Source organism: Shewanella sp. NKUCC06_TVS (genome assembly GCF_019345515.1).
In the GTDB taxonomy this organism is placed as follows: Bacteria; Pseudomonadota; Gammaproteobacteria; order Enterobacterales; family Shewanellaceae; genus Shewanella; species Shewanella oncorhynchi.
The window spans coordinates 1-223,290 of sequence record NZ_JAHKQX010000008.1 but is presented as its reverse complement, the minus strand read 5'-3'; the positions used below and the strand labels follow the sequence as shown (position 1 = coordinate 223,290).

Genomic DNA, 223,290 nt, shown 5'->3' with positions numbered 1-223,290 from the left:
TTATTCCAAGCGTCCATACAAACCTCCTCAGGTTGTGATGAATAGACACTTAAATTTTAGGAAATGGTGCGCTTAATTGGACACATATGGATTATAAAATCTCATGGATAAGTGAATTTGAAGCGGTGTCAAAAATGAAGCGCCGAATTGCTTTGGGGCAATAGCTTTTTAGCTAAACGAACAGCAGAAGTGTTAATTAAGATTGGCATTGTTGCAACTGTGACCGTTGGCGGAATGGATGCCGTCGTCGAGCCCTCAGGGACGAGTTTATGGCGAGTCACAGGGGAAACAATAACAATTCATGCTGCAAACTGACAACAAAGTTATCTTGCTTTGGGGCAGAAGTAAGTTAAATCAACCTATCGGTTCTAATTGCATCCTGATGTGAATCTTGACAGGTTCAGTCTAGGCTAATCAACCTTTTGTCATCTGCATGTCATCTAAACTTCATCATTCGGTCAAAGCCCCCCACTAAGCTCATATTCGTTAACAGCCTAATAGGGTGAATACGAGATGACAGGATTTAATTTCAGGAAACTTGAGAGGTCTACGCGGGAAGAGATAAATGACCCCAGCCTTTCTCCTCCCATCTTTAATCGCTCAACACAAACGCCAACATTAGCACCAACATCCTCAAATCAATTCAATTGTGCCGCTATTACCCCATCCGCATTAACTTCAGCCCATACAGCAAGCATCACAGTTAACGCCCTCTGGCTATCGGATATCCATTTAGGCTGTAAGGATTGCAAGGCTGACTACCTGCTCAGCTTGCTTGAAACCGTGCGTTGTCAGCACTTGTATCTGGTCGGTGACATAGTCGATTTATGGGCGTTGAAACGTAAGCTGCACTGGCCAGATAGCCACAATAAGGTGCTGCAAAAATTCATTGAACTGGCACAAAACGGCACCCTAGTGATTTATCTGCCGGGCAACCACGACGAACTGATTAAACCCTACGCCGAGCTAAGCCTGTGGAATATTAAAATTGCCCGCCAACATATTCACCACGGAATTGGCGGTCATAAACTCTTGATGCTCCACGGGGATCAGTTTGATGCCGATGTGTGTGTCGGCCGTTTCTACGCCATATTGGGCGACCATTTATATGACCTATTATTGTTCCTCAATCGCAATCTCCATAGCTTGCGGGAACGCTTAGGTTACCCCTATTGGTCACTGGCAAGTTATATCAAGTCCAAAGTGGGTAAGGCTCAAGCCGCTATTGGACATTACCGTCAAGCGGTACTCAACTATGCCCAGCACTTTGATGTTGACGGTGTGATCTGCGGTCATATCCATCAGCCCGAACTCTCGACTCACCCCAGAGCAGCCCAATATTACTCACCACTCAGTCCCCCTGAAAAGAGGCAGATCATCTACGCCAACGACGGTGACTGGGTCGAAAACTGCAGTTTAATCACAGAAACCTTAAGCGGCGAATTACAACTTTGCCGCTGGAACGAGCAAACGCTCAAGCTCGATATTCTCAACAGTATAGCGCTGGTACAACAGCCACCAGAGACGCACAAAGACAAGCAACAAAAAACGGCAGCGCAGCAAATGCCAAACATAAATACCGGCGAAACTCGCCCAAGGGATGTTGCCTAACACTATGAACCAATTACGTAACGCTATGAAATACAATGAAAAAATGCTAAACAGCAACCTTAGCCACAAAAAGCATGCAGTGCCGTTTAAGGCGAATAACATGATTTTTACCGTTGATAATGTGGTTGAACAAAATCTACCAGCGATCAATGACAAACCTTGGCTCGCTAAACCTGCCAAGGCCATGCTGCGTTACCTGCTCAATGAAAAACAGTGCAACGATATCGCCAGTCAATATACCTATTTACAGGGCGTAGACTTTGTCGAACAAATGCTGGCGAGTTTTGACTTTAGTTTTACCGTGCCCGCCAACGAGATAGAAAACATTCCCTGTGAAGGCCGAGTGGTCATATTCGCGAACCATCCTATAGGTTCACTCGATGCATTAGCGCTCATCAAACTCATCAGTGAAGTTCGCCCTGATATTAAAGTCGTCGCGAATGAACTCTTGATGGCGCTGGAACCGCTGCACTCAATCCTACTGCCAGTGCGCAATATGACTGGTGGCACACCGAAACAACATTTAGAAAAAATCCACCAGCACCTGCGTAACGAAGGCGCAGTGCTGATTTTTCCGTCGGGCGAAGTCTCGCGTCTGCGCCCTAACGGCGTGCGTGATACCCAATGGCACTCAGGCTTTTTAAAGATGGCGATTTCCTGCAATGCGCCCCTACTGCCAATATTTTTAGATGCCAAAAACTCTGCCACTTTCTACGGCGCATCTATGATTTACAAGCCACTCGCGACACTGCTGCTAGTGAAGGAAATGTTCAAGCAGGCTAAACGTAATATGCCGATCCGCATTGGCGAGCTCATTCCCAATGAAGCCGTACGCTCAATGGACTTTCCACTCAAGACCAAGATAAAACTGCTTAAAAATCACTTGTATCGTATCGGCAAAGATAAAGATCCACTGTTTATCACCCAGAGCGCTATCGCCCACCCCGAATCGCGCCGTGAACTGCAAGCGGCACTGCAACAATGTGAACTTCTAGGGGAAACGCAAGATAACAAGTTGATTTATCTCTACCAACACCACGACAGTAATCCCATCATGCGGGAAATTGGCCGCCTGAGGGAAATCGCCTTTCGCGCCGTAGGCGAAGGTTCGGGCAAGCGCCGCGATATCGATAAATACGATTCCTACTACCAACACTTAGTGTTGTGGGATAAAGAGCAGTTTGAAATTATCGGCGCCTATCGTTTTGCCAGTGGTGAGCAAGTCTTAGCAAAATATGGCGACAACGCACTCTACAGCCAATCCCTATTCCAATACGCCGACAGCTTTATGCCCTTTGTGAAGCAAGGGTTAGAACTCGGTCGCAGCTTTGTGCAGCCTAAATATTGGGGTAAACGCAGTTTAGATTATCTATGGTTTGGCATTGGGGCTTATCTCGCCAAGCATCCTGAATATCGTTATCTATTTGGCCCTGTGTCCATCAGTAATCAACTGCCTGGAAGTGCTAGGGAAATGCTAGTGCACTTCTATGCGCGGGAATTTGCACCTGCGCAGCAGATGGCAGTTTCCATGTCACCCTTTGGCTTATCTAAATCCCAAAAAGCTAAGTTAGATGACTTGTATTTCTCCGAGGATTATCAGAGTAACTTTAAGCAACTCAAACAAGTGCTCGCGAGTATGGGGGCGGCCGTACCTACGCTCTACAAACAATATGGTGAACTGTGTAAAGCCGATGGGGTTAAGTTTCTCGCCTTTGGTATCGACGCCGACTTTGGCGATTGTATCGATGGCTTAGTGCTGGTGGACACCCACAAACTGAAAGGCAAAAAGTATCAACGCTACATAGGCGCACACTTGCCCGAATCGGAGCGGATGCCAATCACAGCGGATGATGAGCCAGAGGTCCAAGATCTTTGAGTTAAAACTTTGTAATGGGTGTTGGCTAAACTTGCACCACTCTGTTATAAGTAACTGTAATGCAGCGCATTAACAGAGCGCATCCTAGGATGCGCAAGCATAACAGGGGATCATCATGCCGATCATTATCGCCGATATTATGAGTACCCGAGTCGTCACGGTTGAAATGGACGATCGATTAACTGTGGCGAAGGAAATCTTCGACCAAGCGAGCTTTCATCACTTATTGGTCGTCGATGAGTACCAACTTGAAGGCGTGTTATCGGAGCGGGATCTATTGCGCGCGATTAGCCCGAACTTGGGCAGTAGCGCCGAAACCGCAAGAGACTTAGAAACCCTACAAAAACGTGTGCATCAAGTGATGACGCGTAATCCGGTTACCGTCGCACCTCACATCAATTTAGACACGGCCACCCGCATGTTATTAGATAACAATATAGGCTGCTTACCCGTGTTAGAGGACGGTAAATTGGTTGGGATTGTTACTTGGAAAGACTTATTACGTGCCTATTGTGAATACAGAGCACAAAATCAAAGCGAGTGCTAATCCTAAGACTGCACTCGCTTCTGTTCTCAATAACTCAGTTCAAATCACTCAGTTTGCCGAACTTAAATCGCCCAACCACCCATATAAAACACCACTAAACCTAAGGTGATGGCGAGCACGCCTAACTTCAGTTTACGCCATTCGCCACTGCAAATACGGCCTACCACCAGTGTCACAAAACCCAGCATAATACCGGTAACGATATTACAGCTTAAGATGATAAACACAGCGCAGGTTAAGCCCGACATGGCATCAACTTTATCGTCAAAGTCGAGTTTCGCCACATTACTCAACATCAACAAACCCACATACATCAAAGCAGGTGCTGTCGCATAGGCTGGCACTAAATAGCTTAATGGCGCTAAAAACATCACCAACAAAAACAGTACGCCAACTATGGTAGCCGTTAAACCTGTCTTACCGCCCGCTGCAGTCCCCGCCGCCGACTCGATATACACAGCCGCTGGTGCACCGCCGACTAAACCTGCCACCATACTGCTGACTGAGTCTGAGGTTAAGGCTTTACCACCGCCGACAATATTGTCGTCTTTATCGAGTAAATTCGCTTGCCCAGCCACAGCACGGATAGTGCCGGTCGCATCAAAAATCGCCGTCATCACTAACGCTAATACGATAGGCAATACCACAGGATTAAAGGCACCCATAATATCGAGCTGTCCAATCAGTGAATGCTCTGAGGTAAAATCAGGCAAGGCGAACAAACCTTGGTATTTAACGCTCGGATCGAACACTAAACCAAATACCGATAGCGCGATAATCACCAACAAAATACCGCCTGGTACACCGCGGCGCTCTAAACCAATTGTCGCCGCTAAACCTATAACGGTAGCGATAACAGGTAAGCTGTTAATGTCGCCTAACTTCACCGGTAAGCCTGCGCTATTGGCCACAATCAACTGCACACTGTTAGTCGCAATCAAAAGTAAAAACAAGCCGATACCTATGCCTGTACCGTGGGCTATGCCCTTTGGTAAATTCGCCAGCACCCACTGGCGAATACCTGTCACACTCACAAGTGTGAACGTCACACCCATTAGGAAAATAGCGCCTAAGGTGACTGGAATCGACATTCCCTGACCTAGTACTAAGCTAAACGCAGTAAAGGCCGTGAGCGAAATAGCGCAGCCAATCGCCATAGGTAAGTTAGCCCATAAACCCATGAGCAAAGAACCAAATGAAGCAATTAAACAGGTGGCGATAAACACGGCGCCGGGATCAAATCCCGCTTGGCCTAACATGTTAGGCACCACAATCACTGAGTAGACCATAGCGAGGAAAGTCGTTAATCCCGCAATCACTTCTTGGCGAACTGTGCTGCCACGTTGTTGAATAGAAAAATAACGGTCCAGAAACGAACCAGAGGGTACGGCTGTTGAACTCAATTGCTCAGACATAATGTTGTTATACCTTGTGATCTCTTAAAATGGGGTCGGTACCAATTACCTAAAACGCAATTGGCGACGCTGGCTGCGGCAGATTAGAGCCCCAAATCCATCGGACTTGGGTGAGAGATCCACATCATTTTCCTACTGTGGGAAAAATCCATGATCTGCAAGCAGTGATGCTTCGCGATGATTAACAAGCCATTAATCATGTAGACGCAGCCGTTGTTGGCCGCGGATGATACTGGAATCTCCCAAAGATAGCTAAGACATCGCCTACACTTCGATAAAAAATTAGCGGCAAAAACTGAAATCTGTTGTTTAAAAAAACACCTAAACCTATGTAATAACTGCTACTTAATATCACATTAATCACGATAAGAGTCTGCCAGTGCCGCGTAAACGTACGCTAACTTCACCCCTCCTTCATCTCCCAATATTAGAATATGGCAAGTCAACCAAGCCTTAATACTGTGTATTGATACTTGGCGTATTAACGTTTCAGGGGTTGTTGTACAAGGAGCCACACTTACGCTTTATGTAACGAACACCTCGTCATTCACACCGCCTGCGTAAATATGCGATCTTGGTAGCTTTATTGAACAAAAAATTACTCTGCTTTTACAGCCACATCAATATGACTTATGCTTAGAGGCACTGATGGGACTACACTTAGCTGACTATGAAAGAAAAAGGATTGGGTATGGACGAAAGGCGTAAGTTTTCGCGGATTCTATTTGCCACGAGCGCACATCTACAACAAGGTGGTGCACAGTGGGAGACGACCATTCTCGATTTGAGTCTAAATGGCGCCTTGGTTGAAGAACCGCAAAATTTTATTAATTCGGGTGATGCTATTACCCTCAGTTTTGCCTTACCAGAATCTGACATTGAGATCCGTATGGAAACTGAGTTGGTCCATCAAAAAAATACCCAATTAGGTTTGAAGTGTAACTTTATCGATGTTGATAGTATCAGCCACCTAAAACGTATGGTGGAACTGAATCTAGGTGATGCTTCTTTGCTAAATCGTGAACTTATGTTGTTTATCGAAAAACACAATATCACAGATTAAGACACTCGCTCACAAACACAAACAGCGCCTCATGGCGCTGTTTTGCTTGCTGGTGTTAACTCACTGAGCATTTGATGCTAAATCGCTTCTAGCGCTTCGGATAACTTAGAAACACCCACCACTTCCATACCAGCTGGAGGCTTTTTCGGCACATTGGCCTTGGGCACTATTGCTCGTTTAAAACCATGCTTAGCGGCTTCGATTAATCGCTCTTGCCCATTAGGCACAGGCCGAATTTCGCCGGACAGCCCGACCTCACCAAAGGCAACTAAATCGCTAGGCAAAATATCACCGCGAAAACTCGATACCATTGCAAGCAGCAAGGTTAAGTCGGCACTGGTTTCCGTTACTTTCACGCCGCCCACCACGTTAACAAACACATCCTGATCCGACATCTGCAAACCACCATGGCGGTGCATTACGGCAAGCAACATGGCCAAACGGTTTGCATCCATACCCACAGCCACGCGGCGCGGGTTAGACATGGCCGAGTTATCCACCAGCACTTGCAGCTCCACCAACAAGGGCCGCGTGCCTTCCCAAACCACCATGACAAGCGAACCAGATGATTCTTCTTCACCACGAGAAAGGAAGATTGCCGAAGGATTGGCGACTTCCTTTAAGCCGCGCTCTGTCATGGCAAATACGCCTAATTCATTGATCGCGCCAAAACGATTTTTATGGGAGCGCAAGGTGCGGTAACGACTATCGCTATCCCCTTCAAACATCACAGAGCAGTCGATACAATGTTCCAATACCTTGGGCCCAGCCAAACTGCCATCTTTGGTCACATGGCCGACCATAATCACGGCAATGCCATTTTCTTTCGCAAAACGGGTTAAATAAGAAGCTGATTCACGCACCTGCGACACACTGCCAGGGCTCGATGCCACATCACTCATGTGCATCACTTGAATCGAGTCAACAACGATGACTTTAGGCAATTCTTTAAGAGCAACTTCGCAAATTTGCTCGACGCTGGTTTCAGACAACATCCGCAATTTATTGGTTGGTAAACCAAGGCGATGGGCGCGCATCGCTACCTGCTGCAACGATTCTTCACCCGTGACATACAGTGCAGGCATTTGCTCGGCTAGATGACACAGAGTTTGCAATAAAAGCGTACTCTTACCTGCGCCTGGATGTCCGCCTATCAAAATGGCAGAACCTGGTACAATCCCACCACCGAGTACTCGGTCTAATTCGCCAAAATGACTCAAGATCCGCGGTAAGGCATTGAGATCGATTTGATCTAATGTCTTCACTTCATTGCTGCTTGCTCCGGCATAACCGACAAACTTAGTGCTGCGCCCAGGCGAAGCTGCACCGAGCCTCACCTCAGTGATCGTATTCCATTCCTGACAAGCGCTACACTGCCCTTGCCAACGAGGAAAGTCTTGTCCACACTCATTACATACGTACGCCGTTTTATTCTTTGCCATAACTCATTAAAATCTGTATAAAATCAATTTAAGTAACTGCGAATAATGCCGACATAAGACTAACAGCCCAATACAAAATAAGCATTAAAAAGAACCCTACATGAGTCTAGATAACCATAGTGCACTCATCGAACAGCTCAAGCCATTGCTCATGGAACCTAACTTCCAAGAGATTTTCCAGCAGCTGACGATAGATGAAACCAATTCGACCCGTTTTCTAGTGAAAATGGAACTCAGTCGTTTGGCTTCACCATGCACACGAATTATCGATCTCAGGGATAAATCTGAGCTTCCTTGTGTTGAAGTGATGTTAGGTCAACAGCGACATTTTTTAGATGAACCCGCCAAAAACAGTATGCATGAGGCAATGTCACTGTTTCGCAATCAATATACCTTGGGAGTATACGAGTATGTGCTCAATGCTCACCAACAACGTCGGTTAAAGTTGCGCCAAAATGTCACGCAAGTGGAAGCCGCTGAATCAGAGCCTTTTATGGTGCCCGGCGTGGTATTAGGCAGTTATTTCAACCGCACAGAAGAGCGGATGAATTACAGTATTCGCATCGCAGCATCGCAAACCAGCCGTGGTGAAGTACAAGGGATAACTGCAGATTTATCCGTAGGTGGTGCCCGTATTCGCCTTGCAGCTAACCATCCCTTCGATCTCGACCATCCCCTAAAAATAAAGTTACTGGAACTCAGTGAAGAGTTTTACTATCCCGATCTCCAGCTCGGTGTTGACTATGAGGTTGTCGATAGCCAAACCAATGGCGAATACATTTGGTTAAGACTCAAGCGTATTGGGGGCAGCGAAGCCTTAAGTGAAATGCTTGGCAATTTAATCCGCGGCTACAAACTGCGTTACAAGGTAGATGTAAATGATGTGATAGTGACTGCATCTGGACTCGGATTTGAGCGTCATTACTTACCCCATCTGCCGCACTTACCTTTATATTTCAATACTCAAACGCAAGGTTTGAGCCACATGCTACTCAGCCGAGACAACCAGCAGATAGTGAATTATTTTCAAGATGAAAATGATGTGAGCCAGTTACCAGCCATGCTGACACCAAGCCGTTTATCTGCTCTACTTAATCATCCTGAAAATCCCGACCATGGGCTATTTTTTAGCTTTACCTATAATGCCCAAGGTTGCTTATATTTTTACTCTGCCACCTTAGCAGAGCTTAAAGCTAAGGGCATGATGCCTTTATTTTTAGGCTTTGCATCGACCAAGCCCAGCTGGCGGATCTTCAAAGTCACCCAAGATAAAATTTATCATGATAAGGGTTATCGACGTGCGACCCTCCCAGGAGATGAAGCAAAATTTAGCCCATTGGTCGAACAACAATTATCACAATTTAGTCATTTGCTTCAGCTCATCGAAATCAGCAACGAAGATACCAGAGGCCATTACAAAGCTTGGCAAGACGATAGCAATGCCAACGCCCTAAAAACCTTTGGTCAACAAAGACTGACCACCAATCAAATTAAGTTAGTTTCCATGCAGTTTAGCGAGCGACGCCAAGAAGCGCGTTTCGCCTTTAAAACCTTAGTCAATGTGACTCAAGACAAGCACAAAGCCACGGGCATTACTTTAGATATTTCTAGCCGAGGCATGCAATTAACCTTGGATAATCCTGCAGATTTTTCATCAAATAAACCACTACTGTTAAGCTTCCCAAAGCTCCAAACCATTGCAGGCAAAACACAGCTAGATAACCTCCCCTACCGCTTAGTGCGTACCCGCAAGAATGGTGTAACCTTACATTTAACCGCCGTTATGGGTCATACGCCCCATGTTGGGGTCGAATTTTTAAATAAACTTATCGCCCATAACAAAGAAAAATTAGAGCAACTCACCGAAAACAATAGTGAAATCAAAGAACTTGCAGATGGTTTAAAAAATATTTTGATGCATGATTTACATTCTGTGCCCTATTTTGTTGAAAAAACGACAAAATCTGCCCAAGTCGCTTGTTTAGGCGTTGGTACACAACAGGATGAGATCAGCGATATTTTTGCCGCGGGCACCTCAGATACTCTGCAATATAATTTAGCGCCGCTGCTAAAAGACGGTTTTTTTAAGCGAGATATTCTCGAACCTATCCGTCAAATGAAACCTCAACAGGACATGGATTTTATTGAAGTGTTTATTCAGTTAATTCGTCAATCTCGCGGAAAAATCTTTTTAAAGTGCACTCTTGCAACTGAAATCGGTGGTGTCGAAGCACAGATAACCTTTATCAATCAGAGCAAAGCATTAGGCAGATTCCTCGCCCTACGGATTTATCGCGGCGCGACAGAGAAGCCTGACATGAACTACCTACGCCGTGAATTGGAATACATTAATATTCATGCAAACCATAAAGCTAAACAGTTAGAAGAACAGTTATGGCGTGTGATTGGTGTCGGCGAACTGTTAGATATTACCCAAGAAGTCGAATTAAGATACCCAGTACTTCATAAAAAGCAGTCTTAATTGTTCAATACCGCCAGATCAAAACTTAAATACCAATCCCTTATCTTAGGAAAATGATCACTGGTGGCATCTAAATGCGTCAGCATATCTGCATGGCCATAGTCATGCTTAAAGCCATTCTCCTTAGCGAGAAGCGTCGATTTAACCCGTTTAAAGCCACACTCTACGACCATATCCGCCACATCTTCTGGATGCCCCAACACAGTATCGTTTTGCCCTGAGATAAACCAAGCTGGTGGCCAATGAGCGCGCTTTGCCGCTTTCGCATAATCAAACCCATCATCGTGATCGATCCAATCGCCCCGCACCCAATCGATACTTTGAACTAATGAGGCACGGCTCTCATTGTCCATACCAATGCGCAGCTTATCGGCGGCGAGGTAACCTTGGCCCATCGCTAAACCTGGCGCTAAACGATTCCAAAAAACATCAACCATTAACCACTTTTTGAAGGACTTAACCCGAATTGTCCGTTTGCTACCGAAAGTAAGCAGTGAACGAACGCTTTGCTGCAAATCAGGATATCGGGCCAAACTACTCGCCATCAACACGCCGCCCCATGAATGGGCACACCAATGCACCTGCGAAGGCGCCACGGCTTTATGAGTCGTCTGCTCTTGGCAGACTTTTTGATGTAAATCGAGAATAGCCTGCTGCACTAAAGGTAACTGCTCGCGGATCACTTCCCCCTGCCCTAAGGTAAAATCACGATCGATTTTAGGCAAGCTGAGCCCTCTTCCTGCAGTATCCAGCACATACACCACAAATCCCGCCTTCGCTAAATAACAACCAAGACCACGGCCACTCTGGCTATAAAACACCCGACCGTTAGACATAGCGCCATGGAGCATGAGGATAGGCGTCTTAGAAAAATCAGGCGCAGCCGGTAATAACTGGCGTAGATGCAGTTGACCATCGCGGTACGGCAGATAGATTGAAGACTGTGAAATGGTCGAAATTGAGCCTTGGGCGAGCTGAGTCAAAATAAGTCACTGGTAGTTTATCAATATCCCTAAACTACCAGCTCATCAATAAAAGACAAGAGTCCTTACTCTAACTCAGTCTCTATCCAGACTTATATTTAAATAAATGAATAATCTAGATTTGTAGCAGGTAAGGTAGAACTCGCAGGTCGAGGTGATGAATATTGGCATCCGCCGCCGCTGCCAGCTTAGGTTTGGCATGGAAAGCGATACCAAAATCCGCTGCCATCACCATAGGAATATCATTCGCGCCATCGCCGATCGCGACTCTTTGGCCTTTTGGAATTTGCCACTGCTCACTGCAACGCTCAACCACATCCGCCTTAAACTGCGCATCCACAACTTTACCTGTTACTTCACCCGCAAGTTTACCGTCAGTGATCACTAACTCATTAGCAAAGGCCGCATCTAAGTTTAAAAGCTGCCTTAAATGGCCAACAAAAGGCGTAAAGCCGCCAGATGCAACCACTAAACGCCAGCCATGGGATTTAAGCTCTAAAAGCATAAGCTCAAGCCCAGGCATCAAAGGCAAGTTGTCGCACAAGGTCGTGATAATACTGGCATCAGCGCCCTTAAGCTGCGCCACACGCTGACGCAAACTCTGCTCAAAATCTAGCTCACCTTGCATAGCACGTTCAGTAATCGCCGCCACGCGCTCGCCAACGCCCGCCATAGCCGCTAATTCATCAATACATTCAATCTGAATCGCCGTTGAATCCATGTCCATCACTAATAAACCGGGATGATTCAAGCAAGGCAAATCAAAATTGATGACATGCAATTCAGCTAAAGACTGCGGGAATGCCGCTAACTGCGCCTGAGAAGGCAAATTTACCAGTGCCAACTCGATACAATGTAAACCAACTTGGCGTTCGATATGGGCGATACCGATAACGTTAGACTGAGGCAATTGCGCTATCCAGGCCGATATTGTCGCCTCTACCGCGGCATCTTGATAAATAATTCGCACACGTGAAACACCAGCGGGGTTTGCTGACTCTTGATAACGTTCAAACACTTGCCCTTGGCGTTCAAACCTTGGGGAATGGTCAGAGACTAACCACAAAAAAAGCGCATCTTGGTTCAAGCTTTCCATCGGACTTAAATTCTCCAACTATCGGGCTCACTCAGAATCAATTATGATTAGGCAAGCGCTCTACATTTTAAGGGTCAAAGTGTTATATCTTAAAGGGCTAAAGAAAAGCCATAAAATCAGTAGACTGATCCAAATTGCCGCCGCCTTCGCCTTAATATTCGGCTTAGTGCAATTGTGGCAAACAAGCCTACTACAAGGTCAGCTGCTTCTAAAGTCCCAAACTCAAAAGATGGCCAGATTACTGGTACAGCAAACCGCTTATGGTGCCGCGCCCGCGCTACAACTGCAAAATGATGAGCAGTTGCAATGGCTCGCCAGCGCTTTAGTGGAAGATCCTAAGGTGATGTCCGCCGCCATCTTCAGTGACCAAGGCATGCGGCTATCCTTCGCTCAAAGCATCACTAAGGATGTAGTTGATCCTGACTCGGAAGAAATGAATTTGCTGCTAAGCAAATATCCTCCCTATGTAGAGCCCGTGATCCAAGAAGGGAAAAATCTAGGTTATGTCGAAGTCAGGCTTGATACCAAGTTATTTTTCAACGAAATCAAAGAAGCCCATAATTTAAACATGGAGCAACAACAAATCATGCTGCTGGTTGCAGGCTTGATTGGTATGTTGCTTTCACGCTCTTTGTCTTTCAAACGTGCCGACTTCGACCGCCGTCGCTTTCGGGTTAAGTTGCGTCAAGCGCCGAAAAAACCTGAGAAACGATACTCAACTGAAGAGCCATCAGAAAGTGTTAATGATGGTTTGGCGCAAGAGCTAACCGAAGATAAACCGGTGGCTACCACTGATAACCCACAAGAGAAAGCGACTAAGCCCACTAAAACACCAAAAGCAGTGACAGAGGCAAATACCGATAAGCTCACTCAGACCAGCGTGCGAACTAAGGCCGAAAAAACGTCAGAAAAATCATTGGAATTACAGGATAATACAACAGTTGAAAACGCGACAAACAATGCGGAACAAGCGGCACCTGTTAAGGTTAAACCTAAAGTGAAAAGTGTCCGCCGAGTAAAACACGCGACTAAAACAACAGCCGCTGCGGCCGAAACCTCGACGCCAAAAACACCCAGTGAACCAAGTGATCTCGACACAGATTCAACAGGTTAATATCTATTTCGATAGATAAGGTAAATCACTAATCTATTGATAGCTAAGCTCTAGATAAGCCATAAACAAGCAATTTCTAATAACCAAACCATTAATAACAAAGTCGAATAGAACAGCCGCTAAAAATTGGCATAAAAAAGGTTCGCATTGCGAACCCTTTTTCAGTAGCACACTCTTACAGCGTAACAGTTACAGTGTAATCGCCGCTTCTAATGTCATGATGATCATGTCATTGAATGTGGTTTGACGTTCTTCTGCAGAAGTCTTTTCACCGGTGCGGATATGATCAGATACAGTCACAACGCACAGGGCACGCGCACCAAACTCATGGGCAACGCCGTACAAACCAGCCGCTTCCATTTCTACGCCTAATACGCCCATCTTCTCCATCACGTCAAACATTTGTGGATCAGGAGTGTAGAACAGGTCCGCAGAGAAAATGTTACCTACGCGAACTTTAGTACCACGAACTTTCGCAGATTCGATAACCGCATTCATCAGCTCATAGTTAGCGATAGCGGCAAAATCTTGGCCTTTAAAACGTAAACGGTTAACCGCTGAGTCAGTACATGCACCCATACCGATGATCACGTCACGTACTTTAACGTCAGTGCTGATCGCACCACAAGTACCCACACGGATCAGGTTCTTAACGCCGTAATCACGAATTAATTCAGTTGCGTAGATAGAGCATGAAGGAATACCCATGCCAGAACCCATTACTGAAATACGCTTACCTTTGTAAGTACCAGTAAAACCTAGCATGTTTCGAACATCAGTCACTTGCTCAACATTTTCTAAGAATGTTTCAGCAATATATTTTGCACGTAATGGATCGCCTGGAAACAGCATTGTCTCAGCGAATGCGCCCTCTACAGCATTAATGTGTGGTGTTGCCATCGAAATAACCCCTGTTTATTTTATTAAGACTTAAGTCTTTGTTTACTGGCGGCAAATGTCAGCCGCCAAATCGAAATAAATGCTAATTTGCCTAAAGGAACGATTCGCCATAGGCCATAGGTTCAAGCTTAAAGTGGCTCGCAATAGATTGGCCGATATCGGCAAAGCTATTACGACGACCCAGCGATCCCGCTTTCAATCCAGCGCCAAAGGCTAATACTGGCACATATTCACGGGTATGATCCGTGCCTTGCCATGTTGGATCGCAACCGTGATCCGCCGTTAAAATCAGCAGATCTTCTTCACCTAATAATGCGAGCATTTCAGGCAAACGGGCATCGAAATATTCCAGCCCTTTGGCGTAGCCAGCAACATCACGGCGATGACCGTAGTGAGAGTCGAAATCAACGAAGTTAGTAAACACTATAGTGTTATCACCCGCAGATTTCACTTCGGCTAAGGTCGCATCGAAAAGTGCTTCTAAGCCGTTCGCCTTCACTTTTTTAGTGATACCACAGTAAGCATAAATGTCGGCAATCTTGCCCACACTCACTACTTCACCGCCAGCCTCTTTCAGCTTATCGAGTACAGTTTTTGCAGGTGGCGCGAGAGAATAATCCTTACGATTACCAGTACGGGCAAAATCACTTGGACCAGTACCATCAAATGGACGAGCAATGACGCGACCTATGTTGTAAGGCTCTAACTCTTCACGGGTTATTTCGCAAAGACGATAGAGATTGTCTAAACCGAAGGTTTCTTCATGACAAGCGATTTGGAATACTGAATCAGCAGAGGTGTAGAAAATAGGCTTGCCAGAGCGCATGTGCTCTTCGCCTAACTCTTCTAAAATGGTTGTACCTGAGGCATGGCAATTACCTAAGAATCCATCCAGACCTGCACGGGCTAAGATCTTATCCGTCAGTTCTTTAGGAAAAGAATTTTGATGCTCGCTGAAATAACCCCACTCGAATAGTACGGGCACGCCCGCCATCTCCCAGTGACCGCTCGGCGTATCTTTACCCGAACTTAACTCTTGTGCATGACCATAAGCACCAATCAGCTCAACATTATCGCCAAAACCGGGTGCAAAGGCGCCAGTACTTTCCATCGCTGCATGGCCTAAACCTAAGCGCGCTAAGTTAGGTAATTTCAGCGGGCCTTCACGGCCAATATCGGCTTTGCCTTCGGCGCATGCTTTAGCAATATGACCAAAGGTATCAGAACCGACATCACCAAAGCTTGCTGCATCAGCAGAAGCACCGACTCCAAAGGAGTCCAACATCATAATAATGGTACGTTTCATAATTCTTCCTTAAAGATCCGATGCACGAATATAAGCATAGATCTCAGGTGTTTTTTCTGGAGCGGTTTCACCAATGTGAATCGCTTTTTTCACCGCAAGTTCAGCTTCCGCGAAGGCGGCTTCAGACTGTGCATGGATAACGGCAATCGGAGTCGATGAATCTACTTTATCGCCTAAAGCACACACTTGAGTTAAGCCAACACTATAGTCTAGTGCATCACCGGGCTTACGGCGGCCGCCACCTAAGGTCACAACCGCTAAACCTAATTCACGGGTATCCATGCTATAGGCATAACCTTGCATATCGGCAAAAACTGGACGAATAATTTGTGATTGCGGTAGGTATTTACTGTAGTTTTCAACAAAATCGACTGGACCACCAAGACCCGACACCATCTTGCCAAAGAGTTCTGCAGCGCGACCATTATCGAGCACACGATTCAGTTTAGCGCGAGCGTCGGCTTCATTACTTGCAAGGCCGCCCAGAAGCAACATCTCAGCGCAAAGACCCATAGTGACTTCATATAAACGCGGATTACGGTAAGCCCCCGTTAAAAAGTCGATGGCTTCTTTCACTTCAACCGCGTTACCGGCGCAAGATGCAAGCACTTGATTCATATCGGTAAGCAAAGCTGTCGTTTTAGTACCCGCACCATTAGCAACAGCTGCAATACTGCGAGCTAATTCTTCCGATGCTTCATAGGTTGGCATGAAAGCACCACTACCGACTTTCACATCCATCGCTAGCGCATCTAAATTACAGGCTAATTTCTTAGACAGAATCGACGCTGTGATGAGGGAAATGGACTCAACCGTGGCGGTATTATCGCGGATAGAATAGAAACGTTTGTCGGCAGGAACGAGATCGCCTGTTTGACCAATAATCGCCACACCGACTTCTTTAACCACTTTGCGGAACAATTCACTTGATGGCTCAGTTTGATAACCCGGAATGGCATCAAACTTATCGAGCGTGCCGCCCGTATGACCTAGGCCACGCCCAGAAATCATAGGCACATAACCACCACAAGCCGCAGCCATAGGGCCAAGCATAAGGCTAATCACATCGCCCACACCGCCAGTGCTGTGTTTGTCGATAACAGGGCCATTGAGTCCCAATGACTGCCAATTAAGTACAGTGCCAGAATCACGCATCGCTGTCGTTAAAGCGATTCTTTCATCCATATTCATGTCATTAAAGTACACAGCCATGCCTAATGCGGCAATCTGACCTTCGGACACTGCGTTAGTAGTGATACCTTGAACAAAAAACTGTATTTCTGCGGAACTTAGCGCTAAACCATTACGTTTTTTACGAATAATCTCTTGAGCTAGAAACATGATACTGCCTCCAAGATAGGCACTAACAACCCTGTCGCTAGTGCTTATCTTTGCAATGAAACATCAAAACTGTAGCAATATTACAAGTTCATACTATCGAAGTTTTGAGTTTGCCAAATAGATTTAGGTCACACTTAATTAGGCTCGCTATACGCTGATAGTATTAATCAGCGATAGTTTGCAATTAATAGCCTTGAGTCGGCTTAGGCGCATCAGCTAATTCTAGTGTGTGTAACAAGCTGTTTAGTAAACTTGAAGCACCAAATCTAAAGGTACGTGGTGAAACCCAGTCAGCACCTAAAATACGCTCAGCAACACCGAGGAATTCAGCCGCTTGTGCAGCATCACGCACACCACCGGCAGGCTTGAAGCCTACTTGGGTATTCTTCTCGCTGATCACAGTTAACATGATTTCAGCCGCTTCAAGTGTGGCGTTTACAGGCACTTTACCAGTAGATGTTTTAATAAAGTCAGCACCCGCATCGATTGAAAGCTCAGATGCACGGCGGATAAGCGCAGGATCAGCTAACACGCCAGATTCGATGATGACTTTTAACAAGACTTCACCACAGGCTTCTTTACAGGCTTTAACTAATTCAAAACCAATTGTTTCATTGCCTTCTATCAGTGCGCGGTATGGGAATACCACGTCAACTTCGTCAGCACCATAGGCAACAGCGGCGCGAGTTTCTAGCACAGCAATGGCAATGTCATCATTGCCATGGGGAAAGTTAGTCACAGTGGCGATTTGGATATCTTCAGCACCGATTTCATCTAGCGTCTTGCGTGCAATCGGGATGAAACGTGGGTAAATGCAGATAGCGGCAGTATTACCAGCAGCCGTTTTCGCTTTGTGGCACAGGTCGATCACTTTTTGATCTGTGTCGTCATCATTCAAAGTCGTTAAGTCCATTAACTCAATGGCGCGTTGTGCTGCTTTTTTTAAATCAGTCATAATAGCTCTCCAAAATAAAAATTAAATGAATAGAAATCAGTCGCATAAAAGCAACGCTTGAGAGGTGGCATTATTTTGATTATTTTTATATGGCCGGGCCTTCAGGCGGTGCCGAGTAATTTGCTTGTACAAACTACCTTGTTGTAGGTATTCAATCTTGCCTAAGTCATAAAGAGCAATAGGCATCCTGACACTTAAAATAACTTATAAGTGACCACGACTTGAATCCTTGAAGACCGGAAGAGAGGATACGAATAAAATCTTGCTCCTACTTTTCCGCGAAAAATCCATTTTAGCGCGAGAAAAACACAAACCTTTATATAAACCCACTTATTAGCCTAATAGGCTTAGATAAAGACTCATGGTAAAACTAAAGATGGAGCCGCATAATGCGGCTCCAACAAGCAATGATTACAAGAGATTAGAACTTGTAAGTAGCAGTGAAATAATGTGCCCAGCCAGTAGTATCTAGACCAAAAGTGCCACCGTCTTTAAGCAGGTAAACATCTTTAAAGCCTTTCAGACCATAACCTAGAGCATAGTTATCTGAATGCCAGTATAGGCCAAAGAACACGTTGCCACCGTTAGTAGTGAAAGTCGTATTCTGATAAATGCCATTTGTGTCATAAGCATTTACTTCATCAGCACCAAATTGATAATCAACATAACCTTGGAATGACAGGAAGCTCTTGTTATCAAAGAAGTAGAAAGGTTTGAACCAGTTAGCAGAGAACTGATAACCATTCCAATCCTTAGCATTGATATCGTAAGTGGCATATAAGTTCATGCCAGTTTTACCTAACCAAGGTACCATAACGTCAGCACCAATACCCCAGAAAGACATGTTTACATCACCTGGGTTATTGATTTTTTGTGGACCAGGATGATCCTCTACATCAAAAGAAATGCTTTGCCCTTTGAGTGCACCACCGCCCCAGTTAAATAGAGTAGAAAAGTACACTTCTTGAATTGGACCAACTGAAAGATCTAAGCCAGTGATTGCATCCAGTGAAAAACGTGGAGCAAATTTCATAAACATCTTGCTTGAACCAGCAACTTTATCGCCAGAACCGCTATTGGCTAAATTGAACACATCAACATAACCATATAAGTCAACAACACCTTTACGTCCACCAAACTCCATTTCAAGGTAGTTATGTTCTGCATCGGCACCTGGAGCAATTGGGTGTTCATCAATTGCATACATAGCGTTGAACTGCATCCACTTGTAGTCAGTTGCATATATATCTGAACGATCAGCAGCAAATGCGTTGCCAGAGATTGCTGCTACTGCAGTAGCAGCTAAAGCTAAAGTTTTAACGTTTTTCATCATCAACCCCATTTATCTTGTTTGCTACCATCGAGGGTAGCGTTCTTTTTGTGGCGTTCGCATTCTACCTAGATTAAAAAAAATCTCAATAATCTAGCGTAAAATCACAAACACAAAATTCTTAATTGTGAACAAAGTCGCGACTTCTGCATTACGATTAATTAACGTAAGCGTAGACTCACGACATTTAAGACAGAATGACAGCTACACTTCGGTTGCATTCTGTGTCTTTCAATTGGAGAAACTATTCACTACAGGAATCACTACTGGAAAATGGTTGAATTAACTTAGGCCCTGCCCTGCATGGTCAGGACCCAGTTAGTGGGGTTTCCCCCTGCTGTTGTTACTTAGATAGCTAAGAACAAACCAGCAAGTGTTGCGCTCATTAAGTTAGCTAAAGAGCCGGCGATAACCGCACGAATACCCATTGTAGCTAAATCATGACGACGGTTAGGAGCCATAGCACCTAAACCACCAAGCAGAATCGCGATTGAAGACAAGTTAGCGAAACCACACAGAGCAAACGAAATAATAGCTTGTGTTCTATGAGTCATCACAGCTTGAGTTTCAGCAACGCATAACGGCAGGCCTTTAACAACTTCAGCAGCTACTGCTGTACAAGCCGTGGCAGCATCAGAGATATATGGAGCAAAGTTTAAGTAAGCAACGAATTCGTTAACAATGATCTTTTGACCGATGAAAGAACCTGCTACTAATGCTTCATTCCAAGGCACACCGATAAGGAATGCTAATGGCATAAACACATAGCCAAGGATCAGTTCAAGTGTTAAACCTTCAACGCCAAACCAACCACCCACACCACCAATAATGCCGTTGACCATAGCGATCAAACCAACGAAGGCTAACAACATAGCGCCTACGTTTAAGGCTAAATGCATACCAGATGAAGCACCTGCAGCAGCAGCGTCTAACACGTTAGCTGGTTTGTCAGGATCTTCTGGTAAATCGCTCATGTCATTTTTAGCAGCTTCAGTTTCAGGGTGCATCAGTTTAGCCATTAATAGACCACCTGGTGCTGCCATAAATGAAGCGGCAACTAAGTATTCGATAGGTACACCCATCTGCGCGTAACCAGCCAATACTGAACCCGCGATTGATGCCAAACCACCCACCATGATCGCAAACAGTTCAGACTGCGTCATAGTTGGAATGAATGGGCGAACCACTAATGGGGCTTCAGTCTGACCAACGAAGATGTTAGCAGTTGCTGACATAGATTCAGTACGGCTTGTGCCCAATGCTTTTTGTAAACCACCACCGATGATACGGATGATCCACTGCATAACGCCTAAGTAATATAGAACCGCAATCAGAGAAGAGAAGAACACAATAACGGGTAACACGTTCACTGCGAAGATAAAGCCAAGTTTGAAGTTAGCTAAATCACCAAACAGGAAACCGATACCGTTTTGTGCGTAACCAATAACGCTAGAAACCGCATCAGACATCCCTTTCAGAATGTCTTTACCAACTGGAACATACAGTACAAAACCACCAAAGGCAGCTTGGATAGCTAACGCGCCACCCACTGTACGTAAATTAATTGCTTTTTTGTTATTCGATAGGAGGAAACCTATCGCAAGTAGGGTGACCACCCCTACTAAACTCATTAATATATCCATTAACCATCACCCTATTGTTAACACTTTTTAATTATGTTGTTAATCAACCTATTTCCGAGTCAGATTATACCCGAGGCAAAGTCGAAAATCGTCGTTTTGATCATATTTTTGGAGTTTAATTTCAATCGCTTAGTGCAGAATGCTAGTGCGACCTACACCTGTTTATTTAAAAACAGCTAAAGGTCAAACAGTTGCATTACATTCGACACCAAGTGTTCTGATATTAGAACACTTGATTTTTTTTGCAAATTGGCAATTTTGTCTATAAAAAGAACAAGGTTAGCGGGCTGGTTACGTTTTTCAGTAACATTTATCGGTGTCATTGCAGGAGAGTCAGTCTCAAGTATGAAGTGCTGAAGTGGTAATTCACTGACAGTTTTGAGCAATTTTTTAGCATTAGGGTTCATAATCAAACCACCAATTCCCAGCTTAAAACCTAATTTGATATATTCCAGTGCAATTTCAGTACTGCCAGAAAAAGCATGTATCACACCGCCTCTAGGCAATTGATACTTTTTCAAACACTCTAAAACCTCTGAATGTGCTTTTACGCTATGAATAATAACTGGCAGATTAACGGACTTAGCTAAAGCTAATTGTGCCTCAAAAAATGCGAGCTGCTGAGGCCACGTTGAGGAATAGAGCTTATCTAAGCCACATTCACCAATAGCAACAAAGCGAGGACATTCTAGTAACGCAGAAACTTGAGATGTTAATGCTAAGATCCCAGCATCAACATCCTCTGGACAAAACCAAGGATGAATACCAAGGGCAAAATAAGTTTGGTATTGTTCGGCAACGACGAGCTGTTTGTGCCAGTGCTGCGGCGACACACCGGGAATAATCAGATTATCTACGCCAACACTGTGCATTCGCAACACCACATCGTCGCGGTCAACGTCAAACTCGGCAAAATCCAAATGGGCGTGGGTATCAATCACAGTAAATGCCTCACTCTGCGGTCGATTTACCAATTGAATGAGGTTCGGGTGGCGATACCGTTTCGTCAACCACCAAAGCTTTAGCGCATTTTACCGCTAATGAAGGATCTTCAAGGCACGGCATGCAACAGCGACGATTTTCAGGTGTCAGCCCCATTCGGTCACACCAATGAATATAAGCCTGCCATGTTTTTGTGATCCAATTCGCCATCATTCACATCCAGAACCGATTTTTAGTTTTCATTAGATACAAAAATGGCGGTGAATTCACCGCCATTTCAACCACTATTCTAAACCGAACCCTATTAGTGTTCGCGGGTTTTTGCAAACTCAATATCAGGATATCTTTCCATCGAAAGATTAAGGTTAACCATAGTTGGTGCAATATAGGTTAGGTTATCGCCACCATCGAGTGCCAAGTTTTGGCTACACTTGCGACGGAACTCTTCAAGCTTACGCTCATCCTTACAATAAACCCAGCGAGCTGTCGACACGCTAATACCTTCGTAAATAGCTTCGACGTTATATTCACTCTTCAGACGACCAACAACCACTTCAAACTGCAGTACACCCACAGCGCCAACAATCAAATCGTTAGTATCAATTGGGCGGAATACCTGCACAGCGCCTTCTTCAGACAACTGTACTAAACCTTTTAAGAGTTGCTTCTGTTTAAGCGGATCGCGCAAACGAATACGGCGGAACATTTCAGGGGCGAAGTTAGGTACGCCAGTGAAACGGAATTTTTCACCTTGGGTAAACGTATCGCCAATACGGATAGTGCCATGGTTATGTAAACCGATGATATCGCCAGGGTAAGCTTCTTCAGCACGCTCACGATCGCCCGCCATAAAGGTCAATGCATCGCTAACGTTAACATCTTTACCAATACGCACATGGTGCATTTTCATGCCTTGCTCGTAACGGCCTGAACACACACGCATAAAGGCGACACGGTCACGGTGTTTAGGATCCATGTTTGCTTGGATCTTAAATACAAAACCGGTGAATTTTTCTTCGTCAGGCATGATCACTCGCACATCGCTTTCGCGAGGAAGTGGCTTAGGTGCCCACTCAACGATACCGTCAAGAATATGGTCCACACCGAAGTTACCTAAAGCAGTACCAAAAAATACTGGGGTCAACTCACCTTTCAAAAAAGCCGCATGGTCAAACTCATTTGATGCGCCACGTACTAATTCCATCTCATCACGCAAATCGGCGGCATAACTGCCAATCGCTTTCTCAAGATCAGGATTATTAATGCCTTTAATCACTCGACGTTCTTGGATCGTATGTCCCATGCCGCCTTGATACAAGACCACTTCATCACGCAGTATGTGGTAAATACCTTTAAATTCTTTACCGCTGCCAATAGGCCAAGTAATAGGTGCACAGGCAATATTCAGCACGTTTTCGACTTCATCCATCAGATCAATAGGATCACGGATATCGCGGTCGAGTTTGTTCATAAAGGTCACAATCGGCGTATCACGCAGACGTGTCACTTCCATCAACTTGATCGTACGGTCTTCAACACCCTTAGCAGAGTCGATCACCATCAAACATGAGTCAACGGCTGTCAGAGTACGATAAGTATCTTCAGAGAAGTCTTCGTGACCAGGCGTATCGAGTAGGTTAACAAGGGCGCCACCATAGGGGAATTGCATGACAGACGTAGTAATAGAAATACCACGGTCTTTCTCCATTTCCATCCAGTCAGACTTAGCATGCTGACCCGATTTTTTGCCTTTAACCGTCCCCGCTTTCTGCAAAGCGTTTCCGAATAACAGCACTTTTTCGGTAATGGTTGTTTTACCCGCGTCGGGGTGCGATATGATCGCGAAGGTGCGACGTTTATCGACCTCTACTTTATTGCCTGACATGTTAACCTATGCACTTGTATCGCTAAAAAGGCGCAAATTATAGCGCCTCAGTTCGAGCTTGGCTAGGCAAAGCCCGAGATGAACTCGGGCTGAGAGAGGTTATTTTGTGGCTTCGAGCAAACCTTTGACTTTGGCGAGTTCAATACGCGCATATCTATGTTCGACAAAATCATAGATATTGGTTGCCAATGCTAAGCGAAAATAGTTTGCAGCATCTTGATATTGCTTAGTTTCTATTGCCATTTTTGCAAGGTAAAAATAAGCTTCGCATAAACGTTCAGCATATTCTTTCGGATATGTTAAGCCTACTTTAGCGGCAGAAAACACCTCATCACGGCTTTTTTTACCTAAATAATAATCGACGATAACGGTCGCCCAAGCATCATTTTCTAAATTCTGACGATGCTGCGCTAACTGTTTTTTAGCTTCAACAGAGTCAGCTTTCAAATCAATCAAATACAGCCATAATGCCCGATAACCGTCTTTATTATCGCCTGCATAAAACGCCTGCATATCTTTAGTCGCTAAATCAATACGGTCGCCATAGTACAAAGCAATACCGCGATTTAAATAGGCATAATCATAATTAGGTGCTAACTCTAATACGCCATCGAAGGCTTCATAGGCGCTGTCGTATTCACCTTCTTGGGTGTAATAAATTCCAAGGAAATTATAGGCATCAGCAAGATCAGGCTGAAGTTTTAACGCTTGCATAAAATCAATCCGTGCGAGCAGTCTTAAGCCTACACTGTCGTAAATCACACCACGATCGTAATGAAATCTGGCTCTCTGTTCATTCGTCAGTTCGACCGTAGCCAAAATCTCGTTGAGTTTTGCCAGTGTCACTTCGACTTTATAATCAGGCATGACAGGCGCGACAACCAATTTACCTTCAACATCATTATGGTTATCTAAAGGAGATTGGGTGGTTGCGCATCCGGCTAACAACAGACTGGCACTCGCCAGCACAGCAACGACAGCGGTTCTAATTTTAAGACTCATCCATTTCTACCTTTTTAAATTCCCAACATACGCAGAAGAATCTTCATGATAGCAATCCCACCACAGGACCGCTATTAGGGAATTAAGATTAATAGTGACTTTCTTAATGCCAAAACAAAAAAGGAGATCATTTGATCTCCTTTTGATGCAATCACTTAAAAAGTGTGTGCCTATAAATAAGTCAAAGACTCATTATTCAGCAGCAGCTTCTTTCGTTTGTGCTTCTTTAATTGACAGACGTACGCGGCCTTGACGATCCACTTCCATCACCTTAACGGCAACTTCTTGGTTCAGCTCAAGGTGATCAGACACGTTAGCAACACGTTCATCACTGATTTGTGAAATGTGTACTAAACCGTCTTTGCCCGGCAGAATGTTCACGAATGCGCCGAAATCGACGATACGGATAACCTTACCATTGTAGATACGACCCACTTCAACTTCTGATGTGATTTCTTCGATACGACGGATAGCTTCTTTAGTTGCTTCGCCGTTTGAAGAAGCGATCTTCACAGTACCATCATCTTCAAGTTCAATCGTAGTGCCCGTTTCTTCGGTCAGAGCACGGATAACTGCGCCACCTTTACCGATAACGTCACGGATTTTTTCTGGGTTGATCTTGATAACAGTGATACGTGGAGCATGGTCAGAAATATCATCACGGTGTGAACCAATCGCTTGATCCATCACGTTCAGGATATGCACACGTGCGCCATAGGCTTGTTGCAGTGCGATATCCATAATTTCTTTAGTGATACCTTCGATCTTGATATCCATCTGCAATGCAGTAATACCATCACGTGTACCAGCAACTTTAAAGTCCATGTCACCTAAATGATCTTCATCACCTAAAATGTCAGAAAGAACAACGAAATCATCGCCTTCTTTCACTAGACCCATAGCGATACCCGCTACAGAAGTCTTGATAGGTACACCGGCATCCATCAGCGCGAGAGAAGTACCACATACTGACGCCATAGAGCTTGAACCGTTAGATTCAGTGATTTCAGATACAACGCGTACGCTGTATGGGAATTCAGCCGCTGAAGGCATAACAGCGTTAATACCGCGCCAAGCTAACTTACCATGACCGATTTCGCGGCGCTTAGGTGAACCCACCATACCTGTTTCACCAACAGAGTATGGAGGGAAGTTATAGTGCAGCATGAAACGGTTAGTACGCTCGCCCATGATGCTATCGATCTTCTGTGCATCACGTTCAGTACCTAAAGTACAAGTGACTAACGCTTGAGTTTCGCCACGAGTGAACAATGCGCTACCGTGAGTACGTGGCAATACGCCCGCTAACACACTTAAGGCACGGATCATGTCTGGTTCACGACCATCGATCCGTGGCTCGCCACGGATGATGCGACCACGAACCACTTTCTTCTCTAAGCTACCCAGTAAGTTGTCAACTTCACGTAAATCAACGCTTGGATTGCTCGCTAACAATGCTTCTTTTGCTGCTGCTTTAACAACAGAAACTTGAGCATAACGATCTTGTTTAACTTGGATTTTATACGCATCACCTAAACCAGCTTCAGCAAGCTCTTTGATTTGGGCGACTAAATCGGCATCTTGCGTTGGTGCAGTCCAATCCCAAGTTGGTTTACCGGCTTCTGCTTTAAATTCAGCAATCGCCTTGATAACCACTTGTTGTTGATCGTGACCGTAAACTACAGAACCTAACATCACTTCTTCTGGTAATGCTTGGGCTTCTGATTCCACCATTAATACTGCACCAGCAGTACCAGCAACCACTAAGTTCAGTTGACTGGTTGCAAGTTGTGCAACACTTGGGTTCAACACGTATTCGCCATCAATGTAACCCACACGTGCAGCACCTAAAGGACCGCTGAATGGAATACCAGAAATAGCCAGTGCCGCAGAAGTACCGATCATGGAGATGATATCTGGCTCGATTTGTGGATCGACAGATACTACGGTAATGATAACTTGAACTTCGTTTTTGAAACCATTAGGGAAAAGAGGGCGAATTGGACGGTCGATCAGACGAGCGATTAATGTCTCATCTTCTGAAGGACGGCCTTCACGCTTAAAGAAACCACCAGGAATTTTACCCGCTGCGTAGGTTTTTTCTTGATAGTTAACAGTCAGAGGGAAAAAGTCACGGCCTGCATCTGCATCTTTTTTACCGACAACAGTGACTAACACTGTCGTGTCACCCATACTCGCTAAAACGGCTGCATCAGCTTGACGCGCTATAACACCTGTTTCCAGGGTGACTGTATGTTGACCATACTCAAAACTCTTTACAATAGGATTCACGTGACCCATTCCTTAATTAATGACCTTGAATTACGCGCGTAAGTATACTGCAATTCGGATCAATAGATAAAGAGCAGATAATGATGACAAATACGTAACTTTTCACTAAAGTGGTTAAATCAACAAAGAGTTGCGGTTTATATTGATACGGAAAATCTCGCCGATGGTGAATAATTATCATGAAGGATGCGCCCGATGACAGGCCGTTTTAAGTCACTGACGTGGAAACAAACTAACCTAGTCGTATTTACTGCCCTATTTTTTGCCATTGCCATTTTTATTGTTGAAATCGCTTTAGTCGTCGTATCAACCAAACAACAACTCACGACCACTCAGCAAGAACTCCTTGATTCAGTTGAACAACCTGCAGCAAATGCTGTATGGGCATTAGATGATAATTTAGCCCGTCAAACTTTAGAGGGTGCCATCAAAGTCGAACATGTTGGCTCGGCGGTGATTGAGCTGGACGATGGCTCAATGTTTGTTTCTGTCAGTAATAATAAGCAGAATAACTCACAGACTTTTATCAGTTTAAGTAATAAATTATTTGATGATCTCAAAGAAATTTCTCGCCCTTTGTATAGGCCTTTTTATTTTGAAGGTACCCAACAACAGCAACTCATTGGTACATTAACGGTTTTCTACGATACCCAAGAACTCACAAACACCCTCTTCTCGCAGTTAAGATTTAGTTTTTTTGCTACTCTCGCTCGTGCACTCTTACTCACCTTAGTACTGTCCGTGGTATTCCATCGCTTCCTGACTCAGCCTATCGCACGCATCAGTGAGGCCATCGATAAGATCGAACCCGACTCTCCGGATGAAAATCTCTTACCTATGTCCAACGCACACAAGGATGATGAACTCGGCTTAGTAACCTCAAAATTCAACCAAATTCTTATTCAATTTAGCCAAACCCAGTCCAAACTGCGCAAAATGGCGACCCGAGATCCGCTAACTGGCTTACCGAACCGCACACTATTGCTTGAAACCATTGCAGTCACTATCCAACGCTCGCGAGTACACAAACGCAGCTTTGCATTGATGTTTATCGACTTAGACCGTTTTAAGAATATCAACGATTCCCTTGGCCACGCATTAGGCGATCAATTCCTCGCTCGTATCGCCCGAATTCTCGAACGATTCGTTGGTGATAAAGGCACAGTTTCCCGCTTAGGTGGCGATGAATTCGTTATTCTGGCCGATACGGTTCACACCCCAGACCAAGCGGCAGATTTTGTAGATAAGCTACTGATCCAGCTCAATGTCCCGATTCAATTAAATGAACATGCAATTCATCCTGCGGCATCGATTGGGATTTCTATTTATCCCGAAGACGGTAACAGCGCTGAAGATTTGATCCGTCACGCTGACATTGCCATGTACAGCGCGAAAGCTGCAGGCTCGAATCAATGGGCCTTCTTCAAACAACAGATGACTGAGCGAGCAGCAGTTCGTTTACGCACTGAAGCATCTTTACATGATGCGTTAAAAAACAATGAATTTTTACTGTATTTCCAACCGAAACTTGATCTGCAAACAGGCAAAGTTATCGCCTGTGAAGCCTTGATCCGTTGGCAAAAAGACGGACGACTCATCAGCCCCATTTCCTTTATTCCCGTCGCGGAAGAAACCGGTATCATCATTCCTATAGGTCGTTGGGTGATAGAGCAAAGCTGTAAAGTACTTAGGGAATGGCAGAAAAAATATAACTATGCCATCCCAATTGCGATTAATGTTGCCTCACAGCAATTTGCCGATGCTAGTTTAGTTCCCGATATCAAACAAATGGCATTACGCTATCAAATCCAACCCGAGTTGCTGGAAATTGAAATCACTGAAACCTCGTTGATGAACGACATTGAACTCGCTATCGCTAAGCTTGAACAATTGAAATCAGCCGGATTTGGTATTGCAGTCGATGACTTTGGCACAGGGTATTCTTCACTCTCTTACCTGCGCCATTTGCCTATCACTACCATGAAAATCGATCGTTGTTTCGTTTCCGATCTACCAGGGGATAGCGCAATTGCATCGACCATTTTAATGTTGGGAAAGCAGCTTAATTTGACCATTGTGGCCGAAGGCATTGAAAACGAGCAGCAATTGGATTGGTTGAAAGAAAATCAGTGCCAAGTCGGCCAAGGTTTCTATTTTAGTCAGCCTCTACCCCAAGCAGAATTTGAAGCGCTGTATATAGCAACACAAACAGCAACAATAAGCAGTCTTGATGGTTTACGTGGGGCTTAGGATACTTACATTGGCACTTAAGTATCGATTCGATGCTTAATCACATCAAGCTCAGCATAACGGACCTAAACATTAGACTGATTTTGACTGTAACTTCTTTATATTTCTCGTTTACACAATAAATATTCTGTTGAATTTTAGGCAATAAAAAAGGAGGCTAAGCCTCCTTTTTCACGTTAGTCGACGCGAAATTAACGACGTAGACCTAACTTTTGGATCAGAGCAGTGTAACGTGCTAAATCAGTACGTTTCAGGTAAGCAGTTAACTTACGACGTGAGCTAACCATACGTAACAGACCACGACGTGAGTGGTGATCATGAATGTGCTCTTTGAAGTGATCTTGCAAATGGTTGATTTGCGCAGTTAACAAAGCAACTTGAACTTCAGTTGAACCAGTGTCGTTTTCACAACGGCCAAAATCAGCCAAAATTTTTGCTTTTGCTTCAGAACTTAGTGACATGTATATCTCCAAATAAATAATATGAATCTCTAGCCGATCACTAACTCAGCCAGAGGGCGCGCTATTCTACCCATAAACCCACCCTAGCGCAATAAAAGGCGGGGACTAATGCATCAACTAATTTAATCATTTGTCGATGGATAGCGGGCTAATGCGTTTCTGCAGGTTCGTCATGGATAACAATGAGTCGTTTCGGCGCTAATAAGCCATCTTCGTTCATTGTGCCAATCCCCACAAACCGGCGAATATCACCTAAAGTGATACGTACCAACTCATCGGTTTTCAATTCTGCATTAACCGGTACACGAACCGCTTGACCTTGCATTAAGTAAGGAGCTATCGCATCCGGCACATTCACCTCTGGAAAATCGGCCACGGCCGTGTCCATAGGCAATAACAGAGGGTCGAGTAATACGCTCGGATCTATCTGTTGTTCATGTGCTTGAGCAACTAGCGCTTCGAGTTGTTCTAAAGTGACCATTCTGGCATAGGGATACTGCGCAACTTGGGTGCGGCGCAGCATAATCACATGGGCGCCACAACCGAGCATCTCACCGAGATCGTCTATGATAGTGCGAATATAAGTGCCCTTAGAACAATGAATGTCTAAGGTCAGCTCATCGCCTTCAAGACCGATGAAATTTAGCTCAAATACCGTAATAGGGCGAGATTCACGCGGCACTTCTATGCCTTCACGGGCATATTTATACAGGGGCTGACCCTGATATTTCAGCGCGGAATACATAGAAGGCACTTGCTGAGTTTCACCACGGAAGAAATCAAGCGCAGTTAATAGCTGCGCCTCGGTAAAATCAATGGCGCGGGTTTGCACCACTTCACCATCGGAATCACTGGTATCTGTCCGTTCGCCAAGCTTTGCCGTGACTAAGTAGCGTTTATCGGCATCCAATAAATGCTGAGAAAACTTAGTCCCTTCACCTAAGCATACAGGTAACATACCTGTCGCTAACGGATCGAGTGCGCCCGTATGCCCAGCTTTATTCGCATTAAAAAAGCGCTTTACCCTTTGCAATGCAAAGTTAGAACTCATGCCAGTGGATTTATCCAGCAGCACTATCCCATCGATAAAACGACCTTTTGGACGACGAGCCATTAATCTTTACCTTCCGTTTCATCTGCGTCATCAGCAATATCATCACCTAAGACTTCATCTTCAACCGATGCGTCTTCGCTGCCAAATTGCTGTTGCTTCGCTTTGTCTTGGTTGATCACTTGGCTAACTAAGTTAGACATGCGCATACCTTCAACTAGCGAGCTATCGTAGATAAAACGCAGTTCAGGCATGACACGCAGCTTCATACGACCCGCCACTAAAGTGCGGATATAAGGAGCTGCGCTGATCAAAGCGTTTAGCTTTTCTTGAACGACAGCTTTGTCTTCTTCAAAAAAAGTCACAAACACTTTGGCATAGCTGAGATCGCGAGAGACGTCGACGTCATTCACAGTCACAAAGCCAATACGAGGATCTTTCATGTCGCGCTGTAGCACTTGAGCAAGTTCTTGCTGAAGCTGCTGAGCGATTCGACGAGTACGACTGAATTCTTTTGCCATAATATTTCTTACCATAGCTTAAATTGATAAGGGCGGCTAAAGCCGCCCTTATTATCGTTACAGAGTACGAGCAATCTCGACGGTTTCGAATACTTCGATTTGGTCGCCTACGCGAACATCGTTGTAGTTCTTAACGCCAATACCACATTCCATACCATTGCGAACTTCAGCAACGTCGTCTTTAAAGCGACGTAGCGATTCGAGTTCACCTTCGTAGATAACAACGTTATCACGTAGTACGCGAATTGGCGCGCTACGCTTGATGGTACCTTCGGTCACCATACAGCCAGCAATTGCACCCAGCTTAGGTGACTTGAACACATCACGAACTTCAGCCAGACCGATAATTTGTTGTTTGAACACAGGAGACAGCATACCTGTCATCGCTGCACGCACTTCATCAATCAAATTATAGATAACGCTGTAGTAACGTAAATCAACACTTTCACTTTCGATAGTCTTACGGGCTTGTGCATCGGCACGTACGTTAAAACCAACCATGATAGCGTTAGAGGCAGCCGCTAAGGTTGCATCCGTTTCAGTCAGTGCACCCACACCGCGAGCGATGATGTTCACTTTCACTTCGTCGGTAGACAAACCTGTTAACGAATCAGTAATCGCTTCCAGTGAACCTTGCACGTCTGCTTTAAGAACGATGTTCAGTTCTTTCACTTCGCCGTCTGTCATGTTCGCAAACATGTTTTCTAGCTTAGATTTTTGCTGACGTGCCAGTTTCACATCACGGAACTTACCTTGACGATACAGGGCAACTTCGCGAGCTTTACGTTCGTCACGTACGACTGTTGCTTCATCACCTGCAGACGGAACGCCTGACAGACCTAGAATTTCAACAGGAATAGATGGACCCGCTTCAGTGATTGAACGACCGTTTTCGTCTTTCATTGCACGAATTTTACCGTACTCCAGACCACACAGAACGATATCACCTTGGCGCAGCGTACCTTCTTGAACCAGAATCGTAGCCACAGGGCCGCGACCTTTGTCCAATTGTGATTCAATGACCACACCGGCAGCCATACCATCACGTACCGCTTTCAGTTCGAGAACTTCAGCTTGCAGTAAGATACCTTCTAACAGTTCGTCAACGCCTTCACCTGTCTTAGCTGAAACGAAGGCAAACATGTTGTCTCCACCCCAATCTTCAGACATAACACCGTGTTGTGACAATTCGCTCTTAACGCGATCGATATCCGCTTCCGGTTTATCCATCTTGTTCACAGCCACGATTAATGGCACGTTACCAGCTTTAGCATGTTGAATAGCTTCGATTGTTTGCGGCATTACACCGTCATCGGCAGCAACAACTAGCACAACAATATCCGTTGCCTTGGCACCGCGGGCACGCATTGCGGTAAACGCGGCGTGACCAGGAGTATCAAGGAAAGTGATCATGCCATTTTCAGTTTCAACATGGTATGCACCGATATGCTGAGTAATACCACCGGCTTCGCCAGCAGCCACTTTAGCGCGGCGAATGTAGTCAAGTAACGAAGTCTTACCGTGGTCAACGTGACCCATGATAGTCACAACTGGTGCACGAGATTCTAGCTTGATGCCATCTTCATCATCACGGTCTTGTAGCACTTGGTGCTCAAGTTCGTTTTCACGGATAAGCACAACTTTGTGACCCATTTCTTCAGCAACTAGCTGGGCAGTCTCTTGATCCAACACTTGGTTGATCGTGACCATAGAACCCATTTTCATCATCTGTTTGATGATTTCAGTCGCTTTCACTGCCATTAAATGCGCAAGTTCAGAAACAGTAACAGTTTCACCGATACGCACATCACGGCTCACTGCTGCCACAGGCTTATTGAAGCCATGCGCCATAGACTCAGGTGCAGTACTGCGGTTACGCATGTGTTTTTCACGGCCGTCACGGGCATCTTTGCCGCCACGTTTTTTCGCGTTGCTCTTGTTACGAGCACGACGTCCGCGTTTTTCTTCATCCAGATCAGAAGTATCTTCAGCAGCACGAGCTACTTTAGATGTCGTGATGTGATGATCACCGTTTTTCTCAGCTTCTAAACGTTGGCGCTCTTCTTCGGCCCAGCGCTTAGAATGTTCTTCAGCGAGTAAGCGAGCAGTTTCTGCCGCTTTAGCCGCTTCTTCGTCTTGCTTACGTTTAGTTGCCGCTTCTTGCGCCGCTTTCAAACGTTCAGCTTCTAGACGAGCCGCTTCTGCTTCTGGTGACATATCTTTAACCACTTTCACTTCGGCTGCTGCTTTAGCTTTCGCCTTGGCTTCTGCTTCCACTTTTGCCTTAGCATCTGCTTCAGCTTTCACTTTTGCTACCGCAGCAGCTTCTGCTTCGGCCTTTGCTTTTGCCAAAGCTTCTGCTTCGGCTTTCGCTTCTTCTTCAGCCTTCAGAGTAGCCTCATTAGCATCACGCTTAACGAAAGTTCGTGTTTTACGAACTTCAACTTTAACATCTTTAGATTGACCACCATTACCGGCCACACTTAGGGTCGATACGGTTTTACGCTGCAGCGTCATTTTCGTTGGCGCATTTTCGCCACCGTGCTGCTTTTTCAGATAATCCAGTAACTGCTGCTTTTCAGCTTCAGTCACTTTATCAGCTTGGCCTTTCTTAATTCCAGCCTGAGAGAATTGCTCAATCAGACGTTCAACACTTTTACCCACTTCCGTGGCCAATTTCTCTACGGTAGTATCTGCCATCAGTTAAATCCCCCTGTTGATCGACTTATGCTTCTTCGCCAAACCAACAGATATTGCGGGCTGCCATGATGAGCTCACCTGCTTTTTCTTCTGTCAATTCTTCAATTTCGATCAAATCATCAATGCCTTGTTCAGCCAAGTCTTCTAGAGTCACAATACCTTTGCTAGCGAAAACATAGGCTAAGTGTCTTTCAACACCTTCAAGTGCTAGCAACTCTTCACTTGGCTCCACACCATCCAGTGCTTCTTCAGTAGCGAGAGCTCGAGTTGAGATCGCCGCTTTTGCACGTTCACGTAAAGCTTCGACGAGATCTTCGTCAAAACCGTCAATCGCCAATAGTTCAGACACAGGCACATAGGCAACTTCTTCGAGCGACGTAAAGCCCTCATCTGCCAGTACTTGTGCAAAATCTTCATCGACATCCAGTGAGTTAACAAATAAATCAACCACCTTGGCACTTTCTGCCTGATGTTTCTTATTCATATCTTCCACTGTCATAACGTTCAGAACCCAACCAGTCAGTTGTGTTGCTAAACGTACGTTCTGGCCATTACGTCCAATGGCTTGTGCCAAACTATCGGCTTCAACAGCGATATCCATAGAATGGTTATCTTCGTCTACTATGATAGAGGCAACATCGGCTGGCGCCATGGCATTGATCACGTATTGTGCTGGATTATCATCCCACAACACGATATCAACACGTTCGCCACCCAGTTCATTCGAAACGGCTTGTACACGCGCACCACGCATACCCACACACGCACCGATAGGATCGATACGGCGATCATTCGACTTAACGGCGATCTTAGCGCGAGCGCCTGGATCACGAGCAGCGCCCATGATTTCAATCAGTTCATCAGCGATTTCAGGCACTTCAACACGGAAAAGCTCGATCAGCATTTCAGGTTTAGTACGGCTTAAAAATAACTGTGCACCACGAGCTTCTGGACGTACTGAGTACAATAATGCACGCACACGGTCACCAGGGCGGAAAGATTCGCGTGAAATTAAGTCTTCACGGAACAATACGCCGTCAGCGTTATTACCTAAGTCAACCACTACGCTCTCGCGAGTCGCTTTTTTGACCACACCAGTGATTAACTCACCTTCCTGATCTTGGAACTGCTCAACCACTTGCGCACGTTCAGCTTCACGTACTTTCTGTACGATCACTTGCTTAGCGGTTTGAGTGGTAATACGGTCAAACACCACTGACTCGATATCGTCTTCGATAAACTCGCCAGGCTGGATGTCCGGATTTTCGTAACGTGCCGCTTCTAACGTGATTTCACGATAAGGGTTTTCTAACGCTTCACCGTGATCATCAACTACCATCCAACGACGGAAAGTATCATAACCACCGGTTTTACGGTCGATAGCAACACGAACGTCAATATCACCTTCGTACTTTTTCTTGGTTGCTGTGGCCAGAGCAATCTCTAGCGCTTCAAAAATTTTCTCGCGTGGAACGGCCTTTTCATTTGAAACCGCCTCAGCGACTAGCAGAATCTCTTTATTCATCTCGTCTTGCCTCGTTCACCTTGAAACCATCAAAACTTAGCGATTAAGTTGCCTTTGCGGATATTATCCAATGCGACAACTAACTCTTTACCATTCACTTTCAGCGAGAGCATTTGCCCGTCGACCGCAGTGATGGCGCCTTTTAAATTACGACTGCCGTCAACCGGCATAGTCAATTGAATCTTTACATCCTCGCCTACATAGCCCGCGTACTGCTCAGCAGTAAATAAGGGTCTATCTACGCCTGGCGAAGAAACCTCTAGGGTATATTCTGTAGAAATAGGATCTTCAACATCGAGTACAGCACTGACTTGGCGACTTGCATTGGCACAATCTTCAATATTGATACCATTCTCACCATCAATGAACACTCGCAGTGTGGAATGCTTACCCGCTTGAACATATTCAATGCCCCACAGCTGAAAGCCTAATGCTTCCACAGGTACTTTGAGCATTTCTGCCAGTCTGAATTCTAACGTTGCCAAGATTGACCCCCGAAAAAACAAAAAAGGGCTTAATAGCCCTAGTACAACGCCACATACGAAGCATGCGACAAATTTAAAAGTCCCAGATAACAAAAAACCCCGTAATCACGAGGTCATTAATTTCAAGAACCTGTAAACCATAACGAATTCAAACACTATTCGTTACTAGGAGCTGGTTGCGGGGGCCGGATTTGAACCGACGACCTTCGGGTTATGAGCCCGACGAGCTACCATGCTGCTCCACCCCGCGTCAACTGTGTGCAAGTATATTGACTATCGTCATTTCTTGCAATAACTAAGAGAGAACTTATCTCGCCTATCTTAGTTATATTTGGTGCCGAGAGCGGGACTTGAACCCGCACGACCGTTAGGTCACAGCCACCTCAAGGCTGCGCGTCTACCAATTTCGCCACCTCGGCGACACCTTTTACTAGTCAGGAATTTTCGTTTCTGACTTTTGGGTTCCTTGCTCAACTGGTTGGGTAACCTGTTCAGTGTCTGAACCTAAATCTTTCCATGAATCTTCATTTTTTGCGTGGTTTGCACTTAAGTTACCAATAAGCAGACTTAAAGTGAAAAACGCAATGGCAAGAATCGCCGTACTGCGTGTCAGGAAATTACCTGAACCGCTTGAACCAAAAAGAGTACCTGATGCACCGGCGCCAAAAGAGGCCCCCATGTCAGCTCCCTTACCTTGCTGAATTAATACTAAGCCGATTAGACCTAATGCAACCAACAAGTAAATAACTACTAGAACTTCATACATATTATGCGCTCATCGCTATGGTACACAGACTTAAAAACTCGCTAGAGTTTAAGCTAGCACCGCCAATCAGTCCACCATCAACATCAGGTTGGGCAAATAAATCTGCAGCATTACTCGGTGTCACACTACCACCGTAGAGAATCCTGATATTTTCTCCGATAAACGGAGACACTTCAGAGAGGCGTTTGCGAATAAACGCATGAACTTCTTGTGCCTGCTCTGGTGTAGCACTTTTACCTGTTCCTACAGCCCAAAGCGGCTCGTAGGCGATAATAGCGTTATCAAAAGCCATAGTGCCATTTTTCTGGATCACTATATCCAACTCTTCAGCAATCACCTCAAAGGTGCGTCTTGCTTCACGTGCTGGACCTGACTCACCCACACATAAAATTGGAGTTAAGCCATGCTTTTGTGCAGCGGCGAATTTCTCCGCTACGATATTACTCGTCTCTCCGTACATACGGCGACGTTCTGAATGCCCGATAATTACATATCGACATCCTGAATCTTTGAGCATCTGACCTGAAACTTCTCCGGTATAAGCGCCAAAGTCATGTTGACTTAGGTTTTGTGCGCCCATCCTAACAAGTGAACCGTCTAACGCTTCCTTGTTTGCTTCTAGCAGTTGCCTAACGCTCTCTAGATAGATAGAAGGCGGGCATAAAACCACTTCAGCTGAATCATTTTGGAGCTTAGAGGCAAATTTTTTGAACAACTCTTGTGCTAATGCCGCACTGCCGTTCATCTTCCAATTGCCAGCTACCATAGGACGTCTGAGTGCCATCACTGTCTCCTCTGAAAGCGGCGTGAATAATAGCGAACCACTTATTAAGTTACAATAGCTAAATTCGAATTTTTTCAGATATCAGGTTGGAATGCTTATTTTTTACACGCCAAAGCTGTTTTCTGTTCATTTGTGCAGCTAACACCTTAATTTTAAATTGGTATCAGCCGCACTCATTACAAAATTAGCAAATATTAGCTTGCCGATTTTACCGCATCCGCAATCAAATTTGCGTGCGCCAATACTGCACTATGATCGTCACCTTCAACCATGACACGGATCAAAGGTTCAGTACCTGACTTACGTAATAATACTCGGCCACGCACGCCCAGTTGAGATTCAACCTGTGCCTGCGCCGCTTTAACTTTATCTGACTTAAGAGGGTCGTGCTCGCCTTCAAAGCGCACATTGACTAACACCTGCGGCAACATTTCCATCGCAGAAGTCAGTTCTTCTAGCGTGGCATTCTGACGACGCATAGCCGCTAACACTAAAATCCCCGCAACTATGCCATCACCAGTTGTGCCGTGATCAAGATTGAGGATATGCCCTGAGTTTTCACCGCCGATGCGCCAATCGAGTTCTTTAAGTAGTTCCATCACATAACGGTCGCCCACTTTCGAACGCGCAAAGGGGATGTCTAATGCTTGCAAGGCGAGATCAAGCCCAAGGTTTGACATTAACGTACCAACTACACCACCGCGTAATACGCCACGGGATTTCGCATCACAGGCCAGAATATATAAAATTTGATCGCCGTCGATCACTTCGCCTTTGCTGTTGACCATCATAATACGGTCACCGTCACCGTCGAGTGCAATACCTAAATCGGCACTTTCGGCTAGAACGGTTTCACAAATTTTGCCCATGGACGTCGCGCCCACTTTATCATTGATGTTCATCCCGTTGGGTTTATCACCAATGGCAATCACCTCGGCGCCTAACTCACGAAACACAGCTGGCGCTATGTGATAAGTTGCGCCATGGGCACAATCAACCACAATTTTTAGCCCAGTTAACGTGTGTTCTGCAGGAAAATTACCTTTGCAATACTCAATATAACGGCCACGGGCATCTTCAATACGCGATACCTTCCCCAATAGATGCGACTCAACACAAACGAGGGGCTTTTCAAGCTCGGCTTCAATTTCTAGCTCTAGGTTATCGTCTAACTTACTGCCGTCGGTGGAGAAAAACTTAATACCGTTATCGTAATACGGATTGTGTGACGCGCTGATCACCACCCCAGCTTCGGCGCGAAACGTGCGCGTCAAATAGGCTACTGCTGGCGTTGGCATAGGTCCCATTAACATCACATTAAGGCCTGCAGCAGAAAGGCCAGCTTCTAATGCTGACTCAAACATATAGCCCGAAATACGGGTATCTTTACCTATAATCACCTTTTTGGTACCACTGCGGGATAACACGCGCCCCGCCGCCCAACCTAACTTAAGCGCGAGCTCAGGCGTCATTTGACCTGAACCGACTTTTCCCCGAATACCGTCAGTTCCAAAAAATTTACGTTCTTTCATATCGCTCCACAAACTCAAATGTGTCCCAATGATTTGGGATCATAATATTAATTAAATGCTTAACGAGAGCATAACGATGCTTAAAAATACGCTTGTGTCGCTTGTAACACCTTGAGCATATCCACAGTTTCAGTAACATCATGCACACGAATGATATGAGCGCCCTTTTGGGCCGCTATCATAGCGCAAGCAAGGCTCCCAGCAAGACGTTCTGAGGTCGGTTTTGCTAAGAGGTTTCCTATCATGCTCTTACGAGACAATCCTATCAATATCGGTAAATCAAACTGGGCAAAACAGTCGAGCTTCGCCAGTAATTCATAGTTATGCTCTAAGCTTTTACCAAAACCAAATCCCGGATCGAGTATTAATAATTCACGGGGGATCCCTGCTCGCAAGCAAGCTTCAATCCGCTCAGTTAAAAAGGCAGAAACTTCTTCAATAACATTATGGTAAGTCGGTGCAAATTGCATGCTTTGGGGTTCGCCTTGCATATGCATTAAGCATATGGGGACTTGCAACTCTGCAGCAGCTTCAAGCGCACCAGGCTCCATCAGGGCGCGCACATCGTTAATCAAATGTGCGCCCGCAGCAACAGCTTGACGCATGACTTCAGGTTTACTGGTATCGACCGAAATCCACACATCATGGTGCGCCGCAACATATTTCACCAACGGGATCACCCGCGTAAGTTCATCGGCTAAGCTCACCTCGGCGGCGCCGGGTCTTGTCGACTCACCGCCAATGTCTATCATTCCCGCGCCTTGAGCTACCATGTCATCGGCATGCTGACAGGCAAGCTCATAGGAAGAATATTGACCACCGTCGGAAAAAGAATCGGGAGTGACATTAAGTATACCCATCACAATGGGCGAAGATAACGCGAGGCGTTTAGTGCCAGCAATCAGTTCAAACACGCATTTACTCCTGTAATACGAACACTTACGATTTTACTCACTGGCATAACTTGCGTCATTAATTTCAAGCCTTCATTTTCTATCCAAAATGACTAATGTCAGAAGATAAATATCAATGGTGGCAGAGAGTATCAATGACAGCGCAGTCAAATTGCTAACAAGGTAAAACAAGAAAACCCCTTTACGGGGTTTTCTTTGGTTTCACAACACATTACTTAGCTGGAGATTCATCAGGATCTTTCAGTTCTGGCTCAGCAGGTGCAGTCACACTGTCTTCAGCTTTCGCTGCTGGTTCACCATGACCATTGCCTTTATCGTTAGAACCATTGTCATCCACTTGCCAATCAGCAGGCTGACGCACTTCACGACGTTTCATTAAATCGTCAATTTGAAGTGAATCAATGGTTTCATACTTCATTAAAGCTTCTTTCATGGAGTGCAGAATATCGAGGTTATCCGTCAATATCTGTCTCGCTCTAGCGTAGTTTTTGTCGATAAAGACTTTTACTTCAGCATCGATAATGGTTGCAGTTTCATCGGACATCGCTTTGGCTTTACCCATGCTGCGACCTAAGAAGACTTCACCATCTTCTTCTGCATACAGCAATGGACCTAACTTGTCCGAGAAGCCCCACTGAGTCACCATGTTACGCGCAATAGATGTCGCGTATTTGATGTCCTGTGATGCGCCAGTCGACACTTTCTCAGTACCGTAGATAAGCTCTTCTGCTAAACGACCACCGTAGGCGACCGAAATTTGGCTTTCTAACTTACGACGGCTCTGGCTCACTGAGTCAGCTTCAGGTAAGAAGAAAGTGACACCCAGCGCACGGCCGCGAGGAATGATAGTCACCTTGTGCACAGGATCGTGCTCTGGTACTAAACAACCCACAATAGCATGGCCTGCTTCATGGTAAGCGGTCATTTCTTTTTCAGCTTCAGACATCACCATAGAACGGCGCTCAGCACCCATCATGATTTTATCTTTTGCACGCTCAAATTCTTCCATGCCTACAACTCGGCGATTTCCGCGAGCCGCAAACAAGGCAGCTTCGTTCACTAAGTTAGCTAAATCAGCACCCGAGAAACCTGGCGTACCACGGGCAATCACACTCGCCTTCACATCTTCAGAAAGCGGCACTTTACGCATATGCACTTTCAAAATCTGCTCACGACCACGAACGTCTGGTAAACCAACGACCACTTGACGGTCAAAACGACCCGGACGTAATAACGCAGAATCGAGTACGTCTGGACGGTTAGTTGCCGCGATAACAATAACGCCTTCATTACCTTCGAAGCCATCCATCTCAACCAGCATTTGGTTCAGTGTTTGCTCACGTTCATCATGACCACCACCTAAACCCGCGCCACGTTGACGACCGACCGCATCGATTTCATCGATGAAGATGATACAAGGTGCAGACTTTTTCGCTTGTTCAAACATGTCACGCACACGGGATGCACCGACACCAACAAACATTTCAACGAAATCAGAACCTGAAATAGTGAAGAAAGGGACTTTAGATTCACCCGCAATGGCTTTCGCCAGCAAGGTTTTACCTGTACCTGGAGGACCCACCATCAGTACGCCCGTTGGAATTCGGCCGCCCAATTTTTGGAATTTAGTTGGGTCACGCAGGTAATCAACCAGCTCTTTCACTTCTTCTTTTGCTTCATCACAACCAGCAACATCGGCAAAAGTAGTTTTAATCTGATCTTCGCTCATCAGCTTGGCTTTGCTCTTACCAAAGGACATAGCGCCTTTGCCACCGCCGCCTTGCATCTGGCGCATGAAGAAAATCCATACCCCGATAAGCAATAACATCGGGAACCAAGAGATGAAGATTTGGGTAAGGAACCCTGACTCTTCAGCTTCTTGGCCCTTCATAGTGATGCCTTTACGATCAAGATCATTAATTAAATCTTGGTCATATAACGGCATGATAGTAGTGAATTTTTCACCAGTTCGTTTAGCACCTTCAATAGTACGTTGGTCGCTCTTAACTTCAACAGTTGCGACCTGTCCATCACGGACATTATCTAAGAAGGTAGAATAATCCATCTTCTGCGATGACGAAGAAGAGGGGGAGTAACCCTGAAACACTGACATCAGCACAACGGCGATGACAACCCAGAGTATTAGATTTTTTGCCATGTCACTCAAATTACTAGACCTCATTAAGTCTTGCGATTATTAACGCTAGGTTACTACAACTTGTACCCTGTCGCCACAAGATAGACTTCGCGGGAACGAGCCCGTGAAGAGTCTGGTTTACGTGTTTTAACGACTTTAAACACTGCTTTTACCGCTTTCATGTATTCGTCAAAGCCCTCCCCCTGAAAGACTTTTACCGCAAAACAGCCATTAGGAGCCAATACTTGATGGCACATATCTAACGCCAATTCCACTAAATACATGGCACGGGGCTGATCAACACTATCTGAACCACTCATGTTGGGTGCCATATCAGACAACACAACGTCAACTTTAGCATCACCGACGCGAGTAAGTAATGCTTGAAGGACTTTATCTTCACGAAAATCCCCTTGCAAAAAATCGACGCCGACGATGGGATCCATAGGCAAAATGTCACAGGCGATGACTTTACCTCTATCTCCCGCTAATTTAACTGCCACTTGAGACCAACCTCCTGGAGCGGCACCGAGATCAACCACAGTCATGCCTGGGCGAATTAGTTGATCCTTTTGCTGGATCTCCTCAAGCTTAAACGCAGCGCGAGATCGCAAGCCCATTTTTTGGGCGAGTTTGACATAGTGATCATCAAAGTGTTCTAGCATCCAGCGATTAGAACTGGCCGTACGTTTTATACCTGACATTTAAAATCCGCAACAATTGAGAGTTACACAAAGGCTATATAAGGGTAGAATAGCCGTTTTTCAACAGTAACTCAGCAAAAGTTGGTAGAAATGAACTTAACAACCAAACAAAAACAGCATTTAAAAGGTCTAGCGCATCCGCTAAAGCCAGTGGTGCTGCTTGGTGCCAATGGATTGACTGAAGGTGTACTCGCTGAAATTGAAAGCGCACTCGCTTATCATGAACTGATTAAAGTGAAAGTAGCCTCTGCCGACAGAGAGCTAAAAAATGCCATCGTTGATGCCATAGTACGTGAAACTCAATCCGCAAAAGTGCAACTTATTGGTCATATTCTGGTGATTTATCGTCAATCACCAGAAATGAAAATTGCTTTGCCAAAGGCAAAGTAATTTTTCTTGATTTTATCGTGTTAACAAAAAGGCCATTCAATCGAGTGGCCTTTTTGTTTTCGCTGTTAATTTAAGCGATTAGCATAGCCCTAAGGTGTTTCAGAAATCACTTGTTCCTTATAATGCTCAGGCGTTAAGCCTAATAACTCAGGCAATGAGGTACCAACCGAAATCGAAGAGAATGTGCCAGTTAATATACCGATAAACATTGCAATCGAAAATCCTTCCAGCGGTCCACCGCCCATGATCCACAGCGCACCGACCGTCATTAAGGTTGTCCCTGATGTCACCATAGTGCGAGAAAACGTCGCCACAATTGCTTGGTTGTTAATGTCTTGAATCGCAAGCTTTGGCTTAGCAATCAATAATTCACGAATACGGTCAGCGATAATGATCGAATCGTTTAAGGAATAACCTAAAATCGCCAGCACAGCCGCAAGTATCGTTAAATTAAACTCCATCTGAGTCAACGCGAAAAATGCCAACACGAACACTACGTCATGCACTAACGCGAATAGGGCACCCGATGCGAGTCGCCATTCGAAGCGGTAACTTAAATAACCTAATATCGCCAGCATAGCGACTAACAACGCCAAACCGCCCTGCTCAGCCAATTCTTGACCAATCTGCGGCCCGACAACACTGCTGTTAAGCACTTGCACTTCAGAGTTAAGCGGCGCTAATACCTGCTGAATATCGATATTACCTTGCTCTGTATCGGCACTCTTTATATCGGAATAGCGCAACACCCAACGTCCCGGCTCACTGGCGGAGACTACACTCACCTCTTGCTGATAAGCGGCATTAAGTAAAGGTTGCAGTTCACTGCTGGTAATTTTTCTATCGATCTGCACTTCGGTGACGACACCGCCAGTAAAATCTAAGCCCCAGTTAAAACCTTTCACGCCGATGATGGTTAATGACACTAGCATCAACAAAATTGAGATAGCACTCGAAACATAACGCCATTTAGTTAGATTAATATTTTTCATGATTATACCTTCACATGACGGCTAGCATCACGTCCATAAACTAAGTTGATCAAGGCCCTTGAAGCAAAGATACCGGTAAACATGCTGGTCAATAGACCTAGACCTAAGGTCAAGGCAAAACCTTGAATTGGACCATTACCTATGGAGTAAAGCACCACTGCAGTGATCATAGTGGTGAAGTTAGCGTCAAAAATAGTAGAAAACGCGCTATCAAAACCCGTATCAATTGCCAGCGCAAAACTGCGACCTTCCTTTAACTTATCTTTTATTCGCTCGAAAATCAGCACATTGGTATCGACAGCCATACCGACTGTTAACACCAAACCCGCAATACCAGGTAAGGTCAACACAGCGCCAGGGATAAGCGCCAGTAAACCAAACAGGATCACCATATTGGAGATCAGCGCTATATTCGCCACCCAGCCGAGACGGCGATACCAAAGCGCCATAAACAGCAAGGTAATCCCCATCCCTAAACCAAGGGCCGCAAAACCGTTTTCAATGTTTTCAGCACCCAGCGTCGGGCCAATAGTGCGCTCTTCAACAATAGTCACTGGCGCCGTCATAGAGCCAGCTCGCAGTAACAGAGCTAATTGTTGTGCTTCTTGATAGGAGCCTGCACCCGTAATGCGAAAACGGTCTCCAAGTTGGGATTGAATAGTCGCAACACTGATAATCTCTTGTGTTTGCTTTGCCTTACCTTGCTCATCACGGCTGTATTCGCTGTAAGACGTCGCCATAGGTTTGCCGATATTGGTACGGGAAAACTCAGACATTTTCTGCCCGCCCACACGGTCAAGGTTAATGTTCACCTCCGCCATGCCCATCTCACCTAAACTCGCCCTCGCATCGACAATATGATCGCCACCCAGCACTGGTGTGCGGCTCACATAAATAGGCTTACCAGACTTGTCATTGAGCACCATAGCATTAACGGAGCCAGACTCTTTAACCTCGAAAAAGGCCAGACTCGCCGTAGCACCGATAACGTTTTTAGCGGCTGCAGGATCTTGTACTCCAGGCAATTCAATCCGAATTCGATGCTCCCCTTGACGCTGCACTAAAGCTTCAGTGATACCGAGTTCTTCAATACGGCTGCGCATCACTTGTAAGTTTTGCTGCACTGTCAAATTACGCAGTTTCGTTTGCTCTTCTTGGCTCAACTTAATCAGTAAACCCGCGCCATCTGCATTGGATAGCTGCCAATTAGGATAGGACTCTTTCATCATTTGACGCACAGCAGCACGGGCGTCATTATCGGGCAACGTCATGTTTAACTGATGACTTTGGTCCAAATGCACGCTGGCACCACGAATTTTCTGCTCACGGATGAATTGACGTAGCGAATCAACAAGCGTCTCGGCCTGAGTTTGATAAACAGGATCAATATCAACATCGAGTAAGAACTGTACGCCACCGCGCAAGTCGAGCCCGAGTTTAATCGGCTGAAAGCCTAAGTTTTGTAACCAACTTGGCGCCGCACTGGCAAGGGATAAAGTCAATTCTTTTGGCTCTGCGACCATAGAAGAGACTAAAGTTTTGACTAAGGTTTGTTGGTTATCCGCATCGAGGACAATTAAGGTTTCACCATTTTTTTGGTCGATACGTTTTACCGTCACGCCTTCAGCTTGTAGCTTATCTCGAAGGGCAATAGGTGTGAGCGTTAACCCCGCCTTCGCGCCCACCTGCACCGCAGCATCCTCACCGTAAAATGTCGGCAAAGCACTGAATAGCATCACTATAATAGTGACAATAAGCACTAAGTATTTCCAAGCTGAATAGTGATTTAGCAGCCGTTGATTGGGTTTTCTTTCCATGGGATTAACTCGCTATTTAACGCTCAGCATTTGAATCAAATCGCTAAGCGAACATATTGATATCAGTCCGAAACACGTAATTGAGTCCCAGCGGCTAAGCTCGTAAGGCTCAAATCATCACTGCTTACTTAAGCAGCTATAAAAAGTTTCGGTGAGTACAAAAAGGCAACAGCATGAAAAATCGATAAGAGTAGGCTCCTATCAACGTCATGCCTAAATAGGCGAGCTAAGCGGCTTGTTGGCTAAATCGATATTGAAGATTTGAGACTTTCCAACCCGAAATTCGGGCGGGGGAAGAAACAGCAGAAAGCGTCCAATCTGATGTGATATCAAGATCAGTGGGTTCAACGACATTGGATGTCGGTTCGGCAGTAAAGTCTACAGCGAGTACATATACTGGCTTGACCTCACGCACATCGTGCTGGGCAAGACTGATAAATCGCGGCGAATTTATCGGGGCAAAATCTAAGTCATCAGAATGACTTAGATAGTCAGAGCTCGGACAAGGTGCTGGCTGTGATTCTGAGTCTGCACTGACTAGATCGGTATCATGACTATTCGGTGAGCCGCAGCTTTCAACGGTTTGCGCATCAGATTGGGCGATAACATCGGCATTGGGCAAGCTTTGAGGCTCAGCGCTTAGTTTTGTATGGGGAGTCGAGCTATCAAGACTCACAGTATGCATCTGAGCCGTTTGTTTCAGAGTAGTGTGTTTCTGACCCATATGCATCTGAACATAATGGCGAGTTGCATCACTGCGCTGTACTGAGGGTTTTGGCGCATAGCTAGCCGAGTGCGCAATCAACATGATCGCCACGCAAACTAACATCAATCCTGTACGCCAATGTTTGACCAAAGCGTGCCCTCTTATAAAACGTTATCAAACTAAGGATGAACCAATTCACTGTTCGCTTTTGATGCTTAACTGTGGGTCCATAAAGTGAAACTCGCGCAAAAACACAACATACACATTTCGCCAATGTTGATTTTGCTAGGATGGCAGCTTAGGTAAAAACCTACAAAGAGACAAATTAAACTTTGTCCATCTTACCCCGAATTCAACGCTGAAGCGCGATCGATATCCTTGGCTAAAGCCCTAAATTCGAGCCCTAAACTCAAGCCATAAACAAACTTAATTCGCGGATAACAAAAAACCGCCCTAGGACGGTTTTAGCGATATCGCATGAGTCACGCTCACAACACTATAAGCAAAGTATTATAAATACTGTACTGAGATGATTTCGTAATCTGTCATACCACCTGGCGTAGTAATAGACACTTCATCACCTTCATTTTTGCCGACTAAGCCGCGGGCTATTGGTGAATTCACTGAAATCAGGTTTTCTTTAATATTCGCTTCGTCATCGCCGACTATGCGATAAGTCACTTCGACATCGGTATCAAGATTTAAAATAGTCACAGTAGCGCCAAAAATGATACGACCGTTATTCACCATCTTAGTGACGTCGATAATTTGCGCGTTAGATAACTTACCCTCAATATCACGGATACGTGCTTCACAAATACCTTGTTCCTCACGAGCCGCATGGTATTCCGCGTTTTCTTTCAAGTCGCCTAACTCTCTCGCTGAAGCAATTGCTTCAGTGATTTTAGGGCGACGGTCAAACTTGAGAATATCTAACTCTTTACGCAGCTGCTCTGCACCGACAACTGTCATAGGAACCTTAGTCATAACTTCTTTCGTCTCCTTTAAAACAAAAGCAACCCGTGCCAACGCTAAGGTCAACACAGTCAAATGAGGGTGGAATTGCGCTATTCTAATCGTTATGCGCTTTTGATGCACCAAGAACAATGCATTGACGCAGCTTACCCAACCTTAAGCAGAGTTACCAGTAATCAAATTCAAATCTGTATACCTAAGGAAATTTCGCACACGTTTTAGTACGAAATGAATACAAAAATGCCCACTCGCCATTTAGACCGTGGGCATAAAGACTCAAAGCAAAAACCTCAAATTAGAGGTTAACTCATTTATTCAAGCCCAGCCTCAAAGGTCAAAAAGATTTCGCTAACTGTTTTATCAGCAAGGGATTTATCTGAATTAGGGCGCTCAATTGCCGCATGTAAGAGATAACGTCCTGCTGAAGGTAAGATCATTGAAACTTTACCGTCTTTATCTGAGGTAAATTCGATTTCCTCTGGTTTGTTACGATATAAGCTACCGTCTTTCATAATGGCGACTTTAACGCCTTCAACGGGCTTACCATCGAAAACAAATTGCAGGGTAGCAGCTTCGTTCTCAACAATATCTGCAGGATGAGTCACAGGCACTAGTTCTAAATATTCCCCCTTAGGCTTTAACACTTCCTCAGTTGGCTTATTACGTGTGACATAGGTTTCAACCCGCGACACATTTAAAGAACTTTCAAGTTCATAGGCTCCCTTTGGCATAGCAGCAGTTGTGGCTTTTTTATCCATACGGCTGCGTACAACCCCTTCTTTTCCTTTAACTTTATACTGAGAAAAATAACGAGGTGAAACTTCTTTTTCAAACTTATAAGTGCCATCTTGCATCAGTTGCACATCAAACACCGACTTACGTCCGCCCGTGTAACTTGAGCTTGGAGACGTTGGTTTTCCATTTGGCTGTAACACACGCACATCACTGGCACTAAAAGGTTTATCCATCATAAACACTTGATTGCTGGCAGACACATCTGAAGTAATCCACACAATTTCTTCACTTTCAGCCGAAACGTTGAAGTGGCTAGGTAAAATCCATCTGTCGTGGCTACTTGCCAATGGGCTAATACAAAGTGTGCCAAGTAATGTAATAAGACGTAATTTCATGCCTTTTCCTTAAGTTTAACGATTAATATACGGGCTAAATATTTAATGGATTGACTCAATGAGCCATGCCGCTTAAGCGTATATCGATAACGCCAGTTTCTGTCGTGGCGGGCAACTGCACAGAGAAATCTCCTGCAGCTAAATCGATATTTTGTCGTACAAGATCGCGACCACCGTGTTCACGCACCACTTCAATAAATACAGTGTAAGTGGCAGGTTCAAGCACTTTTCCCGCCTCATCTCTTAAATCCCAATCGATTTTGTAATGACCCGCGGGACGTGTCGCAGATGCAATACCGTCAACAAAGCTCATATCTTCGCGTCCGGCTTTACGCCACCAACGACGGATATCTTTCAACCATTTATGGCCTTCATCCCATACCCAAAGGCTTAAGGTTTTAACCGTTTGCCCCTTGGCATCCTCAACCCATACAGCCACATAAGGTCTGTGATATTGCCCTTCGGTAATTTCAGGCAAGGTTAAATCGACTGTCATTTTAGGCGTCGCAAACGCCACAGAACTGACAAACAAAGCACTCACCGCAATGGTGCGAATAAGATGACGCATACTCGGCCTACACTCCTTATGGAACAAAATAAACATACACAAGCCCGCAACTGCTGCTGACGAGTACCATGTATAACAATGACTTTTTGAGGCGCTTGGTTTGAGGCAGCAACAAATAAGCCCCAGTGAGCGAAAATAAAATGATAAGCACAGCGCTGAGATCGAGTATCCAAGCCCAAGCTGTGCCTGTGTTACGGCCCTTATGTAAATCATTCACTACGGCAACGACACCGTAATCTAAGGTTTCGACATAGGCTTGCCCGTCGAGTAAGTCCAATGTCAGGCTGCGGTAAGTGCCGGGCCCTTTGCTGACTAAACTAATTTCATCTTCATCGATATCGGCGCTCGTCATATCCATAGCCCATTCACTTTTCAACCAATGACCCGCAGCCAGACGCCATTGTGAGTCTTGGGCATTAACGGGTAACAAATAGGCAGGGATTGGCACTTGTTCCCGCTTAGGTTCCTGATCAGCTTGAGAAAACCAATTAGGATGATTTAACGTTATACCTGTCACCGCAAAAAACAGCATCAGCAACAATAAAGCCATAGACACATAAACATGAATAATGCGGGCAAAGGACAAAGACGACTTACTGACTCTTAATTTCAATGATGCACTCTCAAAAGCAAACCGAAGAGAAATACCTCCAAAGTCTGCTTTCCCTATGCAGCTAAAGAGAGAAATGAGCTGCATTAAACTAATTTAATGCGCCGAGATTAAATGAGATCGATTATCAAACAGAACAAAGTTTACAAACTTTACATATTCAATACTGAAAAAGAAGTTAAAAAGTAAGAAGAAAAATAAGTGCTAAAAATAAAGCACTTAGGAGTGAATCTATTTTTAGCACTCAAAAACCATTACCTTCGATTAAATTAGCAGCAAATAATTTATTGTATCACCTGTAAATACCTTTCAAATTCAGGAGGATAAAATCCAACATTTGGGTTAATTTTTTTGCTTAAAATTTACTTTGCCACCCTCTCGTTTACCTTATGCCAATCAGCTACAATCCGCCGCCGGCGACTTGCTGGTACTTCCAAGGAAATATCATCTTGAGTACATCTCTGCTCAAAAAAATGCGCTGCCTGCATATTGTGTGGCTCGCATTAATGCTCAACGCCTGCGTTGCACCACTATTATTAATGTCACCTCAAGGCCAGCTCATGTGGGCCTTGCTTAAACCCCTTGTCGGTTTAGATCCGAACGATGTCGGATTATTCGAACAACCGCTCATCAAAAACCGTATGCAGGAATTGCTGGGTAAAAATTACGATACCACCCTATCCCTGCTCAAAACGGCCGACAAGATCCAACAGGAAGGTCCACTCATCTACTTAGTGTCAACTTACACCCCGGTCCCCGAAATGGCCGAAAAAGCGGGTCTAGTTTGGAACTCAGACACCAACCAAATGGCAGTCATGCTGATGAAAGGCGGTGCACCCTTAGTGATTTCTGAGCAATTCAGTAATCAGGCAGAAAAACAGGTCCCAAGCTGGCCGAAGGAATTAGCCGACTATACCGATCCACAGAAGTTACAACAAAAAGCCTTAGAAGCGGGGGCAAATCAAGTACAGCAACAGTTAGCAATACCTGATGCAGTCAAAGCCGTTGCAACAGGTGATGTTAAAGCGGCTCAAGGTGCCGTTATTGATAGTGCGGTCACAGAGAATACCGTCATTAAGAATGCTGCAATGCCAATCAATATCACTGAAGCAGCTGCAAAAGTCGCAGCTCCAGCGGCTCCAGCAGAAATAAAATCGCCACCCGTTGCTCCTGAAGTCAAAAAGCAATAAAACGGATCACCGCAGTGCCTGCTCAAATGGCACTGTGGATTAACTTTGAAAATAGCTGAATTGCCACAACCAACGGGAATTATAGAGACAAGGGAAAGGCTGGACGGGCTAATTGAAGGGAAATTGAAAGCAAAATAACGCTAAGCTGAAATTAGTTAAAAGTCAGAAAGCAAAAAGCCTGTCCGAAGACAGGCTTTTTAACTTTTTGGCTGGGGTACAAGGATTCGAACCTTGGGATGCCGAGATCAAAACCCGGTGCCTTACCACTTGGCGATACCCCAATAAACTGTGTTTAATCTTCTATCGAAGATTGCATTTTGATGGTACGGGAAGAGAGACTTGAACTCTCACACCTCGCGGCACCAGAACCTAAATCTGGCGTGTCTACCAATTTCACCATTCCCGCATCAAAATGTACCAAAATTGTCTATTTAACATTTTTGGATTTTTCTCTGATAAATCACTTTAACAGAGTTAAATATGGTAGCAATGGCGGGACTTGAACCTGCGACCCCAGCATTATGAGTGCTGTGCTCTAACCAGCTGAGCTACATTGCCAATGGCTGGGGTACAAGGATTCGAACCTTGGAATGCCGAGATCAAAACCCGGTGCCTTACCACTTGGCGATACCCCAATCAACTTGGAAACTGAGAAAAAATGGCTGGGGTACAAGGATTCGAACCTTGGAATGCCGAGATCAAAACCCGGTGCCTTACCACTTGGCGATACCCCAACTAACTCTGTTTCAAACATCCGCTATCGCCGATGTTTCTAAATTCATATATCTAAAAAAATGGTACGGGAAGAGAGACTTGAACTCTCACACCTTGCGGCACCAGAACCTAAATCTGGCGTGTCTACCAATTTCACCATTCCCGCACAGCTTCATGTTTACATCGTGAAGAGATGCTAGCAATCAATGCTAGAGTAAAATCGTGATTCATTTTATATAAGAAATTTATCTTAAATAAAATGGTAGCAATGGCGGGACTTGAACCTGCGACCCCAGCATTATGAGTGCTGTGCTCTAACCAGCTGAGCTACATTGCCACATCGATATTACGCGCCCCTCTCAGCGAGGAACGGGGCGTATTATGCTTATTCGAGGTATCTAGGTCAACAGCTTTTTTTCGCTATTTCCCTTAGGTTAAGCTGTTCGGCTATTACTTCACCAAACTGAGCAACAGATGTGCTAAATAACACCTTGTTGCCCATACTTAGCTTAATTTATCGAGACTTACAGCGTGAATAAGCTTTGTTATACGTTAAACAGGAAATGCATCACATCGCCATCTTTAACAATATAGGTTTTACCTTCCACGCGTAACTTACCGGCTTCTTTCGCGCCAGCTTCACCTTTGTGGGCAATAAAGTCGTCAAATGCCATCACTTGGGCACGGATAAAACCGCGTTCAAAATCGGTATGGATAACGCCTGCCGCTTGCGGAGCACTCGCACCCACTGGCACAGTCCAAGCACGCACTTCTTTCACGCCTGCGGTGAAATAGGTTTGCAGATTCAGTAATTCATAACCTGCGCGGATCACACGATCTAAACCTGGTTCTTCGATACCCAGATCCGCCATAAACTCATCGCGCTCCTCGATTTCCATCTCGGCCAGTTCAGATTCAATCGCCGCACATACGGCAACAACGATAGCGTTTTCAGTGGCAGCAATGGTGCGAACGGCATCTAAGTGCGGGTTATTTTCAAAACCATCTTCCGCAACGTTAGCAATATACATGGTCGGCTTTAAGGTTAAGAAGTTCAGGTAAGCCACCGCTTCCAGCTCTTCTTTCGATAAATCCATAGAACGCAACATTTTCGCTTCGTCTAAAATGGGGCGCATTTTTTCTAATACTTCCACTTCAAACTTAGCGTCTTTATCGCCACCTTTAGCACGTTTCTGCTGACGCTGAACCGCACGCTCTAAACTGTCTAAGTCAGCTAACGCTAATTCAGTATTGATGACTTCGATATCGCCAGCAGGGTCAACCTTGTTAGCAACGTGAACAATGTTGTCATCATCAAAACAACGTACTACGTGACCAATGGCATCGGTTTCACGGATGTTAGCTAAGAACTTGTTACCTAAGCCTTCGCCTTTAGATGCGCCGGCTACGAGACCTGCGATATCCACGAATTCCATGGTAGTAGGTAACACACGTTGTGGATTCACAATCGCAGCTAACGCATCCAGACGTGGATCCGGCACAGGTACAACACCAGTGTTAGGTTCAATGGTACAAAACGGGAAGTTAGCCGCTTCGATGCCAGCCTTAGTTAACGCATTAAAAAGCGTTGATTTACCTACGTTAGGAAGACCAACAATGCCGCATTTAAAACCCATATGCTTACCTTTCTCTCGATTATTGGCTGACAAGTCACACTCATCAGCGAGGTTTAGTCGTCCTGCCCTATGGCAGCACATTACTGAATAATTAAATCACTTGAATCACTTAAGTCTCGCCAAAGGCAAAACCTACTCCGCTTTAAAGGAGTGTAATCTGTTCATGGCTTTCACCATGTCTTGTTTAAACAAAATTTCGGTAGAACGCACGGCTTCATCTATCGCCGCCTCGATAAGTTCTTGCTCTTTAGCAGGCGCTTTTCCCAGTACGTAACCACTCACTTGATTTTTATCACCGGGATGACCGATACCTAAGCGTAAACGGTAGAAGTTTTTATCGTTAGCCAGTTTAGCAATAATATCTTTCAGACCATTGTGGCCGCCATGACCGCCACCGAGCTTAAACTTAGCCACACCGGGCGGCAGATCGAGTTCATCGTGAGCGACCAGAATCTCTTCCGGCGTGATACGAAAAAAATTCGCCAAAGCGCCAACCGCTTTACCGCTTAAATTCATATAAGTCGTCGGGATCAATAAGCGGACATCTTTACCGTGCAATACGGCTCTGGCGGTCAAGCCAAAATACTTACTGTCGGCCACTAAAGTCACGCCGCAAATTCTCGCTAACTCAAGAACGTACCAAGCCCCCGCATTATGGCGAGTGTGTGCATATTCAGCACCTGGATTAGCCAGACCAACTATTAATTTTATTTCGCTCATGACACTCAATATCGTTATTTCGTCGATGACAGCCGCGCAAAGTGCCGACTGAACTGACCATACCAGCTAAAAACGCGGCATTTTAGCACTCAAACCCCAAGTCAACAAATGCCACGTCATCGCACAGGAGCAGAACACAAGGTCAGAACACAGAACAACTCAGCGTTAATTAAGCCCCATAGCATATTTAAGGACAGTCTTTTTGAGCGGGGAATTGATGTTTGCCAACTTTAACGCGCCATTACGCAGCAGCTTTAGCGGCAGAATATCGTTGCTAAAACCGGCGTAAAACAAATCCATCGCCGTCATCATCAATTGATTATCGCGATAACGTTTGCGCTGATATTGGGCAAGCACCTCATTCGACCACCAGAGGTTATTTTGAGTTAATGCCTCCTTTATTACCGCCAAAAATGCTTCGACATCCTTAAATCCAAGATTCACCCCTTGGCCTGCGAGGGGATTAATGGTGTGAGCGGCATCGCCTAAAATCACCACATTATGACTATAGTAGCGCTGGGCATGCCGACGAGTGAGGCCAAAACTGCCTTTATTCTCAACGGTGAAATCGGCATCTAAGCGCGCAGGGAAATGCAAACGTATCTGCTCGGCCAACTGTTTGTGATTAAGCTGCATTAACTGTTTTATTCGATTGGCGTCGTCGTACCACACCAGCGAAGCGTTATTGCCAGGTAAAGGTAATAAGGAACGTGGCCCTTTGGGCGTAAACTGCTGCCAAGTCACATCCTGTTGTCCCTGTGCGGTGTTGATATTAATCAACATGGCCGATTGAGCGTAATCCCAACCCGAAATGCCAATTCCCGCCCATTGGCGTACCTGCGAGTGAGCACCATCGGCGCCAACCAACAACTTAGCGATGAGTTTACTATTCGATTGTAAGTGCACACTCACGCCATCGCTATCGCGGGTAAATGCCACCACTTTATCGGGACAATATAAGGTGATGCCTGCCAATTGTGTCATCTGTTGCCACAGGGCAAGTTGGATTAAACGGTTTTCGACTATATGGCCTAAATGGCTGGCGCCAATTTGTGAACAGTGGAATTGGGTGATGCAGCCATCGAGCTCCCAAGTTTCTAAGCCCAAATAAGGCACATTACGCATCTTGAGCAATGAGTCCAAGGCGCCAAGACGTTCAAGCAGCGTTTCAGAAGCAACACTGATGGCCGAGACTCGCACATCTAATGGCTGTTCGGCTTGATAAGCCTCTGGCGCAAAGGATTCAATCACCGCCACTTGCAAACCCTGTTGGGCTAATCCAATTGCCGTCGCCGCACCGACCATACCGCCGCCGACAAGAATGACATCGAACTCAGTACTTTCAGCATGAGTGCCTTCTGCATGAGTGACGTCAGCATGAGTCACGTTAGAATCTGTGGTGTCGGATATCATCTGTGCATGTGTCTCTTCAATCTGGCTCATCCTACTTACCACCTTAGTTAGCACCTTTAAGCCCTTCTGTATTTCTGCCTAAGCGACTTTTCACAAACCCGCTCGATTATGCCTTATATCAAGATACCACGGAAATGTTGAGCGCATTTCGATTCGAAATCCGTGAAGACATAGGCATTCAAGCCCGAATAGTTTGCTGGAAATAACGAAAGCTCAACCTGTTAACAATATTAATCTTGCTCAAATGCAGCCGAACAATAAAAACTTACCATTTGTGAGGGTATCGTACTTGGCAAAAGCCAACAGCTAAAAGTGTGGACAAAGCTGGTCAGCAGCCGTAACAGCAGGTAAAATGTCGCGCTATTTTTATTGGTCATCTTAGGGCGACACAACTGATGAGTAAGAAACTCCATATCAAGACTTGGGGCTGTCAAATGAATGAGTATGACTCATCCAAGATGGCTGATCTGTTAGGCGAATACCAAGGTTATACCTTGACTGAAGAAGCGTCTGAGGCAGACATTCTCCTGCTCAACACTTGTTCTATCCGTGAAAAAGCGCAAGAAAAAGTGTTCCATCAGCTAGGACGCTGGAAGACGCTTAAAGATAAAAATCCCAATTTGATTATTGGCGTGGGCGGCTGCGTTGCCTCACAAGAAGGCAAAGCCATTAAAGACAGAGCCCAATGTGTCGACATTATTTTCGGACCACAAACCTTGCACCGTCTGCCCGAGATGATCGAGCAAGTGCGCCGTGGCGACAAAGCGGTTATCGATATCAGTTTCCCTGAAATCGAAAAATTCGACCGTCTGCCAGAGCCACGCGCCGAAGGCCCAACCGCGTTTGTGTCTATCATGGAAGGTTGCAGCAAATACTGCTCGTTCTGTGTCGTACCTTATACTCGCGGCGAAGAAGTCAGCCGTCCATCGGACGATATTATCCTTGAAATCGCCCAATTGGCGGAGCAAGGTGTGCGCGAAGTAAACTTGCTCGGCCAAAACGTGAATGCCTATCGCGGCGCAACTCACGATGGCGCAATTTGTACTTTTGCGGAATTACTGCGCTTCGTGGCAGCCATCGACGGTATCGACCGTATCCGCTTCACGACCAGTCATCCTATTGAATTTACACAAGATATCATCGACGTTTACGAAGATACCCCTGAGCTTGTAAGCTTCTTGCACTTGCCAGTGCAATCGGGTTCTGACCGTATTCTCACAGCGATGAAACGCGGCCATATGGCGATTGAATATAAGTCAATCATCCGCCGCCTGCGTAAAGCCCGTGAAGGGATTCAAATCAGCTCGGACTTTATCATTGGCTTCCCTGGCGAAACCAAGGAAGACTTTGCCGATACCATGAAGTTAATTGAAGACATAGGTTTCGACCACAGCTTCAGCTTTATCTATAGCGCACGTCCGGGCACGCCAGCGGCAGATTTACCCGATAACGTCGATATGGAAGAGAAAAAACAACGTCTGGCGATTCTGCAAGACCGCATCACCCAGCAAGCCATGCGCTACAGCCGCCACATGATGGGCACAGTGCAACGTATTCTGGTTGAAGGACCATCGGTGAAGAATCCTATGGAACTGCGCGGCCGTACTGAGAACAACCGAGTGGTGAACTTCGAAGGTCAGCCAAAACACATTGGTACTTTCGTGGATGTCGAAATCGTCGACGTTTACACTAACTCACTGCGCGGTGTCTTTATCCGCGGCGAAGATGAAATGGATCTACGTCGTAGCCTGCGTCCGGCTGAAATTCTAGCCAAGCGCAAGCAAGATGATGAACTGGGTGTGACTCAATTTAAGCCATAAGCGTTAAATCGGCTTAACTTAAACAGTACCGATATCAGTACCTATATAAAGAAGGGCGACTTAGTCGCCCTTTTGCTTTCACGCACTTTTGTTTAAGTCTACCGAGGCAATTGTTATTTTCCGTTAGCAATTATCGGCTATGGCTCGTAAACTAAAATTATCTTGCGATGGTTAACCAACCTCGTACCTTGCTTTCTTATTCGCTATTGGGAGTGCTATTTGTCCAGTAAATTAACTACCATGAATCTGTATCTCGAACCCGCAGAAACACGCCGTTTGGCTTCACTGTGCGGTCCATTCGATGACAATATCAAGCAGATAGAACGTCGCGTTGGAGTTGAAATCGTCCGTAAGAACAATCATTTCCAGATCACCGGACTGCCACGCAATTGTTTAAGCGCCAACAACTTACTAAAAGAACTCTACATCGAGACCCAAACGGTTAAAGGCAGCACGCCCGATCTTGAGCCTGAGCAAGTCCATATCGCTATTCAAGCAGCCATTGCCCTAGAGCAAGCAGACGCTAACGACGACAGCGGTATTAATATCAAAACCCGCCGCGGTGTCATTAAGCCACGCAATCCGAATCAAAGCTTGTATGTGGCCAATATTACGCGTCACGATATTACCTTCGGTATTGGTCCTGCAGGAACGGGCAAAACCTACCTTGCCGTAGCAGCGGCAGTAGATGCGTTAGAGCGCCAAGAAGTGCGCCGCATTCTGCTGACTCGCCCTGCAGTGGAAGCGGGTGAAAAACTCGGTTTCTTACCCGGTGACTTAAGTCAAAAGGTCGACCCTTATCTACGCCCCCTCTACGATGCCCTGTTCGAAATGCTTGGCTTTGAAAAAGTGGAACGCCTAATCGAGAAAAATGTGATTGAAGTGGCGCCGCTTGCCTATATGCGCGGTCGTACCTTGAACGATGCCTTTATTATTCTCGATGAAAGCCAAAACACCACAATCGAGCAGATGAAGATGTTCCTTACCCGTATCGGTTTCAATTCCCGTGCGGTGATCACAGGCGACATCACTCAAACCGACTTACCTAAACATCAAAAGTCAGGACTACGTCACGCGATTGAAGTGTTAAGCCAAGTCGAAGAAATCAGCTTTAACTTTTTTGTCTCCCAAGATGTAGTGCGCCATCCTGTGGTTGCCCGTATCGTTGAAGCCTATGAAGCCTTCGAGTTAAAAGAGCAAACCTTAAAAGCCAAAAAAGAAAGCCAGTACCAAAAGCAACAGCAGGAAGCCGCAACACATGAGTCTTGAGTTAGCCTTAGATATTCAACATGCCAGCACCAGTGAGTGGCTACCAACGGACGAACAATTCGCCCTTTGGGTCACTACCGCAATTGGCAATAGCATGGATGAAGCTGAATTAACCATACGTATCGTCGATAGCCGCGAGAGCCAAATGCTCAACAATACCTATCGCGGTAAAGACAAACCGACCAATGTGCTGTCATTTCCCTTTGAAGCACCACCAGAAATTGAACTTCCTTTACTCGGAGATCTTGTCATTTGCGCGGCAGTCGTTGAAAATGAAGCCCGTGAACAACAAAAACCACTAGAAGCGCACTGGGCACACATGGTTGTACATGGTTGCTTGCATCTGCTAGGGTATGATCACATCGACGATGAAGAAGCCGAAGAGATGGAGTCATTAGAGACTCAACTCATTGAAAGCTTAGGTTTTACTGACCCATATAAGGAACAATAATTAGCTAAGATAATCCCTATCAAAAGCTAATGAGAAAACTATGAGTGACGATATCCCCCCTAGTACGAACGCCCACAAGAAAGGTTGGTTTGATAGAGTAAGTCAGCTATTTCAGGGCGAACCTCAAAATCGCGAAGATCTAGTCGATGTGATTGATGGTGCCGAGCAGCGCGATTTGATCACCCAAGACACCCGCGAGATGATAAAAGGTGTATTAGACGTTTCTGATATGCGTGTTCGGGATATCATGATCCCAAGAGCTCAAATTGTCGCCCTCCAGATAGACAACTCGGTCGAAGAGTTACTTGCGACTGTGATTGGTTCAGGTCACTCGCGCTTCCCCGTCGTTAACGAAGATAAAGACCATATCGAAGGCATATTGCTTGCCAAAGATTTGATCCCTTACGGTTTCTCCAACAGTGATGAGCCCTTCTCACTGGATCGCGTGATCCGTCCCGCCGTGGTTGTGCCCGAAAGCAAACGCGTCGATGTTCTGCTAAAAGAATTCCGCTCTCAACGCTACCATATGGCGATTGTGGTTGATGAGTACGGCGGTGTATCGGGACTCGTGACTATCGAAGATATTCTTGAAGAAATTGTCGGCGAGATTGAAGACGAATTCGACCATGATAGCACTGAAGAAACCGAGATCCGCAAAGTCGGTAACACGGTTTATATGGTTAAAGCTTTGACGCCAATCGAAGATTTCAACGAAGAATTCAACACTGAATTCAGCGATGAAGAGTTTGATACCGTAGGTGGCTTAGTCTCACACGCCTTTGGCCACCTGCCAGAACGTAACGAGAGCATCATCATTGAAGGCATAGAATTTAAAGTCATCAATGCTGACACTAGGCGTTTAATCCAACTCAGAGTTAAACTCCCCGATCCTAATACTGGCGAAGACGTAGAATAATCACTCGTGCTAAAAAAAATCCGGGCATTTGCCCAACAACAGTCCCAACCTAGTGCTGTGAGACTCGTACTGGCATTTGCCCTTGGCGCCAGTACGGCGCTTTCATTTGCGCCTTATTCCATTTGGATAATCTATCCGTTTGCCATGGCGATTGCCCTCTGGCACAGCCGAACGCTGAGCGCTAAGGCAAGCTTTTACTATTGGTTAAGCTTTGGATTTGGCTGTTTTGCCGTAGGGATCAGCTGGGTTCACGTGAGCATGGATACCTTTGGTGGTATGCCGCTCATTGCCTCCGTTGGGTTAATGGCCTTGTTAGCCTTGTATTTAGCCTTGTATCCAGCGCTAACTGGTTTAGCGCTGGTTTGGTTAACTAAAACGCTGAGCCATGATGGTGAAACTCGGTTTGGTCTTTGGCGTAATCTAGCCCTATTCCCCGCGTTATGGACCTTGACCGAATGGGCTCGTGGCTGGGTAATGACAGGCTTTCCTTGGTTATGGGCGGGTTACTCACAAACTCAAGGGCCGCTAAAACCCCTTGCCAGTATCATAGGCACACTGGGAATAAGTTTTGTATTGGCCATGCTCGCTGGTGCATTAGCGCTTTGTTTTACTAAGCGTTATAAGAGCTTACTGCTTTTACTGCCGCTCAGTCTTCTGGCCGTGTGGGCTGCGCCTAAACTTTGGGACATTCATCCTACGGGTGAAAATGTTAAAGTGGCGCTGGTGCAAGGCAATATTCCCCAAAGCATGAAGTGGGAACCCGATGCCCTGTGGCCGACACTGTTAAAATACATGGATTTATCCCGCGAACATCTGGATGCCGATATCATTATTTGGCCAGAAGCGGCAATTCCAGCGCCAGAATCTATGGTGCAGGACTTTTTAGATAACGCCAATAAAGTCGCCAATCTAAACCATACCTCAATTATCACTGGCATTATTAGCCATCAAAACAATGAGTTCTATAATTCATTGATTGTGCTTGGTAATCATAATCAGAAACAACAAGCAGGCCCAGACTATGAGGGCGATGGTAGCAATCAATTTAAGAAACACCATCTGTTGCCAATTGGCGAGTTTGTCCCCTTTGAAGCGCTGCTGCGCCCGATAGCACCTTTCTTTAATTTGCCCATGTCGTCCTTTACGCGAGGCGAATATCAACAGCCGAACCTCAGCGCCCTAGGCCATAAAATCGCGCCAGCGATTTGTTATGAAATAGCCTTTCCGGAACAGTTGCGCGACAACGTTAATCAAGGGACAGATATACTATTAACTGTCTCTAACGATGCATGGTTTGGTAGCTCAAATGGGCCATTACAGCATATGGAGATCGCTCAAATGCGCGCGGTTGAATTGGGTCGGCCTCTATTACGCTCAACCAACAATGGCGTGACAGCCATAGTCGATGAGCATGGCAATATCACAGCGTCATTACCGCAGTTTGAAATAGGCGTGCTAAGTGCAACTATTCCATTAGTCACAGGACAAACTTGGTTTGCAAAATTAGGCCAAATGCCCCTACTGATACTCTGTGGTTTAATCGTTCTACTCGGTCTTGCCCGACGTTTTAAAGCGCAATAGGATTGAGGCCATGCATTACCAAGTCAATAAACAAGATGTGGCAGGTTTTACCTTAATTGAACTTGTCGTTGTGATTATTGTGCTTGGGATCTTGGCTGTGATCGCCGCGCCTAGATTTATCGGTTTAAGTAAAGAAGCGCGGGTACAAACCTTAAACCAAGTACAGGCCGGCGTTAAAACAGCCAATATGCTAGCTTACTCAAAAACCCAAATGCCTAGCCTACTGAGCCAAGCGGTAGCTGGGCGCGATGATATTATTGATATCGACCTCAATGGTGATGGCACGCCAGATACACGATTAAAATGGGGTTACCTCGATAATACTGATGTGGAAAAATGGATCACCTCAGATGATAAACTTATCATTCAATATCAAGGCATTGATATCACTTATATAGGTTACGATCTTAACAACAATTCCTTAGTGAATGATGACCAATGCTATTTCCGCTACACCCAAGCCAGCGATGCCAACACTGCGCCACAATATGATATCAACACCCAAGGTTGTTAGGCTGACACTCAGTTGACCTGTGTTATCCCGCAATTGTCTGCGAATACATTAGGCTGATTGCGCGTTCCACGTTAAGGTGAACGATTAGACGTGGCCTTATACCAATCACAGTAACTGTGTCTGCATAGCCAATATGATTGGTACCATTACCTCGTTCCTTAACCAAGGTACACAGTCAAGGCAACTCTATGGCACAGCTTCGCGTGCGCTACCAAACCCACGAATTTGGGGATCTCGACATTCATGTCAGAACCCTAAGAAATAACCAAGAATTTGAAGACATAGATGGCGAAGCTGAAAAGCTCGGTATTTCCTCCGCTACTTGGCCATTATTTGGCATAGTTTGGCCGTCTAGCCAAGTGCTATCCCATCATATGGCCGATTATCAAATTGATAATAAACGCATTCTTGAGGTTGGCTGCGGTATAGGGCTGGCAAGTCTAGTGCTAAACCACAGACATGCCGACATCACAGCAACCGACTATCACCCCGAGTCGGAAAATTTCCTTAAGCAAAATGTCGATTTAAATCATGGTCGTGCGATTCCGTTTGTACGAACAGGATGGGCAGATGCACAAACTAATTTAGGTTTATTTGACCTCATTATTGGCAGCGATCTCTTGTACGAACAAGAACATGCCGATCTCTTATCACAATTTATTGAGCAGCATGCTAAACCAATTTGTGATGTAGTCTTAGTCGATCCCGGTCGTGGTAATCATGCAAAATTCAGCAAACGTATGGTGACCTTAGGTTACGAACATACACAACATAAACCCATTCACACTGAATTTTTATTAGCGCCCTTTGGCGGTCAAATCCTCAGCTATTCTCGTACCAACAGTTGATACAACACTAATTAGTGCATGTTTTCATGCCGCGACATAATGCAGATATGAGCCATTTAGGTCTAATAGAACTCAAAAAAAAAACGACGCTGAGGCGTCGTTTTAGCTGCATAACATCATCACCTTGATTAAGGCGTTAGCGGCTCGCGGGTAAATTCTTCATGATCACACTCTGGACAATCTGGGATAGGACTTGGAAATTCAATACTCATTTCATTGCCACAGTTAGTGCACACCATGATGCCCTGATTCACTATGTCACCACTTTTGTAGTAGCCCTGGTGCTTAAAATCTTGCGTTAACTCATGCCATTCTACTTGGCTGCGGTCGGTGATTTCACTGAGCCAATGCCAAAGCGTATTCTCTAAAGTAATCACGGTTGGGCTATGACTCAAACTATCCGCGTTCTGCTCACGGAGAAAACTCGTAATATCACGCTTTAAGAATTGTTCGACTAAAGCGAGTTCATCTTCCCCAGCCTGTTCTTTAAGACGTAAATACTCCTTACCTTGAGTGACAGAATTGAATAAGTTCTTTACAGTCATAGTGTTATCTTCTTCAAATTGAGATTTCACTTCGGTAATTAAGGCTTGATACAGTCCTAGTAACGCGTTACTTCTATCATTCATAACCAATACTCCTTCATACGAACCTTTTTAATGCATCGCTTCTAGTTTATTCTATGCAGATCTTACTCGCGCTGATATGGCGTTAGATCCAATAATAGGCGGCACTGCCGGAAATAGAGTGATGCAAGAGCAATATAATCCCTCAGAAATTGAAGCCTTAGTGCAAAAGCACTGGCATGACAACAAAACCTTCGAAGTCACTGAAGACGCAAACAAAGAAAAGTTTTATTGCCTTTCGATGTTTCCGTACCCTTCTGGCAGACTCCACATGGGACACGTACGCAACTATACCATAGGTGACGTAGTTGCACGCTTTCAACGTCTTCAAGGCAAAAACGTGCTCCAGCCTATTGGTTGGGACTCATTTGGTTTGCCCGCAGAAAATGCCGCGATTAACAACAAGACTGCGCCTGCGCCATGGACCTATGAAAACATAGAATACATGAAGAACCAGCTGAAATTACTGGGTTTTGGTTACGATTGGAGCCGTGAAATCGCCACTTGTACCCCTGAATATTATCGCTGGGAACAATGGTTCTTCACTAAGTTGTACGAGAAAGGCCTAGTCTATAAAAAGACAGCTTCAGTCAACTGGTGTCCAAACGATGAAACCGTACTGGCGAACGAGCAAGTTCAAGACGGTTGCTGCTGGCGCTGTGATACCCCTGTGGAACAAAAAGAAATTCCACAGTGGTTTATTAAGATCACTGCCTATGCAGAAGAATTGTTAAACGATATCGATACCTTAGATGGCTGGCCTGAACAGGTTAAGACCATGCAGCGCAACTGGATTGGTCGCAGCGAAGGTGTGGAAATGACCTTCGGCGTCGCAGGTCACGATAAAACCTTCGATATCTATACCACACGTCCAGATACCTTAATGGGCGTAACCTATGTGGCGATTGCCGCAGGTCATCCATTAGCTGAAATCGCCGCGCAAACGAATCCTGAGCTTGCCGCCTTTATCGATGAGTGCAAAAACAGCACAACATCAGAAGCCGAACTCGCGACAATGGAAAAACGCGGTGTCGCTACAGGGCTTTTCGCCATTCATCCTATCACTGGTAAGCAAGTCCCGATTTGGGCAGCTAACTTTGTGTTGATGAACTATGGCACAGGCGCTGTGATGTCAGTTCCAGGCCACGACCAACGTGACTTTGAATTTGCAAAAAAATATGGTCTAGCAATTGAGGCTGTGATCAAGCCAGTTGATGGCGACGTCGACATTAGCGAAGCCGCTTATACCGAAAAAGGCGTACTGTTTAACTCGGGTGAGTTTGACGGTTTAGACTTTGAAGCGGGCTTTAATGCCATCGCTAATAAGTTAGTCGCCGAAGGTAAAGGCAAGCGCCAAGTCAACTATCGTCTGCGCGATTGGGGTGTTTCACGTCAGCGTTACTGGGGCGCGCCAATTCCTATGGTGACCTTAGCCGACGGCACTGTGATCCCAACACCTGCAGATCAACTGCCAGTATTACTGCCAGAAGATGTAGTAATGGACGGTATTCAAAGCCCAATCAAGGCCGATAAAGAATGGGCAAAAACCCAAGTTAATGGCCAAGATGCGCTGCGCGAAACCGATACCTTCGATACCTTTATGGAATCCTCTTGGTATTACGCCCGTTACTGCAGCCCGCATGCAGACGAAATGTTAGACCCCGCTAAAGCCAACTACTGGCTACCTGTGGATCAATACATTGGCGGTATCGAACACGCTTGTATGCATTTGTTATATTTCCGCTTCTTCCATAAGTTGCTGCGGGATGCGGGTCTGGTTAACTCTAACGAGCCAGCCAAACAACTGCTGACCCAAGGCATGGTGTTGGCCGATGCTTTCTACTATATCAACGAAAAAGGCGCCCGTGTATGGGTTTCTCCTTTAGATGTAGCGACCACAGAAAAAGACGACAAGGGCCGTATTACTAAGGCTATCGACAAAGACGGCAACGAGCTGGTTTATACCGGCATGTGCAAGATGTCTAAGTCGAAAAACAATGGTATCGATCCTCAAGTCATGGTCGAAAAATACGGCGCAGATACGGTTCGCCTATTTATGATGTTCGCCTCACCACCAGAATTAACTCTGGAATGGCAAGAGTCTGGCGTTGAAGGCGCACACCGCTTCATTAAACGTCTGTGGAAGCTTGCAAGCGAGTATATCGCCCAAGACAATAGCGAAGCCTTAGATGTCAGCAAGTTAACAAGCGAGCAAAAAGCGCTGCGCCGTGAAGTCCACAAGACTATCGCGAAAGTGACCGACGATATCGGCCGCCGTCAAATGTTCAACACTGCGGTTGCCGCCGTGATGGAACTGATGAACCATCTGCAAAAAGCACCACAAACCACAGGCCAAGACAACGCCATTATCGGCGAAGCCTTATCCGCCATCGTACGTTTGCTGTACCCTATCATTCCGCATGTGAGCTTTAACCTGTGGAACGAGTTAGGCAATGCTAGCAACATCGAAGACAGCCAATGGCCAGTCGTTGATGAAGCTGCGCTAGTTGAAGACAGCAAGCTCATCGTTGTGCAAGTCAACGGTAAAGTTCGCGCAAAAATCACAGTGGCCGCCGACGCTGATAAAGAATCAGTAGAAGCCTTAGGCATGAGTGATGAACACGTGATCAAATACCTAGACGGTCTGACAGTACGTAAAGTGATCTATGTGCCGGGCAAACTGCTCAGCATAGTGGCCAATTAACGGCTGCTAATAACTCGCTATACTCAAAGCCAATGAAGTTGCAGCATAGCTGCAACTTCAAGCCTGTAGGGTATACCACGAATAGGAAACCGCGAAATCTATGCTAATCAAACGCATATGCTTCGCAATCATGGCACTGGTCATAATGACCAGTGCTGGTTGCGGTTTTAAGCTTCAACGCAGTTATCAGATCCCTGATGCCCTCAATCATTTGAGTTTGAGCAGCGTGGATGAATACAGTGAACTCACCCGTCTGGTGCGTGAACGCCTGCGCTTGAACAATATCCAAATTGTCGACGCCGCAGATAATGTTCCAGTATTAAGATTAATCACCGACTCCCTTGAACGCTCGACCTTATCTTTGTACCCCACAGGTAACGTCGCCGAGTATGAGCTGATTTATTTAGTCGAATTTGCTGTGGCACTGCCAGGTAAAGAAGCGCAGCCTTTCAAGGTTGAAATTCGCCGCGACTACTTAGACGATCCACGTACCGCATTGGCAAAGAGCCGTGAAATGGAATTGCTGACGAAGGAAATGCGCATCCAAGCTGCCGATCGTATTCTGCAAGCAATGGCCAGTACTGAGGTGAATTAATGCGGGGCTATCATTAAATGAGAGTCTATCCAGACCAACTCTCCCGCCACCTTAACCAGTTATTTCCTTGTTATCTGATTTTTGGGGATGATCCTTGGTTGATTGAAACCACCAAAGATCAGATCCGCCAATTCGCCAAGCGTCATGGATTCGATGAAAAAGTCCAACTCATTCAAGAGACGGGCTTTAATTGGAACGATCTGACTCAGGAATGGCAGGCCATGAGCCTGTTTTCCAGTAAACGCTTGATTGAGCTAACCCTTCCCCAAGCTAAGCCCGGTGCCGAAGGCTCAAACACACTGCAAGCCCTATTGCAGACGCCCAATCCCGATATGCTGTTGATTATCGAAGGGCCAAAGCTCGCCACAGAGCAAACCAACAGTAAATGGTTTAAGACCTTAGATGCCCATGGCATGTATCTGCCCTGCGCTACGCCAGAGGGCGAGCAGTTTATGCGCTGGCTCGATGGCCGCATCAAGCACTTTAAGCTCAATCTGCAGCCTGATGCCCGTGCTATGCTGCATTCTCTGTATGAAGGGAATTTACTAGCTGCCGATCAAGCCATGCAGTTGCTGCAACTCCTGAGCCCAACAAAACCCGTCAGTGCCGACGAACTGGGCCACTATTTTGAAGATCAGTCGCGCTTCACCGTATTCCAACTCACGGATGCATTGCTGAATAATAAACAGGATAGCGCGCAGCACATGCTAGCCCAGCTCAATGGCGAAGGCACTGCCTTACCTATCCTGCTGTGGGCCTTGTTTAAAGAACTCGGTTTGTTATTCAATTTGAAATGCGAGCAAGCCCAAGGCGTTGCGCTAAGTGCACTCTGGGGTAAACATCGAATTTGGGATAAACGTAAACCACTGTATCAAGCGGCACTGCAACGACTCAGCCTTGAACAACTCGAACATATGCTCGCCCTCGCCTCGAAACTTGAGCTCAACTTAAAGCAACAGGGGAAAGAGGATTGGACTGGTCTGAGCCACCTGTGTCTGTTATTTGATCCTAGAGCCCATCGGCACTTGGCGCATATAGCCATAGACTAATCATTGATTAACCAAAGGCTTGATATGCGTATTGGTATTTTAGGCGGCACTTTCGACCCGATACACTATGGTCATATCCGTCCCGCAATTGAAGTGAAGCAAGCATTAGCCTTGGATAAAATCCTGCTGATGCCGAACCATATTCCGCCCCATAAACAGCAGCCGAACTTAACCACAACACAGCGCCTCAAAATGGTAGCTGATGTCTGTCAGCAACTCGACGGATTTGCACTGTGCGACATCGAAGCTAAACGCGACACGCCTTCCTACACAGTTGTGACGCTTGAGCAACTGAAAGCCTTACATCCGGAAGACGAGCTGTTTTTTATCATGGGGATGGACTCTTTCCTCCAATTAAAAAGCTGGTATGAGTGGCAACGCCTATTCGACTTTGCCCATCTCGTTGTCTGCCAGCGCCCGGGTTGGCAGCTCGATGCAGAACATCCTATGCAGCAGATATTGACGGCCCGCAGTCAAGCGCCCCAAGGGACAGACGAAGGTCGTACTAGCTGTGTCCATAAAAACTGTGGGCAGATTTTCCCTGTAGCGATTACACCACAGGATATTTCCTCGACGCTCATTCGTGAACAACTGGCAAAAGGCGAAATGCCCGCCGATTTACTCATGCCCGTCACGCTAGATTACATCAAAAATCAACGACTTTACTTACCTTAGCTCGAACCGTAAGCAGATATCGCCAACTCAACTGCCAATGACAATGTATTCCCAGCAGCAACACTGGTATACTACCGCGCTATTTAAAATTAATGAGGTACGCCAGCGTGCAGAGCGCGGAATTAAAACAGTTTGTTGTCGACAAGATCGACGACTTGAAAGCCAGAGACGTTGTTGTTCTGGATGTCAGCAAGCAATCTAACATCACTGACTACATGGTCATATGTTCAGGTACATCAAAGACTCACGTTAAAGCTATCGCCGAAAACCTTGTGGTTGAAGCGAAAAAAGCCGGTATTCCACCTTTAGGTGTTGAAGGCCGCGAAAGCAGCGAATGGGTTCTTGTGGACATGGGCGATGTGATCCTGCACGTTATGCAAGATCAAACCCGTGATTTCTACCAGCTTGAAAAGCTCTGGTCAGAAAAGCAAGACTGATGAAGTTACAGCTCATCGCAGTAGGAACACGGATGCCCGATTGGGTTACCCGTGGTTTCGAAGAATACCAGCGCCGTTTTCCCCGTGATATGGCGCTGGAGCTTATCGAAATACCCGCTGGAAAGCGGGGGAAAAATGCCGACATTGTCCGGATACTTCAAAAAGAAGGCGAACAAATGTTGGCGGCCATTCCCAAAGGCAATCATATTGTTAGCTTAGATCTCCCCGGCAAAAACTGGACGACCCCCGAGCTAGCAACCGCACTGACTAAATGGCAACTCGATGGTCGCGACGTCAGTTTACTGATTGGTGGACCTGAAGGATTAGCACCAGCTTGCAAAGAAGCGGCAAACCAAAGTTGGTGTCTATCGGCATTAACCTTACCTCACCCACTCGTACGGGTGGTGGTTGCCGAAAGTTTGTACCGCGCGTGGAGCGTGAACACGAATCACCCCTACCATAGAGAATAGCGGGATCTTGATGTTAACGAGTGTCAACCACCCGTCATGGGATCAGCCGGAGATAGCATAAGTGTCGCCAAAAAAGCGGATAACAATGCATGATCACGCCGCCGAGGCGTCTCTTTTTAAGCGCAGGGCGCTTTTCACTTTTTTTTGCGTTTTCGCTCTATTTTGCGTATTAGTCACCAACCTTTATCATTTACAGGTTGAATCCTATAAAGATTATGCAACTCGCTCAAATGATAATCGCATCCGTGTTGTTCCAATTGCCCCTAGTCGTGGTCTCATTTACGATCGCAACGGCATACTTTTAGCTGAAAATTTACCCTTTTATTCCCTCGATCTCGTACCCGAAAAAATCAGTAACATGTCAGAGACCTTAGATGAACTCGGCAAGTTAATTGAGATCAGCGATGACGAGCGCGAAACCTTTACTGACGCCCTGAAATTTCATCGCCGTTTCAAACCGCTAACACTGAAAAACCAGCTCACCGAAGAACAAGTGGCCATTTTTAGTGTTAACCAACACAGATTTCCGGGTATTTCGGTCGAAGCGGGTCTTAAACGTAACTATCCCTACGGCGCGCAAATCACTCATGTGCTGGGCTATGTAGGCAAAATTAACACCCGAGATCGCGCCCAACTTGAACGCAGCGATCTGTGGAAAAACTATGCGGCAACCAAAGACATTGGTAAGCAAGGCATTGAAAAATTTTATGAATCTTTGCTGCATGGTAAACCCGGACACTTAGAAGAAGAAGTGAACAACCGCGGCCGCGCCATTCGCACCTTAAAAATTGTTCCGCCAGAGCCGGGGCAAGATATTTACCTCACCTTAGATCTCAAGCTGCAACAAAAAGCGGTGGAACTACTCACAGGTCTGCGTGGTTCTATTGTTGCCATCGATCCCCGTGACGGTGGAGTATTAGCTATGGTATCGAGCCCAAGCTATGATCCAAACCAGTTTGTACAAGGCATTAATAGTAAAGATTACAGTGCGTTACTCAATGATAAATCCCGTCCTTTGATCAATCGCGCGACTCAAGGTCAATATGCACCTGCGTCTACCATCAAGCCTCACCTCGCACTGTTAGGCCTTGATGAGAAAGCCATTAGCGAGAGTACCCGAGTGTGGGATCCCGGTTTTTGGCAAATACCTGGTGTTGAACGTAAATACCGCGACTGGAAACGCTGGGGGCATGGCTGGGTCAACGTTTATAGCGCGATTGTAGAATCCTGCGATACCTTTTTCTATGAGTTAGCCTATAAGGTCGGTGTCGATCATATCGCCCGCTTTATGGAACAATTTGGCTTTGGCCAAAATACAGGGATTGATATCTTTGAAGAATCGGCTGGCAATATGCCATCCAAGGAATGGAAACGCTTAAAGTACAATCAAGCTTGGTATATAGGCGACACCATTTCCGTCGGTATTGGCCAAGGTTATTGGACGGCAACGCCATTACAACTCGCTAATGCCGTTGGGATTATGGCCAACAAAGGCCGCCGTCTCCCGCCACATCTGCTGAGATCCATTAAAGACAATACTGCCAAAATTGACTCACCGATTAATGAGTTACCGCCAATTGAACTTAAAAATCCCCGTAACTGGAACATCATCAACGAAGCTATGCGCCAAACTGCAAATAAGTCACGCTTTACCGATGCCACTTACACTGCCGCAATGAAAACCGGTACTGCACAGGTCATTGGCGTGGCGGAAAATACGAAATACGATGCCAGTAAAATTGCCGAACATTTCCGCGATAATGCTTTAGTTGTGGCCTATGCGCCCTTCGAGGATCCTAAAATCGTCCTCGCCGTCGTGATGGAAAACGCAGGTTGGGGCGGCGCAAATGCTGGCCCAGTCGCTCGAGCTATGCTCGATGAATATATGCTTAGAGATACTTGGAAACCCATACCATGAGTACCCATAGCCAATATCAAAACATCTGGCAACGCTTGCACATAGACTTGCCATTATTGCTCGGACTATTAGCTGTGATGGGCTTTGGCCTGTTTGTCATCTATTCTGCCAGCGGTGCAGATTTAGAGATGATGGAACGACAACTATTCCGTATGGTGTTGTCGCTAGGCATCATGTTTACCATGGCACAAATCAATCCTGAAGCGCTTAAACGTTGGGCATTACCCATTTATCTTGCGGGGGTTGTCTTGCTGCTTGGGGTACACTTTTTTGGTGAAATCAATAAAGGCGCGCAGCGCTGGTTGAACTTAGGCTTTATGGAGTTCCAACCCTCAGAGCTTATTAAACTCGCCTTCCCCATCACAATGGCTTGGTATATCAGTAAGTTCCCTCTTCCCCCCAAGAAACGTTACCTCGCTGGCGCAGGAGTGATTTTACTCGTACCAACCCTATTGATCGCTAAACAACCCGACTTAGGCACCTCAATTTTGGTGGCTGCATCGGGGATTTTTGTGCTGTTTTTATCGGGTATGAGCTGGATCATTGTTGGCAGCTTTATCGCAGCAGTACTCGCCTTCCTGCCTATCCTTTGGTATTTCTTGATGCACGATTACCAAAGAACGCGGGTATTAACCTTGCTCGATCCAGAGCAAGATCCCCTCGGCGCGGGTTATCACATTATCCAGTCGAAAATCGCTATCGGCTCAGGTGGACTTTGGGGCAAAGGTTGGCTCGAAGGCACTCAATCACAGCTTGAGTTTATTCCCGAGCGCCATACCGACTTTATCTTTGCGGTGATCGGTGAAGAATTTGGTTTAATTGGCAGTATCTTACTGTTAATTATGTACCTTTACATCATAGGGCGTGGGTTAGTCATCGCCTCCCGCGCACAAACCAGTTTCGCTCGTCTACTGGCTGGCAGTATCACGCTGACGTTTTTCGTTTATGTTTTTGTGAATATTGGCATGGTTTCAGGTATCCTGCCCGTGGTAGGTGTACCACTGCCCCTTGTCAGTTATGGTGGAACCTCCATGCTGACATTGATGACAGGGTTTGGCATTCTTATGAGCATTCATACCCATAGACGTTTCGTAGATAGATAATTTTAGGGACTTTTTTATGCCTACTCTCCGAGCTTATTTGGCTCCACTCGGTTTACTGTGTTTAAGTTCATGCTTAGTCGCATGCACTACGGTAAATGAACCGACACCCGCGCAGGCACCCGCTTCAAGCACCCCAGTGGCTCCCGCAGTGAATAAAGTACTAGTACCCGCAACTCCCGCTGAGCTCAAAGAAGAGTTTATCCAAGCTCAAGTAAAACAAGGTTTTACTCGGACAGAAGTGCTCGCTTTTCTAGACAAAGCAAAATACAACCAAGGGGTTATCGATGCGATGACCCGTCCATGGGAAGCAAAACCTTGGCATGTGTATTACCCGATTTTTTTAACAGAAAAACGTCTTGATGCTGGGCTCGCTTTTTGGAAAAAACACGAGAAAACCATTGCTAAAGCGGCGGCTAAGTACCAAGTCGACCCACAGATTATCGTTGCCATTATTGGGATTGAAACCTTTTACGGCCAGTTCACAGGTAATTACCCTGTAATTGATTCCCTCTATACCTTAGGTTTTCACTATCCGCCTCGCGCCACCTTTTTCCGCAAGGAATTTGGTGAGTTGATGAAATTAGTCAAAGAAGAGCACTTAGATATCAATACCCTCAAAGGCTCCTATGCGGGTGCCATGGGTTATGGACAGTTTATTCCCTCAAGTTACCGCCATTACGCCGTCGATTTCGATAACAGTGGTAACCGCGATTTATTGCAAAGCCCAGAGGATGCGATTGGCAGTGTCGCCAATTATTTCCATGAACACGGTTGGCAAGCCAATGCACCCGTTGCTTTGCCGCTGGTCAATAGCAGCCAAACAGCGCCAAAAGCGAAAGTATGGGCAGGCGAAAAGCTCAATTATAAAGTCGCCAATATTCTAACGCCAGCCTTGTCATTGGCTGATGCGAGGGACTTGGATGTCTCGCAAAAAGCCTTACTCATTAAACTGGAACAAGCCGATCACGATGATTATTGGCTTGGCTTAAACAATTTTTATGTAATCACTCGCTATAATCGCAGTCCTTTGTATTCAATGGCCGTTTATCAATTTAGCCAACAATTAAAGGAACAACATGCCGCTAAAAAATAATCTTTTACAGCTTGTCGTTTTGGTTGCGTGCTTCACACTTGTTGCGTGTTCTTCGAGCCCAAACCAAGCTAGCTCCAGCACAAACAAAAAAAATATGGACCCCAACAAGGGGCGCTATTCGCTAAAGAATGACAAGCTGCCACTCAATCCACCCAATGTGGATCATGTGCCAAATGCCACGCCTAAGTACGAGCCCTATAGTCGCCGCGGTAACAAGCCCTATACGGTTTACGGCGAGTCTTACACTGTGATGAACACAGGCCAAGGTTTTAGTGAAACGGGCCGTGCCTCATGGTACGGTGAAAAATTTCATGGCTATGAGACATCCAATGGCGAACCCTATGACATGTATTCCATGTCAGGTGCCCATAAAACGCTGCCACTGCCAAGTTATGCTCGGATCACTAACTTAGATAACAATAAGCAAGTGATCATTCGTATCAACGATCGCGGGCCATTCCACTCAGACCGTATTCTCGACGTCTCCTACGCCGCCGCCTATAAACTCGGCATGCTCGGCAAAGGAACCGCGCGGATCAAACTCGATGTGGTGTATGTCGGCAGTGTCGCGGCCACTAATTCGGCTATTGCCAGCGCGCAAGATACAGGTAATCATTACATTCAGTTAGTCGCATCGAAAGATAAAGCCAAACTCAATACCATGGCGAAAAATCTGGAGCGAAAATATCAGGTAAAGACCCGTGTACAAGCCGCAAACAATATGTTTAGACTACAGCTCGGTCCCATAGGCCAACCTGAATTAGCAGACAAACTGCTCAATAACGTCCAGCAAAATGGCTTTCCTGAGGGCTATATAGTCCATGAGTAATGACTGTTTGCTCGGACCTGAATTGATTTAAAAATAGAGATGAAGGAACCTTCACTAAAACCCACAGTCAGAAAGTGGTACACTGTTGGAGATCTTCTCGAATCCTTTCCATTTAATACAACCAAAAGACGTGCCAAGTTAATGATGAATTTTGTAAAAAGTCCCATTAAAACATTGCTGCTAATTTCCAGTGTGTCTCTCCCCGTTTATGCTGCGCAGCCTATTATTACACCTGATGCACCAGCAGTGGCCGCCAAGGCTTTCGTCTTGATGGATTATAATTCGGGCCAGATTATCGCTGAGAGTAACGCTTATGAAAGCCTTAACCCAGCCAGCCTAACTAAAATGATGACCAGCTATGTCATAGGTCAAGAAATCAAAGCGGGCAATGTCTCGGTCGATGATGATGTGACTATCAGTAAAAATGCCTGGTCTAAAAACTTCTCTGACTCCTCGAAGATGTTCATTGAAGTCGGAACTACCGTTAAAGTCGGGGATTTAAACCGCGGTATCATCATCCAATCGGGTAACGATGCGTGTGTGGCTATGGCAGAGCATATCGCTGGCACCGAAGGCGCCTTCGTTGACATGATGAACTCATGGACAAAACAGCTGGGTATGCGTGATAGCTACTTCGAAAACTCCCATGGCTTAGACTCAGAAAACCACAAAACAACTGCCTATGATATGGCATTGTTAGGTGCAGCCTTAATCCGCGACGTTCCTGAAGAATACCGCATCTATAGCGAAAAATTTTATACCTTCAACGGTATCAAACAATATAACCGTAATGGTTTGTTGTGGGATAACAGCATGAGCGTAGACGGTATCAAGACAGGCCACACCTCTGGGGCAGGTTACAACTTAGTAGCATCTGCAACCAAAGACGGCATGCGTTTGATTTCTGTGGTTCTGGGTACTCAAAGTGAATCAGCCCGTAAAGCTGAAAGTAAAAAGTTACTGACCTATGGCTTCCGTTTCTTTGAAACTGTCACGCCTTACAAAGCGGGTGATAGCTTCACAACCCAACAGATATGGTACGGTGACAAGAGCACTGTTGATTTAGGCGTCGCAACTGATACACCTATTACAATCAGCCGTGGCCGCGGTAAAGACTTGAAAGCAAACTTCGAATTGACTAAGCCATTAGATGCACCGTTGAAAAAAGGTGAAACTGTAGGCCGTCTATTCTTCCAACTTGATGGTAAAGACATTGCCCAGTTCCCACTGGTGACGTTGCAAGAAGTCAACGAAGGTAGCTGGTTTAGTAAATTAGTCGATTACTTTAAACAGATGTTTTCTGGATGGTTTAGCTAAGCTAAGTCCCATAAATAAAGCCACCTTAGGGTGGCTTTATTTTTTGGGGAGTGCATCGCCCTTGAATCGGGTATAATCGCCACCATATATCCCAATATAGCCGCTAAGAGTACTGAGTATGTTAGACACTAAATTTGATGAACTGATGGATTTTCCCTGCGCATTTCCTTTTAAGGTCGTCGGTGAAGCCCACGAAACGCTAACTGACAAAGTCGTGGCTGTGGTACAAAAACATGCACCGGGTGATTATTCACCTTCGACAAAAACGTCGAGCAAAGGTAGCTATCACTCCATTACTATCCGCGTGACAGTGACAAGCAAAGACCATATCGAAATTTTGTACACTGAACTTGCCGCTATCGAAGGCGTACGCCGCGTACTATAAATATTCCTCAAGGCCATGAAATGTGATCTGTCTTACATTTATGACCAAGAGGCGTATAATAGCGCCACTCAATTCTAAGGGGAGAGGTTGCCCTTGCAAGACACGACTTTGCACATTCGGCATCTTGGAAAACAAGATTACGAATCAGTGTGGCATGCTATGCAGCATTACACTGACACGCGTAATAGTGAGAGCCCAGATGAGCTGTGGATAGTAGAACACCCACCCGTGTTTACCCAAGGCCAAGCTGGTAAAAGCGAGCATATTTTGAATGCTGGCGATATTCCTGTGATCCAAGTGGACCGTGGTGGCCAAGTCACTTACCACGGCCCTGGACAACTAGTGGTATATCCTCTTCTCGACATAAAACGTAGTAAAGTCGGCGTGCGTCAACTCGTTACTCATATAGAGCAAAGCATTGTCGATATGCTCGCCAAGTACGACATTAACGCTTATGCCAAGGCCGATGCGCCGGGTGTATATGTGGATGAACGTAAAATTGCCTCCCTCGGATTACGCATTCGTAAAGGCTGTTCATTCCATGGATTAGCCCTTAATGTCGATATGGATTTAGCACCATTTCGCCGCATCAACCCTTGTGGTTATGCCGGTCTTGAAATGGTGCAATGCAAAGCACTTGGCGGACCACAAACCGTGATTGAAGCGGGCGAGCAACTTACTATTACTTTTAGCCAATTACTGGGCTATCAACACCTAGTTCATCATCAAGGATTAGCAGCGTCATGAATAGGCCTGAACGTTTACAACCCGGAGTAAAACTAAGAGATGCCGATAAAGTGTCTCGTATTCCGGTCAAAATCGTCCCATCAGAGCGCGACACTATGTTGCGTAAACCCGATTGGTTACGGGTTAAACTGCCGGCATCGAATCAACGCATTTTAGACATCAAGCAAGCGCTGCGTAAAAATGGCCTGCACTCTGTCTGTGAAGAAGCCTCTTGCCCTAACCTCGCGGAATGCTTCAACCACGGCACAGCAACCTTTATGATTTTGGGTGCGATTTGTACTCGTCGTTGCCCATTCTGCGACGTGGCCCATGGTCGTCCGCTTAAGCCTGATGCTGAAGAGCCAGTTAAATTGGCGCAAACTATCCGCGATATGAAGCTGAAATATGTGGTGATTACCTCTGTAGATCGTGACGATTTACGTGATGGTGGCGCCCAGCATTTTGCCGATTGTATTCGTGAGATCCGCAAACTAAATCCTGACATCAAGATCGAAACCTTAGTGCCTGATTTCCGTGGTCGTATCGATGCTGCCTTAGATATTTTATCGACTGAGCCGCCTGATGTGTTTAACCACAACTTAGAAACGGCGCCCATGCATTATCGTAAAGCGCGCCCAGGTGCGAATTACCAATGGTCGCTCGATCTGCTAAAACGCTTTAAAGAACGTCATCCCAATGTGCCCACTAAATCAGGCCTGATGATGGGACTGGGTGAAACCAACGAAGAGATCGCTCAAGTACTGCGTGATCTGCGAGAACATAAAGTTGAAATGCTGACCTTAGGCCAATACCTACAGCCGTCTAAGTTCCATTTGCCGGTTGAACGTTATGTGCCACCAGCAGAGTTTGACGAGCTTAAAGCCTTAGCCGATGAGTTAGGTTTTACCCATGCAGCCTGTGGCCCATTAGTGCGCTCAAGCTACCATGCAGACTTGCAGGCCCAAGGTAAAGAAGTGAAATAACCTTCTTGCTTAGATGCAGAGCTCAAGTGATGTAGAGTTCAGGGTTATTCCAATAGAAAAACAGCGCTTAGGCGCTGTTTTTTATTGGCTGTTTTTATGACAGTTGTTTATGGCTGTTATTTATGAAAAATGGTTCGTATAGCTGTCGTTTTACGACATGAATGCTAATGCTCGACTCATTCTTGGGTTATCGCTAAATCCATCAAGATAGCATCTTCTTTACCGCCCTCTATCGGGTAGTAACCTTTGCGATGTCCCGATTCAATAAAGCCAGCCTTTTGATATAAAGCACGGGCGGCGAGATTAGACTCTCGCACTTCTAACATAAGCACCACAGCGCCCGATACTTTGGCCGATGCCATCACAGCCTTGAGTAATAACTTACCGTAACCTTTGCCCTGCTGACTCGGTAATAGGCAAATATCCAATAAAGTCACTTCATCGATAATTTGCTGCACTATCGCAAACCCTAAGAGTCCTTCGATGTGATAAGTATCTGAATCCGAAGCGACGTCAATATTTGCCTCAGTATTTGCATCTACCTCTAAGTGAGCACTCAGCTTTAAACCTAGGACACGGTACAAGTGACCAAAACAATCGGCAAGATTCCCCTCGCTCATGGGATGGCTATGGGCCAAGGATTCAAGCTGCGCCATTTGGGGAACATCTTCAAGCGTGAGAGCCACAAGCTCAACAGGCAAACCTGCTGTCAATTGTGCTGCGAATGGTGTTGTGAATAGACTATCTACTGGTGGGATGTTCAACGCCGGTATTCCAAAGTATTGGTTATTAATGTATTTACGAGTAAAGCTTAAGACTTGCTTGGAGCTTGGCCGCTAACTTGGTCGCGCCATTGGTAAATCTGCTGCCAGAGCGCGCTTTTAGCCTGCCAACCCACCAATAAATCAGCCAACGGCTCAGACACTAACCATGCGGTACGTGGCCTGACTTTGTGACGTCGCAGATCCCAAACGATCTGTTTACCCGTATGGGGCTCACAGTCAAAATCACATTCGTCCCGCTTTATGTTGATAAGCGTTAGCACAGCGTCAATAAGCGGCTCTGCTTCTGGTAACTCACCATTTTCATCCCAAATCACTAAATAAGGTTTCACCTTAGTGTCGCGCACTCGCCAAGTTGTCACATTCATGGCGGTTAAATAGGCTGATTTATTCATTAGGGTCAGTTTTATTCAATTAAAGTATCGACTCACAATATGCCGCTAGGATAGCAGTTCTGCCATGGCATTGTTACTGCGGCACGGCGAAAGGAGATGATATCTGGCTTTATCGCTTACGAGATTTAACACTCGAAAGTTCAATCGAATTTATAGATTTACAAAATCTAATTTACTCATTTTACATTTAATATCAGAAGATTAGACTAAACACACTCAGTAAGACAATAGAAGGAAAACGCCATGATTAACATAGGTATCAATCAAGCTCACAGAGAAGAAATCGCCGCAGGGCTAAACCAACTATTGGCCGACAGCTACAGTCTTTACCTTAAGACCCATAGCTTTCACTGGAACGTTACTGGCCCAATGTTCACTAGCTTACACTTGCTATTTGAACAGCAGTATACCGAACTTGCCCTTGCGGTCGACCTTATCGCAGAGCGTGTACGTGCATTAGGCGCCAGAGCACTCGGCTCATATTCAGCCTATGCCGCGCTAACTGAGATAAAAGAAGATCAAGGTGTCACTCAAGCCGAAACCATGATCCGCGAACTATTAAGCGATCAGGAGCTAGTGATCCGCAATGCCAGAGCCTTGTATCCGCTGGTGAATCAAGCGAATGATGAAGCGACTGCGGACTTACTCACCCAGCGCATCCAACTGCATGAGAAAAACGCTTGGATGTTACGCAGCTTACTCGCAGAATAATCGCTAAATAGATTATTGCTCTGACCAAAGCAAAAAGTCGCCAAGTAAACACTTGGCGACTTTTGCCTTTAAAGCTTGATCAAACAGAATAGATTAGAGGTACTTAATCCAAGCCTGAGTGCTGTGCTTTTTATACTCGCTAAATCGCTTAACGGGATAATATAATGCGATGGCTAACACGCCCGCAATGAACCAAACCCATCCTATATTGCTCACGCCAAAGTACTCACCATGGTTTGCGCCAAAGATGAATTTCGCTAAAGTATAAAGCAGTAACAGCACGTACAAATGTAAGATATAGAAAAACATAGGGACTGAGCCAAACACAGACAACCCATGGCCCACTCGCGCTAATCTCCCACCCACTTTCCCACTTGATGCAAAATACCGCTCAAAGGCCACTAAGCAAAAGAACATGCCGCCTAAGGTCACCAGTAAAAAGCTTAATGATGGCGGGTATTTCGTTAAATTGAATACCGACATCAAGGTTTCACCCAAATCTGCTCCCGACTGCCAAGGCAAGGTTTCGCCATAAAGGTTAAACCCACGTAGTACCGCAAAAAGTACCCAACAGCTGATCCCTAAAAACAACAGCTTTTGCTGGCGAGCCGATGCATCAAGATGGCTTCCGTTCGGTTTATTACTAAAAAGTGGCCCTGCAACATAACCCAGTAAAATCACCCCAATCCAAGGCAGCACGGGATAACTCACCTTAACCCTAAGCGCACCTTCGCTGACGAGATAACCGCGGTCGTGCAATATGGTCCACAGACCGTAAGCCCACTCATTGGGCTGAAAACTAATTGGCGTCAACAGATTATGGCCAAAAACAATCGCAAATCCTAAAAGGGCCATCCAAGGTCTAGGCAGGTTTATCAGCGCAGCGAGCGCTAACATACTCAGGCCAATCACCCAAATCACCTGTAACCAGAGGGTGTAATAGCTGACCATCCAAGAGAGGTTAGAGACGTTAATCACTAAAATTTCCAGCGCGATTAAAAAAAGCCCGCGTTTAATCAAAAACATACGTGCTGAACGTGGCTCGCCATGGCTACGATTGGCATAAAGCCATGCAGAAACCCCGGTTAAGAACACAAAGACCGGCGCACAAAAATGGGCGGCAAAGCGACTCACAAAAAGCCCCCAAGAGGTCGAACTCAAATCCATAGGATCGCTCACCTGCATGTGAAAGAAAAACCGCTCCCGCACATGGTCGAGTAACATGATAAGCATCACGGCGCCGCGCATCATATCGATACTATTAATCCGGGTGCGGCCAATAGAACGACCCAGTTCTTGCTCGGCAAAACCTGAAGATAACGCTGGGTTAGCACTGATATTAGAATTCATAGCTGACACTCACTTTAATGCTACGTGGCTCACCCGGCACGGCCCAAAGAGCGGAATAGCTACTCGCGATGTAATGTTCATCCAGTAAGTTATCCAGATTCACTCCAAGGCTTAAGTTGTCGCTTAAGTGGGTGTTCATAAACAACCCAAGTAACTGATAAGAAGGCAATTGAAAACTAGGATCGGCAGAATCGCCGAGGCGCGAATCCACATAACGCCAGCTAAGCCCTAGATGACCATCAATAGAAAGCCTATTCAAATCCTGTTTCAGAATCACACTCGCGGTATGCTTTGGCACATTCACCAGTGGACTGCCTGCAGGAATGAGCACGCCCCAATCAGGATTCAAGCTGTCATTGGCGGTACGGGTATTAAGATAGGCATAGGATAATTTTGCTTGTAAATCCTCCGTCAGTTCGGCGGCTAAATCGAGTTCAACCCCGCTACTTTTAGCTTTACCTAAGGTGGCAGAAAAACCAACATTGATAGGATCTGAGGTCAAGATATTGCTCTTTTGCGCATCGAACACGGCTAAACTACCGTTTATCGGAAGATCGTTTAACCAAGTACCATTAAACTTCATCCCCAGTTCAACCGACTGACTCTCTTCCGCTTCGAAGGGCTTACCCGCAAAGTCAGTTCCAGAAAGCGGTAAAAAGCCTTCAGAATAAGAGCTATAGAAACTTAAGGCATCGGACCATAAATACACCAGACCCACCTTGGGGCTGACTCGACTATCGGTTTGCTCTGACAGAGTATCTTTCGCGACTTCACTGATATCTTGCTGATAACTATCGAACCTTAGCCCGAGGTGCAGCTTCCACTTTTCAGTTAAATCCATTTGATCTTGCAGATAGGTCCCCCACGCCTTTTGAGTCTCGTTATTCTCATACAACAAACTCACCTCTGGCTGAGGCCCACCGTATTGAGGGGTATAGATATCGATGGCGTATTCACCTTTTTTGCCCCGATAACGATACAGTCCCGTCTTCAAATTGTAGTGATAGGCATCGGCACCGAGCAGCAAATTATGACGAATAAAACCCGTATCCACATGACCACTTAACTCTAGACGCAGCGAATTGTCCTCAGAGGCGTAGTCACGATATCTGTGCTGCCTAGTCAGCGTGCGACCATCATCAAATAGCGATTGCCGCCCCTTTACTAACTCAGCATCAGACGAATAACCCTTCAAGCTAGAGTCTCGGTAGTTATAGCCAGCAGTTAATGACCAATCATCATTTAATTCATAGTCATAGGTCAGCTGATGCCCTGTGGCATTCACCTCCGTTGCGCCATCATTAGGCTCACCTAAATAACGCGAGCGGGGTACGGTATTAATATCGTTATTGAGCACAATAATACCGCGATCGAATAGCTGTTCCTGCTTGAGGTATTCCATTTCATACAGCAAGGAAGCTTTTTCGGAAATCTGCCAACGCATAGACGGCGTAACGATTTTTTTATCGCTAAACACATAATCACGAAAACTATCGTGTTCCTGCCAAGCGCCATTAATCCGAAATGCCAAGTTATCGGTTAAACCTGAGGTCACATCACCTTCTAACCGATATTGGTCGAAACTCCCAGCCGATGCTTTTAAATAACCACTGGTTTCATATTGGGGTTTCTTAGTGACGATATTAACTGTGCCACCGGGTTCCGAGCGGCCATAAAGTGCCGAACCTGGGCCTTTTAAAATCTCGACATAGGCAACGTTTGATAAATCTCTATGACCACTAAAACCTCGGCCACCATTAAAGCCATTGATTAAATACCCCGATGGCATGTTTTCATTGCCCGGAAAGCCGCGTAGGGAAAAACTATCCCATAAACCACCGCCATTGTTTTGCCGCGCCACACTCGCGGAATAGTCCAGTACATCTTGAAACCGCGTCAGCCCCGCATCTTTTATCAATTGCTCGTCTAACACACTGATCGCTTGGGGAAGTTCAGTTGAGGACACATTGCCACGATAGGCTTGGCGATAGTGGATACTTAAACGTTCAATGTCAGTGTCAAGCACTGCGTCACTCACAGTATCAATAGCTTGTGAACTCGATTGACTGCTTTCTGCGGCCAACAACATTGAAATAGGATTGAGCACAAACAAGGCGCCCAGCAATAGCGCAGTGCGCTTAGGGACATAAAAAGAAGTCATTTTCACTCCGGAAACAAACAGCATCGGCGCCTTAGCTAAGCCAAGGCGCTCAAAGTTAATTAAGATAAATTGAATAAACAGTAACTTATGCTGTTATGGGCGGAGCACGACTATTGAAGAAACGACTAAAAGGTCGCTTAAAGGAAACGGCCTGAAACTCAACCGAGATATAACCCTGCTGAGCGAGTTGAAAATGAAAGGGTGTACTGGTTAGCGCATGTTGCAACTGGTGCTGATGTAAGCACAGCGAACAATTGGCCTTAGAGTCTTCACTAGCATGGGAAACACTGTGAACAGCAATGGCAACAGACAATAGCACCAATATGGCAGCAAGCCATATTGCTAGGGTGCGTCTTGTTTGTATCACACTATTCAAACCCTACTTCCTCAGATAATTTGGCAGGCGATTGTATGTTAAGCACTACTAAAGTTGCAAACCGATTTACCTAAGCCGTAGGGCTTAAATGTTACAAGAGGTAACTTATCCCATGAGTCATTAGCTATGCCGTCCATAGACTATTTGCAGCCTGCTACTTTACATAACCCTTTAACACATCATCAATCATGATATTAAGGGATGTTATGCCCGCACCTGTGATATACCAAGCCTCTGGATCCACAAAAATAACATTCCCCGTCTTCCAAGCATTGGTCTCACGCAAGAGAGGGTTATCTATGGACTGTTTATCCAATACGGGGCTTCGCTCCATCACTGCGGTTCTGTCTACCACGTAAATGATGTCGGGATTGTTTTCAAGAATAAACTCGCTTGATACAGGTTGACCGTGCAATCCCATCTGCTCTGATAAGCTGGCAGGTTTCACCCCTAGCGCACTGTAAATAAACCCATAGCGTGAACGAATACCTAAAAATCGAAAAGCGCCATTATTATGTAGCACCACCAAGGCTTTTTCTGGCCTGTCCTTAATCACCATTCTGGCGGCTTGGATCTTAGTTTCCAGTTCATCCACTTTATGTTTTGCCAAGGTTTGCTTATCGAATAATTTACCCAGCATCAATAAGTGTTTTGTGACTATATCAAAGTAATCGCTGTTGCTGTCTTGGTAATCAATATCCAAATGAATGGTCGGAGCCAAATTGGAAAGCGCTTGATAATGACTAGCTTGAACGGATGACATCAGCACCAAATCGGGTTTAAGTGCATAAATACGTTCCATATTGGGTTGAACGATAGCACCTAAATCAACAATATCACTATTGTTGCTGTAGTCTTTCAGGTAGTAAGGAACAAAATCCTTTGGCATGCCGACAATCGGAACACCCAACTGTTCGAGATAGTCGACTTCATTCATATCTAAGGCGGCAACGCGTACTGGCCGTTTTGTAATAACAGCAGTGCCCAGCTTATGCTCTACCTCTATCGGGGCAAAATCCAACTCAGCCGTTGAAGCACTCGTATCCAATGATGCAAGTTGTACTGATTCGGTTTTATTGTCGCAGGCCAGCAAAAAAGCCGAGCTAAATAACAGAATCGCCATCACTTTAGTACCGCTTTTACATTTCGACGTCACTTGTATTCTCCTTGTAAGTTGAAGTTGAAATAGTTACATACAGTTCCTTGACTCGTTTTCAGCACCTCAAGATCCAGTTCGTACAGTGCTTTTAACCTTCGCGCTGTGACGACCTCTTCAACGGGTCCAGCGCAGTGCACAACGCCTTGCTTCATGCCGACAATATAGTCGGAGTAGTTAGCCGCAAAATTGATATCGTGAACCACTAACACTACCGTTCGTTTGTAATCGTCACACAGATGGCGAAGTGCCCGCATTATGCTAACGGCATGTTTCATATCCAGATTGTTGAGCGGTTCATCTAACAATAAATAATCCGTTTGCTGCGCAATCGCCATTGCCAGAAAAGCCATTTGGCGTTGTCCGCCGCTAAGTTCATCAATAAATACATTGGCTAATGACTGTAAAGCTAAAAACGACAGCGCTTCATCAATGGCGCGATGATCTTCCTTTGTGAGTGCCCCTTGGCTATAGGGAAAACGACCAAATGCCACTAACTCCCTGACCGTCAGGCGTAAATTGAGGCTGTTAAACTGACGCATGGTTGCCACTTGCTTGGCATAATCCTTCAAGGGAATATTGTGGATAGCAGTACCTTTGAGTAATACCTCGCCCTGCTGGATATTCAGTAACCGACCAATCGACATCAGTAAGGTACTTTTGCCGGCACCGTTAGGGCCGATGAGAGAAGTCATCTGATGTTCTGGAAATTGTGCAGTGACATTTTTTAGCACAGGTTTCGCGCCATAAGACTGATATAAGTTATTGACGGTTATCACACTGCGCTCCGAGGTTTAAGAATTAAGACAAAGAAATAGGCGCCACAAAATAGATTAATTAACAGCCCAACACTGGTTTGATAATTAAACAGATGCTCAACAAGCATTTGCGCGATCAGAAAAACCGAGATAGCAACGGCGCATCCTGTTATCAAAGTAAATGAGTGCGACGGATGCCTTGCCAGTGCATAGGCCATGTTCGCGACAAATATCCCCATAAAAGCAGTCGGCCCCACTAAACTGGTTGATATTGCGACCAATACCGCGATAAGACCCAATAGCAGGCGCACCACTTTTTGATAATCAATACCAAGAGAGATAGCTTGCTCCCGCCCCATCAGTAATACATCAAGTACAGCACGCACTCTCCAAGCGGCAATACACACGGCACTGACAAGTACTAGAGAGATAAGCAATTGCTCTGGTTGAGCGCGGTTGAACGACGCTAAGCTGTAGCTCTGGAAAATAGAAAACTCACCTGGACTGATAGAATATTGGATTAACTGAGTAAAACTGCCTAACACCACAGTGAGCACTAAGCCCACAAGCAGTAGGAAGAACACATCATGTCGATCTCCACTAAATAGCCAGTGGTGAATCGCCATTGAGTAAAGCAACATCACCACAACTGAGACAAAGAAATTGCTGTTAGCGGTGATCAGAATACTGCTGCCCGTCCCTAAGATAAGGATCAACAATACCTGCAAAATCAAGTACACCCCTTCATACCCCATGATAGATGGCGTTAAAATGCGATTTCCGGCTAAGGTCTGAAACAATATCGAAGAAAACGCAATACAGACACCACCAAGGCAAATAGTGCCCAAACGCACCAATCGATTCGGTATGACATAGTCAAAATCAAAGCCTGAGCCCATCAATAAAAATGTGACTGCCAACATAATAGGCAGCCCCCAGCTCAAAAAACGCCATGCACTGTCTTTCATTTGATTTTCCAAACGATAACTAAAAATATGAGTCCACCTAAACAGCTCGCCGTTAGACCTATAGGAATTTCAAAAGGATACAAAATAAGTCGACCAAGTAAGTCACAGATAATCAGTAGCGTTGCGCCAGCAAAGGCGATAATAGGCAAGGTGCGTTTTAAATTATCGCCGTAACGCATAGCGACAAGATTAGGAATAATCAAACCAATAAATGGAATGCTCCCGACTGTGATAACTGTGGTCGCTATGGTCAGGGAAACCAGCACTAACCCTAAGATAACTAGGTTGAAATAACTCAGGCCGAGTGTGGTAGCCAAGCCTTCGCCCATTCCTACAATGGTAAAGCGCTGTGCATAAAGGTAGGTCAGTATGACTACGGGAAGGATCAGATAGATGATTTCGTAGTTACCTTGCACGATTTTTGAAAAATCACCCAACATCCATCCCTGCATACTCTGCATCATATTGTTTTGATATGCATAAAGTTCCGCTATCGCACTGAGTACACTGCCAAACATAATCCCAATAATTGGAATGAGCACCGGACTCTTATACCGAATACCACGAATAATCAGAATAAAGGCTAAGCTCGCAAGCAAGCAAAAAACTAAAGCCCCCAACATTCTGGCGGTGCCCCCCATACTCGGGGCATGAATGATTGAAATTAATATGCCTAGTTTGGCGGCATCAAGCCCGCCACAAGTAGCAGGTTCAACAAACTTGTTTTGCACAATCTGCTGCAATATCACACCACAGACAGCGAGCCCTACACCTGAGCAAATCAAGGCAAAGAGCCGCGGCAAGCGACTCGCAGATAACACCAACCAGACATCATCCGATAACATCAGCATCTGCGTTACAGATGCATACTTTGCGCCTAGCAGCAATGAGGCAAAACAAAGCACAAAAAAGCACGTCAGTGCATAAACCACCTTCACAAACTGATACTTCCTATACGCAATAAATCTTGTACTAATCTGCAGCCGCTATGAGGTTTTCATATCGACGCGCTATGTTTGAGCCTTATCGGATCCCCCTGCCTTTTGGGCATGGGTAACGGCAATACCCGCTAACACTAAGTCACGTTTTCGCTCCCACCATTTGCGGGCGCCCACCTTCATGATGTCTACCATCGCATTTATCTGCTCAGCTTTATCAGGGAGCTTGGTGGCTTCATCTTCCCAAATTGCGATAATTCGCTCTTTACGTGTCCGACCATCGGCTTCTGGTTTAGTGGTTGACCACCATCCCAAAAAGCACTCCCCTACCATGTCAACTAAAATATCAACGGCAAGCACGGCCTCATCGAGGGAGAAGCCTTTGCGTTGCAGCTTTTCGACCGATTCAGCAAAAGAACGTATACCCGATGATGGCGTAACACTGGCCTGATGGATAGACTCAGCGAGGCCAGGATGACGCTCATAGAGTGCCCAAATGGCATCGGTCAATATGATCAATTCGCTCCGCCAATCTGTGGCCGCTGGCGCTCGCCAGTCCAGCTCATTAATTGCAAGCTCAGCAGCAATGGAGATAACATCATTCCGACCTGCTACGTGATGGTAGAGGGAAGAATGATCGACCTTTAAATGCGCGGCTATAGCAGGGATGGTCGCTTGATCAACCCCAATCTCCAACGCAGCTCTGGCGATAGCCTCACGGGAAATACGGCTTGGTCTACCACGCTGGCGTTTTTGATTAGGTTGATCCGGTACTTGTGTCATATCGATAAAGTTTCCAAGGCAAAAAAGCCATTCTAACCGCTCTTGCTACCCGCTGCATGGCAATACCCAATACCGCGGGTAGAAGCTAGCCGCTAAAACTTCGCCCTAACGCCTACGCCTATTTCTCGAGGTTCAAGTAAATATGCATCCACGCCTCCGGTACTTCTGTCAGCCATTTTTGCCACGGGTGCACGTTCATCCAGCAAATTGCGTGCATAAACAAAGGCTTCAAAATATTGGTTGATTTGATAGGAAGAATTCAGGTTTACCGTTGTGTAAGATCCCACTCTTAACTCTGGCTCATTGGTATCCGTTGAAAAGTATCCATCCGTATGGCGCACATCACCGCTCACTTTGATAGTGTCCGTAATTGAATAGTCAAACCCTATATTGAACATATATCCCGGCGCTTTACTAAACTCGTTGCCGACAAACTCCTCGCCACGGTAGTCATTAAATTCACTTATCTCAGTTTCAAGTAAACCCAGCCCACCATATAGACTAAAACTATCGGCAACTTTAAAGTTCCAATCTAATTCAATCCCATAGCTTTGCGCTTCATCAGCATTAATAATGACAGAACCAAAGGGTCGTCCATCGAGGTAGTCAGTAACTGAACGTTGTGAATCTTTAAAGCGGGTGTAAAAGAGATTGCTATTTATGATCAAGCGTTGTTCAAGCAGATCGATACGGGTAAAAAGTTCATAGTTCCATGCCGATTCGGCATCGAATGTATAATATTCGCCACCGCGGAAGTTAATACCTGTGCCCCCTGGAATGTTACCTTCACTGATCATAGCGCCGATTAAGACGTTATCTGTCAGATCATAGGACAGGGCAACCTTAGGTAATAAAGCCGTAAATGTCTCTTCATATTGATGGCGCACGTTTGGGATGTAGCTAGCAATACCATCGTGGCTAATTTCATCAGACTGATAACGAAGTGCGCTGGTGAATGCCCACTTAGGTGAGAAGCGCCATATAACTTCACCGTAGGGGGCAAAACTGGTATGTCTCAGGTCGGCGTCGGCATTACCAAATACGTTGTTCAGCTTGTTGTTGGTTTTATCATCCCAGTAGAAGACACCGGTAACCCCACTAAACTCTGAACTCTTGTCACCAAAGTTCAGCCTTATATCATTCGAAAAGTTTTCATTATCTCGTTTTGCGATCCCTTGATAAGGTGCTGCAAATCGATAATCAAACTGCCCTTCTGAATACTGCAGTTGGTTATGTAACTTCATCCCATTGTCGAACACATATTCAAGATCAAAAATCCCGACATGATTACTGACTTCTTGATTATCCTGAAAAATTGAACGATTTTCTAAGTCATCATAGGGTTCTGATACCACCTCGTTTCTGGGACGTTTAGCCTCAGTTGAGGAATAAGTCAGCATGGCGGAAAAGTTGCTGTATTTTTCGGGTTCCCATAACAACTTCGCCCGTAGATTTTGGTTTTTAAACTCAAAATCTAAATCATGGGCAGTAAACTCTGGGTTAACGTAATCAACAAAGGTATCTCTAGCGCTGTAATCTGCGCTAATTCTTGCGGCAAAGTCATTACTTAGCGCACCAGATGCCATAGCCGAAAAACGCTGCTTATTCCGACTGCCATAAAGTGCTTGCGCTGCAAATTCTGGCGTATAAGTGGGGTTATGGGTATGGATGACTACGGCGCCAGCAATACTGTTGGCTCCTTGACTGGTCGTTTGCGGACCACGGTAGACTTCAATAGACGACACATCCCACACGCCTGCGGCGCCTAAATCCAGTTCTGCGGGGCTCAGATATTTACCATCCACACTGATAGTTGCACCCGGCACAGGCTTAGATAAGTAGGCATTACCCGCTGCAACAGGCCCTTTGGTATCCGTACCGCGGATAATGGGCGCATCGGTATTTCCGGCATAAATTAAGTTTGGCGTACCGCCGAGAATTTCAGAAATTGTTAATTGGTCGGCATTTTTCCTCAACTGTTCTTCAGTGATCACTGTCACTGAGCTCGCCGTTTCCTTCAGCGTCCGCTCGATTTTCTGACCGTAAACTGTGATGACTTCAATATTTCCCGCTGCATCTTGTTGCTTGGATTGCTTATCTGGAGCAGTTCCACTGTCAGCAATAGTTGAGCCTGAAATAGCGCTAAGCCCCAGCGCAAGAGAACCGATAACCCACTTTGATTGTGGGTAAAACTTACCAAATCGGGGCATGTGTAATAACTCCTTATACGAAAGATCTGTTGCCAATGAGAATAGTTATCAATTATATTATCGCCGCTCAAAAAATTTATCAACACTGTGTTGATAAATAAAAATGACCGCTTAATATGGTCGCCATCTCATGGCGGTTCAATTTTTATGAAACAAGGAATTTGGCTCGTGGATGTTCATTTGCCCATAAACTCTGGCACTCAGACTATTTTTTACTCTGCAATATCAAGACTTCATCGCTTCATTGGCCTTGTGTTAATCACACTTTCCAGACCGAAGCCCAGCCTGTTCCACTTCGATTTTTTAGGTGAACATTAAAATGCAGCGACTTTTCAGTCCCACTTCAACATTAGCCTTCGCCCTACGTCCGGCGATTCCCGCACTCACTTTCGGAATGCTGCTAGCGGCAGGTGCTGGCGTGACGACACTAGGTGCACTCTGGTGCATGATTCAACTTATTGCTGGTCATCACTCGCTATGGTTAGCGGGGGCGCTCATATTTGGGTTAGTGTCAGCGTTGCTATCAGCTGGCGCATCTTGGGTTAACCACAATGCTGAGGCGCAATTTTCTGGAAGATTAAGGCGTCATGTTGCAGCGCATCTTGTCAGGTTGCCACCAAGTACCTTGGCAAAATATAAGGGCGAAAAGTTAAAGCGATTAATGGTCGATGACATAGCGTCATTGCATCATATGATCGCGCATTTACCCTCTGAGCTAGCGACCTTTATCATTGTCCCTGCCATCACTATTGGTTTGCTGATCTTAAGTGCGGGCTTAGTGGCATTACTTGCCCTTATACCAGGCCTAGTCGCAGCGCTTTTCTATTTGGTGGTGATCCCAAGGCTTGCTGCAAAACAGGGTGAAGCACGAGTCAATGTGATGGGAAATATCACTGCCGCGGTGGATGACTACGCCCGTGGTGCGCCTGTATTTCGCATTTATGGCGCACAAACTGGTGCCATGGCCGATTACCAAAAGGCAACTAAGCATTTTATTGAGGAGATCATTGAGCGGGTAAGCAAGGTATCAACTTCAGTCGCCGTGGCCACATCACTACTGCAGGCAGTTTGTACTTTTGCCATTGTCTATTCCATCGGGTATGAATGGCCCCCAGAAAACCTTGCTGCCGCCTTGTTCTTCAGTCTGGCCATAGTCATGCCAGCCCTAAAGCTCGGGCATGGGCTTGATTATCTTGCCACGGGCCGCGCTGCCGCTCAGCGGCTAACGGATTTTCTTGAGCAATCGAGAGTTCCTGTTGGTAACGGCAATATTGAGCTTAATACACCTATGCCGCTCACCCTCACGAATGTTGTGCCTTCACTGTCTACAAGCAATCAATCTGTGCCCATTAACTATCAATTTAGATCTGACAGAGTGACGGCAGTTACAGGGATCAGTGGTGTTGGCAAATCCACATTACTGCGCTTATTAGCTGGCATGGAGCTGCTAAATGCCGGAGATATTCGACTCGCTGGTATTGCACTCAATGAGATGGATGAAGCCTCGATTAATCGCGCGATCATGCTATTACCACAAAGTGCGGGACTACTGGCAACCTCCATCGCGGACAATCTCGCACTCACCGCACCTGATGCCACGGATGAGGATTACTTAGCAGCATTACACTGCGCGCAATTGGATAAATCCTTAACTACTCATGCAAGCACACTGTCTGGCGGTGAAATACAGCGCGTCAACCTTGCCCGTGTGTTTCTTTCACCCGCTAGGGTGATATTGCTTGATGAACCCACATCGGCCCTAGACAGCGAAACGGCGTTTAACGTGTTCACAGCACTACGCCATCACGCAAAAACAAACCACAAAACGATTGTGATGGTCACCCATGACTTAACGCTTGCCGAGCTGGCGGATGACAAGCTCGCACTCAAACATCATCACAGGGAAGGAGAAGGCCAATGATAAATCGTCCCCAAGATTACGCAGCCATAAAGCACTTAATACCTGTTGCCTGCGGTTGGGCTGTGGCGGCCATATTGGAAGCGGCATGCTACATTCAACTGGCTTTAGCCATGACTCAGCAGCAATCACCGCAAAAACTGCTATCGATTGCCGCAATAACCATACTCACCACAATACTGGCTTCGCGTTCAGGTTTTTGGGCTGGCGCAAGGCTGGCCAATGCGCTCTACAGTGCATTAGGCACGACCATGCAACAAGCTAAACTCTCTTGGTTTACACCGAGTGTCAGGACACTACTCATAGAAACTGTCTCTCGGAGTATTCCTGGCTTTATGAGTATTCCGGCACATCAATTTCAGGTATTTATTCATGCACCGCTTATTCCGCTCTGCATTACCTTTGGCATAGGATTGCTCGGTGGCATGCCACTGGTACTGATGTTGGCTAGCTTGTTGCTCGTGTCATTTGTGATTCAGAGTATGGCGCAACGAGCCCTTGCCCGCGCAGATATGGACCGAAACAACACTGAATTGGCAGCAGATCAGTCAACCCTTGAACTGATCGACCACTTAGAGTTACTGCGCACAGCAGCAGGATATAGCGGCGCAACAACACGATTGGAGCAAAACTGGCAAACACAAGAAATCGCACTGGAACGAACTAATCGCGCCGCTGCCATAGCAACATTACTGTCGGCTATCGCCAGCTTTTTACCTATTGCAGGCATGGCACTCTATCTGGTGCTATCCGGTATAAACAATACGCCAATGCTGCTCGCTGTCTTGATGTTGACCATGCGCGCGGCGGCGCCACTTGAGACTCTCGCCGTGGCGGCAATAGGCATTAATGATCAGCTAGCGGCTATTAAACACTATCGACAAGCGACTCATGCGCCAACGCTCAAAGAGCCAAGCCAAGCGCAACAAAAGACACCGAACAATCATACAATCGAACTGAATAACGTAACATTTCCCCCTGCTGTGCAAAATATCAATACCACTATCGAGCCAAGTGAACGCGTACTGATTAGCGGCCCGAGCGGGTCAGGTAAAACCAGCTTACTTAAGTTATTGATGCGCTTTGATGATCCCACTCTAGGCCTGATCACTTTGGGCAAGGTGTCACTCACGTCAATCCCCGCCGCTGAACTTGCCCGCTTTTTCGCCTATGTGCCACAGGATCCACTCATCTTTACCGGCACCATTGCCAGTAACATTCGTATTGGTAACCCTGATGCCGACGATCAAGCCGTAGATAAAACGGCACGTCAAATGGCATTGGATGAAGTATTAGACAGATCAGAACTGGGCATTTACCAAGAAGTCGGCCTGCAAGGCGCAGGGTTATCGGGAGGGGAACGCCAAAGGCTTGCCTTAGCACGCGCGCTTATCAAAAATGCGCCGATTCTGATAATGGATGAGGCCACCTCGGCATTGGATGAGGAGACAGAAAAGCGTGTAGCCAAGGCTATTTGCGAACAGAGTTGTACATTAGTTTTAGTTTCGCACCGAAACCAATCACTTTGGCAGCCAACCAAGATAATAGAATTTCATCAATCACTTGCCTCAAAGTAAGATCGGCTTTCTACGCATTAAAAAACTGAATTACAGATATCTGACACAGATTACAGTGATTAATTTTTCGTTACTGACCACATCTCAATGAGTTATATACTGCAGCCGAAATGACATGAATCATTTCGGCTGCAGTTATTGCTCGTGCAAAGAAGATGAGCATTGCTGTAGAACCGACCAAGCCTTGTTGGCATAATGCTCACCGAATCAAAGCATAAATACTCGAACTTCCTCTCGCTTTTGAGCTTTAAAATCCCTCAAATTATCAGCTACCCGTTAATAAACTAGTAACCATATTTTGCGACAGGCTGCCAGTTTTTATTAACATCCTCTTCAATAAACTTTTGTTTTTCTTTGATTAAATCCGATTCAACTAACCCTATCGCTTGATGGGCCTTTTCCTTAGTACTGATATCTGGATAGCTAACTTGAGTCACGTTAAGTTGCTTTAATATTCCAGCGAGCAGATGACGTGCTTCGTTCGCTTGTTCGATGGCTTTATCTAAAAGCTGCTTACCTTCTTGTGGATTATGTGCATATAAACCATGTGAAGACATGGCAAAGTCCCAGCGCCACTGACTGTGTCGTATCGCCATAATGGGCTCATTCATACTCTCCCATTTAGCACCTGCATCCCATGCCGCTTTGGCTTCATAGTGGGCCTTGACGAGCAGAGCTTCAACTTCGCGGGCTTTAGTCTCAATCGTTAATTTATTGGCCGCGAGCTTGGTTTCAATTTTGGTTTTACTGCTATGGCAGCCACTGCAACTGTTATCAAAATGCGGTAAGGCTTTATCAACTTTATGACTAGTAAATTCAACACCTTTTGCATCCTGCTGGGTAGGCATATGGCAGGTAATGCAAGTGACACCGACCTCGGCATGTTTACTGCGACTCCAGTGTTCAAACTCAGGATGACGTGCTTTGAGTATGGGCGTTTTCGAAAGAGGATGGATCCATTCGAAGAAGCGGCGAGTGTCATAATATTTTTCAATATCGTCGGCTGTGCTGCCAAAAATCCAGGGAATATTAACAACATTACTTTTTTCCGGACGGAAATAGTAAGTGACATGACATTGACCACATACCTGTGCACCTTGCATATCGGTATCTTGTTTATCGAATGGCAGGTGAATTTTAGCCATAGCCTCTTGGGCATGAGGACGAGGTAAAGTTAACTTATTAGTGCCAGATTCATGGCAATCACTGCAATACACTACGCTTTGGATCTCTTTGCCCAGATCGGTAAAGTTTTTAGCGGAGTATCCTTCAAATCCCAGTTGTTCAATCAATCTAGGGGCATCCGGTGTCTTGCAGGTCCAACAACTGGCGGATAATCCTTTCTCTCCTGCCTTAGGGGGGACACCTGTACGTAAAGTATGCGTCACATCAGCAACGGCAAAATGATGCCCACGTGGGCTATGGTACTCTTTGGCATAGGAAGATCCTGCCCAGAGTATGATGCTGGCGGGATAATTGGCGAGCATATCCTCACGCTCGACCTGTTCAGATGTCGCTTGCCAAGATTGATATTGGTTAGGGTATTTTTGTTGATTGCTAGTATCGGAAGCCGCTACAGATGTACATATAGTTATGACGAGCAAGCAAATCATTTTTAGCAATGTAACTGTTTTTAAATAAATTTTCACTTTGTATCCTTTTGTCCTAACATCAATATTAACCTGGGCGCCCATCGATACGGGGGCGAGAAAGTATCGGCAAGTAATGCCATACAAACAGTGCAAATGCGATAAACCAGCAACTGCCAGCCAACCATAACCAGACTTGGGTGTGGGCCGGAAACCAGATGGGCATTAATGCCCTGAGCAGTGCCGCTAATGGTAGGCAGATAAATGCCAAGATCATTTTCGGGCCCTCATAAATATTTCGACTTGTGTGCCCGAGTGACACTCTGGAAATCATCGAAAGACACAGGGTAGCCATACAACCAATAGCAAATAGGTGAAGCAGACTGCGATAGGCATATTCATTATCGAGATACCAACTCATGGCTAACAGGCTGAGTGGCAACATTAAATAGGCAAGATGCAAGGACCACAGCATAGGTTCTTTCAGTGTTTTATGGGGTAACCAGCGTGCAAATCGGACCAGCTGCAAGAGCCCTGCAATGAGCAGTAAGCCTCGCTCGACTTCCAGAGGTATAAGGTGGATGAGTGATTGAATGACGAGCAAGATCATTGTCAGGATCAGCGGGTATTCAATCCAAGTTAAGGGTTCTGCTTTGGTGGCCTTAATGCGCATCGCGGTAAAGAATGGAATGACACGCCCACCGACTATGGTGATAAGTAAGGCTAACCACCATAACATCGCCTGCCAGATCTGGTTGGCAAGGATAAAATCGCGTTCAAATAAAGCGTAATAGCTGACATTGTTAATCACGAGTGCAGCAAACAACATGATCGGAAAACCAATATTGCGCCATTGCTTCACCTTATAAATACAGCGCCATAGGGTAAGGCTTGCCATACCAAGGAACAATGAATCAAACACGGCGGGCAAAATGAGCGGAACTTGCATTGGGAGTAAGAGTAATAATCGTGCCAATAGCCAGCAGCTAAAGGTCAATGCGAGTGGCCATCTCTTTAATGTGGGTTGGTTGGTCCAATTTTGAACGGCAGTCAGCAAAAATCCACACACAATTGCCATAGCGAAACCGAACAGCATTTCATGTGGATGCCACCATAGCGGCAGTATCTTGCTCCAAAAGGATGAAGGGAAAAAGCTATATTGGGGAGTAAACCAAGTTAATAGCCACAAAGGGATATATAGCGCAGCTAATATGGCTCCCCCAAGGAAAAAAGGTCTAAAGCCTAAGCGCCATAATGCGTGAGTACATTCGGTTTGTGTAGGATCATCAATATTTAGCATAGTTGTTAGCCGAGTTGCAGAACGATGATGAACACACTTAAGATGCATTCAATATAGACCTTATATTGTACTGTTATGACCTTCAATTCAAACTAAATCTTAGATTTTGGAACTAAGATCCCAAAGATGAACAAAAAATAAAGTGTCGTGGAATAATCATTTCTGACGGCTAATAGGCTTGATCAATGTACTGCGGGCTCATGACAGGCAAAGGTTCAATGCAAACTTTTACACAGGTAACGGCACAAACAGTCACACATTGGTAAATTTTAGATGGGAGAAATACCGTTTTGATTTAAATAACCGTGGCTTTATTGGCCTATCTTATTTCGAACATAGCCAAGACTTTGATAGCACAGGCAGCTCGATTTATAACGGCGATAACAGTTGCAGATGATTATGTGGTAACTCGCTTTAGCGTCGATTATCAGGCTAAAAACTGGCGGATTAGTGACTTCGCCAACAACCTATTTGATTAACAAGCATTGACAGTAAATAGCCTATAAGTCGCAGTTATGTGGAGGGTTACGACAAAAAAATGGAAATAGTACCGGCAATGGGTAGCGTTAAAAAATGGCGAGTTATTCAATCCAAGCAAAATCATTTTTTACGCTTTATGCTACACAAAATAAAACGGCTCGCATATTTCTATGCAAGCCGTTGTTTTATTTGGCAGGGGTGGCAGGACTCGAACCCGCAACCATCGGTTTTGGAGACCGCTGTTCTACCAATTGGAACTACACCCCTGTTGACGTGGGGCATTATGCTAAAAGCACTTCCAAAGGTAAAGTACTTTTTATGGCAAAACTCATTAACTGAAGGTTTTTCAAACAAGTTAGGCTATTGCTGTTGATTTAACTGCCACTGAGATTAAAAAGCCATCGCATATTAGCTTAATGACGTAGTAGATACTTAGTTTAGAGCCCATAGGTTAATAGTAACTCGACTAAATGATCCCACAACAAATCAGTTTGATGACGTCGAATAAGTGTACCGTTTCGGCCATTTTGAGGTGCTTAAGGGTTAAAGACGCGCATTTATCAAAAAAAGATCTGAGTTCGATTTATAAAATCGGCGTTTTATAGTATAAGCATCGTCAATTTCATACACTGCTCGACGGAACCACTCATGTCTGACAAATTTTTCTTCAAGGGTCGTAAAACCCCTAAGCCAAAGCACGAAAGCTATGGCTACAACACTAAACGTGCCGCTAAACCGGGGACAGAAGCATTACCATTACAATTAATTGTTGCCGACGAAGCGCGTAAACTCGAAGTTGCCGCGATTGTTGCCGAACACCAGCTGTTCGCCAATATCGAAGTCAATGCCGACGTCGCTGAAGATATTGTTGAATTAGAAGGTTTATTAAATAAGCCTAAGACCACGACTTTCGAGAAAAAACCGAATCGTAACGAGCCTTGCGTTTGTGGTAGCGGTCAAAAATTCAAGAAGTGCTGCGGCAAGTAAGCGCTTTCATCAGCGTGATATAGATAGGGACTTTTGCTGTAACGCTTTTGTGCGTCGGGAATAGCCCCTTTTCTCCCCTCTTTTTAGTTTCTCTCACCAAAGCCAATTAATCTTCCAACTTGGAGATAAAAATCCGCTGCAAATCGTTATTCCATAGCTGAATAATTTTGCGGGTCTTTTCTTTATTCCAAAAACATTTACCAAATAAAATCAAACCAGCACCTTCAAAGCAGCGTTTATCTTCTATTTCAAATTGCGCTAATAATGGTTGCTTTATCCCATCGATAGGAATGCCGATATCTTTGCTGTCGGCGGGGTTAAGCCAACTCATCGTCGGGTCAGTGTGGGATATCGTGCCCCAATACATGTGGGGTTTATTGTCGCTTGGGTCCGCATCGGCAAAATTGACAAACAGGTTCTTCGCCCGCCAACGGTATTTTCGCTCAGCGTCTGTGTATACCCAGAGATCCGATTTTGCTAAATCTGTACCGCGCAATAAACTGTGGAGTAACTTTTCGAGCCCTTGGCTAGGCACTCGTTTTTCAGTGTTATGTTCAGCGGTGTTAACTTGGTAGCCTATTTTCGACTCTTGTATTCGATCATCCACTGAGGATGCAATAGACACTTTAGATGACTCAGGCATAGAGGACAATTTAGGCGTTGGCTCAGTCTTGCTACTTAATACCTGTGCAGTCGAAACTTTGTTTGCAGGCGTATGGCGACGAGGTTTACGGCTAAAGTCGATCATTAAGGCATCGGCGTCCACCAGCTGTTGCTGCACTTCAATGGCATCTTGCTCCTCACGGGACTTTTGTGCCGAAGGTTTAAATTCAATGCAATCGGCTTGATGATATCGCGAGCCAAAACAAGCGGTTTTACCGTCTTTTGAGGCTTTACGGAAATATGCTTTACCACCGCAGGCGGGGCAAATTAACCATTGCCGCAAACGCTCGATATCCTCATCGGGTAATTGTTGAAACTTAAAAACACTATAAGTCGTTCTCGCAATTAAATGATCCTCTGTTTCGAGTTCACAAATAGCATCTAACATAGTGTTGTCCTTTATTTTCGACTGCTGGCAATACCGCTATCTATGCCCAAGCATTAATCCCAAAAGTGATAACACTTAACAGAAGCAAGATGCCAAGTACGCGGTAAATCAAACCTAAAGTACTGGTGCCTTGTGAGCTCGCATCCGAATGTAATGGCATGATTTTAACTTTTGCGGCATCTTGGGTTTTGTGTTTCATTCTGCATCCTTAAAATATTTCGCCAATGGCATTATCAAACTTGAAGGAATTAATAATGCGGCTTTTGCGGCACTCGATGCATGATAAAAGGGTGTCAGTTGAGTGATTAACGCGTTGAAGCATTTGAGTGCGGCCAAGGCATCGGCTGCGGCATAATGAATTTGCACACTGGATAAAGGCACGTGCTGCCAATTAGATAAGGTGACTTTTTTAGGTTTGTCGATACGTACACCCAAAAGCGCCGCAACTAACTGGCGCGTTCCCATTTCCTTCTCCGCTCCAAGTTGCGCCAGTGCCCAATTTAAATCTAATGTTGAAGCGACATTAATGCCCCATTGCCGCCTGAGTGCTTGTGCATCACTGCGTAAACCTACCCCGACTTTGAGTATGGTTTCATCTTCTAATAAGGCTTTTAACTGGGTGAATTGCTCACCCAAAATGGCATGCTGAAATAAATAACAGGTATTCGCTGTCGCAATTTGGATAAGACTCAAGGGGTGTTGCACGCCGCGCTCAAAGCTTGCACGGGTTTCAGTATCAAAACCTAAGACTTGCTCAGCCTGTAATAGTGCGACAACCGCATCGAACTCCGACGGCTCAACTACCTCGATGCGGACATGTTGAAATTCAAAAGCTGCTAACGCTGCAAATTCAATATCATCAATACGTGTAGTCAAAGCGATACGTTGCTGCAGCCACAAATACGCCCACTGACGCTGCGCTTGAAGTTGAGTTTTAGCTTTAATCGCATTTTCAGCCTCGGCCGATACCTGCTCACTTTTCAGCGGCTCGGTCAAGGCATTGAGGTTATCAAGATAAGCCGTGCCAGCAGTATCCATTGCCGCCATTAACCCATCGGCATCTTTGCCAAACTCTTTACGTAACCAAGCCAGCTTACTCGGGGAGACACAGTACTTCATTAACTTCATCGTGCTCATCCTTGATGGTTGATGCGCGCAGCTAGTTAACTACGCAATTTCTGTATTCCTGTCATCGCAATAAGTGCAACAGCGCCAGCAACAACACCAAATAAGCCATTAAGAATACTTGGCGTCAGCACAGCAAACACAGGTCCAACAACACCAATGGCAGCAACCGCTTGTTCAGCATGGTGGATTTGCTCGCCGACCAGTTGTAGGCCATGAGTTAAAATCCCACCGCCCACCATAAACATGGCTGCCGTGCCAATAATCGTTAAACTTTTCATTAATACGGGAGCTGCACTCAATAAACCAAAACCTAATTTACGGTTCATTTGAGTTAATACAGAGGCGCCTTCACGTTGACTCAAGTACAAACCCGCATCATCCATTTTCACAATTGCCGCCACTAAGCCATACACGCCTATGGTCATGACTATCCCTATGACAGCTAACGTAAAAAACTGTGTCGATAGGGATTTGTCCGCCACGATACCAAGGGTAATGGCAATAATTTCCGCCGATAACACAAAGTCGGTACGAATCGCCCCTTTGACTTTTTCGGCCTCGTAGGCGGCGAAATCTTTAATCTCAGGTAACTCATTCTCTACTTGGGTTTCGTGTTGTTGCTGGCCTTTTCTATGGCTATAACTGTGATGCAGTTTTTCAAACCCTTCGTAACATAAAAACAGTCCACCAAACATTAATAAAGGGGTGACAGCCCAGGGAATAAAAGCACTGATAAGCATTGCTGCTGGTACTAAAATCAACTTATTACGGAATGATCCCTTGGCCACCGCCCACACAACGGGTAATTCACGATCGGCGCTTACGCCCGTCACTTGCTGGGCATTGAGGGCTAAATCATCCCCCAGTACACCCGCGGTTTTCTTTGCCGCCACTTTACTCATTACCGCTACATCATCCAAAATCGATGCGATATCGTCAAGTAAGGTTAATAAACTCGCGCCTGCCATGCTAAATCCCTCTACAAATCATCTATAAACCATTCTGCTTTTGCCATAGTAGCTTAGTTAGATTAGTGGCGTATAGCGAAATGCTTTCCAACTTAACTGCTTAAGTTACTTACGTTATTGGGACTGCTTGCTAATGTGAAAATGCCAGCAATCTAGATCACACCCACGGTGGAATTGCGCCACATTATTTATCGGAAAAGAGTATACTAAGCCCAGAATTTTTTACTCATTTGCCGTTACAGGATGTCAACATGACTCAAGATGAAATGAAAAAAGCTGCCGGTTGGGCCGCACTTAAGTACGTTGAAAAAGACAGCATTGTTGGTGTTGGTACGGGTTCGACTGTGAATCACTTTATCGATGCACTGGCGACCATGAAAGCCGATATCGAAGGCGCAGTCTCTAGCTCTGAGGCATCAACTCAGAAAATGAAAGCGCTGGGTATTCCCGTTTATGACTTAAACAGTGTCGATCGTTTATCTGTCTATGTGGACGGAGCCGATGAAATCAACGACCGTATGGATATGATCAAAGGCGGCGGCGCGGCATTAACTCGCGAGAAAATTGTCGCGGCTGTGGCTGAGAAGTTTATCTGTATCGTGGATAACACTAAGCAAGTCGATATACTAGGCGAATTTCCACTACCCGTAGAAGTCATTCCGATGGCACGCTCTTATGTAGCGCGTCAACTCGTTAAACTTGGCGGCGATCCTGTGTACCGTGAAGGCGTTGTTACCGATAACGGCAACGTGATCCTCGATGTGTACAATCTTAAGATCCTTAATCCAAAAGAATTAGAAAGTCAGATCAATGAGATAGTCGGTGTAGTGACTAACGGTCTGTTTGCCAAACGCGGTGCGGATGTGTTACTCGTTGGCACCCCTGATGGCGTAAAAACCTTTACCGCCAAATAAGTTAAGCGTTTAAAGAATCCATCGCAGTCACAAGGCTGCTGATTGTAAAAATACGCTGTAAAAATGCCAGCCACTTTTTCAAAGGGCTGGCATTTTTTATGGTTCTTTTTATAGCTCTTTTTTATAGTTCAATGTTATCTGACTCAGCTGCCCATCGCAGACAGCTTATATCAAACGCTGGCTTACCAAGCTCTAGCAACTAGACCTTTTAAGTAGAATCCTTCTGGGAAGGCGCTACCGATAGGGTGATCGCTCGCTTGGCTTAAGCGTTCAATAAACTGGATTTCACGTTTCGCATCGAGCGCGGCATCGGCTACGATTTTTTGGAACAGATCCGCAGGCATTAATCCTGAGCAAGAGAAGGTCAATAACACGCCGCCCGGATTCAATAACTGCAATGCAATCATGTTGATGTCTTTATAACCACGGCAAGCCCCGTTTAACTGTGCCTTGTTATCGGCAAACTTAGGCGGGTCGAGCACAATCACATCAAAGGTTTTGCCTTCATCACGGTACTGGCGCAACAACTTGAACACATCGGCTTCGTTGTAATGCACATTGTCATCACTCAAACCGTTCACTTGCATATTGAGGCGCGCTGTCGCCAAGGCTAGAGAAGACACATCGACGTTTTCAATACTGGCAGCACCTGCTTTCGCAGCGTACAGACCAAAAGTCCCTGTGTAGCAAAAACAGTTCAATACCGATTTATCTTTGACAAAACGGGCGGCAATGGCGCGGTTATCACGTTGATCGAGATAGAAACCTGTCTTATGGCCTTTAATCACATCGACGGCGATCTTGATGCCGTTTTCTTCGATAATCACTGGCATTTCTGGCAGAGTGCCGTGCAGTAAACCCGTAACAGGCAGCAGGCCTTCTTTCTTACGGGAATCCACATCGGAACGCTCATAGATAGCACAATCTGGATATTGCTCAGCCAATAGCTCGACTAAGGTATCGCGCCATAAATCAGCACCTGTGCTCAGTAACTGGCACACCAACACATTGGCATATCTGTCGATGGTGATCCCAGGTAAACCATCGGACTCAGCAGCCACTAAACGGTAACCCGTTAAGCCTTGCTCGCGGATTAAATCGTTACGGCCGATTTGCGCCCGCTGTAAACGTCTAGCAAAAAACGCGCGATCAATTTCCTCTTCGCGATCGAAAGTCCAAATCCGCACTTGAATTTGCGACTCAGGCGACCAAGCACCACGACCTAACCAATGACCATCATGCGCGACCACATCGACTGTCTCACCCGCTTCAGGTTTTCCCTTAATGTTATGAATAGCATTGGAAAATACCCAAGGATGGCGACGCTCGAGTGACTTCTCGCGGCCGGGTTTAAGTTTGATTCTGATAGCCATAGTTGCCTTTAAAAATAGGGCCGCCACTAAAAAAGGGCTGCTGTCTAAAAATGGGAAACGGATGATATACCCAATGCCACCTAAGTGCGAGTACCGAACACGCCGCAGCGCTTATTTACCATCATCCACGGGTGGCCGATCATACCTTATTTTAACGGTTAATTCTGAATGATCTTCATGCGAAATGATGTTGGAATGGTTAATGAAACAACGCTAACAAAACCGTAAAGACAACTGACATGATTTGAAATAAGACGAATTAATCAGTGAACACGAGAACTTAGCTACGTAGCGCTAACTCAACAATGACGGGCGCATGGTCAGTACTGTAGGCGTCGCGTTCATATTCAGGTCTAACTAAGTGTCTATCGCAGGTCTGATAATCCACCACTTGCGCTAAACTGCGGCCATGGCTCGCATCAAACTCACTCGAAAGCAAAATATAATCCAGCACTGAACCTTTAGGGCCATAGTAATGGGTCGCCGCTCTGTGTTCCCTATGGTAAGCGGTATTGCCAGTCAAACTGTCCCTCAAGTTCGCTTCAATAAATAACTCATAGGCATCCTTAAGTTGATACTGAGCAAACACCGCCGCTAACGCCGCATCCGATAAATGCCCAAGGCCCGCGGCTTTAATGTCATTACTGTGGATACTCTCGCCCTGTATCATTAACGCATCTAAGGCGCCCATCGACAGACTGTCATTAAAGTCCCCCATCACGATAACGGGATGTTTAGATTCTTGCCTGCGTACCAATATGCCATTGAATAATAATGCTGCTTCTGCGCCGCGCTGCATGGTAGATGCCCAGCGGCCTAAGGCTTGCTCTGTGAGTAATTGGGTTTCTGAATGCAGTTTCATGCTCGCTGCGGGCGCTAAATTATCTAAACTAAGTGGCTGATGTCCGAGAGGTTGATGTTCAAATAGCTTAGGTTCAAGTGCTAATCCGGCGCGTTTTGACTTAAAGTGCACCACATAATAGTCACACTTGCCGATGTGTGGCACTTCAACGGTTGCGCGCAGCACCTTACGGCTAAAGGCAAATTCACTCGATAATCCCATGGCTGCCACTAAACGCGCATCAGGTTCGACACTGCTGATTTCCACTATGGGATACCGGGAGGCAAGCGCGACCACAGGGCTACGATAAATGTAATCACTGATAAGAGTTGGCTCATCAACGATCGCAAAATACCCTAGACCTTGCCCACTGGCGATTCGTTTGAGCGGTTCAGGGCTAAACACTTCTTGAAATCCCACAATATCGGGCTGGCGATGTGCGAGAAACTTACTCAACCACTGACACTTTTTCTGCCATTGCCCATGGCTATAGATATTTTCAAAATCATAGTAAGCCAAAGGCGGCTCAATAAAGTTAAACAGATTGATACTGGCGATCTTGATATTCGCGGTGCACTTATGATCGATAGGTGCAGCTATTGATTCCAACTCATCGATATTGTGTGCCACAGCTTAATCCCCCAAATCTGAATACAGCAAACTATCTTAATCTGAGTGAGCACAATGACTCACCGCAGGCACGACAAGGGTATACCCGAAGTGCACTAATGCCAAATCCCCCATTATGGATAAAGTGTTAACTCATCTCTGGCGACTCAAATACAGCTTACTGAGATAAGTCATACCGTTAAAAACCACAATTCAATATCAGAGTTAAATCCGACAACAAAAATCAACCGCTACCAGCCAAAAAACAAACAATCAAACAACAATGATTAGCACGCAAAACCACCAACACTCCCAACAAAATCACGCAAGCCCAAGAATAATCATAAAATTGACTTTTCCTTAAAGTATAAATTCAAACAAAAACATATGTAATAACATGTGCGGTTGACTTTACATTTCAGTCCCTTAGAATGTGGCGACTTTAATCATTGCGGAGACCCACTGTGGGCACACACATAAGCGACAGTAGATGCCCTGTCCAAAAGACAGGATTTAACGCCTAGCACTAGCCCGCAATATTTGCTGCTACCTGCTAAGCAGGGTAGTAGTGTGAACCATTCTTCACTCCGCCTCCCCCAAAATATCAATCACAGACAATAAGCCTGAGCCTATGGCTGCGCTTTAGCAATTCCAGCATTTTGCTGGGGTTCAGTTATGTGTATTTATTGCATCTCAAAGCAAGTTTTTTGCCTCAGTGGACTTCGTTTTCCCTATGGATTTACATCTATGGGTTTACATCTGAGGAACCTAAATATGGCTTACATAAACAACACATCAATTTTGCGATCTTTATCCTGCGCAAGTATCAGCTTGTACTACAGCATGAGTGCAGCGGCATCCCATCTCGAAGTGGATGATCCCGCCCTCGCGGATCGCTGTGAATTAGAAATGGGCTGGCAACAACCTAGGTCGGATCATGCTCGCCCACAATTAAACGCGGCCACGACTTGCAGCCGCAATCAATGGGAATGGCATTTAGGATTAGCGTCCAATGCCAATGACGATATTCGTGAGGAGCAAGCTGAAGTCGGCATTAAGCTACCGCTCAACGTAAACTCCCACTCAGATCCAGAGCAGCAACAGGATGATTGGCACAGCGCACTGGTAATCAACTTGCAGAAAAACCTCGATGCCAGTAACGAATTAGCCACCGAAGTCTTCGGCATTTTTGGCAAAACCTTAGGCGATTCTGATGTCAGTCTCTATGCCAATTTAGGTTTTACCCATGAGTTTAATCAATCAACCCAATTGCTTGTGGGTATCGCGGCGGCGTATGAACTCAGTAGTCACCATCGCGTGATAGCTGAGATTTATCAAAAAGAATTGAGCGAGACTACCTATCAGTTCGCTTATCAACACACACCGCAACAACAGCTACAGCTGGAATTGAGCTTAGGCAATGCCCTTCGTGGCAACGCGCTGCAACTTGGCGCAGACATCACCTTTTACTTTGGTCACTAGATCGTTGAGAGAATGAACTATGAACATGAATAACAGCACAAACAACACTAAAAAAATCATCCATAACCTGCAAATGATTATCGAGCAACGCAGTGCCAGCGCCATGGCTGAATTAGCCGAAAAACGCCACCCTGCCGATATTGCAGCCGTATTTAACGTCTTTAATCAAGCTCAACAAGTCCTATTATTGCAACTGGCCTCACCTAAGGTTTGCGCCAATTTGTTTCGCTATCTGACCGATGAATTGCAGGCGAGCTTAGTACAGCAATTAGATAAAACCACGCTATCTGCGCTACTGGTTCACATGGCTGCAGATGAACGTGCCGACCTCTATAATCTGCTCGATGAAACCCAGCAAGCGGCGATTTTACCTGCGCTCGCATTGGCCAAACGGGAAGATATGCGCACCCTCGCCGCCTATGATAAAGCTAAAGTCGGCGCAGTCATGACCTCGGATTACACATTACTGAATAGCCGCCATACTGCGGCAGAAGCCATCGATACTCTGCGTACTGAAGCGGCTGATAAAGAAACAATTTATCAAACCTATGTGGTGGATATGTTAGGCCGCTTAATAGGAACTGTATCATTAAGGCAGTTATTGCTGGCGCAGCCGCACGAGCGAGTGGTCGACTTTATGAAACCCGATCCCGTCGCGCTCGATGCCAATGCCTTTCGCGAAGAAGCGGTTCAGATGATCGCCCATTACGACTTAATGGCGCTGCCAGTAGTCAATGGCAAAGGCCAGCTCGTCGGTATCGTCACCTATGATGATGCTATGGATATCGCCAGCTCACAGGCGGATCTTGAGTTCACAAAAACCGCGGCCATCGGCAATATTGACCATAACCTCAAGACTGCCAGCATAGGCTTACTTTACCGTAAGCGCGTGGTTTGGCTGGTAATCTTGGTTTTTGGTAATATTTTCTCGGGAGCGGGGATCGCCTTCTTCGAAGACACCATTGCCAGTTATGTCTCTTTAGTCTTCTTCCTACCTCTGCTGATCGATAGCGGCGGCAATGCGGGCTCACAATCGGCGACCTTAATGGTACGTGGCTTAGCCACAGGGGAAGTGGTTCTCAAGGATTGGTTATCTATGCTAGGGCGCGAGTTATTTGTCGCCGGATTATTAGGAGCCAGCATGGCGGCGGCAGTGTCCTTGCTCGGATTTTGGCGCGGCGGACCTGAAATCGCGCTGGTTGTGGCACTCACAATGCAAATTGTGGTGATTATTGGCAGCTTGATTGGTATGTCTCTGCCTTTCTTACTGAGCAAGTTAAAGATGGACCCTGCAGCCGCTAGTGCGCCACTCATCACCTCCATCGCCGATATCATAGGTGTACTCGTGTATTTCAGCATAGCCACAGTGGTGCTCGACTTACCTATGCCATAGGCCTAAGACCTAAGACCTAAGACCTCAAAGTGAACCAAGCTAAGTTAACCTTAGCGTGGTTCACTTATCATTCGATAGTACTAACCCATTTATGACAAGGCATAAAAGCTTCAATAACCTTAAAAAAATTAAGAATAAAGCTTAAAGATCAGTTAATATTTCCATACCTGAATCCTTTTACTTTTTATTAACATTGCAGTATTTACCGCTGAGCCCAGTCACAGTAAGTCGATAAGCAATAGTGATAGTCCTAGCGACTTGAGAGGTTTTATATGTGGTTTAATTCCCAGCTCAAAGCTGAAAACCAGGCGCTTAAAGAGCGACTCATCCAACTAGAACGCCAACACCAAAATGAAATAGATGAACTGCGTGGCATGATCCGTGAAAATGAGACCATGCAGCAACAGTCGCGCCAAAATGCAGACCACTACACTGAAGTGATCGCCTGCCAAAACCTAGGCGGAGATATGCTTAATGCCGTGCGCGAAGGCTTAGCCAGCAGTGCCGAATTGCTCTCTGCGGAAAAAGAATCACTGTCTGAACTCAATCACGTTTTTGATCAAACCCGTGTGGCCATTGCTAATTTAGGCACTAGAGCGACTTATATTAATGATCAAGCATCGAACAGCATGAAAGCTGTCACAGAACTCGATGCTACGACCTCTTCAATCAATCAATTTGTCGCGGCTATTCAAGGAATTTCAGAACAAACAAACTTGCTGGCATTGAACGCCGCCATTGAAGCCGCCCGTGCAGGCGAAGCAGGACGGGGGTTTGCCGTGGTGGCCGATGAAGTGCGCCAACTTGCAAGCAAAGCCCATGAAGCCAGTAGCCATATTGAAAAGCTCGTGAAACAAATCGTCGCGCAAGCGGCTGAGATTAAAGAAATTGTTCATAATAATCAAAGTAGTGCCGTCGATGTAGCCACCTCATCAACCCAAATTGGCCAAGTCGTTGAAGATGTCCTGCAACGCTCAAAACAAATGCAGCACGTTATCCATAACGCAGCCACAGCGTCATTCTTGAATACCACTAAGCTCGACCACGCAGTCTGGAAAAGTAGCGTTTATCAATTAATTGAAAAACCACAGCATAACCACAATGTGAACTCACACACTGAGTGCCGCCTAGGGCAATGGTATTTCAAAGGATTTGGTGCCGAGAATTATCAGCATTTAAGTAATTTCAAAGCATTAGATGCACCACATAAAGCGGTACACGAGGCAGGAAAAGCGGCGCTCAATGCGAGACAAAAAGGTAATTTGCCTGAGATGGTCAAACAACTGCACTCAATGGAAGACGCCAGTATGCGTGTTGTGCATTGCATTGATAACCTTATGCGAGATGTATATCGAGCGTGATATATAGGCACAGAAAGATAAGCTATCACCCATAAATAAGCCTACCTAAGAGCGCCATACAAGCGCTCTTTTTTTATCGTTCAAAACGGTATAGTAAATTTAATCTTAGAAAATGAACCCCTAGCTATACTTGATTTAAGCACAGCCTTCATCTTTAATCGTTTCAAGAGCAAGCAGTGAGACTCAATTATAACATTCTAATTTTTAGGGTTATTAATGAAATTAGTCACAAGTTTATTGCTATCACTCACCCTTAGCAGCGCATTTTCTCTTCGCGCGCAGCCGCTCAACATCTATACCGAAGAATGGTCACCAATCAGCTTTTCTGTCGATGGCAAACCCGATGGTTTAGCTGTACAGGTAGTACAAGAAATTCAAAAGCGCATAAACAACCCAGATCCAATCAAGGTCGTACCTTGGGCTCGCGGCTGGAAAATGCTGACCGAGCAACCTAATACTGTGTTGTTTACTATGACGCGCACAGCAGAAAGGGAGCAAATGTTTACTATGATTGGGCCTGTTGCTGTCGGCACGACTAATTTTTATGCCTTAAAAAATAGCGGTATAAAAATAACCACTATAGAGGATGCAAAGACAGCTAAGGCAATTGGTGTCTATCGTGCCTCGGTGGAAGAACGCCTATTGCTCGAACTGGGATTTACGAATGTTGCGGCCTCATCCGAGCCCTTATTGAGTGCCAAACAATTGATGAAGCAACGTGTCGATCTTTGGTGTAATGCCAATCTCACCGCGCCGAGTATTCTGTCAGATGCGGGCGCGAGCATTGATGATGTAGAGTCGCTTTTCACGATTAGTGCTAATCATCTTTACATTGCCTTCTCACAAGGCACGCCCAATGATGTGATCGAACAGTGGAAAAACAGCCTAGAAGCGATAAAAGCAGATGGCACCTTCGCAACGATTTACCATACTTGGCTCCCCAACGATACGCCGCCAATGCAGACCGAACGTATCGGGTTTAGCAACTAAACCCATTGCTCTAAATTCTACGTGCTAAGTGCTGAATGCTGAGAGCTAAACTCTATTGCTCTTTTAAAAGCGCTTAAAAAGGACACTCACAAACCCAGTCGATACGCTCACCCGTGATAGGATGATTAAACGCTAAGCGGGTCGCATGCAGCATTAATCTGCTGCTCGTCGTATTAGTGATATCAGCTTCATCTGCATCAGCCTTATCAGTCACGCACTTACCCACGCCGCCGTAGAGATCGCACCCCAGTATTGAGTGACCCAATTGCTGACTGTGGATCCGCAGTTGATGAGTGCGACCAGAAACAGGGGTAAATTCGACCCGCGTGGCGAAAGGTTCGGTTAATCGTTCCAGCACCTGATATTCACTGATCGCAACTTTGCCTGTGCTATGGCAAATCTTTTGTAGTGGAAAATGGTCACTATCTTTAGCGATCGGCAGATTAATCACTCCGCTGTCAGCGGCTAAATGCCCGTGGAGCAAGGCGGTATAACGCTTTTCAACCGTGCGCGCCTGAAACTGCTTTGTCAGCAAACCATTCACGCTTTTATTCAGCGCCACCAGCATGATGCCCGAAGTGCCAAAATCGAGTCTGTGCAACAAAGTGGCCGTCGGGAAATCCTGCACTAAACGATAATGCACTGAGTCGAGATTCAGCGGATTCTTCCCCGACAGACTCAATAATCCGCTCGGCTTATCAATCAATAGAATATCGTTATCTTGATAGAGCACACGTATTTGCCCGAGGCAAGGCGGCGCAATAAAAGTATCAGCTTTGGCAAGGCTATTGGCTGGCGCAGGCATAGTTTTCTCAGGCAATCTAAGTAGAAGATAAAATGAACGAAGCGCTCAAAATGGACGAAATAATAAGGCCGCATAACCTAAGTTATGCGGCCCTCTAATTAACGGCATTAACGCTGTGGCTTATTTAGCCAGTACGCGCAGATGCAGTTCTTGTACTGACGTCACGTTAGTACGATCATCGGCGGCATGGGCCATACAAGTGGCGAATGCAGCATTCATGGTCGTCGTGTAGTTAACTTTGTAACGCAGTGCACCGCGGCGCAATTGACGAGAATCTTCAATCGCTTGGCGACCTTCGGTAGTGTTCACGATATAAGTGTATTCACCATTCTTGATGCGATCGAGAATGTGTGGACGCCCTTCGTGCACCTTGTTCACTAAACGTGGGTTGATACCCGCTTCGCCTAGGATAACCGCAGTACCATGAGTCGCATCGATTTGATAACCGAGCTCAATTAACTTAGCCGCTAAATCGGCAACGCGTTTCTTATCGCTGTTACGCACAGACAATAATGCACGGCCCGACTTAGGCACCTCAGAAGTGGCCCCTAACTGCGCCTTAGCATAGGCTTCGGCGAACGTATCGCCCACGCCCATGACTTCACCGGTAGAGCGCATTTCTGGGCCTAACAGTGGGTCAACACCTGGGAACTTATTAAAGGGCAACACCACTTCTTTCACTGAGTAGAAAGGTGGGATCACTTCTTTAGTGAAGTTTTGCGACGTTAAGCTTTGACCTGCCATCACACGCGCGGCAATCTTAGCTAAAGGCACACCGGTCGCTTTGGACACGAATGGCACAGTACGGGCAGCACGTGGGTTAACTTCAATCATATAGATTTCGTTATCTTTCACGGCGAACTGTACGTTCATCAGACCGACAACACCGAGTTCCATCGCCAACTTGCCGACTTGAACGCGCATGCGATCTTGGATTTCTTGGCTTAGCGTGTAGGGAGGCAGCGAACAACCTGAGTCACCTGAGTGAACACCCGCTTGTTCGATATGCTCCATAATCGCGCCAATCACCACGATTTCGCCGTCACATACTGCATCGATATCCACTTCAATCGCATCATCTAAGAAGCGATCGAGCAGTACTGGCGATGCATTCGATACGCTCACGGCTTCGTTGAAGTAACGCAGCAAATCTTGCTTGTCGTAGACGATTTCCATCGCGCGGCCGCCCAGTACGTAGGATGGACGCACAACTAACGGATAACCGATACGCTCAGCGGCAATCACAGCACCTTCAACCGTAGTCACGGTATCGTTTTCAGGCTGCTTCATCTCTAAGCGTTGAATCGCTTGCTGGAAACGCTCACGGTCTTCGGCGCGGTCGATGGCATCTGGGCTAGTACCAATCACAGGTACGCCAGCGGCTTCTAAGGCACGGGCCAATTTCAATGGCGTTTGACCACCGTACTGCACGATAACGCCCTTTGGCTTCTCGATACGGACGATTTCTAATACATCTTCCAGTGTGACGGGTTCGAAGTACAGACGGTCTGAAGTGTCGTAGTCGGTTGAAACGGTTTCAGGGTTACAGTTCACCATGATGGTTTCATAACCGTCTTCACGTAGCGCTAACGCCGCGTGCACACAGCAATAATCGAACTCAATACCTTGACCGATACGGTTTGGCCCGCCACCTAACACCATGATTTTGTCACGGGTCGATGGGTTAGCTTCACATTCTTCTTCATACGTTGAGTACATGTAAGCCGTGTCTGTTGCAAACTCAGCCGCACAGGTGTCTACACGCTTATAGACTGGGTGCAGGTCGAACTTATCACGCAGCTTACGTACTTCGGCTTCGTTCACGCCTAATACATCGGCCAGACGCGCATCGGCAAAACCTTTACGTTTCAGTTTCCGCAGTAAGTCGATATCCAGACCCGCCAGACCCGCTTCAGCAACAACACCTTCGAGCTGAATCAGCTCTTCGATTTGCACGAGGAACCAAGGGTCGATATTGGTCAGTTTAAAGATTTCATCTAAGCTCAGCCCCGCACGCATCGCATCGGCTATGTACCAAATACGGTCGCAACCAGGCTCTTTCAGCTCGTGGCGAATACGCGACATCGCCTCAGGTTTAGACATGTCTGTGACAGGATCGAGACCGTTACGGCTAACTTCTAAACCACGTAAGGCTTTTTGCAGTGACTCTTGGAAAGTACGGCCAATCGCCATCACTTCACCCACAGATTTCATCTGTGTGGTTAAGCGATCATTGGCGCCGGCAAACTTTTCAAAGTTAAAGCGTGGCACTTTAGTCACAACGTAATCGATAGCAGGCTCGAATGATGCTGGCGTGCGACCACCAGTGATGTCGTTCATCAGCTCATCAAGGGTGAAACCAACCGCTAACTTAGCGGCGATTTTTGCAATCGGGAAACCCGTTGCCTTTGATGCCAATGCTGAAGAGCGCGATACCCGAGGGTTCATCTCGATGATAACCATACGGCCATCTTTCGGGTTAATACCAAACTGTACGTTCGAACCGCCTGTCTCAACACCAATCTCACGCAGTACGGCCATAGAGGCGTTACGCATGATTTGGTATTCTTTGTCAGTCAAGGTTTGCGCTGGTGCAACTGTAATAGAGTCGCCCGTGTGCACACCCATAGGATCGAAGTTTTCGATAGCGCAGACGATAATGCAGTTATCGTTGCGATCGCGGACCACTTCCATCTCGTATTCTTTCCAACCGATCAGTGATTCGTCGATCAGCAGTTCACTCGTTGGCGATAACTCTAAGCCCTGTGAACAGATCTCTTCGAACTCTTCCCTGTTGTAAGCGATACCGCCGCCTGAGCCACCCATAGTAAAGGATGGGCGGATAATGCAAGGGAAACCCACTTGATCAAGTACGCCATAAGCTTCGTCCATATTGTGGGCAATGCCCGCGCGTGGACAATCAAGACCAATACTTTTCATCGCTTTATCAAAGCGGCTACGGTCTTCAGCTTTATCGATAGCATCGGCAGTCGCGCCAATCATCTCGACGTTAAATTCTTTCAGTACGCCTTTGGCTTCAAGTTCTAATGCGCAGTTCAGTGCGGTTTGGCCGCCCATGGTTGGCAGAATCGCATCAGGGCGTTCTTTAGCAATAATGTTACGGACCACTTCCCAGTGAATCGGCTCGATATAAGTGGCATCGGCCATTTCTGGATCAGTCATAATGGTGGCAGGGTTAGAGTTCACCAGAATGACACGGTAGCCTTCTTCACGCAGCGCTTTACACGCTTGTGCGCCAGAATAGTCAAATTCACATGCCTGACCAATCACGATTGGGCCGGCGCCTAGGATAAGAATACTCTTTATATCTGTACGTTTTGGCATTGCTTCTCTCTTCTCCTAGCTAGCGTACTACTTGGCGTTCTGACGGTATATGTCGATTAGCTCGATAAAGTGATCGAACAGCGGCGCGGCATCGTTCGGGCCTGGGCTCGCTTCAGGGTGACCTTGGAAGCTGAACGCGGGCTTGTCCGTGAGATGGATACCTTGGAGTGAACCATCAAACAGCGACTTATGCGTCACCTTAATGTTGGCTGGTAAGGTCGTTTCATCGGCAGCAAAACCGTGGTTTTGGCTGGTGATCATCACGTTACCTTTCTCGATATTGCTCACTGGGTGGTTTGCACCGTGGTGACCAAACTTCATCTTCAAGGTTTTTGCACCTGAGGCCAGTGCGAGTAGCTGATGACCTAAACAGATACCGAAAATCGGCGTGTCGGTTTTCAGAATTTGTTGAATCGCTTCAATCGCGTAATCGCATGGCTCTGGATCGCCAGGGCCGTTCGAAAGGAACACACCATCGGGATTCATCGCTAACACGTCGGCAGATGAAGTTTTAGCTGGCACTACGGTAACGTCACAACCGCGATCCACTAACATGCGCAAAATGTTTTGCTTAACGCCGTAGTCGTAGGCTACTACTTTGTATTTAAGCTCATTTGCTGGCGTATCTTCTGGTAAGCCGCCCACTAAACGCCAACTACCTTTACGCCATGGATAGGCAGTTTTAGTCGTGACTTCTTTAGCCAGATCCATGCCTTTTAAACCGGGGAAAGCTTTGGCAGCGGCTAGCGCTTTTGCTTCGTCTAAGTCTGCACCTGCCATAATACAACCGGCTTGAGCACCTTTTTCACGGAGAATACGAGTTAACTTGCGGGTATCGATATCTGCTATGCCAACGACATTGTTCGCTTTGAGATAATCACTTAAGCTTTGTTGATTACGGAAACTACTTGCGATGAGCGGAAGATCACGAATGATAAGACCACAAGCGTGAACCCCATCGGATTCAATATCTTCATCATTGGTACCAGTGTTGCCTATGTGTGGGTAGGTTAATGTTACAATCTGGCGTGAGTAGGATGGATCAGTTAAAATTTCTTGGTATCCTGTCATGGAAGTGTTAAAAACAACTTCACCAACAGAGAGACCATCGGCACCAATTGCTGTGCCAGAGAATACAGTTCCATCTTCGAGTACGAGTAAGGCAGACTTTGTCAACGCGACCTCCATAAAGAGCCAAGCCACTGAAATATAATGTTTTTATGTTATGTTAAGATACCAATTTCCGCTAATTTACGAAATTTTGACAAATTCCAGCGAGTTTACAGTAAAAACGCGAAACCGTCCACCCACTGGTAACTGGGTGCAAAAAAAAACGCCATATCGGCGTTTTTAATATTAATGCAAACCTAAAACCTGCTGCATATCATACAAGCCCGGCTTTTGCTCCACGAGCCAGTGAGCGGCACGCATAGCACCATTAGCAAAGGTCATACGACTCGAAGCTTTATGGGTGATCTCTAAACGCTCACCGATATCGGCAAACATGGCCGTATGTTCACCAACGAGATCACCAGCACGAATAGTCGCAAAACCGATAGTTTCACGGTCACGTTCACCCGTGATCCCTTCGCGGCCATATACGGCACATTTTTCAAGATCGCGACCTAAGGTCTTAGCAATCACTTCACCCATTTTCAGGGCTGTACCCGACGGCGCATCTTTTTTGTGTCTGTGGTGGCCTTCGATAATTTCGATATCCGTGTAATCACCCATGACTTCGGCAGCCAGTTCGAGTAATTTCCACATCAAATTGACACCCACAGACATATTCGGCGCCATCACGACCGGTGTTTGCTCGGCAAAGGCATTGATCTGTTCTTTTTGAGCATGATTGAAACCCGTTGTGCCAATCACCATGGCTTTCTTATGGCGAACACACCAATCTAAATGGACAATACTGGCGTCTGGCGCGGTGAAATCGATCAACACATCAAAATCATCGGTCGCATAATCGAGCGAATCCATGATCATGACGTTTAATTTACCCACACCAGCTAACTCACCCGCATCCACACCCACTAAACTTGAGCCTGCACGCTCAATGGCGGCACCCAGTAAAATATGGTCGTGATTGTAGGCCGCTTCAATAAGAGTGCGTCCCATACGACCACCGGCACCGACGATTGCCACTCTCACTTGTCCACTCATTTCAATCTCCTCAATCTTTCTTTGTATTCCATAAGAAAACGCCTAAGACAGGCTTAGGCGTTTTTCAATATTAGATGATATCTAATAATTCAACTTCGAATACCAAAGTTGAATAAGGAGGAATCGATGCCCCCGCGCCGCGCTCACCATAAGCTAAGTGATGTGGCACAAATAATTTCAACTTAGTGCCTACTGGCATCAGTTGCAGTGCTTCAGTCCAGCCAGCGATAACGCCAGAAACTGGGAACTCAGCAGGTTGGCCACGAACTACAGAGCTGTCGAACACATCACCATTGATGAAAGAACCATGGTAGTGAGTACGAACAGTATCTTCGTAAGTTGGAGTAGCACCGTCACCTTGGACTAATACTTCGAACTGCAGACCAGAGTCAGTCACAGTCACGCCATCACGCTTAGCATTTTCAGCTAAGAAGGCATCGCCTTCAGCAGACGCAGCAGCAGCAGCTTGCTCTTGAGCAGCTTGAATACGACCGCTAATTTCAGTGAAAGCAACTTGCAGATCTTGCATAGACACAGCACTTTCTAAACCGGCAAACGCATCGGCTAAACCCGCTTGAACGGCTGGAATATCCACGCCATCAAAAGAATTGGCGGCCAGTTGCTCACCCATTTGACGGCCTACACCGTAGCTTGCTTGCTGTTCAACAGTACTGAATTTATCAGACATAATTAACGACTCTCAATTATCAGTGGAATTTTGCGCGCCAGTTTACCATAGTTCAGCGAGCTATGCTGGTAAACTGACTGCTTATTTAACTAAGGAGGCTTTTTTACACACTTATTGCGTATTTATCCAAAAGCATAAATAGGTTAAGGACACATATCTCTCCACAAACGACAGCGAACACTCACTAAACGGGCACTTAGATCTTAAATAGACTTCAGCTTATTTCGGCGCCACACATTGATTGTTCACCTGCGCTTTAGCACTGGCATAAAGTGGCTGCATCTGTGCTTGCAATTGTTGTAGCTGAGCAATGCGATTACTGTTCGATGGATGGGTCGATAATAACTCCGGCCCTTGGCTACCGCCCACCTTCGACATATTCTGCCATAACTCAACACTCTGAGCCGGATTGAAACCCGCTCGAGCCATTAGCTCTACGCCCATAATATCGGCTTCGCTCTCTTGGGCGCGACCAAAAGGCAGAATAACCCCCACCTGAGCACCGAGTCCCAATGCCGACATATATAAGTCGCGATTCGACACACCACTCGCCCCTAGCGCTGCATCGGCAATCTGCATTCCAACGCCCGTTAACTGTCCACGGGAAACCTGCTCGTTACCGTGCTGCGCCAACACATGCGCGACTTCGTGACCGAGCACAGTAGCAAGCTGATCAGGTCCCTTAGCGACCTTAAGCAATCCGGTATAAACCCCAATATGCCCACCCGGCAGAGCAAAAGCGTTGACTTGTTCTGAGTCAAACAAAACCACATCCCAGCGTTGGGTTTGGTCCGGCAGCACTGCAGTAATACGATTAGCGACACAATTGACGTATTGCGTCAGCTTTTTATCACTACTCACTTTTTGCTGTTTTTTCATTTCCTCGAAGGAGGAATCGCCCATCTGCTGCATTTGCGCCGCTGAATACAACAAGGTCTGCCCTCGCCCCGTTGGCGATTGCGTGGTCGCACAGGCCGATAATCCGAGCGCGACCGCCATACCCACTAAGCCTAAACGCATTGATTTCATGTGGCACTCCTTAAATCCCATGACGGGCGTGAAGATCTTTGAGCCAACACGGGCTCAACTAATGGAAAGATTTTACTGAGATAGACAAGATAAGCCAAATAGAGAAACACTGGCGGCGCGCGTTAGCGATACTTTGCACCTAAAAGGAATTAATACTCCTCCTTTAACAAGGCATAGACGAACTCATCGCCCCACGCACCTTTAAAGAAGATGTTTTTCACATAATGGGCTTCGCGCCTAAAGCGGAGTTTTTCGAGTAAGCGACAGCAGGCAAGATTTTGTGCATCGGTGATGGCAATAACTCTATGCTTATGCAATTCAATAAAGAGGTAATCCAGCAATGCGCTGACGGCCTCAAAAGCAATATGTTTACCTTGATGCTCAGGCGCAATCGTAAAGCCAATTTCCACCTGCTGCTCATCAATAAATTGCAGCGCCAGATCGCCAACTAATTGGGTTGGTGTAGTTCCCGATGCGACAGTGACAATTGCAAGCTGAAACCAAGTACCAACCGCACCAAATTGTGCATAATCCATCTTCTCGAACAACGTGAGTGCATCGCTATAGCTGTAATCCGTCCAGCTTTGATATTTGGCGACCTTAGGGTCGGCTCGATAGGCGGTAAAAGCCTCAAGATCCGCTCGCTGGAATGGCCTAAGTACAAAGTGCTCGGTCGTTAAACCGTTATTCACCACTTTATGAAGTGCTTTGCTTAACGCCAATGTCGATCCCATGACTTAGCTCCTTAATGTAAATAAGTCACTAAGTTACACCCAGAGCGAAAGTGATAACAGCGGCCAATGCGCTTTATTCTGTTATCTGTTTAGTGATTATGGCACGCCAAACTTGAACGCTATGAATAGCTTCAAGCTCAGCGCTTACCTTTAAACTCTTTGGCGCTGTGCTTATTGATGCTACGGCGATTCGCCTGTTTATCCCGTGGTGGTCGCTTACGCTCAACTTTGATCTCAGTGGCGCCATCAGTGATTTTTTCACTCGGCTTATCCGTTACCGGAAAGTCAGCCAATAATGCCAGCGGTAACTCCCGCGCGGTTAAGCTGCGAATTGCCGTTAAAGTTGCCATTTCACCGTGGCACACGAGGGAAATCGCCAGCCCTTTTTCGCCAGCGCGGGCGGTGCGGCCAATGCGGTGCACGTACACAGGCGCACTCATGGGCAAATCCAAATTGATAACAACTGGCAAAGCATCGACATGAATGCCACGCGCCATTAAGTCTGTCGCCACTAATACTTGAATGCGATTGGCTTTAAAGTCGGCCAAGGTTTGGCTGCGCACGGTTTGATCTTTTTCACCGTGCAGCGCGGCGACTTTCATCCCCGCTTTGGCGAGCCGTTTAGCGACGGCATCGGCATCATCACGGGCGCTGATAAACACCAGCACCTGCGGCCATTGATATTGTTTTAATAGCGCAATCAATGCCTGTGCTTTACTGCCCTTGTTGACTAAATAAAGCTGTTCTTCGATTTCACCAGCTACAGAATTCACTTTGTGGGCTTCGACCCGTAGCGGCTCATTCACCAGCAGCTTTTCGGTTAATGTATCCAACGCCTCGGGCAAGGTGGCAGAAAATAACAAGATTTGCTTAAGCTTAGGCATAAACGCCATCAGCTTTTGCACATCGGGCCAAAACCCCATTTCCAACAGGCGGTCAGCTTCATCCAGCACAAGATGTTTTATCGAATCGAGGCTGATGTGGGACTGTTTGCATAAATCCAGTAAACGCCCAGGGGTTGCCACTAATACCCGCGGCTTGGCTGCAAGTTCGGCTAATTGGTCTTCCAGTGCGACCCCACCGCACAGAAGCTGAATGATCAACGAAGCCGATAACTGACTTGCCACCGCTTGCAACGCTTCAGTCACTTGCAGCGCTAATTCCCGTGTAGGCACCAGCACTAACGCCAGTGCATTTGGAGGCGGCACAGACTTAGCACCCTGTAACTGTGTTTGCTGTTGCAACAAAATTTGTTGTAGAAGTGGCAAACCAAAAGCTAAGGTTTTCCCGCTACCGGTTTGTGCTAAGGCTAACAAATCCCGTCCCGCAAGAATGGCCGGAATCGCCAATTGCTGCACCTTTGTCGGATGCGCCAGTGTTGCAGGCAAGGCCTTAAGTAACGCCGAATTTAAGCCAAGCTCAGCAAAAGTTAACGACTCAGGGGAAGAAGAAAGCTCGGGAAAGGTCATCACAGCACCGGATCAAAACATGGGAGCGAAAGTTTACTGAGAGTTGCCTTTGAATACCAATGTTGTTTCGGCTTTTACGCAAGCTGTCGCTTCGGTGTTCGTGGTTTATCTTAAAAGTGACTCTAGCCGCATCTTTCTTATGTGCGCAAAGTTAACGCAGGTGATGGAATGGTAGATTTTAATCCCACAGCTTTCGTGAGCGCTTATGGTAGAATCCCGCCCAATCAGCTTTATGAATGTGCAACACAACTCATTTGTTTAACTGAACGTAGTGGAACACTACCGTGATTAACTAAATGAGGAGAACAGATTATGAGTAAGTTAAATGCCGAAGAACGTAAAGCCCGCGATAACGCCCGTTTTTCACAACGCGTCGATGAACGCCGCACAAAAGGTGAAGACGTGGTCGCCTACGTACTGGGCAACAAGCTCGCGTTTAAGTTTCTAACTAAACCAGAGAGACACGAATTTAAACAAAGAGAAGCTGCACTTGAAGAAGAAGCCAAACTTAAAAAGCAGCAAGCGTTTCAGCTTAAAACCGAGCAAGAATTAGAGAAAGTCGAAGCCACATTTACTGTTCCAGAAGAGTAACCTCTCAAAAGAGCCATTGATCATCATTGATGGCTCACGCATACCCCATTTCCAAACTTCGTTTGGATTTTTAAATCCAAATCAAAATCAACGACGTAGGACTTCTCCCCTGATTTTTTATTAAGAAATCGACCAAGGAGGACTGCTCGTCCTATCCTCCTTAGATGCTCCCTTGACGAACAACCTCCATGTCTAACTGCCAGCCTTGGCTCTCGTTCGAAACGCTGCTACGCAGCACTCACCCTAGCGAAGTTACATGCATTGCTCATTCATTAATAACAGCAAGGTCTCATACTCCAACAAAAATTGCCTAATGGCTCAGATGGCACATCCATGTGCCCCCGAGCCTGCACCATCATCCATGATGTCGCCACGGCATTTTTACTCCGTATTTAGACAACTTCGCAGGGAATATGAACTCCTGAAGTTTCAGTGTTACTTATTCGTATTTAAAAAAAGAACTAACACTCCATCTTTCTAAAATTTAATAATGAGTGTCTCAATAACATTTCCTGCCTGTCCAATCATTTCAATGACACGGCATACAAACCTCCTTGTTCAATGCTTAAGCAAAGCTGGAGATTAACTACCACGCAATTACTGTGGATGCCCGTCTGATCTTCTGGGCATTATCATGAAGGGAGTAGTGGCTATATTTAAATTTGGTACAAGTTTTATTATTTAGTGGACAATTAAATTAATAGGTTTGCAAGTCCGTGGTCTGCTCTTGTTAGCTGCATTGATTGTCTGCATATACATTACCAGTTTTAGGGCAGATTCTAAAAACACATAAAACATTTTCTGCATCACCATCATCGCCCCAAAGAGAAACTTCATAACCAGCTTGAGGAGGAATGACTATTATTATTTCTTCACTATTGTTAGTGAATTGGCCTTGTGGAAGTAGATTTTTGAAATCATTAAAATCCATTTTTAGGATTTGTTCGTGTGCAAATTTCACTTTTAAAAAGGAGGTTGGGTAATTTTCATAGGGCCAATCATTTTCAGCTTCTCGGGGATGGACTGATTGTATCTTGATACTTCCGTCATATCTTATTTGATATTTGATTGAACCACCATCATGCATAAACGGATAAATTAATGCTATGCTAGAAAACTGGATGTTGTCGAATAAATCTAATATATCTCTGTTTAATGTAAACAAAAGATGTAACTTTGCTGTCTCGGGAAAGTTAGATATTAATGGTAAGTTACCGCCAAAATATGACTCAGACTCTTCAGATATATTCAATGCTACGAGATTTCCCTTATAGTAAATTAAGGGTTTTCTGATTTGTCCATATTCTCCAGTTATTGAATCCATAATTACTCTCTCATTAGCAGTTACGGTGCATATTAAGTGTTACTTTTCATTATAGTAACGCTATTTACGGTCATAGTCATTTTGTTTTATAGCAACTGCTTGATTCCGAATTCAACTCCGAAGTACGACACAGGACAATTAAGCAGCTAATTGGTGAAACACCACCGCAGGCTGCTTCAACTTTAAACACTTTAATATTTGGGCATAAATCCGAATATAAAAAAGCCCTGCAAGGTTAACCATTGCAGGGCTTTTTTCTTCTAGTGCGCAGCTAACCTCTGCGCCACTAGACCAAGTTAGCTATTCAGATCTTGAAAGAACTTTTTCACGCCATCGAAAAAGCCCTCAGCCTTTGGGCTGTGTTTTTTCGACTCACCGGTTAAGGTGGCTTCAAATTCGCGTAACAGTTCTTTTTGACGATCGTTTAAGTTAACTGGGGTTTCCATAACCACTTTGCAGAGCAAGTCGCCTACCGCATGGCTGCGAACCGACTTGACGCCTTTGCCACGTAAACGGAACATACGGCCCGTTTGCGTTTCGGCTGGGATCTTCAGGCTGACTTTACCATCGAGTGTTGGCACTTCAATCTCACCGCCTAGGGCCGCTTTACTGAAGGATATCGGCACTTCGCAGTAAAGGTTGTTGCCATCACGGACGAAAATCGCATGCTCACGCACGCTGACCTGAACGTATAAATCCCCTGGAGGCGCGCCAAACTCACCCGCTTCGCCTTCACCCGCTAAACGAATACGGTCGCCCGTATCAACGCCGGCTGGGATCTTAACTGATAAGGTTTTGCTCTTTTCAACACGGCCATCGCCATGACACTTAGTGCAAGGATCTTTGATGATCTTGCCGCGGCCATGACAGGTTGGACAAGGCTGTTGCACCGCAAAGAAACCTTGGCGCATTTGGACTTGGCCTTGACCATGACAGGTGCCACAAGTGGTTGCAGAGGTGCCTTTTTTAGCGCCGCTGCCTTCACATAGATCGCAAGTCGCCAGCGTTGGAATACGCAGTTCTTTGGTTAAACCTTTAACGGCTTCTTCCAGTGATAACTCTAGGTTGTAACGTAAATCTGAGCCGCGGGCCGCTTGGCGTTGACCGCCACCACGACGTCCACCGCCGAAAATATCGCCAAAGACATCACCGAAAATATCACCGAAATCGCCTTGACCACCACCGTAACCACCGCCACCGCGATTAGGATCCACACCCGCATGACCAAATTGGTCGTAGGCCGCTTTTTTGTCGGCGTCGGTTAGGATCTCGTAGGCTTCTTTAATTTCTTTAAAGTTAGCTTCTGCAGTTTTGTCGCCTGGGTTGCGATCTGGGTGAAATTTCATGGCCAGACGTTTATAGGCCTTTTTAATTTCACGTTCGCTGGTGTCACGACTGACACCTAATACTTCGTAATAATCTCGCTTTGACATAATCTCATGCTTCTCAGCTGGTGTTGAACAAACGGGCGTTAGGGTTGCCCCGTAACGCCCGCCTAGAAATTAACGCTTTGAAATCAATCTATTTGATTGAAAACAAGTCATTATTTCTTGTCGTCTTTCACTTCTTCGAATTCAGCATCGACAACGTCATCGGCAGCAGCGTTAGCCTGTTTGCCCGCGTCGGCATTGTCGCCGCCTTGAGCTTGAGACTTAGCTTGAGCGATTTCCATCAGCTTAGCAGATGCTTCGATCAAGTTTTGAGTTGCCTTTTCAATGGCTTCTTTGTCATTGCCTTTGCTGGCAGTGTCAACAGCGGCCATAGCAGCTTGGATTTTCTCTTTATCTTCGCTTGGCAATGCATCACCCGCTTCTTCCACTTGTTTCTTAGTCGCGTGGACTAAGCCGTCAGCTTGGTTGCGTGCTTGCACTAACTCTTCAAACTTCTTGTCTTCATCTGCGTGAGCTTCGGCATCACGTACCATTTGTGCCACTTCTTCTTCGCTTAAGCCAGAAGAGGCTTTGATGGTGATGTTTTGTTTCTTGCCGGTTTTCTTGTCTGTCGCAGACACATGCAGAATACCGTCGGCATCGATGTCGAACATCACTTCAATTTGTGGCTGGCCACGTGGAGCTGGCTCAATACCGTCTAAGTTGAACTGACCTAATGACTTGTTCGCGCTCGCTTGCTTACGCTCACCTTGCAGTACGTGAATCGTCACTGCGTTTTGGTTGTCATCGGCTGTTGAGAACACTTGCTGCGCCTTAGTAGGAATAGTGGTGTTCTTTTCAATCAACTTAGTCATCACGCTGCCCATGGTTTCGATACCCAGAGACAGTGGTGTTACGTCTAACAGTAATACGTCTTTCACGTCGCCTGACAGTACGCCCGCTTGAATTGCAGCACCTACGGCTACCGCTTCGTCAGGGTTCACGTCTTTACGAGGTTCTTTACCGAAGAAGTTTGTCACTGCTTCTTGAACCTTAGGCATACGTGTTTGACCACCCACTAGAATCACTTCGTTGATGTCTGTTACAGATAAATCTGCATCAGCCAGGGCAACTTTTAGTGGCTCTAATGTACGGATAATCAAGTCTTCAACCAATGATTCCAATTTAGCACGAGTGATTTTAATCACTAAATGCTTAGGACCTGTTGCGTCTGCCGTGATGTATGGCAGGTTCACTTCAGTGTGGTTGGTGCTTGAAAGTTCAATTTTCGCTTTTTCTGCTGCTTCTTTCAGACGTTGCATTGCTAATGGATCTTTACGCAGATCTAAGCCTTGCTCTTTCTTGAATTCGTCAGCTAAGTAGTTGATCAAACGGTTGTCAAAGTCTTCACCACCTAAGTGGGTATCACCGTTGGTTGCCAACACTTCAAATGTTTGGTCGCCATCGTTGCTGTCGATTTCGATGATAGAGATATCGAATGTACCACCACCTAAATCGTATACTGCAACAATGTTGTCGCCTTGTTTCTTATCGATACCGTAGGCTAATGCTGCAGCCGTTGGTTCGTTGATAATACGTTTAACATCAAGACCTGCGATACGACCCGCATCTTTAGTCGCTTGACGTTGTGAATCGTTAAAGTAAGCAGGAACAGTAATAACCGCTTCTGTTACTTCTTCACCTAAAAAGTCTTCTGCGGTTTTCTTCATCTTTTTCAAGATTTCTGCAGAAACTTGTGGTGGAGCCATCTTGTTGCCACGCGATTCAACCCATGCATCACCGTTGTCGGCTGCAATGATTTTGAATGGCATGATGTTCACGTCACGTTGGACTTCGTCATCTTTAAAGCGACGACCAATCAAACGCTTAATCGCGAAGAATGTGTTAGTCGGGTTAGTCACAGCTTGACGTTTTGCTGGCGAACCGACAATGGTTTCATCATCTGTATAAGCGATGATTGACGGGGTTGTGCGATCGCCTTCAGCGTTTTCTAACACACGTGCTTTGCCACCATCGAGGACAGCTACACAAGAGTTTGTTGTGCCTAAGTCGATACCAATAATTTTACCCATGAGGTCCTCCGAAAAATGTCATTCAATCTAAATTTGTTTAGTTGGTTTTGATATGGGGCTAGACGGTTTAAATATCAAGTCCATCGTTGGCCACCTTCTCTGCCTTGATACCTATATTGGGACAGGGAATTTAATTACAAGGGCGAACAAAAAAATTTTCTGATTTATCTTTCTCGCATCTACAGCAGGATAAAATATCCAATCACATAAAATAGTCTTGCTTATCAACCAAAGCTGTTATTCAATCTGCCCACATTTGGCGGATGTTTATCCTAGTAAGGTAGCAGAGTGAAGTCTTCGAATTTAGCGTACGTGTATGGCATGGCGGCGGTCTTTCTCTGGTCTACAGTGGCTACGGCCTTTAAGATTGCCTTGAGTTACTACACACCGCTGCAACTGGTGTTTGTTGCCGTACTCACTTCGATTATTGCCCTTGCCGGAATCCTTGCTTGGCAAAAAAAGCTTTCCTTACTCAAGCAACAGTTTTTACGCCGCCCCATGTTTTATCTGGTGACTGGGCTCATCAATCCCTTCCTTTACTATGTCGTGCTATTTAAAGCGTATTCCTTACTGCCAGCGCAGCAAGCGTTGTCACTTAATTACACTTGGGCGGTATTACTGCCGTTACTGGCCGCGCCTTTGTTAAAACAACATTTGCGTAAGAGCGACATAGCTGCCGCGCTGATTGCCTATACTGGCGTGTTTATTATTGCCACCGGCGGCGATATCAGTGGCTTTAGTTTTGATAGCCCGCTCGGTATCGGATTGGCGCTGACCAGCACCTTACTCTGGTGCCTATATTGGATCGTCAACACCAAAGATCAAGGCGATCCTGTGGTCAGTTTATTATTGAGTTTTCTTATCGGCTTACCTTTTATTGCCGTCACCTTAGTGCTGACAGATACCCTACCCAGTTTTAGTCTTAAGGCGATATTTGCAGGTATGTATGTGGGCTTGTTTGAAATGGGCATTACCTTTGTGCTCTGGTTAATGGCGCTGAAAACCGCCACTCGCACTGCGAACATCAGCACTATGGTGTTTTTATCTCCTGTGATGTCGATTGGTTTTATCGCGTGGATTTTGCAAGAAACGATTGCGATGGCAACCTATCTCGGCCTAGCCTTTATTTTATCGGGGATGATGTTACAGCAACTTCTGCCCCGTTATTTAGAGCGTAAAAACAAGATAAGCACAAAGCTAGCGGAATAATCGTTGGGTAGCAGCCTTAAATAATGTTAGCTCACGGCAATGAGCCAATTAAAAGAGCTGGCTAACATTTTAAGCCAAGATTAAGCGCTAATATCTCCCATTTTGTGAAGGAGTATAAAATGACCCCGGCCGTCCGATTGGCGAAAAAAGCCAAGATCGCGTTTGATATCTTAGAGTACAGCCACGATCCACACTGCGCCGCCTACGGCGAAGAAGCCGCTAACACCTTAGGGCTCGAACCCGCGCAAGTATTTAAAACCCTTTTAGTTTCCATCGACAAAGCTCATGCGCCGATTGCCGTCGCGCTCGTGCCCGTCGATCATCAGCTTAATCTAAAAGCCGTAGCTAAATGCTTAAGACAAAAGAAACTACAAATGGCCGATGCCGACCTAGCACAAAAATCCTCAGGCTATCTGGTTGGCGGTATTAGTCCCTTAGCGCAAAAGAAACAATTGCCAACCTTGATTGATGCCAGCGCTCAAGGCTTCGATAGAATCTATGTAAGCGCGGGCAGACGCGGTTTAGAAATAAGCTTAGCGGCAACAGACTTAGCCCTGCTTTGCAAAGGCGAATTTGCCGATATCAAGACTCTTTAAGCTATCCTGGCCACATTAAGCACAAGTCATTCGGCGTTAAGTAAGCAATTCACTTTAAGTTGTACGCGCTCCTATTAGATAAATGGTGAACAAGGCTCAAACGGCAACAAACTGGCCAGCGTACTGAGTCTAACAGTGGAAAGCGTTTGATAAAGCCGAGATATCCGTCTATAAATTGTACTGAGGTACAAATCGACTAAGGATAGTCAGATGGAAAAATCAACCCAATGGAATCCAGAAAATAGCATCAGCCCTATCAGTTGGTGCGCCATGCTACTCTGCATCGCCTTATTTATTTATGAGCATTTCTGGGGAAACAGTTTTACCACTATGGTAGTCATGCTCTATTGCAGTTTTATGCTGCCTTCGGTTTTACTCACTCGCAGAGTACAAGAAAAGTACTTTATTTATACCTTGGAATACATCAAGGCCTTTCGTAAATTCACTGTCGTTATGTCGACGATATTTTTCTGTATCTGGTTACTTGTTACTTATACCCCGCTCGCCATAAGCAGCTAAACTTGTTAGCCAAACACATTGATGTCGCTATTCAGTTGGATACCGCAAACAAAAAAGCCGTCAACGTAGTAGGTTAACGGCTTTGGGTTTATCGGTATTTACCGCTAAACACGACTAGTGTAATCACCCCAAGCTAACCACTTATATGTGGTTAATGCCTCAAGCCCCATAGGACCGCGGGCGTGCAGTTTTTGCGTGCTCACAGCCACTTCAGCGCCAAGACCAAACTGACCGCCATCGGTAAAACGAGTACTGGCATTCACATACACGGCGGCTGAGTTCACTTCATTCATAAAGTGCGCCGCTGCATGAATATCATCGGTCAAAATGGCTTCCGAATGGCCGCTAGAATACTGGCGAATATGGCTAACAGCGGCATCGATATCGCCCACGACTTTGATACCTAAGGTTAATGACAGCCATTCAATACCAAAATCCTCAGCCTTAGCAAGCGTCACATCGAACCCTAAACCATCCAGCAGACTAAAACTTGTGTCACAAACTGAAAAGCGCACGCCTAGACGATGCAGATACTCGGCAATTTGCGGTACAAAGCTGCTCGCCACGCGCTCATCCACCAGCAAGGTATCAAGGGCATTGCACACCGTTGGACGCTGCACTTTGGCATTAGCGATTACGCCTAAGGCACGCTCAAGGTCGGCATTTTTATCGACATACAAGTGGCAAATACCAATGCCGCCTAAAATCACTGGAATCGTCGCTTGCTCGGCACATAAGCGCTGCAATGCTTGACCGCCGCGCGGCACTATCATGTCGACATATTGATCGAGCTTAAGTAAACCTGTCACTAGGGCTCTGTCTGAAGAATCAATAAATTGCACCGCATCTATGGGTAACCCTTGGGCGACAATCGCGCCGCGGATCACTTCGCTGATAAGCTTATTCGATTCAAGGGTTTCTTTACCGCCACGGAGGATCACCGCATTACCCGTTTTAAGGGCAAGTACCGCGATATCGACAGTCACATTCGGGCGCGCCTCGTAGATAACCCCAATCACGCCCAGCGGTACGCGGCGACGAGTCAGCCTTAAACCGTTATCTAATAACTTGCTGCCAAACTCTTCGCCCACGGGATCAGCAAGGCGGATCACATCGCTGATATCACCGATAATGCCCGCTAAACGCGCATCATCGAGCAACAGTCTGTCGATCATCGCCTCAGTTAATCCATCGTTCTTAGCGGCGGCAACGTCTTTAGCATTAGCCGCTAAAATGGCGGCGGAGTTTGCCGTCAGCGCATCGGCAATAGCTTCGAGTAAGTCAGCCTTTTGGTTCGCCGTTAAATTGGCTAAAGCATAACTGGCCTGTTTGGCATTTTGGCCAAGTTGCTGTAAATACTGATCTTGATTCATTTGACTCAAAACAGACCTCGCTTATAAGACAACCATGTCGTTGCGGTGAACTATTGCATCACCATAATCGTAACCGAGTACAGACTCGATCTCATCGGAATGCTTACCCGCAATCAAACTCAGGGCTTGGCCACAGTATCGTGTCATACCTTTAGCAATCACTTTACCTTGTTGATCAACTAATTGTAGCGTCGCACCACGTTCAAACTGACCTTTAACGCCTACGATACCTTTAGACAATAGACTGCGGCCCTTGTCAGTCACGGCTTTGACCGCGCCCGCATCAAGCACTAATGAACCTTGAGTCGCAGGTCCCGCTAGAATCCACTGTTTGCGGCTTTCGAGCGGGTTTTCGATGGCACTAAAGTGAGTACCGACGGACTCTTTGGCGACCACCTTTTTGATCACATCAGGGTGATGGCCAGAGGCGATAACCACTTCGATACCTGCACGGCGAGCAATATCCGCCGCTTCCAATTTAGTCGACATACCACCCGTGCCTAAACCCGATACAGAACCGCCCGCCAACATACGCAGACTATCGTCAATCTTGACGACTTGGGAGATCAACTTAGCATTCGGGTTCGTGCGCGGATCGGCATCAAATAAGCCTTTTTGATCCGTCAATAAAATCAATAAATCGGCATCACACAACAGCGCGGCACGGGCCGATAGATTGTCGTTATCACCGACTTTGATTTCATTAGTGGCAACGGCATCGTTTTCATTGATGATCGGCACAATATTATTCGCCAGCAAGGCATTGAGCGTGTCGCGGGCGTTGAGGTAACGCTCCCTATCCTGCAAATCGGCACGGGTCAGCAGCAATTGGCCGACATGCAGCCCATAAATACTAAAGAGTTGTGACCAAGCGAGGATCAACTGACTTTGCCCGACAGCGGCTAACAATTGCTTATTGGCCATAGTGTCGGGCAGCGTCGGGTATTGGAGATGTTCACGCCCAGCGGCAATTGCCCCTGAGGTGCATAATACGACTTCGACCCCTGACTTCATCAGTGCGGCCATTTGACGAGCAAGCTCAACCATGTGGGCTTTATCTAGCTGTTTACTGCCAGAGGTCAGCACACTCGTCCCTAACTTCACTACCACGCGGCGATACGCAATCTCACTTAAGTTCATTATTCATTTGTAACAAAATAACCGAACAATCCTTATACCTAATCCGCTGAGTAATTGGTAGCAAGGAGTTATTAACTCGAGATAAATTTTCGTTTTTGCTTAGAATCGCGCATTAAAAAGGGCCATCGATTAGATGGCCCTCAAAAAATGTAAACAATCTACGCTGCGAGTTTTTACTGTGCAGGTGAATTAATCGACAGCATCAACCATAGACAAACTTAGCAACAAACAATGCGGCTAATACTAAAATGCCCACATTAAGATCGCTAAAGCGACCTGTGAGTAATTTGATTGCTGCATATGAGATGATCCCAAAGGCAATGCCCGTCGCGATAGAAAACGTTAGCGGCATTAATATACACACAACCACCACAGGCGCGGCTTCAGTCAAATCTTCCCATTCGACATGCACCAGTCCCGACATCATCAAAATCGCTACATAAAACAGTGTGCCCGCAGTCGCATAAGCCGGGATCATCCCCGCCAATGGCGATAAAAATAACGCAGCAATGAAGAGTAATCCCACCACAACGGCCGTTAAACCAGTACGGCCACCTGCGCTCACACCCGCAGTACTTTCGATATAACTTGTCGTGGTGGAAGTGCCAAAAGCCGCCCCCGCAATCGTTGCTAAACTGTCAGCGGTTAAGGCACGATTCAGACGTGGTAAACGGCCTTTATCATCGAGAAAACCACCGCGCTGTGCAACCGCCACTAAGGTGCCAGAGGTATCGAAGAGATCCACAAATAAGAAGGCAAAAACGACTGATAGCATAGTTACTTCAAATACTTGGGATAAATCCATCTTCATAAATGTAGGTGCGATTGAAGGTGGCATTGATACAATGCCCTGATACTGCACATCACCAAACACTAGTCCTAGGCCAGTGATAATCAGAATGCTGGCAATCACCGCCGACTTCATTCCCCGCTGCACCATAGCAATAATGAGGAAAAAGCCCAGCACAGCCATAACCGCCGGAAATGCCGTGATATCGCCCAGCGTCACTAGCGTAGCAGGACTTGCCACCACAATACCGGCGCTCTTAAGGCCAATCAGGGCAAGAAACAAACCAATACCTGCAGCAATACCGATACGTAACGACATGGGAATACTATTTACAATCCATTCTCGAATACGCACTAAGGACAAGATTAAAAAGCAAATTCCCGACAGGAACACTGCGCCTAACGCAGTCTCCCAGCTGTAACCCATTTCACCCACGACTGTGTAGGTAAAAAAGGCATTAAGTCCCATACCTGGAGCAAGCGCAATTGGATAATTCGCCATCAGCCCCATAACCAAACAGCCGACAGCCGCAGCCAAACAGGTCGCCACAAATACAGCCCCATGGTCCATGCCCGCATCGGCTAACATCATTGGGTTCACAAAAATGATGTAGGCCATCGTCATAAATGTTGTCAAACCTGCGACCGCTTCCTGCTTGAGGCTCGTTTGATTTTGTTTCAGTTTGAACAGTTTTTCTAACATGGAACAAGGTTCCTTTTTATTTTAAGTATGTAGGGTATTTAGATGTGAACACTATGTAACGTGATGACATTTGCCGCCAATTATAGGGAGTTTAGGCTGGTCAGGCCAGAAAATTGGTAAAGGAGTAACGAAGAGAAAATGCTCAAATATCTATGCAAACGAATGCAATATCCTCGGGTGAGACTCGCGTTGAAGGTTAAGCATAAAAAATGAACATATTATGAACAAGATGATTCACTCGTTAGCGACCAATGCTGATTTGTAGCCATAAACAGCCCACATAAAGAGTAACAAGGATATATACAGCAGAAATAACTAAATTCAATTTCCACAGACTCAACCAAAAACTCCCTTTAAACTAGGTACGTAGCCTTACTTCTGATTTGTATAAGGTACCAACATTAACGCAGAACAGCCAAAGGCTGGTAATACCATAAAAATCATGCCTAAACCCGCAGCCCCAGCAGAAGCTTCAGATGTTTGACCGTCAATAGATGCTAGCGTTATATATCCTAAAATGACGCCTGCGATGGCAAGAATAAAACCTAACAGTTGAAGAGTTCTCAAATTCATCCTTGGTAACAAACAGCGTTTAAATTGACTTATCGTAAAATCCTATCAGCTCAGCGATTTCGCTTAGATGGGTATCGACCCAAGCGCTGCTGATCGGCCCCCAGGTGACTATGCGGTAATAACCTGAATTGTTACGGCTGCCTTCCTGCACAAACTCGACTCGAATACCTATATCCTCAAAAGCTGCGATAGCGTCCTGTAAAGTTCGGCGAGGCATTCCGGTTAACTTATTGAGTGATAATAGATTATGGCGGTCATCATCCATTAAATGCGCCAAATATAACTTACGCAGAAACGCCTTATTTTGCTTTGAAACCTGTTGGGATGCTGGCATTGAAAGTGACATAGGATGACCTGTCTGGAAACAAAAGTAATTATCATCAAAACTACTTTATATTCAGTCAATAAGGCAATAGCCAATGCTAAATACTTACGGTTCGCGACAAGATCATCAGATAACAAATCTGCACTTAAATCAAACGAAACGACTTGTCATCCTCCCCCAACAACTGTTATTTCTAATATCACTCAACACCTATGAAGAAAGGCTAAAATGAGCCAGACAATCACAGCAGACCAAATACTGACATTTTGGTTTGAAGACATTGACCCAAAGCTCTGGTGGATTAAAGATGTTGAATTTGATACCCAGATCAAACAGCGCTTCGAAGGTGTACTACTTCAAGCTAAACGGGGAGAGCTTTCACATTGGCGAATCACGCCTAAAGGTCGATTAGCTGAGATCATAGTGCTCGATCAATTCTCCCGTAATATTTACCGCGATACGCCTACCGCATTCGAAGCCGATGCGATAGCCTTAGTGCTCGCCCAAGAGGCCGTTGCCCAACGGGTCGATACCGCACTAAAATCCAAACAAGTCCCTTTTCTATTTATGCCCTATATGCACAGCGAATCGGCAGCCATTCACCAAGTAGCAGTAAAACTGTTTAATCGCGAAGCTGCGATAACAAACCTAACGTTTGAACTGCGCCATAAAGCGATTATCGACAGGTTTGGCCGCTATCCACATAGAAATATTATCTTAGGCAGGGAGTCTACAGCGGAAGAAATTGCTTTTCTGACTGAGCCGGGCTCATCCTTTTGAGCTTGTCATAGGTTAAAGCGTTAATGTGTATTTGATAAATAAAGCCGTGCTGAGTTCACAGACACACTACACTTACTCAAGAAAGTCATGGAATGACTTGGCGAGTATCAAACACAGTTGCAAGTGTATACCGCGGAGGTGTTGGTAACTTATGGCGCATAAACTAAATAAGCCAAATAGCTCAGTGGCTAATCGTAACCGCTATAAATTGATGGGGTTACTCATCTTATGCGGCGCTCAGCTCAGCCAAGCGGCTGAAATTAAGATAGGCGTCAGCCTGTCTATCCCGCCCTATGTCATCCAAGCAACCAATAGCGGGATCGAACTCGAATTACTTAACCAAGCCCTCGCCGTTAAAGGCCATACAGCTTCTATCCACTACTTACCACTGGCGCGCACTTTCCATGAACTCAGGGAGGGTAAACTCGATGGCATCATCAACATCAAAGAAGGAATGATTAACAACGTTTTTTATTCCAACGTTGCGATAACCTACCAAAACTGCGCCATTAGCCTCGAGAGTAATCAATTTAACATCAATAGCATAGAAGACTTAAACAACAAACAAGTCGTCGCCTTTCAACGTGCATCATCGTTACTGGGGGAAGAGTTTGCCAACATGGTTAAGATCAATAGCGGCTACCAAGAACAAGCGAGGCAAATGCAGCAGGTTTATATGCTGATGAAGCGCAGAGCCGATGTCGTTGTGATGGATAAAAATATTTTCAAATACTACTTAAAGCAGGCCTATCTTGAGGGCAAATTCACTGAGAAAGACTTAAAACAACAGGCGATTTGCCACCAAATATTCCCACCTACAGAATACAAGTTCGCGTTTCTTAGTGAACAAATTCGGGATGATTTTAATGCGGGACTCAAACAAATTACCCAAGATGGTAGCTTAGTGGCTCTGCAGGAAAAGTATCGACGCCTGATGTCATTTGACAATGAAGCCGAGGCGTCGACTAAGTTAACAGAACCTAAAATGATCAAAAATGATTCCTACTAAACTTATCCCATAGTGTTATTTCACCACCAACACAGGGCACTTAGCGTACTTAACAATATCCTGTGTAACGTGAGGTTTTAAAAAGTCAGCTAAACCGCTGCTCCCATGACTAGCGATAACCACCATGCCTACATCAACGGCTTCCGCTAAAATCTCATCAATAGCATCACCATGGCGCACGACTAACTTAATATTGAGCCCTTCGGTAAGGTTCTGCTGCATTTCCTGCTGCAAACTTTGCATTTTTGCATCAACGAAAGCTTTGAGTTCATTTTCCAATGTAGCGGGAATATCGACCGCAATACCATAACAATGGGCGCCACGGGCAGGGCTAGTCACATGCAACAACCGAATATCGACGTGATAAACATTTGCCATTTCAACCGCATATTTTAACGCATGGGCCGCAGTGGATGAAAAATCCGTAGGGCATAACACTTCTTGAGTACGCATAAGCTTATCCATCATTTGAGTTTTTAATTAAGCTAATTATTAAGGCCAAAATACCACTATTTTATAGCAGTTTGCTATGCTTCTTGCGTACCCATTTCAATTAATTATTCTTTATCAATCAAAAAGAAAGGACGCTATAAGCGCCCTTTGGATTTATAGAGTCAAAGCCAGTTACTTAACCACAAGCACAGGACAAGCTGCACCATTCGCCACCGCTTCTGAGACATTGGTGTGTAAAAAATGCGAAATCCCAGTTCGGCCATGGCTAGCAATTACTACCATGCCAATGTCTTTACTGTTGGCCTCTTCTAAAATTTGATAGACAGGATCGCCACGGCGGATCAAGGTAGTGATAGGAAGCTCAGTATTCAATCCATCCAATAGTGCTCGCATTTTAGTTGCCGCCGCTTCCTCCATGCTTTTAGCAAGCTCTTCAGGGGTAATAGATAAAATCATAAAGTTTTCATCACCGATCGGCTGTTCAACCACATGTAAGATTTTTAGCCCTACATGGTATAGATTAGCCATTTCAATGGCATAACTCAGTGCATGGGCCGCAGTTTCCGAAAAATCTGTGGGCCAGAGTATTTGACCTGTACGCATAATTTGTACTCCTTCTATGGCGCGAATGGATTGCTGGGTGAATCTTTACGGTGCTGCTATAACGCCCGATTTAGCGCATTGGCAGACCACAAACTTCATCTCACAACCTTAGTCTCTTAGCCAAGCAACAGCATCGCCATTATCAACAAAAAACCTTACCTCAGCAGGCGTAAACCAGTTTGCCAATTTAGCCAATACTTCCTGCAAAGTCGTCTTACCGACGATGGCTATTTTCTCGAAATGACGAATATGCTTCACCCCAAGTTTGAGATCGTCCCAAGCAGCCTGTAGTTCCAAGCCTTCCAACTCGGTGACATCTACCAAGGCGAATATATCAGGATCTTTCACCCCAGCTAATGCAGACTCCAACACAGGCACCATCATTTCGTAGTCTTGATGAGTTAAGGTACCGATAGCTTTAAAGGTAACGAAAAAATCATCATCACCATAACGCTCAATACCAATCGAAATTCCGTGCTTTAACAATGCCATACATACTCCTTATGTAACAACCCTTGATTTAGTGTAAAAGCTAACGCCACAACAAGCCGTGATCTTGCTCAAAAATACACCAGATACCTTGCACCATCTCACTAAGCAAGCTAGGATAAACCGACTAATCAGTCGGTACTGATTTAATAAAAGACTCAATCGAGACGATTACTTAAATAAAGTACCGAATAAGACTCAGCCTACCATTTCCCTTGGAGCAACCACTATGAATATGGCCACCGAACACCTTAATACTTCGCCACTGACTCAGTTGCTCCAACGCCAACGCAGCAGTTATTTAGCGGCGCCGAATCCTAATTACGCTACGCGAGTGGAGCAATTAACTCGACTTAAGGCGGCCATACTGCAATTTCAAACACCCTTAGTCGAAGCCCTAAGTCAAGACTACGGCCATAGATCGATTGATGACAGCCGGATCTCAGACATTATGCCTGTCATCAACAACATCAATTACAACTTGAAAAACCTCAAAAAATGGCTCAAGCCCAGCGCTCGCCATGCGGGCATCTTACTCGCACCCGCCAAAGTCACAGTGCATTATCAACCTTTGGGGGTGATCGGCATTATCGTGCCGTGGAATTTCCCCGTCATGCTGTCGATAGGACCGCTAGTAACTGCCATTGCCGCCGGTAATCATGCCATGCTCAAAATGTCTGAATTTACCCCAGCGACCAACCAAGTGATCAAACAGTTATTGACACACGTCTTCGAGGAATCCCACGTGGCGGTTGTTGAAGGTGAGGCGGACATTGCTGCCCAATTTTCTGCCCTGCCCTTCGATCATTTACTCTTTACAGGCTCGACCACAGTCGGCCGCCATGTGATGCGCGCCGCAGCGAATAACCTCACCCCAGTAACACTCGAATTAGGCGGAAAATCCCCTGTGATTATCGCCCCCGATATGCAGCTTGAGATAGCAGTAGAACGAATGATTTACGGTAAGTGTTTGAATGCCGGACAAATCTGCGTCGCCCCTGATTATGTGCTTTGCCCTAAAGCCAAGGTGGATGACTTTATCGCCGCCTACCAAGCTAAGTTTAAGGCCATGTACGGCACCATTAACCACAATAAGGACTATGGCAGCATCATTAATACACGTCAGTTTGACCGCTTGATGACAGTGCTCGAAGACGCTAAAGCAAAAGGTGCCCGTGTTATTTCAGCAACTGACGAAGCCATAGATAGCCAACATCGTAAACTCGCAACTCAGTTGATAACTCACACCAGTGAAGACATGCTATTGATGCAAGAGGAAATTTTTGGCCCATTGTTACCGATTATTAGCTACGACACCTTAGATGAAGCGATTCAGTACATCAACCACAGAGCCAGACCCTTAGCGCTTTATGTGATGAGTTTCGATGAGCCAACTCAGCAAAAGATCCTCCAGCAGACCCATTCTGGCGGTGTTTGTATCAATGAAACTGTGTTTCATGTCGCCGCCGACGATGCGCCCTTTGGCGGAATAGGCCCGTCGGGCATGGGGCATTACCATGGCAAGGAAGGCTTTTTGACCTTCAGCCACGCTAAAACGGTACTCAGCCGTGGCCGATTCAACACAGGCAAATTTGTTCACCCGCCCTACGGCACTTTTATCCAGCGCATCTTAATGAAGCTATTTTTGCGCTAGTCATTGGGGGATAAATCTTGAATAAACCATCAACAACACAACCCATTAAAACCATGACTGATAAACGCCAAGCTATTCTCGATACTGCTTTAGCGCTCTTTGTCAGCCAAGGATTTCATGGCACGTCTACCGCCTCGATTGCGAAACAAGCAGGTGTAGCAACGGGCACCTTGTTCCATCACTTCCCTTCTAAGGAAGCCTTGATGGAATCTTTGTTTCTTACCATAAAACAAGAATTTGCCGATGCCTTACTGTTAAACACCCATAAGGGCAGCGATCTTAAGCACAATGCCCTACAACTATGGCAAAGTGCGATAGATTGGTCGCTGGATAACCCTGTCAAACAACTGTTTTTTCAGCAATATTCAATGTCACCCATGATTGCAGCTAAGGTGCGCGATCAAGCGATGAATAGCATCTTAGGCTTTATTAGCGAACTCATTAAGCAGGGACAAATGATGGGGCTAATCGCCCATTATCCAGTGGAATTGATGCTAGAAAACTGCCACGGCCAATATCTAGCAGCAACCCGATTCTTTATCGATAATCCGCACTTGGGGACAGATAGAACATACCGCGATGCCAGTTTTGAACTGTTTTGGAAGGCCATGCAAGCGGACTAAAATAGCCAAATATCAACTGACTGCTGCAATAACTGCAATAAAAAACCGAGTCAGCTTAACTGGCTCAGTTTTCTTTTTCGCTATCGCGACTAAGTGCTAAAGCAGAAGTCTGCTTTGCTCTAGCATCTAATACCGGCTTTCAGGCACCTAGCCCTGACTCAACTCCTGGGCTTTTTCTGCTGGCTGCGCCACTTGAGTTGGGCTCCAGTAACCTTGTTTGATACCCTTATCAATCAGCTCAGCGACCGCCAATTCAATGGCTTGTAATACGCAAAATTGCACTGGCTCATTGGTAGTAAAACCGACTTCAGCCTCAGCGAGTCGATTTAAACTCGTGTAACGGAACAAGCCCGCACGCATTTCTTGGGATAAAACACGTTTGCTGGTTGAGACCGACATCATGACCTTACCTGTGTGTACATCCACGGCGCGTAGATAAATGGTCACCAGATCTTCACGGTACATTTCAGAGGCGCCAATGCCGTAGTATTCGACACCGCTACCGCCTGTGCTAGTGTTGGTCTCATAACTAATCACCCCACCTTCGAGTAACAATCTGGCGGTGGATAATACGGGCACTTCATCGCCCTTAGTACCGCTCTGCTTGTTGCTGATCTTACGCTCGGTAAGCAAATTTTGTAGCCCTTCACGCTCAACGGGTGTAAACCATTTAGAGTCGAGCAAAGTCTGCATCAACATCGATGTTGCGCCCTGAGTTACCGCGGTCGAAAACGAACTCACGTTAGCCTGCGGCTTATATTGGCCAGTTTGATCGCGAAAGGAATACACGGCCACAGGGATAGGAAACTTAGGTCCTGGTTGAGTTTGCAGCCCACGCATCACCTCACTCAAGGGGTTAACCTCGGCAGCCGTGATATTTAAATCGGGTTTGGAGATCAGGCTACAGGCCGACACACTTAGCAGTAATAAACTCACTAACACTAAACGGGCCATTAGTTGACTCCTCCGAATGTCGGCATTTCAATCACAGTGACTTCACCGGTTGCAGTATTAGTAATAGTTAGCATCACGCCATTTCCCGTAGAAGCCACTTCAATCCGAAAATCACCTGTATCGTAAACACCATCGGTAATTTCACCATCAGCAACACCGCGGGTGATTGAGTTAATGATATTACGCTCTAGGGATTCTTTAAAACGGGTGACAAAGTCCTTCTCGGTCGAGGTAGATTTATTGTCATTCTGGGCTTGGGCTTTATTTAATAAGAAAGCCCCATTTTGTGGATTGCCGCCAAAACTGGGATTCACTGGCGTATAAATCAATTCAGTGGCTTGGCCACTGCTTGCCACACATAGCGTGACAAGAGCAAGTAACGTCCTGTATGTCATTATTATTATCCTAAAAGTCGTCCGATGTTCCTGAAAAATCACCTGTTATTGCATTGGCTCTGACTTGCGCTAAATAATCAATCGTAAGCAAAATCGCCTGCTCTGCGCTCTCTTTAATCGGATTTGCACGACGACCAAAATGGGTGGTGTAAATTCGAGTCCCGTTTACCTCTAAGGTTAAAACGGTTCCAGCCTGTGGAAACACTGTCTCATATAGAGTGACGTTAAAACCTTGGGTAAAGGGCAGTTCGCGCCAATAGCTTGAGTAGTAAAAGCCAAAGTCCTTACCAAACCGAGTCAAGGTTCTATCTATTACTAAGCCACTAATTTCAATGTCGTTATCGGCAATAGTGATAGGGGAAGCCAGCAGCAGGAATGGACATAAAACGTAAGTAAACAGACGCTGTTTTAACTGTTTCACTTATCCCTCCTTAACCTTTTTAATCGAACCTTAAAAACCGCGCTAACCTCTGTTAGAACAAGGTGAGTTTTAACGCAAATTTTCGATAAAACAGGTTAACAGGGTTAAAGATCTCCCGTCATTACGCTAGGGGGCAAATTAGCCCGAAGAGCTAAGGTAAAAAGGCAAAAATAGCCCATTTGGCTAATACGCCAAGAGGCTGTTGAGGATAGGAGTTATGCATTAAACAAGCGGATAAGATAAGCAATAAAAATGCGAGCATTATTGTGGCAACCATAGTCGAACTAACAGGCCACCGTCACTGCGATTATGCATGCTAATACTGCCATCGTGAGCTTCGATAATTTCACGGCACAAAGGTAAACCTAAGCCTGTACCCGATTGTTTTGTTGAGTAAAACGGCAGTAGCGCCTGTTCTAATACTTCACCAGACATACCTGCGCCGCGATCCTCAATCACAATACTAAAACCTCCACCATCCACTAAGGTTTGATACCGAATCGATAGAGTGACATCCTCGGGGTTTGAGCCAGATTCATGGGCGTTTTTAAGTAAATTGAGGAGCACTTGCTCCATCTGTCCTTGATCGAAAAAACCATCAACCTCAGGTAACTCATAAGTAAGTTTAAAGGGATAATGCTGAGTTAACTGGGCAGTAAATTGCGTCCAATTCACCTGACGCCGTTGCGGGAGCGGCAACTTAGCAAAACGGGCATAGTTGAAGATAAACTGGCTTAGATGACTGGTGCGATTCTCGATAGTATCGAAAATCAAAGTTAACTTCGGATTATCGATATCTTTGGTGAGCAGTCGGCCGGAGTTCACCATAGAGGCGATGGGCGCGACTGAGTTATTGAGTTCATGGCTAATAATGCGGATGACTTTTTTCCATACTGCCACCTCTTGACGATTGAGCTCGCGGGTCATCTGCTTGAGCAAAATTAAGTTATGCTGTTGGTTATTCAATAAAAAATGACCACGACTTAAATACCAAGTTTCCACATCATCTTCACCCATGGCGAAGAGTCCGTTCTTTTCATGTTTAAGCGCCAAGGCCAATACTTCGGGCAAATCCACCAGCAATTCATCTAGGCTCAAGCCTTCCATTCTGCCCTTTTTATGAAATAGGTGACGCGCCGCATCGTTGGCATAAATGAGCCGCTGATGATCGTCCAGTAACAACATCACATTGGGAGAACTTTGAATCACCTTATCCAGTAATAACTCCCGCTGGTAAATGTACTGCCTTTCTTGGCGTAATTTAGCAGCGCTATGGTTAAATAACTGCGCTAAGGTTTTGAGCTGACCTTCGCCATGTTCAGGAATACTCACACTAAAGTCATTATCACTAAAATTTAGCAAGCCTACTTCAAGGGAATCTAAACTGCGGCCGAGATGTCGAGTCAACCAAGCAATACCTAAACCACAGACAGCACAAGCGAGAAACAACACGATCAAACCTTCACCTAAGGTCAAACTCGAGACACGCTCTCCCTTAGCTATCTCAGCGGATATCGCAGGAGATACTGGTGCTTTGGGCGGTAAAATGGATAGCGGTTCTACACGTAAAGGCTCAACCACATGAGGAATAGAATTAAACAGCCCTTCTTTAAGTTGTTCTAACTTGAAGAGTTTTATTTGTAACTGCTCTTGTTTAAGTTGTTCAAGCTTTTGCAGCTCGGCCTTAATCTGCTCGGCCCTCTGGTGCGCTTGCATCGCCGCAGCCTCCTGCAATTGCTCACTATTGTTAAGGGCGAGTTCGATGGAGGCGACCGTTTTCTCAAGCTCCGCAAAATCCAGTTGCACATTCAAATCAGGGATTTCAATCGTGTTAGACGTGGCAACATACGAAGCATAGGGTGAGATATACTTCACCAAAGCAAAACTCAGCAAGACGCCAAAGGCGCAGCAAGCCATTGAAAAAATGATAAGTTTAGTTCGAATTAACACTCAGATTCCTTAATCGATAGCCTTTACCCTAGCATCTGCACTTAGCCTATGACTTATCTAAACCAAACTTGTCCATCCGCCGATACAGCGCTTGGCGACTGAGTCCAAGCGCTTTTGCCACCCGAGCAATTACGCCATGATGCTGTTTTAACGCCGCTTCGATATCTTCTCGGCTCACATCTATCGACTCATTGGCATCTGACACTTGGGCACGAACAGACTCATGATAAAACGCGGTATTTACGGGGATGGAAGCGGGCGAATAAACAGGCAGAGGATCAGACTGTCTCAAGCCAGATAGCCGCGACTCAGATACAGCCGAAACACTGGAAGCAGATTTTATAACACTCGCAACAGTCGCCAAACCAAAGTCAGCTTCAGTCAACACATGGCTTTGCGCCAACAATACGGCCCGCTTACAGGCGTTTTCAAGCTCACGCACATTTCCCGGCCAGCGGTGCTGTAATAACGCCTGCAACCCAGGTTTACTCAAGCTAAAATCGCTGCCAATAAAATGCTGCACTAAAGGTAAAATGTCATCGGTGCGTTGATTCAGCGGTGGCAATGCCAGTTCAATCACGTTTAAGCGGTAAAACAAATCCTCACGGAATCGCCCTTCAGCGATATCTTGGGCCAGATCCGCATTGGTCGCACTGATCACCCGCACTTTTACTTTCTGGGTTTTATGGCTACCTAAGCGTTCAAATTCGCCGGTTTGTAGCACCCGCAATAATTTCACTTGCCCAGACAAAGGTAAATTGCCAATTTCATCTAAAAACAGCGTGCCGCCGTCTGCCGCTTCGAAACGGCCAATACGCGCTTTAGTCGCGCCAGTAAAAGCGCCCGCCTCGGCACCAAACAGCTCGGCCTCTAATAAATCCATCGGCAAGGCGCCGACATTGACCTTAATAAAAGGTTTGTTTTTTAAGGGTGAATTGGCGTGGAGAATATCGGCAAGCTTGTCTTTACCAGCGCCATTGGGGCCAGTGATCAAGACCGACACATCGGAGCGCGCCAGTTGCAAGGCTAAGTCAATACAACGCTGCATAGCACCGCTACCAAAGACAATACCGCAGAGATCCGCATCGGCGATCGCCACTTGGCGTTGATGATTCACCCGCTCCAAGCGGTGGTTAGCACGGGAGAGTTTATAAAGCGCAATCAGATTAGTGATGCTATTGAGTAGCTTAGCGTCATCCCAAGGTTTGCCCATATAATCGGCAGCGCCCGCTTTGACTAATTCAACTGCGGTTTCGAGTTGGGTCCATGCCGTCATCAAAATAATCGGCAGATCGCCTTGGCATTCACGCAGGGCGTAAAACAGCTGCTTGCCTTCCTCGCCCGACGTGGTATCCCGAGTAAAGTTCATATCTTGAATCACTAAATCCACATCTTGCGTCGTCAATAACCCAAGGGCGTCCTCTGGGCTGTGACAAATCAGCACCCGATAATCATTGAGTTCTAGCATCAAACCTAGGGCTTGGCAGATGGCATGATTGTCATCGACGATAAGGATAGTATCCATAAGTGTGAGTGTTGTCCTAAGTAAAACTGTTAACCGTAAAGTAACAAAAAGTGCAATAACATCCTATTGTTATCGCACTTTTGTCGAGCTTTTATCGTACCTTGAGTGACATCAAATATTCCGCTATACGCTGCGAGTTGCGGTTGCTGGCGAAATATTTGCCGCCTTACGCGCTGGTAAGTAAACCGCTAACGTGGTGACAATAAACAAACCTGCCACAGTAATTAGTGGGTAGCTTAAGTCCAACATAGGCAAGCTATAGATTTTCATCAACTGTTGGCCTAACTGTATCGCTAACAAGCCGCCCAGCACGCCTCCCGCTAAGCAAATCAAATAGTTCTCCACGAGGAAGTAACTGATAATATCGCGCTTTTTAGCCCCCAATGCACGGCGGGTACCTATCTGCTTAGTGCGGCGCTGGATATTAAACATCACCATGCCCGTTAAACCGAGCGAGGTGATCAGCAGCAGCAACACCACCATCATAGTTAACACAGTAATCATCAATTTATGATCGCGATATGAACTATCTTTTAAGGCCTCGATTGACTTAAATCCATCGAGTACTCGGTTTGGATTCTCTGCCAGCAGCGCTTTTTTTATCGCGTCTTTAAGCTCGGCGTGAAACTCAGGTTTGGCCCGTACCATGTAAGAACTACTGCCATAATCCACATTTTGAATCACGCTGTTTTCAAGGCTAGAACTGTCAATCCACGCGCCTTGCAGTTTTTCGACTACGCCAATCACAGTGATCTGTGCATCCTTGCCCTCGTACAATACTTTGCCAAGTGCGGATTCATCAGGCCAAATGGCTTTGGCTAACACACTGGAGATGATCGCTAATCGGCTTGGGCTATCGAGGTTATCCTTAAGTTCATGGGGGTAAAAGTTACGCCCCTCAATCAGCTTAATGCCTAAGGTCTCAATGGTGTGATCTGTCCCTAAATACATGGCAAATTGCGGTGTCGATTTAGCGCTATCTGGGTCGGGGCCCAGATTTAACGTGCTCGACCAGCCGCCACCGCTTAACGGCAACATATTGGTTGAGGTCGCATCAATCACATTGGGTAGCCCCCGCAAAATTTGCTGATCAATTTTGTTTTGCGCGGTTTTATCAATCAATGGATCAAAGTTGAACAAGCTAAAGGTCAAGACTTCTGACTCTTTAATCCCCGAATCACGCTGCATCAGAGCTAAACGCTCTTGAATAATAAAGCTCGCATTCGCCACAATCGCCACAGACAAGATAATCTGAATAAGCAGTAAGACTGGACCGCTTTTACTGCGCAATAAACTGCTGAGAATAGGTTTAATATGCAACATAATGAGTCCCTTACTGGCTTTTAAGATAAACGCTAGGTTTAGTACGACACACTACCCATGCGGGATACAAGCCAGCCAACAAGGCTGTGCCTACCGCAATACTTGGGGTGATAATCCACATACTCGCCGATAAATGGGTTAAGCCCTTCGCGACCTCAAACTGGGCCGATAACCCATAAAGCGAAGCGTAGGCCCAAGCGAGTCCAAGCAAACCACCGAATAAGCCAATCATGCCCACTTCAACCATATATTGAGCGAAGATTTGACCACGGCTAGCACCAATAGCGCGGCGCACTCCCACCTCGGGAGCTCGCTTGAGGAACTTTGTCAGCATTAAACCTAATATATTGACTAAACAAACACTTAAAAACAGCGCACTCAAGCCAACCAAGATTTTATTGTCTTCGGGCACCACATGATTGTATTCAAGCCAAGTTGCCACATCGGATACTTTGACTGAGTCAGCGGCAGATTTATTATCCGTAAAACGGCCTAGGGCTTTTTGCTCCGCCACATAATTGCTGAGCCAAGAACGGTAACTGGCTACTGCGTCTTTATTTGGTAACTCAACCCAATACAGCAGCCACACTTTTTCAGAGTTAAGGCGATCACTGTAACTATTCATCGTCTCAAACTTCCAACCTGACGTGTTACCCCATATATCAAACTCTTCGATAGGCGTCAGCGAAAACGGCACAAAAATTTGTTCCGTGTCGTTAAAGGCACCGTTAGTGGGATCATAATATTTAGGCTTAGGATCCCAAGCATCAATCACACCAACCACTTGATAAGGTTTACGATTAAGATAGATAACTTTGCCAACACTGTTTTGACCCGCAAATAACTTTTGATTGAGTTTATCGTTAATCACCACTTGATAAGCAGGCTCAGTGTCGACGGATTTATCCCACGCATTACCGTACAAAAATGGCACGTCAAACAGCTTAAAAAAGTCACTGTCCGTCACCCGAATGCTTTCTAAAATAGGCGCAAAATTGGCATCCTCCGTTTGCACTGCCATCCCAGTGCGAAACATCGCAGCTTGGCGTTTAGGTAAGGTATTGTTGCGCAGATTCATCGCGTCTTGGTAAGTCACTAACGAGTTTAACTCATCCCAAGAATCAGGACCTTGGCTCCAAAGCTGTACCGCATTTAACTCATCAGAGCGTTCACCCGCAGGATTAAATGACATCATCTTGTACACGTTTAACGTAGTAATCGTGATACCAATACCAATCGAAATCGCCAACACCATCAACAGCGACAGCACTGGGGTTTTCTTAATGCTGCGCCAAGCTAAATCAACATAATAAAAGAACATAATGCATATCCTTAACGGTCGGCGTTGGCGACAAGTTTGTCGATATCAGTCGCAGCAGTGATGTCACTGACATGTCGATGACCTTGATGATACATAGTAAAATCACACACTTGACCATCAACAATTTGAATGTTGCGTTGGGCGCGGCGAGCGAGTTCAGGATCGTGCGTCACCATGATAATGGTCGTGCCCGCTTGATTGATATTTTCGAGTAATTCCATCACTTGACGTGCCATTAGGCTGTCGAGGTTTCCCGTAGGTTCGTCGGCGAGTAGGAAACGTGGCTCCCCCGCTAAAGCACGAGCAATCGCCACCCTTTGTTGTTGTCCACCCGACAACTGAGTAGGTAAATGTTTGAGCCGTGAAGCTAAGCCCACTTGCTCTAATGCCTCTTGTACACGACGTTGACGCTCCTTGGCATTAAAACCACGATAGCGCAGCGGCACTTCAATATTCTCAGCTAAGTTAAGATCGGGAATTAAGTTAAAACCTTGGAAAATAAAGCCAATTTTCTCATTTCGGATAGTGGCGCTCTTGTTATCGCTCAAGTTAGACACGTTAATCCCATCGAGAAAATAGTCACCGTGGGTAAAACCTTCGAGTAAACCTGCAATATTTAAAAAGGTGGTTTTACCCGAGCCAGAAGGACCTGTGACAGCGACAAATTCGCCTTCGTTCACCTCGAGGTTAAAATCGCGCAGGGCGTGGGTTTCTACTAAATCCGTTTTAAAAACCTTGCTCACATTCTTCATTGATAACATGTTAATTTCCTTTAAATAATCAAATCTATTTTGCGCCTAGACTCTGCGTCTACACCTTAGGCATCGACTCATGTACGACCGTAATCAGCACACCTTTATCAGCCAAAGAATGGCTCAACAACACACTCTAAAAACCACATAAAAGCGCCCAGCATAAGGTTGGCAGTTTCGGTTGAAACCTCACCCACTTGGCGAAACTCATCCAAAGGATTACTCCATTCCAACAAATTGAGTCCGAGGAAAAACCAGCTATTGGCCTCACCGATACTTAGTTCCACCGCAACCACCAGTAATAATAAGGCTAGTACTCCAAACACTTTGGATGACATCAACATGCTGATATCAAATTGTTTATCACGCATATCCGGCTCCTATTCTTATCCATGTCGCAGCAGGTTTCGTCATTCACCTTGATCACTGCGCTGTTAAATTCATCAGATTGGTTGTTTAATAATTTACGAATATCGGTCATCAATGAATTCTGACCTGTTCGGCGTGATTAAAAGGGTCGACACTTGAAATAACCCACTCATCTCCGGCTTTGCCACCATCAAGCACTTCGACTTGGCTCAGGCTAGTACTGCCGAGCTTAACCTCACGACGGCTGGCTAAATCGCCCTCGACTTGATAAGCCACATTACCTCCACCGCTGGTCATAAAGGCGCCGCGTTTTACCATAAGAACATTGGGTCTGTGCTCTAATAACACTCGGGCCGAGATGCGTTGATTCTGGCGCAGTGTTAGGCTGTCGCTTTGGTCAAATTGCACCCTAGCGGTCACTTCACGGTTACGCACTTCAGGGGAAATCGACGATAACTTGCCCATTAACTTAATACTGCCAAAACTCAACTCGACTTCCATGCCTAAACCCAGATCATCCGCATAGGACTCAGGCACGGCTAACTCAGCCTCATAGGCGCTTAAATCCACGACGGTTAAAATCGGTTGATTAGCGCTAAGACGGGTTTTCTGCTCGGTAATCCAGTTACCGATAATGCCGTTAACAGGTGCAACAATATTCAAGGCATCGACTTGACGTTCTAATTCACGCACCGCGAGAGTTTGACGCTCAACTTCTAGGGCTTTGTTTTTAATTTCAAAGGTTAACGTATCTTTCGTTAACGCCACTTCTTGCTCGGCATGCTTAAACTTCAGCTTGGCTTTGTGTAAATCATCTTTGCCCTTTTCATAATCAATTTGGCCAATAAGCTGACTTTGAATCAGTTCCTCTCCGCGTCGGCTTTCCCTATCCGCCGCTTCAAGATCGACCGTTGCGATATCTAAGGTTTGATAAGCTTGTAATTGATCGCGTCTTGCATCCAACTTAGCGCGCTCTAATGCACTCTCCATACCCGCTAATAGGGACTTGGCTTGCGCTAGCTGATTAGTGAGTCTTGGACTATCGAGTTTGGCGACCACATCGCCCTTATTAACAGTATCGCCAGGATTGCTGAGCAGAGTCACTGTGCCTTCCTCTGTGCTATACAAAATAGGCGCATTGGCCGCCACGATTTTACCTGTGGTCGCCACATCGCGGGTTAACGTTCCAATAAAGAGTTTTGCGGTAGTGATGTCGCTGCGGCTAAGGGATTTGCTAACACTATCAGAGCCTAAACTTGCCCACACTAAGGCGCTGACTAATAAGGCGCAACCGCCAATGATCAGCGGTAACTTAAGACGTTTAGAGGTCGATGGCACAAGTACTGTATCTTGGCCGCTAGTATCTTTAATCATGGCTTTACTCGCTTCCCTGTTGGAATCATCAGTGCCGGAACGTATCAACGGACACTATTGGAAATCTCTACCCCAGAGTTAGCAAAGCCTATGCCAAACAAGTAAAATTATTTACTTTCATAACCTTAACAAAAAAATCACAGATAAAAGTGTCCGCGGACACTGGCGCTTTTATTTAAAAGTGTCCGCAGCAGTGAAATGAAAAGTGTCCGATTGAAAAAAAGCAGTTCCTAGATTCTAGGGTCTAGAATCTAGATTTATTAACCAAAACAGCCGAGTTTCCCTTTACAGTAAAATCCTTGCCACATAAGATCCCGCCACCCTCGCAGCAAAAACGATCAAAAGACCAAACCCTATGACTACAATAACAATCACTCGCCCAGACGACTGGCATATTCACTTAAGAGACGGCGCCCAGCTTAAAGATACAGTGCGCGATATCAGCCGCTATATGGGCCGCGCCATAGTCATGCCAAACTTAGTGCCCCCCGCTATCGATACCGAAACCGCACTGGCCTATTACGATCGCATTAAAGCGCAAGTGCCCGCGGGCTCACAATTCGAACCTTTGATGGTATTGTATTTAACCGACAAAACCAGCCCAGATGAAATCCGCAAGGCTAAAGCCTCGGGTAAAATTGTCGCCGCTAAACTCTACCCAGCGGGCGCGACGACTAACTCAGATTCCGGCGTAACCGATGTTAAAAACATCTATCCCGTACTCCAAGCCATGCAAGAAGTCGGCATGCTGTTTTTAGTCCACGGTGAAGTCACAGATTCAGCCATTGATATTTTCGACCGCGAGCGTGTCTTTATTGAAAATATCCTCAGTAAAATTGTCGCCGATTTCCCAGCGCTTAAAATCGTGCTTGAGCATATCACCACCAAAGATGCCGTCGATTTTGTCACTCAAGCCTCAGACAATGTGGCCGCGACTATCACAGCCCACCATTTACTGTATAACCGCAATCACATGCTGGCAGGCGGTATTCGTCCGCATTTTTACTGCCTGCCGATTTTAAAACGCAACACCCACCAGCAGGCGTTGTTAGGTGCAGCGGCAAGCGGCAGCAAGAAGTTTTTCCTCGGTACAGATTCAGCGCCACACGCCAAGGATAAGAAAGAAGCCGCCTGTGGCTGCGCGGGTTCCTACACGGCTCATGCTGCCATAGAGCTGTATGCCGAAGCCTTCGAGTCGGTCAATGCGCTGGATAAACTCGAAGCGTTCGCAAGCTTTAACGGCCCAGACTTTTACCATCTGCCACGTAATACCGATACCATCACGCTGGTCAAAAAGTCATGGGATGTCCCTGCCACTTACCCGCTTGGCGATACTAACGTAGTGCCTATTCGTGCTGGAGAAGCCATTGATTGGCAAGTTGAGTAAGCCTTAAGTCTTTAACATCAAGTCGCCTACGGGCGACTTTTTTATCAGATTTTGATTTTTAATCCACAATCGGTCAGTATCCTGCGCTTAGAATACGGCCCTTACTTATCACCTTTTAAGAGAAAATCAGTATGCCCACAAGGATGTTATTCTCCGTTTTATCTTCAAGCCTGTTGTTGACCGCCACGATCTCTTTGCCGACCTTTGCGGCCAATGAACTCACAGGGATCTGGCAGGGACAGTTAGGTAAAAGCAAGGTCAGAATTTGTTTTAATCAATATGGAACAGGCAGTTATTACTATCAACGCTACTTAACGCCGATAAGACTCGAGCAGCAAGATGAACTGTGGAAAGAAGAAGGCAATACAGGAAATTGGCAGTTTGATAGTGTCACGCCACAAAAACTGAGCGGCCATTGGTTTAAAGATACCGCGAGTAAATCGTTACCAGTGCAACTTGAGCGAGAAATCAGCCCAGATAAGGTCGAGGATTGTGGTGCCGATGCTTACAATCTACCGCTAGAAACCACGCCAAAACTCAGCCGAGGTAAATGGCAAAGCTACGAAAATATTGAGTATCGCCCGCTGACGTTTGGCACAGATGTAGGTATCGAATTTAAAGGCCCACAAACGGGTATATTGACAATTAATCAATGGCTTGAACATAAGCTCACCGATGAAGCCCAACTAGCACAAACCTTTGACACTCGCCGCAGAATGCTGGCACAAATGGGCAGTTTTGTAACTGACGAAACCTTTGCCGAACCGATTTTTATTAATCAGCATTGGCTCAGTGTGCGCCTATATCGCTGGGCGGCAGGTTATGGCGCCAATGGTATCAGCCAAGAATTTGTGAGTTTCTCCCTTAACGACGGCAAACCTTTCCACCCATGGCAATGGTTTCTCGCCGATACTCAACCACAAAGCATGCTCGAGGGTATGAGTCATCCTTTACCCCCAGCATTAAGAGACAAATTGTTTACTGGCAAAGCACCGGACGCAGAATGCCCCACATCAGACGGCTCGGGATATTACCAGCTCACCCTTGAGCCAAAGGGGATCAAATTCTGGGAAACGCCCCGCGGCGATGGCTGTGAAAATGAGTTTATCCTCAGCCCGCAAGAAGCCATGCCCTATGCCACCCAATGGGGAAAAATACAGCTTAAGCTATTGGAATAGTGTACTTAACTGAGAAAATATTAGAGGGAAAGAAAGCTGTCATGGCGATGATGCCTAACTGCCAGTTCGCCATCCCTGACTCTCGTTCGTAACGTTGCTACACAGCACTCACCCTAGCGAAGTTACAGGTATTGATTAGTAGCTTCGCCGGGAGTTGGCATATTTCTGATGCTTAACATGACCAGTTATTAAGTGGAATTTAAAAGTGTGTCTAGTCCGAATATAAATTAAGCAAGATAGACGATAGATGAATCAATCTTGCAGAATCACAAAGGTCAGCTACATTTGAGCCTAAAATACAAAATGCTCAATGAGTTACATTGAGCATTTTAGCTAAAATAAATGGCAGCCTATATCAGAAGTAATCAGACTTTCTACCACATTTAAATATTAGGCACAGCTACAGCATTCGCGGCACGTGTCTCACGTTTGTTTACCATCGAAATAAACACTAAGCCAAGCACTGGGACAATCACTGCTGCATAAGGGATCATGCCTGCGCCCATCTGACTATCCAGCACCATACCCCCTAAGAATCCACCGAATGCATTAGCTAGGTTAAAGGCTGAAATATTAGCGGTTGCTGCCAACTCTTGGCCTTCACCACCGTGATTCATTACCCGTAACTGCATCGCAGGAACATTAGCAAACGAAGCGATACCAAAGACAAAAACGGCAATAACAAACATCACTTTGCTGTCCAGCGCGAAACCAACCAGTAGCAGTGACACTATCATAGCTATCGCCCAAAACATCGACGATTTCTGCAGGTTTTTATCCGATGAACGCCCACCTAAAGTGTTACCCAATATCAAACCTAAGCCGACGATAACTAAAATCCACGTTACTGCATGTTCACTAAAACCCGTAATGTGCATCGCAATTGGCGCAATATAACCGTAAACAGTCATAAAACCGGACCAAGCAAACACTGTGATAGCAAGACTAATCAACAACATAGGTTTTTTAAACGCTCGCAGCTGAGCCGAAACATTTTTAGCTTCACCATGGCCGGTCGCATTAATAAACTTGAAGATAGAGGCGATTGAGATAACACCCAATATCGCGACTGTAATAAAGGTGGTTTGCCAACCAAATTGCAGGCCAATCCAAGTGCCACCTGGTACACCCAATACGTTAGCTAAGGTTAAACCCGCAAACATCTGACCCACAGCACGTCCGGCCATTTTTTCAGATACCAAACTGGTCGCCACTACGGCACCTATGCCATAAAATGGGCCTTGAACTAAGCCAGTAATCACTCGGCTAATCATCAGCAAGGTATAATTGGGGGCAAATGCCGACAGCAAATTACCCAAGATAAACAGCACCATTAAGCTGGTCAGTACGGTTTTTTTATTGAACCGCGCCAAGTAAATCGTGAGGATGGGACCACCAAACACAATTGCCAATGCATAGGCGCTGATCAAATACCCTGCCTGACCTTCACTAATAGACAAAGACGTGGCAATTTGTGGCAGGATACCAGCAATCACAAACTCTGCGGTGCCAATTGCAAACGCTGCTAGCGTTAGTATCCACACTTGTAACGGCATTTTTTCCTTGTTCATTGTAATCTCGCTTATTTCAAATTTTGTGTAGGGAACATACCGGCGATGTGTTATCAGCTCGGTGCAATAATGGGTAAAAGCACTATTTATTCAGTGCATTAGTTAATCAGCGCGCCACCATCAACATCGATAATGGCGCCAGTCATAAAGCTGTTGTTAATGGCAAGGTAATAGGCCATAGCGATATCACTCGGCTCACCCACTTTTGCTACAGGCAATGTGGTTTTGGCTTGTTCGTACATCGCCGTTTGCGCTGGCATTGACCCGGTTCTTGTTAATCCAGGGCTAACGGCGTTGACTCTAATGGGGGCAAGCTCTTTAGCGAGCACCTTAGTAAAGGCTTCTAAGGCGGCGTTCATTGTGCTTTTAACATAGGTATTAGCGACCACTTTTCGTGACAGCATCCCAGTGGTTAGTGTGATAGAACCACCTTGTTTAATGTAACGAACCGCCTGTTTTGTAGCATTGATTGAACCCCAAAACTTAGTGTCAAAAGCCGCTTTAGCTTGTTGAATATCGACATCAACGACCTTGCCAGCTGGCGCAGAAGAACCCGCGGTGATCACTAAGTGATCGAACGCACCAATGGATTCAAAAAATCGATTTACCGATTGTTCGTCCGCCACATCTACGCCTGTTTGACGACTGGCGACATGGACAATCTGGTTGTCTACCGTTAGCTGCCTAGCAAGCGCAGCCCCTATTCCTGATGTTCCGCCGATGATGACAACCACAGCTTTATCGCTATTGCTCTGATTGCTAATCTGATTACTGATATGGCTGCTCATGTGACTACTCTCTGTACTGCTGATTGGTTAGTAGAGCCAGTATATTCATTCGACATATTTTGATAATTGATTAATATATGAATTCATTATTCAGCTCAGACAAACAATAGAAGTGAAAATGGATAAATTTTCAGATATGGCGCTGTTTATCAGCATAGTGAAACATCAAGGGTTAGCAGCGGCGGGCCGCGAGCTCGGACTTTCTCCAGCAACCGTCACGGCGCGCTTACAAGCACTTGAAGATCGCTACGGAGTTAAGCTGCTCAATCGAAGCACTCGACATCTGTCACTCACAGACTCAGGGGCCCTGTATCACCAAGCATGCTTGGGGATTATCGAAAATGTAAAAGAAACCGAAAATTTGCTGCAGAATGGGGTAAAAGAGGTCAAAGGCACCTTAAAAATTGCTGCGCCAAAAGATATAGGTAAACAATATATACTGCCGATTTTGTCCGCCTTCACCGACCGCTACCCCGATATCGTTCCCTATCTGTATCTCAATGATAATTTGTCTAATATTGCCGAATCGGGCATAGATGTCGTTATTCGCTACGGTGATTTAACTGACAGTAATCTGATTTTAAGGCGGCTCGCACCGAGTCGACGGGTACTGTGCGCATCTCCAGAATACCTTGCGCGTAAAGGCACTCCCGTTAAACCGCAAGACCTCAGCCATCATGATTGCCTCGCTATGCTGCGCAGTAATGAAGAGCTCAAAACTTGGCACTTTCAAGACCAAGAAGGCCGCAACTCAGTCACTGTCACCCCAAAACGGTTTTCTGATGATGGCGAAGTGATCCGTTGCTGGGCATTAGAAGGCGCGGGGATCGCGTTAAAATCACTGCTCGATGTGCAAAATGACATTAATCAGCAACGCTTAGTGACAGTTTTAAATGGCTACATGAAAAACTTTAATAGCTCGACCACAGTCTCAAGTGCCGACCTCAACGTGGTATACATCAGCCGCCAATATCAGCCCAAACGACTGCGATTATTCTTAGATTTTCTGTTCGAACAATTTGAAAAGCAGCTGGAGCATTAATCGCTAAACGTCGATCAAACGGGGGCAACTGTATCAACCAATAGACGCAAAGTATTTTATCGATGTGATCAACTGTATTTTAACGCATCACCTCGCAAGGATTGCGTGTAAACAGCGCATGGCTTATGCCCCGCAATGTAAACAGCAATAGCGGTAAGGTCATTACGGCTAAACCCGGCATAGAATTAAATGTACTTTTGCCCAATAGAAAATTGCTAAGCACCCTCTACAATTAACCATCAGCTCACACTGCAAACTAGCAATGAGCGATTAACAACTTGATACTAACGAGGGAACTCATGAATACTAAAATCATCATCACAGCAAGCATTGCACTATTAATATCGGCAAATAGCTACGCCATTAACGATGAATATCGCAAGTTACTCGAGCGCTCTGGCTGCACCCAAATGTCAGAAGCCCAAGGCTGCGATATCCACAAAACCAAAGAGGAAAATGCTAAGGCAAGCGCCATGTCCCAAACCGCAGATGACGCTAAGGTAATCATTCCCAATGCCCGACAATGGCTTGCAACCGCCAGCTCAGGCGCGACGGTTGCCAACATTCAAATCGATGATAAAAATCAGGTTTGGGTTAATGGTAAACACGTAAAATCGAGCCATAGTGATGGCGCAATCAAATTCAAACAAGGCATGGTGGAGTTCACCATTTATCCTGATGCAAGCATGAATAAAGACAGCTCGTGGATTGATACTGATGCAGGAACTCAAGGCTCAATTACCGCGAAGTAATATTCAGTAGATGTCTGACAACGATGTGCTGAGCCATCGTTGTTGGGCAAACGCATTAGTGAGATTAAAGATTATCTCTTTGAAGTGATGGTGTTTGAGATTAATGATGAGTTGATTCAAGCCATATGGAGTTTTGCAACCAACTGATTGGTTTTTTTATAATTTTAAAAAAGTCAAAGTCGTGTGAGCTTGACCTCTGATGTTAAATCAAGAGCCAACCAAGAGGGAATTAACAGCAACTCCCTCTTTAAGAGAGTGATTAGTTCTTTATTTTGTATGCATAAAATTAATCACTTTCATTCCAGTGACACGCCATAAACTCATCCCTGAGGGCTCGACGACGGCATCCATGCCGCCAACGGTCACTTACATGCAAGTGCTTAATTTCGTCAACACTTGAGTAGTCTGTAGCTAAATGACTCATATCTCCGTAAACACCTTAGTAACCAGTATCATACGCCTACTAAAAGTCACCTAACGGCTCAGATGGAACATCCATGTGCCCCTGAGCCTGCGCCATTATCCACGATATCGCCACGGCATTTTATTATTTCAACAACTTAGAGTACAGATGGTGTATCACCTTAGCTTTGGTATTGGCTGTTAATCTGAAAAGACTTACGCCTGACCAACTTATTCTTTACTAGCTAAATAGAAAATGTCTTTACCCATTGATTTCTAGATCTAAAACAACAATTTTCACTCTCCCTTGTTGTGCAGCAAGACAATTAGCCATGAGCATTTCTTGCAATTCTTCCGCTGTTTTAGGTATAGCTTTTCCCCTTCCTTGCGGCTTTAACCTCTTAGTGCCAAGCTGACCCTTACCAAACCAAAGCACTAAATAGATCCCGCGATGCTCTGCGCGCCAGTCTTGCGTATATAGCCTATCTAATTGAGTATCTGCGGCATGCCATAAATCTCTATGCCATTGCCCTTTTACTTCAATTGGAAGCCTAATCCCGCCAACAGAACAACAGATATCAACTTCTTTATCATTCGATACATGCTGCTCTGGCGTATAATCAACGCCTGCTGCGCCTTGACGAAGTAACCCAATTAACAAACTACTACAGTGTTCTTCATTGTGTGGGATATTGTCATCGTTATAAAAAACGCGACCACTATCTATGTCATCGCTTTTTATCTTTGCCTGAACAATTTCTAACTCTTCAATTATTAAAGCTTGAAGATCAGCCATTGATTGTGGAGATATATTACAAGTAATAGCCTTAATTGATGCTAATGTCGGTGGCGCATAATTTGATTCAACCACAAGCCGTTGTTGCTCAGCTGCAACCACTTTTATCCACGAGGTATAACTATCCTCTGGAGCTTGCCGCAAACGCCTTAATGCCAAGACAGCATCTTCATTGGAGGATTTCCCTAATCGCTCTATAAATGAATTAATAAATTGACTAGCATCCCAAGCATTATTAGAACCACGAGTTTCTTCATAAAGATCTGTTGCCATTGGCCATAACAATCTAAATGTCTGTACTATCCATTCACATTGAGCAACACTAAGTTCTAAATATGCGTTGTGCCTGTAGTGACCTTGTACTAAGTCACGAATCTGCCAAATAAAATCAGGGGAAATTTTTTTACCGACTTTTTCAGTAATACTTTCAAAATCCACAATAAAACAAATCGCATCCCAAATTAAACGATGATGTTTCTCGCTAACATTAAAGTACTCAACAAGTAAAGATCGTAACTCTTCGAATTTAGATGAGTAAATCAGACGTTTAATGCACTCACTTTCAATATTTTCAGGAAGTGATTTATATCGTTGTAACCATTCAAATGCTAATTGGCTACAAACCTCTTTTTTTGAATCATCATGCATTAGCTCATAAAAACCCAAAATAGTATTTTTACCAATAGCAAGTTGTGGTTCATAAAAACGTCTTATGGCAGTTTCCCACAATCCTCGCAGTTCAATCTCTTGTTCTACTGACTGAGTAAGTTGAAGATCACTTATGCCTGCATGCTGCTCAAGATTAGAATGATGACGCAACGATGAAAATACCGAGAATATCACTTCATCTGAAAGGTCTGCTATCCCTATGCCATTTCTGATACGTTCGGCAGTAGCTACAATAATAATGTACTCTGCTTTATGGAACTTTCCTTCATTTCTAAATTTTTGAATTTGTTCAAATGATGGGAATAAATGTTTTTTAGTTAAGTATGCTTCAAAACCCTCAAAGGCAGCTTGACTCAAGTCATCACCTAGCCATTCAGCGATGCGTTGGTAAGCAGGAGTATCATAACCAATATCAATAAATAGTTTCAAATAAGCCATTGCAGGCTCAACTATATCTTGATGGTTTCCGGTTCGCATTTTATTGATGTGAATTTGACATTCATCACGATGAATTTGATGTCTTACAGTTTTTTTCTCTATTTCTTTACGAAGCCTTTCTTCCTCCTTAACTTGCCACTCAGGAACGAGCGATACGGCTAAACTCGATAGCCAATCGATATCTACTTGCTTATGTCGTGCAAAACGTTGTGCTGCTTTTCTTAAAAGACTTCCAACCTCCCCATCATGATGAATAAGCTGAACTAACTCTTTCCAGCGATGATCATGTTCACCTAATGTATTTAAAATAATAATTAGATCTTTTTCGGATACGGTTAGCGCAGATAAAGCACTAGCTAGATTATAACCTCTGCCTATAATACTTTTATCAATAGGAGCCTCAAGTAATACCCACTTTTGTATAGCTATTTTAAAATCACTATTTTCATTGATAAATTTATTTAGCTCATTTCCATTATTTTTATTATACCCTTGCGAACTATTATGTGGACTTAACCAAGAAAAAAACCTATCAACATTTGGATTTTTATGTGATGACTTAATTTCTCTAAGAATAAGATAATAGGAAAAATCAGCAAATTCGTAATTACCAGTTCGCGCATACCACTCTCCTATTTCCGTAAGTGATTTAGATAATAGGTCTAAGACACTCCCGATCCTACTATCAGGTAGACTTCGCTCTATAGTATATAAAACACCTATAGTAAATTGATTTTTTGCTGCATAAGAAATGACGGCATCGACAATAAGTTTATCATCAACACTTTCGAAATTAAGTAGCTCAAAACTCTCAATGACTAAACGCAATGAATCTACATCACTATATATGCAAAGAGAATTCAGTAACGTAATAACATCATCTTTGGCTTTACTATTAACAAGCACTTCTATAGCAGCACTTCTAATCGCAAACGTATCTGTTTTGTCTAAAATAATACGTTTTAAATCATCGACTAATCTATCGTTAACTTCACCACCATTAAATGCTTCAAGCAATATCAAACGTAACCCAAATATCGTATTTTTTGAAATAATTAATTGTCTTAAATCTTCGATGAGTGGTTCTTGAATTAATCCTCTTATCGAATATTTTTTCCAATCTCTAAATCGGGGATTCTCAATCGCTAATCCTTGCAAAGCCGTAAGCAAGATACTCGCCTCATTTACTGTCAGCACATCTGCATCGCCATATTCAATAAACCCCATAGGATCATTTTTGATGACAATAGACTTAAACGTAGGATCTTGCGCCAGCCAAGCATGAATCCCCCTCAAACTCGCGGGTACTAATCCATCAGAATAGAACAGTGAAAAAAACCGTTTCTTGTTCGTTCCAGAATTTGAGTTTTGAGCCAACCATTTAGCGCCAAGGTATTCACCAATACTACGATGTAGATAACTAAAGCGATCTACTCCAATACTTCTAAATAACCTTGTGGTAATGACATCTTTAATATTTTTCGCATTAGGTAATGTGGCAATTTCAGTAAATGAAATCTCGCCATCTCCAATATTAGCTGCAGCTTTACGAGTTAAAGCCTCATTTCCGGTGAGTATTAAAGCCGCAAAAGCGGCACCTGCGGCTTGGATTATGGCTTCTTTATCAAGCTGATATTGGGCTTTACTGTCTTTATGCTCACACCACAAAACATCAATCGCACGCTCAAATAGTTCACTACGGCTATTTGGCAACTCACGTTCTTGAGCTACTTTACCAATGAGTTCAAGTGTTTGTGGATTGCCAAGTAACTGATTCAAACCACGAGAATTAAAATGTTGAATAACGACTTCCGCTCTCTCAACTCCTAAGGATAGAGATAAGTACCTCTGAATATCATTATCGCTGAAAGACATTAAGTGCAGTTCTATTGGCTTCTTTGAATAATCCTCCAAAATCGATACCACTGCTGTAGCACTTTGCCAATCAGCAACTCGGCAGGACAAAATAAAAGCTGGACAATTGAGTTGTTGAAGCTTTTTTAAAACAGCATCAACCGCAGTCCCTTCTTTTTGAGAGCTAACTTCATCTAAAGCATCTATAACAAGAACTTGATTACCATCAAAAAGCTTTACTGGATCTTGGCTACGAATAAGCTGCCCTGCTGTGCAATATTTAAAGCCTGACAATTCGCCCAATCGAGCCAGTAAAACTGACTTCCCCATTCCAGCTTCGCCCAATATAATTAAAGGCTCGATAAAACTGCTTAGCTCAGTTTCCTTAAGTTCTTTACGACCGTCTTTGTGCTCATACCAAAGAGTCCGCTCAACAATGCCTTTATCCATGTTTGGAAAAACCTTATTAAATACTAATCTTTACCAACTATTTGAACAGCCTAACAAAACTAATTTGGAGATGACAGTACGAAATACAAACATTGAACTGTTAATATGAAAGCCAAAAATAGTCATAAATCCTCTATAAAATCAGCTATCAGACATAAACAGGGATTAACCTGATTAAGCACTATCATGGAAGTGACCGTCCGTGGCATGGATGCCACGTTCGAGCATCCAGGGACGGACTTGCTGCGAGTCACTGGAATGATAGTGCTTAATGGATATACGGAATTAAGACTATCTATAGTCAACAAGAACAGGCCAGCATAACTTTTCTGTAAAAACCAACAGTCAGACATTTACCCTAAAAGACACCCACGAAATAAATGCTACGTACCATCGCTGATTGTTAACTGTTGGATCTTAACAGGCCGCTATTGCGGCCTTTTTTGTATCAGCTACTTCCTGAAGTGCTTGTCTTCGCATAAAATTCGGCCCGTTTACTGGTGCGCATGAGGCGCAAGTTATCGGTGTAAAAGGTGTAGTTAAATGGAACTTTCGATTCGCAGTTTATTCACTGCAGCGGGCATGATGTTGTTATCCTCTTTAACGGTTATTCCTGCGGCAAACGCTGCGGGCAAAGCCGTCCATCCCACTGTCGATTTACCGAATGGCCAATGGCTTAATTTCCACCAAAAAGACAATCAAGTATGGAGCGAAATGTCCGACGGCGATGCGCCCGGCGTACATCTTGATGATTATGGTGCGGCTGAAATTGTGGCCGTTTTTTACTATGACTTTGATAAGGGTGGCGACAAAGAAGTCGTGGTCATGCTTAAAGATGCTGATGGCCAGCATTTACGGGGTTATGGTTTTGAGGATTCAAAACTCACTAAGCTGCCACGCCTTCAAGTTGTGCTGGATGAAGTCGCCCCGACGTTATCGTCATTTACCGTCAGCGACACCCGCAAAGTGTTAAACCAAATTCCGCCGCAGCAATATCGCATGACCTATGATGTTGAGGCGATTGAAGATCCTGCCATTAAAGCGATTATTGATGGATCAACCAAGCTCAAACCAACCTTAATCGGCTATCGCAATGCTAAAGGTTTACCCGCCGATGTGAAAACCGCGGACGAATATAAATTACGTTATCCCCTCACCCGCAAAGATAAAGATGCCCAAGGCCGCGAGCATCAATACAGTTTAGTAACCCACTTTTATCGCAATGATTATCGCGAACAACAGGGCAGTTTTGTGTTGATGAGCGTTGTCTTTGAAGCCGATGATGTGGACTGGCTAAACAGCGGTGAGAGTGAGATCCCCAAAACGGGCCCAGCTTATGATTATATGAATCTCGGAGGTTCTTGGGCTGGACTTGCGCTTGAAAGTCATTATGCCCAAGGTGTGCTCGATGGCCCTTATATCGCCTACGATAACCGTAATGCCAATATCATGTTGAATGGTCAGTACAAACAAGGCAAAAAAGTCGGTAAATGGATGGAGGCTGACGGCCAAGCAAGCTATTGGGAAGGTGAATATCTTGACGGTAAAAAGCAAGGTAAATGGATTGCACAGTCCATGTTCGATGAGGCAGATAACTACGGTTTTGCCCATTACAATCAAGGAGTGCTCGATGGCCCCTATGAAATCTATGAGCCCGAATATGGCGGAGACACAGGTGATAAGCGATTGTTTGAAAAAGGCATTTATCGCAACGGTGTCAAAGACGGTGAATGGCTTGAGAGCAATGGCAATAAAGGTCACTATCAAAACGGCATTAAACAAGGCCCTTGGGTAGATAAAGTCTCGCTTGGCGAATACCGCAACTATGTGGGTAACGGGGCTTACCTTGATGGCAAGCGCACTGGCCCTTGGGTATTTAAAACTGACAAGAAATCACGGATCGAAGTGACTTATCTCAATGGATTACGCGAAGGTGAAGAAAAACTAATCAGCGATGAAAATGTGCTCTTTGCCAATAAGCATTATAAGCAGGGCCTGCTCGATGGCCAGAGTATTTGGTACTCAGCACAGGATGTTGCCAGTGGCATTAGACACTATCGCAAAGGTGAATACCATGGCATGCAGGCGATATTTGATCCTAACCATAATCACCGGCTTATAGAGTTAAATCATTATGAATATGACGAAACCCTGCCCGTCAAGCCCTCTCAGGACGAGTGCATAATGCGAGAAAATCCCTATAGCAATGACTGTAAGGACATACTGAATCCCCCCTTTAGAAATACGCCATCGATTAAGCATGGGGAACAATATTATTATGATAGTAAAGGAAAATTATACAAATTTTCTGACTACCATCATGGCAACCTCATCAAAGAATATGAATTCGATGAAGAGGGGCATGTCCAAAAGCTGCAAAATAATGAACAGGGGCAAGACAGTCAAATCAGCATCCGCTACAAGAAGGATGGCGGTTATTCACTGTCCAATTACAGCGACAATGAGCAACGTGGCTGGACATATGAAATCGATAACAAGGATCGATTACTGTCCCTGAAGTATTACCACGATGGTGATAAAAAGGGGTTTACCATCAGCTATAACACAGATGGCAGTTATGCGATTACAGAAAGGTAAACATTAATATCGAACATCAGGCACTACTTATCCTTTTATCCTAATGGTTAACTCAAGGCCTTGAAGACAATGACCAGCAAAAAGGCAAAGTTTAAAATTGGGATATAGGGTAATGCGGATGCCCTTGATTAAATTGACCTATACCAGCCTAATTAAAGTGCGCTTTATTCAGGCTAAGTAAAAATGGTTATTTTACCAATCACTTAGTTTGTTCTTGTTAATAGATGTAATGGTGCGTCATCACTTAAATAAATATCATCCACCAGATATAGCTTATTAGTACGGATCATCTGACGAATCGCCTCAACATAGGCGTGCCCACGCTCCGAATATCGGTCTAACGTCCCTGCAAGTGCAGAGCCTGTCACAGCTTGATTAGCTTGTCTTGATTGGGCACGAAAATCTCGCATCTTCTGATAAGCATTATGGGTATTCAAATTCAACAAATACCCTTCCACCGAAGCAAATGGTGTATCGAATCGTGCTAAACCATAATTGCCTAAACCTTGGCGCTTTTGCCTAGGTTCCATACCATTACCCTTGAAATCCCACTGCCCAAATAATGCATTACCTTCACGGGCAAATCGCGATGTGCCCCAACCGCTTTCTTTTGCCGCTTGAGCTAACACTAACGATGGCGGCAGGATATCCACCCTTTCAAGTAGCATTTGTCTTTGGGCTTCTAACAGCGGTTTATCTTCACTGCTTATTACTTTGTACTTTACCCCTAAGGCTAATAACGCAATATCATCGAGGGGGGCAGACATAATGACCTGTCTTTCTTGCAAAATTTTCTCATTCGCCAATAAGACTAAAGGGGCAATCATCCTAAGAAACACCATTTTCTTTTGCTTCACCGGGAGTTGGCTTGACACTGAACTCCAGCCCTCTCCCACGGCATCAAAGGTCAACCTAGGGACCGATTTATTACCATCACGAAAGCTTTCTGGCGTGTAATCAAGCGAGTCAAACAAGCCCATGAGTTCATCGAGAGAACTGATATTCAGGCTCAGTTGTTTAATCTCTGGATTATCTAAGGATGACTGCTCAAGTATTTTTGGGGATGAGAAATGTTCAGCAACCGTTGAATTTGCAACAGCACCTTGATTCGCTTGCAACAGGGAAGTCGTCATCAGTTTTGGCAAACTCTGCATATGATGCAGAGCACTCTGACTGGCAACTAAAGGATTGGAAGCCGTCTGTGACTGAAAACCAAGAGCATCAACTGGCAGCCTATTTGAAATCAGCTTAGTCGCTAGCGTTTCTTGCACATACACCGAAGAGCATAAAACAGACAAAGCAATGAGTGCGAGCATAGCAACGGGAAGCTTAAACTTTATAAACATGGTATCTCTTTAACTGAGGTAAAACGGTAGCAATGGGATTAGCCAATACATCGGGGGCGTAAGGTAACAGTAAAAACCTGACTGTTTGCTTAATAGATATACAAAATGACCTATTACGATCATTTTTTAAGGAGAATAGGACGAGCGCCTTCTTGGCCGCCTCTTGATCCAATGTCAGCAATTAAATCCAACACCTTGATTTATTTAAACTCAATATGAAAATAGCGAGCGTTCACTCGCCAATAGAGATTGGCGAAATAAAATCAACTTATTCCAGTGCCAGCAAAACGAGGTAATGCCTCTTCAAGATAGGCGACGCAGGTGCGAAGTTTGGCAGACGTTTCTAATCGTGAGGCATAAATTACATGAATTTCAGCGGATTGATGATACTCGGGGAGTACTCTGAGTAATCTGCCACTTAAGAAATCTTGCTGTAAATCCCAAATGGAGCGCAACATAATACCGTGGCCTTTAAGACACCACTGCTTAGCGACTGTGCCATTGTTGGTCATCAAGGAAGCCGCTAAATCAACCGAGGCTATGCCAGCCGTACTTTCCAATCGCCACACTCTATGGTTTTGATCGCGCTCGCGGATCCCTATGCACTTATGCTCGGCTAATGCCGCGAGATTGTTTGGCATGCCATGCGTGTCGATATAGGTCGGCGACGCCGCCAATACCCGATAATTACTCGCAAGACGCTTAGCAATCATTTGCGGTGGCAATTCGCCACCGACACGGATCTCCAGATCAAAACCTTCAGAGACCAGATCGACGGGGCGGTCGAGCAACTCTAAATCAACTTCTAATTCGGGATAGTGGAACACGAGGTCTGAAATAATCGGTGCAATGCAGTGGCTGCCAAATCCTGTGCTGGTTGCGATACGTAATCGCCCCCGTGGCACTTGCTGCTCTAAGCTAATTTCAAGGCTCATTTGCTCCATGGTATCGAGCAAACGTTCGGACCATTCCAAGGCAATCTTGCCCTCTAAGGTGAGGCTGACACTTCTGGCAGAGCGCAGAAACAAGCGCACTCCGAGCGCTTTTTCTAATAGGCCAATGCGTTTACTCACATACGCTGGAGAAAAAGATAATTGCTCCGCAGCGGCTGTAAATCCCCCGCTTGTTGCGGCGATAACAAAGACCCGTAAATCTTCAAGTGGCGGCAGTTGACTCACGATTCGTAATCCTTAACAAAACATTTAGCCTATTCATACACGATACGAATATGGAATAACATACTAAAAACGCAGAATCCCCTATTGGAGTCAAAGATGTCTAAGGTAAAAATCGCCGTAATTGCCGGAGATGGCATAGGTACAGAAGTGATCCCCGAAGGGATACGCACACTCGAAGCCGCAGGAAAAATCTTAGGTGTGGCGTTTGAGTGGACCTACTTCGACTGGTCCTGTGAAACCTACCATAAAACCGGTCGCATGATGCCAGAGGATGGACTTAAGCAACTAAAATCCTTTGATGCCATCTACTTAGGCGCTGTTGGATTTCCAGGAGTTCCCGACCATATTTCACTCTGGGGATTGCTACTACCGATCCGCAGAGCCTTTGAGCAATACGTGAACCTTAGGCCTATTCGGTTATTTGAAGGCGTGCCCTGCCCACTCTCGGGTAAAAAGCCCGGCGATATCGATTTTTATGTAGTACGTGAAAACGTGGAAGGCGAATATTCCGCCGTCGGCGGCATTCAATATGAAGGCACTGAACATGAGATTGTCTCCCAGCAGAGCATTTTTACCCGTCGTGGCACAGATCGCATCTTAAAATATGCCTTCGATTTAGCCCAAAGCCGCGAGGCAAAGCACTTAACCTCGGCGACCAAATCCAATGGCATATTTCACTCTATGCCCTATTGGGATAGTCGCGTCGGGGAAATGGCAAAACAATATCCCAATGTTAAGGTCGACCAATATCATATCGATATTCTGACGGCAAATTTCGTGCTAAAACCCGAGCATTTTGACGTGGTTGTTGGCTCAAATTTGTTTGGCGATATCCTGTCTGATCTTGGCCCTGCGTGCACTGGCACTATCGCCATTGCCCCTTCGGCGAACATCAATCCAAGCAAGGAATTTCCGTCGATGTTTGAGCCGGTACATGGTTCGGCGCCGGATATTGCAGGCCAAGGTATTGCCAATCCTTTAGGCACAATTTGGGCGGGCGCTATGATGATGCAACATTTAGGTTATGGCGCAATGCACGACCTGATACTCAGCGCGATAGAAAACGTATTGAAAGATAAGCAGTCTTTAACCCGCGATATGGGCGGAACGGCGAATACTCGGGAGCTGACCGATGCGGTTATCGCTGCGATTAGTCGCAATTAAAACGTGCATTAAAACCTAATGCTAAAAGCCCTTTAGCATTAGGATTGAAAGAATTTGAAACTATCAAGAAACTGATAATAAACGCATTAATAAGCTAGCCAATTAATGCGTTAATTAAAGGCCCCTCCTTACAGCGGCATTCTGTACTCAATGACTCCCGGTTTTTCACCAATCCAGTTATAGAGTTTTTGCGCGGTTAAATTTGTTTCCTGTGTATGCCAGTACAGGCGCGCACACTTGTGTTCAATGGCCGCTTGCTTTACAAACTCAATCAATTGTTTTCCAACATGTTGACCCCTTGCCGTTGGGGCAACAAACAAGTCTTCAAGATAACAATAATCCGTTTCGGCCCAAGTAGAACGATGAAAAACATAGTGCACAAAACCGAGTAAGTTTTGGCCCTCTCTTGCAACTGCGCAATAAATGGGTTCTTGGTCATCGAAGAATCGGCGCCACGTGGCTTGGGTGGTCGCTTCTGATAACGCCACTTTGTAAAAAGTCTGATAATCACGCCAGTGTGGTAACCAGAGTAAATAGTCCGTTTCTTTAACCATATCAATGGTCACTGTTAGTGATTGGCTGGACATTAGCGCACTCCTTGAAATTAAGTAAATGGTCTCAGTTTTACTGAAGCAAGATTCTAGATTCAATTGTGGTACCGCATAAGGTACACTTTTTGTATTTTTTACAGTACCAGTTAGCAAATGAAAAAACCTCAATCCAATTTCCCTCACTTGCAACTCAAAGATGGCATCCTCAAAGATCAGCTTTATCATGCGTTTAGAGAGGCCATTCTTGATGGACGTTTACATCCTAGAATGAAGCTCCCATCCAGCAGAGCCTTGTCGGAAACCATGCAGATTTCACGTAACTCAGTACTGCAAGGGTTTGAGCGCCTGATTGATGAAGGCTATCTGCTGACTAAACCGGGCTCGGGTACTTATGTTTCAGATACCATTCCCGATGAACTGATCGATATACCAAACCGTGCCAGAGAAAGCGCTCAAGTTTTTGATTCCAAATTAGAAATTAATCCACAGTTAATAGAAATGACGCGACTGAAAGCGAAGGCGAATACGGACCACAGCCATAGCATGTTTAATATTGGCGTCGGATGCGTCGATCTTTTCCCGCACCAACTTTGGGGGCGGCTGTTAGGCCGAGTTTGGCGGCAATCGCGTAAAACCTTAGGTAAATCAAACCATAGCGCGGGGTATTTGCCGCTGCGTGAGGCGATAAGTGATTATGCGCGTTCGACACGCGGCCTCAATTGCACACCTGAGCAGATCATCATAGTCAATGGAACTCAGCAGGCCATTAACCTCACAGCGCAGGTACTACTCCAACAGGGAGATGAAGTCTGGCTTGATGAACCTGGATATGACGGGGCTTTAGGCGCTTTTCTCTCGCAAAATATGCGGGTTCGTCCTGTAAGTGTTGATGATGAGGGCACAAATATTGCCGATGCGATCCAGCGGTGGCCCTCAGTGAAACTGGCTTTTACCGCGCCCTCACACCAATTTCCCCTCGGCGGTATGCTAAGTCTGCCACGACGATTGGCCTTACTCGATTGGGCCGCTGAGCAGAGTAAATGGATTTTAGAAGATGACTATAATAGCGAGTTTCGTTATAGCGCCCGTCCGATACAGGCATTACAGGGGCTCGATAAACATCAAAGGGTGATCTACGCTGGCACCTTTTCCAAGATGCTGCTACCCGAATTACGACTCGGCTTTTTGGTGGTGCCCCCTAAACTGATACAGGCTTTCCAGTTGGCAAAATATTATGCCGATACGCACACGGCTCACCTAGAGCAAGCAACATTAGCGTTGTTTATCGCCGAAGGACATTACGCGCGGCATGTTCGCCGAGTGAGAAAAGCCTGCTTAGCACGCCAAACGGCGTTAATCGCGGCAATTGAGCAGTATCTGCCCGACAAATTGTCCGTTCAAACCTCTGACTCAGGTATTCACCTCGTATGTTGGCTAAAAGGCAACTTAACCGAAGAGGAAGTGATCAATAAATGCCGCCAACTCAGTTTAGGTGCACAGCCTTTGTCTCGATATTGCCAAGCGCCCTATCCAAGGCAAGCTATCTTACTGGGCTATGCCGCTCATACGCCTGATGATCTGCGGGAAAGTATCAAAAAACTGGCGCAGATCCTTTAATATCCAAGCTTAAAAAGCCTGAAAGAAAATCCCGAAAGCACTGAAGATGGCAACAAACCATGTGAGGGATCTTAAGGTGCCTTTGTTGGCAAGATAGAGGATGTGATACACAAAGCGGGCGCCTACATGGACGATTGCCAGCCACTCAGTGGTGGAATTTATTTTGCCGGTAGCAATCACCACTAATACGGCTAGGCCAAACACCAGCAATGATTCAAAGGCATTTTGATGTCCCGCTAAAGCGCGAGCGCCAAAACCAGTGAGCTGCGCCTGCTGAGCACGGGGATGATTATTATCGTAACCACCCGCCTTTGCCATCGCCCAAGCCACTGGACCTTTCGCAAGATATGGCAATAACATGGCGACAAATAAGCAAATAAGTAAGGTATTCATGGGGTAATCTTCCTTTGATTGTTGTTTTAAGTTCTACTGTTTGAGTTCTACAGCTATAAGTGCCTAAGTTACAAGTGTATTGGTTAGCGGCGTTATTTCACCATATACATGCCTTCACTTGCGGGACGACTAAATTTAAAACCAAACTTTTCATAAAGTTCAGGCACATCGGCCATCAGGGTAATATACGCGCCCTCAAAAGCCTCACGATCTAGATAAGCCATGATGTGCTGCATAATAAGCCGCCCTAATCCCTTACCTTGATGCTCAGGATCCACTGCAATATCGACAATTTCGAAGTTGAGCGCGCCGTCACCAACCACACGCCCCATACCCACAGTCTGCTCGGCGAGCTTTATTTGCACGCCATATAAACTCCTTGGCAAGGCCTTAATTGCGCCCTCCAATGGTCTAGGGCTTAAGCCTGAAATCTGTCGTAAGCGAACAAAATCATTGGCAGACACAACGCCTTCAAGCACTTGGTACATAATATTTCCTATTGTTTTTATTCACGAACTTATCTTTCTATCACCTCAAGCTCAAAGCCTTCATCCAGAGTCGGCGGCTGAAAATAACCGCTCACATGCCAGAACATCGCCTCGGTATCGAACATAGCGCGCTCAGGGTGGCTTTGTCTGCGTTTATCGAGTTGACTCAAACAAAGCGCATCGCTGTGATTAAGATAAATAAGTTTATGGGCGGCGCAATCAGTAAAAATGCTTCGAAACCACAGGCGCTGATTGATAGTATTCGCGGGAAAGTCCATGACCACAGAAACACCCGAACAGAGCAGTTCCTGCACATGCTTTTTAAGCAAAGGCTTAAGGCGAGCGGAATAGCTCAAGTAAGTATCAAAATCTTTAATTTCATCGGGGTATAGCGCCGCCAGCCATGCGTCTTCCGAGATTAAAATACAGTTTTCGGCCTCAGAAAGTTGTCGCGATAAGGTTGATTTACCTGAGCCCATTTTGCCACAAAAGAATATTAACGTACCTTTACTGACCAATTGTCCTAACGCATTCTGCTGTGTCATCTTCACTCCTTGATTACTGGTCTTTTATCTCAGCCGACGATTTCACTCGCTATGACACCAATGAACGACTGTACAGAGCATCACATAAAGCATGAACACCGAGCAAGACTTGGGACGAGTTTAAGGTAATAAAATTCCATTACATTAATGACTATGCAGTGTTTAGACAGCAGACGTTTACCGCTATTTACGCATTCCACCGTTAGCTTTTTTTGAGATATTACATCTCTTCGCCCGCTTAGATCGCCTCGCTCTCTGCGCCCTATCCTTGCCTTAAATCAGGGAGAAACCAAAGCATTTAACTCGAAGAATAAAACAATAAACCACATTATTAATCTAACAATTAAGCACTAAAGTAGTAATTTACGCTTAGCAATAAAAACATTGCCACCATTCATGCTATGACATTAATTTAGGCGTATGCTAGGGTAAGAATGAAAGGATAACCGTCATAAGTGCAAAGGAGGCTCTATGAGCACTGTCGTTCCACGTACCGTCACTTCCCCTAAAAAATTCATTATCGGCAAGGGCCTATTAGCTCAAATGCATGATTATATTAAGGACTTTGGTGACAATGCTTTTATCATCTGCGATGAATTTATCCTCAGCCGCGTGAAGAATGAAGCGGTCGCTGGGCTAGATCAAAATGGGATCAGCAGCCACCTCGAAAAATTCAACTATGAGTGCAGCGAAGCCGAGATAAAGCGCTTAGGCGCGCTAGCAGAACAGCATCATACCAACGTTATTGTTGGAGTTGGCGGTGGAAAAACCTTAGATGCCGCCAAAGCCGTCGCTTTCTATCAAAAACGGCCTGTCATCTTGTACCCCACAATTGCTTCAACCGATGCGCCTTGTACTGCACTTGCAGTGATCTACTCCGAAACAGGTGAGTTTGAACGCTATCTGTTTCTGCCACAGAACCCAGATGCTGTCGTTGCCGACACTGCTATTATCGCCGCGGCTCCGGCCCGATTTTTTGCGGCAGGCATAGGCGATGCACTGGCAACCTATTTTGAAGCTCGTGCCTGCTATCAATCAGATGGCGTCAACCTAGTCCTGAAAAAGCCTTCCCGCACAGGGCTGGGATTGGCCCAACTTTGTTATCAGTTACTAACTGAAAATGTTGAAGCTGCTATGGACGCCGTTAAAAACAAAATAGTCACACCTGCGCTAGAGCAAACCATTGAAGCCACCATCTATCTCAGTGGTGTTGGTGCAGAAGCGGGCGGGTTAGCCGCCGCCCATGCCGTAAACAATGGTATGTCAGCGGTGGCTGAGTTACATAAAGCTCAGCACGGCGAGAAAGTCGTCTTTGGGCTGCTAACTCAGCTCGTGCTCGAAAATGCCCCCAAAGCCGAAATCGATAACGTTATCCACATCATCAAAACGGCAGGACTGCCGCTCACACTCGCAGATTTAGGGCTGAAAACCTTTATCGAGGCCGAGTGGCGCAAAGTGGCTGAGATAGCCTGTGCTGAGGGCGATACTATGGGCAATATGCCGATGAAATTAACCGCAGATGATGTCTATCAAGCCATGATAGCCGCCAATGCCATGGCTGAACGCTATAAAACAACTGAAGCTTGTTAACCGTAACAACATGACGTGTATACCGTAGGCAGGAATCAACTATGCATTTGATTTAATTTATTAATTACTCCTAGATAGTTCCTACTGCCACACGAGTTTACCGTTCATCCTAGGCTTCCTTGCCACATAATCAATGGCAAGGGAGTCCACAACAAACAAGACATTTCCACCCTCGATGCCAAAGCTGGCATTTACGCTCTATTTGTTAAACGCTTGGAGGCACATATGGCTTATGCAACAACCAATCCCTTTACGGGAAAGCTCATTAAAGAATTTCCAAATGCAACAGATACCGAAGTCACACAGGCGATAGAATCCGCCCATCAGGCATTTTTAAGCTGGCGAACCACTCCCTTTGCCGACAAGGCTGCAATACTGTCTAAGACAGCGAAGATCCTCAGAGACAATAAATCCAAATACGCCAATCTACTGACCTTAGAAATGGGCAAAGTAACAGCAGAAGCCGAAGCTGAAGTAGAACTGTCGGCGCAAATTTTCGAATACTACGCCGAACATGCCGAGCGACTGCTGGCACCGCAAAAACTGCCGGTTGCCGATCCCGCCGAAGGTGAAGCGATACTGGTTAACGAACCGCTGGGCGTATTATTGGCTATCGAACCTTGGAACTTTCCCTACTACCAAATTGCGCGCATCTTAGCGCCGCAGCTTGCCGCCGGAAATACCTTACTACTCAAACATGCATCCAACGTGCCCCAGTGCGCAGCGGCCTTTGAAGGCTTAATGCGCGATGCCGGACTGCCCTCTGGTGCATTCCAAAATCTGTATGCCACCCGAGAGCAGATAGAAAAGATCATCAATTCGCCCAAAGTGCATGGTGTTGCGCTCACAGGATCAGAAGATGCGGGATCGATCATTGCCGCACTGGCGGGTAAGGCACTGAAAAAATCCACCCTAGAACTGGGTGGCGCAGATGCCTTTATCGTACTTGAAGATGCCGATCTGCCTAAAACCATCGACTGGGCTGTGTTTGGCCGTCACTGGAACGCGGGACAGGTCTGTACATCATCTAAGCGGATGATCTTAGTTGAAGCCATTTACGATGAATTTATGAAGGGTTATATCAAGGGGATCGAAGCGCTAAAAGCAGGCGATCCTATGGACTCGGCCACTACGCTGGCACCGCTGTCTTCCCAAGGTGCAGCCGATGAGTTGAAGCAGAAGATCCGTGATGCCGTAAAACACGGCGCAACCGCGACCGAAGTGGGGCCAAAAGTGCCGCAGCAAGGCGCCTTTGTGCAGCCAACAATACTGACAAACCTGACGCCAGATAACCCAGCCTACTATTGGGAATTCTTTGGCCCAGTGTCCAGCATCCACAGGGTGAAAGATGAGCAAGCAGCGATTGCCATCGCCAATGACTCGCCTTTTGGATTGGGTGGCTCAGTGTTTACCGCCGATACCCAACGCGGGCTCGCGGTCGCTAAGCAGGTTTCCACAGGCATGATGTTTGTCAATCATCCAACTATGGTCAAGGCCGACTTACCCTTTGGTGGGGTTCGCCGCTCAGGTTATGGCCGCGAGTTGATCGATTTAGGATTGAAAGAGTTTGTAAACCACAAGCTGATTAATGTGGTTGATATCAACGCACCTTTCTAAACGCTTAGAAAATAGTGGCATCAGACTAAACGCCTGACGGAATAATCTGTAAGGCGTTTTATTTAACGTGCTTTATCCAAGGCATCACATAAGGCTTGAACGCCAAGTAATGCTCTGGTCGTTGCACGGTGCAATAAATCGGCATTGAGTTGATAAATATGCTGATTTTTAACGGCAGGAATTTCTGGCCATTGGCGCCAATCAACCCCTTTCACATTGCCTTCCTCTTCACTTTGTAAAATCACATCCGGTAAAGTCAGTAACACATTTTCTAAACTCACCTGCGGATAATCGCTATCGGCATCGTAAAACACATTTTGTCCATGGCACACACTCATAATCTCTTGGATCCAACTGTTTTTAGAGACTGTCATCAAGGGGGTAGACCAGAGTTGATAAAATACCTTAGGTTCTGATTTTTTAGCATTTTCAACCCGCAATCGGATAAGCTCAGCGCGATAAGCGGCCGCAGCCTTGCTTGCTTCTTCAACATGCCCCGTAAGTTGGCCTAACTCTTCAAGCTCCTTGGCGACGCCTTCTAAGGTTTTAGGATCGCTACCATAAAGATTAAATCCTAACGTCCTAAGCTGGTTGATATCTTCGGCTTTATTACCCGAATCCCACACCACAATCAGATCGGGATTAAGCTCTAGTACCCGCTCCATTTGAATGCCATAGTAACCGCCAATACGCGGGATCTTTTTTGCAGCCTCAGGATAATCCGCATAATCGGTTGCGGCCACAATCGTATCGCCCGCGCCTATGGCATAAAGCATTTCTACCGCGTGGGGCGAGAGCGCAATAATGCGTTTAGCGGGCTCGGCCAATACGCTATGGGGAAGAAACAGACTGAGCCCAAAAACGAGTCCAGCTAAGTGTCGCTTAATCATGATATGCCTTAGTATTTATCCCCAAACCGCCTGAAGATGCAGGCGTAGTCTCTTCAGGTCACTTGGGGTTATAGAGTTAAACTAGCTGCTCTGGCCAGCCATAGTGTTCGATATAAGTTTGTAGATTCTTGGGGCGATACTGAGGATCTTGATCCCAGCGGGCCTTCACCGAATGATGCAAAAGTACTGGGACTTGCTCAGGGTCGAGTGGTCGCAAATATTCCTGTTTTATCCGATAAAAACTGCGTCTCGAGTTATGTAAGGTCGCGAGCGGATTTGGATGCACACTCGCGGCTAAGTGTGGCTCTAGGCTTAAATTAAATTTCTGCGCCTCGGATATCATCCACAACAGTGCAATATCCGACAACAATGAACCGTCTTTATCGGGTTTATAACTGCCACCAATATTGCTATGGGCGCCCGCAAACCACACTTGCTGCATGTCCATATTGTCGCGTAGTTGCCAAATAGTCGGCTCAAAATCACTGCGATGTTCATCTATGGCTAAGGCATGACGGGCAACGCGCACATTGCGGCCAATTTTAGTGTCGTAAAACTCGTCTTTATCTTCGAACAAGCCTAAAAATGAAATAGGGATCCCCATAGCACCCACGGTATCCCACACACCAACAAACTTGATTTCCCGTGATTCATGACTGTATCTCGCTCTAAATTCGAGGGATTTTTCACCATCAGGCGCAAAGGGCGCACTGCTTTTTTTATAGTGGTCGAAAGCTTGTTGAATCAACGCCGCATCGGGGCGTTTAAGTATGCCGCAGTTATTAATCAAACCACACAAGCAACGCACAGTGTAAGCACCGCGGCTAAAGCCAAAGAGATAAATCTCATCACCGGGGGAATAGTTTTGCACTATGTAGCGATACCCATCCATGATGTTTTTATGTAAACCGCGCCCTGTTACGCCCCCGATGGTTTGATCGTAATAGGAACCCACGCCCCAGTCATAAAATACCTGCTGGGGTTTACCATCAGCCGCTATCGGGCTGATAGCCCGCGCGAGGCGCAGCACATTGGTGGGGAAATCGACCTTAAGATCTTTCTCCGGCCGATTCCAAGTCCCATCGGCACAAATCACGATACGCTTATTCATAGGATCATCCTTGAGAACGCTTTGAACACTGAACGGCTAGAGGCTAACCCATAGTAGCTAACAACAAATTGTCACTAGTTGCTAGTTGCTAATAGGCAGTTACTCGTCCTCAAACTTAGCGCATTTTATGCCTGTGCTAAAGCCATTCGCGCGTCTTACTTAACATTGTAACCAACAATGCTGCGTCACTTATGCGCCGACTTTTACAAGGTTCGATTAGTAGTCAAAACCTTGCTGTGCCTTGATACCCGCTTCGAAGGCGTGTTTCAACGGCTGCACTTCGCTGACAGTATCGGCTAATTCGATAATCGCCCGATGACAAGCCCGGCCCGTAATAATCACATGCTGCATCGGTGGACGATTTTTAAGTGCGCTAAGCACACGTTCCACATCTAAATAGTGATAGCTCACCATATAGGTGAGTTCATCGAGCATCAGGCAATCTATGCTCTCATCTTGCAGCAACTTTTCGGCGGCTTCCCAAGCGAGTACAGCGGCGGCGGTATCTTTTTCTTTATCTTGGGTTTCCCAGGTAAAACCTGTGCCCATTACATGAAACTCAACCCCTGCACCTTCGAGTAAATTGCGCTCACCGCACTCCCAAGTGCCTTTGATAAATTGCACTACCGCGGCTTTTTTACCGTGACCGACGGCGCGGGCCACAGTGCCAAAACCTGAGGTCGATTTGCCTTTACCGTTACCGGTTAACACCAGCAGAATCCCCTTCTCCTCTTGGGCGGCGGCAATTTTAGCATCCACACCTGCTTTCACTTTCTGTTGACGAGCCTTGTGGCGTTCGGCCTTGATTTGCGCTTGTTCGTTGTCGTTCTGTGCTGTCATGGTCTTCTCTTCACTCTGCTGCTAAAAATGTCTGCTTCTAAAACTTATGCTTCTAAAATTGGCTGTAATTTTTGCATGTCTAAATGCTCGGCTAACACATCGGCTAAACGATCGAGTTGCTGCTCACGTATTTGATTGATATCTATCGCCTTAGCATCGTTTAATCCTGCCCAGCGCAAAATCAACTGACACGCATCTGGGCTATCAAACAGCCCATGTAAATAAGTACCTAAGATTTGCCCGTCATCGCTTTGCAGGCCATCGGCAAAGCTCACAGATGTGGATTCAGGGATTAACTGCAAGGGCGCATTCGTTTGTTCAAGCCTAGGGATAAGATAGCTTGATTCACCGCAGTGGATTTCATAGCCCTTCACTGCAACCTTTTGCCCAAGTAACGTTAGCTCACCGCTCACTCGCCGTAACTGTTTTTCGGCTTTGAGTTCTGTGCTCAGCGGCAGGTAGCCAAGTCCTGCGGTATCACCCGCACTGTCTTCAATGCCTAGGGGATCGGCAATGCTTTGACCTAACATTTGGTAACCGCCGCAAATACCAAGCACTTTGCCTCCGTAACGCAAGTGAGTGGCAATATCTTTATCCCAGCCTTGCTGGCGTAAAAAGGCCAAATCGGCGCGCACATTCTTACTGCCGGGCAAGATCAATACATCGGCGGCGGGCAAATGAGTGGCGTGACTCGCAGCTTGGGTTTGCAATGACACATAGTCAAAATCGATATCGGGATGCAGCCGCAGCGGATCAAAATCCGTATGATTACTGATCCCTGGGTACACTAATACCCGCACTTTTAAGCGGCTGTTAGCGCCTTTAGTCGGCGAGCTTATCAGCGCATCTTCGGCATCGAGATGTAAATCATGCAGATAAGGCAACACACCTAAAACAGGCTTGCTCGTATAAGCTTCAAGCCAATCGAGCCCTGATTGCAACAGGCTAATATCACCACGGAAACGGTTGATCACAAAGCCCTTTACCCGCGCCTGTTCGGATTCTGATAACAAGGCCAAGGTCCCGACCAAATGGGCAAATACGCCACCTTTATCAATATCGGCAATGATAATCACAGGGCAATCCACAGCTTCGGCAAATCCCATGTTGGCAATATCACCTTCACGCAGATTGATCTCCGCTGGACTACCCGCGCCTTCAACCACTATGGTTTGATACTGGGCCGTCAATCGCTCGAAGGACTCCAGCACAGCGCCAAGCGCCATTGCCTTGTAATCCTTAGATTTAGGCCCAAAAAAGGCCGAGGCTTCGAGTGTCGTCAGGGCTTTGCCATGAACAATAATTTGCGCGCCCGTGTCCGAGCTTGGTTTAAGCAGAATGGGATTAAAATCGGTATGGGGCTCAAGATAACAGGCCACGGCTTGCAAGGCCTGTGCGCGGCCAATCTCGCCGCCATCAATAGTGACAGCGCTATTGAGCGCCATATTTTGCGGCTTAAAGGGCGCAACCTTAATCCCCTGACGAGCGAGCAAACGACAAATGCCTGCGACTAATGTGCTCTTGCCCGCATCGGATGTAGTGCCCTGCACCATCAAGACTGCCGCGCGCCGAGGCGAATTAACCGCAAGCGTATTAATTGCGGGCGTATTAACTACAGGTGTGTCAGCGGTATCGAGTGCATTAGCACAGGCTGTGTTGTCTGTGTTTGGAGAGGACATAGGTTTAAAAGGCTTATTCTAGTTTGCAGTCATTAACATAACAGTTCAGTCTAAAAATCACTTAAGTATGCAACTTAAGCTTAAAACGTGGACTGAGCACAAAGTCTAAAGTGGTTTCAATGCTAAGGGTAAACCCGCAACCACTAAGGTGACATTGTCCGCTAAGGTCGCCACGGCTTGATTTAACCAGCCCGCTTCATCGACAAATTGTCGGCTCAACTCACCTAAGGGCACTATGCCAGAACCGACTTCGTTACTGATCAAAATCACCACTCCCTCAAGCTCGACGAGGGAATCCACAAAAGCGGTTTTCTCGGCCTGCCAACTCGCATGAGCTTTATCGTCAGAGGTTGAAACGGCAAAGGTGGAAGTGGCAAAGTCAGTCGCATTCCACTCAGTCGGCGCGGGTTCATCATCGATGTTAAGGTTCGATGCAAGTAATTGATTCGTTAGCCAAAGGGTTAAACAGTCTACTAAAATCACTCGCCCAGGTTTTGCTAACCGTTTTAGCAGTGCAGTGAGGGCGAGCGACTCTTCAAACAATTGCCATTCGATACCATCGTCCGCTCGTCCCGCTTGATGCTTGGCGATACGTGTCGCCATTTCATCATCTAGCGCCTGCGCCGTCGCCACATAGCAAGCATCGAAGCCAAGCGCAGTGTACTGACGCACTAAGGCTTCGCCGTAGCGACTCTTACCGCTACGGGCGCCGCCTAGGACGAGGTGGATCACAGTATGTTACCCACAACGAGCAATACAAAATAACACACGATTTCAGATATTTGCTGCGCCGCGCCTAAGGTATCACCCGTGTAACCGCCAATCTGGCGTCTAAAGATCACTATGATCAAACGGCGCAGTCCTATCATCACCAATAGCAATGACAATGCCGCTAACCCCTTGAGGAATAACAGCACTAATACGCCACTGGCGATCAGGATAAGCAGCTCATTAATGCCTTGATGTTGCGATAGCGGCTTAGACTTACTGGTCTCGTCATCGCGGACATACTTTTCGCTAAAAATGATACTGGCTGATACCACACGGCTCACAGTATGCGCGACGATAAGTGCTGAACCCGCCACGACAGGATCGTACAGGGCCAACTCGACTAGCAACTGCCATTTCAGCAGCAGGGCCAACATCAGCGCCAGTGCACCATAACTGCCAAGGCGCGAGTCTTTCATGATCCGCAGCTTGTCTTCAGCCGTCCAACCCCCGCCAAAACCGTCGAAGGTATCGGCGAGGCCATCCTCATGGAATCCGCCCGTGAGCAAGACGCCAACCAACATAGCTAAAAGAACAGAAACGCCAGCGGGGAGCCAGTTCTGCGTCAGCCAAAACACTATGGCGCTTAACAAACCGACCAGAAGACCGACGAGACCGAAATAACGGCTGGCCTTATTCAACTTATCGCTATCGACTTCGACCCACTTAGGCATAGGAATGCGGGTAAAATAGCCCATGGCAACTAAAAATAAATCTATCTCTTTGTGCCAGCTTTCGCGTTCTGACATAAAGCATCCTTAGTGAATTCACACTTGCTGCAAGGTTTAAAATTAAAACGGTTGGCTAAAAGGCTATTATTTTAAATAAGTAAAATAAGCGACTTAGCAGAGCACATCATACAACAGCCTCAATCCCCGCATCACTAAAACTCGCCATTTGATTGTAAAAATTTACTGAGGCTTGAATAAGCGGCAATGCCAAGGCCGCCCCCGTACCTTCGCCTAATCTCAGCCCTAGGGATAATAAAGGTTTAGCCTGCAAAAATTCTAACATTCGCAGATGCCCTTGCTCATCGGATTGATGGGCAAAAATCAAATAATCACGCACATTAGGGGCGATTTGCACCGCGACTAATGCCGCCGCTGTCGCGATAAAACCGTCCACGACCACCAGCATTTTACGTTCAGCGGCAGCTAACATAGCACCCGTCATCTGCACAATTTCAAAACCTCCTAGGCAAGCTAACACTGACTTAGGCCCAGTTAAGGCGCTTTGATGCAGCAATAACGCGAGCTCAATCAGCATCAGTTTACGTTCTAAGGTTTCGCTATTAATGCCCGTACCACGGCCGACACAATCAATCACATCCAGCTGCATAATCGCCGCCATAATAGCCGCAGCAGAGGAGGTATTGCCTATGCCCATTTCACCAAAGGCGACTAAGTTACAACCCGCTTGATGGTGACGTTCAATCAAATCGCGCGCCATAGCAAAGCCTTTATCGACGGTTTCAAGCGCCATTGCGGGCTCTAAATGGATTGCACCCGTTCCAGCACCAAGACGTTGATCAATAATGCCTTCAACCCCTTCAACTGGCGTTAAAATACCGCAATCGATCACTTCGAGCTTAAAGCCCACCTGCCGACAAAAAACGTTAATCGCCGCGCCGCCATGGGCAAAGTTTTGCACCATTTGGTGAGTCACTTCGCTAGGGGCAATCGACACACCTTCTGCGGCAATGCCATGATCCCCCGCAAACACTAACATGGTTGGATGGACTATTTTGAGCACATCCGTTTGTGGCTGCTCCGTTTGTTGCAAATCAGTCGCTTGCACGCGGGCAATCTGCAAGGCTAAGGATTCGAGCTGACCTAAGGCACCGGGCGGCTTAGTCTTAAGATCAATTTTCTGCAGAATCACCAGATCCTGCGCTTTACTCACAGGGCTTATTTGAAAAGACACGGCTGACTGAGACATCCACACTCCACTTTGTAATCTACATTAAATAACCACAACGCATCCCGCGTCTATGACGAACATGTCCAATTGTGCATTTCCAATCGCGGGTGGGATATCAACAGAAATACTGATTATCCCGCCAGCCTGCACTTACGACATGACTCTAGGATGACGACTTAACTCTGGGTTTACGTCCTGACTAGGTGCCTACGGCATGACCTTGTATTTACGGCATGACCCTACGCTTACGCAAAATCAGCAAAAAGAACATACTACCTATGGCGGCCGTGATAATGCCCACGGGCAACTCTTGATTACCCAATAAACAGCGCGCTAATACATCAATCCACACCATAAATAAGCCGCCCACCAGCGCCGTTAATAAAATCGGCTGACGACCGGGGAATAGCATACGCACTGTATGGGGGATCATTAACCCGACAAAACCGATACCGCCACAGGTAGCCACCAAAATAGCGGTAATCAAGGAGCAGAGCAGCAACATATTGAGCCGCAGCTTAGGCACATTCACCCCTAAGGTATGCGCCGTTTCATCCCCCGCCTGCAACGCCATGATCTGCCGTTTCATGCCTAAAATAATGAATAAACTCGCACCAATCACCAGTGTCGGCAGTACTAACAAGGACCAACTGGCCTTAGCGAAACTGCCTAAACTCCAAAACAGCACAGAGGCTGTCGCCTGCGGACTGGCGAAATACAGCAGCAGACTCGTTAATGCGCCGAACATAAAGGAGGTCGCCACACCAGAGAGCAACATGCGCTCCACTTGGCTATTGAGCCCAAGCCCAGACAAGGCAAGCACTATCAGTACCGACAAACTGGCGCCAATAAAAGCGCCCAAGGGCAGGCTAAACCAAAGCAAACCAGACAAGGCACCCGAACCGCTAAAAAGCCCAGAATGTGCCGCCATGCCCGCATTATCAAAAAATCCAGAGCCAGTGAATAAGGTCAACATCACCACAGCGCCAAAGGACGCGCCAGAGCTAATGCCAAACAAATAGGGATCGGCGAGCGGATTGCGAGTCACGGTTTGCAACACACTGCCCGCCAGTGACAAACCCGCTCCCGCCACAAAAGCCAGTAAAATGCGCGGCAACCTGAGCTCCATCACAATGCGCTCAGTCATACCATTGGCTTGAGTGAGGTTCGTCGCTTTATTGATAAATACTTGAATAACATCCGTAAAACTGATGTTCGCCGCACCAAAACTCGTCGCGGCAATAGGCGTTATCAAAGTGATGATACCTAATACGAGCAGCATCAGTTGTTGTCTCGTCAACGGTGTCACGATACGCCCCAAATATGAGATGAAATATTTTTTACTCCCCAGAGTCATCCGCCCTCGCCTCGCTCATTCAGGCCATGATCTACATGGTGATAACCATAAAAATAGCTGATTAAGGGCTTTTTATGTTGTGGATGGGGCGATACCTGAGCACACACGCCAAACACATCGCCAATTCGCGCCTCGGTTAATACTTCGGTTGGCGTCCCCATAGCGCTGACGTCCCCGTTATGGATCAACAGCAAACTGTCGCACAGGGCACTGGCTAAATTAAGATCATGAATAGAGGCAATCACGCTGATGCCAAGGCTACGCACCAATTCGAGGATTTGAATTTGATAGCGCACATCGAGGTGGTTCGTTGGCTCATCGAGGATTAAAAGCTGCGGCTGCTGCACTATGGCGCGGGCAATCAAGGCGCGTTGCTTTTCACCGCCAGATAAGTGCTCATATTGTTGGTGCATCTTATGGCTCAAGCCGACTTTCTCTAAAGCCTTAGCAATACGCTCAATATCACAGCTCGAATTGGTATCGAACATACCCTTGTGGGGCGTTAAGCCCATACTGACCAATTGCTCTGTGGTGAGGTCAAAATAGTGCGGTGTATCCTGCTGCACTACGGCAACGCGACAGGCAAACGCCTTGGGCGACAAGCGCTCAATATCTTGATCAAAAAGGGTAATTTTGCCCTGAGTCGGGCGAACAAACCGATACAAACAGCGCAACAAGCTAGACTTGCCCGCACCGTTAGGGCCAATCAGCCCCAGCATCTGCCCCGTTGGCAGCGTAAAGTTAATATCGGAAAGTATGGTTTTGCCATCGATACACCAGCTCAAATGACTCACATTGAGCGCGACTGACGGGCCCAATGATGGGTTAGTGTCACTGTCATTCACGGGGCTGTTAGTTTGGATTGCGGAAAGTTTCACCTAAGCGGCGCTCCTATCGAGTCCAAACCTGTATAAAAAAGGTTGTGCATATTGTCATCTGCTCCCTCGAGTCACCCGCTCGAGAACTAAGGCTGCACGCAGCGATAACAGAAATAGGCAGGTCTCCTGACTTGTAGAAAAGAAGGAGCTAGGCTCTAGAATCTAGGCGCTTCTTTAAACTACTCACAGTTGCGGGCACAGTTCGGGCTGACTGACGAGCAGCTCCCCGATTCCCTATTATGTTTGGGTTGATATGCTCTTTGTTAACAACGCCACTGTGAATTAAAACAACGGAGCGATTCGAACAAAGAGAGTCTATTCCCAACACCTATTTCTGCGACGTTATCACTCATTGCGCATGTAATACGCTATCTCGTTCAAACGTCAGGGAAAAGCATTATCCTACATCTATCCCATTAGGCAATGCTGTTTAAATCAGAATATTTTCATGTCAGCTTATTCTCGCCAAACAATCACGCCTACACCATATCGCCTAGGTCGTGAAATAAGGCCTCAACACCTGCGCCCACTCGGCCAATCTAAACGCCAATAGCAGGCACCCTGTTCATCTTGCAGCACATTAATAGTCACCACGGCCGCCACGGGTAAATCGAGTTGACTATAAAACCCCACCGCCCGTTCAACCCCTAGGGCACGCGCCATTAAGTGACGGATCACCCCGCCGTGGCTCACGACCCACACTTGAGTGGCTGGCATATTGTCAGCGTTTTCATTAATGGCACTGTTTTCATTACCCATTTTATGTGAGTCAAGGGTCAATCGTTCAAACTCAGCGGCGAGTATCTGGTCAATCGTCCCATTCACCCGCGACTCAAAACTTGCCATAGTTTCACCATTAGGCGGCGGAGTTTGCCAAGGATTTTGCCAATACGCCGCTAAGTGTTCGCCCTCTTGTTGATACAGTTCATCGAGCCGACAACCATCCCAATCACCAAAATCAATTTCCTGTAAACCCGACAAACACTGCGCCTGTAATGGCCTTGACTCAGATATCAGTGCTGCCGTCGAATGCAGCTCGGCGGCGAAAGCGTGGGCAAAATCGGCGCAGCGGCGTGAAGTCGAGCTATAAATCGCGCTACACACGCTGGCCTGTGACTCAACTGCTGCCGACATTTGTTGCCAACCCTTTTTGCTTAAAGGCACATCCACACGACCCCGCAAGATAGCGCCGCCTTCACACTCACCGTGGCGCAACAATAACAATCGAACTTGTTTCATATATGCCTTTTTAGTTAGGGACTAGATGCTAGGAACTCAAGCCGAGGGCCTAAATTCTTGATTCTCGATTCTCGCTCCTAATGCCTTTGACTTTCATCTTGCCCTGACAATCATAAGTCGCGTATTATGGACGTCTATACGTTTAAATGTCCAAAACAAATTTTTAAGAACAAGTATTCAAAAAATGTCGGCTGACGACAATAAAATGCACTTAGCATAACAATGGCCGATTTTTGGACTTAACTTAGCTGTATTTAAGGTAACTATTTATGACGATACCCTCAACCAAAGCCAGCCAAATATTAGCAGACATTCGCAAACAGCTTGCAGAGCGCATTCTGATCTTAGACGGTGCAATGGGCACTATGATCCAAGGCTACAAGCTGGAAGAAGAGGACTATCGCGGCGAACGCTTTAAAGATTGGCACACGGATGTCAAAGGTAACAACGACCTCTTGGTCTTGTCACAGCCTCACATCATCAAACAAATTCACACCGACTACTTAAACGCCGGTGCCGACATCATTGAAACCAACACCTTTAACGCCACCACCATCGCCATGGCCGATTACGACATGCAGTCACTGTCCGCCGAAATTAACTTAGTCGGCGCGCGCCTCGCCCGTGAAGCCTGTGATGAAGCCTTTGCTGCCACAGGCATTCCACGCTACGTCGCCGGTGTGTTAGGCCCCACTAACCGTACGTGTTCGATTAGCCCTGATGTGAACGACCCTGGCTATCGCAACGTCAGCTTCGATGAGTTAGTGACTGCTTACAAAGAATCCACTAAGGCGCTGATTGAAGGCGGCGCGGATATCATTATGGTCGAGACCATATTCGATACCTTAAACGCCAAAGCCGCACTGTTTGCGATTGAATCCGTATTCGATGACTTATTTGGTCAGCATTCTAAAGACAGATTGCCGATCATGATTTCGGGCACCATTACCGATGCCTCTGGCCGCACACTGACTGGCCAAACGACCGAAGCCTTTTACAATTCCCTTCGCCATATCAAGCCCTTATCTATCGGTCTTAACTGTGCACTTGGGCCAAAAGAGCTGCGCCCGTACGTCGAAGAATTATCCCGCATCAGTGAGTGTTATGTGTCGGCGCATCCGAATGCTGGCCTGCCGAACGAGTTTGGCGGTTACGATGAAACGCCAGAAGACATGGCGAATGTGATCGAAGATTGGGCGCGCGAAGGCATGCTCAATATTATCGGTGGTTGTTGTGGTAGTACGCCTGAACATATCCGCGTGATCCGCGAAGCAGTGAGCCGTCACGATCCACGTATTTTGCCGGACATTCCGGTCGCTTGCCGCTTGGCCGGTTTGGAACCACTGACTATCGACGCCCAATCCCTGTTCGTTAACGTGGGTGAGCGCACCAACGTCACAGGCTCGGCTAAGTTTTTAAAGCTGATCAAAGAAGGCAAGTTTGAGCAAGCGCTCGATGTCGCCCGCGAGCAGGTCGAAAGCGGCGCGCAAATCATCGACATCAACATGGACGAAGGCATGCTCGATGGCGCCGAGATCATGCACAAGTTTTTAAACTTAATAGCCTCTGAGCCCGACATCAGCCGCGTACCGATTATGATCGACTCCTCTAAGTGGGAAGTGATCGAAGCTGGCCTCAAATGTATTCAAGGCAAGGGCATAGTTAACTCGATTTCCCTTAAAGAAGGCGAAGCCAAGTTTATCGAGCAAGCCACCTTAGTGAAACGCTACGGCGCGGCGGCCATTATCATGGCGTTCGACGAACAGGGTCAGGCCGACACTAAAGCGCGTAAAATCGAAATTTGTACCCGCGCTTATCGGGTGTTGGTCGATAAGGTCGGCTTTCCGCCCGAAGACATCATCTTCGACCCGAACATTTTCGCTATCGCCACGGGTATCGATGAACACGACAACTATGCCGTCGATTTTATTGATGCCATTAAAGCAATTAAGGCCACCCTGCCCCACGCAATGATTTCGGGCGGCGTATCGAACGTGTCGTTCTCGTTCCGCGGTAACAACCCAGTGCGCGAAGCGATTCACGCGGTATTCCTGTACCACGCCATCAAAGTCGGCATGGATATGGGCATTGTCAACGCGGGTCAGTTAGCCATTTACGACGATATCGATCCTGAGCTTAAAGTGCGGGTCGAAAACGTAGTGCTTAACTTGCCCTGCCCAGTTGAAGGCTCGAGCAATACCGAGCAGTTACTTGAAATTGCAGAGAAATTCCGCGGTGATGGCGCACAGGTGGGTAAGAAAGAAGATTTAGAATGGCGCAGCTGGCCAGTGAGTCAACGCTTATCCCATGCGCTCGTCAAAGGCATTACCGAATTTATCGATGAAGATACCGAAGCCGCTCGCCAAGAAGCGAAACGTCCACTGGATGTGATTGAAGGCGCCTTGATGGACGGCATGAACGTGGTCGGCGACTTGTTCGGCTCGGGCAAGATGTTCCTGCCGCAGGTGGTGAAATCGGCGCGGGTAATGAAAAAAGCCGTGGCTTACTTAAACCCTTATATCGAGCTGGAAAAGGTCGAAGGCCAATCGAACGGCAAGATCTTGATGGTGACAGTAAAAGGCGACGTGCACGATATAGGTAAAAATATCGTCGGCGTGGTGCTCGCCTGTAACGGTTTTGAGGTATTCGATTTAGGCGTTATGGTGTCGGTGGAGCGAATACTCGACGCCGTAAAAGAACACAATATCGATATCATCGGCATGTCGGGGCTCATCACTCCAAGTCTGGACGAGATGGTGCATAACGTGAAAACCTTCCACCGCGAAGGCTTAACCATTCCGGCGATTATCGGCGGCGCGACTTGCTCTAAAATCCATACAGCGGTGAAGATTGCGCCCCATTATCCCCATGGCGCCATTTATATCGCCGATGCCTCCCGCGCCGTGCCTATGGTGAGTAAGCTCATCAACAACGAGACACGCCAAGCGACCATAGACGAAGCCTATGCCGAATACGACGACATGCGCACTAAGCGTTTATCCCAAGCCAAGCGCAAAGAGATAGTGTCACTCGAAGCGGCCCGTGAAAACCGCTGCCAACACGATTGGGCCAACTACACCCCGTTCACGCCAAACGTGCTCGGTCGCCAAGTGTTTGATAATTATCCGTTAGAAGATTTAGTCGAGCGTATCGACTGGACACCGTTTTTCCGCTCGTGGGAACTGCACGGCCATTACCCTGAAATCCTCACCGATAAAGTGGTCGGTGAAGAAGCGCAAAAGCTGTTCGCCGATGGTCAGGCCATGCTCAAACAAATCATCGAAGAAAAGTGGCTCACGGCAAAAGCGGTTATCGGCTTATTCCCTGCCAATACCGTCAATTACGACGACATTGAGCTGTATACGGATGAGTCGCGCACCACAGTCGAAATGACCACACATCACCTGCGGATGCAGCTTGAGCGTGTCGGTAACGACAACTTCTGTCTATCTGACTTTGTTGCGCCAAAAGACTCAGGCATCGCCGATTACATGGGCGGCTTTGCGGTGACTACAGGCCACGGCATAGACGAACATGTGGCACGTTTTGAAGCCAACCACGACGACTACAACGCCATCATGCTCAAGTGCTTAGCAGACCGTTTAGCCGAAGCCTTTGCCGAGCGGATGCACGAGCGGGTACGTAAAGAGTTTTGGGGTTATGCGGCCGACGAGCAGTTAAGCAACGAAGCCTTAATCCGCGAGAAATACAAAGGTATACGCCCCGCACCGGGTTACCCAGCATGCCCAGATCATACAGAAAAAGGCTTGTTATGGGACTTGCTCAAGCCCGATGAAACCATCGACTTAAACATCACCGAAAGCTACGCCATGTTCCCCACAGCGGCAGTATCGGGCTGGTATTTCGCCCACCCGAAATCCCGCTACTTTGGCGTGACTAACATCGGGCGCGATCAAGTGGAAGATTATGCCAAGCGTAAAGGGATGACTGTCGCAGAAACGGAGAAGTGGCTGGCGCCAGTGTTAGATTATGATCCCGAGTGATTGGGATCTGCAATCACCCGCAGGGCTTAAACTTTCAAACTTCGTTTGAATTAAGCGTTAAAGTCGTGGGGCTTCACCCCACACCCGACCAAGGAGGACTGCTCGTCCTATCCTCCTTGGATTCTCCAAGACGCCCCTAGCGAAGTTACATGCATTGATTAGTGGCTTCGTGCTTATTCGAAAATAGCTAACGCTTCCGATGGGGCGTCCCTTCCCCCCGAAAGCTACGCAGACGTCCTGTCTGCGTCACGCTATTTTCTTCAACGCCCTTCAGCAACTTCGCAGGGGATCGGTGAACTTCTATGAGATTAGAGTTAACTTTTCGCATTGAAAGAGCGATGCCTGTCTTATATTTAAAATTACTACTCGTATTTAAACTTTAATATTACAAGCAGCTATAAAAGCTCTATAACTCTCTACACGTTTCCCATGTTCCGAAATAGGAGAGAATATAAAAAAATATGGATCGAAATTCACCTTATCAGTTCTTAAGTCACCATTCCAATTTATAAAAGAAGTACTTCTAACTAAAATATCAGAAAATAATTTATCATTAAGCTCTTTAACTAATGTGTTGCATACTGTTGCAGCCTCTTGAATAACAGAAAAATCTAGTTTAATAGGTTTTTCTAAGTAAGAGCGAAATTCATCAAAACCCAGTGCAAGTGCATTTTTTGAACCTAACAACCCTGATCTGTGAACAACACAGTGTCTAAGTTGACAAACAAAATCGAAATTATCAAAAGCCGAAGATAATGCTGGAAATTTTTGCAAATTATTAAGGTTAATACCCGTAACGGATTTAATAGTTTCTTTTATATTTTTTGCGCAAGAAAAAGAGGCATCTTCAATTAATGCCTCTGGCAACAATACTCTATCGTGATGAAGTGCAGCACCATATGTTAATAGACAAGAATAACTTTGACGTTTTGACTCTAGATCTACGAGTAAAAGCTTTCGAATTAAACACCGACAATAGCTTTCTACTGATGATATAAACCCAAGCAAAACTAAATTACTAAGTTTATTCCACTCATCTTTACCTTCACCAACCAAAGAAACATGCCGCATACTCTCTGTATCAAGAATAAAACAACCTAACAATTTCAAATAAGTCGTCATATTATTATTAAATAGATCGATCGGCGACAAGTCAGGTTCTACATAAGTCGAGTCAAAAAAACCATATGAACGAATCCTAGATGTAGAACGCTCTCCAGAGATTGGGAACTTAAATTCTGCCTTAGCCATTAGTATAAAAACTCGTTTGTCCAAGCATTAATTTTATTTACAATTTTTTCAGCATAAGCAGGGCCGACCCTATTAACTTTTTTCAACTCGGCGATTGTATCATCTGATACAAGTACATCCTCAATAGTTTTATATTTTGAAAAATTTATAACCTTATGCTGAAAGTCCGTAAATGGTAATTCTGACAATTTTTTAGCCATACACTCTTTAAAAATGGAACTATCAACTAACGGATTACCACATATATGGCAGAACTTTTGACCATCTGATATCCGTCCTGTCCCACATGTATTACAGGGTGGTAGATCAAGCTTTATTCTATTGATGGTTGACTCAGGTAACAATCTATTAAACTTTCTTCGTAATGGATGTTTTTCAGAAGGTCCAACCAATATATTTAACAAACCTTTACTATTAAATCCTCTATTCTTAACAAAGATACGCTCCTTAATAAGTAAAGCCAAATGTGGAACGAATCTTCTTATTTTTCTTTCGGAACCATGAGAAATCATATCTTGTTCATACAATAAGCCTGCTTCAACAAGAAACTTGATCATTCTCTCAGCTCGCTCATCAATGTCTTCAATACCTATGGTAATTACTTTTTTATACTCATCACCATTTTCATCAATATATTTATAGTTAAGCTCTTTTAAGGCAGCAATAATCTCATTTAAAAATTTCTCACCAATATTAATGATGTTTTTATACTGCTTTATTTTTTCAGAAATAGAATTATACTCTGTCAATATATTTCTACATTTTTCCTGAATTACTTCATTGAACTTTGCTTGAGTACTTTTTTTATCTGATTCAACAAAAGATCTTATAAGTGTTATATATGTTCTTGGAATTCCAAATGCTGCAAACATTAACAATTCCTTAATATCACTATCCAGTTCATTAAGTCTCTGATTAAACCTTTGATTGATAATAGCTCCCATAAAGCTTAAATAATCAGAGTCTTGTACATTCATCCAAATTGAAACTTTTTCAGCATCCTGTCCAACATGGAAACGAGGGCCATACTGCGTTGTGCCTGGATAAACTGAAGCTTTAGGAGATATTTTTACTGATTTTATACTTCGGAATATTTCAAAAAATTCAACCATATAATCGTGAGTTAATGTCAATGCTGCATCATCAAGAAGTAAAACAGCTCTTTTCCTATTTTTTAAATCTAATGCATTATTGATTAACTCTTGAGTTTCTCTTATATTTAATCTTGATATAATATAAGCATATTCATTCGAATATTTATTTCTTTCTATATCAACAACAAACTTTTCAAGCTTTGAAACTGATAGTTCATCATCACCGAATGATACATCACAATCTTTTATACAAGCTAAAGATATTTTTGCTAAAACCCAACAATGGAAAATATCCAAGGCATTGGACTCATTGTGTAAATATGTTTCCAACCTTAAATAGTGGTTAAATGTGACGTATAAAGCCAAGGGATAGGTATCATTTGTTTTGCATGCTAGATAAGCACATTTCATCTGATGAGTCTTACCAGTGCCTCTAGGGCCTACAATTAACTTTGCCCCCACCTGTATAAGTTTTCTTTGGATATTGTTAAAATGTGAGCTTGTTGCAGTCCATTCTTCAAGCTCAGCATCACTTAAGTAGTCAGCGCGCTCCTCATACTCACTGCTATCCAGAAAAGACAGTATATTGTGTTGTTCATCCATACTAAACTAGTCCTTTACCTTTTAGGTGCTAAGCTGTAAAATTTACAATTTTGAGATTAGCATATAAAGTGCCTGAGTTAAATCAATACTATACGTCTAAACCGATAAGTGATCTACTAGCATCACTTATCGACTTAAAAAATGTCAAAACATGCATTGAGCTCAGCGCTGGTGAAGGCGCTCTTATAGATGCCATACTGGCACATAGCTGTGATATTGACTTTTTCACAGTTGATATTGACCCTAAGAATGTTCAGTACTTAAAACTGAAGTATCCAAAATTTACGCACATTTGCGCTGACGCATTACATTTAAGCACTGAAATCAAAAATAAAAAATTTGACTTAGCTATCTGCAACCCCCCATTTGCGCAAGTTAACATAAATGAAAAAATAACATATTTGTTTGATGATGAGCTATCTAAAATATTTTCCAATCAAAAAACGATTAGAATGGAAATTGTTTTTTTAATATTAAATTTAAATATATTAAAGTACGGGGCAACACTGTCAATAATTGTACCTGATGTAATCATCAACTCTGACAGACTGGCAAGATTTAGAAGTTATATTTTTTCAAAATTCACACTAGTTAACTTAGTAGAGTGTAAGCATAGAAGCTTCAAAAAAACAGAAGCTAAAACTTTTATAGTAAATATAAAAAACTCAAAACCAAAAGCTGAACAGTACAACTATACACACTACTATTTTTCTGATAGCGAAATACAGAGCGAGAGAAATGAAGTAAAAAATTTATATGAAAACTTCATGCCAACAAAAAATATAAAATTCAAAATATTCAGAGGAAAAAACTCAAGTAAAGAATGCCGAAAATTAAATGAAGATTTTTACCACACATCAGTTAAAATAAAAGATCTTTCAATTTTGAGTTTCGATGAAAGCATCAACGAATCAAATAAACATTCATACGCAATAGCAGGTGATATATTAATAAACCGAGTAGGTAGAGATGTTGGAAAAACCACTTACTTAAACTCGGGAAGAATAATAATTAGTGACTGCATCATTGCAATAAGGTTTAGTAACAACATTGATAGTAATAAATTTATAACTATATGGAGGTATAAAAAAGAACAATGGTTAGTAAAAAATGCAAAAGGGACGTGTGCTAAACACATATCAATTAAAAATATTTCAAAATTTATTAATGAAAACATGTAACAAGCATGGCGTAATGTTAAATAAGCCATGCTAATCATATCAAAGTCAACCACCGCCTTGTAGAATATAACAAAAAATAATTACTAATTTCAAACACCGACAATGAGTTAGATAAATATATTGAGAATCACTATAAAAATAAATTTAATATAAACCATCCAAGTTCATGCAATGCTAATAAACTTAAAGCTATGAGTAAATTTATTAGCAACAAAACAATACCTACTGCCCCTAACTCTTCTTCGTAGTGAAACAAAGAACACTTATATATTTACGATTTAATTCATAGTGGAATAATATAAATCCACATTCACTATGTAATAACTTTCATCTCATAAAAATATTACAAATAAAATTTAACACCCTATTCACCAATACCCTGCGAAGTTGCCGACGGGCGTTGAAGAAAATCACGTGAGCGAGGCATCGATGCCGAGCTAGCTTTCGGGGGACAGGATGTACCATCGGACGCGTCAGTGATTTTCGAATAAGCGCTAGGCCAGTAACTAATGCATGTAACTTCGCTAGGGGCGTCTTGGAGCATCCAAGGAGGATAGGACGAGCAGTCCTCCTTGGTCGGGTGTGGGTGGAAGACCCACGACCTTGATTTATGGTAAAAATATCGACTACTTTATTTCGGAAGTACCAATTCCCCTGAATCGTACGCTCTATCAAATTCTGCTTTTGCATCGGCTTTGTGGTTGATGCAGTTGACCATGTGTTCGTCGGACTTAAAGTTTTTACAGTCTTCGGGGACAAGATAATACTTGCGCCATGCTTCGGCTTTGCGTAATCGCGTGGCCTCGCTTTGCTTGGCTAGTCTGGATTTTTCAGCCGCATTTTGCTGTAACTCTTGCTGAATCTGATACTCAGCAAGCTGGCGATCTTTCGCAGCCTGCTGGCGAGCAAGTTCCGTTTGCTTTTGTTGCATAGCAAACTCATTAAGCCCTTGTGTCAGGCGGTATTCGACATAACTCAAATAGCCAATTCGCACTAATAAAGTGACCAAACCCGCTAACAAGATCCCTAACGTAATTTGTAAAACTGATTTCATCCCTAACTTCCAAAGTCCATTACTATTCTGAATTGTTATTTTTTAATCGGAGAACATAAATGCTAAGGGCTACACCCGAACTGGCATTGTTGCACCAGTGACCTTCTAAAACATGGATGTTTTAGTAGAGCCTACAGGGATGTATTTACGGCGTGTCACTGGTGTAACAGTGCAAAAGCCTGCGGCAGGCAATTAGCTACACTGATAATTGGCAGAGATAACATTGCCAATTCGCGACACAAAGCAAACCAGCACTATCAAAACGTTTCAACTTTGTCGTTCGACAAAGCTTCCCCATTGCTACCGCACTTCGCCAACATCCGTCAGCCAAGCCATCAATCAAAACAAGGTCGTACCAGCTCAAAACGTCCACTGTTGAACATTGAGCACAATGCCACTGAGCACTATGGCAACAAGCATAAGTGCCAAAGCATATTCACGAATTTGCAGGAGGAGTTGGGTATCTAAGAAAGAGAAAAGACACATCGTCCTGATGCAAGTGACTCGAATCGCGGGTACGCGATTAAAGCTCATCCTTGTTAAAAACCTAAGATAGCGACATAGCGTACACTTGTCTATAACTTTAGCATTACAAATCAAGTAATTAAGCAAGCGCTGATTTAACAATGTCGATATGAATACATGTGACTAAACCTGTCGCCATCAAATAGCACTATCTCTTGATCTTGCAGTGGCATGAATTCTTACCGTGACGGGCGGTTTGGTTTTGGCAAGCGAGCCAATTTCGACATGCGAATAAGCCCCAATTGAGCTCATTGCTCAAGGGCTCAGCGCAAAGAGCACTGAGCAAAATTCAGGCATAACGTAACTGAGTTGAATCACAGTGCGAACATCACTGCAGAAGCCTGATAACACGGGTTTTACACTCTGATTTAGCTTGGTTAAAACTGCAACGATTAACCGCCTAAATTTGCATTTTCGGCCCTACATGCTAACGTGGCTAATGTAAATTTACATTCAGTGTTTATCAAAGCTATGTCGCAACAATCAATAAAAAGTCGATCGACAACAAGCTTATATCGGGCGATACCATGCAGCGCGGCTGATATTACACGGAAGCACAACTGAGGTTGAGATATGGAACCATCTAATACGTCACGCCGGACCTTTATCAAGCAATGTGTGATTGGCGGGGTTGCCGTATATTCGGCCCCTTTGTTGTGGGAAATGAGTCGCGCGAATGCGGCGATTGTCTCACCTGAACTGGCAGCCCAATGGCAAACTCAGGTTAATGGTCAATCCAAACCTAAGTTTCGTAACGACGGCATAGCTAAGGTCACTGGCCAAAAGGTCTATGGCCGTGATTACCGCGCTATGGACATGGAGGGCTGGCCCAAGCAGCAAGGTTACGCTTTTATACTTCGCGCCGCCGATGCCTCCCATGTTTATCAAGGCTTTTCCCTCGACCACCTGCCCGCATCGGCTAAGCCCTATAAAGTGATCACAGCGGCCGATCTGGCCCGTGATAAAATCAAGCTGCCCGATTTTTACGGTGACAATATGTTACTGGCCGAGGGGCAAACCGCTGACTACTTAGGTCATGCGGTGGCGATATTGTTGTTCGACAGTTTTCCCGCTTTTAAGCAAGCTAAGTCTTTACTGCAATTTGATCAGACCTTACTGCGTTTTGGTGAGCAAACGCCGTTTGTATCAGACTCGAAAGACCCGTACGCCAGCTGGCGCCTTATTCGAGTGGAAGGTGAAAATGGCGCACGGGAAGATTTATATAGCCCACTCCACGATGGGCTGTTTTTCCCCAGCGTAAAAGATCGCAAGCCTGAATGGTTAGGTAATCCGAATGCCAAAGGGACAGTGTCTGAGCGCGGGCTTTATTATGCGGGTGAGATAGATAAGAAGATTGCTAGCGCCCAAGCCAATCAACAATGGCAAGTGTTAGAGCGGGAATATCGCACCCAGATCATCGATCCTATGATGATGGAACCCGAAGCCTTTAACGGCTGGTATGACGCAACTAGCCAAACCTTTCATACTGTGATTACCTCGCAGTCGCCGCAGGACTTTCAAGAGATGGCAGTGCACATGCTGTTATCTAGCCCACTGGCAGGCAAGGTAAAACATCTTGTGGTGCACTCGCCTTATATCGGCGGTGGATTTGGCGCGAAAGACCATTCGATATTTCCTTATTACGGCGTGATCGCGGCCGTTTATGCCAAGGGGCCAATCCGACTCGCCAATGACAGATTCGAGCAATTCCAATCTGGCCTTAAACGTCATCCGTTCATCATGAAAAGCCGCTTAGCGGTGGATAAATCGACCTTAAAAATCCAAGCCTTAACTTCACAGATGACAGTCGATGGCGGTGGACGAGTCAACTTTACCCCGTCTGTGACCTCGGTTGGTGCGACAGCGATGCAAAGCATTTATTACACGCCGCGCAACGATATTATCGCCACCGCCTATGCGTCACGTAACCCAGATGCGGGTTCGATGCGCGGTTATGGCACGCTGCAATCGATGACGGCGATGGAATGCATGATCCACGAGATCGCCGACGAGCTGAAGGTTGATCCCTTTAAACTGCGCGCCGCCAACGTGATGGAGTCTGGCCAGCGTAATACTCAAGGCGCGATTCCTAACGGTACTTTACGTTACCGCGAAATGCTCGAGATGGCCGAGCAAGCTCCCGTGTGGCAAAACCGCGCGGTGAATAAAAAGGACTATGAGGCCAAACATCCGGGGATGCGTTACGGCGTCGGTTTTGGTATCGCCACCAAAGATTATGGTACGGGCGCCGCGGCGCCAAGTGCGGCGGTTCGCCTAGCTAAAGACGGAAAAATCACCCTAGAAATCGGCTTTATTGAAATGGGCACAGGGACGCAAACCTCCCAAGCCGTCGTGATCAGCGATGCCCTCGGCAACTTTGCCGATGAGGTAAAACTCGCCGAAGTGGATATTTGGGATGCGATGCAATTAGTGCAAACCGATAATCCTTATATTATTTCGCAGCAACGCCAAGATGAAATGGCGGCCAATCCACGCTGGACACCGGTTAAAGCCATGGCATCGTCAGCGTCTATGTCGGCCTATTACCAAAGCCATGTCACCCGCATCGCCGCCGATATTATCTATCGCCACGGCCTATGGCCTGCAGCGGTATCGATTTGGAACGAGTTGTATTTTAATACGCCAATGGGCTCAACTAATTTGCATAACTCACGGGATGGTCGCTGGGTCGATGGCAAGCTAACCGCCTTGGGCTTTCCGCCATTGTCGCTAGATATTCTCGCTAAACGCGCCCACGATATGGGTTTAGTGGTCGGCGTGATGGGCCATGCCTTTAATCGCTGGGCTTGGGCCGAAGCCGATTTCGACATTCTTGGCACTAAAGAACGTTTAGCACTCGATGCGCTGGCGTTGCAATACGGCGAAGGCAACGCGACGTTTGCGGCCACCTCCGACACGACTATGAGTATCAAAGCGCGCCAAGCCAGCATGAAGTCTAACGGCTATCACTTGATCGATCGTCAAGCCATGAGTTATCCCAAGGCCGAACTGAACAATGCCATGGTAACTTACTACGCCCCCTGCGCCACTTTGGTTGAAGTGGCCGTAAACGAAGGCAATGGCGAAGTCACGCTGCTGAGTTCTCATACTTGGTTAGAAGCGGGCAAAGTGATTGTTAAAGAGTTGGTCGAAGGGCAAATTCAAGGTGGCCTTGCGATGGGGATTGGCCATGCACTGCATGAAGGCTTACCGCCATTTGAAGCCGGCGCTGGCAATGGTACCTGGAACCTCAATCGCTATCAGGTGCCGTTAGCGCGGCATGTGGGCGTGTGGGATCAACGTCATACCATATTGCCGCAGTTATCTGATAACGATCCCAGCCGTGGTATCGCCGAAGTGGTGATGATCCCTGTGGTCGCGGCGCTGATTGAAGCCGTGTATCAAGCAACCCATGTCCGCTTTTACGATTTACCTATGACAGCGAAAAAAATTAAGGAGGCCATGGCATGAGCCAGTCTATTAAACTGACCATTAATAACCAAGCCGTAGGCCCGATTGAAGTCGCCGATGGTGTGATGATGATTGAGTTTCTACACGAATACTTGAACCTCACAGGCACTAAGTTTGGTTGTGGCGCAGGCGTATGCCACGCCTGTACAGTGATCGTCGACGACGAGCAAGGCATGAGCGAAGTGGTGCGTACCTGTATCAATGGTGTAGAGCGTTTTAATGGTAAACGCGTCCGCACTGTCGAAGGTCATGCTAGACAAAACTCCCTTGGCGAAATCACCGCCCTAAGCCCTGTACAAGAGGCTTTTTTGGAGCACTTTTCGTTTCAATGTGGCTGGTGTACCTCGGGCTTTGTCAACGAATCGACCTCGCTGCTTGAGCGATTAGAGCGACAACCTATCGCTAAAGATCAAGTTGAAAAAGTCGTTGAAGATGCTTTGAGTGAACACGTATGTCGCTGTACTGGCTACGTAAAATACTATGCGGCGGTCAAAGATCTGATCCTCAAAACTAAGGGGCTAACCCTGTGATGACATCAGCCAATCTGCGCCATTTCTCGCGCTATTTCCCGCACATTAGTAGGATAAAAAATCTGTTGAGTCACAATCTACTCCTGAGTTTAGGGCTAGGTTTGCTCGCCTGTTCAAGCAGCGTTGCCGATGAAGGTGGCAATACGAATAACGACATCGCACGCGGCGCGTATCTGATGAAGATAGGCGACTGTGTGGCCTGCCATACTGCGGTCGGCGGTCGCGAACTCGCGGGCGGTTTGCCGTTCGAAACCCCCTTTGGCGCTGTGTACTCGACCAATATCACCTCAGACAAAGAAACCGGTATTGGCAAATACAGTTACGAGGAGTTTTTTGATGCCATGCACCACGGTGTTGGCGTCAACGGCAACCTCTATCCTGCTATGCCATACACTTCCTACAGCCTGCTCACGGACGCAGACACTCAGGCGATTTATGCCTATCTGATGAATACTAAACCCATCAAGCAAGCTAATCGCGACAATGATGTGTTCTTCCCGTTTAATCTGCGTTTTGGCTTAAAAGCCTGGAACTTAGTCGCACACGATGCTAAGGAATTTACCCCGAGCAAGGAAAAAAGCGAACATTGGAACCGCGGCAATTACTTAGTCAATGCCCTAGGGCACTGCGGTGAATGCCACACCCCAAGAGACACGCTGTTTGCCATGGAGCAGGACAAGCACTTTGAGGGCGCGATTATCGAAGGGCTAGAGGCATCGGACATTCGCCCCACTGAGCTTAACAGGCAGAACTGGACCCATGAGGATCTTAAGTCGCTGTTTACCGAAGGCTACTCCCGTAAAGGCACTGTCTTTGGCGGCATGTATCCCGTGGTGTATCACAGCTTTAGCCACTTGACCGATGATGATATGCGCGCGGTGAGCAGTTATCTGCTCGATAACGACGATGATCTTAAACCGGATCCGCTCACCTTTAACGGCCATAAACCTGAACTGCCAGGCTATACGCTCTACAAAGGTTACTGCGCCGGTTGTCATGGCCAAAATGGTGAAGGTCGTCCTAACGTCGCCCCTGCGATGGCAGGAAACGCCACCTTAGATAAAGCGAGTCCTCATAATATCGTCGCCGTGATACTCAAAGGTATTCAGAGCCAGCATTACAACGCCACCACCAGCTTTTATGCCATGCCGGGATATGCTGATGAGTTAAGCGACGAGCAGATTAAAGACTTAGCCAATTACCTAAGACTCACCTGGAGCACACAAGCTGGTAATCTCGATGTGAAAACCATCCAAAGCTTAAAAGAAGTGATCCTCGAGCACGACTAACCCACATAGGTATGTGGAATATTTAAGATAAAAGCCGCATAGGTATGTGGGAGATTTAAGATAAAAGCCGACTCTAGAGTCGGCTTTTGCTTGAATGATATAGAGCGCGAGAATCGGTCACTCATCGACTTAATCAAAGTAAGCGGAATTAGAATAAGCGGGATCAGAGTAATCGGAGCTTCACTCCCACTTAGCCACGCAATCGAGTATCGAAGAAGGCTAAGCTGCGCGCCCAAGCGAGTTCGGCGGTGGCTTTATCGTATCGGCCAGTGGAGTCGTTATGAAAACCGTGATTCACATTCGGGTAAAGATAGGCGACATAATCGGCTTTGTTGGCTTTTAGCTGGGTTTCGTACTCGGCCCAAGTGTCGTTTACCCGCTGATCGAGCCCAGCAAATTGCAACATAAGTGGCCCCTTTACTCGGCTACGCAGTTCTGCAGCCGCGGGTGTGCCATAGAAAGGTACGCCTGCATTGAGTTCATCGGGAATCGTGGCGGCCAGCATATTGACGATATAGCCGCCAAAACAAAAACCCACGGCACCGAGTTTACCATTGCTTTGGGGATGGACTTTTAAAAACTGCGCTGCGGCAATAAAGTCTTGCTCGATTTTGGCTCTGTCTAAACTGCTTTGCATAGCGCGGCCCGCATCATCATTACCCGGATAACCACCGAGGGAATAAAGTGCATCGGGGGCGAAGGCGATATAACCCTGCGCGGCTAATCGGCGAGCCACATCTTCGATATAGGGATTAAGGCCACGATTTTCGTGCACCACTAATACCACAGCGGCTTTTGTACTGAGATCTAAGGTTTTCGGCTCACCTGCGGCACTGCCCGCGAGCAATAACTCATCGGGCATGACTAAGTAGCCGCGCCCTTCACCGTAACCATTTGGCGAGGGAAACTTAACATAGCTGGCTTGAATACTGGGATCGTTAAAGGAGACTTGCTCGGCGAGGGCATAGTTCGGCAAGAGTGCGCCCGTGAGCATCGTCATGGTGAAACCTAGCGCCACCAGCCCTGCGAGCCGCCCCATAAACTCACGGCGATCGATAATGCCATGGGCATATTCGTCATACCAGTCAAAGGCTTCCTGCGGTATCGGTTGTACTTTCTGGGCATGTATCTGACTTGTTTCTGCTAAGGCTTGCTTGTCTTGTTGTGTCATCGTTATTCCTCCATTGAACAAGCTAACCACAGGTAACACGTCTTCCCTAGCTTGTGGGTGTTAAGATTTAACTCAAGAGTAAAGTAAGAATCGCACTTAGGGCAACTGACTTTAACGTTTGCCGTTTGGTAAGTTTGTTTTGAAATAGCACACGATCGGCACAAACGGCTGTCGGTTAGGGCAAGGCTAGCTTAAAATAGCGATTTAGATTCTAGAGGGCCTAGCGTGATACAACATAGAGCTAGCCAGATGGTGATATTCCACACTCTGGTGACCAGTGGTAGTTTTACCCAAGCGGCGGCCAAGTTAAAAACCTCGACTTCCTATGTCAGCAAGCAGCTTGGCGCACTGGAAGCCGAGCTGAACTTGCTATTAGTCCAGCGGACCACTCGCACCTTAGTGCTAACCGACGCGGGCCAACAGTTTGCCCATTACTGTGAGCAAGTGTTTGAAGCGACGCAAAATGCCGATGCGATTATGCTAGATGCCCGCGATGACATTAGCGGTACGATTCGTCTCGGTTCCTCCCAGTCCTTCGGCACCTTACACATCATCCCCGCACTGGAAGTGTTGCAGCAAAAATACCCCGAATTGCGATTTGAGCTAAGCCTGTTCGACCATAAAGCCGACATGCTAGAAGAAGGCCTGGATCTGTGGATCACTAACCATGAACAGCTGAACGAAGGTTATATCGCCCAGCACCTTGCCGAGACTAACTTTGTGGTGGTCGCCTCTCCCGATTATTTACTCAAGCACGGCGTGCCACACCATCCACCGGCATTAGCGCAACATAATTGCGTTATCTATCAAAGCAAGAGCCGTAATTATGATCGCTGGAGTTTTGCTAAGGATGACCTAGAACAAACCGTGCATGTGGCGGGGAATTACCGTGTCGATTTAGCCGAAGCCGTGCGCAATGCGGTGATTGCCGGGCGCGGCATAGGCTATGTGGCCACGTATTTACTCAGTGATGAGTTTCAAAGCGGAAAACTGATCCAGCTCTTACCCGATTGGAAACCACTGCAACAGATGCCCGTCTATGTGGTTTACCCAAGGCGGCGCCATTTACCGACTAAGTACAAAGTGATTATCGAATGTTTAAAGTCCCATATCGGCCACCCGCCCTACTGGGATAAAAAGCTCAAACCTTGGTTAGGTAAGACAGTCATTTAAACTGCAACCACTTAAACTGCAGCCACTTAAGCTACTGTCATTTAAGCAACAGTCACTTAAGCTGCATTTCAAACAAGTACTGACTACGACACCAGCCTAAAGTCGTCTGTGGCGTGATTTCGATTATTGCCACAGGCACAAATATTATTTCCTCTGGGCAACAGTAGCCGAAATTTATTTTATTCTCCTGCATAAACAGCAAGTTAAACTGTTGCTATTTTCGACACTTTTATCGTAACAGCCCAGTAACGCCCGCGACTTGCCCTTACGCTGACTCGGCCTACAATGCGCGACTTCTTCTATCACTCAAAAGAATAAACCCATTATGACCGCGATATTAGGCATGATTAGCATCTTGTTTTTTGCTTGGTTACTGTCAGTGAACCGCAAGAACATTCCCTACCGCACTGTGATTTTAGCCCTAGGCCTACAAATTATATTTGCCCTGTTAGTGCTCTACGTCCCTGCGGGTAAGGCCGTATTGCAGTCTGTTACGGCGGGCGTGTCGAGCGTGATAGCCTACGGCAACGAAGGGATTGGTTTCCTGTTTGGCGATCTCGCCACGGGTAAAGTCGGCTTCGTATTTGCGATCAATGTTTTAGGTATCATCATCTTCTTCTCGGCGCTGATTTCAGCTCTATACCATATTGGTCTTATGCCTAAGGTGATCAACATTATTGGTGGTGGTCTGCAGCGTTTATTGGGCACGGGCCGCGCCGAGTCTTTATCTGCCACGGCGAATATCTTCGTCGGCATGATTGAAGCGCCGCTGGTGATCAAACCTTATTTAAAGCACATGAGCGATTCGCAATTCTTCGCGGTAATGAGCTGTGGTTTAGCCTCAGTCGCGGGCGGTACATTAGTGGGATATGCCGCTTTAGGTGTCGATCTTAACTATCTGATTGCCGCCGCCTTTATGTCTGCGCCAGCGGGTCTGTTGATGGCAAAAATTCTTATGCCGCCTAGCGAAAACGATAAAAATAGTGCCGATGAAATCACCTCTGTCGAACTGCCACGCGCCACCAATGTGGTTGAAGCCTTAGCCGATGGCGCTATGTCTGGCATGCGGATCTCAGTCGGGATTGGTGCCACTCTGCTAGCTTTTGTCAGCGTTATCGCCCTGTTGAACGGCATGTTAGGCGCTGTGGGTGAATGGTTCGGTTACCAGTTAAGCTTCGAGTTCTTGCTCGGTTATCTGTTCGCCCCTATGGCTTGGCTGCTGGGTATTCCTTGGCATGAAGCCATTACTGCGGGCTCACTGATTGGCCAAAAAATCGTGGTGAATGAATTTGTAGCCTTCATCCAGTTAATGAAAGTCGAAGACCAACTGAGCGCCCATTCTCAGGCCGTTGTGACTTTTGCCCTGTGTGGTTTTGCGAACATTTCAACCATGGCGATTTTGATCGGTGGGCTGGGTAGCATGGTGCCAGAGCGCCGCGAATTTATCGCCCGTAATGGTTTTCGCGCCATTGCCGCTGGTGTATTTGCCAACCTGATGAGTGCAGCAATTGCCAGCGTGATCCTCTCGCTGTAATCCATCAGCTTGGGCTTTTTTAAGCACTCATCTCACCATTGAGTTAACCACAAAGTTAGCCACTCTCGCGCAGCAAAACCGCGATCAACACAAACCCAAATCAAGCAAGCTTGGTTTGGGTTTTCTTTTATGCCTCAGATATTTTTTGTGTATAATGTCGCCAGAAAAAGATTAATGAGTTTACATTTCAATAACATGCGTAGCAAAAGGAGTACGAATGGCCATAGTGAAATACAAGGCAGTTAACGCCGCAATCACACTGACAATGGCAGGTATAACACTCTTGTTAACCGCCTGCGATAACTCAACGTCACCCTCCAATTCAGTTAATACCAACATCCCCACAGAACGTGAATATCAGATTATCTCCACCATAAACCTCAATGATGGCTTTGAAACCCGCAAAGTGCTGCAGGCACGACTGCTGCTGGATTACCAATTACAGGATGCAGAGGGTAAGGCGGCCAGCTTAACAACGCCATTAACCCATAACGCCCGTTTTTTTATCCAACCTAATATGCTGCAAATTAGCGATTATGGTATGCCGATTCCGGTGAGTAATATCGACCCTAAAGGTAATTCCAATGAAATCTTTCAGTTGGTTAAAGACGGCTTTAATGTGGAATTTAACAATGGTGAAGTCCGCCAACTGACTCCCATTGCCAAAATGGATCAAAAAGATATCAAGGAATTATTTGACCACTGGGTGAATCTTAATAGCTTGTTTAAACAAGCTCCAACCTTGCCTGTAGCGCTTGAGCCTAGGGTCGGTTATAGCATCAGCGCCCCCATGGATGCACGCCTAACTTGGACAGTTGAGCAAGTGACCGAAGATAAGTTATTTGCAGTAGTACAAGGTGAGAAAGACAACTTTAAGGCCTATGGCAAGTTCGAGCTTAACCGCAAAACCGGCTGGTTAGAGAGCATGGCGTTTTTTCAACAGGAAGAGAGCAAAGGCAGTACCCTCACCCGCCGCATCGCCATGGCGCCCAAGGATAGCCCTTATATTATGAGCATGCTTTGGCATGCCGACGCTCGCTACGATGCGGAGCGTGATATAGATGATCTGCAAAAAGAGCTCTACCCGATTAGCGACATTCCTCGGGAATATAAAGCCCATGATAAGGACTTTATAAAATCCTTATTAGCTGATCAGCAAGGTATTCTTGATAATATTGGCCCATGGGGCGCTGACACTCCAGAAGTGCTGCAATTGCGCTTTGTGCATAATATAAGCCCGCGATATGTGGTTGCTAATGTGCATTATGAAGACTTAGCCGCCTTTGATGCCAGTGGAAATCCGATAGACATTCACTTCTGGCAGCACAGCAGAGGTGTGGCGATGAATTTCAACCGCTCGATTGAGTCTTCGGTGGATCTTATCGCCACAGGCTGGGACAACACCGCCAATAAACTCAAACAGATAGATCATATCACCGCCAAGCTAACCCTTATCCCCGAAAGCAATAAGATAGTCGAAAAGTCGTGGGATGAACTGGTCGCGAATCCTTACGCCTTCGGCGATGCGAGCCTCACCATTCAGGTGCTCGACGCCGAGGCAAAGCTATTTAAAGTCGTAACAAAGCAGAGTAACACTCAAAACATTAACCTTCCTTTTCAGCAATTTAAAGGAAAGATGGCCGAAGCCCGTCGCGATGGTGATTATCCCCAATGGTTAACAGTGACGGATAAGGAACTGCTGGGGGAATTAATCGGTGTCGACGATCCTCATCACCTTAGCACCCGCGCCCTGTTACTTAAGCTAGATGAGATCCCTAAAACCGTTGTAATCGTAGAGAACCAGCCACAGCCGGAGTTAAGCCAAACCAAGAACATCCGCTTTGTGACCTTTACCGACTACAACCAAAATCTGGCCAATCCCCTAAGCGAGTTTGGCGATTCGAGCCTCAATAACTTCCTCTATCAAGATCTTGAGCCATCAAACCCTGAAATCAGTGCGATCCAAGGGATAAAACCTGAGACTGAAAATGGCCATAATCTGTATATTCCCATGTCAGCCGCATTAGCGAGTGCCTGTAAACCTGAAATAGAACAAGGTTTTAAAGAAGGGAAACACGAAGTCACTTGGCTGTTTGAGCATAATGCCCCAAACGGACCAGCCTATACCCTGATGACGCCCGACCGCGAGCGGCAGTTTTTCTACGATAAACACATCCAAGGAAAAATCCATTGCCAAGGTGATATCAGTTGGCAACCCTTAGAGCAGGCAGCTAACCCACGTCCTTGGTTAATCGATTTACAAGCTTGGCTAACAAAAAACGGTTATGGTGACGAGCCGAGTAAAGATCTTAAGAACTACTTTAAAGTCGAGGATGCCCAAGGCAAATCCCTAACGATTCGACTGCCCGAAACCACCGAACTGCGGATTAAAGAGGCGCTGGTCGATGGCCGCTATTTGAGTGTTGCGGGCCCTGCCGCTAAGGTGAGTTATATGACTCTCTCTCAAAACCCCGTCGACATCCCCTATGAATTCACCTTTAAACCTTTGCCATAAAAAGGAGCGGTTATGCGTCTATTTACAGTAAAACTGCTCCTTGGAGCACTGGTACTTATTTGTATCACTATCAGTGCCAATGCCAATGCCAATGCACAAAAGGTGTTACTCGATGCCCATTGGAAGGTTGTCAAAGATGAAAAACAGGCTCAATACTATCTAAAACAATCGACCGAAGTTATCGACGGCAATTATAAGGCTGAGGTTTATTACAAAAATAACGATATGCTTTTCTGCGCCAGTGCCCTCGCCGATAACAAAATTGGCAAAACCCTCACGAGCGAACAATTCCGCGGTGCTTATCAATGTTACTTTGAGGATGGCAAACCCTATGAACAAGGCTTTCGCAATGGGCAAGGCCAACTTCATGGTTTGCTTAAAAAATACATTGCCACCGGCCAATTGTATGTTGAATCGCACTATGAAAATGGCGTTAAACAAGGCCTTGAAACGGGTTACTGGGAAGGTGGAAAGATCCGTTACAAAACGACCTATAAAGATGGCAAAGAGGTCGGTATAAGCGAGCTTTTTGATAGCGAGGGCAAGCTTAGGGGCAAGGTCTGTAATAGTGGTACTTGTGTTACCCAGTACTATGACAATGGCAACTTACACGTCGAAATCCCTATGGTGGATGGGCTTACACATGGCAACGAGACCAATTGGAGCTTTGGTAAAATCATTTCGACCCAAGCTTATGTCAAAGGTAAGAAACACGGGGATTACTTCGAATATTTCGACGATGGCAAGGTAAAGCGCCACTACCGCTACCACAATGATTATAAAGTCGGTGAACAACTGGATTACTTTAAAAATGGCCAGATAGCCCAAAAGGAAATCATAGAGGCGCCATGGAATGTGAAGTTATCGATTAAATACAATGAAAAGGGCGAAATGCTCAGTTCAATCGAAGAAAAACACCAAGACAACAACTGGGTTTACCGTAAGCATCAACGCTTTAATGACGGTCAACTTACCTCTAACACAGAGGAGGACAAGCTTAAAAAATGGGTCCTCAGCGAAACATTTGAGCAAGGTGAGTTAATCAGCCGCAGCGAGCATATCGATAACCAATTGACCGGTTTATATCTGCAAACCCTAAACCGTAGTCAAACTGTAAAAGTGATTACCCGCGAGTATTTTAAAGAGGGTAAGCGCGAAGGCCCCTACGAGATGCTGAAAATTAACCATGAGACAGGGGAACAATGGCTGGCCGAGCGCGGCCAATATGCCAATGACAAGCCCGTTGGCGCTTGGAAGAAACAACAAGAAGATGCCACCCTCACCTTTAGCTATGATGCCCAAGGCGAGCTCGATGGTGAGTTCCGTAATGAGACAAGTTCTGGGCAATTACTTGAATTAATCAACTTTAACCATGGCAAACCCGAAGGATTAGTACAACGCTACGCCACTGACGGCCAATTGTATGAAAAGGGCGAATACCGCAATGGGCAACAGGATGGCGACTGGGTGTACACCCATGGTGAGTTCGGTTTCAACCCAATGCCAAATCCTGAGAGACACTATTGGTACGGACGCTTCGACCAAGGTAAACAAGTCGGCCACTGGGAACTGCGTAATACCGAAGACTATGTGCTTGAAATAGCAAATTATGACGAGCAGGGCAGGCTTCATGGTAAACAATACGAATTTAGGGATAATGGCTGGATAGAAGTGATCAATAGCTTCCATCATGGCGAGTTTTTAAATCGGGAAATACCGCCGCCGGTGATTACCTCGGACCATGTTTTCCCTATTTTTTAGCCTAAGAATATTCGCTTAATCGATTAACTTAACCCTTGGCGCTGTGCACTGTATATAAGTGCACAGCCCGATAAATAAACTCAACAGCAAAAAATTAGGATTCTTGTATAGGCTGCAAACCGCGCGGCCTTAAGACCCAGAACAGAGCAAGGAATCAGCATGTTCAATACGCCATTTCGCTTTATCAGCCTCGCGATTGCGGGAGCCAGCTTAACCAGTGTCCATGTACAAGCAGCGCAAAATCTCTCCTCCATGATGGTCGAAATCCGCCAACAGGACGGAATTCCCAGCTATTACAATCTCGCCACTGGCATGCCCTTAAATGGCGATATCGCCATAGTGCGCGATAACCAAGGCTATACCTTAGGGCAGTTTTCCGAGGGGATCCCTAATGGTAAATGGCAAGTATTTCATACCAATAACAGCAAGCTAGTCGAAGGAAACTATCAGCAGGGTTATCAAGATGGCACTTGGCATATGTTCGATTTGAGCGGCACCGTTACTGAGGAACAGCAATTTGCCAAAGGCGTGCCAACGGGCGAATGGAAGGAATACAACAGCAGCGGCCATCTCAGCCAAACGACGCGCTATCAAGACGGTAAAAAGGAGCAAGTAAAACGTTTCTATGACAGTGGCAAACTGCAAGCCCAAGAAAGCTACCTCGATAACCTGCGCCACGGGAAATGGGAAAGTTTCTATGAAAACGGCACCTTGTCCCAAAGCCAGAGCTATGCGAACAACCAACTCTCAGGTTCTTATTTAGAACAAAATCCCAATGGACAAGCTACAGTGACGGGCCGCTTCGATGCCGAAGGCCGTCGCCAAGGAGCATGGGAAACCTTTTTCGATGACGGTACTAAATCGAGCAGCAGCCAGTTTAATCTCAATCTGCTCGAGGGTGAAGAACGGACATTTTACCCCAATGGTGAACTCGCCAGCCGCTGCCAATATAGCGCTGGGCAACGCCAAGGGAAATGCCAGCAATTTAATGATGCAGGTAAATTACAAGTTGAAGAACAGTATGTTAATGGTGCATTAGACGGGCCACAGCAATATTTTAATGCCGAGGGCATTCTCACCAGTGCTCTCAACTATAAACAGGATCAACTCGCCAGTACGCAAAAATATTTCCACAACAACGGCCAACTTAAAGAATTACGTAACTACCAAGACTCAAAGCAGGCCGACAATGGCCAATACCCGCTTCATGGACCATCGGAGCGTTATGACACCGAAGGCAATTTGCTCGAAAAAAGCCACTACAACATGGGAATTAAGGATGGCCAATTTGAGCGCTATCACGCTGGCAAGCTGCAATCCTCCGAGCAATGGCGACAAGGGCAGCGTCACGGTGAATCACGCCGTTACCACAACAATGGCAAGCTGCGGACGCTAGATCAATACGTTGAAGGTAAACCAACAGGGAAATCGGAAACCTATTTTGACGACGGCACAGTGAGTGAGCGCGGCGAACGTATCGATGGCCAATGGGTCGGAAAATATGAGTCATTTTACGATAACGGTAAACCTCGGGAAGTATCTCACTACGCACGGGATAAAAAAGACAACGCCAGTCGTTACCCTCTTGATGGCCATTTCGCCCGCTGGTATGCCAATGGTGATCCCAATGAAGAAGGCACATATCAAAACGGCAATAAAGAAGGCCTATGGATACAGTACAGCGAAGGCCTGAAACAACGGGAGCAAACCTTCGCCAATGGCAAACTTAATGGTAACTATGCAGAGTATTACCACGGACGCCGCCGTGTGACAGGGGAGTATCTGGACGACCAAAAAACCGGTCTATGGACAGATTATCGCTACGAAGAAAAAGACCCTACCTATGGCACAATCCCCGAGGGGAATATCCAGCAAAAAAGCCATTGGCAGGAAAACAAGCGCCATGGAATTCGAGAGTTTTACAGCGTTAAGCAAGTGGTTTACCGCTCAGAAACCTATGATAAAAATGATAAAACTGGCCCGTATGCCGAGTACTATCCCAACAATGGCCAGCTAAAACTCAGCGGTGCTATGGATAAAGGTAATCAAACTGGATTGTGGGAAAGCTGGTTTGAGGATGGGATGCAAGCTGCTAGCACTGAGTTTTTAGACGGTCAAAGCCATGGCCAAACGAAAGAATATTACAGTAACGGCCAACTCAAATTAGAGGCAATTTATGCTAAGGGGTCGCTTGATGGTCAAGTTAAGCAGTATCACCAGAACGGTAAGCCAGAACTCGTTGAAACCTGGGTGAAAGGCCAAAAAGAAGGCGATGCCAGCTATTACCACAACAATGGCAAGTTAGCCGAACAAGGCACTTATCTTAGGGATCGCAAGGAAGGTCTATGGCAAAGTTTTTGGCCTAATGGTGAAAAACGCACTGAAGGCAGTTATCTCAGCGATCGAGAATCAGGGGATTGGAATCATTATGATCAACTCGGCAAGCTGATTAAAACAGAACACCATGGCTAGCTTAAAAACGGGGTTTTAGATTAAAAAGCGATCTAGTTCAAACATTTATCCTTAACTCCAAATCTAAAGGAAGTTTCATGCAAAGTGTGCCATAACCAGTGTCTATACTAACGGCCTTTTTTTTCGTTTAGGACAAATTGCCTATGAAGACATTTATGAAAGACGAGTTAGCCCTGCTACTGGGAATACTGACCTTAGTATTCTTTAAAACCGGTGGCGATAGCTTACTCGCCGATGGCACCGCCCTCTCGACCTATATTCCCGTTTCACTCGCCCTATTGGGTGTAGTGACTTGGGCTATTTTCTCTGTGGTACGCCACTCAGATGCACTAGCGATTAAGCTTGGCGATCCCTATGGCACCTTAATTTTAACTTTATCGGTCATTTCACTCGAAGTGGTGATGATCTCCTCCGTGATGCTGACCGGAGAACCCAACCCTGTCATGGCGCGCGACACTATGTTCGCCGTCGTCATGTTGATCATCAATGGCTTAGTGGGCTTTACATTATTACTTGGCGGCTGGCGTTACCATACCCAGCATTTCAATTTAGATGGCGTAAAATCCTATCTAGTGGCGATTATCCCCCTCGCCCTACTCTGTTTAGTACTGCCTAATTTTACCGAAGGTGGCACTATTGGCGGCATGTCTAAAGCCATGTCTTGGATGCTGATCATTATTTCGATACTGCTCTATGGCGTTTTTTTAGTGGTACAGACGAAGAGCCACAGCCATTTCTTTGTCGATGCCGATCATGAAGACCATGAGGAACACCACGGCATACTACGCAGTAATGCTTACCATACAATTCTATTAATTGGCTACTTACTCGTGGTCATTTTGTTGGCAAAAACCTTAGCTATGCCCATCAATTACAGCGTAGCAACCCTAGGCGCTCCACAGGCATTAGGGGGCTTTATTGTGGCCTGCTTGATTTTATCCCCCGAAGCTGTGGGAGGTTTTAAGGCCGCGTTAAACAATCAATTACAGCGGGCGATGAATTTGTATTTTGGCTCAGTGCTCGCGACGATTGCACTCACAGTCCCCGCGGTATTAATTATTGGCAGCGTGATAGATCAAGAAGTCCATTTAGGCCTGTCACCCGCCGACATGGTGCTATTAATCACCAGTTTAATGGTCTGTAAGGTAAGCTTTAGTAGCGGTCGCACCAATGCATTGCATGGCGCGACTCATATAGTCTTGTTTATCGTTTACTTGTTCTTAATGTTTGAACATGCCTAAACTTTATTAAATCCAAGGCCGAGCGTGATTTATTTGCGTCTCGGCTTTACGCTTTTCTCATCCAGATTGACCCGCAGTAAGAGTACAAACCAGACTAAAGCGCCAACAACAAACCAGATAAAAATCCACACTAACTTATGGCCATTACGAGCCTCAAATGGCTCAAATTTGGGCATAAAAATCGTTTGATGTTCGGCTTGGTAAAGCGGACTTTTTTGTGCGGCGCTGAGCAACTCTGAACGAAGAGAGGATGGAGCTAATCGTTCAAGGTAAACAAAACTCTGGGGGTCCAACTCATTGAACTCATTTAGGGATTTAGCCAAAAACGCTTTGAATTGCGCTTCTTTCTCATCGGGTTCAAGTCGATTACTGATCTCCTGCTGATAAACTTTACCATACCAAGCGAGGGCCTTAGCATGCCAACTGTCTGCACGCTCTGCAAAAATCGGCATAGCGATATACAGTGCCATATTTAAGTGACTACTATGTTTACCTGTAACCTCTAGGCTTCGCTGCAAACCAATTTGCGTCTTATCAATATAAGATTGCTGCAACTGATAATACTGAGTATTTTTATGGAGATACAATTCTTGTATCGATGCTAATTGCGTTAACCTCCCCGTAGCAGTCTTGAGATATTCCTGCGCAACGATGCAAGGAACAGCCATTAATTGCACCGCAATCAATAAATAGAAAAAGCGCGAATTATCTTTAACAAACTTGAGTCGTTTTAGCCTAGGCCTGATATAAATGATCGACAATAGCCAAGACAGTATCTGCGGCAGCCACAAATTAACGATATCTTCATCTAGGCTAAAAAACTCAAGGTTAACCAACAACAGCCAATGGACAAAACTGTAACCAGAAACAAATAACAGGCTGAGAAATAAGAAGGGAAAATAGATAAGTTGAATTTTTTTTAAAAATACATCCACACGAATGTCATCCTTGAGAACATAAAATAACGACTATGGTACGCTCAAATCCATCATAAATTTACCAAAATTGAGTAGAAACTCAAAGCGTTAAAACATAAAGGCCAGATTGATTGCTCATCTGGCCTTTGTGTTTGTACTTTTATAAAGCTGCAACCGAGAAACTAGGTCTCACTCAACTTAGCTAATTGCTGCTGGCTACGTTGTTTCTTATATTGCTTAGCTTCAGCAGGAATAGGAGTGACTTTGCCAGTCTCTAGCCAGTTACGTAAACGGTTAGCATCCGCAATATGCGTATATTTGCCGTAGGCATCGAGCACGACAAATGCCACTTGGCGTTTTGCCATTTCAGTACGCATCACAAGGCAGTGCCCCGCAGCATTCGTAAAGCCTGTTTTGGTTAGATGAATATCCCAGTTATCTTTATAAACCAAACGATTGGTATTACGAAAATCTAAACTGTATCTTGGGTTGGCAAAGGTAACCGTCTTCTTCTCGGTCGAACTCAGCTGGCCTAGCATAGGATACTTTTCACTGGCCTTGAGTAATACAATCAGATCACTGGCACTCGAAACGTTTTTATAGGATAAACCTGTAGGTTCAACATAGCGGGTATTTTTCATTCCCAGCGCTTTTGCTTTGGCATTCATCGCCTTAATAAAAGCTTTATGACCACCGGGATAATGATGTGCAAGACTTGCAGCTGCACGGTTTTCTGATGACATTAAGGTCAGTAATAACATTTCTTTACGGCTGATTTCACTGCCGATACGAACTCGAGAATAAACACCTTTCATTTCTTTGGTATCACGGATATTTACCGCAAGCTTTTGCTCCATAGGTAACTTTGCATCCAGCACTACCATAGCTGTCATCAACTTAGTGACAGATGCAATTGACATTACTGCATTAGGATTATTGGAATAAAGCACTTCATTGGTTTTTAAGTCCACGACTATCGCACTACGTCCTGCAATTTCTTGCTTTAATGGTGCTTGCTTCGTTTTTGCTGTCGATTGAGTTTTGGTGCTTTTATATGCGACAGAGGCCGAATCGGCTGAATGCGCTGTCGTGGCAACGGTGAGACTGCTGCACGCAAGAATAAAACTACTGAGCAGAAAACGGATCTTCATATAGATTTCACTGAATAGATAAGGGATCGATTGTGCTATGGCACAGGTTTTGGCTAAGTATAGGAGTTCTACAGTGAAAGAAATAGAATGCAATTAGACTTTTATCAGTAAGATCAGCACTTTCTTCTCAATTTTTTTATATAAAACCAGCTTAACCTGTCACCAATCCAGAGCAATAAAGCATCTAGATCTAGGCTTTTCAATTACAGTAGAGACAAAATCTTAGGAAGAGGCTTTTTTCAGTAGAATAATTTGAAATGAAAATAATGGGCGACTTTTTGCACTTTTAACAAAAGTCCCTGTACAACAGTGGTTTCAAGCATCTAAATACGTCATTTTAGGCGAATGAAAGCGTTAACATACGCCCTAAAATGTCGCGTTATAGCATCTTATCCGCTAGCGTAAGACAAATTCGAGTAAGGCTTCAGTATCTTCGCTCTCTTGTATCAGTTGGTCTGTCAGCACAAAACCGTGTCTGAGCAGCACTCGCTGTGAAGCTAAATTATGTTTAGCCACATGGGCAAAGAGGGGTCTTAAACTGACTAAAGGCAAAAATTGCGCTAAGGTCTGTGTCGCGATACCTTTGCCCCAATATTCACGGTCAATCCAATACCCTATCAGCGCTTGTCCATCACTTTGCCAATGCCCAATATTGCCCACAAACTTGCCATCGACCAATATCGCCCTTGGTAATGCATTCACTTGTCCCAGAATATTTTGATGCCAATGTTTAAAAAACGCTTCTCGATCCCGAGGAGGAAATTGAGCAAGCTGGTTAGCAATGGGATCGCTTTGATGCACAAAAATAGCTTCAAGATCACTTTCAATAATCGGGCGTAAACTCACGCTGTATTGTGTGTTTGGTTGTTTGTCTGACTTACTAGACATAGGTATCACCATTAATACTATGTATTTCAACTTGGTACAGCATGCCACATTTTATGAAGGTAAGCTCAAAAAAAAAGCGCATAACCGAGAAGGAGTTAGCGCTCGAAGAGGCAAATTTGCCGAAATTGAGGTGTGTAAATTCAAGCCATAAAACTCACACGATAGCATTCAAAGCCTAGATAAAAATCAATGCAAAAACGGGTGCGCCTAACACCATAGCGATACCAATAAAAATCATAGTCAAACTGGCGATAACGCCCTCTTGCTTGCCGATTTCATTGGCTTTTGCGGCGCCCGCACCATGGGCAGATGCCCCTAGAGCAACACCTTTACCTAACGAAGTACGAATACGCATAAATTTAAATAAGGGATCGCACACCAAGATGCCAATAACGCCTGTAATTAACACCATCATAGCCGTCAACTCAGGCACGCCGCCAAAGGCACTGGTCGCCTCCATCGCGAAGGGCGTCGACACCGAACGTACCAGCAAACTCTTAGACAATTCCACCGGTAAAGGCACAAACTTCACCAGCAGCCAAGAAGACATCATCCCTAAAAACAATCCCGCCGTCACACCTAAACCAATCGTCAGCGGATACTGGCGGATCAAGTTACGCTCACGATAAATCGGCAAAGCAAAGGCGATAGTTGCTGGCGCTAACATGGCCATTAACCAATGGGTGTATTCAAAATAGGTTGGCAGCGGGATTTTAAGATTAAACACCAATAAGGTAATCACTATTGGCGCTAACACTATGGGCGCTAACCACCAGACTCTATGGTACTTATAGAGACGCTTGGCACCGAAGTAACAGAATACGGTCAGCAATAAGCTGAATAAGGCTAATCCGGTCTGCGACAACACAAAATCCACCACTTTTGAGTCTGTCATCATTAAGCCGCCTTAGCGTGGCGACGGGCTTGCTTTTTGATGTTCAGTTGGCGCTCAAAACGAAACACTCTATCGACCACAAAGCCTGTACCAAACATCACACACACACTGCCCATCACTAAAGTGAACAATATATTGGTGCCGTATTGCTCAAACAAACCTTCGTACTTAATAACGGATATCACTGGCGGGATGAAAAACAGCAATAACTCACCAATCAACCAAGCGGCACCCAGTTGTACTGCATTTTCAGGAATGAGTTTAAAACCTAATAAAAATAAGAGTATGCCTAAGCCAATCACACTCCCTGGAATAGGAGAATGTGCCCAAGTGGCGAACCAGTGACATGCGAAGGACAGTAAACAGAAGAGGCCGATTTGGCTTAATAACAAAGCCCAATGTCGACACTGACGTATTGCGGCTTGTGGGAATGACATGATTTTCTCGGTTAGAACAAAGTTTTCTATAGGGCTATTCTAGGCTTGCCTATTTGATAAAAAAAATGAATATTAAGAATGTAATGCATGAATTTTAAGAATACATTTAAAGGTGAACCTTAATGGACCTCAAAGTTATCCGCTATTTTATCGAAATCGTCGATGCTGGAGGCTTCGGTAAAGCCAGCGAAAAAGTCCATCTCACCCAACCTGCACTATCAAAGGCCGTACGCCAATTGGAAGAGGAGCTAGACCTCATCTTACTCGAACGCGGTAAACGCGGCACCCAAGTCAAACTCACGCCCGCGGGCGAAGTTGTTTATCGACATGGCAAAGAGTTACTCGCTGGCCGACAACGCATGCTCGCTGAACTCACGGCCCAACGCAGCTTAACCGCGGGCGAACTCAATCTCGGATTGGCTCCTCTAGGTAGTGCCGAAATTTTTGCCCCGATTATTGCCAAATATCGCCAGCAATATCCGCAGATAGAGATGCACTTACTCGTCCGTGGCGGTGTAGAGCAAACCGCGGCAATCCAAAAGGGCGAAATTGAACTGGCCACTGGGATTATTGATTTTGATGAGGGCTATGACGGCATACGCGTGTTTAGCGATCCTATGGTAGTGGTACTGCCTAAGGAAAATCCGTTATCCACCCGACAGATATTATCGTTTAGTGATCTTAGTGCCGACCCTCAGGTGATGTTCGAAACCGAATACACTCTCTATCAATTAGTGCTCAATGCCTGCCGACAGGCAGGATTTGTCCCTAAAAACATTACCCGCGTTAGCCAAGCCGATTTCGGTATTGCCTTAGTCGCCGCGGGCACAGGGGTTATGGTATTACCGCGCTCCATCGCGCGGCGCTACAGCGTACCCGGCGTCGTAAATATCCCGCTGGCGAGTGACGAGCTGCGCTGGGAGTTATCCCTCTTTTGGCGCAAAGACCAAGTCTTATCCTTCGCGGCTCAAGCCATGATCGCCTTAGTCGAGAAGCACTTAACCCATAAATAACCCTATTCTTACCAAGGAACCACTAAGCTTAAACGCACTAGCGTATCACTATCCCATGGCAGAATAGGCAAATACTCAGCCGAGTTAACATCGACTTTAGCATAGTGGTCTAAATTGTATTTAGTATGCTCGGCGCTCAGCATTAACACGCTATTGGGCCGCCAAAAATCGGTTTGGTAACTCAGCTCAAAGCGATATTGATTCTCTAACCATTTATCCTCGTCTTGCCAGGTTTGTGCGGCCACTTGCATATGTAGCTTAGGCGTCACATTAGCCCCTACACTTCCCATAAAGGTATAAGCAAACGTACCATTCCCAAAATCGCCACGATCGTAACCTCGAGTTCTAGGCACATCGTCATCGATTTCGAGATAGTAATAACCCGCCCCCGCCTTGAACTGGGCCTGTAATGCTTGCCCATCAAAGTTAGCTGTCAGCCCAGGAAATACCTTAGCTTGTTTCTCAACCGAGCTAACGGTATTACGCTTTCCCTGTAAATCGAACTGCCAACCGAATGAAAACGCGGGATTAACACGATAAAGTTCACCGCTCGCGGCATAGGCAGACTTAAACCACACAGGGATGTGGTCAGGGTCGAGTTTATCGACATCTACGTCTATATAGGCATCCAGCGCCGCCGTCAGCAAAATATCGCTTTGGGTTTTATGTTCTAACAATAGACTCGCATTCACCCCTAAGGTGTGAGAATCCTCGACCACAAAATCATGGCTGCCTAAGCTGTAATGCCACTGAGTTTGCTCTTCGGCCTGCAGTGCACTCGATAAGCACAGGGCTAAGCACACTAATGCTGAGTTGAGATAGTTCACTTTTGACTCCTGAAACATCGTTTCTAGCTTGATAATCAAATCAGCCAGAGGATTAAACTGCATAAAATAGGAATAACACCAACTAAGGTTGCCGTTAAAGAGCGGCTAAACTAGCCAATTTAATCAAAGAATAATAGGCGATAGTTCAAATTATGACACTCTCATTGAGAAGCCGCTAATAAACACCACAGAAGTATAGATAGCCAAAAACCTAACAGTAACAATAGTTACAGACAAAAACACAATAATTCAACCCAGAGAAAACAACTTACACACAAATTTGTACGGGAAAGCAGCGGCCCTCAATCTTGCGACTGAAAACCGCAAAATATAAATGAATTTTTAATCAATTTAACAGCATAATTATTGACACTTAATGCTCATCTGCCTATAGTCGCCACACTGATAGTGAAATCGAACAAGAGAGTCTTAAATGAAAAAGTCCATGTTATTAGGCGGCCTGACCTTAACTGCCACCTTGTTGTTAGCTGGATGCGGAAAAAGCGATGACGTGTTAGTCGTTGGCACCAATGCCGCCTTCCCTCCTTTTGAATATGTTGGCGGCCAAAGTGGCGATGAAATCAAAGGCTTTGATATCGATCTGGCCAAGCAAATCGCTAAAGATGCGGGCAAGACGCTGAAAGTCGAAAATATGAAGTTCGATTCACTGATCGTCGCACTCAATTCAGGCAAGATTGATTTTATCGCCTCAGGTATGACGATAACCGCTGAACGTCAAGCAAACGTAAACTTCTCTGACCCTTACTACGAAGCGACTCAAGTCGTACTCGTCAACAAAGATAATAATAGTATTCATACGCTTGAAGATATTAAGGGCAAACACTTTGCGGTGCAGTTAGGCACAACTGCTGACATTATGTCGAAAAAATACACCCAAAATATCACCGCCTTTAATACGGGTTTCGAAGCCATTATGGAGCTTAAAAATTCAAAGGTAGATTTAGTGTTATTCGACAGCGAACCTGCCGCTAACTATCTGGCTAAAAATCCTGAATTAAAGATGATTAAACTGGATTTTCCTGCTGAGTTTTATGGTTTCGCCGTGTCAAAAGAGCAGCCTGAACTGCTGGCGAGCATCAATAAAACACTGGCTAACATGAAAGCCGACGGCCAATATCAGACGCTCGTTTCTGCCCATATAAAGTGATATCAGCATGATAGACGCAATTAATACCTCGCTGTTTAGCCCGATTGGCGAAGATGGCATGATAGGCATACTGCTGATATTAAATGGTTTGAAAGTGACGTTAATCGTCACTTTCTTCGCCATGTTATTAGGCGCAGTGTTAGGCATTGGCACCACCTTTATGAAGATGTCGTCTAAGTGGTATATCCGCTTCCCCGCCAATCTTTATGTCGGTGTGATCCGTGGCACCCCAGTAGTTGTGCAATTAGTGATCCTTTACTTCATCGTGCTTTCAGCCTTAGATGTCGATAAGATCACTGCCGCCATTATCGCTTTTGGTCTCAATAGCGGCGCGTATATTTCTGAGATAATCCGCGCGGGGATTCAAGCCGTTGATAAAGGTCAAACCGAAGCGGCCCGTTCACTCGGTTTATCCCAAGCGATGACCATGAAGTCGATTATTCTGCCCCAAGCGATTAAGAATATTCTGCCCGCACTTGGTAATGAATTTATCGTGCTCCTCAAAGAAACCGCCGTCATTGGCTTTATCGGTGGCGTCGACCTTATGCGCGCCGGTGAAATCATCCGTAGCCGCACCTTCGAGGACAGTGTGCCGTTATTTACCTGCGCACTCATCTACCTATTCCTGACCTACAGCTTCACATTTGTGCTGTCGAAATTTGAAAAGAGGTTGAAACAAAGTGATTAAAATAACCAACCTGCATAAAAACTTCGGCGATAACAAAGTGCTCAAGGGCATTAGCGAGCATATTCGTCAGGGCGAAGTGGTGAGTGTGATCGGCCCAAGTGGCAGTGGCAAGAGCACCTTTTTGCGTTGTATTAATCTGTTAGAGCAGCCAAGCCAAGGCGATATCGAGATTGAAGGTCAATTGATCACAGCGCCAAACGCCTGCGTAGATAAACTGCGGCAAAAAGTGGGCATGGTGTTTCAAAACTTTAACCTGTTCCCCCATAAAACCGTCATCCAAAACATCACCTTAGCGCCCATTAGTCTAAAACTAATGACGCCAAATCAAGCCGAGACCAAAGCCCTCGACCTACTGGCACAGGTTGGTTTAAGTGACAAAGCCAATGCCTATCCCGCCAGTTTATCGGGCGGCCAAAAGCAAAGGGTTGCCATTGCCCGCGCATTGGCCATGGAACCAGACTTGATGCTGTTCGATGAGCCAACATCGGCACTCGATCCCGAAATGGTCGGGGATGTATTAGACGTGATGAAAGATTTAGCGCTAAAGGGCATGACCATGGTCATTGTCACCCACGAAATGGGCTTTGCGCGCGATGTATCCGATCGAGTGATCTTTATGGACGGCGGTTATGTAGTCGAATCTAGTCCGCCAGATGAGCTATTTAGCCACCCGAAAGAAGCCCGTACCCAAGCGTTTTTAAGCAAAGTATTACGCTAGCTTAAGCGGCTTAAGTTAAATTCATTATTGGAGGCAGGGGCGGATTGTCATCTTGCATAACTCTCTGGCTTGCCTTTTTAGCACTAGCGTTACCTGTAGATTTAAAAGAGATACGTAACGCAATTTTGGACAGAAGCGCTTAAAAAAATAGAGGGTTAGTACGACTAAATGATTTGTTACTTGGTAACTTAAATGCTGGCTCCTACGGATGGGTGAGCCATGGCATTCGCTCATCGACTCGCAGCCAGTCCATCCGTGGATGCTCGACCGCCCCGTCCATGGAGCGGACGGTCGTCTCGCAAATCACCCTAGCTCACCGTTTTGGCTTTAGCATAACCTGTAGATTTAAAAGACACCGGACATACGCAACATACTTTGGGACAAATGCATGTTAGCTCATCAGCTATAACTGGTGAATTTCAAAAAAATTCTATGGGCTAACGCCGAGCTAAATGGCAGTTTTAAGTTGTAGTTTTGCGCAGCAAAACCACAAAACTGCGACTTAAAAACTGTCCAGCCACGAAGTGGCAATGCTTGAGCGATTTGTTAGCTTTACAAGTTTAATTAATAGTTTTTTATTATACACATGAAAATTCTTTTCAAAATTTATTGCACTATATTTTTCATTTATAGGAGAGAAACCATTCGTAGGTTCAATTTCTCTTATGGATACCACTTCTTTTTTTAAAAATGCTTCCATTAAAAGATAACCACCAGAAAGAGAATAGAATAGAATAGAAAGCTTGTAATATCACTATTATTTTTCATATAGTTACGATATAAAGTACAGACTTTGCAAATTCTTTGCAAACCCACATCAGACGCAGACTATGAGCAAACAGGTTGAACGACACGATATTTCCGACGAATTATACATCTACCTGCAAGACAATAGCGAACGTTGGTATGCTCGCATTAAAGTCGCAGGTAAGTGGCACGCCAAAGCCACCAAGCAGAAAGAAAAAGAGAAAGCCATTGGCATGGCCTATCGGATTCAAATGGAATTCCAGTTCATGGCCGACCGTAATCTGCTGGTGAGTTCCAAACGCTTTCGTGATGTGGCTGAAAAAGCCATTAGCGCTATGGAAGAAGCGCTCGATAACGAGACAGCCCCACTTAACTACAAGACCTATATTCAGGTATTACGTAAGTACCATATCCCCTTTTTCGACCGCACTTACATTACCTCGATTGATAGTGAGAAGCTGCGTGAATTTGATAAATGGCGTATTGAACAATTTGATAGAGTCCCAGCCAAATCGACACTGTTAAACCACAATGCCGCTATGCAACTAGTGTTTAAAGAAGCGGTTGACCATAAATGGATGTTAGCGGCTCAAGTGCCCTCTTTATCGACCAAAGGGGCAGAGTCACAGCGTCGAGCACATTTTTCACCCGAGGAATACAACAAAGCATTCGATGCCGTATACCAGCTTAAGCAAAACAGCCGTAAGGAGAAAACCCGCCAAATTCGTGAGTTACTGATGGACTATATCGAGTTTGCGGTGAATACGGGTATTCGACCAGGAACGGAAATGGAAAGCCTGACATGGGGTGACATCCACATCGATACCAATGAGCACAACATTATCTTCTATATCACTGTGACCAAGGGGAAAACAGTCAAGCACACTGGCACTAGAGAAGTGGTTTGCCGTGATGAAATCTTCTCCAGCGTTCAAGAGTTACGAGAGCGATTCCCGAACAGAAAGCCCTCTGACAAGCTGTTTCGCTTGGCAGATGGCTCAACCACCAATGAACTGGGTAAAGCTTTTGAAAAGGCCATATCCGAAGCAGGTTTAAAGTCATCTCCGCATGGCGTTAGAACACTTTACTCATTGCGCCATACCTACATTACGTGGCAACTGATATCAGGTAACGTCAGCATGGAAGTATTGGCTAAACAATGTGGCACTAGCATTGCCATGATTGAACAGCACTACAGCCACGTGACACCGAAGATGTACAGTAAAGAGCTGTCGGGTGTTGACCTAGGCACAGCCAAAAGAGCGTCTGGTGGTAAGCAGAATGAAGCAAGACTGACTGAGCTGTTTAAAGAGTGGCAAGCCAGCTACAAACAGCGAGGCTGTATTTAAGCTTTAGGTAACACCTGACCTTTTAGTGATGTTCGACCCGGCAGCAACTCATGTGGCTCACAGTCGAGCACCTCAGCAATCTTGTACAACATATCGAGCGTAATGTTCGCCTCAGCTCGTTCTATACGGCCGATATAACTGCGGTCAATCTCTGCACGTAACGCCAATTCATCTTGAGATAAGCCTCTGAGCTTTCTCATTTTGCGCATCGCATGACCAAATTCAGTCGCTAATGTTTTCATAGTGTCTCCTTCGTCACAAGGCAACCACTATGGGAATTTGCTTACCAACTAACCACGGATTATAATCCTCATTTGGTGTATATAATCCTCATTTAACCCCTTGAGCAAACATAGGTCTACTTGACCTAGTAAAGCCTATAGCTCAACCCGTATTACAAGGAAAGGTAATGAACTCCTACAACGTCATTTTTAAAGGTGAGATAGCTGAAGGGAAAGACCGTCATAAGCTGAGTCAGGCACTGGCAAAGTTTTTGAAAGTCCCCGAGGAAAAAGCACATCTGTTGTTCTCAGGTAATCCGATATGTATTAAGAAAGCTCTGAGCGAAAGTGAGGCTAACGCACTAAAAGCCAAGTTGAACGGTGTGGGTATCATTACCCACATCAAGCCCGTAGCAACTCAAGCCACAACTGCGGTTCCTGTAGCCACAACACCTGTAACACCACAACAAGTAGCGAAGCCATCGATTGAAGCGAAGCCGTCTACGGCCACCAAACCTACCGTGAAGTCTAATGATGATTTAAGTAAAGGCTGGCAAAAGGTGTTTGCTGAATTTGACCTTAGACAAGCTGACAAGTTGGGCTATTTTGCTTCAGCAAAAAGTCCTGCACATACCTCAAGGCCTAAAAAGGAGCAAATAAAGGGGCAGAATGTGGTTAACATGAATGCACTC

General features: G+C 45.7%; 190 protein-coding genes, 10 tRNA genes and 1 riboswitch. Of the genes, 73 read left to right on the top strand and 127 right to left on the bottom strand.

The window, feature by feature from the left end; genetic code table 11:
* Positions 1 to 513: 513 nt before the first annotated feature.
* From KO531_RS11320 to KO531_RS11310, 3 genes are all read left to right on the top strand, one after another.
* Positions 514 to 1,611 carry a UDP-2,3-diacylglucosamine diphosphatase gene (locus tag KO531_RS11320; RefSeq protein ID WP_219251213.1) on the top strand — a complete coding sequence of 366 codons (1,098 nt, stop codon included), beginning with the start codon at positions 514 to 516 and terminating at the stop codon, positions 1,609 to 1,611.
* On the top strand, positions 1,601 to 3,487 hold the full coding sequence (locus tag KO531_RS11315; RefSeq protein WP_219251212.1) for a lysophospholipid acyltransferase family protein: 1,887 nt from the start codon (positions 1,601 to 1,603) through the stop codon (positions 3,485 to 3,487). Before KO531_RS11320 ends, KO531_RS11315 begins: the two co-directional genes overlap by 11 nt.
* 115 nt (positions 3,488 to 3,602) lie before the next feature.
* A complete protein-coding gene (locus KO531_RS11310; RefSeq protein ID WP_113939315.1) occupies positions 3,603 to 4,034 on the top strand; it encodes a CBS domain-containing protein in 432 nt (143 codons plus the stop codon).
* A 62-nt stretch (positions 4,035 to 4,096) separates the two neighbouring features.
* Here KO531_RS11310 and KO531_RS11305 read toward each other — a convergent pair whose 3' ends face one another.
* Positions 4,097 to 5,449: an NCS2 family permease gene (locus KO531_RS11305; protein ID WP_219251211.1), complete on the bottom strand. Its 1,353-nt coding sequence runs from the start codon at positions 5,447 to 5,449 to the stop codon at positions 4,097 to 4,099.
* 691 nt (positions 5,450 to 6,140) lie between these two features.
* Between KO531_RS11305 and KO531_RS11300 the strand changes: the two genes are divergently transcribed.
* Positions 6,141 to 6,512 carry a PilZ domain-containing protein gene (locus KO531_RS11300; protein WP_219251210.1) on the top strand — a complete coding sequence of 124 codons (372 nt, stop codon included), beginning with the start codon at positions 6,141 to 6,143 and terminating at the stop codon, positions 6,510 to 6,512.
* A 77-nt stretch (positions 6,513 to 6,589) separates the two neighbouring features.
* Here KO531_RS11300 and radA read toward each other — a convergent pair whose 3' ends face one another.
* Positions 6,590 to 7,954 carry a DNA repair protein RadA gene (gene radA / locus KO531_RS11295; protein ID WP_006082696.1) on the bottom strand — a complete coding sequence of 455 codons (1,365 nt, stop codon included), beginning with the start codon at positions 7,952 to 7,954 and terminating at the stop codon, positions 6,590 to 6,592.
* 100 nt (positions 7,955 to 8,054) lie between these two features.
* Here radA and KO531_RS11290 point away from each other — a divergent pair, with 100 nt between their 5' ends.
* A complete protein-coding gene (locus KO531_RS11290; protein WP_219251209.1) occupies positions 8,055 to 10,436 on the top strand; it encodes a PilZ domain-containing protein in 2,382 nt (793 codons plus the stop codon).
* Here KO531_RS11290 and KO531_RS11285 read toward each other — a convergent pair.
* Positions 10,433 to 11,419 (bottom strand): alpha/beta hydrolase, encoded by a 987-nt coding sequence (locus KO531_RS11285; protein ID WP_219251208.1) that lies wholly within the window; start codon positions 11,417 to 11,419, stop codon positions 10,433 to 10,435. The two genes, KO531_RS11290 and KO531_RS11285, sit on opposite strands and share 4 nt — an antisense overlap.
* Before the next feature lie 115 nt (positions 11,420 to 11,534).
* Positions 11,535 to 12,515, bottom strand: coding sequence for a phosphoserine phosphatase SerB (gene serB / locus KO531_RS11280; RefSeq protein WP_219251207.1), 981 nt, complete (start codon positions 12,513 to 12,515; stop codon positions 11,535 to 11,537).
* A gap of 79 nt (positions 12,516 to 12,594) precedes the next feature.
* Here serB and KO531_RS11275 point away from each other — a divergent pair, with 79 nt between their 5' ends.
* Entirely contained in the window at positions 12,595 to 13,629 is a 1,035-nt protein-coding gene (locus tag KO531_RS11275) for an AhpA/YtjB family protein (RefSeq protein WP_219251206.1), read from the top strand.
* A gap of 189 nt (positions 13,630 to 13,818) precedes the next feature.
* Here the strand turns inward: KO531_RS11275 and deoD are convergent, their stop codons facing one another.
* The 11 genes from deoD to pnp all read right to left on the bottom strand — a co-directional run bounded on the left by deoD (position 13,819) and on the right by pnp (position 27,225).
* Complete coding sequence (gene deoD, locus KO531_RS11270) at positions 13,819 to 14,529, bottom strand: purine-nucleoside phosphorylase (protein ID WP_006086929.1); 711 nt, start codon at positions 14,527 to 14,529, stop codon at positions 13,819 to 13,821.
* A gap of 91 nt (positions 14,530 to 14,620) precedes the next feature.
* Positions 14,621 to 15,835, bottom strand: coding sequence for a phosphopentomutase (locus KO531_RS11265; RefSeq protein ID WP_219251205.1), 1,215 nt, complete (start codon positions 15,833 to 15,835; stop codon positions 14,621 to 14,623).
* 9 nt (positions 15,836 to 15,844) lie between these two features.
* Positions 15,845 to 17,176, bottom strand: a complete 1,332-nt coding sequence (deoA, locus tag KO531_RS11260) for a thymidine phosphorylase (protein WP_173243376.1) — start codon at positions 17,174 to 17,176, stop codon at positions 15,845 to 15,847.
* Positions 17,177 to 17,360: 184 nt separating this feature from the next.
* Entirely contained in the window at positions 17,361 to 18,131 is a 771-nt protein-coding gene (deoC, locus tag KO531_RS11255; protein ID WP_168822823.1) for a deoxyribose-phosphate aldolase, read from the bottom strand.
* A 421-nt stretch (positions 18,132 to 18,552) separates the two neighbouring features.
* Positions 18,553 to 19,461: an outer membrane protein OmpK gene (locus tag KO531_RS11250; protein ID WP_211085783.1), complete on the bottom strand. Its 909-nt coding sequence runs from the start codon at positions 19,459 to 19,461 to the stop codon at positions 18,553 to 18,555.
* Positions 19,462 to 19,808: 347 nt separating this feature from the next.
* On the bottom strand, positions 19,809 to 21,104 hold the full coding sequence (locus tag KO531_RS11245) for a NupC/NupG family nucleoside CNT transporter (RefSeq protein WP_113939306.1): 1,296 nt from the start codon (positions 21,102 to 21,104) through the stop codon (positions 19,809 to 19,811).
* Positions 21,105 to 21,280: 176 nt separating this feature from the next.
* Positions 21,281 to 22,045, bottom strand: a complete 765-nt coding sequence (locus tag KO531_RS11240) for a TatD family hydrolase (protein WP_219251204.1) — start codon at positions 22,043 to 22,045, stop codon at positions 21,281 to 21,283.
* A gap of 10 nt (positions 22,046 to 22,055) precedes the next feature.
* Positions 22,056 to 22,259 carry a hypothetical protein gene (locus tag KO531_RS11235; RefSeq protein ID WP_219251203.1) on the bottom strand — a complete coding sequence of 68 codons (204 nt, stop codon included), beginning with the start codon at positions 22,257 to 22,259 and terminating at the stop codon, positions 22,056 to 22,058.
* A gap of 91 nt (positions 22,260 to 22,350) precedes the next feature.
* Complete coding sequence (prfC, locus tag KO531_RS11230; RefSeq protein ID WP_198572942.1) at positions 22,351 to 23,931, bottom strand: peptide chain release factor 3; 1,581 nt, start codon at positions 23,929 to 23,931, stop codon at positions 22,351 to 22,353.
* Between the two features lie 99 nt (positions 23,932 to 24,030).
* On the bottom strand, positions 24,031 to 24,933 hold the full coding sequence (nlpI, locus tag KO531_RS11225) for a lipoprotein NlpI (protein ID WP_168822816.1): 903 nt from the start codon (positions 24,931 to 24,933) through the stop codon (positions 24,031 to 24,033).
* 192 nt (positions 24,934 to 25,125) lie between these two features.
* On the bottom strand, positions 25,126 to 27,225 hold the full coding sequence (pnp, locus tag KO531_RS11220) for a polyribonucleotide nucleotidyltransferase (RefSeq protein WP_105251702.1): 2,100 nt from the start codon (positions 27,223 to 27,225) through the stop codon (positions 25,126 to 25,128).
* Positions 27,226 to 27,420: 195 nt separating this feature from the next.
* Between pnp and KO531_RS11215 the strand changes: the two genes are divergently transcribed.
* A complete protein-coding gene (locus tag KO531_RS11215; RefSeq protein ID WP_105251701.1) occupies positions 27,421 to 29,475 on the top strand; it encodes an EAL domain-containing protein in 2,055 nt (684 codons plus the stop codon).
* Between the two features lie 191 nt (positions 29,476 to 29,666).
* Here the strand turns inward: KO531_RS11215 and rpsO are convergent, their stop codons facing one another.
* The 14 genes from rpsO to rlmE all read right to left on the bottom strand — a co-directional run bounded on the left by rpsO (position 29,667) and on the right by rlmE (position 43,055).
* A complete protein-coding gene (rpsO, locus tag KO531_RS11210; RefSeq protein WP_219251202.1) occupies positions 29,667 to 29,936 on the bottom strand; it encodes a 30S ribosomal protein S15 in 270 nt (89 codons plus the stop codon).
* Between the two features lie 148 nt (positions 29,937 to 30,084).
* A complete protein-coding gene (truB, locus tag KO531_RS11205; RefSeq protein WP_028761448.1) occupies positions 30,085 to 31,050 on the bottom strand; it encodes a tRNA pseudouridine(55) synthase TruB in 966 nt (321 codons plus the stop codon).
* Positions 31,050 to 31,508 (bottom strand): 30S ribosome-binding factor RbfA, encoded by a 459-nt coding sequence (gene rbfA / locus KO531_RS11200; RefSeq protein WP_105251700.1) that lies wholly within the window; start codon positions 31,506 to 31,508, stop codon positions 31,050 to 31,052. Before rbfA ends, truB begins: the two co-directional genes overlap by 1 nt.
* A 57-nt stretch (positions 31,509 to 31,565) precedes the next feature.
* Positions 31,566 to 34,208 carry a translation initiation factor IF-2 gene (gene infB / locus KO531_RS11195; protein WP_173497503.1) on the bottom strand — a complete coding sequence of 881 codons (2,643 nt, stop codon included), beginning with the start codon at positions 34,206 to 34,208 and terminating at the stop codon, positions 31,566 to 31,568.
* A 25-nt stretch (positions 34,209 to 34,233) separates the two neighbouring features.
* Positions 34,234 to 35,733: a transcription termination factor NusA gene (nusA, locus tag KO531_RS11190; protein ID WP_028761452.1), complete on the bottom strand. Its 1,500-nt coding sequence runs from the start codon at positions 35,731 to 35,733 to the stop codon at positions 34,234 to 34,236.
* A 29-nt stretch (positions 35,734 to 35,762) separates the two neighbouring features.
* Positions 35,763 to 36,218 (bottom strand): ribosome maturation factor RimP, encoded by a 456-nt coding sequence (gene rimP, locus KO531_RS11185; protein ID WP_219251201.1) that lies wholly within the window; start codon positions 36,216 to 36,218, stop codon positions 35,763 to 35,765.
* A 173-nt stretch (positions 36,219 to 36,391) separates the two neighbouring features.
* Positions 36,392 to 36,468 (bottom strand) — tRNA-Met (locus KO531_RS11180).
* Between the two features lie 82 nt (positions 36,469 to 36,550).
* Positions 36,551 to 36,637: transfer RNA gene (locus KO531_RS11175), tRNA-Leu, on the bottom strand.
* An 11-nt stretch (positions 36,638 to 36,648) separates the two neighbouring features.
* Positions 36,649 to 36,984, bottom strand: a complete 336-nt coding sequence (gene secG, locus KO531_RS11170) for a preprotein translocase subunit SecG (RefSeq protein ID WP_028761453.1) — start codon at positions 36,982 to 36,984, stop codon at positions 36,649 to 36,651.
* Between the two features lies 1 nt (position 36,985).
* Positions 36,986 to 37,768 carry a triose-phosphate isomerase gene (tpiA, locus tag KO531_RS11165; protein WP_006082720.1) on the bottom strand — a complete coding sequence of 261 codons (783 nt, stop codon included), beginning with the start codon at positions 37,766 to 37,768 and terminating at the stop codon, positions 36,986 to 36,988.
* Between the two features lie 194 nt (positions 37,769 to 37,962).
* Positions 37,963 to 39,300 carry a phosphoglucosamine mutase gene (glmM, locus tag KO531_RS11160; RefSeq protein WP_028761454.1) on the bottom strand — a complete coding sequence of 446 codons (1,338 nt, stop codon included), beginning with the start codon at positions 39,298 to 39,300 and terminating at the stop codon, positions 37,963 to 37,965.
* A gap of 80 nt (positions 39,301 to 39,380) precedes the next feature.
* Complete coding sequence (gene folP, locus KO531_RS11155) at positions 39,381 to 40,214, bottom strand: dihydropteroate synthase (RefSeq protein WP_219251200.1); 834 nt, start codon at positions 40,212 to 40,214, stop codon at positions 39,381 to 39,383.
* A gap of 211 nt (positions 40,215 to 40,425) precedes the next feature.
* On the bottom strand, positions 40,426 to 42,396 hold the full coding sequence (gene ftsH, locus KO531_RS11150; RefSeq protein WP_168822810.1) for an ATP-dependent zinc metalloprotease FtsH: 1,971 nt from the start codon (positions 42,394 to 42,396) through the stop codon (positions 40,426 to 40,428).
* 29 nt (positions 42,397 to 42,425) lie between these two features.
* Complete coding sequence (gene rlmE / locus KO531_RS11145; protein ID WP_006082724.1) at positions 42,426 to 43,055, bottom strand: 23S rRNA (uridine(2552)-2'-O)-methyltransferase RlmE; 630 nt, start codon at positions 43,053 to 43,055, stop codon at positions 42,426 to 42,428.
* Between the two features lie 90 nt (positions 43,056 to 43,145).
* Here rlmE and yhbY point away from each other — a divergent pair, with 90 nt between their 5' ends.
* Positions 43,146 to 43,445 (top strand): ribosome assembly RNA-binding protein YhbY, encoded by a 300-nt coding sequence (yhbY, locus tag KO531_RS11140; RefSeq protein WP_006082725.1) that lies wholly within the window; start codon positions 43,146 to 43,148, stop codon positions 43,443 to 43,445.
* Between the two features lie 89 nt (positions 43,446 to 43,534).
* On the opposite strand, the gene secF is transcribed toward yhbY, so the two are convergent.
* The 7 genes from secF to KO531_RS11105 form a co-directional block, all read right to left on the bottom strand.
* Complete coding sequence (secF, locus tag KO531_RS11135; RefSeq protein ID WP_028761458.1) at positions 43,535 to 44,437, bottom strand: protein translocase subunit SecF; 903 nt, start codon at positions 44,435 to 44,437, stop codon at positions 43,535 to 43,537.
* 2 nt (positions 44,438 to 44,439) lie between these two features.
* Positions 44,440 to 46,254, bottom strand: coding sequence for a protein translocase subunit SecD (gene secD / locus KO531_RS11130; protein WP_105251696.1), 1,815 nt, complete (start codon positions 46,252 to 46,254; stop codon positions 44,440 to 44,442).
* A gap of 226 nt (positions 46,255 to 46,480) precedes the next feature.
* A complete protein-coding gene (locus KO531_RS11125; protein ID WP_219251199.1) occupies positions 46,481 to 47,083 on the bottom strand; it encodes a hypothetical protein in 603 nt (200 codons plus the stop codon).
* Between the two features lie 387 nt (positions 47,084 to 47,470).
* The gene (greA, locus tag KO531_RS11120; protein WP_028761461.1) at positions 47,471 to 47,947 is read right to left on the bottom strand and encodes a transcription elongation factor GreA; all 477 of its coding nucleotides are present in this window, start codon (positions 47,945 to 47,947) and stop codon (positions 47,471 to 47,473) included.
* 299 nt (positions 47,948 to 48,246) lie between these two features.
* Positions 48,247 to 49,065 (bottom strand): DUF4198 domain-containing protein, encoded by an 819-nt coding sequence (locus tag KO531_RS11115; protein WP_028761462.1) that lies wholly within the window; start codon positions 49,063 to 49,065, stop codon positions 48,247 to 48,249.
* Positions 49,066 to 49,120: 55 nt separating this feature from the next.
* On the bottom strand, positions 49,121 to 49,633 hold the full coding sequence (locus KO531_RS11110) for a DUF2271 domain-containing protein (RefSeq protein WP_219251198.1): 513 nt from the start codon (positions 49,631 to 49,633) through the stop codon (positions 49,121 to 49,123).
* A 16-nt stretch (positions 49,634 to 49,649) separates the two neighbouring features.
* On the bottom strand, positions 49,650 to 50,246 hold the full coding sequence (locus KO531_RS11105) for a PepSY-associated TM helix domain-containing protein (protein WP_131523236.1): 597 nt from the start codon (positions 50,244 to 50,246) through the stop codon (positions 49,650 to 49,652).
* 470 nt (positions 50,247 to 50,716) lie between these two features.
* On the opposite strand from KO531_RS11105, the gene KO531_RS11100 reads away from it, so the two are divergent.
* A complete protein-coding gene (locus KO531_RS11100) occupies positions 50,717 to 51,433 on the top strand; it encodes a hypothetical protein (protein ID WP_219251220.1) in 717 nt (238 codons plus the stop codon).
* A 206-nt stretch (positions 51,434 to 51,639) separates the two neighbouring features.
* Here KO531_RS11100 and KO531_RS11095 read toward each other — a convergent pair.
* From KO531_RS11095 to KO531_RS11050, 10 genes are all read right to left on the bottom strand, one after another.
* A tRNA-Gln gene (locus KO531_RS11095) sits at positions 51,640 to 51,714 on the bottom strand.
* 40 nt (positions 51,715 to 51,754) lie between these two features.
* Positions 51,755 to 51,839 (bottom strand) — tRNA-Leu (locus KO531_RS11090).
* A gap of 75 nt (positions 51,840 to 51,914) precedes the next feature.
* Positions 51,915 to 51,991: transfer RNA gene (locus tag KO531_RS11085), tRNA-Met, on the bottom strand.
* 2 nt (positions 51,992 to 51,993) lie between these two features.
* A tRNA-Gln gene (locus tag KO531_RS11080) sits at positions 51,994 to 52,068 on the bottom strand.
* Positions 52,069 to 52,092: 24 nt separating this feature from the next.
* Positions 52,093 to 52,167: transfer RNA gene (locus KO531_RS11075), tRNA-Gln, on the bottom strand.
* Positions 52,168 to 52,228: 61 nt separating this feature from the next.
* Positions 52,229 to 52,313: transfer RNA gene (locus tag KO531_RS11070), tRNA-Leu, on the bottom strand.
* A 94-nt stretch (positions 52,314 to 52,407) separates the two neighbouring features.
* Positions 52,408 to 52,484 (bottom strand) — tRNA-Met (locus KO531_RS11065).
* A 208-nt stretch (positions 52,485 to 52,692) separates the two neighbouring features.
* Positions 52,693 to 53,784: a redox-regulated ATPase YchF gene (gene ychF, locus KO531_RS11060; RefSeq protein WP_219251197.1), complete on the bottom strand. Its 1,092-nt coding sequence runs from the start codon at positions 53,782 to 53,784 to the stop codon at positions 52,693 to 52,695.
* A 132-nt stretch (positions 53,785 to 53,916) separates the two neighbouring features.
* Complete coding sequence (pth, locus tag KO531_RS11055; RefSeq protein ID WP_028761467.1) at positions 53,917 to 54,504, bottom strand: aminoacyl-tRNA hydrolase; 588 nt, start codon at positions 54,502 to 54,504, stop codon at positions 53,917 to 53,919.
* A gap of 165 nt (positions 54,505 to 54,669) precedes the next feature.
* Positions 54,670 to 55,947, bottom strand: coding sequence for an FAD-dependent monooxygenase (locus KO531_RS11050; RefSeq protein WP_219251196.1), 1,278 nt, complete (start codon positions 55,945 to 55,947; stop codon positions 54,670 to 54,672).
* A gap of 365 nt (positions 55,948 to 56,312) precedes the next feature.
* Here KO531_RS11050 and miaB point away from each other — a divergent pair, with 365 nt between their 5' ends.
* The 7 genes from miaB (at position 56,313) to KO531_RS11015 (ending at position 63,316) form a co-directional block, all read left to right on the top strand.
* Positions 56,313 to 57,737, top strand: coding sequence for a tRNA (N6-isopentenyl adenosine(37)-C2)-methylthiotransferase MiaB (gene miaB, locus KO531_RS11045; protein ID WP_006082739.1), 1,425 nt, complete (start codon positions 56,313 to 56,315; stop codon positions 57,735 to 57,737).
* A gap of 219 nt (positions 57,738 to 57,956) precedes the next feature.
* The gene (locus KO531_RS11040; protein WP_028761469.1) at positions 57,957 to 59,006 is read left to right on the top strand and encodes a PhoH family protein; all 1,050 of its coding nucleotides are present in this window, start codon (positions 57,957 to 57,959) and stop codon (positions 59,004 to 59,006) included.
* Positions 58,996 to 59,457, top strand: coding sequence for an rRNA maturation RNase YbeY (gene ybeY, locus KO531_RS11035; protein WP_105251690.1), 462 nt, complete (start codon positions 58,996 to 58,998; stop codon positions 59,455 to 59,457). Before KO531_RS11040 ends, ybeY begins: the two co-directional genes overlap by 11 nt.
* A 40-nt stretch (positions 59,458 to 59,497) precedes the next feature.
* On the top strand, positions 59,498 to 60,373 hold the full coding sequence (gene corC, locus KO531_RS11030; RefSeq protein ID WP_006082742.1) for a CNNM family magnesium/cobalt transport protein CorC: 876 nt from the start codon (positions 59,498 to 59,500) through the stop codon (positions 60,371 to 60,373).
* Positions 60,374 to 60,379: 6 nt separating this feature from the next.
* Positions 60,380 to 61,954 carry an apolipoprotein N-acyltransferase gene (gene lnt, locus KO531_RS11025; RefSeq protein ID WP_219251195.1) on the top strand — a complete coding sequence of 525 codons (1,575 nt, stop codon included), beginning with the start codon at positions 60,380 to 60,382 and terminating at the stop codon, positions 61,952 to 61,954.
* Positions 61,955 to 61,964: 10 nt separating this feature from the next.
* Complete coding sequence (locus KO531_RS11020; protein ID WP_219251194.1) at positions 61,965 to 62,468, top strand: type II secretion system protein; 504 nt, start codon at positions 61,965 to 61,967, stop codon at positions 62,466 to 62,468.
* Between the two features lie 188 nt (positions 62,469 to 62,656).
* Positions 62,657 to 63,316: a methyltransferase domain-containing protein gene (locus KO531_RS11015; RefSeq protein WP_131523229.1), complete on the top strand. Its 660-nt coding sequence runs from the start codon at positions 62,657 to 62,659 to the stop codon at positions 63,314 to 63,316.
* A gap of 128 nt (positions 63,317 to 63,444) precedes the next feature.
* Here KO531_RS11015 and KO531_RS11010 read toward each other — a convergent pair whose 3' ends face one another.
* Positions 63,445 to 63,945, bottom strand: coding sequence for a zinc ribbon-containing protein (locus KO531_RS11010; protein WP_219251193.1), 501 nt, complete (start codon positions 63,943 to 63,945; stop codon positions 63,445 to 63,447).
* 121 nt (positions 63,946 to 64,066) lie between these two features.
* Here KO531_RS11010 and leuS point away from each other — a divergent pair, with 121 nt between their 5' ends.
* The 14 genes from leuS (at position 64,067) to lipA (ending at position 78,226) form a co-directional block, all read left to right on the top strand.
* Positions 64,067 to 66,646, top strand: coding sequence for a leucine--tRNA ligase (leuS, locus tag KO531_RS11005; protein ID WP_219251192.1), 2,580 nt, complete (start codon positions 64,067 to 64,069; stop codon positions 66,644 to 66,646).
* Positions 66,647 to 66,746: 100 nt separating this feature from the next.
* On the top strand, positions 66,747 to 67,241 hold the full coding sequence (gene lptE / locus KO531_RS11000) for an LPS assembly lipoprotein LptE (protein WP_219251191.1): 495 nt from the start codon (positions 66,747 to 66,749) through the stop codon (positions 67,239 to 67,241).
* A 17-nt stretch (positions 67,242 to 67,258) separates the two neighbouring features.
* Complete coding sequence (gene holA, locus KO531_RS10995; protein WP_198573615.1) at positions 67,259 to 68,290, top strand: DNA polymerase III subunit delta; 1,032 nt, start codon at positions 67,259 to 67,261, stop codon at positions 68,288 to 68,290.
* A gap of 24 nt (positions 68,291 to 68,314) precedes the next feature.
* Positions 68,315 to 68,965, top strand: a complete 651-nt coding sequence (gene nadD / locus KO531_RS10990) for a nicotinate-nucleotide adenylyltransferase (protein ID WP_219251190.1) — start codon at positions 68,315 to 68,317, stop codon at positions 68,963 to 68,965.
* A 107-nt stretch (positions 68,966 to 69,072) separates the two neighbouring features.
* Positions 69,073 to 69,402, top strand: a complete 330-nt coding sequence (rsfS, locus tag KO531_RS10985; RefSeq protein ID WP_006082751.1) for a ribosome silencing factor — start codon at positions 69,073 to 69,075, stop codon at positions 69,400 to 69,402.
* The gene (rlmH, locus tag KO531_RS10980; RefSeq protein WP_006082752.1) at positions 69,402 to 69,872 is read left to right on the top strand and encodes a 23S rRNA (pseudouridine(1915)-N(3))-methyltransferase RlmH; all 471 of its coding nucleotides are present in this window, start codon (positions 69,402 to 69,404) and stop codon (positions 69,870 to 69,872) included. The genes rsfS and rlmH overlap by 1 nt, the downstream gene beginning before the upstream one ends.
* Positions 69,873 to 69,933: 61 nt before the next feature.
* Complete coding sequence (gene mrdA / locus KO531_RS10975) at positions 69,934 to 71,790, top strand: penicillin-binding protein 2 (RefSeq protein WP_131523225.1); 1,857 nt, start codon at positions 69,934 to 69,936, stop codon at positions 71,788 to 71,790.
* Positions 71,787 to 72,893 carry a rod shape-determining protein RodA gene (rodA, locus tag KO531_RS10970; protein WP_028761480.1) on the top strand — a complete coding sequence of 369 codons (1,107 nt, stop codon included), beginning with the start codon at positions 71,787 to 71,789 and terminating at the stop codon, positions 72,891 to 72,893. The genes mrdA and rodA overlap by 4 nt, the downstream gene beginning before the upstream one ends.
* 16 nt (positions 72,894 to 72,909) lie before the next feature.
* A complete protein-coding gene (gene mltB / locus KO531_RS10965) occupies positions 72,910 to 73,986 on the top strand; it encodes a lytic murein transglycosylase B (RefSeq protein ID WP_219251189.1) in 1,077 nt (358 codons plus the stop codon).
* Positions 73,970 to 74,815, top strand: a complete 846-nt coding sequence (locus KO531_RS10960; RefSeq protein WP_219251188.1) for a septal ring lytic transglycosylase RlpA family protein — start codon at positions 73,970 to 73,972, stop codon at positions 74,813 to 74,815. Before mltB ends, KO531_RS10960 begins: the two co-directional genes overlap by 17 nt.
* 141 nt (positions 74,816 to 74,956) lie before the next feature.
* The gene (locus KO531_RS10955) at positions 74,957 to 76,132 is read left to right on the top strand and encodes a serine hydrolase (RefSeq protein WP_028761483.1); all 1,176 of its coding nucleotides are present in this window, start codon (positions 74,957 to 74,959) and stop codon (positions 76,130 to 76,132) included.
* A 118-nt stretch (positions 76,133 to 76,250) separates the two neighbouring features.
* A complete protein-coding gene (gene ybeD, locus KO531_RS10950; RefSeq protein ID WP_006082758.1) occupies positions 76,251 to 76,517 on the top strand; it encodes a DUF493 family protein YbeD in 267 nt (88 codons plus the stop codon).
* Between the two features lie 93 nt (positions 76,518 to 76,610).
* Positions 76,611 to 77,264 (top strand): lipoyl(octanoyl) transferase LipB, encoded by a 654-nt coding sequence (gene lipB, locus KO531_RS10945; protein WP_028761484.1) that lies wholly within the window; start codon positions 76,611 to 76,613, stop codon positions 77,262 to 77,264.
* Positions 77,261 to 78,226: a lipoyl synthase gene (gene lipA, locus KO531_RS10940; protein ID WP_028761485.1), complete on the top strand. Its 966-nt coding sequence runs from the start codon at positions 77,261 to 77,263 to the stop codon at positions 78,224 to 78,226. The genes lipB and lipA overlap by 4 nt, the downstream gene beginning before the upstream one ends.
* A 176-nt stretch (positions 78,227 to 78,402) precedes the next feature.
* Here lipA and rimI read toward each other — a convergent pair whose 3' ends face one another.
* Positions 78,403 to 78,882 carry a ribosomal protein S18-alanine N-acetyltransferase gene (rimI, locus tag KO531_RS10935; protein ID WP_251068927.1) on the bottom strand — a complete coding sequence of 160 codons (480 nt, stop codon included), beginning with the start codon at positions 78,880 to 78,882 and terminating at the stop codon, positions 78,403 to 78,405.
* 155 nt (positions 78,883 to 79,037) lie between these two features.
* Entirely contained in the window at positions 79,038 to 79,403 is a 366-nt protein-coding gene (locus KO531_RS10930) for a hypothetical protein (RefSeq protein WP_219251186.1), read from the bottom strand.
* Between the two features lie 243 nt (positions 79,404 to 79,646).
* On the opposite strand from KO531_RS10930, the gene dpsA reads away from it, so the two are divergent.
* Positions 79,647 to 80,114, top strand: coding sequence for a DNA starvation/stationary phase protection protein DpsA (gene dpsA, locus KO531_RS10925; RefSeq protein WP_028761488.1), 468 nt, complete (start codon positions 79,647 to 79,649; stop codon positions 80,112 to 80,114).
* A gap of 93 nt (positions 80,115 to 80,207) precedes the next feature.
* Here dpsA and KO531_RS10920 read toward each other — a convergent pair whose 3' ends face one another.
* From KO531_RS10920 to KO531_RS10885, 9 genes are all read right to left on the bottom strand, one after another.
* Positions 80,208 to 81,464: a heparan-alpha-glucosaminide N-acetyltransferase domain-containing protein gene (locus tag KO531_RS10920; RefSeq protein WP_219251185.1), complete on the bottom strand. Its 1,257-nt coding sequence runs from the start codon at positions 81,462 to 81,464 to the stop codon at positions 80,208 to 80,210.
* Positions 81,454 to 83,625 (bottom strand): TonB-dependent siderophore receptor, encoded by a 2,172-nt coding sequence (locus KO531_RS10915; RefSeq protein ID WP_219251184.1) that lies wholly within the window; start codon positions 83,623 to 83,625, stop codon positions 81,454 to 81,456. Before KO531_RS10915 ends, KO531_RS10920 begins: the two co-directional genes overlap by 11 nt.
* A gap of 85 nt (positions 83,626 to 83,710) precedes the next feature.
* Positions 83,711 to 84,001 carry a DUF2607 family protein gene (locus tag KO531_RS22420; protein WP_028761491.1) on the bottom strand — a complete coding sequence of 97 codons (291 nt, stop codon included), beginning with the start codon at positions 83,999 to 84,001 and terminating at the stop codon, positions 83,711 to 83,713.
* 154 nt (positions 84,002 to 84,155) lie between these two features.
* Positions 84,156 to 85,157, bottom strand: a complete 1,002-nt coding sequence (locus KO531_RS10910) for a siderophore ABC transporter substrate-binding protein (RefSeq protein ID WP_346345244.1) — start codon at positions 85,155 to 85,157, stop codon at positions 84,156 to 84,158.
* Positions 85,154 to 85,936: an ATP-binding cassette domain-containing protein gene (locus KO531_RS10905; RefSeq protein WP_219251183.1), complete on the bottom strand. Its 783-nt coding sequence runs from the start codon at positions 85,934 to 85,936 to the stop codon at positions 85,154 to 85,156. The genes KO531_RS10910 and KO531_RS10905 overlap by 4 nt, the downstream gene beginning before the upstream one ends.
* On the bottom strand, positions 85,933 to 86,883 hold the full coding sequence (locus KO531_RS10900) for an iron chelate uptake ABC transporter family permease subunit (RefSeq protein ID WP_219251182.1): 951 nt from the start codon (positions 86,881 to 86,883) through the stop codon (positions 85,933 to 85,935). The genes KO531_RS10905 and KO531_RS10900 overlap by 4 nt, the downstream gene beginning before the upstream one ends.
* A complete protein-coding gene (locus KO531_RS10895) occupies positions 86,880 to 87,788 on the bottom strand; it encodes an iron chelate uptake ABC transporter family permease subunit (protein WP_346345245.1) in 909 nt (302 codons plus the stop codon). Before KO531_RS10895 ends, KO531_RS10900 begins: the two co-directional genes overlap by 4 nt.
* 105 nt (positions 87,789 to 87,893) lie before the next feature.
* Positions 87,894 to 88,604, bottom strand: coding sequence for a TetR/AcrR family transcriptional regulator (locus tag KO531_RS10890; RefSeq protein WP_219251181.1), 711 nt, complete (start codon positions 88,602 to 88,604; stop codon positions 87,894 to 87,896).
* Between the two features lie 92 nt (positions 88,605 to 88,696).
* The gene (locus KO531_RS10885) at positions 88,697 to 90,814 is read right to left on the bottom strand and encodes a TonB-dependent receptor (RefSeq protein WP_219251180.1); all 2,118 of its coding nucleotides are present in this window, start codon (positions 90,812 to 90,814) and stop codon (positions 88,697 to 88,699) included.
* Positions 90,815 to 91,133: 319 nt separating this feature from the next.
* On the opposite strand from KO531_RS10885, the gene KO531_RS10880 reads away from it, so the two are divergent.
* Positions 91,134 to 92,735, top strand: a complete 1,602-nt coding sequence (locus tag KO531_RS10880; RefSeq protein WP_219251179.1) for an ABC transporter ATP-binding protein — start codon at positions 91,134 to 91,136, stop codon at positions 92,733 to 92,735.
* Positions 92,732 to 94,309 (top strand): ABC transporter ATP-binding protein, encoded by a 1,578-nt coding sequence (locus KO531_RS10875; RefSeq protein ID WP_219251178.1) that lies wholly within the window; start codon positions 92,732 to 92,734, stop codon positions 94,307 to 94,309. Before KO531_RS10880 ends, KO531_RS10875 begins: the two co-directional genes overlap by 4 nt.
* 284 nt (positions 94,310 to 94,593) lie before the next feature.
* On the opposite strand, the gene KO531_RS10870 is transcribed toward KO531_RS10875, so the two are convergent.
* The 3 genes from KO531_RS10870 to KO531_RS10860 form a co-directional block, all read right to left on the bottom strand.
* Complete coding sequence (locus KO531_RS10870) at positions 94,594 to 96,003, bottom strand: ammonia-forming cytochrome c nitrite reductase subunit c552 (RefSeq protein ID WP_219251217.1); 1,410 nt, start codon at positions 96,001 to 96,003, stop codon at positions 94,594 to 94,596.
* The gene (locus tag KO531_RS10865) at positions 95,987 to 97,198 is read right to left on the bottom strand and encodes an NnrS family protein (protein ID WP_219251177.1); all 1,212 of its coding nucleotides are present in this window, start codon (positions 97,196 to 97,198) and stop codon (positions 95,987 to 95,989) included. The genes KO531_RS10870 and KO531_RS10865 overlap by 17 nt, the downstream gene beginning before the upstream one ends.
* A gap of 670 nt (positions 97,199 to 97,868) precedes the next feature.
* A tRNA-Trp gene (locus KO531_RS10860) sits at positions 97,869 to 97,945 on the bottom strand.
* Between the two features lie 381 nt (positions 97,946 to 98,326).
* On the opposite strand from KO531_RS10860, the gene KO531_RS10855 reads away from it, so the two are divergent.
* Complete coding sequence (locus KO531_RS10855) at positions 98,327 to 98,665, top strand: PBPRA1643 family SWIM/SEC-C metal-binding motif protein (RefSeq protein ID WP_028761503.1); 339 nt, start codon at positions 98,327 to 98,329, stop codon at positions 98,663 to 98,665.
* Between the two features lie 106 nt (positions 98,666 to 98,771).
* Here the strand turns inward: KO531_RS10855 and KO531_RS10850 are convergent, their stop codons facing one another.
* The 4 genes from KO531_RS10850 to KO531_RS10835 are packed head-to-tail and all read right to left on the bottom strand — an operon-like array spanning position 98,772 to position 101,812.
* Positions 98,772 to 99,716, bottom strand: coding sequence for a hypothetical protein (locus tag KO531_RS10850; RefSeq protein ID WP_219251176.1), 945 nt, complete (start codon positions 99,714 to 99,716; stop codon positions 98,772 to 98,774).
* A 40-nt stretch (positions 99,717 to 99,756) separates the two neighbouring features.
* Positions 99,757 to 99,915 carry a hypothetical protein gene (locus KO531_RS10845; RefSeq protein WP_219251175.1) on the bottom strand — a complete coding sequence of 53 codons (159 nt, stop codon included), beginning with the start codon at positions 99,913 to 99,915 and terminating at the stop codon, positions 99,757 to 99,759.
* Positions 99,912 to 100,844: a 3'-5' exonuclease gene (locus tag KO531_RS10840; protein WP_219251174.1), complete on the bottom strand. Its 933-nt coding sequence runs from the start codon at positions 100,842 to 100,844 to the stop codon at positions 99,912 to 99,914. The genes KO531_RS10845 and KO531_RS10840 overlap by 4 nt, the downstream gene beginning before the upstream one ends.
* A gap of 35 nt (positions 100,845 to 100,879) precedes the next feature.
* On the bottom strand, positions 100,880 to 101,812 hold the full coding sequence (locus tag KO531_RS10835; protein WP_219251173.1) for a DUF808 domain-containing protein: 933 nt from the start codon (positions 101,810 to 101,812) through the stop codon (positions 100,880 to 100,882).
* Between the two features lie 251 nt (positions 101,813 to 102,063).
* Here KO531_RS10835 and rpiA point away from each other — a divergent pair, with 251 nt between their 5' ends.
* The gene (rpiA, locus tag KO531_RS10830) at positions 102,064 to 102,726 is read left to right on the top strand and encodes a ribose-5-phosphate isomerase RpiA (protein ID WP_028761507.1); all 663 of its coding nucleotides are present in this window, start codon (positions 102,064 to 102,066) and stop codon (positions 102,724 to 102,726) included.
* Positions 102,727 to 102,908: 182 nt separating this feature from the next.
* Here the strand turns inward: rpiA and KO531_RS10825 are convergent, their stop codons facing one another.
* Entirely contained in the window at positions 102,909 to 104,099 is a 1,191-nt protein-coding gene (locus KO531_RS10825; RefSeq protein WP_011788387.1) for a class I SAM-dependent methyltransferase, read from the bottom strand.
* Positions 104,100 to 104,379: 280 nt separating this feature from the next.
* Positions 104,380 to 105,570: an endonuclease/exonuclease/phosphatase family protein gene (locus KO531_RS10820; RefSeq protein WP_219251172.1), complete on the bottom strand. Its 1,191-nt coding sequence runs from the start codon at positions 105,568 to 105,570 to the stop codon at positions 104,380 to 104,382.
* Positions 105,571 to 106,323: 753 nt separating this feature from the next.
* On the opposite strand from KO531_RS10820, the gene KO531_RS10815 reads away from it, so the two are divergent.
* The 4 genes from KO531_RS10815 (at position 106,324) to KO531_RS10800 (ending at position 110,775) form a co-directional block, all read left to right on the top strand.
* Positions 106,324 to 107,031 carry a hypothetical protein gene (locus KO531_RS10815; protein ID WP_219251171.1) on the top strand — a complete coding sequence of 236 codons (708 nt, stop codon included), beginning with the start codon at positions 106,324 to 106,326 and terminating at the stop codon, positions 107,029 to 107,031.
* 19 nt (positions 107,032 to 107,050) lie between these two features.
* Positions 107,051 to 108,424 (top strand): magnesium transporter, encoded by a 1,374-nt coding sequence (gene mgtE, locus KO531_RS10810; RefSeq protein WP_105251666.1) that lies wholly within the window; start codon positions 107,051 to 107,053, stop codon positions 108,422 to 108,424.
* A gap of 272 nt (positions 108,425 to 108,696) precedes the next feature.
* On the top strand, positions 108,697 to 109,785 hold the full coding sequence (locus KO531_RS10805; protein ID WP_028761511.1) for a methyl-accepting chemotaxis protein: 1,089 nt from the start codon (positions 108,697 to 108,699) through the stop codon (positions 109,783 to 109,785).
* Positions 109,786 to 110,001: 216 nt separating this feature from the next.
* Complete coding sequence (locus KO531_RS10800; protein ID WP_219251170.1) at positions 110,002 to 110,775, top strand: ABC transporter substrate-binding protein; 774 nt, start codon at positions 110,002 to 110,004, stop codon at positions 110,773 to 110,775.
* Positions 110,776 to 110,848: 73 nt separating this feature from the next.
* On the opposite strand, the gene KO531_RS10795 is transcribed toward KO531_RS10800, so the two are convergent.
* The 8 genes from KO531_RS10795 to KO531_RS10760 form a co-directional block, all read right to left on the bottom strand.
* Positions 110,849 to 111,580, bottom strand: coding sequence for an RluA family pseudouridine synthase (locus KO531_RS10795; protein ID WP_219251169.1), 732 nt, complete (start codon positions 111,578 to 111,580; stop codon positions 110,849 to 110,851).
* Between the two features lie 120 nt (positions 111,581 to 111,700).
* Positions 111,701 to 114,925 (bottom strand): carbamoyl-phosphate synthase large subunit, encoded by a 3,225-nt coding sequence (carB, locus tag KO531_RS10790; RefSeq protein ID WP_219251168.1) that lies wholly within the window; start codon positions 114,923 to 114,925, stop codon positions 111,701 to 111,703.
* Between the two features lie 27 nt (positions 114,926 to 114,952).
* Entirely contained in the window at positions 114,953 to 116,113 is a 1,161-nt protein-coding gene (carA, locus tag KO531_RS10785; protein ID WP_219251167.1) for a glutamine-hydrolyzing carbamoyl-phosphate synthase small subunit, read from the bottom strand.
* Positions 116,114 to 116,281: 168 nt separating this feature from the next.
* Positions 116,282 to 117,094 (bottom strand): 4-hydroxy-tetrahydrodipicolinate reductase, encoded by an 813-nt coding sequence (gene dapB / locus KO531_RS10780; protein ID WP_105251661.1) that lies wholly within the window; start codon positions 117,092 to 117,094, stop codon positions 116,282 to 116,284.
* Positions 117,095 to 117,164: 70 nt separating this feature from the next.
* On the bottom strand, positions 117,165 to 117,782 hold the full coding sequence (locus KO531_RS10775) for an FKBP-type peptidyl-prolyl cis-trans isomerase (RefSeq protein WP_006083907.1): 618 nt from the start codon (positions 117,780 to 117,782) through the stop codon (positions 117,165 to 117,167).
* A 219-nt stretch (positions 117,783 to 118,001) separates the two neighbouring features.
* Positions 118,002 to 118,811 carry a M48 family metallopeptidase gene (locus tag KO531_RS10770; protein WP_212599359.1) on the bottom strand — a complete coding sequence of 270 codons (810 nt, stop codon included), beginning with the start codon at positions 118,809 to 118,811 and terminating at the stop codon, positions 118,002 to 118,004.
* A 149-nt stretch (positions 118,812 to 118,960) separates the two neighbouring features.
* Positions 118,961 to 119,545 carry a GNAT family protein gene (locus tag KO531_RS10765; protein ID WP_219251166.1) on the bottom strand — a complete coding sequence of 195 codons (585 nt, stop codon included), beginning with the start codon at positions 119,543 to 119,545 and terminating at the stop codon, positions 118,961 to 118,963.
* A gap of 137 nt (positions 119,546 to 119,682) precedes the next feature.
* Positions 119,683 to 121,014: a DEAD/DEAH box helicase gene (locus tag KO531_RS10760; protein ID WP_219251165.1), complete on the bottom strand. Its 1,332-nt coding sequence runs from the start codon at positions 121,012 to 121,014 to the stop codon at positions 119,683 to 119,685.
* Positions 121,015 to 121,326: 312 nt separating this feature from the next.
* Here KO531_RS10760 and KO531_RS10755 point away from each other — a divergent pair, with 312 nt between their 5' ends.
* On the top strand, positions 121,327 to 121,605 hold the full coding sequence (locus tag KO531_RS10755; protein ID WP_219251164.1) for a DNA polymerase III subunit epsilon: 279 nt from the start codon (positions 121,327 to 121,329) through the stop codon (positions 121,603 to 121,605).
* A gap of 730 nt (positions 121,606 to 122,335) precedes the next feature.
* Here the strand turns inward: KO531_RS10755 and KO531_RS10750 are convergent.
* From KO531_RS10750 to dnaK, 3 genes are all read right to left on the bottom strand, one after another.
* On the bottom strand, positions 122,336 to 122,929 hold the full coding sequence (locus tag KO531_RS10750; RefSeq protein ID WP_113941184.1) for a hypothetical protein: 594 nt from the start codon (positions 122,927 to 122,929) through the stop codon (positions 122,336 to 122,338).
* A gap of 296 nt (positions 122,930 to 123,225) precedes the next feature.
* Complete coding sequence (gene dnaJ / locus KO531_RS10745) at positions 123,226 to 124,362, bottom strand: molecular chaperone DnaJ (protein WP_113941183.1); 1,137 nt, start codon at positions 124,360 to 124,362, stop codon at positions 123,226 to 123,228.
* A gap of 110 nt (positions 124,363 to 124,472) precedes the next feature.
* On the bottom strand, positions 124,473 to 126,392 hold the full coding sequence (gene dnaK, locus KO531_RS10740; RefSeq protein ID WP_105251655.1) for a molecular chaperone DnaK: 1,920 nt from the start codon (positions 126,390 to 126,392) through the stop codon (positions 124,473 to 124,475).
* Between the two features lie 288 nt (positions 126,393 to 126,680).
* On the opposite strand from dnaK, the gene KO531_RS10735 reads away from it, so the two are divergent.
* From KO531_RS10735 to KO531_RS10725, 3 genes are all read left to right on the top strand, one after another.
* Positions 126,681 to 127,601 carry a DMT family transporter gene (locus tag KO531_RS10735; protein WP_113941182.1) on the top strand — a complete coding sequence of 307 codons (921 nt, stop codon included), beginning with the start codon at positions 126,681 to 126,683 and terminating at the stop codon, positions 127,599 to 127,601.
* Between the two features lie 119 nt (positions 127,602 to 127,720).
* Complete coding sequence (gene ybaK / locus KO531_RS10730) at positions 127,721 to 128,197, top strand: Cys-tRNA(Pro) deacylase (RefSeq protein ID WP_219251163.1); 477 nt, start codon at positions 127,721 to 127,723, stop codon at positions 128,195 to 128,197.
* Positions 128,198 to 128,407: 210 nt separating this feature from the next.
* Entirely contained in the window at positions 128,408 to 128,716 is a 309-nt protein-coding gene (locus tag KO531_RS10725; protein ID WP_219251162.1) for a hypothetical protein, read from the top strand.
* 104 nt (positions 128,717 to 128,820) lie between these two features.
* Here KO531_RS10725 and KO531_RS10720 read toward each other — a convergent pair whose 3' ends face one another.
* The 5 genes from KO531_RS10720 to KO531_RS10700 all read right to left on the bottom strand — a co-directional run bounded on the left by KO531_RS10720 (position 128,821) and on the right by KO531_RS10700 (position 133,640).
* Positions 128,821 to 130,098 carry a glutamate-5-semialdehyde dehydrogenase gene (locus KO531_RS10720; protein WP_219251161.1) on the bottom strand — a complete coding sequence of 426 codons (1,278 nt, stop codon included), beginning with the start codon at positions 130,096 to 130,098 and terminating at the stop codon, positions 128,821 to 128,823.
* 12 nt (positions 130,099 to 130,110) lie between these two features.
* Positions 130,111 to 131,229 (bottom strand): glutamate 5-kinase, encoded by a 1,119-nt coding sequence (gene proB / locus KO531_RS10715; protein ID WP_219251160.1) that lies wholly within the window; start codon positions 131,227 to 131,229, stop codon positions 130,111 to 130,113.
* A 202-nt stretch (positions 131,230 to 131,431) separates the two neighbouring features.
* Complete coding sequence (locus KO531_RS10710; protein WP_131523194.1) at positions 131,432 to 132,721, bottom strand: NCS2 family permease; 1,290 nt, start codon at positions 132,719 to 132,721, stop codon at positions 131,432 to 131,434.
* A 372-nt stretch (positions 132,722 to 133,093) separates the two neighbouring features.
* Positions 133,094 to 133,288: a hypothetical protein gene (locus tag KO531_RS22415; RefSeq protein ID WP_251068915.1), complete on the bottom strand. Its 195-nt coding sequence runs from the start codon at positions 133,286 to 133,288 to the stop codon at positions 133,094 to 133,096.
* Positions 133,289 to 133,313: 25 nt separating this feature from the next.
* Complete coding sequence (locus tag KO531_RS10700) at positions 133,314 to 133,640, bottom strand: winged helix-turn-helix domain-containing protein (RefSeq protein ID WP_113941178.1); 327 nt, start codon at positions 133,638 to 133,640, stop codon at positions 133,314 to 133,316.
* A gap of 207 nt (positions 133,641 to 133,847) precedes the next feature.
* Between KO531_RS10700 and KO531_RS10695 the strand changes: the two genes are divergently transcribed.
* Together KO531_RS10695 and KO531_RS10690 are read left to right on the top strand one after the other, a co-directional pair.
* Positions 133,848 to 134,399: a DUF924 family protein gene (locus KO531_RS10695; protein ID WP_219251159.1), complete on the top strand. Its 552-nt coding sequence runs from the start codon at positions 133,848 to 133,850 to the stop codon at positions 134,397 to 134,399.
* Between the two features lie 151 nt (positions 134,400 to 134,550).
* The gene (locus KO531_RS10690; RefSeq protein ID WP_219251158.1) at positions 134,551 to 135,408 is read left to right on the top strand and encodes a transporter substrate-binding domain-containing protein; all 858 of its coding nucleotides are present in this window, start codon (positions 134,551 to 134,553) and stop codon (positions 135,406 to 135,408) included.
* Positions 135,409 to 135,423: 15 nt separating this feature from the next.
* On the opposite strand, the gene KO531_RS10685 is transcribed toward KO531_RS10690, so the two are convergent.
* From KO531_RS10685 to KO531_RS10675, 3 genes are all read right to left on the bottom strand, one after another.
* Positions 135,424 to 135,861 carry a universal stress protein gene (locus KO531_RS10685; RefSeq protein WP_219251157.1) on the bottom strand — a complete coding sequence of 146 codons (438 nt, stop codon included), beginning with the start codon at positions 135,859 to 135,861 and terminating at the stop codon, positions 135,424 to 135,426.
* A gap of 171 nt (positions 135,862 to 136,032) precedes the next feature.
* Complete coding sequence (locus KO531_RS10680; protein WP_028761700.1) at positions 136,033 to 136,464, bottom strand: universal stress protein; 432 nt, start codon at positions 136,462 to 136,464, stop codon at positions 136,033 to 136,035.
* A 108-nt stretch (positions 136,465 to 136,572) separates the two neighbouring features.
* Entirely contained in the window at positions 136,573 to 136,956 is a 384-nt protein-coding gene (locus tag KO531_RS10675) for an STAS/SEC14 domain-containing protein (RefSeq protein ID WP_028761699.1), read from the bottom strand.
* 226 nt (positions 136,957 to 137,182) lie between these two features.
* Here KO531_RS10675 and KO531_RS10670 point away from each other — a divergent pair, with 226 nt between their 5' ends.
* Both KO531_RS10670 and KO531_RS10665 read left to right on the top strand, forming a co-directional pair.
* The gene (locus tag KO531_RS10670; protein WP_219251156.1) at positions 137,183 to 138,607 is read left to right on the top strand and encodes a coniferyl aldehyde dehydrogenase; all 1,425 of its coding nucleotides are present in this window, start codon (positions 137,183 to 137,185) and stop codon (positions 138,605 to 138,607) included.
* Between the two features lie 17 nt (positions 138,608 to 138,624).
* Positions 138,625 to 139,230, top strand: coding sequence for a TetR/AcrR family transcriptional regulator (locus tag KO531_RS10665; protein WP_198571794.1), 606 nt, complete (start codon positions 138,625 to 138,627; stop codon positions 139,228 to 139,230).
* Positions 139,231 to 139,377: 147 nt separating this feature from the next.
* Here the strand turns inward: KO531_RS10665 and KO531_RS10660 are convergent, their stop codons facing one another.
* From KO531_RS10660 to KO531_RS10615, 10 genes are all read right to left on the bottom strand, one after another.
* The gene (locus KO531_RS10660; RefSeq protein WP_105251644.1) at positions 139,378 to 140,184 is read right to left on the bottom strand and encodes a CsgG/HfaB family protein; all 807 of its coding nucleotides are present in this window, start codon (positions 140,182 to 140,184) and stop codon (positions 139,378 to 139,380) included.
* A complete protein-coding gene (locus KO531_RS10655; protein WP_131523187.1) occupies positions 140,184 to 140,579 on the bottom strand; it encodes a curli assembly protein CsgF in 396 nt (131 codons plus the stop codon). The genes KO531_RS10660 and KO531_RS10655 overlap by 1 nt, the downstream gene beginning before the upstream one ends.
* A gap of 10 nt (positions 140,580 to 140,589) precedes the next feature.
* A complete protein-coding gene (locus KO531_RS10650; RefSeq protein ID WP_219251155.1) occupies positions 140,590 to 141,000 on the bottom strand; it encodes a curli production assembly/transport protein CsgE in 411 nt (136 codons plus the stop codon).
* A 261-nt stretch (positions 141,001 to 141,261) separates the two neighbouring features.
* A complete protein-coding gene (locus KO531_RS10645; RefSeq protein ID WP_219251154.1) occupies positions 141,262 to 142,950 on the bottom strand; it encodes an ATP-binding protein in 1,689 nt (562 codons plus the stop codon).
* Between the two features lie 46 nt (positions 142,951 to 142,996).
* Positions 142,997 to 144,475 (bottom strand): sigma-54 dependent transcriptional regulator, encoded by a 1,479-nt coding sequence (locus tag KO531_RS10640; protein WP_219251153.1) that lies wholly within the window; start codon positions 144,473 to 144,475, stop codon positions 142,997 to 142,999.
* Between the two features lie 123 nt (positions 144,476 to 144,598).
* Positions 144,599 to 145,798, bottom strand: a complete 1,200-nt coding sequence (locus tag KO531_RS10635) for an FtsX-like permease family protein (protein WP_028761693.1) — start codon at positions 145,796 to 145,798, stop codon at positions 144,599 to 144,601.
* A gap of 10 nt (positions 145,799 to 145,808) precedes the next feature.
* Positions 145,809 to 147,119 (bottom strand): ABC transporter permease, encoded by a 1,311-nt coding sequence (locus tag KO531_RS10630; RefSeq protein WP_198571797.1) that lies wholly within the window; start codon positions 147,117 to 147,119, stop codon positions 145,809 to 145,811.
* 11 nt (positions 147,120 to 147,130) lie between these two features.
* Positions 147,131 to 147,880 carry an ABC transporter ATP-binding protein gene (locus tag KO531_RS10625; RefSeq protein ID WP_028761691.1) on the bottom strand — a complete coding sequence of 250 codons (750 nt, stop codon included), beginning with the start codon at positions 147,878 to 147,880 and terminating at the stop codon, positions 147,131 to 147,133.
* 98 nt (positions 147,881 to 147,978) lie between these two features.
* A complete protein-coding gene (locus KO531_RS10620; RefSeq protein WP_105251637.1) occupies positions 147,979 to 148,242 on the bottom strand; it encodes a hypothetical protein in 264 nt (87 codons plus the stop codon).
* Between the two features lie 109 nt (positions 148,243 to 148,351).
* Positions 148,352 to 149,614, bottom strand: a complete 1,263-nt coding sequence (locus tag KO531_RS10615) for an HlyD family efflux transporter periplasmic adaptor subunit (RefSeq protein WP_219251152.1) — start codon at positions 149,612 to 149,614, stop codon at positions 148,352 to 148,354.
* A 355-nt stretch (positions 149,615 to 149,969) separates the two neighbouring features.
* Between KO531_RS10615 and pyrC the strand changes: the two genes are divergently transcribed.
* Complete coding sequence (gene pyrC / locus KO531_RS10610; protein ID WP_219251151.1) at positions 149,970 to 151,001, top strand: dihydroorotase; 1,032 nt, start codon at positions 149,970 to 149,972, stop codon at positions 150,999 to 151,001.
* A gap of 131 nt (positions 151,002 to 151,132) precedes the next feature.
* Complete coding sequence (locus tag KO531_RS10605; protein WP_219251150.1) at positions 151,133 to 152,179, top strand: hypothetical protein; 1,047 nt, start codon at positions 151,133 to 151,135, stop codon at positions 152,177 to 152,179.
* Positions 152,180 to 152,562: 383 nt separating this feature from the next.
* On the opposite strand, the gene KO531_RS10600 is transcribed toward KO531_RS10605, so the two are convergent.
* Entirely contained in the window at positions 152,563 to 153,750 is a 1,188-nt protein-coding gene (locus KO531_RS10600) for an MFS transporter (RefSeq protein ID WP_219251149.1), read from the bottom strand.
* A gap of 98 nt (positions 153,751 to 153,848) precedes the next feature.
* A complete protein-coding gene (locus KO531_RS10595; protein ID WP_049821802.1) occupies positions 153,849 to 154,538 on the bottom strand; it encodes an SDR family oxidoreductase in 690 nt (229 codons plus the stop codon).
* Positions 154,539 to 154,656: 118 nt separating this feature from the next.
* Here KO531_RS10595 and KO531_RS10590 point away from each other — a divergent pair, with 118 nt between their 5' ends.
* Together KO531_RS10590 and KO531_RS10585 are read left to right on the top strand one after the other, a co-directional pair.
* Positions 154,657 to 155,580 carry a LysR family transcriptional regulator gene (locus tag KO531_RS10590; protein WP_028761684.1) on the top strand — a complete coding sequence of 308 codons (924 nt, stop codon included), beginning with the start codon at positions 154,657 to 154,659 and terminating at the stop codon, positions 155,578 to 155,580.
* A gap of 299 nt (positions 155,581 to 155,879) precedes the next feature.
* Positions 155,880 to 156,332: a hypothetical protein gene (locus tag KO531_RS10585; RefSeq protein WP_028761683.1), complete on the top strand. Its 453-nt coding sequence runs from the start codon at positions 155,880 to 155,882 to the stop codon at positions 156,330 to 156,332.
* A gap of 664 nt (positions 156,333 to 156,996) precedes the next feature.
* On the opposite strand, the gene KO531_RS10580 is transcribed toward KO531_RS10585, so the two are convergent.
* Positions 156,997 to 160,941: a hypothetical protein gene (locus KO531_RS10580; protein WP_219251148.1), complete on the bottom strand. Its 3,945-nt coding sequence runs from the start codon at positions 160,939 to 160,941 to the stop codon at positions 156,997 to 156,999.
* A 543-nt stretch (positions 160,942 to 161,484) separates the two neighbouring features.
* On the opposite strand from KO531_RS10580, the gene KO531_RS10575 reads away from it, so the two are divergent.
* The gene (locus KO531_RS10575; RefSeq protein ID WP_219251147.1) at positions 161,485 to 163,539 is read left to right on the top strand and encodes a hypothetical protein; all 2,055 of its coding nucleotides are present in this window, start codon (positions 161,485 to 161,487) and stop codon (positions 163,537 to 163,539) included.
* Between the two features lie 203 nt (positions 163,540 to 163,742).
* On the opposite strand, the gene KO531_RS10570 is transcribed toward KO531_RS10575, so the two are convergent.
* On the bottom strand, positions 163,743 to 164,885 hold the full coding sequence (locus tag KO531_RS10570; RefSeq protein ID WP_251068914.1) for a glucosaminidase domain-containing protein: 1,143 nt from the start codon (positions 164,883 to 164,885) through the stop codon (positions 163,743 to 163,745).
* 263 nt (positions 164,886 to 165,148) lie between these two features.
* A complete protein-coding gene (locus KO531_RS10565; RefSeq protein WP_219251146.1) occupies positions 165,149 to 166,063 on the bottom strand; it encodes a LysR substrate-binding domain-containing protein in 915 nt (304 codons plus the stop codon).
* A gap of 96 nt (positions 166,064 to 166,159) precedes the next feature.
* Here KO531_RS10565 and KO531_RS10560 point away from each other — a divergent pair, with 96 nt between their 5' ends.
* Entirely contained in the window at positions 166,160 to 167,227 is a 1,068-nt protein-coding gene (locus tag KO531_RS10560; RefSeq protein WP_219251145.1) for a tartrate dehydrogenase, read from the top strand.
* A 128-nt stretch (positions 167,228 to 167,355) separates the two neighbouring features.
* On the opposite strand, the gene KO531_RS10555 is transcribed toward KO531_RS10560, so the two are convergent.
* Entirely contained in the window at positions 167,356 to 167,814 is a 459-nt protein-coding gene (locus KO531_RS10555) for a GNAT family N-acetyltransferase (protein ID WP_219251144.1), read from the bottom strand.
* A 117-nt stretch (positions 167,815 to 167,931) separates the two neighbouring features.
* On the opposite strand from KO531_RS10555, the gene KO531_RS10550 reads away from it, so the two are divergent.
* Positions 167,932 to 169,395 (top strand): PLP-dependent aminotransferase family protein, encoded by a 1,464-nt coding sequence (locus KO531_RS10550; protein WP_219251143.1) that lies wholly within the window; start codon positions 167,932 to 167,934, stop codon positions 169,393 to 169,395.
* Between the two features lie 9 nt (positions 169,396 to 169,404).
* On the opposite strand, the gene KO531_RS10545 is transcribed toward KO531_RS10550, so the two are convergent.
* The 3 genes from KO531_RS10545 to KO531_RS10535 all read right to left on the bottom strand — a co-directional run bounded on the left by KO531_RS10545 (position 169,405) and on the right by KO531_RS10535 (position 170,821).
* On the bottom strand, positions 169,405 to 169,788 hold the full coding sequence (locus tag KO531_RS10545) for an MAPEG family protein (RefSeq protein WP_219251142.1): 384 nt from the start codon (positions 169,786 to 169,788) through the stop codon (positions 169,405 to 169,407).
* A gap of 92 nt (positions 169,789 to 169,880) precedes the next feature.
* Entirely contained in the window at positions 169,881 to 170,276 is a 396-nt protein-coding gene (locus tag KO531_RS10540; RefSeq protein WP_028759277.1) for a GNAT family N-acetyltransferase, read from the bottom strand.
* A gap of 29 nt (positions 170,277 to 170,305) precedes the next feature.
* Positions 170,306 to 170,821: an ATP-binding protein gene (locus KO531_RS10535; RefSeq protein ID WP_105251620.1), complete on the bottom strand. Its 516-nt coding sequence runs from the start codon at positions 170,819 to 170,821 to the stop codon at positions 170,306 to 170,308.
* A 471-nt stretch (positions 170,822 to 171,292) separates the two neighbouring features.
* Between KO531_RS10535 and KO531_RS10530 the strand changes: the two genes are divergently transcribed.
* Positions 171,293 to 172,411, top strand: a complete 1,119-nt coding sequence (locus KO531_RS10530; protein WP_219251141.1) for a glycerol dehydrogenase — start codon at positions 171,293 to 171,295, stop codon at positions 172,409 to 172,411.
* Between the two features lie 225 nt (positions 172,412 to 172,636).
* Positions 172,637 to 174,028: an NAD-dependent succinate-semialdehyde dehydrogenase gene (locus KO531_RS10525; RefSeq protein WP_219251140.1), complete on the top strand. Its 1,392-nt coding sequence runs from the start codon at positions 172,637 to 172,639 to the stop codon at positions 174,026 to 174,028.
* A gap of 62 nt (positions 174,029 to 174,090) precedes the next feature.
* Here KO531_RS10525 and KO531_RS10520 read toward each other — a convergent pair whose 3' ends face one another.
* From KO531_RS10520 to KO531_RS10475, 10 genes are all read right to left on the bottom strand, one after another.
* Positions 174,091 to 174,918 carry a cobalamin-binding protein gene (locus KO531_RS10520; RefSeq protein ID WP_219251139.1) on the bottom strand — a complete coding sequence of 276 codons (828 nt, stop codon included), beginning with the start codon at positions 174,916 to 174,918 and terminating at the stop codon, positions 174,091 to 174,093.
* A 76-nt stretch (positions 174,919 to 174,994) separates the two neighbouring features.
* Positions 174,995 to 176,029 (bottom strand): DUF2235 domain-containing protein, encoded by a 1,035-nt coding sequence (locus KO531_RS10515; protein ID WP_219251138.1) that lies wholly within the window; start codon positions 176,027 to 176,029, stop codon positions 174,995 to 174,997.
* A 216-nt stretch (positions 176,030 to 176,245) separates the two neighbouring features.
* The gene (gene cobO / locus KO531_RS10510; protein WP_006085878.1) at positions 176,246 to 176,869 is read right to left on the bottom strand and encodes a cob(I)yrinic acid a,c-diamide adenosyltransferase; all 624 of its coding nucleotides are present in this window, start codon (positions 176,867 to 176,869) and stop codon (positions 176,246 to 176,248) included.
* 44 nt (positions 176,870 to 176,913) lie between these two features.
* A complete protein-coding gene (locus tag KO531_RS10505) occupies positions 176,914 to 178,548 on the bottom strand; it encodes a cobyric acid synthase (RefSeq protein WP_219251137.1) in 1,635 nt (544 codons plus the stop codon).
* Between the two features lie 105 nt (positions 178,549 to 178,653).
* Positions 178,654 to 179,280 carry a bifunctional adenosylcobinamide kinase/adenosylcobinamide-phosphate guanylyltransferase gene (gene cobU / locus KO531_RS10500; protein WP_168822674.1) on the bottom strand — a complete coding sequence of 209 codons (627 nt, stop codon included), beginning with the start codon at positions 179,278 to 179,280 and terminating at the stop codon, positions 178,654 to 178,656.
* Entirely contained in the window at positions 179,277 to 180,065 is a 789-nt protein-coding gene (locus KO531_RS10495; RefSeq protein ID WP_028759425.1) for an adenosylcobinamide-GDP ribazoletransferase, read from the bottom strand. The genes cobU and KO531_RS10495 overlap by 4 nt, the downstream gene beginning before the upstream one ends.
* A gap of 106 nt (positions 180,066 to 180,171) precedes the next feature.
* Complete coding sequence (gene cobT, locus KO531_RS10490; RefSeq protein ID WP_105251613.1) at positions 180,172 to 181,254, bottom strand: nicotinate-nucleotide--dimethylbenzimidazole phosphoribosyltransferase; 1,083 nt, start codon at positions 181,252 to 181,254, stop codon at positions 180,172 to 180,174.
* Between the two features lie 208 nt (positions 181,255 to 181,462).
* The gene (locus KO531_RS10485) at positions 181,463 to 182,593 is read right to left on the bottom strand and encodes an iron ABC transporter permease (RefSeq protein WP_219251136.1); all 1,131 of its coding nucleotides are present in this window, start codon (positions 182,591 to 182,593) and stop codon (positions 181,463 to 181,465) included.
* Positions 182,590 to 183,471, bottom strand: coding sequence for an ABC transporter ATP-binding protein (locus KO531_RS10480; RefSeq protein WP_219251135.1), 882 nt, complete (start codon positions 183,469 to 183,471; stop codon positions 182,590 to 182,592). Before KO531_RS10480 ends, KO531_RS10485 begins: the two co-directional genes overlap by 4 nt.
* A gap of 98 nt (positions 183,472 to 183,569) precedes the next feature.
* A riboswitch (cobalamin riboswitch) is annotated at positions 183,570 to 183,763 on the bottom strand.
* A gap of 221 nt (positions 183,764 to 183,984) precedes the next feature.
* A complete protein-coding gene (locus tag KO531_RS10475) occupies positions 183,985 to 184,710 on the bottom strand; it encodes a histidine phosphatase family protein (protein WP_219251134.1) in 726 nt (241 codons plus the stop codon).
* 269 nt (positions 184,711 to 184,979) lie between these two features.
* Between KO531_RS10475 and metH the strand changes: the two genes are divergently transcribed.
* Entirely contained in the window at positions 184,980 to 188,714 is a 3,735-nt protein-coding gene (gene metH / locus KO531_RS10470; protein ID WP_219251133.1) for a methionine synthase, read from the top strand.
* Between the two features lie 372 nt (positions 188,715 to 189,086).
* On the opposite strand, the gene KO531_RS10465 is transcribed toward metH, so the two are convergent.
* On the bottom strand, positions 189,087 to 189,965 hold the full coding sequence (locus KO531_RS10465; RefSeq protein WP_219251132.1) for a hypothetical protein: 879 nt from the start codon (positions 189,963 to 189,965) through the stop codon (positions 189,087 to 189,089).
* Positions 189,965 to 191,662: a hypothetical protein gene (locus tag KO531_RS10460; RefSeq protein ID WP_219251131.1), complete on the bottom strand. Its 1,698-nt coding sequence runs from the start codon at positions 191,660 to 191,662 to the stop codon at positions 189,965 to 189,967. The genes KO531_RS10465 and KO531_RS10460 overlap by 1 nt, the downstream gene beginning before the upstream one ends.
* A 68-nt stretch (positions 191,663 to 191,730) precedes the next feature.
* Between KO531_RS10460 and KO531_RS10455 the strand changes: the two genes are divergently transcribed.
* Positions 191,731 to 192,843, top strand: coding sequence for an N-6 DNA methylase (locus KO531_RS10455; protein WP_219251130.1), 1,113 nt, complete (start codon positions 191,731 to 191,733; stop codon positions 192,841 to 192,843).
* 631 nt (positions 192,844 to 193,474) lie between these two features.
* Here KO531_RS10455 and KO531_RS10450 read toward each other — a convergent pair.
* Positions 193,475 to 193,897, bottom strand: a complete 423-nt coding sequence (locus tag KO531_RS10450; protein ID WP_219251129.1) for a hypothetical protein — start codon at positions 193,895 to 193,897, stop codon at positions 193,475 to 193,477.
* Positions 193,898 to 194,995: 1,098 nt separating this feature from the next.
* On the opposite strand from KO531_RS10450, the gene KO531_RS10445 reads away from it, so the two are divergent.
* Genes KO531_RS10445 through KO531_RS10435 form a run of 3 tightly spaced genes read left to right on the top strand, consistent with a single transcriptional unit; the run spans position 194,996 to position 199,712 of the window.
* A complete protein-coding gene (locus KO531_RS10445; protein ID WP_219251128.1) occupies positions 194,996 to 197,893 on the top strand; it encodes a molybdopterin cofactor-binding domain-containing protein in 2,898 nt (965 codons plus the stop codon).
* Positions 197,890 to 198,423 carry a 2Fe-2S iron-sulfur cluster-binding protein gene (locus tag KO531_RS10440; protein WP_219251127.1) on the top strand — a complete coding sequence of 178 codons (534 nt, stop codon included), beginning with the start codon at positions 197,890 to 197,892 and terminating at the stop codon, positions 198,421 to 198,423. The genes KO531_RS10445 and KO531_RS10440 overlap by 4 nt, the downstream gene beginning before the upstream one ends.
* Positions 198,423 to 199,712: a cytochrome c gene (locus KO531_RS10435; RefSeq protein WP_219251215.1), complete on the top strand. Its 1,290-nt coding sequence runs from the start codon at positions 198,423 to 198,425 to the stop codon at positions 199,710 to 199,712. The genes KO531_RS10440 and KO531_RS10435 overlap by 1 nt, the downstream gene beginning before the upstream one ends.
* 190 nt (positions 199,713 to 199,902) lie before the next feature.
* Here KO531_RS10435 and KO531_RS10430 read toward each other — a convergent pair whose 3' ends face one another.
* The gene (locus tag KO531_RS10430) at positions 199,903 to 200,883 is read right to left on the bottom strand and encodes a dienelactone hydrolase family protein (protein ID WP_219251126.1); all 981 of its coding nucleotides are present in this window, start codon (positions 200,881 to 200,883) and stop codon (positions 199,903 to 199,905) included.
* 225 nt (positions 200,884 to 201,108) lie between these two features.
* Here KO531_RS10430 and KO531_RS10425 point away from each other — a divergent pair, with 225 nt between their 5' ends.
* The 6 genes from KO531_RS10425 to KO531_RS10395 all read left to right on the top strand — a co-directional run bounded on the left by KO531_RS10425 (position 201,109) and on the right by KO531_RS10395 (position 211,579).
* The gene (locus KO531_RS10425; protein ID WP_219251125.1) at positions 201,109 to 202,056 is read left to right on the top strand and encodes a LysR family transcriptional regulator; all 948 of its coding nucleotides are present in this window, start codon (positions 201,109 to 201,111) and stop codon (positions 202,054 to 202,056) included.
* A gap of 325 nt (positions 202,057 to 202,381) precedes the next feature.
* The gene (locus KO531_RS10415; protein WP_219251124.1) at positions 202,382 to 203,590 is read left to right on the top strand and encodes a NupC/NupG family nucleoside CNT transporter; all 1,209 of its coding nucleotides are present in this window, start codon (positions 202,382 to 202,384) and stop codon (positions 203,588 to 203,590) included.
* Between the two features lie 217 nt (positions 203,591 to 203,807).
* A complete protein-coding gene (locus tag KO531_RS10410) occupies positions 203,808 to 206,105 on the top strand; it encodes a hypothetical protein (protein ID WP_219251122.1) in 2,298 nt (765 codons plus the stop codon).
* Positions 206,106 to 206,117: 12 nt separating this feature from the next.
* Complete coding sequence (locus KO531_RS10405; protein ID WP_219251120.1) at positions 206,118 to 207,866, top strand: hypothetical protein; 1,749 nt, start codon at positions 206,118 to 206,120, stop codon at positions 207,864 to 207,866.
* Between the two features lie 159 nt (positions 207,867 to 208,025).
* Entirely contained in the window at positions 208,026 to 210,338 is a 2,313-nt protein-coding gene (locus KO531_RS10400) for a toxin-antitoxin system YwqK family antitoxin (RefSeq protein ID WP_219251118.1), read from the top strand.
* A 143-nt stretch (positions 210,339 to 210,481) separates the two neighbouring features.
* On the top strand, positions 210,482 to 211,579 hold the full coding sequence (locus KO531_RS10395; protein WP_025008445.1) for a calcium:proton antiporter: 1,098 nt from the start codon (positions 210,482 to 210,484) through the stop codon (positions 211,577 to 211,579).
* 29 nt (positions 211,580 to 211,608) lie between these two features.
* Here KO531_RS10395 and KO531_RS10390 read toward each other — a convergent pair whose 3' ends face one another.
* From KO531_RS10390 to KO531_RS10370, 5 genes are all read right to left on the bottom strand, one after another.
* Positions 211,609 to 212,514, bottom strand: coding sequence for a hypothetical protein (locus KO531_RS10390; protein WP_251068912.1), 906 nt, complete (start codon positions 212,512 to 212,514; stop codon positions 211,609 to 211,611).
* Positions 212,515 to 212,678: 164 nt separating this feature from the next.
* Positions 212,679 to 213,647 (bottom strand): D-alanyl-D-alanine endopeptidase, encoded by a 969-nt coding sequence (gene pbpG, locus KO531_RS10385; protein ID WP_105251600.1) that lies wholly within the window; start codon positions 213,645 to 213,647, stop codon positions 212,679 to 212,681.
* A gap of 396 nt (positions 213,648 to 214,043) precedes the next feature.
* Positions 214,044 to 214,535 (bottom strand): GNAT family N-acetyltransferase, encoded by a 492-nt coding sequence (locus tag KO531_RS10380; protein WP_219251116.1) that lies wholly within the window; start codon positions 214,533 to 214,535, stop codon positions 214,044 to 214,046.
* A 175-nt stretch (positions 214,536 to 214,710) separates the two neighbouring features.
* Complete coding sequence (locus KO531_RS10375; RefSeq protein WP_219251214.1) at positions 214,711 to 215,430, bottom strand: LrgB family protein; 720 nt, start codon at positions 215,428 to 215,430, stop codon at positions 214,711 to 214,713.
* Positions 215,431 to 215,432: 2 nt separating this feature from the next.
* Positions 215,433 to 215,867 (bottom strand): CidA/LrgA family protein, encoded by a 435-nt coding sequence (locus KO531_RS10370; protein WP_028761649.1) that lies wholly within the window; start codon positions 215,865 to 215,867, stop codon positions 215,433 to 215,435.
* A 122-nt stretch (positions 215,868 to 215,989) separates the two neighbouring features.
* Between KO531_RS10370 and KO531_RS10365 the strand changes: the two genes are divergently transcribed.
* Positions 215,990 to 216,880 carry a LysR family transcriptional regulator gene (locus tag KO531_RS10365; RefSeq protein ID WP_219251114.1) on the top strand — a complete coding sequence of 297 codons (891 nt, stop codon included), beginning with the start codon at positions 215,990 to 215,992 and terminating at the stop codon, positions 216,878 to 216,880.
* Between the two features lie 8 nt (positions 216,881 to 216,888).
* On the opposite strand, the gene KO531_RS10360 is transcribed toward KO531_RS10365, so the two are convergent.
* Positions 216,889 to 217,770, bottom strand: a complete 882-nt coding sequence (locus tag KO531_RS10360; protein WP_219251112.1) for a hypothetical protein — start codon at positions 217,768 to 217,770, stop codon at positions 216,889 to 216,891.
* A gap of 370 nt (positions 217,771 to 218,140) precedes the next feature.
* On the opposite strand from KO531_RS10360, the gene KO531_RS10355 reads away from it, so the two are divergent.
* Genes KO531_RS10355 through KO531_RS10345 form a run of 3 tightly spaced genes read left to right on the top strand, consistent with a single transcriptional unit; the run spans position 218,141 to position 220,281 of the window.
* Positions 218,141 to 218,875, top strand: a complete 735-nt coding sequence (locus tag KO531_RS10355; RefSeq protein ID WP_219251110.1) for a basic amino acid ABC transporter substrate-binding protein — start codon at positions 218,141 to 218,143, stop codon at positions 218,873 to 218,875.
* A 7-nt stretch (positions 218,876 to 218,882) separates the two neighbouring features.
* Positions 218,883 to 219,563 (top strand): amino acid ABC transporter permease, encoded by a 681-nt coding sequence (locus KO531_RS10350; protein ID WP_006085903.1) that lies wholly within the window; start codon positions 218,883 to 218,885, stop codon positions 219,561 to 219,563.
* Positions 219,556 to 220,281 (top strand): amino acid ABC transporter ATP-binding protein, encoded by a 726-nt coding sequence (locus tag KO531_RS10345; protein WP_219251108.1) that lies wholly within the window; start codon positions 219,556 to 219,558, stop codon positions 220,279 to 220,281. Before KO531_RS10350 ends, KO531_RS10345 begins: the two co-directional genes overlap by 8 nt.
* 502 nt (positions 220,282 to 220,783) lie before the next feature.
* Here the strand turns inward: KO531_RS10345 and KO531_RS10340 are convergent.
* Positions 220,784 to 220,981: a hypothetical protein gene (locus tag KO531_RS10340; RefSeq protein ID WP_219251106.1), complete on the bottom strand. Its 198-nt coding sequence runs from the start codon at positions 220,979 to 220,981 to the stop codon at positions 220,784 to 220,786.
* Between the two features lie 130 nt (positions 220,982 to 221,111).
* On the opposite strand from KO531_RS10340, the gene KO531_RS10335 reads away from it, so the two are divergent.
* Entirely contained in the window at positions 221,112 to 222,377 is a 1,266-nt protein-coding gene (locus tag KO531_RS10335) for a site-specific integrase (protein ID WP_219251104.1), read from the top strand.
* On the opposite strand, the gene KO531_RS10330 is transcribed toward KO531_RS10335, so the two are convergent.
* Positions 222,374 to 222,619: a helix-turn-helix transcriptional regulator gene (locus tag KO531_RS10330; RefSeq protein ID WP_219251102.1), complete on the bottom strand. Its 246-nt coding sequence runs from the start codon at positions 222,617 to 222,619 to the stop codon at positions 222,374 to 222,376. The two genes, KO531_RS10335 and KO531_RS10330, sit on opposite strands and share 4 nt — an antisense overlap.
* A 167-nt stretch (positions 222,620 to 222,786) precedes the next feature.
* Here KO531_RS10330 and KO531_RS10325 point away from each other — a divergent pair.
* Positions 222,787 to 223,290, top strand: a 504-nt coding sequence (locus KO531_RS10325) for a hypothetical protein (RefSeq protein WP_219251100.1), incomplete at its 3' end; no start/stop codon positions are given.

Bases quoted from the DNA above. Each gene is read 5' to 3' on its own strand.
- KO531_RS11320 (WP_219251213.1), top strand. From the start codon at position 514: ATGACAGGATTTAATTTCAGGAAACTTGAGAGGTCTACGCGGGAAGAG.
- KO531_RS11315 (WP_219251212.1), top strand. From the start codon at position 1,601: ATGTTGCCTAACACTATGAACCAATTACGTAACGCTATGAAATACAAT.
- KO531_RS11310 (WP_113939315.1), top strand. From the start codon at position 3,603: ATGCCGATCATTATCGCCGATATTATGAGTACCCGAGTCGTCACGGTT.
- KO531_RS11305 (WP_219251211.1), bottom strand. From the start codon at position 5,449: ATGTCTGAGCAATTGAGTTCAACAGCCGTACCCTCTGGTTCGTTTCTG.
- KO531_RS11300 (WP_219251210.1), top strand. From the start codon at position 6,141: ATGGACGAAAGGCGTAAGTTTTCGCGGATTCTATTTGCCACGAGCGCA.
- radA (WP_006082696.1), bottom strand. From the start codon at position 7,954: ATGGCAAAGAATAAAACGGCGTACGTATGTAATGAGTGTGGACAAGAC.
- KO531_RS11290 (WP_219251209.1), top strand. From the start codon at position 8,055: ATGAGTCTAGATAACCATAGTGCACTCATCGAACAGCTCAAGCCATTG.
- serB (WP_219251207.1), bottom strand. From the start codon at position 12,515: ATGGAAAGCTTGAACCAAGATGCGCTTTTTTTGTGGTTAGTCTCTGAC.
- deoD (WP_006086929.1), bottom strand. From the start codon at position 14,529: ATGGCAACACCACACATTAATGCTGTAGAGGGCGCATTCGCTGAGACA.
- KO531_RS11265 (WP_219251205.1), bottom strand. From the start codon at position 15,835: ATGAAACGTACCATTATTATGATGTTGGACTCCTTTGGAGTCGGTGCT.
- deoA (WP_173243376.1), bottom strand. From the start codon at position 17,176: ATGTTTCTAGCTCAAGAGATTATTCGTAAAAAACGTAATGGTTTAGCG.
- deoC (WP_168822823.1), bottom strand. From the start codon at position 18,131: ATGACTGATTTAAAAAAAGCAGCACAACGCGCCATTGAGTTAATGGAC.
- KO531_RS11250 (WP_211085783.1), bottom strand. From the start codon at position 19,461: ATGAAAAACGTTAAAACTTTAGCTTTAGCTGCTACTGCAGTAGCAGCA.
- KO531_RS11245 (WP_113939306.1), bottom strand. From the start codon at position 21,104: ATGGATATATTAATGAGTTTAGTAGGGGTGGTCACCCTACTTGCGATA.
- KO531_RS11235 (WP_219251203.1), bottom strand. From the start codon at position 22,259: ATGATGGCGAATTGGATCACAAAAACATGGCAGGCTTATATTCATTGG.
- prfC (WP_198572942.1), bottom strand. From the start codon at position 23,931: ATGTCAGGCAATAAAGTAGAGGTCGATAAACGTCGCACCTTCGCGATC.
- nlpI (WP_168822816.1), bottom strand. From the start codon at position 24,933: ATGAGTCTTAAAATTAGAACCGCTGTCGTTGCTGTGCTGGCGAGTGCC.
- KO531_RS11215 (WP_105251701.1), top strand. From the start codon at position 27,421: ATGACAGGCCGTTTTAAGTCACTGACGTGGAAACAAACTAACCTAGTC.
- rpsO (WP_219251202.1), bottom strand. From the start codon at position 29,936: ATGTCACTAAGTTCTGAAGCAAAAGCAAAAATTTTGGCTGATTTTGGC.
- truB (WP_028761448.1), bottom strand. From the start codon at position 31,050: ATGGCTCGTCGTCCAAAAGGTCGTTTTATCGATGGGATAGTGCTGCTG.
- rbfA (WP_105251700.1), bottom strand. From the start codon at position 31,508: ATGGCAAAAGAATTCAGTCGTACTCGTCGAATCGCTCAGCAGCTTCAG.
- infB (WP_173497503.1), bottom strand. From the start codon at position 34,208: ATGGCAGATACTACCGTAGAGAAATTGGCCACGGAAGTGGGTAAAAGT.
- nusA (WP_028761452.1), bottom strand. From the start codon at position 35,733: ATGAATAAAGAGATTCTGCTAGTCGCTGAGGCGGTTTCAAATGAAAAG.
- secG (WP_028761453.1), bottom strand. From the start codon at position 36,984: ATGTATGAAGTTCTAGTAGTTATTTACTTGTTGGTTGCATTAGGTCTA.
- tpiA (WP_006082720.1), bottom strand. From the start codon at position 37,768: ATGGCACTCAGACGTCCTATGGTAGCTGGCAATTGGAAGATGAACGGC.
- glmM (WP_028761454.1), bottom strand. From the start codon at position 39,300: ATGAAAGAACGTAAATTTTTTGGAACTGACGGTATTCGGGGAAAAGTC.
- ftsH (WP_168822810.1), bottom strand. From the start codon at position 42,396: ATGAGGTCTAGTAATTTGAGTGACATGGCAAAAAATCTAATACTCTGG.
- rlmE (WP_006082724.1), bottom strand. From the start codon at position 43,055: ATGTCAGGTATAAAACGTACGGCCAGTTCTAATCGCTGGATGCTAGAA.
- yhbY (WP_006082725.1), top strand. From the start codon at position 43,146: ATGAACTTAACAACCAAACAAAAACAGCATTTAAAAGGTCTAGCGCAT.
- secF (WP_028761458.1), bottom strand. From the start codon at position 44,437: ATGAAAAATATTAATCTAACTAAATGGCGTTATGTTTCGAGTGCTATC.
- secD (WP_105251696.1), bottom strand. From the start codon at position 46,254: ATGGAAAGAAAACCCAATCAACGGCTGCTAAATCACTATTCAGCTTGG.
- KO531_RS11125 (WP_219251199.1), bottom strand. From the start codon at position 47,083: ATGTTAGTTTGCGTGGCGATCATGTTGATTGCGCACTCGGCTAGCTAT.
- greA (WP_028761461.1), bottom strand. From the start codon at position 47,947: ATGACTAAGGTTCCTATGACAGTTGTCGGTGCAGAGCAGCTGCGTAAA.
- KO531_RS11115 (WP_028761462.1), bottom strand. From the start codon at position 49,065: ATGAAATTACGTCTTATTACATTACTTGGCACACTTTGTATTAGCCCA.
- KO531_RS11110 (WP_219251198.1), bottom strand. From the start codon at position 49,633: ATGCGTCATCTTATTCGCACCATTGCGGTGAGTGCTTTGTTTGTCAGT.
- KO531_RS11100 (WP_219251220.1), top strand. From the start codon at position 50,717: ATGCGCTGCCTGCATATTGTGTGGCTCGCATTAATGCTCAACGCCTGC.
- ychF (WP_219251197.1), bottom strand. From the start codon at position 53,784: ATGGGTTTTAAATGCGGCATTGTTGGTCTTCCTAACGTAGGTAAATCA.
- pth (WP_028761467.1), bottom strand. From the start codon at position 54,504: ATGAGCGAAATAAAATTAATAGTTGGTCTGGCTAATCCAGGTGCTGAA.
- KO531_RS11050 (WP_219251196.1), bottom strand. From the start codon at position 55,947: ATGAGCCAGATTGAAGAGACACATGCACAGATGATATCCGACACCACA.
- miaB (WP_006082739.1), top strand. From the start codon at position 56,313: ATGAGTAAGAAACTCCATATCAAGACTTGGGGCTGTCAAATGAATGAG.
- ybeY (WP_105251690.1), top strand. From the start codon at position 58,996: ATGAGTCTTGAGTTAGCCTTAGATATTCAACATGCCAGCACCAGTGAG.
- corC (WP_006082742.1), top strand. From the start codon at position 59,498: ATGAGTGACGATATCCCCCCTAGTACGAACGCCCACAAGAAAGGTTGG.
- KO531_RS11020 (WP_219251194.1), top strand. From the start codon at position 61,965: ATGCATTACCAAGTCAATAAACAAGATGTGGCAGGTTTTACCTTAATT.
- KO531_RS11015 (WP_131523229.1), top strand. From the start codon at position 62,657: ATGGCACAGCTTCGCGTGCGCTACCAAACCCACGAATTTGGGGATCTC.
- KO531_RS11010 (WP_219251193.1), bottom strand. From the start codon at position 63,945: ATGAATGATAGAAGTAACGCGTTACTAGGACTGTATCAAGCCTTAATT.
- leuS (WP_219251192.1), top strand. From the start codon at position 64,067: ATGCAAGAGCAATATAATCCCTCAGAAATTGAAGCCTTAGTGCAAAAG.
- lptE (WP_219251191.1), top strand. From the start codon at position 66,747: ATGCTAATCAAACGCATATGCTTCGCAATCATGGCACTGGTCATAATG.
- holA (WP_198573615.1), top strand. From the start codon at position 67,259: ATGAGAGTCTATCCAGACCAACTCTCCCGCCACCTTAACCAGTTATTT.
- nadD (WP_219251190.1), top strand. From the start codon at position 68,315: ATGCGTATTGGTATTTTAGGCGGCACTTTCGACCCGATACACTATGGT.
- rlmH (WP_006082752.1), top strand. From the start codon at position 69,402: ATGAAGTTACAGCTCATCGCAGTAGGAACACGGATGCCCGATTGGGTT.
- rodA (WP_028761480.1), top strand. From the start codon at position 71,787: ATGAGTACCCATAGCCAATATCAAAACATCTGGCAACGCTTGCACATA.
- mltB (WP_219251189.1), top strand. From the start codon at position 72,910: ATGCCTACTCTCCGAGCTTATTTGGCTCCACTCGGTTTACTGTGTTTA.
- KO531_RS10960 (WP_219251188.1), top strand. From the start codon at position 73,970: ATGCCGCTAAAAAATAATCTTTTACAGCTTGTCGTTTTGGTTGCGTGC.
- KO531_RS10955 (WP_028761483.1), top strand. From the start codon at position 74,957: ATGATGAATTTTGTAAAAAGTCCCATTAAAACATTGCTGCTAATTTCC.
- ybeD (WP_006082758.1), top strand. From the start codon at position 76,251: ATGTTAGACACTAAATTTGATGAACTGATGGATTTTCCCTGCGCATTT.
- lipA (WP_028761485.1), top strand. From the start codon at position 77,261: ATGAATAGGCCTGAACGTTTACAACCCGGAGTAAAACTAAGAGATGCC.
- rimI (WP_251068927.1), bottom strand. From the start codon at position 78,882: ATGGCGCAGCTTGAATCCTTGGCCCATAGCCATCCCATGAGCGAGGGG.
- KO531_RS10930 (WP_219251186.1), bottom strand. From the start codon at position 79,403: ATGAATAAATCAGCCTATTTAACCGCCATGAATGTGACAACTTGGCGA.
- dpsA (WP_028761488.1), top strand. From the start codon at position 79,647: ATGATTAACATAGGTATCAATCAAGCTCACAGAGAAGAAATCGCCGCA.
- KO531_RS10920 (WP_219251185.1), bottom strand. From the start codon at position 81,464: ATGAATTCTAATATCAGTGCTAACCCAGCGTTATCTTCAGGTTTTGCC.
- KO531_RS10915 (WP_219251184.1), bottom strand. From the start codon at position 83,625: ATGACTTCTTTTTATGTCCCTAAGCGCACTGCGCTATTGCTGGGCGCC.
- KO531_RS10900 (WP_219251182.1), bottom strand. From the start codon at position 86,883: ATGAAAGACAGTGCATGGCGTTTTTTGAGCTGGGGGCTGCCTATTATG.
- KO531_RS10890 (WP_219251181.1), bottom strand. From the start codon at position 88,604: ATGACACAAGTACCGGATCAACCTAATCAAAAACGCCAGCGTGGTAGA.
- KO531_RS10885 (WP_219251180.1), bottom strand. From the start codon at position 90,814: ATGCCCCGATTTGGTAAGTTTTACCCACAATCAAAGTGGGTTATCGGT.
- KO531_RS10880 (WP_219251179.1), top strand. From the start codon at position 91,134: ATGCAGCGACTTTTCAGTCCCACTTCAACATTAGCCTTCGCCCTACGT.
- KO531_RS10875 (WP_219251178.1), top strand. From the start codon at position 92,732: ATGATAAATCGTCCCCAAGATTACGCAGCCATAAAGCACTTAATACCT.
- KO531_RS10870 (WP_219251217.1), bottom strand. From the start codon at position 96,003: ATGGGCGCCCAGGTTAATATTGATGTTAGGACAAAAGGATACAAAGTG.
- KO531_RS10865 (WP_219251177.1), bottom strand. From the start codon at position 97,198: ATGCTAAATATTGATGATCCTACACAAACCGAATGTACTCACGCATTA.
- KO531_RS10855 (WP_028761503.1), top strand. From the start codon at position 98,327: ATGTCTGACAAATTTTTCTTCAAGGGTCGTAAAACCCCTAAGCCAAAG.
- KO531_RS10850 (WP_219251176.1), bottom strand. From the start codon at position 99,716: ATGTTAGATGCTATTTGTGAACTCGAAACAGAGGATCATTTAATTGCG.
- KO531_RS10845 (WP_219251175.1), bottom strand. From the start codon at position 99,915: ATGAAACACAAAACCCAAGATGCCGCAAAAGTTAAAATCATGCCATTA.
- KO531_RS10840 (WP_219251174.1), bottom strand. From the start codon at position 100,844: ATGAAGTTAATGAAGTACTGTGTCTCCCCGAGTAAGCTGGCTTGGTTA.
- KO531_RS10835 (WP_219251173.1), bottom strand. From the start codon at position 101,812: ATGGCAGGCGCGAGTTTATTAACCTTACTTGACGATATCGCATCGATT.
- rpiA (WP_028761507.1), top strand. From the start codon at position 102,064: ATGACTCAAGATGAAATGAAAAAAGCTGCCGGTTGGGCCGCACTTAAG.
- KO531_RS10825 (WP_011788387.1), bottom strand. From the start codon at position 104,099: ATGGCTATCAGAATCAAACTTAAACCCGGCCGCGAGAAGTCACTCGAG.
- KO531_RS10815 (WP_219251171.1), top strand. From the start codon at position 106,324: ATGGCTTACATAAACAACACATCAATTTTGCGATCTTTATCCTGCGCA.
- mgtE (WP_105251666.1), top strand. From the start codon at position 107,051: ATGAACATGAATAACAGCACAAACAACACTAAAAAAATCATCCATAAC.
- KO531_RS10805 (WP_028761511.1), top strand. From the start codon at position 108,697: ATGTGGTTTAATTCCCAGCTCAAAGCTGAAAACCAGGCGCTTAAAGAG.
- KO531_RS10800 (WP_219251170.1), top strand. From the start codon at position 110,002: ATGAAATTAGTCACAAGTTTATTGCTATCACTCACCCTTAGCAGCGCA.
- KO531_RS10795 (WP_219251169.1), bottom strand. From the start codon at position 111,580: ATGCCTGCGCCAGCCAATAGCCTTGCCAAAGCTGATACTTTTATTGCG.
- carB (WP_219251168.1), bottom strand. From the start codon at position 114,925: ATGCCAAAACGTACAGATATAAAGAGTATTCTTATCCTAGGCGCCGGC.
- carA (WP_219251167.1), bottom strand. From the start codon at position 116,113: ATGGAGGTCGCGTTGACAAAGTCTGCCTTACTCGTACTCGAAGATGGA.
- dapB (WP_105251661.1), bottom strand. From the start codon at position 117,094: ATGAGTGGACAAGTGAGAGTGGCAATCGTCGGTGCCGGTGGTCGTATG.
- KO531_RS10775 (WP_006083907.1), bottom strand. From the start codon at position 117,782: ATGTCTGATAAATTCAGTACTGTTGAACAGCAAGCAAGCTACGGTGTA.
- KO531_RS10770 (WP_212599359.1), bottom strand. From the start codon at position 118,811: ATGAAATCAATGCGTTTAGGCTTAGTGGGTATGGCGGTCGCGCTCGGA.
- KO531_RS10765 (WP_219251166.1), bottom strand. From the start codon at position 119,545: ATGGGATCGACATTGGCGTTAAGCAAAGCACTTCATAAAGTGGTGAAT.
- KO531_RS10760 (WP_219251165.1), bottom strand. From the start codon at position 121,014: ATGACCTTTCCCGAGCTTTCTTCTTCCCCTGAGTCGTTAACTTTTGCT.
- KO531_RS10755 (WP_219251164.1), top strand. From the start codon at position 121,327: ATGAGTAAGTTAAATGCCGAAGAACGTAAAGCCCGCGATAACGCCCGT.
- KO531_RS10750 (WP_113941184.1), bottom strand. From the start codon at position 122,929: ATGGATTCAATAACTGGAGAATATGGACAAATCAGAAAACCCTTAATT.
- dnaJ (WP_113941183.1), bottom strand. From the start codon at position 124,362: ATGTCAAAGCGAGATTATTACGAAGTATTAGGTGTCAGTCGTGACACC.
- dnaK (WP_105251655.1), bottom strand. From the start codon at position 126,392: ATGGGTAAAATTATTGGTATCGACTTAGGCACAACAAACTCTTGTGTA.
- ybaK (WP_219251163.1), top strand. From the start codon at position 127,721: ATGACCCCGGCCGTCCGATTGGCGAAAAAAGCCAAGATCGCGTTTGAT.
- KO531_RS10725 (WP_219251162.1), top strand. From the start codon at position 128,408: ATGGAAAAATCAACCCAATGGAATCCAGAAAATAGCATCAGCCCTATC.
- proB (WP_219251160.1), bottom strand. From the start codon at position 131,229: ATGAACTTAAGTGAGATTGCGTATCGCCGCGTGGTAGTGAAGTTAGGG.
- KO531_RS10710 (WP_131523194.1), bottom strand. From the start codon at position 132,721: ATGTTAGAAAAACTGTTCAAACTGAAACAAAATCAAACGAGCCTCAAG.
- KO531_RS10700 (WP_113941178.1), bottom strand. From the start codon at position 133,640: ATGTCACTTTCAATGCCAGCATCCCAACAGGTTTCAAAGCAAAATAAG.
- KO531_RS10695 (WP_219251159.1), top strand. From the start codon at position 133,848: ATGAGCCAGACAATCACAGCAGACCAAATACTGACATTTTGGTTTGAA.
- KO531_RS10690 (WP_219251158.1), top strand. From the start codon at position 134,551: ATGGCGCATAAACTAAATAAGCCAAATAGCTCAGTGGCTAATCGTAAC.
- KO531_RS10685 (WP_219251157.1), bottom strand. From the start codon at position 135,861: ATGCGTACTCAAGAAGTGTTATGCCCTACGGATTTTTCATCCACTGCG.
- KO531_RS10680 (WP_028761700.1), bottom strand. From the start codon at position 136,464: ATGCGTACAGGTCAAATACTCTGGCCCACAGATTTTTCGGAAACTGCG.
- KO531_RS10675 (WP_028761699.1), bottom strand. From the start codon at position 136,956: ATGGCATTGTTAAAGCACGGAATTTCGATTGGTATTGAGCGTTATGGT.
- KO531_RS10670 (WP_219251156.1), top strand. From the start codon at position 137,183: ATGAATATGGCCACCGAACACCTTAATACTTCGCCACTGACTCAGTTG.
- KO531_RS10660 (WP_105251644.1), bottom strand. From the start codon at position 140,184: ATGGCCCGTTTAGTGTTAGTGAGTTTATTACTGCTAAGTGTGTCGGCC.
- KO531_RS10655 (WP_131523187.1), bottom strand. From the start codon at position 140,579: ATGACATACAGGACGTTACTTGCTCTTGTCACGCTATGTGTGGCAAGC.
- KO531_RS10640 (WP_219251153.1), bottom strand. From the start codon at position 144,475: ATGGATACTATCCTTATCGTCGATGACAATCATGCCATCTGCCAAGCC.
- KO531_RS10635 (WP_028761693.1), bottom strand. From the start codon at position 145,798: ATGTTGCATATTAAACCTATTCTCAGCAGTTTATTGCGCAGTAAAAGC.
- KO531_RS10630 (WP_198571797.1), bottom strand. From the start codon at position 147,119: ATGTTCTTTTATTATGTTGATTTAGCTTGGCGCAGCATTAAGAAAACC.
- KO531_RS10625 (WP_028761691.1), bottom strand. From the start codon at position 147,880: ATGTTATCAATGAAGAATGTGAGCAAGGTTTTTAAAACGGATTTAGTA.
- KO531_RS10620 (WP_105251637.1), bottom strand. From the start codon at position 148,242: ATGCGTGATAAACAATTTGATATCAGCATGTTGATGTCATCCAAAGTG.
- KO531_RS10615 (WP_219251152.1), bottom strand. From the start codon at position 149,614: ATGATTAAAGATACTAGCGGCCAAGATACAGTACTTGTGCCATCGACC.
- pyrC (WP_219251151.1), top strand. From the start codon at position 149,970: ATGACTACAATAACAATCACTCGCCCAGACGACTGGCATATTCACTTA.
- KO531_RS10605 (WP_219251150.1), top strand. From the start codon at position 151,133: ATGCCCACAAGGATGTTATTCTCCGTTTTATCTTCAAGCCTGTTGTTG.
- KO531_RS10600 (WP_219251149.1), bottom strand. From the start codon at position 153,750: ATGAACAAGGAAAAAATGCCGTTACAAGTGTGGATACTAACGCTAGCA.
- KO531_RS10595 (WP_049821802.1), bottom strand. From the start codon at position 154,538: ATGAGCAGCCATATCAGTAATCAGATTAGCAATCAGAGCAATAGCGAT.
- KO531_RS10590 (WP_028761684.1), top strand. From the start codon at position 154,657: ATGGATAAATTTTCAGATATGGCGCTGTTTATCAGCATAGTGAAACAT.
- KO531_RS10585 (WP_028761683.1), top strand. From the start codon at position 155,880: ATGAATACTAAAATCATCATCACAGCAAGCATTGCACTATTAATATCG.
- KO531_RS10580 (WP_219251148.1), bottom strand. From the start codon at position 160,941: ATGGATAAAGGCATTGTTGAGCGGACTCTTTGGTATGAGCACAAAGAC.
- KO531_RS10575 (WP_219251147.1), top strand. From the start codon at position 161,485: ATGGAACTTTCGATTCGCAGTTTATTCACTGCAGCGGGCATGATGTTG.
- KO531_RS10570 (WP_251068914.1), bottom strand. From the start codon at position 164,885: ATGTTTATAAAGTTTAAGCTTCCCGTTGCTATGCTCGCACTCATTGCT.
- KO531_RS10560 (WP_219251145.1), top strand. From the start codon at position 166,160: ATGTCTAAGGTAAAAATCGCCGTAATTGCCGGAGATGGCATAGGTACA.
- KO531_RS10555 (WP_219251144.1), bottom strand. From the start codon at position 167,814: ATGTCCAGCCAATCACTAACAGTGACCATTGATATGGTTAAAGAAACG.
- KO531_RS10550 (WP_219251143.1), top strand. From the start codon at position 167,932: ATGAAAAAACCTCAATCCAATTTCCCTCACTTGCAACTCAAAGATGGC.
- KO531_RS10545 (WP_219251142.1), bottom strand. From the start codon at position 169,788: ATGAATACCTTACTTATTTGCTTATTTGTCGCCATGTTATTGCCATAT.
- KO531_RS10540 (WP_028759277.1), bottom strand. From the start codon at position 170,276: ATGTACCAAGTGCTTGAAGGCGTTGTGTCTGCCAATGATTTTGTTCGC.
- KO531_RS10535 (WP_105251620.1), bottom strand. From the start codon at position 170,821: ATGACACAGCAGAATGCGTTAGGACAATTGGTCAGTAAAGGTACGTTA.
- KO531_RS10530 (WP_219251141.1), top strand. From the start codon at position 171,293: ATGAGCACTGTCGTTCCACGTACCGTCACTTCCCCTAAAAAATTCATT.
- KO531_RS10525 (WP_219251140.1), top strand. From the start codon at position 172,637: ATGGCTTATGCAACAACCAATCCCTTTACGGGAAAGCTCATTAAAGAA.
- KO531_RS10520 (WP_219251139.1), bottom strand. From the start codon at position 174,918: ATGATTAAGCGACACTTAGCTGGACTCGTTTTTGGGCTCAGTCTGTTT.
- KO531_RS10515 (WP_219251138.1), bottom strand. From the start codon at position 176,029: ATGAATAAGCGTATCGTGATTTGTGCCGATGGGACTTGGAATCGGCCG.
- cobO (WP_006085878.1), bottom strand. From the start codon at position 176,869: ATGACAGCACAGAACGACAACGAACAAGCGCAAATCAAGGCCGAACGC.
- KO531_RS10505 (WP_219251137.1), bottom strand. From the start codon at position 178,548: ATGTCCTCTCCAAACACAGACAACACAGCCTGTGCTAATGCACTCGAT.
- KO531_RS10495 (WP_028759425.1), bottom strand. From the start codon at position 180,065: ATGTCAGAACGCGAAAGCTGGCACAAAGAGATAGATTTATTTTTAGTT.
- cobT (WP_105251613.1), bottom strand. From the start codon at position 181,254: ATGTCTCAGTCAGCCGTGTCTTTTCAAATAAGCCCTGTGAGTAAAGCG.
- KO531_RS10485 (WP_219251136.1), bottom strand. From the start codon at position 182,593: ATGACTCTGGGGAGTAAAAAATATTTCATCTCATATTTGGGGCGTATC.
- KO531_RS10475 (WP_219251134.1), bottom strand. From the start codon at position 184,710: ATGAAACAAGTTCGATTGTTATTGTTGCGCCACGGTGAGTGTGAAGGC.
- metH (WP_219251133.1), top strand. From the start codon at position 184,980: ATGACGATACCCTCAACCAAAGCCAGCCAAATATTAGCAGACATTCGC.
- KO531_RS10465 (WP_219251132.1), bottom strand. From the start codon at position 189,965: ATGGCTAAGGCAGAATTTAAGTTCCCAATCTCTGGAGAGCGTTCTACA.
- KO531_RS10460 (WP_219251131.1), bottom strand. From the start codon at position 191,662: ATGGATGAACAACACAATATACTGTCTTTTCTGGATAGCAGTGAGTAT.
- KO531_RS10450 (WP_219251129.1), bottom strand. From the start codon at position 193,897: ATGAAATCAGTTTTACAAATTACGTTAGGGATCTTGTTAGCGGGTTTG.
- KO531_RS10445 (WP_219251128.1), top strand. From the start codon at position 194,996: ATGGAACCATCTAATACGTCACGCCGGACCTTTATCAAGCAATGTGTG.
- KO531_RS10440 (WP_219251127.1), top strand. From the start codon at position 197,890: ATGAGCCAGTCTATTAAACTGACCATTAATAACCAAGCCGTAGGCCCG.
- KO531_RS10435 (WP_219251215.1), top strand. From the start codon at position 198,423: ATGACATCAGCCAATCTGCGCCATTTCTCGCGCTATTTCCCGCACATT.
- KO531_RS10430 (WP_219251126.1), bottom strand. From the start codon at position 200,883: ATGACACAACAAGACAAGCAAGCCTTAGCAGAAACAAGTCAGATACAT.
- KO531_RS10415 (WP_219251124.1), top strand. From the start codon at position 202,382: ATGACCGCGATATTAGGCATGATTAGCATCTTGTTTTTTGCTTGGTTA.
- KO531_RS10410 (WP_219251122.1), top strand. From the start codon at position 203,808: ATGGCCATAGTGAAATACAAGGCAGTTAACGCCGCAATCACACTGACA.
- KO531_RS10405 (WP_219251120.1), top strand. From the start codon at position 206,118: ATGCGTCTATTTACAGTAAAACTGCTCCTTGGAGCACTGGTACTTATT.
- KO531_RS10400 (WP_219251118.1), top strand. From the start codon at position 208,026: ATGTTCAATACGCCATTTCGCTTTATCAGCCTCGCGATTGCGGGAGCC.
- KO531_RS10395 (WP_025008445.1), top strand. From the start codon at position 210,482: ATGAAGACATTTATGAAAGACGAGTTAGCCCTGCTACTGGGAATACTG.
- pbpG (WP_105251600.1), bottom strand. From the start codon at position 213,647: ATGAAGATCCGTTTTCTGCTCAGTAGTTTTATTCTTGCGTGCAGCAGT.
- KO531_RS10380 (WP_219251116.1), bottom strand. From the start codon at position 214,535: ATGTCTAGTAAGTCAGACAAACAACCAAACACACAATACAGCGTGAGT.
- KO531_RS10375 (WP_219251214.1), bottom strand. From the start codon at position 215,430: ATGACAGACTCAAAAGTGGTGGATTTTGTGTTGTCGCAGACCGGATTA.
- KO531_RS10370 (WP_028761649.1), bottom strand. From the start codon at position 215,867: ATGTCATTCCCACAAGCCGCAATACGTCAGTGTCGACATTGGGCTTTG.
- KO531_RS10365 (WP_219251114.1), top strand. From the start codon at position 215,990: ATGGACCTCAAAGTTATCCGCTATTTTATCGAAATCGTCGATGCTGGA.
- KO531_RS10360 (WP_219251112.1), bottom strand. From the start codon at position 217,770: ATGCAGTTTAATCCTCTGGCTGATTTGATTATCAAGCTAGAAACGATG.
- KO531_RS10355 (WP_219251110.1), top strand. From the start codon at position 218,141: ATGAAAAAGTCCATGTTATTAGGCGGCCTGACCTTAACTGCCACCTTG.
- KO531_RS10350 (WP_006085903.1), top strand. From the start codon at position 218,883: ATGATAGACGCAATTAATACCTCGCTGTTTAGCCCGATTGGCGAAGAT.
- KO531_RS10340 (WP_219251106.1), bottom strand. From the start codon at position 220,981: ATGGAAGCATTTTTAAAAAAAGAAGTGGTATCCATAAGAGAAATTGAA.
- KO531_RS10335 (WP_219251104.1), top strand. From the start codon at position 221,112: ATGAGCAAACAGGTTGAACGACACGATATTTCCGACGAATTATACATC.
- KO531_RS10330 (WP_219251102.1), bottom strand. From the start codon at position 222,619: ATGAAAACATTAGCGACTGAATTTGGTCATGCGATGCGCAAAATGAGA.